The sequence below is a fragment of the Uliginosibacterium sp. H1 genome (assembly GCF_036017065.1).
Classification (GTDB): domain Bacteria; phylum Pseudomonadota; class Gammaproteobacteria; order Burkholderiales; family Rhodocyclaceae; genus Uliginosibacterium.
The window spans coordinates 1-225,551 of the sequence record NZ_JAYXHR010000002.1; the positions used below are offsets into that span (position 1 = coordinate 1).

The 225,551-nt window shown below is 65.9% G+C and carries 222 protein-coding genes and 1 tRNA gene (1 of these 223 running past the window's edge); 95 read left to right on the forward strand and 128 right to left on the reverse strand.

The features are described from left to right. Nucleotides 1-311: 311 nt before the first annotated feature. Nucleotides 312-1,163, forward strand: coding sequence for an RNA polymerase sigma factor RpoH (rpoH, locus tag VVD47_RS09440; RefSeq protein ID WP_327603206.1), 852 nt, complete (start codon nt 312-314; stop codon nt 1,161-1,163). Between the two features lie 75 nt (nt 1,164-1,238). Here the strand turns inward: rpoH and VVD47_RS09445 are convergent, their stop codons facing one another. Beyond that, nucleotides 1,239-2,618, reverse strand: a complete 1,380-nt coding sequence (locus VVD47_RS09445) for a HAMP domain-containing sensor histidine kinase (RefSeq protein WP_327603207.1) — start codon at nt 2,616-2,618, stop codon at nt 1,239-1,241. Nucleotides 2,619-2,632: 14 nt separating this feature from the next. Further along, nucleotides 2,633-3,322 carry a response regulator transcription factor gene (locus VVD47_RS09450; RefSeq protein WP_327603208.1) on the reverse strand — a complete coding sequence of 230 codons (690 nt, stop codon included), beginning with the start codon at nt 3,320-3,322 and terminating at the stop codon, nt 2,633-2,635. A 172-nt stretch (nt 3,323-3,494) separates the two neighbouring features. Between VVD47_RS09450 and VVD47_RS09455 the strand changes: the two genes are divergently transcribed. Beyond that, nucleotides 3,495-4,040 (forward strand): Spy/CpxP family protein refolding chaperone, encoded by a 546-nt coding sequence (locus VVD47_RS09455; RefSeq protein WP_327603209.1) that lies wholly within the window; start codon nt 3,495-3,497, stop codon nt 4,038-4,040. Between the two features lie 25 nt (nt 4,041-4,065). Then, entirely contained in the window at nt 4,066-4,440 is a 375-nt protein-coding gene (locus VVD47_RS09460) for a hypothetical protein (protein ID WP_327603210.1), read from the forward strand. A 45-nt stretch (nt 4,441-4,485) separates the two neighbouring features. Here VVD47_RS09460 and VVD47_RS09465 read toward each other — a convergent pair whose 3' ends face one another. The 7 genes from VVD47_RS09465 to VVD47_RS09495 form a co-directional block, all read right to left on the reverse strand. Then, on the reverse strand, nt 4,486-5,622 hold the full coding sequence (locus tag VVD47_RS09465) for an ABC transporter permease (RefSeq protein WP_327603211.1): 1,137 nt from the start codon (nt 5,620-5,622) through the stop codon (nt 4,486-4,488). A 133-nt stretch (nt 5,623-5,755) separates the two neighbouring features. Next, nucleotides 5,756-6,052 carry a GIY-YIG nuclease family protein gene (locus tag VVD47_RS09470; RefSeq protein WP_327603212.1) on the reverse strand — a complete coding sequence of 99 codons (297 nt, stop codon included), beginning with the start codon at nt 6,050-6,052 and terminating at the stop codon, nt 5,756-5,758. 126 nt (nt 6,053-6,178) lie between these two features. Next, nucleotides 6,179-6,841: an HAD hydrolase-like protein gene (locus VVD47_RS09475; RefSeq protein WP_327603213.1), complete on the reverse strand. Its 663-nt coding sequence runs from the start codon at nt 6,839-6,841 to the stop codon at nt 6,179-6,181. A 3-nt stretch (nt 6,842-6,844) separates the two neighbouring features. Beyond that, on the reverse strand, nt 6,845-7,450 hold the full coding sequence (locus VVD47_RS09480; RefSeq protein ID WP_327603214.1) for a hypothetical protein: 606 nt from the start codon (nt 7,448-7,450) through the stop codon (nt 6,845-6,847). 9 nt (nt 7,451-7,459) lie between these two features. Then, nucleotides 7,460-8,440 (reverse strand): ABC transporter ATP-binding protein, encoded by a 981-nt coding sequence (locus tag VVD47_RS09485; protein ID WP_327603215.1) that lies wholly within the window; start codon nt 8,438-8,440, stop codon nt 7,460-7,462. Then, complete coding sequence (locus VVD47_RS09490; RefSeq protein ID WP_327603216.1) at nt 8,437-9,420, reverse strand: HlyD family secretion protein; 984 nt, start codon at nt 9,418-9,420, stop codon at nt 8,437-8,439. Before VVD47_RS09490 ends, VVD47_RS09485 begins: the two co-directional genes overlap by 4 nt. Beyond that, complete coding sequence (locus VVD47_RS09495) at nt 9,417-10,100, reverse strand: CerR family C-terminal domain-containing protein (protein ID WP_327603217.1); 684 nt, start codon at nt 10,098-10,100, stop codon at nt 9,417-9,419. The genes VVD47_RS09490 and VVD47_RS09495 overlap by 4 nt, the downstream gene beginning before the upstream one ends. Before the next feature lie 481 nt (nt 10,101-10,581). On the opposite strand from VVD47_RS09495, the gene VVD47_RS09500 reads away from it, so the two are divergent. From VVD47_RS09500 to VVD47_RS09520, 5 genes are all read left to right on the forward strand, one after another. Then, the gene (locus tag VVD47_RS09500) at nt 10,582-11,067 is read left to right on the forward strand and encodes an SRPBCC family protein (protein WP_327603218.1); all 486 of its coding nucleotides are present in this window, start codon (nt 10,582-10,584) and stop codon (nt 11,065-11,067) included. 24 nt (nt 11,068-11,091) lie between these two features. Further along, entirely contained in the window at nt 11,092-11,571 is a 480-nt protein-coding gene (locus tag VVD47_RS09505; RefSeq protein ID WP_327603219.1) for an SRPBCC family protein, read from the forward strand. Further along, on the forward strand, nt 11,555-11,941 hold the full coding sequence (locus VVD47_RS09510) for an ArsR/SmtB family transcription factor (RefSeq protein WP_327603220.1): 387 nt from the start codon (nt 11,555-11,557) through the stop codon (nt 11,939-11,941). The genes VVD47_RS09505 and VVD47_RS09510 overlap by 17 nt, the downstream gene beginning before the upstream one ends. Nucleotides 11,942-12,067: 126 nt before the next feature. Next, the gene (locus VVD47_RS09515; RefSeq protein ID WP_327603221.1) at nt 12,068-12,415 is read left to right on the forward strand and encodes a GFA family protein; all 348 of its coding nucleotides are present in this window, start codon (nt 12,068-12,070) and stop codon (nt 12,413-12,415) included. Between the two features lie 40 nt (nt 12,416-12,455). Next, a complete protein-coding gene (locus VVD47_RS09520) occupies nt 12,456-13,241 on the forward strand; it encodes a sulfite exporter TauE/SafE family protein (RefSeq protein ID WP_327603222.1) in 786 nt (261 codons plus the stop codon). Between the two features lie 28 nt (nt 13,242-13,269). Here VVD47_RS09520 and phnX read toward each other — a convergent pair whose 3' ends face one another. The 6 genes from phnX to VVD47_RS09550 all read right to left on the reverse strand — a co-directional run bounded on the left by phnX (nt 13,270) and on the right by VVD47_RS09550 (nt 19,525). Next, nucleotides 13,270-14,115: a phosphonoacetaldehyde hydrolase gene (gene phnX, locus VVD47_RS09525; RefSeq protein ID WP_327603223.1), complete on the reverse strand. Its 846-nt coding sequence runs from the start codon at nt 14,113-14,115 to the stop codon at nt 13,270-13,272. 102 nt (nt 14,116-14,217) lie between these two features. Further along, complete coding sequence (psrA, locus tag VVD47_RS09530) at nt 14,218-15,303, reverse strand: iron-containing alcohol dehydrogenase PsrA (RefSeq protein WP_327603224.1); 1,086 nt, start codon at nt 15,301-15,303, stop codon at nt 14,218-14,220. Nucleotides 15,304-15,387: 84 nt separating this feature from the next. Then, nucleotides 15,388-16,206 carry a phosphonate ABC transporter, permease protein PhnE gene (phnE, locus tag VVD47_RS09535; RefSeq protein WP_327603225.1) on the reverse strand — a complete coding sequence of 273 codons (819 nt, stop codon included), beginning with the start codon at nt 16,204-16,206 and terminating at the stop codon, nt 15,388-15,390. Nucleotide 16,207: 1 nt separating this feature from the next. Next, the gene (gene phnC, locus VVD47_RS09540; RefSeq protein ID WP_327603226.1) at nt 16,208-17,011 is read right to left on the reverse strand and encodes a phosphonate ABC transporter ATP-binding protein; all 804 of its coding nucleotides are present in this window, start codon (nt 17,009-17,011) and stop codon (nt 16,208-16,210) included. After that, nucleotides 17,008-17,880 carry a phosphonate ABC transporter substrate-binding protein gene (gene phnD, locus VVD47_RS09545; RefSeq protein ID WP_327603227.1) on the reverse strand — a complete coding sequence of 291 codons (873 nt, stop codon included), beginning with the start codon at nt 17,878-17,880 and terminating at the stop codon, nt 17,008-17,010. The genes phnC and phnD overlap by 4 nt, the downstream gene beginning before the upstream one ends. A 190-nt stretch (nt 17,881-18,070) precedes the next feature. Then, nucleotides 18,071-19,525, reverse strand: coding sequence for a PAN domain-containing protein (locus VVD47_RS09550; RefSeq protein WP_327603228.1), 1,455 nt, complete (start codon nt 19,523-19,525; stop codon nt 18,071-18,073). A 109-nt stretch (nt 19,526-19,634) separates the two neighbouring features. Between VVD47_RS09550 and VVD47_RS09555 the strand changes: the two genes are divergently transcribed. Continuing rightward, nucleotides 19,635-20,507, forward strand: a complete 873-nt coding sequence (locus tag VVD47_RS09555) for a LysR substrate-binding domain-containing protein (protein ID WP_327603229.1) — start codon at nt 19,635-19,637, stop codon at nt 20,505-20,507. Between the two features lie 71 nt (nt 20,508-20,578). Here the strand turns inward: VVD47_RS09555 and VVD47_RS09560 are convergent, their stop codons facing one another. The 9 genes from VVD47_RS09560 to urtA all read right to left on the reverse strand — a co-directional run bounded on the left by VVD47_RS09560 (nt 20,579) and on the right by urtA (nt 29,205). After that, nucleotides 20,579-21,193 (reverse strand): SCO family protein, encoded by a 615-nt coding sequence (locus tag VVD47_RS09560; protein WP_327603230.1) that lies wholly within the window; start codon nt 21,191-21,193, stop codon nt 20,579-20,581. 128 nt (nt 21,194-21,321) lie between these two features. Continuing rightward, nucleotides 21,322-21,627: a hypothetical protein gene (locus VVD47_RS09565; protein WP_327603231.1), complete on the reverse strand. Its 306-nt coding sequence runs from the start codon at nt 21,625-21,627 to the stop codon at nt 21,322-21,324. A gap of 561 nt (nt 21,628-22,188) precedes the next feature. Further along, on the reverse strand, nt 22,189-22,518 hold the full coding sequence (locus VVD47_RS09570; RefSeq protein WP_327603232.1) for an FmdB family zinc ribbon protein: 330 nt from the start codon (nt 22,516-22,518) through the stop codon (nt 22,189-22,191). 198 nt (nt 22,519-22,716) lie between these two features. Next, nucleotides 22,717-23,946, reverse strand: a complete 1,230-nt coding sequence (gene fmdA / locus VVD47_RS09575; RefSeq protein ID WP_327603233.1) for a formamidase — start codon at nt 23,944-23,946, stop codon at nt 22,717-22,719. 56 nt (nt 23,947-24,002) lie between these two features. Beyond that, a complete protein-coding gene (gene urtE / locus VVD47_RS09580) occupies nt 24,003-24,692 on the reverse strand; it encodes an urea ABC transporter ATP-binding subunit UrtE (RefSeq protein ID WP_327603234.1) in 690 nt (229 codons plus the stop codon). A gap of 226 nt (nt 24,693-24,918) precedes the next feature. Further along, complete coding sequence (gene urtD / locus VVD47_RS09585; RefSeq protein ID WP_327603235.1) at nt 24,919-25,662, reverse strand: urea ABC transporter ATP-binding protein UrtD; 744 nt, start codon at nt 25,660-25,662, stop codon at nt 24,919-24,921. A gap of 16 nt (nt 25,663-25,678) precedes the next feature. Then, on the reverse strand, nt 25,679-26,872 hold the full coding sequence (urtC, locus tag VVD47_RS09590; protein ID WP_327603236.1) for an urea ABC transporter permease subunit UrtC: 1,194 nt from the start codon (nt 26,870-26,872) through the stop codon (nt 25,679-25,681). A gap of 20 nt (nt 26,873-26,892) precedes the next feature. Then, nucleotides 26,893-27,807, reverse strand: a complete 915-nt coding sequence (gene urtB, locus VVD47_RS09595; protein WP_327603237.1) for an urea ABC transporter permease subunit UrtB — start codon at nt 27,805-27,807, stop codon at nt 26,893-26,895. A gap of 126 nt (nt 27,808-27,933) precedes the next feature. After that, nucleotides 27,934-29,205 carry an urea ABC transporter substrate-binding protein gene (gene urtA, locus VVD47_RS09600; protein WP_327603238.1) on the reverse strand — a complete coding sequence of 424 codons (1,272 nt, stop codon included), beginning with the start codon at nt 29,203-29,205 and terminating at the stop codon, nt 27,934-27,936. Between the two features lie 550 nt (nt 29,206-29,755). Between urtA and VVD47_RS09605 the strand changes: the two genes are divergently transcribed. Together VVD47_RS09605 and VVD47_RS09610 are read left to right on the forward strand one after the other, a co-directional pair. Further along, nucleotides 29,756-33,142 carry a hybrid sensor histidine kinase/response regulator gene (locus VVD47_RS09605; RefSeq protein WP_327603239.1) on the forward strand — a complete coding sequence of 1,129 codons (3,387 nt, stop codon included), beginning with the start codon at nt 29,756-29,758 and terminating at the stop codon, nt 33,140-33,142. Further along, entirely contained in the window at nt 33,126-34,043 is a 918-nt protein-coding gene (locus VVD47_RS09610) for a response regulator (RefSeq protein ID WP_327603240.1), read from the forward strand. The genes VVD47_RS09605 and VVD47_RS09610 overlap by 17 nt, the downstream gene beginning before the upstream one ends. Nucleotides 34,044-34,384: 341 nt before the next feature. Here the strand turns inward: VVD47_RS09610 and VVD47_RS09615 are convergent, their stop codons facing one another. Continuing rightward, the gene (locus VVD47_RS09615) at nt 34,385-34,969 is read right to left on the reverse strand and encodes a hypothetical protein (protein WP_327603241.1); all 585 of its coding nucleotides are present in this window, start codon (nt 34,967-34,969) and stop codon (nt 34,385-34,387) included. 322 nt (nt 34,970-35,291) lie between these two features. Here VVD47_RS09615 and VVD47_RS09620 point away from each other — a divergent pair, with 322 nt between their 5' ends. Then, nucleotides 35,292-36,806: a class I SAM-dependent methyltransferase gene (locus VVD47_RS09620; protein WP_327603242.1), complete on the forward strand. Its 1,515-nt coding sequence runs from the start codon at nt 35,292-35,294 to the stop codon at nt 36,804-36,806. Nucleotides 36,807-37,062: 256 nt separating this feature from the next. Here VVD47_RS09620 and VVD47_RS09625 read toward each other — a convergent pair whose 3' ends face one another. The 7 genes from VVD47_RS09625 to VVD47_RS09655 form a co-directional block, all read right to left on the reverse strand. Beyond that, nucleotides 37,063-38,202, reverse strand: coding sequence for an IS481 family transposase (locus VVD47_RS09625; RefSeq protein WP_327603243.1), 1,140 nt, complete (start codon nt 38,200-38,202; stop codon nt 37,063-37,065). Nucleotides 38,203-38,544: 342 nt separating this feature from the next. Continuing rightward, nucleotides 38,545-38,967, reverse strand: coding sequence for a DUF5990 family protein (locus VVD47_RS09630; protein ID WP_327604634.1), 423 nt, complete (start codon nt 38,965-38,967; stop codon nt 38,545-38,547). 169 nt (nt 38,968-39,136) lie between these two features. Beyond that, complete coding sequence (locus VVD47_RS09635; protein WP_327603244.1) at nt 39,137-39,502, reverse strand: hypothetical protein; 366 nt, start codon at nt 39,500-39,502, stop codon at nt 39,137-39,139. A gap of 625 nt (nt 39,503-40,127) precedes the next feature. Beyond that, the gene (cyoE, locus tag VVD47_RS09640) at nt 40,128-41,018 is read right to left on the reverse strand and encodes a heme o synthase (protein ID WP_327603245.1); all 891 of its coding nucleotides are present in this window, start codon (nt 41,016-41,018) and stop codon (nt 40,128-40,130) included. Further along, nucleotides 41,015-42,028, reverse strand: coding sequence for a COX15/CtaA family protein (locus tag VVD47_RS09645; protein WP_327603246.1), 1,014 nt, complete (start codon nt 42,026-42,028; stop codon nt 41,015-41,017). Before VVD47_RS09645 ends, cyoE begins: the two co-directional genes overlap by 4 nt. A 21-nt stretch (nt 42,029-42,049) precedes the next feature. After that, entirely contained in the window at nt 42,050-42,601 is a 552-nt protein-coding gene (locus tag VVD47_RS09650; RefSeq protein WP_327603247.1) for an SCO family protein, read from the reverse strand. Between the two features lie 101 nt (nt 42,602-42,702). Continuing rightward, nucleotides 42,703-43,479, reverse strand: a complete 777-nt coding sequence (locus VVD47_RS09655; RefSeq protein ID WP_327603248.1) for an SURF1 family protein — start codon at nt 43,477-43,479, stop codon at nt 42,703-42,705. 12 nt (nt 43,480-43,491) lie between these two features. Here VVD47_RS09655 and VVD47_RS09660 point away from each other — a divergent pair, with 12 nt between their 5' ends. After that, complete coding sequence (locus VVD47_RS09660; protein WP_327603249.1) at nt 43,492-43,671, forward strand: twin transmembrane helix small protein; 180 nt, start codon at nt 43,492-43,494, stop codon at nt 43,669-43,671. 18 nt (nt 43,672-43,689) lie between these two features. Here VVD47_RS09660 and VVD47_RS09665 read toward each other — a convergent pair whose 3' ends face one another. From VVD47_RS09665 to mpl, 7 genes are all read right to left on the reverse strand, one after another. Beyond that, nucleotides 43,690-44,700, reverse strand: a complete 1,011-nt coding sequence (locus VVD47_RS09665; protein ID WP_327603250.1) for a cytochrome c oxidase subunit 3 — start codon at nt 44,698-44,700, stop codon at nt 43,690-43,692. Nucleotides 44,701-44,733: 33 nt separating this feature from the next. After that, entirely contained in the window at nt 44,734-44,937 is a 204-nt protein-coding gene (locus VVD47_RS09670) for a DUF2970 domain-containing protein (RefSeq protein ID WP_327603251.1), read from the reverse strand. Then, nucleotides 44,937-45,485 carry a cytochrome c oxidase assembly protein gene (locus VVD47_RS09675; RefSeq protein ID WP_327603252.1) on the reverse strand — a complete coding sequence of 183 codons (549 nt, stop codon included), beginning with the start codon at nt 45,483-45,485 and terminating at the stop codon, nt 44,937-44,939. The genes VVD47_RS09670 and VVD47_RS09675 overlap by 1 nt, the downstream gene beginning before the upstream one ends. Beyond that, a complete protein-coding gene (locus VVD47_RS20820; protein ID WP_443080968.1) occupies nt 45,467-45,574 on the reverse strand; it encodes a cytochrome oxidase small assembly protein in 108 nt (35 codons plus the stop codon). The genes VVD47_RS09675 and VVD47_RS20820 overlap by 19 nt, the downstream gene beginning before the upstream one ends. A gap of 30 nt (nt 45,575-45,604) precedes the next feature. Continuing rightward, on the reverse strand, nt 45,605-47,218 hold the full coding sequence (ctaD, locus tag VVD47_RS09680) for a cytochrome c oxidase subunit I (protein WP_327603253.1): 1,614 nt from the start codon (nt 47,216-47,218) through the stop codon (nt 45,605-45,607). Between the two features lie 38 nt (nt 47,219-47,256). Further along, on the reverse strand, nt 47,257-48,093 hold the full coding sequence (gene coxB, locus VVD47_RS09685) for a cytochrome c oxidase subunit II (RefSeq protein WP_327603254.1): 837 nt from the start codon (nt 48,091-48,093) through the stop codon (nt 47,257-47,259). Between the two features lie 214 nt (nt 48,094-48,307). Next, on the reverse strand, nt 48,308-49,672 hold the full coding sequence (mpl, locus tag VVD47_RS09690; protein ID WP_327603255.1) for a UDP-N-acetylmuramate:L-alanyl-gamma-D-glutamyl-meso-diaminopimelate ligase: 1,365 nt from the start codon (nt 49,670-49,672) through the stop codon (nt 48,308-48,310). Between the two features lie 83 nt (nt 49,673-49,755). On the opposite strand from mpl, the gene VVD47_RS09695 reads away from it, so the two are divergent. The 15 genes from VVD47_RS09695 to VVD47_RS09765 all read left to right on the forward strand — a co-directional run bounded on the left by VVD47_RS09695 (nt 49,756) and on the right by VVD47_RS09765 (nt 62,127). Then, nucleotides 49,756-50,364 (forward strand): hypothetical protein, encoded by a 609-nt coding sequence (locus tag VVD47_RS09695; RefSeq protein WP_327603256.1) that lies wholly within the window; start codon nt 49,756-49,758, stop codon nt 50,362-50,364. Beyond that, nucleotides 50,357-50,887: a TlpA family protein disulfide reductase gene (locus tag VVD47_RS09700; protein WP_327603257.1), complete on the forward strand. Its 531-nt coding sequence runs from the start codon at nt 50,357-50,359 to the stop codon at nt 50,885-50,887. The genes VVD47_RS09695 and VVD47_RS09700 overlap by 8 nt, the downstream gene beginning before the upstream one ends. Before the next feature lie 45 nt (nt 50,888-50,932). Continuing rightward, on the forward strand, nt 50,933-51,466 hold the full coding sequence (aroQ, locus tag VVD47_RS09705; protein ID WP_327603258.1) for a type II 3-dehydroquinate dehydratase: 534 nt from the start codon (nt 50,933-50,935) through the stop codon (nt 51,464-51,466). A 61-nt stretch (nt 51,467-51,527) separates the two neighbouring features. Beyond that, on the forward strand, nt 51,528-51,983 hold the full coding sequence (gene accB / locus VVD47_RS09710; protein WP_327603259.1) for an acetyl-CoA carboxylase biotin carboxyl carrier protein: 456 nt from the start codon (nt 51,528-51,530) through the stop codon (nt 51,981-51,983). An 84-nt stretch (nt 51,984-52,067) separates the two neighbouring features. Then, on the forward strand, nt 52,068-53,414 hold the full coding sequence (accC, locus tag VVD47_RS09715; RefSeq protein ID WP_327603260.1) for an acetyl-CoA carboxylase biotin carboxylase subunit: 1,347 nt from the start codon (nt 52,068-52,070) through the stop codon (nt 53,412-53,414). Nucleotides 53,415-53,430: 16 nt separating this feature from the next. Next, complete coding sequence (gene prmA, locus VVD47_RS09720; RefSeq protein WP_327603261.1) at nt 53,431-54,327, forward strand: 50S ribosomal protein L11 methyltransferase; 897 nt, start codon at nt 53,431-53,433, stop codon at nt 54,325-54,327. Then, on the forward strand, nt 54,321-55,682 hold the full coding sequence (locus VVD47_RS09725) for a DUF3426 domain-containing protein (RefSeq protein ID WP_327603262.1): 1,362 nt from the start codon (nt 54,321-54,323) through the stop codon (nt 55,680-55,682). The genes prmA and VVD47_RS09725 overlap by 7 nt, the downstream gene beginning before the upstream one ends. Nucleotides 55,683-55,777: 95 nt before the next feature. Then, the gene (gene tpx, locus VVD47_RS09730; protein WP_327603263.1) at nt 55,778-56,281 is read left to right on the forward strand and encodes a thiol peroxidase; all 504 of its coding nucleotides are present in this window, start codon (nt 55,778-55,780) and stop codon (nt 56,279-56,281) included. A gap of 75 nt (nt 56,282-56,356) precedes the next feature. Next, nucleotides 56,357-56,968, forward strand: a complete 612-nt coding sequence (locus tag VVD47_RS09735; RefSeq protein ID WP_327603264.1) for an NUDIX hydrolase — start codon at nt 56,357-56,359, stop codon at nt 56,966-56,968. Between the two features lie 26 nt (nt 56,969-56,994). Further along, the gene (locus VVD47_RS09740) at nt 56,995-57,363 is read left to right on the forward strand and encodes a diacylglycerol kinase (RefSeq protein WP_327603265.1); all 369 of its coding nucleotides are present in this window, start codon (nt 56,995-56,997) and stop codon (nt 57,361-57,363) included. A gap of 191 nt (nt 57,364-57,554) precedes the next feature. Next, the gene (locus tag VVD47_RS09745; protein WP_327603266.1) at nt 57,555-58,781 is read left to right on the forward strand and encodes a glycosyltransferase family 4 protein; all 1,227 of its coding nucleotides are present in this window, start codon (nt 57,555-57,557) and stop codon (nt 58,779-58,781) included. A gap of 122 nt (nt 58,782-58,903) precedes the next feature. Further along, on the forward strand, nt 58,904-59,872 hold the full coding sequence (locus VVD47_RS09750) for a carbohydrate kinase family protein (protein ID WP_327603267.1): 969 nt from the start codon (nt 58,904-58,906) through the stop codon (nt 59,870-59,872). 14 nt (nt 59,873-59,886) lie between these two features. After that, nucleotides 59,887-60,381 carry a glycine zipper 2TM domain-containing protein gene (locus VVD47_RS09755; protein WP_327603268.1) on the forward strand — a complete coding sequence of 165 codons (495 nt, stop codon included), beginning with the start codon at nt 59,887-59,889 and terminating at the stop codon, nt 60,379-60,381. Nucleotides 60,382-60,481: 100 nt separating this feature from the next. Next, nucleotides 60,482-61,261: a GNAT family N-acetyltransferase gene (locus VVD47_RS09760; protein ID WP_327603269.1), complete on the forward strand. Its 780-nt coding sequence runs from the start codon at nt 60,482-60,484 to the stop codon at nt 61,259-61,261. A gap of 92 nt (nt 61,262-61,353) precedes the next feature. Next, complete coding sequence (locus tag VVD47_RS09765) at nt 61,354-62,127, forward strand: lysophospholipid acyltransferase family protein (protein ID WP_327603270.1); 774 nt, start codon at nt 61,354-61,356, stop codon at nt 62,125-62,127. A gap of 125 nt (nt 62,128-62,252) precedes the next feature. Here VVD47_RS09765 and VVD47_RS09770 read toward each other — a convergent pair whose 3' ends face one another. The 31 genes from VVD47_RS09770 to VVD47_RS09915 form a co-directional block, all read right to left on the reverse strand. Further along, nucleotides 62,253-63,095, reverse strand: a complete 843-nt coding sequence (locus VVD47_RS09770; protein ID WP_327603271.1) for a symmetrical bis(5'-nucleosyl)-tetraphosphatase — start codon at nt 63,093-63,095, stop codon at nt 62,253-62,255. Between the two features lie 10 nt (nt 63,096-63,105). Next, on the reverse strand, nt 63,106-64,968 hold the full coding sequence (locus tag VVD47_RS09775) for a polysaccharide biosynthesis protein (RefSeq protein ID WP_327603272.1): 1,863 nt from the start codon (nt 64,966-64,968) through the stop codon (nt 63,106-63,108). Between the two features lie 17 nt (nt 64,969-64,985). Then, nucleotides 64,986-65,594: a sugar transferase gene (locus VVD47_RS09780; RefSeq protein WP_327603273.1), complete on the reverse strand. Its 609-nt coding sequence runs from the start codon at nt 65,592-65,594 to the stop codon at nt 64,986-64,988. After that, nucleotides 65,578-66,600 carry an NAD-dependent epimerase/dehydratase family protein gene (locus tag VVD47_RS09785; RefSeq protein WP_443080971.1) on the reverse strand — a complete coding sequence of 341 codons (1,023 nt, stop codon included), beginning with the start codon at nt 66,598-66,600 and terminating at the stop codon, nt 65,578-65,580. Before VVD47_RS09785 ends, VVD47_RS09780 begins: the two co-directional genes overlap by 17 nt. Next, complete coding sequence (locus VVD47_RS09790) at nt 66,549-67,319, reverse strand: glycosyltransferase family 2 protein (RefSeq protein ID WP_327603275.1); 771 nt, start codon at nt 67,317-67,319, stop codon at nt 66,549-66,551. Before VVD47_RS09790 ends, VVD47_RS09785 begins: the two co-directional genes overlap by 52 nt. Before the next feature lie 78 nt (nt 67,320-67,397). After that, complete coding sequence (locus tag VVD47_RS09795) at nt 67,398-68,249, reverse strand: hypothetical protein (protein ID WP_327603276.1); 852 nt, start codon at nt 68,247-68,249, stop codon at nt 67,398-67,400. A 37-nt stretch (nt 68,250-68,286) separates the two neighbouring features. Continuing rightward, nucleotides 68,287-69,567 carry a hypothetical protein gene (locus tag VVD47_RS09800; RefSeq protein WP_327603277.1) on the reverse strand — a complete coding sequence of 427 codons (1,281 nt, stop codon included), beginning with the start codon at nt 69,565-69,567 and terminating at the stop codon, nt 68,287-68,289. A gap of 117 nt (nt 69,568-69,684) precedes the next feature. After that, complete coding sequence (locus VVD47_RS09805) at nt 69,685-70,680, reverse strand: glycosyltransferase family 2 protein (protein WP_327603278.1); 996 nt, start codon at nt 70,678-70,680, stop codon at nt 69,685-69,687. Then, nucleotides 70,677-72,209 (reverse strand): flippase, encoded by a 1,533-nt coding sequence (locus VVD47_RS09810; RefSeq protein ID WP_327603279.1) that lies wholly within the window; start codon nt 72,207-72,209, stop codon nt 70,677-70,679. The genes VVD47_RS09805 and VVD47_RS09810 overlap by 4 nt, the downstream gene beginning before the upstream one ends. Before the next feature lie 85 nt (nt 72,210-72,294). Next, nucleotides 72,295-73,095 (reverse strand): glycosyltransferase family 2 protein, encoded by an 801-nt coding sequence (locus VVD47_RS09815; protein ID WP_327603280.1) that lies wholly within the window; start codon nt 73,093-73,095, stop codon nt 72,295-72,297. Continuing rightward, nucleotides 73,092-74,072 (reverse strand): GDP-L-fucose synthase family protein, encoded by a 981-nt coding sequence (locus tag VVD47_RS09820; protein ID WP_327603281.1) that lies wholly within the window; start codon nt 74,070-74,072, stop codon nt 73,092-73,094. Before VVD47_RS09820 ends, VVD47_RS09815 begins: the two co-directional genes overlap by 4 nt. Before the next feature lie 5 nt (nt 74,073-74,077). Further along, the gene (locus VVD47_RS09825; RefSeq protein WP_327603282.1) at nt 74,078-75,316 is read right to left on the reverse strand and encodes a glycosyltransferase; all 1,239 of its coding nucleotides are present in this window, start codon (nt 75,314-75,316) and stop codon (nt 74,078-74,080) included. A gap of 60 nt (nt 75,317-75,376) precedes the next feature. After that, nucleotides 75,377-76,132 (reverse strand): glycosyltransferase family 2 protein, encoded by a 756-nt coding sequence (locus VVD47_RS09830; RefSeq protein WP_327603283.1) that lies wholly within the window; start codon nt 76,130-76,132, stop codon nt 75,377-75,379. A gap of 41 nt (nt 76,133-76,173) precedes the next feature. Further along, complete coding sequence (gene gmd / locus VVD47_RS09835) at nt 76,174-77,304, reverse strand: GDP-mannose 4,6-dehydratase (RefSeq protein WP_327603284.1); 1,131 nt, start codon at nt 77,302-77,304, stop codon at nt 76,174-76,176. After that, nucleotides 77,288-77,689, reverse strand: coding sequence for a GtrA family protein (locus VVD47_RS20825; RefSeq protein ID WP_443080973.1), 402 nt, complete (start codon nt 77,687-77,689; stop codon nt 77,288-77,290). The genes gmd and VVD47_RS20825 overlap by 17 nt, the downstream gene beginning before the upstream one ends. After that, nucleotides 77,686-79,707: a hypothetical protein gene (locus tag VVD47_RS09840; RefSeq protein WP_327603285.1), complete on the reverse strand. Its 2,022-nt coding sequence runs from the start codon at nt 79,705-79,707 to the stop codon at nt 77,686-77,688. The genes VVD47_RS20825 and VVD47_RS09840 overlap by 4 nt, the downstream gene beginning before the upstream one ends. 25 nt (nt 79,708-79,732) lie before the next feature. Further along, on the reverse strand, nt 79,733-80,731 hold the full coding sequence (locus VVD47_RS09845; RefSeq protein WP_327603286.1) for a glycosyltransferase family 2 protein: 999 nt from the start codon (nt 80,729-80,731) through the stop codon (nt 79,733-79,735). Between the two features lie 27 nt (nt 80,732-80,758). Continuing rightward, a complete protein-coding gene (locus tag VVD47_RS09850) occupies nt 80,759-81,241 on the reverse strand; it encodes a hypothetical protein (protein WP_327603287.1) in 483 nt (160 codons plus the stop codon). A gap of 213 nt (nt 81,242-81,454) precedes the next feature. Beyond that, nucleotides 81,455-82,474, reverse strand: a complete 1,020-nt coding sequence (locus VVD47_RS09855; RefSeq protein ID WP_327603288.1) for a class I SAM-dependent methyltransferase — start codon at nt 82,472-82,474, stop codon at nt 81,455-81,457. Then, entirely contained in the window at nt 82,471-83,901 is a 1,431-nt protein-coding gene (locus tag VVD47_RS09860) for an ABC transporter ATP-binding protein (protein WP_327603289.1), read from the reverse strand. The genes VVD47_RS09855 and VVD47_RS09860 overlap by 4 nt, the downstream gene beginning before the upstream one ends. Next, nucleotides 83,891-84,682 (reverse strand): ABC transporter permease, encoded by a 792-nt coding sequence (locus tag VVD47_RS09865; protein WP_327603290.1) that lies wholly within the window; start codon nt 84,680-84,682, stop codon nt 83,891-83,893. Before VVD47_RS09865 ends, VVD47_RS09860 begins: the two co-directional genes overlap by 11 nt. Before the next feature lie 35 nt (nt 84,683-84,717). After that, entirely contained in the window at nt 84,718-86,685 is a 1,968-nt protein-coding gene (locus tag VVD47_RS09870) for a glycosyltransferase family protein (RefSeq protein ID WP_327603291.1), read from the reverse strand. Between the two features lie 40 nt (nt 86,686-86,725). Next, complete coding sequence (locus tag VVD47_RS09875) at nt 86,726-87,724, reverse strand: GDP-L-fucose synthase family protein (protein ID WP_327603292.1); 999 nt, start codon at nt 87,722-87,724, stop codon at nt 86,726-86,728. Nucleotides 87,725-87,874: 150 nt separating this feature from the next. Next, nucleotides 87,875-88,759 (reverse strand): glucose-1-phosphate thymidylyltransferase RfbA, encoded by an 885-nt coding sequence (rfbA, locus tag VVD47_RS09880; RefSeq protein ID WP_327603293.1) that lies wholly within the window; start codon nt 88,757-88,759, stop codon nt 87,875-87,877. Nucleotides 88,760-88,870: 111 nt separating this feature from the next. Then, nucleotides 88,871-89,770: a dTDP-4-dehydrorhamnose reductase gene (rfbD, locus tag VVD47_RS09885; RefSeq protein WP_327603294.1), complete on the reverse strand. Its 900-nt coding sequence runs from the start codon at nt 89,768-89,770 to the stop codon at nt 88,871-88,873. Then, nucleotides 89,767-90,843, reverse strand: coding sequence for a dTDP-glucose 4,6-dehydratase (rfbB, locus tag VVD47_RS09890; protein WP_327603295.1), 1,077 nt, complete (start codon nt 90,841-90,843; stop codon nt 89,767-89,769). The genes rfbD and rfbB overlap by 4 nt, the downstream gene beginning before the upstream one ends. 21 nt (nt 90,844-90,864) lie before the next feature. After that, nucleotides 90,865-91,968: a non-hydrolyzing UDP-N-acetylglucosamine 2-epimerase gene (wecB, locus tag VVD47_RS09895; protein ID WP_327603296.1), complete on the reverse strand. Its 1,104-nt coding sequence runs from the start codon at nt 91,966-91,968 to the stop codon at nt 90,865-90,867. Nucleotides 91,969-91,973: 5 nt separating this feature from the next. Then, on the reverse strand, nt 91,974-92,981 hold the full coding sequence (locus tag VVD47_RS09900; protein ID WP_327603297.1) for an NAD-dependent epimerase: 1,008 nt from the start codon (nt 92,979-92,981) through the stop codon (nt 91,974-91,976). Between the two features lie 18 nt (nt 92,982-92,999). After that, on the reverse strand, nt 93,000-93,833 hold the full coding sequence (locus tag VVD47_RS09905) for a glycosyltransferase (RefSeq protein WP_327603298.1): 834 nt from the start codon (nt 93,831-93,833) through the stop codon (nt 93,000-93,002). Then, nucleotides 93,814-94,569: a glycosyltransferase family 2 protein gene (locus VVD47_RS09910; RefSeq protein ID WP_327603299.1), complete on the reverse strand. Its 756-nt coding sequence runs from the start codon at nt 94,567-94,569 to the stop codon at nt 93,814-93,816. Before VVD47_RS09910 ends, VVD47_RS09905 begins: the two co-directional genes overlap by 20 nt. Next, nucleotides 94,569-95,357 carry a glycosyltransferase family 2 protein gene (locus VVD47_RS09915; protein ID WP_327603300.1) on the reverse strand — a complete coding sequence of 263 codons (789 nt, stop codon included), beginning with the start codon at nt 95,355-95,357 and terminating at the stop codon, nt 94,569-94,571. The genes VVD47_RS09910 and VVD47_RS09915 overlap by 1 nt, the downstream gene beginning before the upstream one ends. Nucleotides 95,358-95,439: 82 nt before the next feature. On the opposite strand from VVD47_RS09915, the gene waaC reads away from it, so the two are divergent. Further along, nucleotides 95,440-96,408 (forward strand): lipopolysaccharide heptosyltransferase I, encoded by a 969-nt coding sequence (gene waaC / locus VVD47_RS09920; RefSeq protein ID WP_327603301.1) that lies wholly within the window; start codon nt 95,440-95,442, stop codon nt 96,406-96,408. Nucleotides 96,409-96,425: 17 nt separating this feature from the next. Next, on the forward strand, nt 96,426-97,697 hold the full coding sequence (gene waaA / locus VVD47_RS09925; RefSeq protein WP_327603302.1) for a lipid IV(A) 3-deoxy-D-manno-octulosonic acid transferase: 1,272 nt from the start codon (nt 96,426-96,428) through the stop codon (nt 97,695-97,697). 67 nt (nt 97,698-97,764) lie between these two features. Here waaA and VVD47_RS09930 read toward each other — a convergent pair whose 3' ends face one another. From VVD47_RS09930 to VVD47_RS09955, 6 genes are all read right to left on the reverse strand, one after another. Next, nucleotides 97,765-99,090 (reverse strand): TolC family outer membrane protein, encoded by a 1,326-nt coding sequence (locus VVD47_RS09930; RefSeq protein WP_327604635.1) that lies wholly within the window; start codon nt 99,088-99,090, stop codon nt 97,765-97,767. A gap of 54 nt (nt 99,091-99,144) precedes the next feature. Then, a complete protein-coding gene (locus tag VVD47_RS09935; RefSeq protein WP_443080974.1) occupies nt 99,145-99,471 on the reverse strand; it encodes a rhodanese-like domain-containing protein in 327 nt (108 codons plus the stop codon). Between the two features lie 47 nt (nt 99,472-99,518). Next, complete coding sequence (locus tag VVD47_RS09940) at nt 99,519-100,169, reverse strand: protein-L-isoaspartate O-methyltransferase family protein (protein ID WP_327603303.1); 651 nt, start codon at nt 100,167-100,169, stop codon at nt 99,519-99,521. 77 nt (nt 100,170-100,246) lie between these two features. Then, complete coding sequence (locus VVD47_RS09945) at nt 100,247-103,480, reverse strand: efflux RND transporter permease subunit (protein ID WP_327603304.1); 3,234 nt, start codon at nt 103,478-103,480, stop codon at nt 100,247-100,249. A gap of 16 nt (nt 103,481-103,496) precedes the next feature. Then, nucleotides 103,497-104,603, reverse strand: coding sequence for an efflux RND transporter periplasmic adaptor subunit (locus VVD47_RS09950; RefSeq protein ID WP_327603305.1), 1,107 nt, complete (start codon nt 104,601-104,603; stop codon nt 103,497-103,499). Between the two features lie 83 nt (nt 104,604-104,686). Next, nucleotides 104,687-105,355, reverse strand: coding sequence for a TetR/AcrR family transcriptional regulator (locus VVD47_RS09955; protein ID WP_327603306.1), 669 nt, complete (start codon nt 105,353-105,355; stop codon nt 104,687-104,689). A gap of 424 nt (nt 105,356-105,779) precedes the next feature. Here VVD47_RS09955 and VVD47_RS09960 point away from each other — a divergent pair, with 424 nt between their 5' ends. Next, complete coding sequence (locus tag VVD47_RS09960; protein ID WP_327603307.1) at nt 105,780-107,537, forward strand: monovalent cation:proton antiporter-2 (CPA2) family protein; 1,758 nt, start codon at nt 105,780-105,782, stop codon at nt 107,535-107,537. Nucleotides 107,538-107,572: 35 nt separating this feature from the next. On the opposite strand, the gene VVD47_RS09965 is transcribed toward VVD47_RS09960, so the two are convergent. Further along, entirely contained in the window at nt 107,573-107,974 is a 402-nt protein-coding gene (locus VVD47_RS09965) for a hypothetical protein (protein WP_327603308.1), read from the reverse strand. Nucleotides 107,975-108,349: 375 nt separating this feature from the next. Beyond that, on the reverse strand, nt 108,350-108,793 hold the full coding sequence (locus tag VVD47_RS09970) for a hypothetical protein (RefSeq protein WP_327603309.1): 444 nt from the start codon (nt 108,791-108,793) through the stop codon (nt 108,350-108,352). 475 nt (nt 108,794-109,268) lie between these two features. Here VVD47_RS09970 and VVD47_RS09975 point away from each other — a divergent pair, with 475 nt between their 5' ends. Then, the gene (locus VVD47_RS09975; protein ID WP_327603310.1) at nt 109,269-109,436 is read left to right on the forward strand and encodes a DUF1328 domain-containing protein; all 168 of its coding nucleotides are present in this window, start codon (nt 109,269-109,271) and stop codon (nt 109,434-109,436) included. A gap of 103 nt (nt 109,437-109,539) precedes the next feature. Here the strand turns inward: VVD47_RS09975 and VVD47_RS09980 are convergent, their stop codons facing one another. After that, complete coding sequence (locus tag VVD47_RS09980; RefSeq protein WP_327603311.1) at nt 109,540-109,692, reverse strand: hypothetical protein; 153 nt, start codon at nt 109,690-109,692, stop codon at nt 109,540-109,542. A gap of 281 nt (nt 109,693-109,973) precedes the next feature. On the opposite strand from VVD47_RS09980, the gene VVD47_RS09985 reads away from it, so the two are divergent. Continuing rightward, on the forward strand, nt 109,974-110,351 hold the full coding sequence (locus tag VVD47_RS09985) for a hypothetical protein (protein ID WP_327603312.1): 378 nt from the start codon (nt 109,974-109,976) through the stop codon (nt 110,349-110,351). Between the two features lie 186 nt (nt 110,352-110,537). Here the strand turns inward: VVD47_RS09985 and VVD47_RS09990 are convergent, their stop codons facing one another. From VVD47_RS09990 to VVD47_RS10000, 3 genes are read right to left on the reverse strand one after another with little or no spacing between them, the layout of a single operon-like run. Next, nucleotides 110,538-111,599: a lysylphosphatidylglycerol synthase domain-containing protein gene (locus VVD47_RS09990; protein ID WP_327603313.1), complete on the reverse strand. Its 1,062-nt coding sequence runs from the start codon at nt 111,597-111,599 to the stop codon at nt 110,538-110,540. Then, nucleotides 111,596-112,816, reverse strand: coding sequence for a cardiolipin synthase ClsB (clsB, locus tag VVD47_RS09995; RefSeq protein ID WP_327603314.1), 1,221 nt, complete (start codon nt 112,814-112,816; stop codon nt 111,596-111,598). Before clsB ends, VVD47_RS09990 begins: the two co-directional genes overlap by 4 nt. After that, entirely contained in the window at nt 112,813-113,670 is an 858-nt protein-coding gene (locus tag VVD47_RS10000; RefSeq protein ID WP_443080976.1) for an endonuclease/exonuclease/phosphatase family protein, read from the reverse strand. The genes clsB and VVD47_RS10000 overlap by 4 nt, the downstream gene beginning before the upstream one ends. A 426-nt stretch (nt 113,671-114,096) precedes the next feature. Here VVD47_RS10000 and VVD47_RS10005 point away from each other — a divergent pair, with 426 nt between their 5' ends. Further along, nucleotides 114,097-114,612 (forward strand): hypothetical protein, encoded by a 516-nt coding sequence (locus VVD47_RS10005; protein WP_327603315.1) that lies wholly within the window; start codon nt 114,097-114,099, stop codon nt 114,610-114,612. Between the two features lie 263 nt (nt 114,613-114,875). Then, nucleotides 114,876-115,415 carry a hypothetical protein gene (locus VVD47_RS10010; RefSeq protein WP_327603316.1) on the forward strand — a complete coding sequence of 180 codons (540 nt, stop codon included), beginning with the start codon at nt 114,876-114,878 and terminating at the stop codon, nt 115,413-115,415. Between the two features lie 60 nt (nt 115,416-115,475). Here the strand turns inward: VVD47_RS10010 and VVD47_RS10015 are convergent, their stop codons facing one another. From VVD47_RS10015 to VVD47_RS10025, 3 genes are all read right to left on the reverse strand, one after another. After that, nucleotides 115,476-117,500 carry a methyl-accepting chemotaxis protein gene (locus VVD47_RS10015; RefSeq protein ID WP_327603317.1) on the reverse strand — a complete coding sequence of 675 codons (2,025 nt, stop codon included), beginning with the start codon at nt 117,498-117,500 and terminating at the stop codon, nt 115,476-115,478. A gap of 35 nt (nt 117,501-117,535) precedes the next feature. Continuing rightward, nucleotides 117,536-119,638, reverse strand: a complete 2,103-nt coding sequence (locus VVD47_RS10020) for a methyl-accepting chemotaxis protein (RefSeq protein ID WP_327603318.1) — start codon at nt 119,636-119,638, stop codon at nt 117,536-117,538. Nucleotides 119,639-119,943: 305 nt separating this feature from the next. Beyond that, nucleotides 119,944-122,694 (reverse strand): bifunctional diguanylate cyclase/phosphodiesterase, encoded by a 2,751-nt coding sequence (locus VVD47_RS10025; protein ID WP_327603319.1) that lies wholly within the window; start codon nt 122,692-122,694, stop codon nt 119,944-119,946. A gap of 270 nt (nt 122,695-122,964) precedes the next feature. Here VVD47_RS10025 and glpD point away from each other — a divergent pair, with 270 nt between their 5' ends. The 11 genes from glpD (at nt 122,965) to VVD47_RS10080 (ending at nt 134,679) form a co-directional block, all read left to right on the forward strand. Next, nucleotides 122,965-124,506 (forward strand): glycerol-3-phosphate dehydrogenase, encoded by a 1,542-nt coding sequence (gene glpD / locus VVD47_RS10030; RefSeq protein WP_327603320.1) that lies wholly within the window; start codon nt 122,965-122,967, stop codon nt 124,504-124,506. Continuing rightward, nucleotides 124,503-126,017 (forward strand): glycerol kinase GlpK, encoded by a 1,515-nt coding sequence (gene glpK, locus VVD47_RS10035; RefSeq protein ID WP_327603321.1) that lies wholly within the window; start codon nt 124,503-124,505, stop codon nt 126,015-126,017. The genes glpD and glpK overlap by 4 nt, the downstream gene beginning before the upstream one ends. A 167-nt stretch (nt 126,018-126,184) precedes the next feature. Next, nucleotides 126,185-127,183 (forward strand): hypothetical protein, encoded by a 999-nt coding sequence (locus VVD47_RS10040; RefSeq protein ID WP_327603322.1) that lies wholly within the window; start codon nt 126,185-126,187, stop codon nt 127,181-127,183. Nucleotides 127,184-127,825: 642 nt separating this feature from the next. Beyond that, a complete protein-coding gene (locus tag VVD47_RS10045) occupies nt 127,826-128,521 on the forward strand; it encodes a hypothetical protein (protein ID WP_327603323.1) in 696 nt (231 codons plus the stop codon). Nucleotides 128,522-129,016: 495 nt separating this feature from the next. After that, the gene (locus VVD47_RS10050; protein WP_327603324.1) at nt 129,017-130,021 is read left to right on the forward strand and encodes a transglutaminase family protein; all 1,005 of its coding nucleotides are present in this window, start codon (nt 129,017-129,019) and stop codon (nt 130,019-130,021) included. 131 nt (nt 130,022-130,152) lie between these two features. Next, nucleotides 130,153-130,545: a hemerythrin domain-containing protein gene (locus tag VVD47_RS10055; protein WP_327603325.1), complete on the forward strand. Its 393-nt coding sequence runs from the start codon at nt 130,153-130,155 to the stop codon at nt 130,543-130,545. A gap of 143 nt (nt 130,546-130,688) precedes the next feature. Continuing rightward, complete coding sequence (locus VVD47_RS10060) at nt 130,689-131,039, forward strand: hypothetical protein (RefSeq protein WP_327603326.1); 351 nt, start codon at nt 130,689-130,691, stop codon at nt 131,037-131,039. Continuing rightward, nucleotides 131,036-131,692, forward strand: coding sequence for an HAD hydrolase-like protein (locus VVD47_RS10065; protein WP_327603327.1), 657 nt, complete (start codon nt 131,036-131,038; stop codon nt 131,690-131,692). Before VVD47_RS10060 ends, VVD47_RS10065 begins: the two co-directional genes overlap by 4 nt. A gap of 78 nt (nt 131,693-131,770) precedes the next feature. Next, a complete protein-coding gene (locus VVD47_RS10070; protein WP_327603328.1) occupies nt 131,771-131,968 on the forward strand; it encodes a YqaE/Pmp3 family membrane protein in 198 nt (65 codons plus the stop codon). 25 nt (nt 131,969-131,993) lie between these two features. Beyond that, complete coding sequence (locus VVD47_RS10075; protein ID WP_327603329.1) at nt 131,994-132,341, forward strand: GlpM family protein; 348 nt, start codon at nt 131,994-131,996, stop codon at nt 132,339-132,341. 205 nt (nt 132,342-132,546) lie between these two features. Continuing rightward, complete coding sequence (locus VVD47_RS10080) at nt 132,547-134,679, forward strand: TonB-dependent siderophore receptor (RefSeq protein WP_327603330.1); 2,133 nt, start codon at nt 132,547-132,549, stop codon at nt 134,677-134,679. Between the two features lie 76 nt (nt 134,680-134,755). Here VVD47_RS10080 and VVD47_RS10085 read toward each other — a convergent pair whose 3' ends face one another. The 3 genes from VVD47_RS10085 to VVD47_RS10095 are packed head-to-tail and all read right to left on the reverse strand — an operon-like array spanning nt 134,756 to nt 138,451. Then, nucleotides 134,756-136,216 (reverse strand): amidohydrolase family protein, encoded by a 1,461-nt coding sequence (locus VVD47_RS10085; RefSeq protein ID WP_327603331.1) that lies wholly within the window; start codon nt 136,214-136,216, stop codon nt 134,756-134,758. A gap of 22 nt (nt 136,217-136,238) precedes the next feature. After that, the gene (locus VVD47_RS10090; protein ID WP_327603332.1) at nt 136,239-137,285 is read right to left on the reverse strand and encodes an ABC transporter substrate-binding protein; all 1,047 of its coding nucleotides are present in this window, start codon (nt 137,283-137,285) and stop codon (nt 136,239-136,241) included. A gap of 56 nt (nt 137,286-137,341) precedes the next feature. Next, the gene (locus tag VVD47_RS10095; protein WP_327603333.1) at nt 137,342-138,451 is read right to left on the reverse strand and encodes a ring-opening amidohydrolase; all 1,110 of its coding nucleotides are present in this window, start codon (nt 138,449-138,451) and stop codon (nt 137,342-137,344) included. A 296-nt stretch (nt 138,452-138,747) separates the two neighbouring features. Between VVD47_RS10095 and VVD47_RS10100 the strand changes: the two genes are divergently transcribed. The 9 genes from VVD47_RS10100 (at nt 138,748) to VVD47_RS10140 (ending at nt 147,884) form a co-directional block, all read left to right on the forward strand. Then, nucleotides 138,748-139,659: a LysR family transcriptional regulator gene (locus VVD47_RS10100; protein WP_327603334.1), complete on the forward strand. Its 912-nt coding sequence runs from the start codon at nt 138,748-138,750 to the stop codon at nt 139,657-139,659. Nucleotides 139,660-140,499: 840 nt separating this feature from the next. Further along, entirely contained in the window at nt 140,500-141,351 is an 852-nt protein-coding gene (locus tag VVD47_RS10105) for a cysteine hydrolase family protein (protein ID WP_327603335.1), read from the forward strand. 10 nt (nt 141,352-141,361) lie between these two features. Continuing rightward, entirely contained in the window at nt 141,362-142,387 is a 1,026-nt protein-coding gene (locus VVD47_RS10110) for an ABC transporter substrate-binding protein (RefSeq protein ID WP_327603336.1), read from the forward strand. Nucleotides 142,388-142,447: 60 nt separating this feature from the next. Then, nucleotides 142,448-143,239: an SDR family NAD(P)-dependent oxidoreductase gene (locus VVD47_RS10115; RefSeq protein ID WP_327603337.1), complete on the forward strand. Its 792-nt coding sequence runs from the start codon at nt 142,448-142,450 to the stop codon at nt 143,237-143,239. A 135-nt stretch (nt 143,240-143,374) separates the two neighbouring features. Then, nucleotides 143,375-144,850: an allantoinase AllB gene (gene allB, locus VVD47_RS10120; RefSeq protein ID WP_327603338.1), complete on the forward strand. Its 1,476-nt coding sequence runs from the start codon at nt 143,375-143,377 to the stop codon at nt 144,848-144,850. A 38-nt stretch (nt 144,851-144,888) separates the two neighbouring features. Further along, nucleotides 144,889-145,752 carry an ABC transporter ATP-binding protein gene (locus tag VVD47_RS10125; protein WP_327603339.1) on the forward strand — a complete coding sequence of 288 codons (864 nt, stop codon included), beginning with the start codon at nt 144,889-144,891 and terminating at the stop codon, nt 145,750-145,752. Further along, nucleotides 145,752-146,723, forward strand: a complete 972-nt coding sequence (locus VVD47_RS10130) for an ABC transporter permease (RefSeq protein WP_327603340.1) — start codon at nt 145,752-145,754, stop codon at nt 146,721-146,723. The genes VVD47_RS10125 and VVD47_RS10130 overlap by 1 nt, the downstream gene beginning before the upstream one ends. A gap of 76 nt (nt 146,724-146,799) precedes the next feature. Further along, nucleotides 146,800-147,405, forward strand: a complete 606-nt coding sequence (locus VVD47_RS10135; RefSeq protein ID WP_327603341.1) for a TIGR00730 family Rossman fold protein — start codon at nt 146,800-146,802, stop codon at nt 147,403-147,405. Between the two features lie 68 nt (nt 147,406-147,473). Beyond that, nucleotides 147,474-147,884 carry a DUF3830 family protein gene (locus VVD47_RS10140; RefSeq protein WP_327603342.1) on the forward strand — a complete coding sequence of 137 codons (411 nt, stop codon included), beginning with the start codon at nt 147,474-147,476 and terminating at the stop codon, nt 147,882-147,884. Between the two features lie 75 nt (nt 147,885-147,959). Here the strand turns inward: VVD47_RS10140 and VVD47_RS10145 are convergent, their stop codons facing one another. Next, the gene (locus tag VVD47_RS10145; protein WP_327603343.1) at nt 147,960-148,361 is read right to left on the reverse strand and encodes a c-type cytochrome; all 402 of its coding nucleotides are present in this window, start codon (nt 148,359-148,361) and stop codon (nt 147,960-147,962) included. A 233-nt stretch (nt 148,362-148,594) separates the two neighbouring features. Between VVD47_RS10145 and VVD47_RS10150 the strand changes: the two genes are divergently transcribed. From VVD47_RS10150 to VVD47_RS10165, 4 genes are all read left to right on the forward strand, one after another. Then, nucleotides 148,595-148,671 (forward strand) — tRNA-Arg (locus VVD47_RS10150). A gap of 111 nt (nt 148,672-148,782) precedes the next feature. Then, on the forward strand, nt 148,783-149,571 hold the full coding sequence (locus tag VVD47_RS10155) for a sulfite exporter TauE/SafE family protein (protein WP_327603344.1): 789 nt from the start codon (nt 148,783-148,785) through the stop codon (nt 149,569-149,571). A gap of 132 nt (nt 149,572-149,703) precedes the next feature. Continuing rightward, entirely contained in the window at nt 149,704-151,197 is a 1,494-nt protein-coding gene (locus VVD47_RS10160; RefSeq protein ID WP_327603345.1) for a CoA-acylating methylmalonate-semialdehyde dehydrogenase, read from the forward strand. Next, complete coding sequence (locus VVD47_RS10165) at nt 151,194-151,607, forward strand: NUDIX hydrolase (protein ID WP_327603346.1); 414 nt, start codon at nt 151,194-151,196, stop codon at nt 151,605-151,607. Before VVD47_RS10160 ends, VVD47_RS10165 begins: the two co-directional genes overlap by 4 nt. A gap of 49 nt (nt 151,608-151,656) precedes the next feature. On the opposite strand, the gene VVD47_RS10170 is transcribed toward VVD47_RS10165, so the two are convergent. Beyond that, complete coding sequence (locus VVD47_RS10170; protein ID WP_327603347.1) at nt 151,657-152,001, reverse strand: hypothetical protein; 345 nt, start codon at nt 151,999-152,001, stop codon at nt 151,657-151,659. A gap of 171 nt (nt 152,002-152,172) precedes the next feature. Then, nucleotides 152,173-153,474: a TIGR03862 family flavoprotein gene (locus tag VVD47_RS10175; RefSeq protein WP_327603348.1), complete on the reverse strand. Its 1,302-nt coding sequence runs from the start codon at nt 153,472-153,474 to the stop codon at nt 152,173-152,175. A gap of 92 nt (nt 153,475-153,566) precedes the next feature. On the opposite strand from VVD47_RS10175, the gene VVD47_RS10180 reads away from it, so the two are divergent. From VVD47_RS10180 to VVD47_RS10190, 3 genes are read left to right on the forward strand one after another with little or no spacing between them, the layout of a single operon-like run. Then, a complete protein-coding gene (locus VVD47_RS10180) occupies nt 153,567-154,106 on the forward strand; it encodes a DinB family protein (protein WP_327603349.1) in 540 nt (179 codons plus the stop codon). Continuing rightward, nucleotides 154,103-154,513, forward strand: a complete 411-nt coding sequence (locus VVD47_RS10185) for a glyoxalase superfamily protein (RefSeq protein WP_327603350.1) — start codon at nt 154,103-154,105, stop codon at nt 154,511-154,513. Before VVD47_RS10180 ends, VVD47_RS10185 begins: the two co-directional genes overlap by 4 nt. Before the next feature lies 1 nt (nt 154,514). After that, nucleotides 154,515-155,051 (forward strand): GNAT family N-acetyltransferase, encoded by a 537-nt coding sequence (locus tag VVD47_RS10190; protein WP_327603351.1) that lies wholly within the window; start codon nt 154,515-154,517, stop codon nt 155,049-155,051. Between the two features lie 27 nt (nt 155,052-155,078). Here VVD47_RS10190 and VVD47_RS10195 read toward each other — a convergent pair whose 3' ends face one another. The 4 genes from VVD47_RS10195 to VVD47_RS10210 all read right to left on the reverse strand — a co-directional run bounded on the left by VVD47_RS10195 (nt 155,079) and on the right by VVD47_RS10210 (nt 159,331). Continuing rightward, on the reverse strand, nt 155,079-155,273 hold the full coding sequence (locus VVD47_RS10195) for a DNA gyrase inhibitor YacG (RefSeq protein WP_327603352.1): 195 nt from the start codon (nt 155,271-155,273) through the stop codon (nt 155,079-155,081). A 30-nt stretch (nt 155,274-155,303) separates the two neighbouring features. Then, on the reverse strand, nt 155,304-157,055 hold the full coding sequence (locus VVD47_RS10200; RefSeq protein ID WP_327603353.1) for a diguanylate cyclase domain-containing protein: 1,752 nt from the start codon (nt 157,053-157,055) through the stop codon (nt 155,304-155,306). A 13-nt stretch (nt 157,056-157,068) separates the two neighbouring features. Then, on the reverse strand, nt 157,069-158,388 hold the full coding sequence (argA, locus tag VVD47_RS10205) for an amino-acid N-acetyltransferase (protein WP_327604638.1): 1,320 nt from the start codon (nt 158,386-158,388) through the stop codon (nt 157,069-157,071). A 157-nt stretch (nt 158,389-158,545) separates the two neighbouring features. Then, nucleotides 158,546-159,331 carry a 16S rRNA (uracil(1498)-N(3))-methyltransferase gene (locus VVD47_RS10210; RefSeq protein ID WP_327603354.1) on the reverse strand — a complete coding sequence of 262 codons (786 nt, stop codon included), beginning with the start codon at nt 159,329-159,331 and terminating at the stop codon, nt 158,546-158,548. 96 nt (nt 159,332-159,427) lie between these two features. On the opposite strand from VVD47_RS10210, the gene VVD47_RS10215 reads away from it, so the two are divergent. From VVD47_RS10215 to VVD47_RS10255, 9 genes are all read left to right on the forward strand, one after another. Beyond that, entirely contained in the window at nt 159,428-159,982 is a 555-nt protein-coding gene (locus tag VVD47_RS10215; RefSeq protein ID WP_327603355.1) for a thioredoxin family protein, read from the forward strand. Between the two features lie 10 nt (nt 159,983-159,992). Then, on the forward strand, nt 159,993-160,793 hold the full coding sequence (locus tag VVD47_RS10220; protein WP_327603356.1) for an inositol monophosphatase family protein: 801 nt from the start codon (nt 159,993-159,995) through the stop codon (nt 160,791-160,793). Nucleotides 160,794-160,838: 45 nt separating this feature from the next. Further along, nucleotides 160,839-161,711, forward strand: coding sequence for a phosphoribulokinase (locus VVD47_RS10225; protein ID WP_327603357.1), 873 nt, complete (start codon nt 160,839-160,841; stop codon nt 161,709-161,711). A gap of 162 nt (nt 161,712-161,873) precedes the next feature. After that, nucleotides 161,874-163,886: a transketolase gene (gene tkt, locus VVD47_RS10230; RefSeq protein WP_327603358.1), complete on the forward strand. Its 2,013-nt coding sequence runs from the start codon at nt 161,874-161,876 to the stop codon at nt 163,884-163,886. A gap of 115 nt (nt 163,887-164,001) precedes the next feature. Beyond that, nucleotides 164,002-165,003, forward strand: a complete 1,002-nt coding sequence (gene gap, locus VVD47_RS10235; RefSeq protein WP_327603359.1) for a type I glyceraldehyde-3-phosphate dehydrogenase — start codon at nt 164,002-164,004, stop codon at nt 165,001-165,003. A gap of 48 nt (nt 165,004-165,051) precedes the next feature. Beyond that, nucleotides 165,052-166,236 carry a phosphoglycerate kinase gene (locus VVD47_RS10240; RefSeq protein WP_327603360.1) on the forward strand — a complete coding sequence of 395 codons (1,185 nt, stop codon included), beginning with the start codon at nt 165,052-165,054 and terminating at the stop codon, nt 166,234-166,236. A gap of 150 nt (nt 166,237-166,386) precedes the next feature. Beyond that, nucleotides 166,387-167,817: a pyruvate kinase gene (gene pyk, locus VVD47_RS10245; RefSeq protein ID WP_327603361.1), complete on the forward strand. Its 1,431-nt coding sequence runs from the start codon at nt 166,387-166,389 to the stop codon at nt 167,815-167,817. Between the two features lie 240 nt (nt 167,818-168,057). Continuing rightward, nucleotides 168,058-168,960 (forward strand): Tim44 domain-containing protein, encoded by a 903-nt coding sequence (locus tag VVD47_RS10250; protein ID WP_327603362.1) that lies wholly within the window; start codon nt 168,058-168,060, stop codon nt 168,958-168,960. Nucleotides 168,961-168,974: 14 nt separating this feature from the next. Continuing rightward, a complete protein-coding gene (locus VVD47_RS10255) occupies nt 168,975-169,556 on the forward strand; it encodes a ubiquinone biosynthesis accessory factor UbiJ (RefSeq protein ID WP_327603363.1) in 582 nt (193 codons plus the stop codon). A gap of 96 nt (nt 169,557-169,652) precedes the next feature. Here VVD47_RS10255 and VVD47_RS10260 read toward each other — a convergent pair whose 3' ends face one another. From VVD47_RS10260 to VVD47_RS10300, 9 genes are all read right to left on the reverse strand, one after another. Continuing rightward, nucleotides 169,653-170,078, reverse strand: a complete 426-nt coding sequence (locus tag VVD47_RS10260; protein ID WP_327603364.1) for a F0F1 ATP synthase subunit epsilon — start codon at nt 170,076-170,078, stop codon at nt 169,653-169,655. 69 nt (nt 170,079-170,147) lie between these two features. Next, the gene (atpD, locus tag VVD47_RS10265; protein ID WP_327603365.1) at nt 170,148-171,572 is read right to left on the reverse strand and encodes a F0F1 ATP synthase subunit beta; all 1,425 of its coding nucleotides are present in this window, start codon (nt 171,570-171,572) and stop codon (nt 170,148-170,150) included. Nucleotides 171,573-171,599: 27 nt separating this feature from the next. Further along, nucleotides 171,600-172,475 carry a F0F1 ATP synthase subunit gamma gene (gene atpG / locus VVD47_RS10270; protein ID WP_327603366.1) on the reverse strand — a complete coding sequence of 292 codons (876 nt, stop codon included), beginning with the start codon at nt 172,473-172,475 and terminating at the stop codon, nt 171,600-171,602. A 14-nt stretch (nt 172,476-172,489) separates the two neighbouring features. Next, nucleotides 172,490-174,028: a F0F1 ATP synthase subunit alpha gene (gene atpA, locus VVD47_RS10275; RefSeq protein WP_327603367.1), complete on the reverse strand. Its 1,539-nt coding sequence runs from the start codon at nt 174,026-174,028 to the stop codon at nt 172,490-172,492. A gap of 9 nt (nt 174,029-174,037) precedes the next feature. Beyond that, complete coding sequence (locus VVD47_RS10280) at nt 174,038-174,562, reverse strand: F0F1 ATP synthase subunit delta (protein WP_327603368.1); 525 nt, start codon at nt 174,560-174,562, stop codon at nt 174,038-174,040. 5 nt (nt 174,563-174,567) lie between these two features. Beyond that, nucleotides 174,568-175,041, reverse strand: coding sequence for a F0F1 ATP synthase subunit B (locus VVD47_RS10285; RefSeq protein WP_327603369.1), 474 nt, complete (start codon nt 175,039-175,041; stop codon nt 174,568-174,570). A gap of 35 nt (nt 175,042-175,076) precedes the next feature. Beyond that, a complete protein-coding gene (gene atpE / locus VVD47_RS10290; protein ID WP_327603370.1) occupies nt 175,077-175,319 on the reverse strand; it encodes a F0F1 ATP synthase subunit C in 243 nt (80 codons plus the stop codon). 66 nt (nt 175,320-175,385) lie between these two features. After that, nucleotides 175,386-176,282 (reverse strand): F0F1 ATP synthase subunit A, encoded by an 897-nt coding sequence (gene atpB / locus VVD47_RS10295; RefSeq protein ID WP_327603371.1) that lies wholly within the window; start codon nt 176,280-176,282, stop codon nt 175,386-175,388. 1 nt (nt 176,283) lies between these two features. Then, nucleotides 176,284-176,625 (reverse strand): ATP synthase subunit I, encoded by a 342-nt coding sequence (locus tag VVD47_RS10300; RefSeq protein WP_327603372.1) that lies wholly within the window; start codon nt 176,623-176,625, stop codon nt 176,284-176,286. Between the two features lie 158 nt (nt 176,626-176,783). On the opposite strand from VVD47_RS10300, the gene VVD47_RS10305 reads away from it, so the two are divergent. From VVD47_RS10305 to VVD47_RS10320, 4 genes are all read left to right on the forward strand, one after another. Next, nucleotides 176,784-177,095: an ArsR/SmtB family transcription factor gene (locus tag VVD47_RS10305; RefSeq protein WP_327603373.1), complete on the forward strand. Its 312-nt coding sequence runs from the start codon at nt 176,784-176,786 to the stop codon at nt 177,093-177,095. A 96-nt stretch (nt 177,096-177,191) separates the two neighbouring features. After that, nucleotides 177,192-177,872 carry a YebB family permuted papain-like enzyme gene (locus tag VVD47_RS10310; RefSeq protein ID WP_327603374.1) on the forward strand — a complete coding sequence of 227 codons (681 nt, stop codon included), beginning with the start codon at nt 177,192-177,194 and terminating at the stop codon, nt 177,870-177,872. 79 nt (nt 177,873-177,951) lie between these two features. Further along, nucleotides 177,952-179,829 carry an MFS transporter gene (locus tag VVD47_RS10315; RefSeq protein ID WP_327603375.1) on the forward strand — a complete coding sequence of 626 codons (1,878 nt, stop codon included), beginning with the start codon at nt 177,952-177,954 and terminating at the stop codon, nt 179,827-179,829. A 43-nt stretch (nt 179,830-179,872) separates the two neighbouring features. Further along, nucleotides 179,873-181,090 (forward strand): multidrug effflux MFS transporter, encoded by a 1,218-nt coding sequence (locus VVD47_RS10320; RefSeq protein ID WP_327603376.1) that lies wholly within the window; start codon nt 179,873-179,875, stop codon nt 181,088-181,090. Between the two features lie 36 nt (nt 181,091-181,126). Here VVD47_RS10320 and VVD47_RS10325 read toward each other — a convergent pair whose 3' ends face one another. From VVD47_RS10325 to VVD47_RS10350, 6 genes are all read right to left on the reverse strand, one after another. Then, complete coding sequence (locus VVD47_RS10325) at nt 181,127-181,816, reverse strand: DUF4197 domain-containing protein (protein WP_327603377.1); 690 nt, start codon at nt 181,814-181,816, stop codon at nt 181,127-181,129. 30 nt (nt 181,817-181,846) lie between these two features. Further along, nucleotides 181,847-182,701: a ParB/RepB/Spo0J family partition protein gene (locus VVD47_RS10330; RefSeq protein WP_327603378.1), complete on the reverse strand. Its 855-nt coding sequence runs from the start codon at nt 182,699-182,701 to the stop codon at nt 181,847-181,849. 1 nt (nt 182,702) lies between these two features. Then, nucleotides 182,703-183,083, reverse strand: a complete 381-nt coding sequence (locus VVD47_RS10335) for a HepT-like ribonuclease domain-containing protein (RefSeq protein WP_327603379.1) — start codon at nt 183,081-183,083, stop codon at nt 182,703-182,705. After that, complete coding sequence (locus tag VVD47_RS10340; RefSeq protein ID WP_327603380.1) at nt 183,080-183,370, reverse strand: nucleotidyltransferase family protein; 291 nt, start codon at nt 183,368-183,370, stop codon at nt 183,080-183,082. The genes VVD47_RS10335 and VVD47_RS10340 overlap by 4 nt, the downstream gene beginning before the upstream one ends. A 4-nt stretch (nt 183,371-183,374) precedes the next feature. After that, nucleotides 183,375-184,145, reverse strand: a complete 771-nt coding sequence (locus VVD47_RS10345) for a ParA family protein (protein WP_327603381.1) — start codon at nt 184,143-184,145, stop codon at nt 183,375-183,377. Nucleotides 184,146-184,228: 83 nt separating this feature from the next. Further along, nucleotides 184,229-184,954, reverse strand: a complete 726-nt coding sequence (locus VVD47_RS10350; protein WP_327603382.1) for a YebC/PmpR family DNA-binding transcriptional regulator — start codon at nt 184,952-184,954, stop codon at nt 184,229-184,231. 155 nt (nt 184,955-185,109) lie between these two features. Between VVD47_RS10350 and VVD47_RS10355 the strand changes: the two genes are divergently transcribed. From VVD47_RS10355 to VVD47_RS10380, 6 genes are all read left to right on the forward strand, one after another. Continuing rightward, a complete protein-coding gene (locus tag VVD47_RS10355) occupies nt 185,110-185,823 on the forward strand; it encodes a hypothetical protein (RefSeq protein ID WP_327603383.1) in 714 nt (237 codons plus the stop codon). A 134-nt stretch (nt 185,824-185,957) separates the two neighbouring features. After that, nucleotides 185,958-187,502, forward strand: coding sequence for a helicase HerA-like domain-containing protein (locus tag VVD47_RS10360; protein ID WP_327603384.1), 1,545 nt, complete (start codon nt 185,958-185,960; stop codon nt 187,500-187,502). A 15-nt stretch (nt 187,503-187,517) separates the two neighbouring features. Beyond that, on the forward strand, nt 187,518-188,657 hold the full coding sequence (locus tag VVD47_RS10365) for a class I SAM-dependent methyltransferase (protein WP_327603385.1): 1,140 nt from the start codon (nt 187,518-187,520) through the stop codon (nt 188,655-188,657). A 203-nt stretch (nt 188,658-188,860) separates the two neighbouring features. Next, nucleotides 188,861-189,283 carry a globin family protein gene (locus VVD47_RS10370; RefSeq protein ID WP_327603386.1) on the forward strand — a complete coding sequence of 141 codons (423 nt, stop codon included), beginning with the start codon at nt 188,861-188,863 and terminating at the stop codon, nt 189,281-189,283. Nucleotides 189,284-189,299: 16 nt separating this feature from the next. Next, on the forward strand, nt 189,300-190,091 hold the full coding sequence (locus tag VVD47_RS10375) for a GGDEF domain-containing protein (protein ID WP_327603387.1): 792 nt from the start codon (nt 189,300-189,302) through the stop codon (nt 190,089-190,091). 220 nt (nt 190,092-190,311) lie between these two features. After that, complete coding sequence (locus VVD47_RS10380) at nt 190,312-190,839, forward strand: YbhB/YbcL family Raf kinase inhibitor-like protein (protein WP_327603388.1); 528 nt, start codon at nt 190,312-190,314, stop codon at nt 190,837-190,839. 83 nt (nt 190,840-190,922) lie between these two features. Here VVD47_RS10380 and rph read toward each other — a convergent pair whose 3' ends face one another. The 5 genes from rph to VVD47_RS10405 all read right to left on the reverse strand — a co-directional run bounded on the left by rph (nt 190,923) and on the right by VVD47_RS10405 (nt 194,366). Next, nucleotides 190,923-191,642: a ribonuclease PH gene (gene rph / locus VVD47_RS10385; RefSeq protein ID WP_327603389.1), complete on the reverse strand. Its 720-nt coding sequence runs from the start codon at nt 191,640-191,642 to the stop codon at nt 190,923-190,925. Between the two features lie 45 nt (nt 191,643-191,687). Further along, nucleotides 191,688-192,056, reverse strand: coding sequence for a GNAT family N-acetyltransferase (locus VVD47_RS10390; RefSeq protein ID WP_327603390.1), 369 nt, complete (start codon nt 192,054-192,056; stop codon nt 191,688-191,690). A 193-nt stretch (nt 192,057-192,249) separates the two neighbouring features. Then, nucleotides 192,250-193,179, reverse strand: a complete 930-nt coding sequence (locus VVD47_RS10395) for a PP2C family protein-serine/threonine phosphatase (RefSeq protein WP_327603391.1) — start codon at nt 193,177-193,179, stop codon at nt 192,250-192,252. Continuing rightward, entirely contained in the window at nt 193,176-194,129 is a 954-nt protein-coding gene (locus VVD47_RS10400) for a serine/threonine protein kinase (RefSeq protein ID WP_327603392.1), read from the reverse strand. Before VVD47_RS10400 ends, VVD47_RS10395 begins: the two co-directional genes overlap by 4 nt. A gap of 3 nt (nt 194,130-194,132) precedes the next feature. Then, nucleotides 194,133-194,366, reverse strand: coding sequence for a hypothetical protein (locus VVD47_RS10405; RefSeq protein ID WP_327603393.1), 234 nt, complete (start codon nt 194,364-194,366; stop codon nt 194,133-194,135). On the opposite strand from VVD47_RS10405, the gene VVD47_RS10410 reads away from it, so the two are divergent. The 6 genes from VVD47_RS10410 to VVD47_RS10435 are packed head-to-tail and all read left to right on the forward strand — an operon-like array spanning nt 194,353 to nt 200,055. Further along, entirely contained in the window at nt 194,353-195,219 is an 867-nt protein-coding gene (locus VVD47_RS10410; protein WP_327603394.1) for a YicC/YloC family endoribonuclease, read from the forward strand. The genes VVD47_RS10405 and VVD47_RS10410 overlap by 14 nt on opposite strands. A 32-nt stretch (nt 195,220-195,251) precedes the next feature. After that, on the forward strand, nt 195,252-195,866 hold the full coding sequence (gene gmk / locus VVD47_RS10415) for a guanylate kinase (RefSeq protein WP_327603395.1): 615 nt from the start codon (nt 195,252-195,254) through the stop codon (nt 195,864-195,866). A gap of 2 nt (nt 195,867-195,868) precedes the next feature. Next, nucleotides 195,869-196,090: a DNA-directed RNA polymerase subunit omega gene (gene rpoZ, locus VVD47_RS10420; RefSeq protein ID WP_327603396.1), complete on the forward strand. Its 222-nt coding sequence runs from the start codon at nt 195,869-195,871 to the stop codon at nt 196,088-196,090. 42 nt (nt 196,091-196,132) lie between these two features. Continuing rightward, on the forward strand, nt 196,133-198,457 hold the full coding sequence (locus tag VVD47_RS10425) for a RelA/SpoT family protein (protein WP_327603397.1): 2,325 nt from the start codon (nt 196,133-196,135) through the stop codon (nt 198,455-198,457). Nucleotides 198,458-198,476: 19 nt separating this feature from the next. Beyond that, nucleotides 198,477-198,674: a DUF3460 family protein gene (locus tag VVD47_RS10430; protein ID WP_327603398.1), complete on the forward strand. Its 198-nt coding sequence runs from the start codon at nt 198,477-198,479 to the stop codon at nt 198,672-198,674. Between the two features lie 37 nt (nt 198,675-198,711). Continuing rightward, nucleotides 198,712-200,055 carry an exonuclease domain-containing protein gene (locus VVD47_RS10435; protein ID WP_327603399.1) on the forward strand — a complete coding sequence of 448 codons (1,344 nt, stop codon included), beginning with the start codon at nt 198,712-198,714 and terminating at the stop codon, nt 200,053-200,055. A 21-nt stretch (nt 200,056-200,076) separates the two neighbouring features. Here the strand turns inward: VVD47_RS10435 and VVD47_RS10440 are convergent, their stop codons facing one another. Next, nucleotides 200,077-203,277 (reverse strand): PAS domain S-box protein, encoded by a 3,201-nt coding sequence (locus tag VVD47_RS10440; protein WP_327603400.1) that lies wholly within the window; start codon nt 203,275-203,277, stop codon nt 200,077-200,079. Nucleotides 203,278-203,320: 43 nt separating this feature from the next. Further along, a complete protein-coding gene (locus VVD47_RS10445; RefSeq protein WP_327603401.1) occupies nt 203,321-205,573 on the reverse strand; it encodes a GGDEF/EAL domain-containing response regulator in 2,253 nt (750 codons plus the stop codon). Between the two features lie 160 nt (nt 205,574-205,733). Here VVD47_RS10445 and VVD47_RS10450 point away from each other — a divergent pair, with 160 nt between their 5' ends. Then, nucleotides 205,734-206,177 (forward strand): copper chaperone PCu(A)C, encoded by a 444-nt coding sequence (locus VVD47_RS10450; RefSeq protein ID WP_327603402.1) that lies wholly within the window; start codon nt 205,734-205,736, stop codon nt 206,175-206,177. 182 nt (nt 206,178-206,359) lie between these two features. Here VVD47_RS10450 and purU read toward each other — a convergent pair whose 3' ends face one another. From purU to VVD47_RS10470, 4 genes are all read right to left on the reverse strand, one after another. Next, nucleotides 206,360-207,220, reverse strand: coding sequence for a formyltetrahydrofolate deformylase (gene purU, locus VVD47_RS10455; RefSeq protein WP_327603403.1), 861 nt, complete (start codon nt 207,218-207,220; stop codon nt 206,360-206,362). Between the two features lie 45 nt (nt 207,221-207,265). After that, nucleotides 207,266-207,622, reverse strand: coding sequence for a 5-carboxymethyl-2-hydroxymuconate Delta-isomerase (locus VVD47_RS10460; RefSeq protein WP_327603404.1), 357 nt, complete (start codon nt 207,620-207,622; stop codon nt 207,266-207,268). 12 nt (nt 207,623-207,634) lie between these two features. After that, nucleotides 207,635-208,243 (reverse strand): bifunctional phosphoserine phosphatase/homoserine phosphotransferase ThrH, encoded by a 609-nt coding sequence (thrH, locus tag VVD47_RS10465; protein WP_327603405.1) that lies wholly within the window; start codon nt 208,241-208,243, stop codon nt 207,635-207,637. Nucleotides 208,244-208,333: 90 nt separating this feature from the next. Then, complete coding sequence (locus VVD47_RS10470; RefSeq protein ID WP_327603406.1) at nt 208,334-208,795, reverse strand: hypothetical protein; 462 nt, start codon at nt 208,793-208,795, stop codon at nt 208,334-208,336. 101 nt (nt 208,796-208,896) lie between these two features. Here VVD47_RS10470 and VVD47_RS10475 point away from each other — a divergent pair, with 101 nt between their 5' ends. Further along, nucleotides 208,897-209,088, forward strand: a complete 192-nt coding sequence (locus tag VVD47_RS10475) for a hypothetical protein (RefSeq protein ID WP_327603407.1) — start codon at nt 208,897-208,899, stop codon at nt 209,086-209,088. Nucleotides 209,089-209,091: 3 nt separating this feature from the next. Here the strand turns inward: VVD47_RS10475 and murB are convergent, their stop codons facing one another. Further along, nucleotides 209,092-210,102: a UDP-N-acetylmuramate dehydrogenase gene (gene murB / locus VVD47_RS10480; RefSeq protein ID WP_327603408.1), complete on the reverse strand. Its 1,011-nt coding sequence runs from the start codon at nt 210,100-210,102 to the stop codon at nt 209,092-209,094. A gap of 31 nt (nt 210,103-210,133) precedes the next feature. Next, nucleotides 210,134-211,309 carry an MFS transporter gene (locus tag VVD47_RS10485; protein ID WP_327603409.1) on the reverse strand — a complete coding sequence of 392 codons (1,176 nt, stop codon included), beginning with the start codon at nt 211,307-211,309 and terminating at the stop codon, nt 210,134-210,136. 94 nt (nt 211,310-211,403) lie between these two features. On the opposite strand from VVD47_RS10485, the gene earP reads away from it, so the two are divergent. The 6 genes from earP (at nt 211,404) to VVD47_RS10515 (ending at nt 221,852) form a co-directional block, all read left to right on the forward strand. Continuing rightward, a complete protein-coding gene (gene earP, locus VVD47_RS10490) occupies nt 211,404-212,555 on the forward strand; it encodes an elongation factor P maturation arginine rhamnosyltransferase EarP (protein WP_327603410.1) in 1,152 nt (383 codons plus the stop codon). A 93-nt stretch (nt 212,556-212,648) separates the two neighbouring features. Further along, nucleotides 212,649-213,206, forward strand: a complete 558-nt coding sequence (efp, locus tag VVD47_RS10495; protein ID WP_327603411.1) for an elongation factor P — start codon at nt 212,649-212,651, stop codon at nt 213,204-213,206. A gap of 107 nt (nt 213,207-213,313) precedes the next feature. After that, nucleotides 213,314-213,724 (forward strand): nucleoside diphosphate kinase regulator, encoded by a 411-nt coding sequence (rnk, locus tag VVD47_RS10500; protein ID WP_327603412.1) that lies wholly within the window; start codon nt 213,314-213,316, stop codon nt 213,722-213,724. Nucleotides 213,725-213,954: 230 nt separating this feature from the next. Beyond that, nucleotides 213,955-214,785, forward strand: a complete 831-nt coding sequence (locus VVD47_RS10505) for a hypothetical protein (RefSeq protein WP_327603413.1) — start codon at nt 213,955-213,957, stop codon at nt 214,783-214,785. 140 nt (nt 214,786-214,925) lie between these two features. Continuing rightward, entirely contained in the window at nt 214,926-220,589 is a 5,664-nt protein-coding gene (uvrA, locus tag VVD47_RS10510; protein WP_327603414.1) for an excinuclease ABC subunit UvrA, read from the forward strand. A gap of 519 nt (nt 220,590-221,108) precedes the next feature. Then, entirely contained in the window at nt 221,109-221,852 is a 744-nt protein-coding gene (locus tag VVD47_RS10515) for a hypothetical protein (protein WP_327603415.1), read from the forward strand. 538 nt (nt 221,853-222,390) lie between these two features. Here VVD47_RS10515 and gloA read toward each other — a convergent pair. The 5 genes from gloA to glyS all read right to left on the reverse strand — a co-directional run. Then, the gene (gene gloA, locus VVD47_RS10520) at nt 222,391-222,780 is read right to left on the reverse strand and encodes a lactoylglutathione lyase (RefSeq protein ID WP_327603416.1); all 390 of its coding nucleotides are present in this window, start codon (nt 222,778-222,780) and stop codon (nt 222,391-222,393) included. Between the two features lie 43 nt (nt 222,781-222,823). Continuing rightward, on the reverse strand, nt 222,824-223,576 hold the full coding sequence (locus tag VVD47_RS10525) for a M48 family metallopeptidase (protein ID WP_327603417.1): 753 nt from the start codon (nt 223,574-223,576) through the stop codon (nt 222,824-222,826). Nucleotides 223,577-223,582: 6 nt separating this feature from the next. Further along, the gene (locus VVD47_RS10530; RefSeq protein WP_327603418.1) at nt 223,583-224,359 is read right to left on the reverse strand and encodes a lysophospholipid acyltransferase family protein; all 777 of its coding nucleotides are present in this window, start codon (nt 224,357-224,359) and stop codon (nt 223,583-223,585) included. 46 nt (nt 224,360-224,405) lie between these two features. Next, nucleotides 224,406-224,939 (reverse strand): D-glycero-beta-D-manno-heptose 1,7-bisphosphate 7-phosphatase, encoded by a 534-nt coding sequence (gene gmhB / locus VVD47_RS10535; protein WP_327603419.1) that lies wholly within the window; start codon nt 224,937-224,939, stop codon nt 224,406-224,408. Between the two features lie 124 nt (nt 224,940-225,063). Continuing rightward, nucleotides 225,064-225,551 carry the 3' portion of a glycine--tRNA ligase subunit beta gene (gene glyS / locus VVD47_RS10540; protein WP_327603420.1) on the reverse strand. It continues 1,636 nt past the right edge of the window, so 488 of the gene's 2,124 nt are visible here — the last part of the coding sequence; the start codon falls outside the window, past its right edge — the gene reads right to left on this strand; its stop codon occupies nt 225,064-225,066.

Consider the following 225,551-nt stretch of genomic DNA (forward strand, 5'->3'; position numbering starts at 1 on the left):
TTACACACCCCTTTCAGATCGTCAAGCAATTTCGCAAATTATTTTTTACTGCTGAATTTGCTAACCGCCAACTTCCTGCCCCACTGCGAACCCGGCGCCGCTTTCGCGACCCCCGCTTGCTCAGCAGCAGAGAGGCGAGATTATGGATAACGATTCAACGAAGGTCAACCCCTTTCTGCATCGCACCACAAGAAACCTGCAAAACGGAACTATCGCCGGGCGTTAGCACTCCATGTACGCGAGTGCTAAGATTGGTCGCACGGGGTGCCGAGGCGCCTCGTGTACATATGTAAGGAGCAAGGAGGTAAGGCATGACTACCGCGTTGAGCTTTCCGATCCCGTCTGCCCTGGGCAGCATCGACCAGTACATACAGGCGGCCAATCGCTTCCCTGTATTGAGCGAGGAACAGGAGCAGTCGCTCGCCCGTCGCCTGCGCGACGAACAGGACGTGGATGCCGCCCGCCAGCTGGTGCTGTCGCACTTGCGCCTGGTGGTTTCGATCGCGCGTGGGTACCTGGGCTATGGCCTGCCGCACGCCGACCTCATCCAGGAGGGCAACATCGGCCTGATGAAGGCGGTGAAGCGTTTCGACCCGGAGCGCGGCGTGCGCCTGGTGTCCTTCGCGGTGCACTGGATCAAGGCCGAGATCCATGAATACGTACTGAAGAACTGGCGCCTGGTGAAGATCGCCACCACCAAGGCGCAACGCAAGCTGTTCTTCAACCTGCGCAGCCTGCGCGGTGACGGCCACTCGCTGACCCAGAGCGAAGCCGGCCAGATTGCCCAGCAACTCGGCGTGAAGCCGGAAGAGGTGCTGGAGATGGAGACCCGCTTCGCCGGTGGCGACGTGGCGCTGGAGAAGAGCTCGGACGACGACGAGGATCGCGTCGCCCCGATCTCCTATCTGGTCGATCCGTCTGCGGAGCCCAGCGAGGAACTGGCCGAACTGCAGAGCGAGCGCCTGCAGCATGAAGGCCTGCAGGCCGCCCTGGCCAGCCTGGACGATCGCAGCCGCGCCATCGTGCAACGTCGCTGGCTGACCGAGGACGATGCCGCGACCCTGCATGAACTGGCTGCTGAGTACGGCGTGTCGGCCGAGCGTATCCGCCAGATCGAAGCCAAGGCCATGCAGAAGATGCGCGGGCTACTGGCCGCGGCCTGACGGCGCGACCGCTTCAAATACAAACGGGGCCATGCTGATGCATGGCCCCGTTTGTATTTGGGAACAGCCGGAGCATCAGGTCGGCGGAACCTCGGCCGCCGGAACTGGCAGGGCGATGCTCACGCGCAAGCCGCCGTCCCGCCGGTTGCGGGCGACGATGGTGCCGCCATGCGCCTCGATGGCACGCCGGGCGATCGCCAGCCCCAGGCCATAGCCCTTGCCTTCGCCGTGGCCGCGCACGAAGGGCTCGAAGATCTGCTCCAGCTCGCTCTCGCCCACGCCCGGCCCCTGGTCGCTGACGTCGATCAGCACGCGGCCGCCGCTGCGATCCTGTCTCAGCACGACCTCCACGACCGAACGTTCCGGCGTGTGCTGCAAGGCGTTGCGCACCACGTTGTCGAGCGCGCGATGCAGCAGTTCACCACGTGCCGGCATCACCAACTCGCCGATGTTGCCGTCGTCGAAGCGGATCTCGCGCTGGGTGTCGGCGCCTTCGAAGCGCGCATCCTCGACCACCGTCGCCGCCAGTTCGGCGATATCCACGAAGTCCTGCCGCTCGGCCAGCGCGCCACCCTGTGCCGTGGACTCCAGGCGGGACAGGGTCAGCACCTCACCCACCAGTTCATTGAGGCGGTCCGCCTCCCGCTCGATGCGCGATAGCGCCGTATCCAGCTTGTCGGGCTGCTGGCGGGCCAGGCCCACCGCCACCTGCATGCGCGCCAGCGGCGAGCGCAGTTCGTGCGACACGTCGTGCAGCAGCCGCTCCTGTGAGCCCACCAGCTTCTGCAACTGCCCGGCCATGTGATCGAAATCGCGGCCGAGCTGGGCCAGTTCGTCACGACGCCGGCCCATGCTGGCGCCGACGCGTGCGCCCAGCCCGCCCTGCGCCACCGTATCGAACGCATCACGCAGGTGCTCGATGGGGCGCGACAAGTGGCGCGCCAGCAAGGCGCTGACGATCAGGCTGGCCGCCAGCGCAGCGGCGAACTGGAACCAGGGGAGGTACGGCACATAGGGGTTGCGGGGCGTGCGGCGCACGCGCGGGCTCTCCAATGGCGGCACGAACATCAGCAGCTCCTGCCCCTGCGGATCCTTCACGCTCCGCGCCGGGAACGGCAGATCGGCATGATCGCTGCGGATCCGCTCGACCAGCCCGGCCGGCAATTCGCGGCCCAGCAATTCCCGCCCCTGGGCATCGACGACCATCGGCGCCGGCAACTCCCAGTCCTTGCGGCCTGCCTCAGCCTGACGCAGGGCGGCCACGCCCCCCTGCTCTGCCAGCAGCGCGTACATGCGCAGCGAGAACTCCCCGCGCAGCATGACGCGCCCCTGCTGCTCGCGCTGCTCGTCCGCGCGCGACTGGTTGTACAGGTACACGCCGGCGGCCACCACGGCGCTGCCCAGCAGCAGGCTCAGCCAGAAGCTGAGGAAGATCTTCCAGAACAATCGATCCATGCGGGTTCCTGTTCCTACTCCACCAGCAACTGGTAGCCGATGCCGCGCACGGTCTGGATCGGCGAGCGCGCATCACCCAGCGTGCCCAGCTTGTGGCGCAGGTTGCTGATGTGCACGTCGATGCTGCGGTCGTAGCGCGCCATCGGACGGCCCAGCGCAATCTCGTACAGCTCGTTCTTGCTCACCACGCGCCCGGCCTGGCGCGCCAGGGCTTCGAGCAGGCTGTACTCGGTGCTGGTCAGCTCCAGCACGCGGCCATTCCATTCGGCGCGCCGTTGCTCGGGAAGAATCTGCAGGGCGCCGAGGGCGATGTGCGTGCGCTCGCCCTCCGCCACCGGCGCGTCACCAGTGCGGCGCAGGATGGCGCGGATGCGCGCCACCAGTTCACGCGGCGTGCAGGGCTTGGGCACGTAGTCGTCGGCGCCCAGCTCCAGGCCCAGCACGCGATCGATGTCGTCGCCGCGCGCGGTCAGCATGATCACCGGAATGCGGCTGCTCTGGCGGATGCGGCGCAGCGCCTCGATGCCGGACAGGCGCGGCATCATCACGTCCAGCACCGCGATGTCGTGCTGGCCGGTCAGTGCCTCCGCCGCGCCGGCCTCGCCGTCATGCGCGGTCTGCACCGCGAAGCCTTCGGCTTCGAGATATTCCTTCTGCATGGCGCACAACTCGACGTCGTCGTCGACCAGCAATACACGCGGCATCAATCCTGCTCCGTAAACGGTAGAACCCACGGTCGATGATACGACCCCCATTCCGGCACCAACACAGATTTACAGCTCTTAACCTGTCTTTACATGCCTGCAACCCCTCTTTACGGGGGTGCCGCGCAGACTGCGTTCCACGGTGTCCGCCGTTACATACAAGGAGCTGACCATGAAACACAACACCATCGTTCGCCGCTTCCTGCTCGCCAGCGCCGTCGCCCTCGCCCTACCGGTCGCCGCCCAGGCGCAGGGCCGCGGGGATCGTCAGGCCGAAGGCTTCCATCCGGCCGCCATGCACGACGGTGCGCGCGGCGGCATACGGGGCCACGGCGAGATGACCGGCATGCGTGGCCTGAACCTCAGCGACGCGCAGAAGAAGCAACTGCGCGAACTGCACGACAAGCAGAGCGATGCCGCCCGTCCGAAGCAGCGCGCGCTGCGCGAAGACCGCATCGCGCTGGCGCAACTGACGCGTGGCGAGCAGTACGACGCCAGGCGCGCCGCTGAGCTCACCAGCAAGATCGGCAGCCTGCAGGGTGACCTGCTGCTGCAACGTATCGAATCGCGCCGTGCCTTCCTGGCCGTGCTGACCCCGGACCAGCGCACGCAGCTGCAGAAGAACATGGAGCAGCGCCACGACCATCGTCGCCAAGGCGCACCGGCCCGACGCGGCGAAGAGCGCGGCCCGCAAGGTGGCCCGCCGCCGCGCGTGTGACCACGGCATTACCAGACTCCCCGCAGTGACGCTGCCGCTGGCAGCGATTGGGGCCGATGTTCGCATCGGCCCTTTTTTGTTCACGGTGCTGGCGCAAAACGACGACGCTCAGGCGCTTCGTCGCTCCCGCACAGCGGGGCAAGCGGGCATTTCGGCGCATTCGGAAATGCTTGCAAGGCGGAAAGCCCGTGGCGTTCAACGGCTGCAAACGACGCTGGATTCCCGCTCGGGCAAGGCCCGGTTCAGCCTGAGCTTGTCGAAGGACGGGAATGACGAGGGTGGGTTGGCGGTCGTTCCACGTTTGGTGCACCTTGCTACGCACTCGTTGCTTCGCGGAGCACGGCAGCGCACTGAACACGCTCCAGCGCATCCCGAACAGCACGATGCGCGCGTGGAATGACAGACACGGAGGTCCCGGCGTGTGCGACGTACGCACTCCGCAACGTCAATCCAGCGTGCGCCGGAAGCGCTTCAGCCCCACCAGCATCACCGCCAGCATGAACAGCAGCAGCGGCCAGATCTCCGGCCACAGGTCGGGCAGGCCGTTGCCCTTCAGCATCACGCCGCGGATCAGGCGCAGGAAGTGCGTCAGCGGCAACACCTCGCCGATCCACTGCGCCCAGTCCGGCATGCCGCGGAAGGGGAACATGAAACCGGACAGCAGGATGGACGGCAGGAAGAAGAAGAACGTCATCTGCATCGCCTGCGTCTGGTTGCGCGCCATGCTCGACATGGTGATGCCCACCGTCAGGTTGGCCGCGATGAACACCAGCACGCACAGCATCAGCAGCGTGAAGCTGCCGGCGAAAGGCACGTCGAACACGTAGCGCGCCGCCAGCAGGATCACCAGCACCTGCACGTAGCCGATGATGATGTAGGGCGCGATCTTGCCCACCATCACCTCCAGCGGCCGCACCGGCGTCGCCAGCAGGTTCTCCATAGTGCCGCGCTCCACCTCGCGGGTGATGCCCAGGCCGGTCATCATGATCAACGTCATCGTCAGGATGACGCCCATCAGCCCCGGCACGATGTTGTACTGGGTAATGCCATCCGGGTTATAGCGCTTCTGGATGCGCCACTCGAACGCGGGGGCGCCCGGTTGCAACGCCGCGAGCGGGCCCTTGAGGTCATGCGCCAATGCGGTGGTGGCGAGTTGCTGCACGGCACCGAGTGCCGGGCCGGTGGCGCCTGGGTCGGTCGCATCCGCCTCCAGCAGCAACGCCGGGCGCTCACCACGTTCCAGCGCGCGCGCAAAGCCGGCCGGGATGGTCAGCGCGAACTGCGCCTGCCCCTGCGCCAGCATGCGGTCGGCCTGCGCATCGGTCACGTCGCTGGCGACGACACGGAAGTAGTCCGAGTTCTCCAGCGCGCGCACCAGGCTGCGCGTGTAGGTGCCCTGCTCATGCGCGACGATCACCGTCGGCAGGTACTTCGGGTCACCGTTGATGGCAAAGCCGAACAGCGCCATCTGGATGATGGGAATGCCGATCATCATCGCGAAGGTCAGGCGGTCACGCTTGAGCTGGATGAACTCCTTGAGCATGACGCCGAGCAGGCGTGAGAGGCTGAAGGTGGATTGCATGGAGTGGTCCTCGTTACTCCGTCATCCCCGCGGAAGCGGGAATCCAGTGTCGTTCAACCCAACTACAACGTCGCCGGGTTCCCGCTTCCGCGGGAACGACGTGGGTGGAGGCATGGCGACCACTATTCGTTGCTCAACCATTGATCGCCTCCCACAGGTCGTTCCAGTACGGATCCATCTTCTCTACGAGTTCGATCTTCCAGTCGCGCTGCCACTTCTTGATCTGCTTCTCGCGCGTGATGGCCGACTCCATCGTCGCGTGCTGCTCGTACCAGACGAGGAGATGCACGCCATGGCTCGAAGTGAAGCCCGCCACCACATCGTTGCGGTGCTCCCAGGCACGCTTCACCAGATCGGACGTCACGCCGACGTAGAGCGTCCCGTTGCGCTCGCTGGCCAGCATGTAGACGCAAGGAGCACGCTCCCTCATCACACCTCCCTCACCCTCGCACCGTCATTCCCGCGAAAGCGGGAATCCAGTGACTTTGATGTGGCGGTTGAACGACACTGGATTCCCGCTTTCGCGGGAATGACGAGGTGTGGGGTTGTTCGATACTCATATTCGACTGCCTTCGCACAACGGCACCAACGCATGCAACTCCGTGGTCACAGCCAGCAGGTGCGCCGGTTCGTGCGCGGTCAGCTCTTCCCGCGAGCCATAACCCCACAGCACGCCTGCGGCGGACAGCCCGTTGCGGTGCGCCGCAATCATGTCGAACTCACGGTCGCCGATCATCAGTGCGCGCTCGGTGACGATGCCGCGCTCGCGCAGCTTCGCCATCTGCTCCCACTTCTCGATGTGGATATCACCACCATCGACGAAGCGGAAGTGCTGCGCGATGCCGAACAGTTCCAGGATGCGCTGTGCGAAGTCCGCGCGCTTGGAAGTGCACACCGCCATCGGCACACCTGTGTAGGCCAGCGCCTGCAGCGCCTCGGCCATGCCGGGGTAGAGGGTGTTCTCGGCATAGCCCACGTCGGCATAGCGTTCGCGGTACTTGGCGACCAGCTCCTGCAGGTGCGTCTCGTCGTCGCGGCCGGTGTAGGCGCGGAAGCTGTGGAACAGCGGCGGGCCGATCCAGGGGGAATGCGCTTCGCGTGGCAGCGTGGCGTAGCCATAGTGCTCCAGCGCATAGTTGATGGAGCGACCGATGCCGTCGATGGGATCACTGATGGTGCCGTCGAGGTCGAAGAGAAGGTGATCGTACGAACGGGCCATTCTTCAAGCGCCAGCAATTAGTCCGTCGGGATCAATTCTCAACCCGCAACGATTTGCCATGCTCTCAACGAGTCTAAAGTTGACCGCCTTGGCAAGGCGCCCCGCCAACTGCGCCTCTTCAGGCGTCGCAAGTTCCGCCCGGTGCGCAACACGATTGCGCGCCTTCTGTGTTTGCATTACGTCGTCCCACATCGTGGAGACTCTTCCTCCCAATCGAAGGGTATGAAACTCAGTACCCAGATACTCACTGAAAAGTACGTTCAGCAGATCCTTGTATCGGTCTATCCCCGCTTGCCGGATCACTGCCTCAGAAATCAACGATGCCAAGGGTTCGCTATGAACTACCCCACAGATCACTGGCTCTAGGATGGCTTTCTTTATGCCTACTTCTATTGCGGTGGTGTAAAGCAAGACAGCGCTCGTTGGTGACGCGCTGACGACTCTGTCCCCCTCCGCGAGGAACGAGCGGCCCGGCTGAGCCAACGACCGATTGCCTAAGTAGAACTTGCGCAGCTGTTCCTCCGCGTGCTCATCGACTGCCTGCTGCGCAACTTCCTCTACGAATTGACTGTATGCGGCATCTTGTTCTGCCTCTTCCCAAGTGATCATCGCTCACCCCTAAGAAAAGTTATCCGTCGCCTGCCGCATCAGATGGATGAACACATCCTCCAGCGACGGCTTCCCTGCTTCCCACTGCAATTCCCCCCGCGCCCGGTACGGCGCCAACGCCGTGTCCAGCGCCCCTTCATCCAACCCGTTCACATGCAGCGTGTTACCGAAGCGCGTGACCATCGTCACCGCGGGCAGCGCTTCGAGTTCGTGTGACAGCGCACCCACATCCGCACCGCTGACGTTGCGGGTGACGAAGCCGCTGCGTTCCACCAGTTCGGGCGGCGTGCCCATGGCGAGCAGCTTGCCGTAGGCGATGTAGCCGAGGCGGTGGCAGCGTTCGGCTTCGTCCATGTAATGGGTGGAGACGAGCACGGTGATGCCTTCGGCGGCGAGCTGGTGGATCTCGTCCCAGAAGTCGCGGCGGGCGCTGGGGTCGACGCCGGCGGTGGGTTCGTCGAGGAGCAGAAGTTCGGGCTCGTGCAGCATGCAGGCGGCGAGCGCCATGCGTTGCTTCCAGCCGCCGCTGAGCTTGCCGGCGAGCTGGGTCTGGCGGCTGGCGAGGCCGAGGCGTGCCAGGGCTTCGTCCACGCGCTGGCGGCGACGGTCCATGCCGTACATGCGGGCGACGAAGTCGAGGTTCTCGCGGATGCTGAGGTCGTCGTAGAGGCCGAACTTCTGCGTCATGTAGCCGACGCGGCGCTTGATCTGCACGGCCTCGCGCACGACGTCGAAGCCCAGCGTGTGGCCGCTGCCGGCGTCGGGCGTGAGCAGGCCGCACATCATGCGGATGCTGGTGGTCTTGCCGGAACCGTTGGGACCGAGGAAGCCGTAGATCTCGCCGCGGTTCACGCGCATGGACAGGTTGTCGACCACGGTCTTATTGCCATAGCGCTTGGTGAGGCCCTGCACGTCGATGACGATGTCGCGGTCCGGCGCGGAAGGCGCAGCCGTGGCCGGCACATCGATGGTCGAGGCAGAGGCGGTCACTGCGCGGCTCCGGGCTTCACTTCGACCGGCTGGCCGGGATGCAGGCGCGCGGCGTCGGCTTCGCTGGGCCAGGCTTCGACGAGGTAGACGAGGCGGGCGCGGTTCTCGCGGCTGTAGATGACCGGCGGGGTGAACTCGGCCTCGCGGGCGACGAAGCGCACGGTGGCGGGCACGGGGTCGCCACAGCCGTCGCAGCTCACCTGCACGCGGGTGCCGGCCTTGTACTGCGGCAGCATCGGCTCGGGCACGTAGAAGCGCAGCTTGATGGCCGCGGGCGACAGCAGGCTGACCACCGGGGCGCCGGCGTTCACCCATTCGCCTTCCCGGTACAGCGTGTCCTCCACGCGTGCGCTGACGGGCGACTTCAGCGACTTCTGCGCGAGGTCCCATTCGCTCTGTGCCAGTGCGGCGCGGGTGGCGCGGGCTTCGGCGGCGGCGGCATCGCGCTCGTCATCACGCGCGGCGAGGCGTGCGCTGCGCAGGTCGGCTTCGAGCTGGCGCACCTGGGCGATGTCGGCGTCGCGTTTGGCGACGAGGGCCGACAGGTTGTTGGGCGACACGAAGCCGGCGTCGGCGAGTTTCTGCTGGCGCTGCAGGTCGGTCTCGGACTGGCGTTGCGCGGCGCGCGCGGCGGCGATGCCGGCTTCGATGGCGGCCAGTTCGTCGCGGCGCTTGCCCTTGGACAGGTCAGCCACCTGCGCCTCGGCCTTGCCGACCTGGGCCTGCGCGGCATTGACGGCGGCGGCCTCGCGATCGCTTTCCAGCACGAACAGCGGCGCACCGGCCGCGACCTCGTCACCACGCACGACGGCGAGCTTCGTCAGGCGGCCACCGATGGGGGCGGCGACGCGCACGAGTTCGACTTCGACGTAGCCGTTCAGCACGCCATCGTCCTGACGCTCGCATGCCGTGAGCGTGGTGAGGCAGGCCAGCGCGACGGCAACGCGCGCGCAGTACTGCGGAACGGATGATGACTTCATGCTTGCGACTCCCTGCCCTCGCGCATGGCCTGCAGGCCGGCCCAGGAGAAGGCGCTGATGTGATCGGCCAGGTGTGCGACGAGATCGCCACGGCCGTAGAGGCTCGGGTCCAGGCGCTCCACCATCGGGCGCGCCAGGCGGTAGGTCATGCACTGGCCGAACACGCTGAGCATGGCGCGGCGCACCTGGTCCTGCGTGAGGTCGGCACCGGCGATGTCGCGCACCAGCGCGTCGAGCTGCGCGGACTGCGGCTTGATGAAGCGCTCGAACATGGTGTCCAGCGCGGCGGTGGGGCTCATGATCTCGCGCGACATGAGGGCCGGCAGGCGTATGGCCTCCCCCTCGCCCGTGCCGTCGCCGAGCAGCCGCGTCAGCAGCGCGGTGACGAAGAAATGCAGGCGTGCGCGCGACGACAGGCCGGGCTGCGGCGACACGATGGGCGTGCGTTCAATGGCCAGTTGCGCGTGGTGGCCGAGCACCGCGAGGTACAGGCCTTCCTTGCCGCCGAAGTGGTAGTTGATGGCCGACAGGCGCACCTGGGCGCGGGTGGCGATGTCGGCCACGCGGGCGGACTTGTAGCCCTCGTCGATGAAGACCTCGGTGGCCGCGGCGATGAGCTGGGCGCGGGTTTCTTCGCCGGTCGCGTTGTTGCCGGCAGGCCGGCCCGGGGCGGGGGACATGGTGGTCGGTGTTTGCTGTGTGTCGATTCCTTTTTCATTATTAGAAATATTTTTCTACTTGCAAGGAAATTCTGTCCCTGGCTCCGTTGTTCCCACGCAGCGGAGGGGGCCAGCCCCGGGCGCAACGCCAGGCGGCAGCCGTTAATCACCCTCGTCATTGCCGCCCTTCGACAAGCTCAGGCTGAACCGGGCCTTGCCCGAGCGGGAGTCCAGCGTCGTTGGCAGCGGTTGAACGTCATCGGGTTCTCGCTTCCGCGGGAACGACGAGGCTCTGGAATCCAGCCGATAGGCAACCGGACAGCGCTGCGCTTCTCGGCAATGAACGAAGGTTTTGCGGAGATCTTGCGTCGTTTCAACCGGTAGATGCCTTGCTGGCCAACCGCAACTTTTTGGTTGCATTTTTCGGAACACGGAACCACACTGCAAACACGCAACCATTTTGTTGCCTGTCATTCCCTCTGCCCCTCGTCAGGAGTCCGCCATGAACGCCCCCACCAAACTTCCCCATTTCCAGCTGAGCCTCGTGCTGGAGGCCAGCCCCGCCACCGTGTATGCCGCCCTGACCCGCCCGGAAGGATTGCGCGGCTGGTGGACCGAGGACTGCGAGGCCGACACGGCGGTCGGCGGTATGCTGCGTTTCCGCTTCGGCGAGAACCACAAGGCCATGCGCATCGAGAAGCTGGAGGCCGGTCGCGAGGTGCAGTGGCTGTGCACCGAGGCGCAGATCGTGTCGCACGGCCTGAAGGATCCGGCCGAGTGGGTGGGCACCCGGATGAGGTTCCGGCTGCAGCCCGAGGGCCAGGGCCGCACCCGGCTGGATTTCGAGCACCTGGGCCTGACGCCGGCGCTGGAGTGCTACACGCTGTGCCAGAACGGCTGGAACTACTTCCTCAACAGCCTGCGGCAGTACGTGACCACCGGCAGCGGCACGCCGCATGCGCTGTCCACCGAATGCAGCGGACACTGAACTGATGCACTGATGGAGACCACCATGAATGCACCCGCAACGACCGGAAGCGCCGACCGCATCGAGCGCAGCATCCTCATCAATGCGCCACGCGAGAAGGTGTGGCGCGCGCTGTCGGACGCCGAGTCCTTCGGCAGCTGGTTCGGCGCCGACCTGAAGGGCCAGACCTTCGCGCCGCAGCAGCGCACGCTGGGCAGGATCACCATCTGCGGCTTCGAGCACGTGGCCTTCGACGTGATCGTGGAGCGCATGGAAGCGCCGCACACGATGTCCTACCACTGGCATCCCTACGCCATCAAGCCGGAGGTCGACTACGAGCAGGAAGCGCGCACCCTGGTGACCTTCACGCTGAAGGAAGCCCCCGGCAACGCGACGCTGCTGACGGTGGTGGAGAGCGGCTTCTCGAAGCTTCCGCCGGACCGCTACCCGGACGCCTTCCGCGCCAACGGCCGCGGCTGGGAAGCGCAACTCAAGAACGTGATGACCCATGCCGAGCAAGCCTAGAAATCTTTCATCCCCCTCCTCGCCCGCTGGCGTGTCCGGCCTGGTTCGCGCCAGCGACACGCTGGCCGGCGTGTTCGCCGCGCTGGGCGACCCCACGCGGCTGAAGCTGGTGGCAGTGCTGTGCGCGGGCGGCGCCTTCTCCATCGCGCAGCTCACCGCCGGCACCGAGATCAGCCGCCAGGCGGTGACGAAACACCTTCAGGTGTTGTCGGACGCCGGCGTGGTGCGCGACGTGAAGATGGGCCGCGAACGGCTATGGCAGCTGGAGCCCGCGCAGATCGAGGAGGCGCGCCGCATGCTGGAAGCCATCGGCCGCGAGTGGGACGTGGCACTGAACAAGCTGAAGATGTTCGTGGAGTCGTCGGAGTAGGAAGCCATCACGGAATGGTTCTGGCGTTGTTGCATCCCCTTGCCGTACCGCGCGTACTGCCTGCGGCGATGCACCTGGGCAGCACCGTGTCGCTACGCTCCACGATCAGACAAGGAGATACCGCTCATGCAATACAAGGGAAGCTGCCACTGCGGAAGAGTGGCGTTCGAGGTCGACGGCGAAATCGACGGCGCGCTGTCGTGCAACTGCTCGATGTGCCAGCGCCGTGGCTCTCTGCTGTGGTTCGTGCCACGCGAAAAGCTGCGCCTGCTGACGCCGGAGGATGCGGCGTCGACCTACACCTTCAACAAACACAAGATCCGCCACCGCTTCTGCCCGGACTGCGGCATCCACGCCTGGGGCGAAGCGACCACTCCGGCCGGCAAGCCCATGGCGGCGATCAACATCCGCTGCCTGGAAGGCATAGCTCTCGCGGAAATCCAGGTGGTCGACTACGACGGGCGCGCGCTGTAGGAGCCGGCTTGCCGGCGCCACGCGAGCGGGATGTTCCCCGATGGACAGCCCGCCGCATCCTGCCCAGCATGCGCGCATGGATGCGATGAGCAGCGGCATGATGGTGTTCGTGACGGCGGTATTCCTTGCCGCCGGTGCGGTGAAAGGCGTGTCGGGCATGGGCCTGCCGACGGTGGCGATGAGCCTGCTGGGCCTTGCGATGCCCACCGCCAGCGCCGCAGCCTTGCTGGTGGCGCCGTCGCTCGCCACCAATCTCGCACAGTGCTTCGGCGCCCATACGCGGCGACTGGTCGCGCTGCTGTGGCCGGTGTGGCTCGCACTCGTACTCGCCACGATCTTCCTGCCGCTGCCCGCGGACGCGGAGAGCCAGCGGCTGTCGCGCATCGCGCTCGGTGCCGTGCTGGTGCTGTACGGTCTGTGGGGACTGGCGGCGCGCAAGCTGCCGCAGCCCACACGCGCCCTGCCGGGCTGGGGACTTCTGGTCGGCGGCGTCACCGGTGTCATCACGGCGGCCACCGCGGTGTTCGTAATGCCGCTGGTGCCCTACCTGCAGGCGCTGCGGCTGGAACGCGACGCGCTGATCCAGGCGCTGGGCCTGTCCTTCACCGTCGCCACCGTGGCGCTCGCAATCCGCCTGCAGGGCAGCGCTTCGTTGCACCTGCTGTCGGTGCCGGTCGCGCTCGCCTTCGCTGCAGCGTTTGCCGGCATGTGGCTGGGCAGCCGGCTACGTGCCGGGCTGAGCGGCCCCGCCTTCCAGCGCACGCTGCATGCCGTATTCATTGCCCTGGGCAGTGCCAACCTGTGGAACGGACTGGCGCGCGGATAGCGTCGGCAACCACCGTTCCGGTCCACACTCAGGGCAGCTGGCCTTCGGACAGGCGACGCGCGATGTCGGCCAGCGCGCGCGGCAGATGCGCCACCGAGTCGATCACGTAGTGCGCGCCGCTGTCGTACAGGCGGGTGGCGGCCGTCTCACGGCACTGCGCGCGGGCTGCGTCGTCGAGGGCGGCCAGCGCCTCCACGGTCTGCCCCGTCTCGTTGCCGGACAGGGACAGGCCTACGGTCCACATGCCGGCGCGGCGGCCTTCCTCGATGCCCGGCGTGGTGTCGTCCACCTTCACGCAGCAGCGCACGTCGCCGATGCCCAGCGCGATGACGTTGGCCAGCGCCATGTACGGCCCGGGGCGTCCGCCCGCAGCCAGCTCGTCGCCGGCCACCACGTGGTCCGGCACGATCCTGTCGCGCGCGGCCAGCGGCAGCAGCACGTCCATCACGCGGCGCGGATAGCCGGAGCAGGAGCCGACCTTGATGCGCTGCTCGCGCAGGCTGTCCAGCACCTCGGCGGCGCCCGCGATCGGCTGCGAGTAGTCGCCCACCTTGGCGATCTGCATCGGCATGAAGCGCTCGTAGATGGCGTCGATGTCATGGTCGTTGGCGTCGGCGCCGGACTTGTCGCGCCACTGCGCGGCAATCTCCGGCACGGCCAGCAGTTGCCGGATGTGCTCGCGCTTCGACAGGCCCATCGGGCCGCGCGCCTGCGCCAGGGTCACGGTGATGCCGAAGCTGGCAAAGGCGTCGACGAAGATCTGCGTCGGTGCCAGCGAGCCGAAGTCGACCAGGGTGCCGGCCCAGTCGAAGATCACCGCCTCGATGCGGCGGCTGGTGGTGGAGGCGGCGGATGGCGAATGCGCGAGGGTCATGGTGTGGAATCCGTTTGGTCTTGAATCAGGGGTTGGGCCGCTTGCGGGCGGGCTGCTCGGGCCAGCCGCTCGGTGGTCGCTCAGTGGTCGCTCAATGGCCACTCAGTGCGCGGCAATGAAGTTGCGGCCGCGCGCGCCGCGCAGGGCCTGCTCGATGCGCTGGCTCCACTGCTCCGGAGCGATGCCGTAACGCGCCGGGTCGGTGCTGACGCCCAGACCTTCGAGGAAGGCGGTGAGCCGCGCGACGGCCGATCCGGCGTGGGTGGCGTCGAAGATGGACAGTAGCTGCGCGTCCACCTCCGCATCGCGGCCCAGTGCCAGCTCCATCACGCGCGGCAGGCTGAACGAGCAGGCGATGCCGTGCGGCACGCCTTCGGCCAGCGTGATGTCGTAGGACAGCGAATGCGCCAGCGCGGTACGCGTGTTGGAGAAGGCAACACCCGCCTGCAGGGCAGCCACGGCCATGCGCTCGCGCAGCTCACGCCGCGAGGGTTGCGCCAGCAGTTCCGGCAAGGTGTGCACGATGGCGCGCGCGGCGCTGACGGCCAGTGCGGCGGAAACCGGATTGCGGTTCACGTTCCACAGGGACTCCAGCGCGTGCGACAACGCGTCCAGGCCACTGGCGAGCGTCACCGACGGTGGCAGGCTGAGCATCAGCTCGGCATCGACGATGGCGGCCTCCGGCCAGGTCCAGGGCAGGTGCAGCGAATGCTTGGTGGCGCGCGCCTGGTCCCACACCGTGGCCCAGGGCGTGACTTCGCTGCCGGTGCCGGCCGTGGTGGGAACGGCGATCAGCGCGCGGTGGTGCTCGCGCTTCAATGCGCTGGCGAGATCGGGTCGCATCAGCAGGTCGTCGAAGCGGCCGGTGGCACCACGGGTGAGCATGGCCTTGGCGCAGTCGATGGCGCTGCCGCCGCCCAGCGCGATGACGCATTCCGCGTCCGGATGGCGGCGCCACAGGCGCTCGTACATCGGCGCCAGCCAGGCGACGTCCGGATTGGACGGCACGTCGGTCTCCACGGTCACCATGCTGCTGCCCAGCAGCGTGCGCAGGCGGTCGATGAGGCCCAGCGACTCCGCCTCGGGAAAGGCGATGACGATGGCACGGCGGGTGTAGAGGATGTCGGGCAGGCGCGCCAGCGCACCGGCACCGGCGTGGATGGAGACGGGGTTATGGAAGGTCCACATGGTGTGTTGTCGATGTCCTGTCGGATCGTGTGTGGTGATGCTCAGCAACGCAGCAGCGTGTGCGCAGCGTCTGCGCGGGCAGGATCAGTGACGACCCTTGCGCTGGATGAGGTGGCGCAGGCGGCTGGACAGCGTGTCGGCGGCGACCACCATGACGGTGATGACGATGATGCAGGTGGCGGTCTCGGTGTACTTGAAGAGCTTCAGGCTGCTGACCAGCTCGAAGCCCAGGCCACCCGCCCCCACCATGCCCAGCACGGTGGCCGAGCGAAGGTTCACCTCGAAGCGGTACAGCACCACCGCGATCCAGGCCGTGACGACTTGCGGCAGCACGCCGAAGACGATGACCTGCAGCGGGCGGGCGCCGGTAGCGCGCAGGGCTTCCAGCGGGCCGTTGTCGATCTCCTCGATGGCTTCGGCGAAGAACTTGCCCAGCATGCCGGCGCCGTGCAGCGCCAGCGCCAGCACGCCGGGAAACGGCCCCAGGCCGACCGCCGACACGAACACCAGCGCGAGGATCAGTTCGTTGATGCTGCGCGTGACGTTGAGGAACTGGCGGGTGATGCCATAGCCCCAGCGGTTGCGATTGAGGTTGCGCGCGGCGAGGAATGACAGGGGGATTGCCGGCAGGATGCCGAGCAGGGTGCCCCACACGGCGATCTGCACCGTCTCGATCGCCGGGGCGACCAGCCGGTCCAGGATGTCCAGGTTGGGCGGCAGCGTGCGGCTGAGGAAGTCGGCGATCTGCGGCAGGCCGGCGGCCAGCTCGCCCCAGCTCAGCTGCGCGCCACCGGCGCTCCACTGCAGCACGACGAGGCTGCCGACGATGATGCTCATCAGCATGGCCCAGCCGCGCGGCGATTCCGGCAAGGCGACGGTCCACTGGTAGTTGCGGAGGTTCATGTCAGGCTCCTGCGGTGGCGAAGGCGGGTTGCGCCGCCGGCATCGCGGTTTCACCGGCCGCGGCGGGGTGAATGCCATGGGCATCGTCGTAGATGCGCGCCAGGTCGGCCTCGCCCAGCGTGGCCGGCATGCCGTCGAAGACGACCCGCCCGTGCGCCAGGCCGACGATGCGGTCGCCGAACTCGCAGGCGTAGTCCACCTGGTGCAGGTTGCACAGCACGGTGATGCCGAGGTCACGCGAGGCGTCGCGCAGGTACTGCAACACGCGGCGCGAGGTGGCCGGGTCCAGGCTGGCCACCGGTTCGTCGGCGAGGATCACGCGCGGCTTCTGCGCCAGCGCGCGGGCGATGCCGACGCGCTGCATCTGGCCGCCGGACAGCGAGTCGGTGCGTTCCAGCGCCTTGTGCGACAGCCCCACGCGCGCCAGGCATTCGTGGGCCAGCGCCACGTCGTCGCGCTGGAAGAACTGCAGCACCGAGCCCAGCGTGCCCACCGAACCGAGACGGCCGGTCAGCACGTTGCGCAGCACCGACAGGCGCGGCACCACGTGGTGGTTCTGGAAGATCATCGCCACCTGGCGGCGCAGCGCCCGTTCGTCCCGGCAACCGATGGCGTCCAGGCCGGCCACCGCCAGCTCGCCCGCATCGGGCACCACCAGCCGGTTGATACAGCGCAGCAGGGTGGACTTGCCGGCGCCGGACTGGCCGAGGACGACGACGAACTCGCCGGCCGCCGCATCCAGATCCACGCCGCGCAGCACGGCGTTGTCGCCGTAGCGCTTGCTCAGTTGCCGGACGCGGATCATTTCATGCTCCGCAGGTCGAGCTTCAGCACGCGGGCGGTGTCGCGGATGACGTCGTAGGCCGCGTCGTTGGTGGGCTGGAAGCCGTTGAGCACGCCCTGGTCGCCCCAGGGCAGGTCCTTGATGCCGGCCATGGCCCTGGCGATCTTCTCCTTCATGGCGGGGTCGAGGTCCTTGCGCCACACCATCGGCGATTCCGGGATCGCGCTGGAGGACCAGATGACCTTGAGGTCTTCCTTCTTCACCTGGCCCTTGGCGATGGCGGCGTTGAGGATGCGGTCGGCCACGGCGGCGGCCTCCACCTTCTTGTTCACCACCGACAGGATGCTGGCGTCGTGCGAGCCGGAGAACACCACGCGGCTGAACAGCTTGTCCGGGTCATGGCCGGCGCCGAGCAGGCCGGCCTTGGGGAACAGGTGGCCGGAGGTGGAGCTGGGATCGACGAAGGCGAAGGTGCGGCCCTTCAGTTCGGCCACGCTGTTGATGCCGCTGTCGGCACGGACGATGACCTGGCTCTTGTAGGAGCTCTGGCCGGTCTTCTTGGTAACCGCCACGGCGAAGGCTTCGACGTTGGCGACGGTGGTGGCCATGACGTAGGAGAACGGGCCGAGGTAGGCGACGTCCAGCTTCTTCGAACGCAGGGCCTCGATGACGCCGTTGTAGTCGGTGGCGACGAAGGGCTTGACCGGTACGCCCAGCTGCTTTTCCAGCGCGTCGAGCACCTGCTTGCTGCTTTCCAGCATGGCCTGCGCGTCTTCGGCGGGAATCAGGCCGATGGTCAGCGGCTCGACGGCGGCGGCCGGGCCTGCGAGCAGCAGCGAGAGGGAGAACGAGAGGGCGGCCGCACGGGCGCCGGTGAAGAGACGTTTCATGGTCGGTGACTCCGGGTGTTGAGAGAACACCGCCACTTTGCGAATGTGACATTACGGTGACTGTATCGATTCGATAGCGTGTTTCCTGTCGATATATAGGTTCAATCAATAGATCGGCGGCGCCTCCCGGACAAACGAAAACCCCTGCCGCAAGCGGCAGGGGTTTGTCCTGCTCACACCAGAGGGGAGATCAGCAGTCCGGATGCTTGCGGCCCGGGGTCGGGTTGGGCAGGCCGAGGAAGTCCAGGATGTGCGGCGTGGTGCCGTCGATCTGCAGCAGCTGGGTGGCGCCCAGGTCGCCGCTGCAATACGGCGTCTTGCCCGTGCGCCCCCAGGTGTTGTTGAGGATCAGCGGCGTGCTGCGCTCCGCCGCGGTCTGCCCGCCGTGTCCGCTGCCGGTGCCGCCGTGGTCGGAGGTGACGATGATCAGCCAGTCCTCGTTGGCGTAGTTGGGGCGCGCCACCAGTGCGTTGAGTACCTGCTGGATCTGCGCGTCCTCGGCGGCGATCTGGCTGCGGTAGTAGGCGTTGGCCGGATCGTAGGCGGTGGCGTGGATGTCGGTGCGATGCAGGTAGTAGAAGATCGCCGTCGGCGCATGCGTCCAGCCCAGCCACGCCTTCACGGTATCGGTGGCCTGCTGCGAATTCTTGCTGGCGTTCGCCACCACGTAGTCGGCACCGGCCGGCTTCAGGTTGTTGGTGATGTTGTACCAGTCACCCACGATTGCCGTCGTCGCCGTCGGGTAGGCCTGCTCGATCAGGTCGAACACGTGCGGCTTGCGCAGCGGCAGGTTGGTGGCGTTCGAAGTCACACCATGCTGGTCGGCCCAGTAGCCCGTGAACACCGAGGCCCAGCCGGGACCGCTGATGGTGGACTGCGTGCCACCGGCCAGCACGTTGCGATGGAAGGCTCCGCCCGCGGCGAGGGCCGACATCGCGGGCGTGGCGACACAGGTGGGGCACAGGATCGCGTCACCACGCAGGCCGTCGAGGCCGATCAGCAGGATGTGCTTCTTGCCGGGAACCGGGTTCGGAATGCTGCCGCCGGCGACCAGCGCGTAATGGTCGTACGGGTTGCCGGCGTAGTCGGTCTTCAGCCCGCCGACATCGCTCGCGCGCTTGTCGCTGAGGTCGCACTTCGCAGTGGCCTTGTGATAGTCGAAGGACCTGCACCAGCCGCTGCGGCTGGCAGCGGTACAGGCAGCGGCGCAGTCGGCCGGCTGCACGTTGGTGAGTTGCTCGGTGTTGTGGCCGGAGATGGCGGCGTTGGGCGTCTGCAGGAAGGACGCCAGCGGATTCGGCTTCAGGCTGTAGTGGTCGTAGGGATTGCCGGCGTAATCGGTCTTCAGCCCGCCGACGTCCGCCGCGCGCTTGTCGCTGAGGTCGCACCATTGCGCGGAGCGGTTGTAGTCGAAGGACACGCACCAGGCGGCGCGCGAGCCGGCCGTGCAGGCCGCGGCGCAGGCTTCCGGCGTCACCGCGCTGAGGCGCTCGGTGTTGTAGCCGGCGATGGCGGCGTTGGGCGTCTGGGTGAATGCATCCAGCGCGGCGGCGAAGCCGGGGCCGGCATACAGCAGGCCGGACACGAGCACGGCGGAGGCGCGGACGGTCATCCGTCGCAGGGACTGCAGGACTGCTTGTTTCATGGGAACGCTCCTTGGGGTGAAAGGAGCCGCCAGCGTAGGAACGTCACATGACTGTCGCGCAATCGATTCAATATGCGCGGCTCACTCCATCCATCGACCAGACCTATAGATGTCTACAGCCCGTCTCCGCGCCTTCCTGGCCGTCGCCCAGCACGGCAGCTTCAGCGCCGCCGCCCGCGCGCTGGGCCTCAGCCAGCCGACGCTGACCACGCAGGTACAGGGCCTGGAACAGCAGTACCGGGTGGAACTGTTCCACCGCCGCGGCCGGCGCATCGAACTGTCGGAGGTCGGCCTGCGCCTGCTGCCGATCGTGCGCCAGATGTCCTCGCTGGAAACCGAGGCCTACAGCCTGCTGCACGATTGCGGCGAGCTGAACAGCGGCCACCTGAAGCTGGGCGCGGTCGGCCCCTTCCACGTCACCGAGATGGTGGATGCCTACCGGCGCCGCTATCCGCGCGTGGAGGTGTCGATCCGCATCGGCAACTCGGTGGAAGTCTTCGAGGACCTGGAGAACTACGTGGTGGACATCGGCGTGCTGGCCCGCTTCCACGACGCGCCGGGTTTCAGCGCGATGCGCTACGCGCGGCACGCGATCATCCTGTTCGTGCACCACGAGCACCCCTTCGCGCAACGCAGCAGCGTGCGTATCGAGGAGCTGCAGGACCAGCGCATGCTCCAGCGCGAACAGGGTTCCAGTACGCGACGGGTGCTGGAGGCCGCGATGGCGGAGGCAGGTGTGCGCACCGTTACCACCATGGAGATCGGCAGCCGCGAAGCCCTGCGTGAAGCGGTGGCGCGCGGCATCGGCATCGGCGCGGTGTCGGAGGCGGAATTCATCCCGGACCCGCGCATCCGCCCGGTGCGCATCGAGGGCGACCCCGCCAGTACCGAGACCTACCTGTATTGCCTGCAGGAGCGCCGCGAGAGCCTGCTGCTCAAGTCCTTCCTCGACGTGGCACAGGTCATCCGCCAGGCAGCCTGAACATTGCGGGCGCGACGGCCGGCCGACCTGCCTGTCGCCTGCTTGTCGCCTGTTTGCCGCCTGCGGGCCGCCTACTTGCCGTCGATCAGCTGCTTGACGTCCTGCGCGACGCGCTCCGGCGTCTCGCCGTGACGCACGAAGAGACGTGCCCTGCCCTGCGGGTCGAAGATGAAGAAGGCGGCGGTGTGGTCCATCGTGTAGGTGCCGCCGGCCACGTCACCACGCTTCTCGTAGAAGACCTTGAACTCCTTGGCGATGGCCGCCGTCTGCTCCTCCGTGCCACGCAGCGCGACGAAACGCGGATTGAAGGCGTTCATGTAGGCCTGCAGCAATTCCGGCGTGTCGCGGTTGGGGTCGACCGTCACGAAGATGACATCCAGCTTGTCGCCATCCGGGCCCAGCTTCTTGACCACCTCGGACAGCATCAGCATGCCGGTGGGGCACACGTCGGGGCACTGCGTGAAGCCGAAGAACACCGCCACCGCGTGCCCCTTGAAGTCCGCCAGCGTGCGCTCCTTGCCGTGGGCGTCCGGCAGCTTGAGGCCGGGACCCCAGGCGGAGCCGGTGACGTCCGTCGTGTTGAAGTGCGGGGCGTCGTCCCTGGCGCAGGCGGTGAGGACGAGAGCGGCGGCGAGCAGGAGGATGCGCAGCATGGCGTGACGGATGTCGGTGTGGGGAGGCGGCATTGTCGCGCATCACGCCGGTGTCACAAAGGCCGCGCCAGGTCTCGTAACACAGTGAAAGACCGCGTCAGCAACCCGGCGGGACTGGTCTTCGTCCCGCGAACGCAACTTCCCGCCACGCCCGCAGGCGATCAGATCGCCGGGACGTCGGCCCAGGTTGCCAGCTGCGGGTCGGTCTTCTTGAAGCCGATGGTGGAGCGCCCGGCGGGAAGGTTGATCTTGAAGACCTCCGGCCCCGGCGTCGCCCCGCCCGATGTCGCCTTGAGGACCCTGACGGGATGACCACGGTCGAGCGCCGCGATCGCGCGGTCCACGTCCTGCACGGTCGGCATCTCGGCCCACCGGTTGGTATCGCCGTCGGCGACGCCCAGCGTCACGTGCGTGACTTCATCGGTACCCGATCTCACCTTGACTGCGGTGATGTACAACTGTTGCATGACCATCCTTCCACGCTTCCAGCAAGAGGTTTGGAGAGACAGGCGCACGAGGAAAAACGCCTCCTGCGCTGCGCGTCTGTACAGGGGTTCACCTGCCCCTGCACAGACTCGCCGTTGCGCACGAAGTTCTGCCTGTAACGCACATTACATGGGCGTTACAGGGGAGTGCCGGGGTGGGCCTGTACCGACCAGGCCGGGGCTATCCGCAGGCTGCACGTGAGTCATGCCGCACGCAGCGATGGCGTGGCGGAGCTGCCTGCCGCGGCAGCGTCACGAGAGGTTCATGAATGCGGAAGCGAGGCCGGCGACGGCCACGCGCAGACACGCCGCAAGGCTCCACACGCAAGCCTCACATGCAGGTCCCGGAAAAAGGCGGCCACCCGCGAAGGTGGCCGAAAGAAGCGCAGCCGGCCGCATGTCCGGCTGCGACTCATGCGCGGTGAAATCTGCCCGCGGCGTGCGGAACGCTGCACGTCGTGCCGCGAGCTGCGGAACTCCCAGTGTCGTCGATGCTTCGCGAAAGCCGCGGGGTTCCCGCTGCCGCGAACGACGAAGTGGGAGTCAGTGACTGATCATCCAGGGCCGCTTGGTGGGAAAGGCCTTGCTGCCATCCGGCGCCTTCACGGTGGCGCTCTTGCCGGTGCTGCTGCCGCAGCCGCAACCGGGGCCATGCACGTGACCACCGGAGCGTTTGGGTTCGTGTCGCGCGCGCTCGTTGGTGGAGTGCGCGACGCGCAGTTCGGTGGACATGCTGGCGAAGGACGGTGCGACCAGCAGGCGCGAGGCAGCGGCACCGCACTGCGGGCAATGCACCGGCGCTTCGCGGTCTGCCATGCGGCGCATCACTTCGAACTGGCCGCAGTCCTGGCATTGGTAGTCGTAGAGAGGCATGAGTGTTCTCCTTGCTGGAAGCCGCAACAGAATGGTTCTGGCGTCGTTGCATCGCCTTGCCGTACCACTTGTACTGTCTGCGGCGATGCGCCTGGCCAGAACCGTTACGCTGCGCTTCACTCCATTCTGTTGCGGCTTCCGGGTTGCATCAGTTGACGACACCCTCTCCCGCAGCGAGAGAGGGTGTGTGCAAGCAACTTACTTGTCCTGCGAAATTGGCATCTGGATGGAGCCATCCAGATACTTCACCGGCCCGGCCGCGGTCGGGTTGATGTCGAACTCGAAGATGTCGGTCGGCAGCCACAGCGTCGCGCAGGCGTTCGGGATGTCCACCACGCCGCTGATATGGCCCTGCACCGGCGCCGTGCCGAGGATGGAATAGGCCTGCGCGCCGGAGTAGCCGAACTTCTTGAGGTACTCGATGGCGTTGAGGCAGGCCTGGCGGTAGGCGACGTGCACGTCCAGGTAGTGCTGCTTGCCGTACTCGTCCACCGAGATGCCTTCGAAGATCAGGTAGTCGTCGTACTTGGGCGTGATCGGGCTGGGTTTGAAGATGGGGTTCTTGATGCCGTACTTCTCCATGCCGCCCTTTATCAGCTCGACCTTCATGTGCACCCAGCCGGCCATCTCGATGGCGCCGCAGAAGGTGATCTCGCCGTCGCCCTGGCTGAAGTGCAGGTCGCCCACCGACAGGCCGGCGCCGTCGACGTACACCGGGAAGAAGATCTTGGAGCCGCGCGACAGGTCCTTGATGTCGCAGTTGCCACCGTGCTCGCGCGGCGGCACGGTGCGCGCACCCTCGGCGGCGATCTTCGCGGCGACGTCACCGATGGCCTTGCCGGCGTGCGCGGTCTTGGCGAACGGGGCGTTGGCCAGCGGCGGCACGCGCGTCGGGTTGGTGGAAATGAAATCCACCTCGCGCTCGTTCCACATGTCTAGCATCTTCTTGTCGGGCAGGCAGCCGATCAGACCCGGGTGGATCAGGCCGGCGTAGCGCACGCCGGGCACGTGACGGCTCTTGGTGAACATGCCCTCGATGTCCCAGATGGACTTCTGCGCCAGCGGGAAGTGCTCGGTCAGGAAGCCACCACCGTTCTGCTTGGAGAAGAAGCCGTTGAAGCCCCACAGGCTGTCTTCCTTGGCGCCGATGTCCAGCAGGTCCACCACCAGCAGGTCGCCGGGCTCCGCGCCCTTTACGCCGACCGGCCCGGACAGGAAGTGCACGGTGGTGAGGTCCACGTCGCGCACATCGTCCGCGCTGTCGTTGTTCTGGATGTAGCCGCCGGTCCAGTCGTAGGTCTCCAGCACAAAGTCGTCGCCGGGGTTCACCCAGCAGGTCATCGGGATGTCCGGGTGCCAGCGGTTGTGGATGTTGGCGTTCTCGTAGGGCGACTGCTTGAGGTCTACGGTGATGAGTTTTTCAGGCATGGCTCTCTCCTTGAGCGGTTTTGGGTGTAACGCAACGGACCTTCGAGGCGCGCCTCTCAGACCGAAAGGAATTCCTTGATGCGTGCGGTATCCGTGTCGGCGCGCGAGCTCTCATGCACCAGGCGGCCGCCCTCGATGACGAACAGGCGGTCGGCCACGTCCATCGCGAAGGACAGCACCTGCTCGGACACGACGATGGTGATCTCGCGCAGCTTGCGGATCTCGTTCAGCGCCTTGGCGATGTCCTTGATGATCGAAGGCTGGATGCCCTCGGTGGGCTCGTCGAGCAGCAGCACCTTGGGGTTGGTGACCAGTGCGCGTGCGATCGCCAGCTGTTGCTGCTGGCCACCGGACAGGTTGCCGCCCTTGCGGCGACGCATGTCCCACAGCACCGGGAACAGTGCGTAGATGTCCTCAGGAATGCGCTTGTCCTTCGCGTTCTCCAGGCCGGTCTGGATGTTCTCTTCCACGCTCAGGGTCGGGAAGATCATGCGGCCCTGCGGCACGTAGGCGATGCCCTTGGCGACGCGGCGATAGCTCTCGTCCTTCGTCACGTCCTGGCCGGCGACTTCCACCTTGCCGGCCTTGCTGGGCAGCACGCCCATCAGCGACTTGAACAGCGTGGTCTTGCCCATGCCGTTGCGGCCCATGATGGCCACCGTCTCGTTCTTGTTGGCGGCGAACGAGATGCCGTGCAGGGCCTCGCTCTGGCCGTAGCTCACGAAGAGGTCGGATACGTTCAGCATGATTTCTCCTTCTTGCCGTCAATCCCGCGCCCCTCGACAAGCTCGGGGACCGGACGGGATTTCGACGACTGTATGCGGGTGTTGAACGACACTGGATTCCCGCTCGGGCGCAGCTCGGTTGACCCTGAGCTTGTCGAAGGGCGGGAATGACGAGGTAGTGTGCGAATGGTGTCCATGCTCGATGCTCTGCCCGGTGATCGATTCAGTGGCGCACTCAGTGGCCGACTCAGTGACCCAGGTACACGTCGATGACCTTCGGGTCGCTCTGCACCTTGTCCATCGAGCCTTCCGCGAGGATCTTTCCCTGGTGCATGACGGTGACCTTGGAGGCGATGCGCTTGACGAACTCCATGTCGTGTTCGATGACGATCATCGAGCGGTTCTGGCAGATGCGTTGCAGCAGCTCGGCGGTGAGTTCGCGTTCACGCACGCTCATGCCGGCGATGGGTTCGTCGAGCATCAGCAGCTCCGGGTCCTGCATCAGCAGCATGCCGATCTCCAGCCACTGCTTCTGGCCGTGCGACAGCAGGCCGGCCTCGGTGTGCAGCTTCTCCGCGAGGCCGATCTCTTCCGCCACGCTCTGCACCCGCTCACGCACCTCGGCGTTGCACTTGAACCGGAGCGCGCCGAACACGCCACGACCGCGCGGGAAGGACACTTCCAGGTTCTGGAAGACGCTGAGGTTCTCGTAGATGGACGGCGTCTGGAACTTGCGGCCCACGCCCTTGCGGACGATGCCGTACTCCGGCAGCCTGGTGAGTTCCTCGTTCTTGAACTTGATGCTGCCCTTGCTGGCTTTCGTCTTGCCGCAGATGAGGTCGAGCAGCGTGGTCTTGCCGGCGCCGTTGGGGCCGATGATCACGCGCAGCTCGTTCTTGTCGACGTAGAGGTTGAGGCTGTCGATGGCCTTGAAGCCGTCGAAGGACACGGTGAGGTCTTCCACCGCCAGCACGAAGTCGGTATTGCTCATGGCATGTCTCCTTCGCTCAGGCGCGGGCCGGCGCGGCGGGTGGCGCGCTGCTGCTCAAGGATGTTGAGGGTGGCGTGGGGGCCGCCGGCGTGCGTGGCGTGACGCTGGCCTTGCGCGCCGCCACGCGACGTGCGATCCACGGCTTGATGTGGCTCTCGTACAGGCCGGCCAGGCCGTTGGGGAAGGCCAGCACGACGCCGATGAACAGCGCGGCCATCAGGAACAGCCAGAGGTCGGGCGCCGTCTCGGAGAAGTAGGTCTTGCCGAAGTTCACCAGCAGCGCGCCATACACCGCGCCGACCAGCGACATGCGCCCGCCCACCGCGGCGAAGATCACCATCTCGATGCTGGGCACGATGCCGACGAAGCTGGGTGACATGAAGCCGACCTGCAGCGTGAACATCGCGCCGCCGATGGCCGACAGCGCCGCCGCCAGGCAGAACACGAAGACCTTGAACATCGACACGTCGTAGCCGGAGAAGCGCACGCGGTCCTCCTTGTCGCGCATCGCCAGCAGCAGGGTGCCGAGCTTGCTCTTCTGCACCCACATGCACAGCAGGATGGACACGATGAGCAGGCCGGCGCTGACGAAGTACAGGATGTACTTGGCGCTGTCGGTGCGCGTGTCCCAGCCCAGCATGGTCTTCAGGTCGGTCATGCCGTTCACGCCGCCGGTGTAGCCCTGCTGGCCGATGATGAGTACCGACAACACCAGCGCCACCGCCTGCGTGATGATCGCGAAGTACACCCCGCCCACGCGCCGCTTGAACATCGCGAAGCTGATGATGAAGGCGAGCAGCGAGGGGATGGCGATGATCGCGATCATCGTCAGTGGCAGGCTGTAGAAGGGCTTCCACCAAAAGGGCAGCTCGGTGAGCTGGTTCCAGTCCATGAAGTCGGGGATGCCGGGGGTGGACTGGATCTTGGTGGTCTCCGGGTCCGAGGCTTCCAGCTTCAGGAACATCGCCATGCAGTAGCCACCGAGGCCGAAGAACACGCCCTGCCCGAGGCTCAGCACACCGCCGTAGCCCCACAGCATCACCAGGCCGATGGCGACGAAGCCGTAGGTCAGGTACTTGCCGACGAGGTTGAGGCGGAACAGGTCCAGCGTGAGCGGGAACACCACCAGGATGATGAGGGCCAGGATCAGCAGGCTGCCGAGGCCGCCCTTGAGCAGGCCGTCTTTGAGGGAGGTCATTGCGGGGGTCATGGTTCGTTCTCCTGGGTGACTCAACGACGGACTTTCGAGGCGAACAGACCTTGAGGCCGGATCATGAGGATGCTGATGATCATCATCAGCGTGAGCACCTTGGCCATCGAGCCGGTCATGAAGAACTCGGCGATGGACTGCGTCTGGGCGATGCCGAAGGCCGAGGCCACGGTGCCGAGCAGGCTGGCCGCGCCACCGAAGGTCACCACCAGGAAGGCGTCCACGATGTACAGCGAGCCGCTGGTGGGGCCGGTGGAGCCGATGGTGGTGAAGGCCGCGCCCGCCACGCCGGCGATGCCGCAGCCGATGGCAAACGTCAGGCGGTCGGTCTTCCTGGTGTTGATGCCGATTGCATTGGCCATCACGCGGTTGGACACGGTGGCGCGCACACGCAGCCCCCAGCGCGACTTGTAGAGCGCCAGCATCACCAGCCCGGTGACCAGCGCGGTGAGCGCCAGCACGAACATGCCGTTGATGGGAATGTCCAGGCCCTCGCTGGGCGCCCAGGAGCCCATCAGCCAGTCAGGCAGCGTGGGGCTGACTTCCTTGGGACCGAAGGTGGAACGGAAGATCTGCTGCATGCCGAGGCTGAGGCCCCAGGTAGCGAGCAGCGTGTCGAGCGGCCGTTTGTAGAGGTGGCGTATCAGCGCCCACTCGACGAACCATCCGACGATGAATGCGACGATGAAGGCGATGCAGATCGCGAACGGGAAGTACATCTGCATCGCATTCGGCAGGTAGTTCTGCGTCAGCGTGGAGAACAGGAAGATCGTGTAGGCGCCGATGGCCATGAACTCGCCATGCGCCATGTTGATCACGCCCATCTGTCCGAAGATGATGGCCAGGCCCAGGCCCATGAGCAGCAGTACCGCGAACAGCGACAGGCCCGCGAACCCCTGCATCAGGGCGATGTTGTACATATCGGTCAGAGACATGCGGTTTCTCCATCCGTGAGAGACAGGACTGCGGGAAGAACTGGAACTGCTGCCGCGCACGCTGCGCGGCGCCACCGTGCAGGCGTCACGGCTCCTGCCGCGCTTGCGACAGGAGCCGTCCGCTGCTTACTGGTAGCCCTTCGGGAACGGGTCCGGCACGATCAGCTCGGGCGACTCGGCGACGACCTTGAACTGGCCGTCCATCGTCATCTGGCCGATACGTGCCTTGCTCCACAGGTGATGGTTCTCGTGGATCTTCACGTAGCCTTCCGGCGCTTCCTTGAACTCGATGCCCGGCGAGGCGGCGGCCACCTTGGCGACGTCGAAGCTCTTGGCTTTCTCCACCGCGGCCTTCCACAGCCAGGGGCCGAGGTAGCCGGCCTGGGTCACGTCGCCGATCACCGACTTGGGCCCGTACTTGGCCTTGAAGGCTTCGACGAACTTCTTGTTGTTCGGGTTATCGAGCGACTGGAAGTACTTCATGCAGGCGTAGAAACCCGCGCTGTTCTCGCCGCCGATGCCCAGCAGTTCGTCCTCGGTCACCGAGATGGTCAGCAGGAACTGCTTGTCGGCGGTGATGCCGGCCGCCTTCAGCTGCTTGTAGAAGGACACGTTGGAGCCGCCGACGACCACCGCGTAGATGCAGTCCGGCTTGGCCAGCTTGATCTTGTTGATCAGCGAATTGAAGTTGGTGTGGCCCAGCGGGTAGTACTCCTCGCCGACGACCTTGCCCTTCAGCTTGTTCTCGATGTGCTTGCGCGCGATCTTGTTCGAGGTGCGCGGCCAGATGTAGTCGGAGCCGATGAGGAAGAAGCTCTTGGCCTTCTTCTCGGTGTTGGCCCAGTCCAGGCCCCAAAGGATCTGCTGCGTCGCTTCCTGGCCGGTGTAGATGACGTTCTTGCTCTGCTCCAGGCCTTCGTAGAAGGTCGGGTAGTACAGCAGGCCGTTTTCCTTCTCGAACACCGGCAGCACAGCCTTGCGCGACGCAGACGTCCAGCAGCCGAACACGCAGGCGGCGCGGTCGTTGATCAACAGCTTCTTGGACTTCTCGGCGAAGGTCGGCCAGTCGGAGGCGCCGTCTTCCTTGATCACGCGGATCTTGCGGCCCAGCACGCCACCCATGGCGTTGATCTGGTCGATGGCGAGCTGCTCGGCCTGGATGGAGCCGGTCTCGGAGATCGCCATGGTGCCGGTGGCGGAGTGCAGCTGACCCACCACCACCTCGGTGTCGGTCACCGCCAGCTTGGTGGTGTTCACCTGCGCGGTGGGGATGTTGGCGGCACGCGCGAAGTTGCTGACCGCCGGCAGGCCGATCAGCGGCAGGGCGGCCATGCCCTGCAGGAGCCGGCGGCGATTGTTGGACTCGGGGCTATCGTGATTATCGTGGTCGTGCGACATGGACTCTCTCCTTGGGCTGTCACCATGAGGTTTGCGGGTCGCCTCGTCCGCCTGCCGATGTGCCGCACTCCCACCTTCCCTGCTGCGCATCGACCGGCGTTCCGGCTTGGGCCCCAAGGTACGGACGACGACGTACGCGCCCTATACGTCAATCGACGTAAGCGCCGTCCTACAGAACCGTTCGCAGCCTCCCGCAAGCCGCGCCCCGCAAGGGTTCCGGCGGGCGCGGGCGATGTACGCGCAATCCGCGCAGGGTTCCGGGGCATACGTCATTCGACGTATGCCCCGAAGTTGCCAGCGAGTGCCCCGCAGTGGCGCAATGCGCTCCATAGCGCACAGCTTCGATGCGCAGGAACTCATGCACCCGATGTGCCCCGATGTGCCCGCCGCGCGCCGATCGATGGTCGATGCGCCGGCAGACCCGCTGCCATGGCCGCATGCCGTGACACGGGACACATGACCGGACGGATGGCGCGTCGTGGCGACGTGGCCGGGCCGCAGCGGGAGCAGTTCTTGCGTCGGAGGTGCACCTTCAGGAGCCCTGCCGACGATGAGCGTCGCCACCCAGAAAATCTTCCGTGTCCGCCGCGACTACAACACCTGGGTCGCCAACGAGACGCTGGAGGACTACGCGCTGCGCTACACCCCGCGCAGCTTCCGGCGCTGGTCGGAGTTCCGCGTCGCCAACACCGCCTTCGGCGCGGTGTCCTTCCTCGCGCTGGAGGCCATCGGCGGCGCGATGGCGCTGAACTACGGCTTCTCCAACGCGCTGTGGGCCATCCTCGTGGTGGGCCTCATCACCTTCATGACCGGCCTGCCGATCAGCTACTACGCCGCGCGCTACGGCGTGGACATGGACCTGCTGACGCGCGGCGCCGGCTTCGGCTACCTCGGCTCCACCATCACCTCGCTGATCTACGCCAGCTTCACCTTCATCTTCTTCGCGCTGGAGGCGGCCATCATGGCGCTGGCGCTGGAGATGTACTTCGACCTGCCGCTGTCGCTGTGCTACGTGCTGTCCTCGTTGCTCATCATCCCGCTGGTGACGCACGGCATCACGCTGATCAACCGCCTGCAGTGGTGGACCCAGCCGGTGTGGCTGGCCCTGCTGCTGCTGCCCTTCCTGGCCATCCTGTTCAAGCACCCCGAGGCCTACCGCGAGTTCACCGACCTGTCCGGCCACACCTCGGGCAGCAACGAGTTCAGCTGGCTGATGTTCGGCGCCGCCGCCACCGTGGCCTTCGCGCTGGTGGTGCAAATCGGCGAACAGGTGGACTACCTGCGCTTCCTGCCGGAGAAGACGAAGCGCAACCGCGTGCGCTGGTGGGCCGCCGTGCTGGTGGCCGGGCCGGGCTGGATCGTGCCGGGCATGCTGAAGATGCTGGGCGGCGCCTTCCTCGCCCACCTGGTGCTGCAGATGCAGATTCCGCCGGAACGCGCGGTGGAGCCGACGCAGATGTACCTGGCCGGCTTCCAGTATGTGTTCGGCGATGCACGCTGGGCGCTGCTCGCCACCGTGGTGTTCGTGGTGGTGTCGCAGGTGAAGATCAACGTCACCAACGCCTATGCCGGCTCGCTGGCCTGGTCCAACTTCTTCGCGCGCCTGACCCACAGCCACCCGGGCCGCGTGGTGTGGCTGGTGTTCAACGTGCTGATCGCCATCCTGCTGATGTCGCTGGGCGTGTTCCAGGCGCTGGAGCACGTGCTGGGCCTGTACGGCAACGTGGCCATCGCGTGGGTGGGCGCGCTGGTGGCGGACCTCGTCATCAACAAGCCGCTGGGCCTGTCGCCGCGCCACATCGAGTTCAAGCGCGCGCACCTGTACGACCTCAACCCCGTGGGCCTGGGGGCGACGCTCATCGCTGCCCTGCTGGCCATCGTCGCCTACACCGGCAACTTCGGCCCCGGTGCTCAGGCCTTCGCACCGTTCATCGCGCTGGGCGTCGCGATGGTGGCCGCGCCCATCCTGGCGGTGGCCACGCGCGGCCGCTACAACCTGGCGCGCAGCAGCCACACCGAGTGGCAGCCCGGCGAGCTGGTGCGCTGCACGGTGTGCGAGAACCGCTTCGAGGCCGAGGACATGGCACGTTGCCCGGCCTACGGCGGCGCCATCTGCTCGCTGTGCTGCACGCTGGAGTCGCGCTGCCACGACCGCTGCAAGACCAACTCGCGAGCCGCCGACCAGATGCTGGGCGCGCTGGCCCGCCTGCTGCCCGACGGCATGTCGCGGCGGGTGAACTTCCGCGTCGGCCACTACGTGTTCGTCACCGCCTCGCTGGGCCTGCTGCTCGCCACCATCATGGGCGTGGTGTACTACCAGGAGAGCGTCAGCGCCCAGCTCGACGAGACCGCGCGTGCCCACCTGCGCATCGGCTTCGAGAAGGCCTTCGCGATGCTGATGCTGGTGGTGGCGGTGTGCGGCTGGTGGGTGGTGCTGGGTAGCGAGAGCCGGCGCATGGCGCAGGACGAATCCAACCGCCAGAACCAGTTGCTGACGCGCGAGATCGATGCCCACCGCCGCACCGACGCCGCCCTGCAACACGCCAAGGAAGTGGCGGACGCCGCCAACCTCGCCAAGACGCGCTACGTCACCGGCATGTCGCACGAACTGCGCACGCCGCTCAACAGCATCTTCGGCTACGCGCAGATCCTGCTGCGCGACCGCTTCGTGCACGGCAAGCGGCGCGAGGCGGTGGCCTCCATCCACCGCAGCGGCGAACACCTGCTGAGCCTCATCGACGGCCTGCTGGACCTCGCCCGCATCGAGGCCGGCCGCCTGCGCCTGGACCCGGCGCCGCTGCCGCTGCGCGAGTTCATCGACGACCTGGTACGCATGGTGCAGCCACAGGCGCACGCCAAGGGCCTGGGCTTCCAGCTGGAATGCCACGGCCGCATGCCGGCGCAGGTGATGGCCGACGCCAAGCGGCTGCGGCAGATCCTCATCAACCTGCTGGCCAACGCGGTGAAGTTCACCGAGCAGGGCGTGGTGCGCCTGCGCGTGGAGTACCGCATGGAGGTGGCGCGCTTCGAGATCATCGACACCGGCATCGGCATCGCGCCGGAAGACCTGCAACGCATCTTCCTGCCCTTCGAGCGCAGCAGCGCCGGCCGCCGCGTGTCGGAGCCCGGCACCGGCCTGGGCCTCACCATCACCAAGCTGCTCACCGAACTGATGGGCGGCGACATCGCGGTGGAGAGCGAACCCGGCATGGGCAGCCGCTTCACGCTGCGCCTGTACCTGCGCGAACTCAGCACACCGGCGGGCGCACGCGAGCACCGCCCCATCGTCGGCTACGACGGCGCACGCCGCAGCCTGCTGATCGTCGACGACCAGCCCGACCAGCGCCACATGCTGGCCGGCCTGCTGGTGCCATTGGGCTTCACGGTGCACGAGGCCGCCAGCGGCCGCGAGTGCATGGAGAGCATCGCCGAGTCCGTGCCGGACGCGATCCTCATGGACGTCAGCATGGACGACATGGACGGCTGGGAAACCTGCCGCCGCCTGCGCGCGCGCGGCCTCGTGGACACGCCGGTCATCATGGTGTCGGCCAACGTCTTCGAGAACCGCATCGAGCGACTGGCCGGTGCCGGCGCGCAGGCCTTCGTCGGCAAGCCGGTGGTTGAATCCGAACTGCTCGCCACGCTGGCGACCCACCTCAGGCTGAGCTGGCAGACCGCCCTGCCGCAACCCGCGCCGGCAAGCGCGCTGACGCCGACGCAACTGTCCGGCCGCCTGCCCGAGGACGACGTCGGCGAACTGCTGACCCTCGTCCAGTTCGGCAAGTTGCCGCAGCTGCGCCAGCGGCTGACCGAGCTGGCCCATGAACACCCGCATGCCGCCGAAGACTGCGCCCTGCTCGCGCGGCTGGCGGAGCGCTTCGACCTCGAAGGCCTGAAGCGCATCCTCAAGGAGTCGATACGTGTCACTGAACACTGAAACCCTGCATCGCCACGCCGTCCTGGTGGTGGACGACGCCCTGCCCGCCCAGGGTTTCCTGTGCGAAGCGCTGGAGGCCGCCGGCTACACCGTGATGCTCGCCGGCAGCGGCGAGGCCGCACTGGAGACGCTTGCACTCACGGTGCCGGACGCCATGCTGCTGGACGCCGTGATGCCCGGCCTGTCCGGCTTCGAGACCTGCCGCCGCATCAAGGCCGACGCCGCGCTGGCCCATGTGCCGGTGATCTTCATGACCGGCCTGTCCGACACCAGCCACATCGTCGAAGGCTTCGCCGCCGGCGGCGTCGACTACGTGGTGAAGCCGGTGCGCGTGGAGGAGGTGCTGGCGCGGCTCGCCACCCACGTGCGCAATGCCCGCGCCAGCCGCCTGGCCCGCGAGGCCATCGACGTCGGCGGCCATGGCGTCGTCATGATCGACAGCCAGGGCCGCATCGCCTGGTGTTCACCGAAGGCCGCCTACTGGTTGCACCACTTCCTGCCGGAATACGAAGGCAACCTGCCCGACAGCTTCCGCCAGCGCTTGCTCAACGGCGAGATTGCCCCGCACTCGCGCCTGGCGACACTCGAGGACCGCAGCCTGCAGGCCCGCGGCCTCGGCACCGTCAGCGCCGGCGAATACATGGTGCTGCTGGAAGTGCGCAACGCCGACGCCGCAGGTCACGCCGAGCAGGCCCGCCTCGCCGCCGCCTCGCTCACGCAGCGCGAAACCGAAGTGCTGTCCTGGCTCGCCAAGGGCAAGACCAACCGCGACATCGGCGAGATCCTCGGCATGAGCCCGCGCACGGTGAACAAGCACCTGGAGCACATCTTCGAGAAGCTGGGCGTGGAGACACGGGCGGCTGCGGCGGCGCTGGCGACGCGGGCGCTGGCGGTGGAATGAGCGGCGGCGAGGCAAAGCCGTCGTCCCGTTCATCTCACCTACGAATCAGACGCTGCCTGAACCCGCGTGCCTCGGCTACGACTCAGGCGCATGACCGCAAGTCCGGCCAGCAAGCATGCGAGCGCCGGGGGTGCCGGCACAGCGGATGCGGCCATCTGGTAGTCGTGTCCGCTTGCGCTCACAAGGATGACATCCTCCGTAAGGGCATCCAGGTAGGTACGCGCGCCCCTGATCGCGTCGATGTCCTGCTCTGCGTCGATCGAACCTGTCCCTTCGCTGCCGAACACACCCATGTCGACTGATATGTTCAGCAAGCCGGAAAGCGTCAGCGTATCCCCGACCTAAGTCCTGACCGCGCGGCTGAACGAGGTGTATCCGAACCAAGACCGGTCCGAGCAACCGGGTGCGATGTCGCCGTAGCAATAGCTTTCCAAGTGGCCTCCCGATTGCGATCCGAGTGCGAAGCGAACGTCGGCGTAGTTGTAGATCGATTCCGATGCATCCACCTCCACGCTCCCGCGGAACAGCAAGGAGACAGGTGTCCCGTGGGCAAGGGTCGGACTTGTGACGGAAACCTGGTCGATGTAACGAAGATCTACCCAAGCGTATGCCAGCACATAACCGCCGGGCTCCGAGGGTGAAAAACGCAAACTTGCGTTCGCACTCACCCGTCCGCGGAGATCGCCGTAGTCTGCGTGAATCGCATAGGCGGAGGACGCCACAGCAAATCTCTCGGTGTCGGTCCAACCGTGTTCAGTGATCACGGCGGTGTTGTGCTCCACGTACAACTGCGCACATCGGGCACCCCCAGGGGAAACATAGAAGTCCGCCCATGCGCCGCATCCGGCAGCAGCGACCACCGTCGCCTCCGCGCTGAGCGAGACAGCCAACCCGAAGACCATCGCGATGACCGGATGAAAGCGCATTGAGTGCTCCTTGCAGGGTGGGCTGGAGGATCCCCTCAGGCAACCCGGAAAGACGGATCCGGCCTGCCAGAGAATGTGTTGTCACCTGGAGGTATAGGCCACTGGCATTCCGGGAGCAAGCATCCGGCAGCGTCTCATCGGTACGCTTTTCGGGCACCCGCAGATGGCAACGCTTAGCGCCATTTGCACCGCAGGAATCTGGAGCGAATCGTCTTCACGCAAGTGATGACAATGAGAAGAGCGCCAGGAACCGCAGCGCGGGGATTGCCCTGCCCTGCCTTCCCCGGCACCATCCGCCACACCCCTGCTGCCCACCTGAGACATGCCCGCCTCCACCGACGGATACGTCACCGAGCTGCCCTACAGCATCAACCACTTTCCCGAGATGGCGCCGGCGCATCTGCGCTACGCACTGCTGCAGGCCGGCATCGCCGCGCCCGCGCTGGACGCGCCGTTCAACTATCTCGAACTCGGCTTCGGACAGGGCCTGGGGCTCACGATGCTGGCCGCGCTGCATCCGCGCTCGCGCTTCTTCGGCAACGACTTCATGCCCGCCCATGTCGCTGCTGCGCAGGCCATGGCAGACAGTGCCCGTCTCACCAACCTGCAGATCATGGCGGACAGCTTTGCCGAGCTGGCGATACGCGACTTGCCGGCGATGGATTACATCGTGCTGCACGGCGTGTACAGCTGGGTGGATGACGCCAACCGCGACCACATCCTCGCGCCCATCCAGCGCCTGCTGAAACCGGGCGGCGTGGTCTACGTGTCCTACAACGCCCTGCCGGGCTGGGCCAACAAGGCGCCCCTGCAGCACCTGATGAGCGAGATCGCGCAGCGGCAGGAGGGCAGCGCACTGCAACGTTTCGACGCTGCGCGCCGCACGCTTGGAATGCTCGACCACCAGGACGCCGCCTACTTCGCCGCGAACCCCGGCGCACGCAGCGCGCTGCGCGAGATCGCCGAGTCCGGCGACGCCTATCTGCTGCACGAATTCGCCCCCGCCGGCTGGTCGCCCTTCTATCACACCGACATCGCCAGCCGCATGGCCGGCGCCGGGCTGCAGTTCGCCGCCTCGGCCCGCCTCTTCAGCAACGTCCCGCAGTGGTCGCTGCCCGCCTCTTCGCGTGCGCTCATCACCGGCACAGCGGACAGCAGCCTGCGCGAGCTGATGCGCGACTACGTCGTGCAGACGCCACTGCGCCGCGACGTCTTCGTGCACGGCATCATCCCGCTGGAAGACGAAGAGATCATCGAAGCGGAATGCGAGACCCTCATCGCCCTGTTGCGCCCCCCCGCCGCCTGCGCCCGCAACGTCCGCACGCCCATCGACGCCGTGCGTCTCGACGACGAGGTGGCAGACGCCCTGCTGGAAGCCCTCGCCAAAGGCCCTCATCGCTTCGCTGCGCTACGCGGCCTGGGCACGCTCGCCCACGTCGACCCGGCGCGGGTCGCCGCAACGCTGAACCTGATGCTATGCATCGGCTACCTCGGCGCCGTGGCATCCGTGGATGCCGCCGCACGCGTACGTGCCCACGCCCTGAACGCCGCCCTGCTTGGTCGCCTGCGCGCGGGCCAGCGTCTTTCAGGGCTGGTATCGCCGGCGATGGGTACGGCGGTTGCAATCGCGTACCACGACTTGCTGTTCCTCGCGGGGCAACAGGAGGGGTGCCAGGGTGAAGAGGCACTTTCTGCCTATGTCGCGGGCATTCTTGCGCGCGTTGGAGACGAGGTGGTCGACGCGCAAGCTGCGCCCGATCTGCGTCGTGAGGCGTACAACTTCCTGAAGTATGGCGATGCGTATTACCGCTCGCTGGATCTGTTCGCTACGCCGTAGCGGCCCGCGTAGCCTCTACCCTCACACATCCGTCATTCCTGCGCAGGCAGGAATCCAGTGTCTTTGCCCCTCTCCCCTCAGAGGGAGAGGGCTGCGGAGAGGGGTGGTTTGTCTACCGGCTCCCGCCGCGGGATCCGCGCTTACTCGCTACGCAGCGCCGGGAGTTCGCCCCGGCGGGCGACATACTTTCTGCTGCGCGTGTATGGACCGGACACATGGGTAACAGGTGTGCGGAGACATAGGTGACACATTCGTTCTAGCAGTCGGCGTCATTGAGGTCGATCTGACCGCAAGGGTGATGACAGAAGAACACTTCGAACACACCGTCCTCGTGGGTGCGTGGTCGCAACGCGCTGGGCAGTCCCATGAGCGCGTTGGACACCTTGAACAAGCGCCCACGCCAACGGAAGTGCCCGTTCTCCTTCGGTACGCACACCACGTCATCCGGCCCGTACTCGATGGGTGGTAGTTGCTCTGGGTAACGACGCGGGCTCGGGCGATAGCGCGTATCCGGTGTCGCCAACCCCAATGCATCGTGCGGGCGCTCGTGGTTGTAGACGGTGCGCCAGCGATCAAAGGCGTGCTGCGCCTGCGCCAGGCTCTCGAAGCTGCGCCCCGCCAGTACCTCGGCCCCGAATGACCGATGGAAGCGTTCGTCCTTGCCATTGGTCTGCGGGTGATAGGGACGACTGTGGCTGATGCGGACGCCCAGGCGCACCAGCCACACCGTCATGGTGCTCAAGGCCGTCGCTGGCAGACTGGGGGTGCCCCAAGGGGAGCTGTTGTCGGCGTTCAGACATACCGGCAAACCATAGCGGCGAAAGATACGGATCAGATGTGGCTGGATGTGCGCGAAGGCCGTCCGGGAGCAGGCCTCCAGCAACAGGTTGAAGCGTGAGTGATCATCGATCAGGGTCAGCGGATGACAGCGCCCGGTCGAGGTCTCGAAATGCCCCTTGAAGTCGATCTGCCAAAGATCGTTGGGAGCCGCATGTTCGAAGCGTTGCCAGGGCGGTGCAACGGCCGCGGGGTTGGCACCCAGCAGCTGGTGGCGGTGCAGGATCTCGGTGACCGTGCTGGGGGCGACCGTGAGCCCTTGGGTATCGAGCAGGCGACGGCTGATCTTGCGACCGCCCCAGCAGGGGTGCGCTTGGCGCACGGCCACCACGGCGGACTCCAGATCCGGGGCGCTGCGCGCAGGACTGCTCAAGGGGCGGCGGCTGTGCGGCTCAAGGCCTGCCTCACTGGACTGGGCGAAGCGTGACAGCCACTTGTAGGCACACTTGGGGCTGATGCCGAAGCGGCGGCACAGCTCACGCCGGTTGCTGTCCGGCTGCAGGGCCAGCGCGATGAACTCGCGGCGAAGACTCATGGCATCCCTCTCCTTCCATGGCATGGCGCTCTCCCGGCGTGACACTCACACCAGAAAGCGTTACCCATGTCCACGTACGGGTGTTACCCATGTGTCCGGTCCATACATGCGCGGCAAGAAGTAACCAAGAAACGCGCCCCGCTTCGCGTGGTCCCCTGCGCTGCGCGCCATGACGAGCGGCTGCGGAACTCGCGCTTCGCGCTCAGACATCCTCGCCGTCGCGCTACGCGCGATCCCTCGTCACGGCTGTGCTGCTCGGCGGCTGCAGAGGGGATTGGGGGCCGTGCTGACTTGATACGACGTGCCTCAACGCTTCACATGAGAGGCCAGTCCCGGCAAGCCGGGACTGGCCTCTCGATGGAAGGGTCAGGCAGCACTGCGCACAAAACTCCAGACGACTGCTTCCGATTTCACTGAAGCGCAGATTGGCCCGCCATCGCCCATGGTGCCGGGCATGCGAGCCTCAATCACTCCGTGAGTGGAAGCCGCATCTGCAACGATCTTTTGTGGAATGGAGGACAGCTTCAACTTTGCACGACGTGTCCAGGGAGAGTCTGCCTGGCCCGCAAGAGTGCCAGAGTTGACGTAGATGAAGCGGTCTGAGGGTGTGCCCTGCGCGAACTCGCCCATGAAATTGACAGATCCATCTGGCAATGGCGAGCCCAGGCGAAGCGAAAACTCAAACTGGATTGCGTCGGCCCGCTCGGCCGAGGGCTCAAGCAACTCCGACTTTCCTCGTTGCACAGCAAATCGGACACCGGGTGGTGGGCTTGCAACAAGAATCCGCATCTGGACGGACTGTGATGACTTGTCTCTGGTCACTATCGGAGTCCTTGCTGCCTAACGTGGAGGTAAGCGGACGCCGTAGCGCGTTAGCGCGGAGGGAACTTGCAAGCGCAGCTTGCAGGCGGTCCGCTTGGCTGTACGGTTAGACGGCTGATGGCAAAGCCAATGGAATCTACTCATTTTGCTCAACAACCAAGTATTCGTTTGAGCCATCGTACTGAAACGCTTCGGGTCCGCGCACATACGCCGGAGCGGCAGGAACGAAGAAGCTTTCGCCGTTCTTGAACTCAAGCGTTAGCTTGTAGCTCTCGCAATGGTGCGCTTGAAGCACCGAGCAACCAATCAAGCTGACAAGAGCATCACAAAAGCCGGGATTGCCCTGGGTCAATGTGAGCCCCCTGTGTGTTACCTGGGCGAGATTAAAGATGCTGAAGCCCTGAGCTTGAAACACAAGCTGTATGTAGTCATGGACAAACACCACCTGAGATAACGGTTCGACTGGGCAAAGATCGGGAGGTGGCAAATGCTCAACAGTCATTGTGGGGTGCCGTCAAACTATCAATTTATCCGGCAGAACTGCTGGATAACCGGGCACGTTGCCGGATAACCACAGAGCCTGCTTTCGTTGGAAACACGCTCCGGGCAAGGATTTCGGCTGGAGCACTGTGTTCATGTACAGGTATAAATGCCTGCGAAAAGCAGCAGGGCTGCCGGCAGTGTAGCCATGGCTGGTCCGGCAGGCCACTTGGGTGCGGCCTCCCGGACAAGCACGGCCCCACTCCCCCTCTGCAGCCGCCGAGCAGCACAGCCGTGACGAGGGATCGCGCGTAGCGCGACGGCGAGGACTGTCTGAGCACCGAGCGTAGCGAGGGCGAGTTCCGCAGCCGCTCGGCATGGCGCGCAGCGCAGGGGACCACGCGATGCGTGGCGGCGGAAGCGGGGCGCGCTTTGGGTTACCTTTTGCCGCGCAGCAAAAGGTAACTCGCCCGCCGGGGCGAGCTCCCGGCCAAGCGTAACGAGCGAGCGCAGACCCTAAGGCGGGAGCCGACAGAAGAACAAAGGCAAAGACAACGTCGCTGGATTCCTGCCTTCGCGGGAATGACGAGGTGAGCGCAACGTCACTGCGCGTGCGACGTGCCGCCCACCGTCTCGCTGCGCAAAGCTCAGAACACGTAGTGATCCACCAGCAACGCCGCGAACAGCAGCGTGAGGTACAGGATGGAGAACTTGAAGGTGGTGCGTGCCAGCGCATCGCTGTAGTTGCGCCACAGCTTCCATGCGTAGCCGATGAAGATGCCGTTCAGCACGATGGCACTCGCCAGGTAGATCCAGCTGCTCATGCGCGTGGCGAAGGGCAGCAGCGTGACGCCGGCGAGGATCACCGCGTACAGCAGCACATGCAGGCGCGTGAACTGCGCGCCGTGCGTCACCGGCAACATCGGCAGCCCGGCGCGGGCGTACTCGTCGGTGCGGTACAGCGCGAGCGCCCAGAAATGCGGCGGGGTCCACGCGAAGATGATGAGGAACAGCAGGCAGGCGTCGGCGGACACCTCGCCGGTCACGGCGGCCCAGCCCAGCACCGGCGGCATGGCGCCGGAGGCGCCGCCGATGACGATGTTCTGCGGCGTGTTGGGCTTGAGCAGCACGGTGTAGATCACCGCGTAGCCGACGAAGGTGGCAAGCGTCAGCCACATGGTCAGCGCGTTGACGAAGTGGAACAGCAGCGACAGGCCGGCCCCGCCCAGCACGCCGGAGATGAGCAGTGTCTCGGCGGGCGAAAGTACGCCACGCGGCAGCGGGCGGGCGCGAGTGCGGGCCATCTGCGCGTCGATCTTCTGTTCGATGAGGCAGTTCACCGCGGCGGCAGCTGCGGCCACCATGCCGATGCCCAGCGTCGCGAAGAGGACGATGCGCCAAGGTGGCAGCGTGTCGGTGGCGAGGAACATGCCGATCACCGCGCAGAAGACGATGAGGCTGTTGACCCGCAGCTTGGTGAGCGCGATGTAGGCGCTGGCGCGCTCGGCGACACCCGGCGCAAAGGAGAGGGTTTTCATCCGCGGGCCTCCGCGATCACACCTGACGAGGCACGCACGGGCTCGGCGGCACGCAGGCGGTAGTTGGCGGTGACGGTCAGCACGATGAGCAGCGCGGCGCCGGCGTTGTGGGCCACCGCTAGCGGCAGCGGCAGGCTGAGCAGCACGTTGGCGATGCCCAGTGCGATCTGCAGCACGACGGCGGCCACCAGGCCGTTGCCAAGGCCACGCAGCGGCTCCAAGCGGCGCAGGCGCAGACCAAACACGATGAGGTACAGGCCGGCGACGACGGCGCCGACGCGATGCATGAAGTGGATGGCGGTCAGCGCCTCGCGCGACAGCAGATCGCCCTCCGCGGTCATGCCGAGTTCGCGCAACACATGAAAGGCGTTGCCGACGTCCATCTGCGGCAGCCATTCGCCATGACAGGTGGGCAGGTCGGTACAGGCCAGCGCGGCGTAGTTGGTGGACACCCAGCCGCCCAGCGTGATCTGCACGACCAGCAGCACCAGCGCGACGCGTGCGGCCAGTGCCATGCCGCTGCCGACGACTTGACGCGACAGGCCGCGGGCGCGCGCGAACAGCCAGGTGAGCATGCCCAGCACCGTGAGCCCACCCAGCAGGTGCAGGGTGACGATGGCGGGCTTGAGCAGCAGCGTGACGGTCCACTTTCCGAGCAGGCCCTGGAAGATCACCACGCCGACCAGTGCGATGGCGACGGCCGCGGAACCCTCGCCACGCTTGGACGCGCGCCAGGACAGCCAGGCGATGGCGATGATCAGGAAGCCCAGCGTCGACGCCAGATAGCGGTGGATCATTTCCTTCCATGCCTTCGGCATGGACACCGGGCCGTAAGGCTCGGCGGCGTGCGCCGCGCGGATCTCGTCTTCCGCGTGATGCGGCGACAGCTGACCGTAGCAGCCGGGCCAGTCGGGACAGCCGAGGCCGGCATCGGAGAGACGCACGTAGGCGCCGAGCACCACCACGATGGCGGTGAGCAGCAGGGAGAGGGCGATGAGTTTGCGCAACATGTCCTTGTTCCTCGACTCGCCTCAGCCCGCGCGCGAGTACTTCAGCAGGCGCTGCAGGTCCTTGATCATGCGCTTGGGGTCGGCGTCGGCCGGGAAGCGCATCATCAGGTTGCCTTGCGGGTCGATCAGCACGATACGGCCGGCCTCGCCCGCCAGGCTGTCACCGACATGGGCGACCAGCGGCGCATCGTCGAGCGCGGCGACCTGTGGCGCGGCACCATCGGTCACCAGCCAGACGCGCTGCACGCGGTCGACTTCCTTGTTCTGCGCCAGGCGCACCTGGCGTGTGTAGTAGACGTTCTGCACGCAGGCGGCATCGCAGGCACCGGGGCCGACGTAGGCCAGCAGCCAGTGGCCGCGCAGTGCGGGGGCGTCCGCCGGCTGGCCGCTGGCCGCGGCATGCAGGGTGTGGAACTGCCCGACATCCAGCGCACGCGGCGGCTGCACCAGCTCGCCGTAGTTCGCGCCGGCCGCAGGCTTCCAGAAGAAGAAGGCCAGGTAGGCCGCGATGATCGGGGCCGCCGCCACCAGGAAGATCAGCAGCAGGGTGCGGCGCGCACGGCGGCGCTGCACGGAATCGATTTGCGGCTGCGCGGGAAGGGAAGATGAAGTTGCCACGTGTGTTGCTCTGTCGTTGCTCTGTTGCCTGAGTTGCGCTGAGTTGCCTGAAAGACTCAGCTGTCGTCGCCAGCGTTGCCACCGGCAGCACGACGCGTACGCCGCCACAGCCAGACCGCCACCAGCCCCGCGGCCACCGCAGCCATCGAGAACCACTGCAGCGCGTAGGCACGGTGCTTGTCGGCGGCGTAGTCGGCGTGGTGCCAGTCGCGCACCAGGCCGTCCTGCGCGGTGGAAGTCTGCGCCACCGGCACGAGTGCGAGTTTCACTTCGCCCGTCCCGCCGGCGAGACGCGTCCGCCATGCCGCCATGTCCTGGCGCGGCCACAGCGTGCTGTGCGGGTCCAGTTCGCCCAGCGTGTAGCCCTGGCTGTCAGCAGGGTCCTGTGTGATGCCTTCGACGATCTGCTCACCAGCCGGGGTCTGCCACTCCGGCTGCTTGCGATCCAGTGCCGCCCGCAACCAGCCACGCAGGACAATGACCTCGCTGCCGTCGGCAAGTTGCAGCGGCATCTGCAGGTAATAGCCCGGCTGCTTGCGGTAGCTGCGGTTGTCGATCAGCACGCCGTGCTCGCTGCGCCAGTGTCCGGTGAGGCGCACGCGCTCGCCGGCCTGCAGCGTCGTCACGTCGGCGGGCACCTGCGGGGCCGCCTGCTCGGCAGCGTCGGCACGCGCCTGCAGGCGGTCCTTGTAGGCGGCGCGGCGCAACTGCCAGGCACCGAGATTGAGACAGATCGCGACCACCAGCACACCGGCGATTCCCGGCACCGACTGGCGCCAGCGCTCACGGGCGGCGCCCCGCGCGCGTTCGACTACACTGGGGCTTTGGCTCACAGCGTTTCCCCCATGCGCGTCATCATCATCCTGTTGCTCATCGCCATCTTCGCCACCCTCGCATCCGGCGGGCTCTATCTCATCCGCGAGAAGGGTGACAGTGATAAAACGGTGAAAGCCCTCACCTGGCGGATCGGGCTTTCGATCTTGCTGTTCGTCATCGTCGTGGTGCTTGCGCGCGCAGGGCGATGACCACGTGCTGATCCTGTCTTACAGGATGTAGACCACCACGAAAAGCAGCAACCACACATAGTCGACAAAGTGCCAGTACCAGGCCGCGGCTTCGAAGGCGAAGTGGCGGTCCTTGGTGAAGTGGCCCGACAGCGAACGTGCCAGCATCACCGCCAGCATGATGGCGCCGATGGTCACGTGCAGGCCGTGGAAGCCGGTCATCATGTAGAAGGTGGCACCGTACACGCCCGAGGTGAGCTTGAGGTTCAGCTCGTGGTAGGCATGCACGTATTCGTACACCTGGCAGCCCAGGAAGACCACGCCGAGCAGCAGCGTGAGTGCCAGGAACAGGTTGAACTGGCCACGGTTGCCCTGGCGGATCGACCAGTGCGCCCAGGTCAGCGTGACGGCGGATGCCAGCAGCAGCGCGGTGTTGATGACCGGCACCCAGCTCACCGACAGCGAAGCCAGCAGCAGCGCGACGATCAGCAGGGTCAGGCCCAGCATGATCTGCAGCTGGCCCTTCTTGCCCTTTTCCATCGGGCCGTGCGCGAAGGTCAGCATGGCGGCGGCAGCGATCACGGCGACGATGGCCAGTGTCGACTTGCCGACCCAGGTCATCGATTCGAAGGTCTCGGTCGCATGCGGACCCGCCGACGGCCAGGCGGCCTTGAAGCCGGGCCAGAAGAGCTGGCCGACTTCGCTGCCCAGGTCGGGCACCGAGATGACGCGTACGTAGAACAGGGTGCCGAAGAAAGCGGCGAAGAACATCACTTCGGAAAAGATGAACCAGCCCATGCTCCAGCGGAAGGCGCTGTCGACGTTCTTGCCGTACTTGCCGGTCTCGGACTCACGGATGACGGCGCCGAACCAGCCGAACAGCATGTACAGCAGCACCGCGAAGCCCAGTGCCGTGATCCACGGGCCGGCAGCCAGGGAGTTCACCCAGAACGACGCGCCCGTGCCGAGCAACAGCAAGGAAATCGAACCGATGATCGGGTAGATGGAGGGTTCGGGTACGAAGTATTTTTCGATGGTCTGGGCGTTCATGCTGGCCTTCTCCCTGGGGATGGCAATGTCTGATTATTCTGAAACCACGATGTTCACCACGGCGAGGATGGTGAACACGAACAGGATGCCGCCGATGATGCCGGCGATGATCACGTGCTTCGGGTTGAGCTGCTCCGCATCGAGCTGGTAATCGCGGCCCTTGCGGATGCCGGCGAAGGACCACAACACCGCCAGCACCGTGGCAAGGAAACCATTGCGTTGCTTCTGCGCCATCATCAGCCTTTACCCGCCACTTCGAAGAAGGTGTAGGACAGGGTGATCTCGTTGAGATCCACCGGCGCCGAACCGTCCACGACGAACACCACCGGCATGATGCGTTTCTCGTTCGGCCCCAGCGTCTGCTGCGTGAAGCAGAAGCACTCCAGCTTGCGGAAGTAGCGCTCCGCCACCTTCGGCCCGTAACTCGGGATGGCCTGGCCGGTGACGGCGCGGTCCAGCGTGTTCTCGATCTCGTAGTCCACCCGCACCAGCTGGCCGGGATGCACGGTCACGTTGCTCTGCAGCGGCTTGAAGCGCCAGGCCAGCGAGTGGGTGTTGGCGTCCATCTCCACCACGATGTTGCGGGTGGTGTCGACTTGGGTGTTCTCGGCGTTGTCGCTGGCATTCGACACGAGCAGGTTGCGCAGGCCGGTGACCTCGCAGATCTTCTCGTAGAACGGCACCAGCGCGAAGCCGAAACCGAACATGCCCACCGCCGCGATGGCCAGGCGAACCAGCATGCGGCGGTTTTCGAGTGCGCGCGGATCTAGCGTCCCAGAAGCCATATCTTCACGATGTAACCAACAAAGAACACCGCCGCCACCGACAGCAGGATCAACAACAGGCGGACATTGCTACCACGGGACACGACCACGCTCGATCAACCTCTTCTCGCGCCGCCGGCTCAGTGGTGGTGACCCTTGGCCTCGAAGACCGGGGGTACGTCGAAGGTGTGATGCGGCGCCGGCGACGGCACGGTCCACTCCAGGCCTTCGGCACCTTCCCACACCTGCGCGGTAGCTTTCTCGCCGCCGCGGATGCACTTGATGATGACGTAGGCGAACAGCAGCTGGGTGAGGCCGAAGCCGAAGGCACCGACGGTGGCCAGCTCGTTGAAGTCGGCGAACATCGGGTTGTAGTCCGGCACCCGGCGCTGCATCCCGGCCAAGCCGAGGAAGTGCATCGGGAAGAAGGTGACGTTGAAGAAGATCATCGACAGCCAGAAGTGGCGCTTGCCGAGCTTCTCGTCGTACATGTGGCCGGTCCACTTCGGCAGCCAGTAGTAGGTGCCTGCGAAGAGCGCGAACAGCGAGCCCGCCACCAGCACGTAGTGGAAGTGGGCGACGACGAAATAGGTGTCCTGGTACTGGATGTCGACCGGCGCGATCGACAGCATCAACCCGGTGAAGCCCCCCAGCGTGAACACGAAGATGAAGCCCACCGAGAACAGCATCGGCGTCTCGAAGGTCATCGAGCCGCGCCACATGGTGGCGATCCAGTTGAACACCTTCACGCCGGTCGGCACCGCGATCAGCATGGTGGCGTACATGAAGAAGATCTGGGTCTTCGCCGGCATGCCGGTGGTGAACATGTGGTGGGCCCACACGACGAAGGACAGGATGGCGATGGACGCGGTGGCGTACACCATCGAGGCATAACCGAACAGCGGCTTGCGGGCGAAGGTCGGGATGATCTGCGACACGATGCCGAAGGCCGGCAGGATCATGATGTAGACCTCGGGGTGACCGAAGAACCAGAACACGTGCTGGTACAGCACCGGGTCACCGCCGCCGGCAGCGTTGAAGAAGGTGGTGCCGAAGTGGCGGTCGGTCAGCACCATGGTGACCGCACCGGCCAGCACCGGCATCACGGCGATCAGCAGGTAGGCGGTGATCAGCCAGGTCCAGCAGAACAGCGGCATCTTCATCAGCGTCATGCCGGGGGCGCGCATGTTGAGGATGGTCACCACGATGTTGATGGCGCCCATGATCGAGCTGGCACCCATGATGTGGATGGCGAAGATCGCCATGTCCATGCCCATGCCCATCTGCACCGACAGCGGCGCGTACAGCGTCCAGCCGGCAGCGGTGGCGCCACCCGGGACGAAGAACGAGCCGATGAGGAGGATGGCGGCCGGCGGCAGCAGCCAGAACGACCAGTTGTTCATGCGCGCGAAAGCCATGTCGGGCGCGCCGACCATCAGCGGCAGCATCCAGTTCGCGAAGCCGACGAAGGCCGGCATGATCGCGCCGAACACCATCACCAGGCCGTGCATGGTGGTGAGCTGGTTGAAGAACTCGGGCTGCACCACCTGCAGGCCGGGCTGGAACAGCTCGGCACGCAGCGTCAGCGCCATCACGCCCCCGGACAGGAACATGATGAAGCTGAAAACCAGGTACATCGTGCCGATGTCCTTGTGGTTGGTGGCCGTGATCCAGCGCATCAGGCCGGTGGGGCCGTGATGGTGGTCATCGTGATGATCGTGACCGTGGGCGACGTCGTGGGGAACCGCGCTCATTCGTGACTCCTGTGGAATTCTTGTGTGCTGTCGCCAGTTCAGCTGGCGGAGGCGGGGGCCGGCTGTGCAGCGGCGGCTGCAGGCGCAGCGCTCTTCTGCTTCCGGGCGGCCACCCAGGCGGCGTACTTCTCGGCGGACACGACGTGCACTTCGATCGGCATGTAGCCGTGGTCCTTGCCGCAGAGCTCGGCACACACGCCACGGAACACGCCTTCGCGGTCGGCGCGGAACCAGGTGTCGCGGATGAAGCCGGGGATGGCGTCCTGCTTCACGCCCAGCGCGGGCACCCACCAGGCGTGGATGACGTCCTGCGCGGTGGTGAGGATGCGCACCTTCTTGCCGATGGGAACCACCACCGGGTTGTCGACTTCCAGCAGGTAGTTCTCACCCGGGTACTCGCCGAATTCCAGCTGGCCACGCGGCGTGGACAGCGTGGACACGAAGGCGATGCCCTCGCCCTCGCCCTTGATGTAGTCGTAGCCCCACTTCCACTGGTAGCCGGTCGCCTTGATGGTGATGTCGGCGTTGGAGGTGTCCTTCTGCGCGAGCACCGTCCTGGTCGCCGGCCAGGCCATGCCCAGCAGGATCAGCACCGGGATGATGGTCCACAGGATCTCGACCGTGGTGCTCTCGTGGAACTGCGCCGCGACCGCGCCCTTCGATTTGCGGTGGGCGTAGATCGAATAGAACATGAAGCCGAAGACCACCACGAAGATGATCAGGCAGATCCAGATCATCCACATGTGGAGATCGTGGATGTCGGCCGCCATCCGGCTGGCAGGCTCCTGGAAGTTGTACTTGCTGTTGGCTGCCCAAGTGGCGGAGGCGGCGAAGGTGCCTCCCAGAACAGCCGCTGCTTGAACCGTTTTTTTCATGAGTAGTGCTGCGTTGTTAGTCATGCCTCGCACACCTTGCTGAACACCGGTCACGGCAAGCTGCCGCCGCGCGGTCTTTGGATGGCCCTGCGGTTTTTGTGGCGTCGCTACGCCCTGGGAATGGCGAAACAGGGCGCAAAAACGCCCGCAATGGTGCCACAGCAACCCTTGCAGCATCAAGGAGATTGACTTGGCGCAAGGCGCGCCATGCAGCCTACGTGGTAGCGCCCTGACTGGCCGCCAGCGCCCGCAGCAGCTTGTCGTGCACGCCGCCGAAGCCGCCGTTGCTCATCACCAGCACCTGGTCACCCCAGCCCGCCTCGGCCACCACGGCAGCCACCAGCGCGTCCAGGTCCTCGAAGGTCTGCGCGCGCGCGCCGAGTTCGGCCATGACGCCAGCGGCATCCCAGCCGAGGTTGTGGGCGTAGCAGAAGATGCGGTCGGCTTCGTCCAGGCTGGCCGGCAGCTGGCTCTTCATGACGCCTAGCTTCATGGTGTTGGAGCGCGGCTCCAGCACCGCCAGGATGCGGCGATTGCCGACGCGGCGACGCAGGCCGGCCACGGTGGTGGCGATGGCCGTAGGGTGGTGGGCGAAATCGTCGTACACGGTGACGCCGCGCACCGTGCCGCGCGGCTCCAGCCGCCGCTTGATGCCGACGAAGCGGGTCAGGGCCTCCACCGCCCGTGCCGGCGTGACGCCGACGTGGCGGGCCGCGGCAATCGCCGCCAGCGCATTGGAGCGGTTGTGCGCGCCGGCCAGCGGCAACTGGCATTGGCCCACGGCCTCACCATTCAAAAAGAAGGCGACACCATCGCGCTCGTCGATGTCCTGCCACTGCCAGCCACCGTCGGCACGGTTGAACCACTCCAGCTCGCTCCAGCAACCGCGGTCGATGACGCGCTGCAGGCTTTCCTCGCCGTTGACCACGATGCGGCCACTGCGCGGCACCGTGCGCACGAGGTGATGGAACTGGGTTTCGATGGCCGCGAGGTCGGTAAAGATGTCGGCGTGGTCGAACTCCAGGTTGTTCAGGATGGCGGTGCGCGGACGGTAGTGCACGAACTTGGAGCGCTTGTCGCAGAAGGCGGTGTCGTACTCGTCGGCCTCGATCACGAAGAACGGCATGTCGGTGAGCCGCGCGGAGACACCGAAGTTGCCGGGAACGCCACCGATCAGGAAGCCCGGATTCAGGCCGGCGTCTTCCAGTATCCAGGCCAGCAAGGAGGAGGTCGTGGTCTTGCCGTGCGTGCCCGCCACGGCCAGCACCCACTTGCCCTGCAGCACATGGTCGGCCAGCCACTGCGGGCCGGAGGTGTACGGTAGGCCGCGGTCGAGGATGGCCTCCAGCAGCGGATTGCCGCGCGACACCGCGTTGCCCACCACGAACAGGTCCGGCTCCATCGCTAGCTGTTCCGGCGAATAGCCTTCGATCAGGGCGATACCCTGCTCGCTGAGCTGGGTACTCATCGGCGGATAGACGTTGGCGTCGCAGCCGGTGACAGTGTGGCCCGCCGCGCGCGCCAGCAGGGCGATGCCGCCCATGAAAGTGCCGCAGATACCCAGTATGTGAATGTGCATGGAGGAGATGCCTGGAGGCACACGCCGGGGCGTATGTCATGTGTAGAATGGGGTGCATTCTACCGAGCAGCACTGCGACTGACATGCCTGCGCGCACCAGCAACCTTCGTCGCAATATCGCCACCGTGGCGGCCCGCCTCATCGCGGAGGAGGGCATCGCCGACTTCGCGCTGGCCAAGCGCAAGGCGGCCCGCCAGCTCGGCGTGGGCGAGAACGAAGCCATGCCCACCAATGGCGAGATCGAAGAAGCGCTGCGCACCCACCAGATCCTGTTCCACGACGACGACCACGACGACCGCCTGCGCGCCATGCGCGAAACGGCAGTCGACGTCATGCGCCTGCTGTCCCCCTTCCGCACCTATCTCACCGGCATGGCCCTGGACGGCACGGCCAGCGCCTTTTCCGAGGTCGAGCTGGAGGTGTATGCCGACAGCGCGAAGGACGTGGAGATCTACCTGCTCGGCGAGGGCCTGGAGCCGGAGCACCGCGAGGTGCGCCGCAACGGCCCGGACTCCCCCGAGGCCATCCTGGTCTTCGACTACGACGAAGTGCCGGTGAAGCTGCGGGTGTTCGACCCGGTCGTGGAACGCAGCGGACGCCGCAGCGGCGGCAAGCCGGTGGAACGCGCACGCATCGAAGCCGTCCAGGCGCTTCTTGCCGCCGCAACCACCGACGACAGCGACCTTGAATAAACGTCAGGTATTGATTGGCGCGACAGCCCTCGCTGCCGCGCTGCTGGGCGCATTCGCCGCCATCCAGCTCCTCCGCCCCAGCGAATCCGAAGCCGCCACGCGCGCCCTGCTGGCCCTGAGCCTGCCCGACGCGGCCGGCCGCGCCACGCCGCTGGCCCAGTGGAAAGGCAAGCCGATGGTGGTGAACTTCTGGGCCACCTGGTGCCCGCCCTGTCGCGAAGAGATGCCGATGCTGGCCGCCGCCGCTCAGTCGCCCGCCGCGCAAGGCATCCAGTTCGTCGGCATCGCGATGGATGACGCCAGGGCGGTTGCCGCCTATGCTGAAAACTCCCCTGCGCCCTACCCCCTGCTGGTCACCGGCATGGAGATCGGCCCCCTGATGGCCCGGCTGGGCAACGGCGCGCAAGCCCTGCCGTTCACCGTCTTCCTCGACCGCGATGGTGCCCTGCACCAGGTCAAGCTGGGCGAGCTGAAGGCCGCCGAACTAGATGCCCGGCTACAAGAGCTTTCGGCGCAAAAATAAGCGAAATATGGACAATTTGTCGCGATTTGCGGCAAACTCGCGGCCATGAAAAAAGCCGGCAACAAGGAAACGGGCACCCGCAAGGTTGCTGGAAAGGCCGCCAGTGCGGCCCGCGCGCGCCTGCTCGTGCTGCACGGCCCCAACCTGAACCTGCTGGGTACGCGTGAGCCGGAGGTGTACGGCTACACCACGCTGGCCGACATCCATGACGCCATGGAAGCCCGTGCCCGTGCTGCCGGTGCGCTGCTGGAATCCTTCCAGAGCAACCATGAAGGCGAACTGATCGACCGCGTGCAGGCCGCACGTACCGAAGGCATCGACTTCATCATCATCAATCCGGCTGGCTACAGCCACACCAGCGTCGCCCTGCGCGACGCCCTCGCCGCGGTGAATATTCCCTTCGTCGAGGTGCACCTGTCCAACATCCACGCGCGCGAAGCGTTCCGGCATCACTCGTTCTTCTCCGAGATCGCCGTGGGCGTCATCTGCGGCCTCGGCGCCGAGGGCTACCAGCTGGCCCTGGACTACGTCCTGTCGAGGCTGCTGTCCCCCGCCAAGGGCGGCAACGGCGCGCGCTGATCAAAACCCTGAGACGGCTGTGCCCAGCGCACGGCTGCCATCATCTGCTTTGGAGCAAGGCATGGATCTGAGAAAACTCAAGAAACTGATCGACCTCGTACAGGAATCCGGCATCGCCGAACTGGAAGTGACCGAGGGCGAAGAGAAAGTCCGCATTGCCAAGCACCCCACCGGCCACGCCACGGCACCCGCGACCTACGTCGCCCAGGTGCCCGCGGCAATGCCGGCAGCCGCACCGGTCGCCGCCGCACCGGCAGCACCGGCCGAATCCGGCCTGCCCGAGGGGCACGTGGTGAAGAGCCCAATGGTGGGTACCTTCTACCGCTCCTCCGCGCCGGGCGCGAAGCCCTTCGCCGAAATCGGCCAGAACGTGTCCAGCGGCGACACGCTGTGCCTGATCGAGGCCATGAAGCTGATGAACGAGATCGAGGCCGACGCGGGCGGCACGATCAAGGCCATCCTGGTCGAGAACGGCCAGCCGGTCGAATACGGCCAGCCGCTGTTCGTCATCGGCTAACCAGGTGACACGTGACGGCGATGCGCCAACCGTCCGCAGGACGTCCGCGTCGCAACTCACGCTTCACGTATCACGGGGTTTCCAATGTTTGAAAAGATCCTGATCGCCAACCGCGGGGAAATTGCCCTGCGCGTGTTGCGCGCCTGCCGCGAGCTGGGCATCCGCACCGTGGCTGTGCACTCGGAAGCGGATGCCGACGCCAAGTACGTCAAGCTGGCGGACGAGTCGGTGTGCATCGGCCCGGCCGCCTCCGCCCAGTCCTACCTGAACGTGCCACGCATCATCGCCGCGGCAGAAGTCACCGACGCCGAGGCGATCCACCCGGGCTATGGTTTCCTGTCCGAGAACGCCGACTTCGCCGAGCGCGTGGAATCCTCCGGCTTCGTCTTCATCGGCCCGCGCCCGGACACCATCCGCCTGATGGGCGACAAGGTGTCGGCCAAGCAGGCCATGATCGAAGCCGGCGTGCCCTGCGTGCCGGGCTCCGGCGGCGCCCTGCCGGACGACCCCAAGGAAATCGTGAAGACCGCACGTGCCATCGGCTACCCGGTCATCATCAAGGCCGCCGGTGGCGGTGGCGGTCGCGGCATGCGCGTGGTGCACACCGAAGGCGCTCTGCTCACCGCGGTGACCACGACCCGCACCGAAGCCGGCGCGGCCTTCGGCAACCCGACGGTGTACATGGAGAAATTCCTGGAGAACCCGCGTCACGTGGAAATCCAGATAATGGCCGACCAGCACGGCAACGCCATCTATCTCGGCGAGCGCGACTGCTCCATGCAGCGCCGCCACCAGAAGGTCATCGAGGAAGCGCCGGCCCCCGGCATCGACCGCAAGCTGATCGCCAAGGTGGGCCAGTCCTGCGTGGCCGCGTGCAAGCGCATCGGCTACCGCGGCGCCGGCACCTTCGAGTTCCTGTTCGAGAACGGTGAGTTCTATTTCATCGAGATGAACACCCGCGTGCAGGTGGAGCATCCGGTCACCGAGCTGATCACCGGCATCGACATCGTGCAGGAGCAGATCCGCGTGGCGGCCGGCGAGGAGCTGCGCTACAAGCAGAAGGACGTGGTGCTGCGCGGCCATGCGATGGAGTGCCGCATCAACGCGGAAGACCCGTTCAAGTTCACGCCGTCGCCCGGACGCATCAACCAGTGGCACACGCCGGGCGGCCCCGGCATCCGTGTCGACTCGCACGTGTTCTCCGGCTACACCGTGCCGCCGCACTACGACTCGATGATCGGCAAGGTCATCGCCTACGGCGACACCCGTGAGCAGGCCATCCGCCGCCTGCGCATCGCGCTGTCGGAAATGGTGGTCGACGGCATCAAGACCAACATCCCGCTGCACCAGGACCTGCTGGCCGACGCCAACTTCATGGCCGGCGGCACCAGCATCCACTACCTGGAGCACAAGCTCGCAGGCAAGAGCTGAAGGGCGGGACTGAGCGATGCCGTGGTTCTCGGTCACCCTGCAGGCCTCGGCGCAGTCCGCCGAGGCACTGTCCGAAGCGCTGATGGACGCCGGTGCGCTGTCGGTCAGCATCGAGGATGCTGACGCCGGCACCGAGCGCGAACGCCCGCAGTTCGGCGAACCCGGCATGGTGGCCGACCCCAGCCTGTGGGACCACAGCCACGTCATCGCGCTGTTCGACGCGGATGCAGACATCGCCGGCACGCTGGCGGTGGCCGCCACCGCCGCCGGACTGGACGCGGTGCCGCCGTTCGCGATCGAGGAAGTGGCCGAGCAGAACTGGGTGCAGCTCACCCAGTCGCAGTTCGATCCGATCCAGATCACCGACCGGCTGTGGATCGTGCCCTCCTGGCACGAGTCGCCGGACCCGGATGCCCTGAACATCGAGATGGACCCGGGCATGGCCTTCGGCACCGGCTCCCACCCCACCACGCGGCTGTGCCTGCAGTGGCTCACCACCACCGTGACGCCCGGCTGCAGCGTGCTGGACTACGGCTGCGGCTCCGGCATCCTGGCCATCGCCGCGGTGAAACTGGGCGCCGACACCGTGCTGGGCGTGGACATCGACCCGCAGGCAGTCGAATCCAGCCGCCACAATGCAGACCGGAACAACGTGCGGGCCGACTGGCGGCTGAGCACCGAAGCCATTCCCGCGCGCTATGATCGCGTGGTCGCCAACATCCTGACCAACCCGTTGTGCGTGCTGGCACCGGTGATCGCCGGCCGTGTCGCACCGGGAGGACAGCTGGCGCTGTCCGGCGTGCTGGCCGAGCAGGCCCAGCGCGTCATCGACGCCTACGCGCCCTACATCGCGCTGCGCGTCGGCGATGAACACGAAGGCTGGATCCGCCTGGAGGGAAGCTTGCCTTGCTAGTCACGCGTTGCCCCAACTGCAGCACCGCCTTCCGCATCCGCCCCGAACAACTCGGGCTGCGCGGTGGTCGCGTGCGCTGCGGCAACTGCCAGAACGCCTTCTCCGCACTGAACTCGCTGGAGGAGATGCCGGACGACACCGACCTGGTGCAGACCACGCCGGCCGCCGCACCGACGCCCGCTACACCGCCCCCGGCCGCCACGCCGCAGCCCGCTGCACCCGCCCCGGCACCGCAACCGATTGCACCGTCACCACCGCCACGGCCGGCCCCGCCTCCGCCAGCCACGCCACCGGCGCCGGTAGCCTCCCGCCCGGCCGCGACAACCCCGCCGCCGACGCCCAGCCTGCCGCCGATGCCGCAGCACGCGGCGCACGACGACCACAGCATCCAGCCCTTCGCACCGCCGCGCGCCGACAACGCCACGCCGGTGATGTTCGATTACGAACGCACCGATCTCAACAAGGCTTTCGAGCCCACGCTGCTGATGTCACCGGAGGCCAATCCCTCGCGTGACTTCGCGCTGCCCGACAACGTGGATTTCGATCTCAGCGACGACATCCGCATCGAACCGGGTGCGCCGGACGACTGGGAGATTCCGCATTTCGAAGGCGTGGACGTCGCCCCGCCAGCCAAGCCACAGCCCGTTGCCGCCCGCAAAGCGGGCGCTGCGGAGCAGCCCGTGGACGAGTCTTCCGAGACCGAGCCACCGAACGACGTGGTGCACATCGACGAGCACTTCGACCTCGGTCCGCTCGACGAGCCCGAACCGGAAACCCAGCTCCTGCGCAAGGAAGCTGGCATGCCGGACACCCAGGTCGGCACGCTGTCGCTGGCCGAGGAACGGGCGGCAAGCCATCTGCCGCTGCCGCAGGACAGCGGCAAGCGCAAGCCCTGGGCGCTCGGCATACTGGTGCTGGGGTTGCTCGTCCTCCTGCAGGCGACCTACATGTTCCGCACCGAGATCGCCAGGGCGCAGCCGGACCTGCGGCCCTTGCTGGAAGACCTGTGCGGCGCGGTGGGTTGCAGCGTGCCCTACCCGCACGACTCCGACGCCATCGCGGTGGAAGCCACCGACCTGAATCCGGAACCCGGCAACCCGGGCCACTACCGCCTGGTGGTGACCCTGCGCAACAAGGCCGATTACGCGCAGCAGTGGCCGCACATCGAACTGACGCTGACCGATCGCTTCGATCGCGCGCTGGCCCGCAAGGTCTTCGCCCCCCGCGAATGGCTGCCTGCCCAGCAGAAGGGCCAGGCCGCCTTCGAGGCCGGTGGCGAGATCACCGCCGACGTGCCGCTGGCGGCCCGCGAACTGCCGGCATCGGGGTTCAGGGTCTACGTGTTCCACCCCTGAACACTGCACAATCCCCCGCTCACGAAAGCCGGCGCGCACGCATGTGCCGGCCGTGAAGCCACCCTCACCCACCTCGCATATCAAGGAGTCGAAGCATGAGCACTGTCACCCTCGGCGGTAATCCGGTCGAAGTCGGCGGCCACTTTCCCGCAGCCGGCGAAACCGGGCGCGAGTTCAGCCTGGTCGGCGCCGACCTGGCCGACACCGGCCTGTCCAGCCTGGCCGGCAAGCGCAAGGTCCTCAACATCGTCCCCAGCCTGGACACCCCGACCTGTGCCACCTCCACCCGCAAGTTCAACGAGAAGGCCAGCAGCCTGGACAACACCGTGGTGCTGGTGATTTCCGCCGACCTGCCCTTCGCCGCCAAGCGCTTCTGCGAAGTCGAGGGCCTGGCCAACGTGAAGACCCTGTCCACCCTGCGTGGTGGCGACGCTTTCAAGCAGGCCTACGGCGTCGACATCAAGAACGGCGTGCTGGCCGGCCTGACCGCCCGCGCCGTGGTGGTGCTGGACGAGAACAACAAGGTGCTGCACAGCGAGCTGGTGCCGGAAATCAAGAACGAGCCGGACTACGACGCTGCGCTGAAGGCCCTGGGCTGATCACGCAACACCGGTAGTAGCCGTGAAGCGGGCGATGCATCTCCATGCATCGCCCGTTTCGTTTTGAACACGTTTTTGCTCACGCTCTCCCCCCACAACATGCGCCAGCAGATCCGCGACGAAGTGGCCACCATCGAAGCGCTCGACGAACTGGAGCACGCGCAGATTGCCGATACCCTGCGCTGGATAGACAGCGGTGTCGAACTCTGCCGCCTGGCAAAACCCGCCACGCCACCGCGCCACCTGGTCTCCTATTTCGTCTGCGTGGACCTGGCCGGCCAGGACGGCCACGTACTGCTCGTCGATCACATCAACGCGCAGCTGTGGCTGCCCACCGGCGGGCACGTCGAGCCCGGCGAGCATCCGCGCACGACGGTGCAGCGCGAGGCCCACGAGGAGCTGGGACTGACCCTCGGGCGTGATGCCGACTTCCTGTTGCCCGCCCCCTTGTTCCTCACGGCCACGGAAACCGTCGGCCTCACTGCCGGGCATGTAGACGTGTCGCTGTGGTACGTACTGACGACCGACCGGCACAGCCGGCTGGACTACGATGCCAGCGAGTTCCACGGCATACGCTGGTTCGCGCTGGATCAGGTACCGCTCGCGCGCAGCGACCCGCAGATGGCCCGCTTCCTGCAGAAGCTGGCACGGCGCCAGCGCGCGACCCGCCCTGTCACCGCCCCGTAACCTGCCCCGCCAATACTCGCGACCCCATGGAAAGCCCCTTCAAAGGCAAGACCGGCCTCAAGCGGATCTGGAACGCGTTTCACTATTCCCTGGACGGACTGCGTGCTGCCTACAAGCATGAGGACGCCTTTCGCCAGGAAGTGCTGCTCGCCATCGTGCTGCTGCCGATCGCGCTCTTCTCGCCCATCAGTGGCGTGGAAAAGGCGCTGTTGATCGGCAGCGTGTTCCTGGTGCTGATCGTGGAGCTGGTGAACTCCGCGGTCGAAGCCACCGTGGATCGCATTTCGCTGGAAAGCCACAAGCTGGCCAAGCGCGCCAAGGACATCGGCAGCGCCGCCGTGCTGATCACCCTGCTGAACCTCGCGCTGGTCTGGGGCTTCGTCTTCCTGGGCTGACGCAGAACGACCGGGACACCGGGGCTGGAGCCGTCACCGGCAGCTTCCGCTCGGCGCAGCCATGCAAGACGGTACGCGCGGCACGTCAAGCCGCCCCAGCAACACCAGCGCCGTCCCACCGCGGCCGCTGACACGCCAGCGTCATCTGCCTGTCAATAAACCGACGCATCCCTGCGGCAATCTCCGCCCGCATGGATGCCACCCGCCTGCAGCTCGACACCCTCAGCACGACGCGCCGCCAGTTGCGCATCGCCGTCGTCACCGAGACCTACCCACCTGAAGTGAACGGGGTGGCGATGACCACCGGCCGCATCGTCGACGGCCTGCTGCGCCTCGGCCACGAGGTGCAGCTGATCCGCCCGCGCCAGACCCCCGAAGACACGCCCGAGAAGAGCCAGGGCTTCGAGGAGATGCTGTCGCGCGGCATCCCTATCCCGAAGTACAACCACCTGAAGATGGGCCTGCCGGCGCGCAACGCGCTGCTGCACGCCTGGTCACAGCAACGGCCGGACATCGTGCAGGTGGTGACCGAGGGCCCGCTGGGCTGGTCGGCCGTATCGGCGGCGCGCAAGCTGAAGCTGCCGGTGATCACGGAATTCCACACCAACTTCCACAGCTACACGCGCTACTACGGCATGGGCTGGCTGAAGCAGCCGCTGGCCGCCTACCTGCGCCGCTTCCACAACAAGGGCGACCTGTGCCTGGTGCCCACCGACGCGCTGCGCCACGAGTTGCTGGACAGCGGCTTCAACACGGTGGAAGTGGTAGCGCGCGGCGTCGATACCGAACTGTTCACGCCCCTGCGCCGCAGCGACGCCATGCGCGCCGAGTGGGGCGCCGGGCCGGACACGCTGGTCTGCATGCTGGTGAGCCGCCTGGCGCCGGAGAAGAACCTGGAACTGGCGGCACGCGCCTTCGAGGTGATCCGCCAGTCGCAACCGGATGCGCGCTTCGTGCTGGTGGGCGACGGGCCGGCACGCGCGGCACTGCAGGCGCGCTACCCGCACTTCCACTTTGCCGGCATGCGCGCCGGCGAAGACCTCGCCGCGCACTACGCCTCGGGAGACCTGTTCCTGTTTCCCAGCCTCACCGAGACTTTCGGCAACGTCATCACCGAAGCGCTGGCCAGTGGCCAGCCGGTGGTGGGCTTCGACTACGCGGCGGCCGCCGAGGTGCTGCAGCCCGAGCACAACGGCCTGCGGCCCGCGCTGGGCGACGAGGCCGCCTTCATCGCCTCCGCCAACCGCCTGGCCGCGGAGCACGCGCTCCGCGATGCCATGCGTGCCCGCGCACGCGACAGCGTGCTGCAGATCGACTGGCAGGCCGTGGTGCTGCGGCTGGCGGGCATGCTGGAACAGGTGATCGCGCAGCACCAGGGCCGCAACCGCGCACGCCGGGACATGGCCCTGGCGGACTGAACGGCCGACGGATTGTCGACCCCAGCCGGCTGGGGTCGGCTGCCAACCGAGGCGGCTGCGGGGCACGTGGCAATCACGACTACAATCGCGTCCTTTGCTCACTGCACGGGACCTGCCCCCCCATGTCTGCTCCCATCGCCTCTGCGTCCAGCCCCTCCACCCTCGTCTGCGGCTCGATGGCTTTCGACACCATCATGGTGTTCCAGGACCAGTTCAAGAACCACATCCTCCCGGACCACATCCACATCCTGAACGTCAGCTTCCTGGTGCCGGAAATGCGTCGCGAGTTCGGCGGCTGCGCCGGCAACATCGCCTACGGCCTGAAGCTGCTGGGTGGCAACCCGCGCATCCTGGCGACGGTGGGTGAGGACGACGGCCCCTACCGCAGCCGCCTGGACCAGTACGGACTGGATCAGTCCGGCGTGAAGACCCTGCCCGGCACCTACACGGCGCAGTGCTTCATCACGACCGACCACGACGACAACCAGATCACCGCTTTCCACCCCGGCGCGATGGGCCGTTCGCACGAGAACCATGCGCGCGATGTGATGGCCGGCGTCGGCCTGGGCATCGTGGGGCCGGACGGCCGCGACGGCATGATGCAGAACGTGCAGGAGTTGGCCGACGCCAAAGTCCCGTTCATCTTTGATCCGGGTCAGGCTTTGCCCATCCTCAGCGGCGACGACCTGCTGAAAAGCCTCGAACTGGCCACCTGGTGCACGGTCAACGACTATGAACTCCAGCTGGTCTGCAACAAGACCGGGCTGAGCGTAGAGCAGATCGCCGGCAAGCTGGACGCACTGATCGTCACGCTCGGTGCCCAGGGCTCACGCATCTACGCAGGCAATCAGGTCATCGAAGTGGCGGCCGCCCGCGTTGATGCGGTGGTGGACCCCACGGGTTGCGGCGACGCTTATCGCGGCGGCCTGCTCTACGGCATCGCCCAGGGCTGGAGTCTCGAAAAGAGTGCGCGCCTGGCCTCGGTCATGGGCGCGTTGAAGATCGCTCAACGCGGCCCGCAGACGTATCAGCCGAGCCGCGACGAGATTGCGGCGCGCTTCGCGGAAACCTTCGGAGAGCGCCCCTGGTAACACGGAGCATCCGCATGAAAGTCAGCAAGGCAGCCTCTGCCCGTTTCCTCACTCCCCTCCACGTCCTGGTGATCGGCGGTGCGCTCGCGCTGCCGTTTGCCCTCACGGGCTGCGTCAGCAGCATGTCGGGCGACACCTATTCGCGCGACGACGTGCAGCGCCCCATGAGCTTCCGCGAGGCCACCGTGGAGGCCGTACGTCCGGTGCGCATGGAAGGCACCCGTTCGTGGATCGGGACGGCCGCCGGCGGCGCGGTCGGCGGCATCGCCGGCAGCACTGTCGGTGACGGCAAGGGCGCCGCCATCGGTGCGGTGATCGGCGCAGTGGCCGGCGGTTTGGCCGGTTCGGCAGCCGAAGAGGCCTACACCCGTGCCGACGCCTGGGAGCTGACCCTGAAGTATGACAACGGCGAACGCGTGGTCATCGTGCAGGAGATGGGCAACGACAAGTTCGCCTCCGGCGAGCGGGTGCGCGTGCTGTCCGGCAGCAAGACCCGCGTGACCAAGTAGGCCACGCCCGGCAGGCGTCACGCTCGCGTAACGCACCGGTCACGCCGCTGCAACGCCCTGTTCCTAGCATGCCCCTGCACCTTAGACATGAGGACAGGGCATGCGCCGCACCGACAATCCCGCCGACCAGAACCCGCAGCTCGAAGCACGTGCCGCGCGCAAGCAGCGCAGCCTCTTCGTCGGCCTGGCCCAGACCGAATCCGAAATCCTTGAAGCGCAGAAGCTGCGCTACCGCGTATTCGCCGACGAGATGGGCGCGCGCCTCAACACCCGCATCCCCGGGGTGGACCGCGACCATTTCGACGCCTACTGCCAGCACCTGATCGTGCGCGACGAGGCGCAGGGCCGCATCGTCGGCACCTATCGCATCCTCACGCCCGACGCCGCCCGACGCGTCGGCTACTACTCGGAAACCGAGTTCGACCTGACCCGCTTCCACCACCTGCGCGACCGCCTGGTGGAAATCGGCCGCTCCTGCATCGACGCCGAGTACCGCAGCGGTGCCGTCATCACCCTGCTGTGGAACGGGCTGGCCCAGTTCATGATGCAGAATGGCTACGACTACCTGATGGGTTGCGCCAGCATCGGCATGGGCGACGGCGGCCACAACGCCGCCAACCTGTACAACGCCCTGCAGGACAAGATGGCCGCACCGGAGTACCACGTGTTCCCGCGCCATCCGCTGCCAGTGGCCCACCTCGCCAACGACACGCCGGCCGAGATTCCGCCTCTGCTGAAGGGCTACCTGCGCGCCGGCGCACAGGTGTGCGGCGCCCCGGCCTGGGATCCCGACTTCAACACCGCCGACCTGCTGATCCTGCTGCAGATGGCGCGCGTCGACGAGCGCTACTCGCGCCACTTCCTGGACCGCCAGGGCTGATGGCACCCCCGGCCCATGCGCCGGGGCTTCCCCAGGAGAGACTGGACGAGCGGGCTATACTCGCCCCGCTGTCCACTCCTGCGCGTCCCCGCTTGTTCTCCACCCTCTCCACCGAAAGCCGCGCCGCCTGGCGCCTCGCCCGCCTCGGCTTCCATCTGTTGCGCGGCATGGCCATCGTGCGCTGGCGCTTCCCGCACTGGGACACGGCGCGCAAACGCAGCATCAAGCGGGTCTGGTCGCAGCAGCTGATCCACCTGCTGGGCTTGCGCCTCGTCGCCACCGGTACGCCGCCTGCGGGCAGCGCGCTGATCGTGAGCAACCACATCTCGTGGCTGGACATCTTCGTGCTGAACGCGGCGACCGAAACCCACTTCGTGTGCAAGGACGAGGTGCGCGACTGGCCCGTCATCGGCTGGCTGGTGGAGCATACCGACACCCTGTTCATCGCCCGCGGCAGCCGCAGCGCGGCGGCGCGCGCCTCGGCCGCGGTGCTGGCCTGCCTGCGCGCGCAGGACCAGGTGGTGGTCTTCCCGGAAGGCACGACCACCAACGGCACGGCGCTGCTGCCCTTCCGCCCCGCCCTGTTCCAGGCGGCGGTGGACGCACCCTGCGTCGTCCAGCCCGCGCTGCTGCGCTACCTGGATACCGACGGTGGCACCAGCCTCGCCTCGGCTTACGACGGTGACATCACGCTGTGGGAATGCCTGCGTGCAGTAACGAAGGCCCCGCACATCGTTGTGCAACTGGCGTGGCTGGAGAGTGTGGATGCGAGCGAAGGAAGACGGCTCGCCTGCCAGCAGGCGGAAGCACTGATCGCGCAGGCCAGCGGCCTGCCGCGTCTGGCATCTCCTTCGAGCAGTGATTGAGAACATCGTCAGCACCGCAAAGGTGCTGACAGGACGGTGCTGGCCAAGCGCGCCGACGAAGATAGTGCACGTGCTACGGCGGCGAGGCGCAACGACGCCGGAACCGCCCTGTCAGCGCCGCCCGCTCAGTCGCTACCGATCTCCGCGTACTCCGGGCATTGCACCTGGAAGATGCGGCGGTCCTCCAGCCGCAAGGCGCTGAGGCAACCGCCCCACACGCAACCGGAATCCAGCGCGACAACGCGGCCCATGTCGCGCAACCCCAGTGCGGACCAGTGGCCGCACAACACGGTGTGGCTGCGCCAGACGGCGTCCTTCACCGCGTACCACGGCAGCAATCCCTCCGGCGCCTGGTCGGGCGAACCCTTGGCCTTCATCTGCAGACTGCCGTCCTCGCCGAGGAAACGCATGCGCGTCATGGCGTTGACCACCACCCGCAGGCGGTCCCAGCCCTGCAGGTCGTCGCTCCAGCGGTCCGGCTCGTTGCCGAACATCTGCGCCATGAACTCGCGCCAGTCCGGGCTGCGCAGGGCGCGTTCGACTTCGCGAGCCAAGGCTTGCGCCTGCGAGACCGACCAGGCCGGCAACAGACCGGCATGGACCATGACATGACTGCCGTCGACGTGCAGCAGCGGGCGTTCACGCAACCAGTCCACCAGCTCCGCCGCGTCCGGGGCATCCAGCAGTTCCTGCGCTGCCGGCACCTTGCCCAGCTTGCCGCTGACCCCTGCCACCGCGGCCAGGGTCGCCAGGTCATGATTGCCGAGCACCGCGACGGCCGCATCGTCCAGCCCGCGGACGAAGCGAAGCGTGTCGACGGACTGCGGGCCGCGATTGATCAGATCCCCCACCACCCACAGGCGGTCACCGGCCTCGGCATCGAAGTCCACTTCGTCGAGCAGGCGCAGCAACGGGTCCAGGCACCCCTGCAGGTCACCGACGACGTAGCGGTAGCGGATGCGTGCCATCGTCTGTCCGTCAGGCGGCGTCCCGGCCACCCGACACGGCGTTCAGGCGGGGGCCCTGCGCCGGCGCGTACTCCGGCACCCAGCGCCGGAGGTCCCGGCGCACTTCATCGTCGGTCAGCGTACGCCGCCCCTGCAACCAGTCGAGCAGCTCGCCTACCATGGCCGGCGACACTTCGCGCGCCCTGGCGATGCGCAGTTTCGGGTGATGGGTGGGCACGGTCGACTCGTCGTCGGCCAACAACTCCTCGAAGAGCTTCTCGCCCGGCCGCAGCCCGGTGAACTGGATCTCGATGGCGTCCTCCGCCAGCCCCGACAGGCGGATCATCGCCCGGGCCAGATCGACGATCTTCACCGGCTCGCCCATGTCGAGCACGAAGATCTCGCCGCCACGCCCCATGCCGCCGGCCTGCAGCACCAGTTGCGCCGCCTCCGGAATCGACATGAAGTAGCGGATGATCTCCGGATGGGTGACCGTGATCGGCCCCCCCTTGGCGATCTGCTCCTGGAACTTGGGAATCACGCTCCCTGCACTGCCCAGCACGTTGCCGAAGCGGACGATCTCGTACTTCGTGTCGCCTTCCGCCGCCAGGTGCTGGCACAGCATTTCGGCCATGCGCTTGGTGGCGCCCATCACGTTGGTGGGGTTCACCGCCTTGTCGGTCGATACCAGCACGAACTTGGACACCCCCGCCCGCCGCGCGGCCTCGGCGACCGTCCAGGTGCCCAGCGCATTGTTGCGCACCGCCTCCCACGCATTGAGCTCCTCCATCATCGGAACATGCTTGTAGGCAGCCGCGTGGAACACCACGGCAGGCTTGAACTGCGCGAGCACCTGCTCGACACGGATACGATTCTTGACGTCACCCACCACCGGCAGCACCGGCACCTTCACGCCCTGCGCATCGAAGGATTCCTTGAGCTGGTAGAGGGCGTACTCGCTGACATCGAACGCCACCAGCGCGCTGGGCTCGAACCGCAGGATCTGGCGGCAGAGTTCGGAACCGATGGAGCCCCCCGCGCCGGTCACCATGACGATACGTCGGGAGAGGAATTCATGAAGCGCTTCGCTCTCCAGTTGCACGGGGTCACGGCCCAGCAGATCCTCTACCTTCACCCGGCGCAGCAGTTCGACCTCGCCCGCGCCGCGCATCAATTCGTTGACGGAAGGCACCGTCATCAATTCCGCACCTTGCGCAATGCAGAAATCCGCAATGCGGCGGCGCACCTCGCGTGACGCGGACGGGATGATCAACACCGCCTTGCGTGTTCCCGTCGTCGCCGCCACGCGCGGGAAATCCTCGATTCGTCCGGCCACTTTCACACCGTGGATGACCGCCCCTGACTTGGTGGGGTCATCGTCCAGCAGGGCGACCGGTCGCCAGAGCGGACTGCGCGTCAGTTCCTTCACGAGGTTGGCGGCCGCATCACCCGCGCCGACGAGGATGACCGGTTCGCCCTTGGCATGGGTCGCCAGCGATATGACCGACTCTTTCCACATGCGGTAGGCCATACGGCTGCCACACATGATGAACAGCAGCAGGACCGGCGCGATGATCAGCACCGATCGCGGCAGCGGCGCCTCGATGCGCAACATGAAGTAGGCCAGCGGCGAGGCTGCTGTCGCCAGGACCACCGCCATCAGGATGCGGCGCAGATCCGCCAGGCTGGCGTAGCGCCAGAGCCCGCGATACAGGCGCAGCAAGAGGAACGAGGTGCCGAATACCGGCAACACCACCGGCAATGAAGCGCTCAGCCAGCCCCAGGGCATCTCGTTGAAATTGAAGTTGAAGCGTGCAACGAAAGCCAGGGCCCAGGCCACCGCCACGGCCATCAGGTCATACAGGAAAACGAGCAGCGAACGCCAGTTGTTCATCAAGAATCCTCAAGCACTCAATGCGCCACGCCGTCCCGGCGCAGCACCCGCAGTATTGTCGATGCGATGATATTCGCATCGAAAAGAAATGACTGGGATGCGAGGTACTCTGCATCGAAGGCCACTTTCTGCGAAACATCCAGTTCATCACGACCATTGATCTGGGCCCAACCTGTGATGCCCGGTCGCATGCGATGCACCCCGGCCGCGGTACGGGCTTCGATGAGGTCGGCCTGGTTGAACAATGCGGGGCGTGGTCCGACGATACTCATGTCGCCTCGCAATACGCTCCACAGCTGGGGCAACTCATCCAGGCTGGTCTTACGGATGAAGCGCCCGACCGGCGTAATGGCCGCCGCAGGATTCTGCAGCAGATGCGTGGCCACAGCCGGGGTGTCGACGCGCATGGAGCGGAACTTCGGCATGCGGAAGATCCGGTTGTCCCGCCCTACCCTATCGGACCAGTACAAAGCGGGGCCGGGCGACGATGCGCGTACGCACACAGCCACGCACAGCAGGACCGGCCAGAGCACCACCAGGGCACCACCGGCCAGGGCGATATCCACAAGGCGTTTCAACATTCCCTGGTTTTCCGTTTCCGAAAGCTGGTCAATTTCTTCGTTCATCCTGCAACAAGGTACGCAGCCCCTGCACCATCCCCAGCCGTGGTTGCCAGCCCAGTTCCTGCTGGATGCGGGTGGCATCGAACCAGGCGGAGTCGAGGAGGCTGCTGACGACCTGACTGCCGAAGGGGAGGCGGCGCCCGAGCGCAGCCTGGAGCTGGTCGGCCGCTGATGCAGACAGGCGCAGCATACCCTCCGGTATGCTCCATGCCGCCGCGCGCCGTCCGATGGCCTCGCACATCGCGACGTACAGCCCGCGTCCGGACAGGGCTTCGGGATGGGCAACGAAGTAGGTCTGCCCTGCTGCGCGAGCGGTGTCCGTCGCGAGCATGAGCGCCGCCACGACGTCATCCACATGCACCATGGAGCGGTGGTTGCCCGTTTCCGGCAAGGGCGGAAACAGGCCGCAGCGCACCAGTGCGCACATGCGCTCCACGTTCCCGCGGCTGCCCGGCCCGAATACGACGGCGAGGCGAAGATTCACCACTTCCAGGCCGCATTCCAGCGAAATGGCTGCGAGACCCTCTTCCGCCTCACGTTTCGCACGCCCATAGGCGGTGAGGGGTCTGTCCGCGAACGACTCGTCTACGCAACGCTCTCCCGGGTCGGCAACGGCCTTGACGGACGAACAGAACACGAAGCGCCGCACCCCGGCCTCTGCCGCCGCACGCGCCAGCGCCAGCGTACCTTGCAGATTGACGTCGCGATGACGGATGTCGAGTTCGCCCTGCACACCGCTATGGGCGTGCGCAAAGCCTGCACAGTGCACCACCGTGTCCATACCTGCCGTGGCCGCCACCAATGACGCGGGGTGGGTCAGGTCCCCCAGTACGGTGTCGACACCCGGCACGTCACGGCGCGCCAGGATCCGGAACGACCTTCCCTGGATCTGCAGATGCCTTACGAGATGACGACCGACGAAACCGGTGGCGCCGGTCACCAGGATCTTTTCCGTGCTCACTTCCCACCCTTCCGCAAACCCCGCGCCAAGGCCACACAGACCATCCACCCATAGCGCAGCCTGACGACGACCCGGGCCGACCAGGGCAAACCGTTTTTCGGTGTGACGTTGGCACCATGCAGACGATGGAAAATCAGCGGCTCCGGAACGAGCAGGATGCCTCCGGCCAGCCCCCCGACGATGGTCGCCCAGTGGTCATGCGCATAGACCGACCGTGGAAACGGCAGCATGCGGTCGAGTGCGCGGCGTCGCATCGCCAGCGCGCAACCCCACATGCGGGCCTTGACGCCCTCGCGCAGCACGAATCCCAGCCCGGCCGCGACGCCGTCTCCAAGACGTGGCCCGGGCCCAAGATCGGAGCCCTCGGCATCGATGAGCCGTCGCTCGTGGTGCGCCATGGCCACGTCAGGGCGGGCGGCAAACGCAGCCCTCATGCGGCGGAGTTTTTCAGGCGCCCAGATGTCGTCCTGGTCGCACAGGAAAACCAGCTCTCCCCGCGCTGATTGCAGCGCCCGCTCGAAGTTGCCGACATAGCCGCGCCGACGGCCGTCACCGACCTGGCGAACGCGCGGATCGGCGAGACCAGAGATGATCTCGAGCGTGGCGTCGGTCGAACCGTCGTCGCTGACAACAAGCTCGTCGCCCTCGCCGAGCTGGGACAGCACGGAGTCGAGTTGCTCACGGAGGAAACGCGCACCGTTGTACGTAGCCATGCACACACTGACCGTCACGGCAGGATCGTCACGAAAGGCGGGGGGCTTGTTCATCGTCGTTACGCTGGGCTGCTCACTGAACGCCAGGGCGACTCGGTGACGACAGCGGGCGGGCATCCATGTGCGCGCTATTCAGACCCAGACTCGCCAGAGCTGGGCAAGGTTGGAGGAAAGGTAGGCAAAACTCTTCCAGCGCAACGGCTGCTTGACGCAGCGATACAGAAGCCGGGCCAGATAGTGTACGCGCTCGCCGCTCGTGTAGTGCTCCTGGAACAGCAGGCGTTCAGCCGCGAGGATGGAGCGATACCGCGCCACGGACACGAAGCCTGTCGTCGCTGTAACCGACAATGCGTGCTGCAGCACTGCCGTTGCCACGCCAGTGCGCTGACCGGCGCTGCGCGCGCTCAGACATAGCCAGTGGTCCAGTCCGTCCAGCCAGAAACGCTGGTCGAAACCACCCAGCCCGTCGACAAACCGCCGCCGCAGCATCATCCCTGAATTGATGGCCCTGGCGTCTGCACTGGCAGGCAAATAACCGTCGCGCTCTGCCGGCGGCAGGGCTGCGCGTGCAAGCGGCGAGACGAGACTACCTTCTGAAAACACCCGTGGCAGGATTGCCCAGCAAGCAGCATCCCGCGCCAGGACCTCCCAGGCCTTTCCCATACCCAGCATGAACGCGGGATCGAAGTCGCTGTCCTGATCGAACAGCCAGAGCCATTCGATCCCCGCATGCAGTGCAGCCAGGCGGGCACGCTCGTACCCGGGACAGATCCCCCGGTTCGTAGCGCTGGGTTCGTAGGTCGCCTCCAGGCTTGCCAGCATGGGGGACGTCTCGTTGCCCGGCGCCGGCTCGTTGTCGAAGATCCAGAGGGCCTCCGGCACCATCCCTGCCGCCCTGGCCTTCAGAAGGCTCTGCAAGGTCCCTGAGCTTTCCAGCGGACAGCGATAGAGCACAACGACCAGCAAGACAGGCAGGCGCATCATGGCAAACGCACGCCGCCGCGCTCAGCGCAAAGTCTGATCACGCCGCCCCTTGCTCCCCGACCGCATGTCTCTCCTTTCGGGCCCGCACCATGTCATGCAGCATCGCCATCGAAACGATGCCGAACAGGGTCATGCCTGTGGAAGAGAAAATGTAGGGATTGCTCGCTGCGAGCAACAGGAACAGGAACCACGCCATCGGCAGGAAGCGCCAGGACGGTGTGGTCATCCGGCGCCAGAAAAACACCGGCGACACCAGCAATGCGCAGACCGCCACTGCCACGATCAGGCCGTACACGCGCACGACCTCCAGATAGGTCAGTTCGGTCGAGCGTGAGCCCCCGACCAGCATCCCGCGGAAGGTTTCCGACCATGTCACCGCATCGAATCCCTGCCCGAAGAGGAGCGTCCCCAGGTCCGACCAGATGCTCTGATAATGGGTCAGATACGCCAGCTTGACGGCATTGCTGTACTCACCGGAAGACAGCATGACAGTGAAGGCCCCCATCATGGACGCCAGGACAAGCAGGAGCCCCCCTGCCGCGCCGAAAACGAACACCGACCACCACGGGCCATACCTACGCCAACCCCAGACGACTGCCGGCGTCAGGACTGCCAGCACGATGCAGGCACGCGTGCCCGTGAGGAAGAGCGCGATACTCGTCAGAGCAGCCGCAGCCAGGTCCCCTCGCCCTCCGGCGCTGAAGTAGATATCCCATCGGCGCGCGGCTACGAAAACCAACATGGGCGCACTGTAGAAATAGAGATTGACCAACCGAAGATCGGCATATTCTCGAATCCCGGAGAACGCAATTCCGTGCTCCAGCAAAAAGGCGAACAGCGGTTTGCTGAGGTCGATGATCTGGACGAATGCAAGTACGAGGAAGACCGAAAGAACAAGAATGCTCCCTGCCAGAAGCATCAGGACGCGATCAAGCGCGCGGATAGCCGCCTGTACGCTGCCCGCGCTATTGAGCAGCAGGCAATAGCCGAGAAAGACACCGGCCGACAGGTAGACGGAATCCGCGCCGAGACTTACCTGCCCGGCGCGCAACGCGGTCAACACCAGGCCATATCCAGGAACCAGCACGGCAAATACCGCCCAGAAGCGGAGGCCAGGCTTGAACAATGGCCCCATCCTCCCGCTCCACCAGGCGTGCAGGGCAAACAGGCACAAGACCCCGAATGCCACGTACTTCATGTGCAGCACACGTGCCATGGGATCGAAGACCGCGGCAAAGAAAACCAGCAAGAGCATGTAGTACAAGCCCTGCTCGTAAGCCGATCCGCGATCACGCCCGGTTTCCAACGCGATGCCCATCCCTCTATTTCCGAATCCGGTCAGTTCGGCTCTTGCCCCCACAACACATCCCCTGTTCCAGATACCCGACACCCCACCACCCCGGGCCGATCGTTGCGGCCCATTTGTTTTTCCCGTTCAGGCCGGCCGCAGAAAGTCCTTCACAGCGCTGCGCCAGCCACGGGAGTACCGATGGTAGTCACCTCTCACAAGCGCCCACCCGACCAGCCATGCACGCCCGGGCCAAGCGCGCGGTAGCCCGGCGCGATGAAGCAAGTGCGCGATTTTGCCTGCAAGAGATTGCGTATGCGCCTGCCCGCTGGCCCCCCCCCCCTTCGCCCGCACCCATTCATGAACGGCAGCATATTGTTCTGCCATCTGACGGTAGTGCGCGGCGCCGATTGTACCGGCGTGAGCGGCCTGTCCCTGGAGGTTACGCTTCACCCCCCCCACCTGATTGCGTCCATGCTGGCGGTAGCTCAGCAGTGGTTCCGAAAGTACCCGTACCTCGGCACACATCGAGACGATGATGGCGATCCAGCCGTCGTGAATCCACGAAGACGGCAAGGGCAGGAACTCATCGCACAGGTTCCGCCGGAAGGCCAGGGCGGCCCCGGTCACGACGTTATGCTTCAGCAGGACGTCGAGCGCTCGTCCATTCGTCAGAAGTCGTTGCTCACGGCGCGAGAATTCCATTGAATCCCAGAGCCGATAGCCCAGAGGATGCAAACCGGCGTCCACCACCTCGGCATCGGAGAACACCAGCCCCACCTCCGGAGCGAATTCGAACTCACGCGTCATCAGCTCGATCTTCCGCGGATGCCAAGCATCGTCCTGATCACTCAGGAAAACCAGATCCCCCTGGCACAGGCCTATTGCCCGCTCGAAATTCAGCGTGGAGCCAAGATTGACTTCGTTGACATGCCAGCGAACCGGAAACGACGCACCCCTCGCGAACGCTTCGACGATCTCCTGGGTGGCATCCGAAGAGCGATCATCGCAGACCACCAGCTCGTCAGGCAGCCTGGTCTGGCGCTGGATGCTGTCCAGTTGTTCGCGCAGGAACTGCTGGCCGTTGTAAGTGCATAACGCAACGGACACGCTCAAAGACACTTGATCCGGGGAGACGCTCACTGCTTGCCCCTGCGCGCGAACCGGAGGGCTGCATCCAGCCTGGCCAGTGCAAATGATCGATCGGCAGGAGCAAGCAAGACACGCCAGGCAAGCGCGCCAAAAACAAGCAAGAGGACGCACACCATCGCGCCTCTGGCATAGGCGTGGTCAGGCAACACAGCCAGGCCAAACGCGGACAGCGAAAACAGCATGGCCAACACGAAGTTGCGCAACGCGCGCCCCCTACCCACGTAGCGCTGCGCCAGAAGGAACAACAAGCTCGTATCGACAAGGGCGCGTATGGCCCATGCCTGGGCCGCGCCCACAATGCCGTTGCGAGGTAGCAACCACGCGAGAAGCGCAAGATACATCGGCAGTTCGATCAGATGCAGCTTCGCTGTCACATCAGGGCGGCCTGCGGCCTGCACCAATGCAAACGCCACATGGCCAAGGCAATTCACGAACACGCCGACCGCCAGCCAACTGCCGGCCGCGGCGCTGTGCGCGGCAAAATCCGGCCCGAGCCAGAGGGTCAGGCCTTCTGGTGCGAAAGCAACGAGCAACAACGCCGCCGGAAATACCAGCACCAGCACCGCGTTGGCACCTCGCTCGAACAGCGCCACCGCGGCCTGCCTGTCGGCGACCAGCGTGGCTGCGAGGGCCGGAAACAAGCCCCCCAGCACTGCACCCGGGACGATCCACAGCTTGGTCACGATCTCGTAGGGCGTGGTGTAGTACGCCACCGCGGCGGTAGTAAGCATGGCGCCGATCACGAAGCGATCCAGGTACACCATGACCGGTCCCAGCAGATTGGAAACCGACATCCAGCTGCCGAAACGCAGCAACGGACCAGCAGCCTCGAGCTTCGCACTCCTTCCCGCCCGCAGTTCGGGAGCCACACTCAGACACGCCCGGTAGTGCGCAACCCAGGAAACGATTCGCCCCAGCATCAGGACAGCCACCACCACTGTCAGGTTTCTGGTGAACGGCAGAACAAACAGAGGCCCGACGAACATGAAGACGCCGAAGGGGATACGGATCAGATTGACCAGATCGAAACGCTGATAGGCCTCAAGCACGCCACGCAGTGCGCTGGTACTGATCACCACTGGAAGCGAGATCGCGAGTACCAGGAACGTGTTGCGCGCCTCCTCACGATATTCGATCGGCATCTCCAGCACGTCGCGGGTCAGCCAGGGAGACAACGCTGCCATCACAACAGCGCCGATCACGCCAAGGGCAAGCATCAACGACAGGGCCATCCATACCAGGCCCGGAACATCGGCGTGCCGCCCCTCGCCCAGCCGCTCCGCAACAAGCTTGGTCAATGCCCGGCCGATGCCCAGGTCGAACAGGCTGAAATAGCCGATGAGCATCCAGGCAAGGTTGAGGATCCCGAACCGGTCAACGCCCAGACTCTTGATCAGGACGGGGATCGCGAAAAGCGCAACCAGGAGCGGCGTAACGAGGCCTGCGATATTCCAGGCGGTGCTGCGTACGATCGACGCCCGCGGCAACGGCGACGCAACTGGGCTGGGTGTTCTCTGCATGTTTCGCGGAATCAGGCGTCACGGCAGCAATGCTGCTTCAGAGTTGGGCAAGCGGCCAAGTAAGCGGCCACTGCGAGCAACAGCATCACGGAAGAGCCGCTTCGGTTCCCTGGCGCTCCAGAGCCTTCAGATCCGCGGCCCGCACGCGGAACTGGCCGAGGCGGGATGCAACCTTTATCAGCATGAACCACGGCCCCACCCGGAAACCGTTCTTCCAGCAGATGCGCCAAGCCTCCAGGTTGCCTTTTACGATGTGGCGCCAACTGGCGTTGCTCGCCCCCCCCTCGCGCATGCGGACCCAGAATTCAGGAATGAATCGGGAGCGTATGCGCTGCAGCTCGAAAAGACGCAAAGTCAGATCGAAGTCGGCTTGCTGGCGGAAGCGGATATCGAATCCGCCGGTCGCGAGCAATGGCTCGCGCCGTACGAACAGGGTGGGATGGGCAGGCATCCATCCGCGGCGGAAAAGGCCCGGCCGGAAGTCTCGTGAACGCCACACGCGTACGACCTGCTCAGCCCGTGAGCGGTCGACGTAGACGAGGTTTGCATAGCATGCGTCGACCTTCGGATCCTGGAAAACCTCGACAACGCGACGCACCACGCCGGCATGGGCATAAACATCATCGGCATTCAGGTAGGCCACCACCTCGCCGGTCGCCAGGGCCATGCCCTTGTTCATGGCGTCATAGATGCCACGGTCCCGCTCGCTCACGAAGCGCGCCACCCGCTGGCTCAAACCCTGGACGATCGACTGGGTACCATCGCGCGAGGCGCCATCCACCACGATGTGCTCGATGTCCGGATAATCCTGCTCCGCTACCGAGCGAAGCGTATCGGCGATCGTGTCGGCGGCATTGAAGCAGACCGTGATGATTGAGATCTTCACGGATTGGTCGCCAGAAAGTCTGCGTAAGAACGCCGCAACCCGTCCTGCAGGGAGGTCGTAGCCTTCCAGCCAACCGAGTCGAGCTTGCTCACGTCCATGAGTTTGCGTGGGGTGCCATCGGGCCTGCTGGTATCGAACTCGATCCCTCCCGTGAAACCGGTCACTTCTTTCACCATTACAGCCAGCTCGCGGATCGTCACGTCCTGCCCGACGCCCACGTTGATGAGCGGTGGTTCGAACCGACCTGTAACGGATTCGTCGCTGCCCAGGAGCTCCTCGAACTGCGCATCCGGCAGTTTCATCAGGTGGATGCAGGCAGCCGCCATGTCGTCGCTGTACATGAACTCGCGTCTTGGCGTGCCGGAGCCCCACACCGCGACCGATGCACGCCCGGCCACCTTTGCCTCATGGAACTTGCGGATCAGCCCGGGAATGACGTGGCTGTTCTCTGGGTGATAGTTGTCGCCCGGCCCGTAGAGATTGGTCGGCATGGCCGCCAGAAATTTTGTCCCGTACTGCCGGTTGTAGCTCCAGCACTGCTCGATGCCGGCGATCTTCGCCAATGCGTAGGGACGGTTCGTTGGCTCCAGCGGGCCGGTCAACAAGTACGCCTCCTTCAAGGGCTGCGCCGCCAGCTTGGGATATATGCAACTGGACCCCAGGAATAACAGGCGCCTTACGCCATGGCGCCAGGCGCTGTGAATAACGCTGTCCTGAACGGCGAGGTTGCTGCGGATGAATTCTGCCGGATAGGTGTTGTTGGCGACGATGCCGCCCACCTTGGCCGCCGCGAGGAAAACGTACTCCGGGCGCTGTTGGGCGAAGAGCTCATCCGTTGCGGCACCATTCTCGAGATCGAGCTCCGCGTGGGTACGCTTGATCAGGTTCCGGTAGCCGTGCGCCTCCAGGTTGCGCACGATTGCCGAGCCGACCAAGCCCCTGTGCCCTGCGACGTAAATGCGGGAATCAGGCGACATTCCGATTAACCTCTGGGCGCAGAGCGCCGCTCTAACTGACTCAGCCCCTCCGGGCGCTCCTGCCTTGCGTCCGTTGCCGGGCCGCCGCATATGCGGGTGTAGAGCTCAAGATAACGGCGGCCGATGTCAGCCGTATTGAACAAGCGGATGCAGCGCTCCCGTGCGGCAATTCCCATCCGCATAGCCTCCTTCTCGTCATTGAGCAAGCGTGACATGGCGTTTGACAACGTCACTGGATCGGCCGGCGGCACCACCAGCCCGGTCTCACCGTGTGCATTCACATACGAAGTTCCGGTGCCGATCTCGGTCGATATCAAGGGACAGGCACTAATTGCCCCCTCCAGCAGCGTGACCCCGAACGCCTCGGCGCGGAGATGCGAGGGGAACACCACGGAGCGCGCAAGCGCCAGCAGCGCGAACTTGTCCTCGTCCGTGACATGTCCGACAAAATGCACGTTGTCCATGCCCTCCGCCAGGGACTTAAGCCGCTCGCGCTCGGGCCCGTCGCCCGCAATCACCACGGTAGCGCCGTTGATGCGCGCCGCCATGATCAGAAACTCCAGGCCCTTGTAATAACGGAGTACGCCGACAAAGAGGAAAAATGGCAGGGGAAAGCGGCTCTTCCACTTCGTGCGGACCGGATCCGACACGGCAGGAATGTCGCCAGGGTCTATTCCCAAGGGAATCACCTCGACCGGCCAATTCGTCCTCGTCAGATAAGGACTCGTCATTGCGTAAACCTGCGAGGTCGCCACCACCGCAGCCGCGCGCTGGAAGAACAGCGTGCGTAGCGGCGCATACAGACGCTCCACGGCTCGCTGACGGACGATGTCCGAATGGTAAGTAATTACGTACGGTTTACCAGGATTGAACAGCGCCCCGAGGAGGTCGCCAAACGGCCATGGGTAATGAAAGTTCAGGATATCCGCCGACGCTGCGAGTTTGCGAAACTGCGCCACGCCCCACGGCGAGCCGATATCGCATGAAGCGATCTCAGCAATGCTTTTCGCGCGGACGACCACCCCCTCCTGCATCTGGACAGTGGGCGGCACCGGGTCCTTCGCCAGCGTAAAAACAGACGCTTCGCAACCGGCTGTACGCAACCCCCGCGATATCTGGCGGATAGCCTCCTGCAGCCCACCCTGCGTTTCAGGAAAATATGTCCTGTACACATGCAGTACGCGCAATCGCCGCCCTACCGTGGTAGACGAATCGCTGCGGGGCCGGTTCTCTTTCTGATTCATTTACTTTCTACTTATTCGACTCATCGCCAATAGCGGCCGGAAACCATGAAAACCTGCATTTCACGGAAAAATCGTCTTGAACCAGACTGAATAAGGCTGCGCCAGCCACCACTTGATCGGCACCCGTCCGTAATGCCGGCGAACGACAGCCATCGCCTCACGATAGTGCCGCCGGCGCATTGTCTTCGTCTTGGTCGCGGCATGCTCCCGGTTCACTGCAACATAGTCATCCAGAAATACCAGCGCGCCGATCGACCGGTAAAGCCGCCACCACAGATCGTAATCCATAGCCATGTGCAGCCTGCCGTCGACGCCCCCCACCGCCTCCCAGGCGGTACGGCGGACGAGTGATGCCGGCTGCGACACGATGCACCGGACCGCCATGCGACGCTCGGAAAACGGCTCCACCCATACAGCAGACCGCTTTCCGCTCGCCTCCACCACATTCCAAGCCCGGCCGTACACCGCCGGCGTGCCAGGCTGTGCCTGCAACGCATCCACAAGCTTGCGCAGCCCTCCCGGAAGCAGCCAGTCATCACTGTTTAACCAACACACGAACGGCGCACGCCCCAAGGCAACGCCCTCGTTGATAGCCGCTGCCTGGCCTTCGTCTTTGCGACTACGCCAGCCCGCCAACCGCGGAGCCCACTCACGGATAACGCGCGCGGACTCGTCCGTCGAGCCGCCATCGAGCACAAAAACCTCGACGGGAACGTCCTGCTCGAATATCGAACGCAGCGCATCGTCCAGAAAGCGGCCCTGATTGAAGGACGGAACGACCACCGTCACCAGCGGCAATGCGGCTTCAGCGCTCAAGATACGGACTCATCAAACGCACACACATCTGCAGCCGCGCATCACTCGTGATAGTCGTAGGCTTGGAAACCGGCCTTCTTCACCAGCTCATCCCGGCGTGCCGCCGTGTAATCGGATTCCACCATCTCCGCCACTAACTGCTGCAGCGTCGTCGCGGGCGTCCACCCCAGCTTCTCACGCGCCTTGGTCGGATCACCCAGAAGCGTCTCCACTTCCGTCGGGCGGAAGTAGCGCGGATCGACCCGCACGATCACGTCGCCTACCTTGCAGCTCGCCTTGTCACCAGACACCGCCTCGACGACGCCCACTTCCTCCACGCCCTCGCCCTCGAAGCGCACCGTCACGCCCAACTCCTGGGCTGCGAACTGGACAAACTGCCGCACGCTGTACTGCACACCGGTGGCAATCACGAAATCCTCCGCACTCTCCTGCTGCAGCATCAGCCACTGCATCTCCACGTAGTCGCGCGCGTGACCCCAGTCGCGCAGCGCGCTCATGTTTCCCAGATACAAGCAGTCCTGCAGGCCCAGCGCAATGCGCGCAATCGCGCGGGTGATCTTGCGCGTCACGAATGTTTCGCCACGCACCGGGCTTTCGTGGTTGAAGAGAATCCCGTTACACGCGTACATGCCATACGCCTCGCGGTAGTTGACCGTAATCCAGTACGCGTACAGCTTTGCCACCGCATAAGGGCTGCGCGGATAGAACGGGGTAGTCTCCTTTTGCGGAATCTCCTGCACCAACCCGTACAGCTCGGACGTAGATGCCTGGTAGAAGCGCGTCTTCTTCTCAAGTCCAAGAATGCGGATCGCTTCCAGGATACGCAATGCACCAATGCCATCAGCGTTCGCGGTGTACTCCGGCTCCTCGAACGAGACCGCGACATGGCTTTGCGCCGCCAGGTTGTAGATCTCGTCCGGCTGAACTTTCTGAATGATGCGGGTCAAGCTGGTGGAGTCCGTCAGGTCACCGTAGTGCAGGATAAATTTCCGATTGTCGACATGAGGGTCTTGGTACAGATGGTCGATGCGATCGGTGTTGAAAAGCGAGCTTCGGCGCTTGATTCCATGCACCTCGTAGCCCTTCTTGAGCAAGAACTCCGCCAGATAGGCGCCATCCTGGCCCGTAACGCCGGTAATAAGAGCTTTTTTCACATCAACGTCCTTGTTCATAATTACTGGAAAAAACAAAGCATTTGTTCATCAAGAAGGCTGAGACCACGTAAACCCCGCCTGACACGATCTGCGAAACGGCCTCGTGCACACCGAGAACCCGAACAAGCGCTACGAGTATCAGAAGGTTTGACAGATACGCAACAACAAATACGACAAGAAATCTCACAAACTGCGAACGCCACGCGCCGTTGCTTCGAAACGTAAAGCGCCTGTTCACGGTGAACGAAACGACCATACCAACAAGATAGCCGGCTAAATTGCTCGACTCCGGCGACCAGCCTGCTCCATACATCAGGCCGAATATGACGGAATATCCAACAGCCGTGTTCAGAAAACCCACTAGCACATATCTAAGGAATTGCCACAAACTCGCCGAACTCATCGATCAACTGCTGACTTAAAATCTGATGACGGGCCTCGATCAAGAGATAAACGGAAACCCAACCTACGCTTGTCCCTGTTCAGCCCAAGGTCAGCAGGAACCACTGTTTTCGTCGTCGAGAATTCATAAACATGAACCCGATCCTCATAACTCGATAGCAGAATCGTCTTCTCGTCTGTATTCCTGAAATCCACCGTCTTGAAAGGATGTCCATCCTTTGAAATCACCACTGTGCTCGGCAAACCATAGCTCGGGACACTCATTTTCGCGACGACGGCTGCAGGGTAGCTCTCGTTAATCTTCAGAGTCGCCTTCCCTCCAACCCAACTGTCCGGATACATACCACGCCAAACGAACCGGGGGGCATTCTCCTTCACGCGGTAAAGCTTGTATCCGACAGAGGTCAACTCAAACTTCGGACGCCAGTCCCACAAACTGACGAACAACGCCGGCATCGCCATAGCCGCGGCGGAAACAAGATCCATCTCGTAAGCGCCTGACGTCTTGAGTATTGAGTCCTCAGAGTAATACGGCGCAACACCCCTCAAGAACCAGTGGGCAATTTTCCTGCCGGTAAAAACAAGAACGAAATCACCTTCCCCCGGAAAGTTGCGGTAGTTATTCTCAAGATCTACGGGAGTAATTTTCAGCAAATCGAGAATATCCTGCCGGCTGGTCACCGCGGGATCAAGAACATCGGCAATCCCTTTTATGGTTCGACTTTTGTCGGCAGAAAACTCGACAAAGTCTCCGGTTGCCCCTATCTGCTCGGAGAAGAACGGATATGACTCAATAACCAGATCATCCGCGGGACCCGCTCTCTTCGCATACTCGTGAACGGCTTTCGTATAGATGGCGGAGTATTGCAACTGGCTCATGCCGACATAATAGAAAACCAGCACGCCATAGACAGTCGCCAAACTCATTAGCCCGAGGGGCACGGCACTCCATCCGCCCCAGCTACGCCCGCCAAGAAGCCATGCTTTACGCCACCCATACACCGTGCAAACCTTGAAAAGAACAGAGGGGAAAAGCATGTAGTAAGCCATCGGCCAACGCCATATCAGCAGGGCGAGATAAAAAGCCCAACCCAAAGCGCACAAACCAGCCATGAAGACATACGAATCAACCTGCGTCTCGCTCAACGTCCGCTTGAACAGTTCCGCACACAACCAAACTGCGAATATGGCCGCCAAGACCCCGAACATCAAAACATCCGGCTGCTGAACGATGTAAAACTCGGCATTCTCGCGTATCAAGCGGAGCGTTATGCTGTAATCAACATAACTGTCATTCGTCCCTAACTCTGGCATCACGACGTGCGGGATTCTGGACATCAAGAACCCCGCAATAAACGAAGCTGACAGTGCGCCGTACTTTGTGGATACGACTTTCGCCGATGGCAAATTCCGAAAACGCAGCACCCCTGCAACGAACAGACCAAAAAAAGAAAACGAAATCAACGCGAGCGATGTTTCTTTTGCCCACAGCGCAAGCACGAACAATAGCGATATTGTGGCGTACTTGATCCAGGCCGAGCTTCGACCGACTGGGCGCCACAAGAAGAAGACCAGCAAAATAGCTGTCGTAAAAAAGAACGCCAGTGGCTCAGGCTTCCCTACCGTGTAGATGTTCTCGGCAATCGGCGATCCCGCAAAAATAAGCACTAACAACGCAAGAGCCGCCAGTTTGCTTTTCTCTGTGCGTGCGAAGGTCCAGCACCAACCCAACGCCGCTAAAAAGAAGATGAGCGCCATCAAGCCATAATAGCCAGTCGGATCTGAGCCAAACAAATAGTAGTGGGCGCAATAGTAAAGCCAGTAAACCGGCACATAGCGTCCCGAGCCCGTATTGGGATTGACGATCCAGTCGATCCACTCCGCAAAATCCCGACCAACCTTGAACAGCGCCGGCATATCCAGAGGGAACCAGCTCCCAAAGACAACCGCTGGCAGGACGAAGACGCCTCCAATCAGGATGGCAACCATCAAGAACCAGATGTTCTCTTTATTTTTCATTATTTTCGACACGTATCGTCCACGCTTATTCAACCTGACCCCGGCCTGCCGTATTTCCGCAATGCACCTCATCCAGCAAGTAGCGAGGGCGCCCCTTGACCTCCAGGTAAAGCTTCCCAACATACTCGCCGACGATGCCGATAGAGAGCATCAATGCTCCGCCAAGGAGATACAGAGGTATGGTGACGGACGCCCAACCGGGGACAACATGCCCGCGCAAGGCGTTGAACATGGCGAACGCCGCAAAAACAAACGAAACGAGAAAAACCACACCTCCCATCCAGGAGATCAAGCGCAGCGGCACAGTCGAGAATGAAGTTGTGCCACTCCAAGCCAAAGCCAGCATTTTCCGAAGCGGATACTTACTCTCCCCGGCCAGCCTCGCACTGAGATGATAGCTGACCGTAGATATTTTGGAATGCAGAAGGGGCTGCAAGCCGCGTAGAAAAAGGACTCGCTCCGGAAACATTTCAAGATTTGCCAAGGCTTTGGCAGACATGAGCCTGCAATCGGCATGGTTCTCGACGAGATCAACCCCCATCAAACGCATGCCTTTATAAAAACCCGCCGCCGAAAGTTTTTTGAAGAATGTGTCTGAGGCTCTGCTCGCCTTCACACCCAGCACGATTTCAGCACCAGATCGGTACTCTGCGATCATTCTCGGGAGCGCAGCAAGATCATCCTGTAGATCTACGTCCAGACTGATCGCAACATCGCACTGCCCGGTCACATACCCTAAACCAGCGACAAGCGCATTCTGATGCCCGGCGTTGCGCGAAAGCTTTATGCCGTGAACTCTACCGCTGTGCTGATCAGCAGCAGCCGCAACGATGGCCCATGTTGCATCGCGCGATCCGTCATCAACGAACACCAAGTAGCTTTTCGCATCGCAACCATGGTTAAGAATAAGATCATCAAGCACGTCGAGCAGACGCGGGATTGATATTGGAAGGACCTCCGCCTCATTGAAACAAGGACAGACAATTGCCACCTTCAAATTGCTATTGGATCTCGTAGGGTTCATGAGGCAGTTTTTTTAGATCAGATCCAGTCAGGGCAGCTCGGCGCTCACATCAACAACGACTCTGGCAGTCTGCGACCCAGACCCGGCAAACCAGAAAACGCCGGTTTGTAGCAGATCGACTTCCAGAATGTATCTTCCCGGTTCAGCAGGCGCACGGACCTTGAGCGCGACATCCAGATCACCGCCAGGGCGGACATCGCTCCCGAGACTCGTCACAAGACCATCCCATTGCACGAGTCGATTGTCGGTTCCAAACCAATGATAAGAAACGCCGACGCGCTTCCCTTTTTCCGAAACAGCCGGAAGTGAAGGTATAAGGACGGTTCCGGAATTGAAGACCCTTACGCCGACAGGAAAGTCGGCGTCTGTGGCCACCTTGCCAGGCCACTCAGTAAGAACAACCGCCGTCCGCACACCGGCATCAAAGAGGGATGCAGCAGCGGGCGTCTGGGTATCACAGCCAACCAGCAGAAGCCCTGAGAGAGCCAACAAAATGGTTCTAAAAATCATGACTATTTACCTTGATACATTCAACAGATCGCCTACGCGGTCGCTGCACGACAATCCGGGACGCCTGCCAATTTTTCCCGTCGTGGCGCACCGCTCTTCGTCCCTCGCAATGCTCTCCAACAAACTCATCGGCCAGCCTCAGTTGACCTTAGGGAAATTCTCAAACATCTTCGCGATTTCGTGTACTTCAGGGAAGCAGCGCCGTGGAAACGGTCAACTGCTCGCCCTTGCAACGAAATGGAACCCCGCGCCAGGATCCCGGCTGTAATTGTGGAAATCCTGGAAGCGCGGGCCATTTCCCCGACAAAACAGGGAAACATCGAACGGATGGTCATCAACAATCAGCAGCCCCGCCTCTTTAAAATGATGTTGCCACCAATCCGGCGACTCTAGCGTCACATGGTAAGGAGATCCGTCGGGCGCATCATAACGCAGCCTGGAAATGGACCCCACAAAATAGCCGCCGTCCGCAAGCAGACTACGGATTCGGGACAAGACGACTTTTGTGTCGTTCGCCGCAATGTGCTCCATCACCTCCCAACAGGTAATCAGCTGAAAAGCAACAGGCGCGCCTGTTTCGCGTACAGCAAATCGGTATGGCTTTGTAATGTCGCAAGTAAAAAGGTTTTCCGGAAGAATCGGCCAGTATCCAATACCCTCTTTGCGACAATGATCTGAGCCGTCGATTCCCAGCGCCGCAATACCTTGCATTACGAACTCAAACACCAGCCCGGCCGCCCCCACCCCGATGTCCAGGCAACGGATGTCCCGACCAAGCACGTCGATACAATGTCGAACAAAGGCAGCGGGCCGCGAGATGCCTTCGGCCGTGGAGTCCGGCTGGATATGATCGTTACTGTGAGAGGCTATCGGATGGTCAGTTTCAAGCCGCAACTGGCGCCCGAACTGTAACGCGGCCCGGGCCGAAACTGGCGGCCGCGCTTGGAGGCTTTCGAGATACCAGGCGTGCAAGGACTCTTGCTGGTAAGTCAACGCATGACGGATCTGCTGAGATTCGAAAAGAAGAGTGCGCGAGCGCTCTTCTGTCACGGCCTGCAGTTCAAGTAGTGAGTTCAAGAGCGATTCGCTGCTGCGTGAACGCTCTTCGGTCACTTGTTGCAGTTCTATCGCGATATTCAATAGCGACTCCGTGGTGCGCGAACGGCGCTCAAGCACGTCCACGAGCTCCAGCAGCCGCGCTGAATCCGCAGCGGATTGTAGCGTCTCGTTCATGGCACCTCCCTGTTGGCCTCTAGCAAGGACGGCTCCGGCGTCGTTGCGCTGACACGACCGTCCGGAACGAAGTCGTAAAACGATGAATCAATGACGCTTGGTTCCGGGAGCCAGTCGCGCACGCATCGCAGCCCCGTGTCGCACACCCCGTCAAAAACGTACTCCCTTGCCTTGAGCACGACGGTGAAATGCGCGGCGTCCTCCACCCAGTGCAGGACGCGCTGGTCGGCGTAGTAGCGGTCGAATTCCTGCGCGACGATGGCCTGTACCTCGTAAAGATTGCCGCCCAATGCGCATGGCCCACGGAACTGCACGACGACCCGCTCTCCCTTCTTGAAGCGACGCGCCCAGAATGTCGCTGGCTCATTGCCGGAAAAAAGCGGCATGTCTTCGTTGAGCGTGCCCCACGTGGAAACCTTGACACCCTCTTTGGTCCTGATGCGGAAGGCGACATTCAGGTTTTCGATGTCGACATGGCAAAGAAGTGAGATCTCGATGGTAATCAAGTCGCCCGACTGGAAAACCGCCTGCTCTAGGCCGAACGCGTCAAGTACCCGGGTACTGACGATCTGGACCTCTTCGGAGCCACGTGCGGCTTCCTCGTTTGTGCCGGGGCTGACGGGCTTCATGGCGGTTTGCAAAGAGGCAAAGACGGCTTCCTCTTCACGTTGCAACGATTCCCGATAGGCAACCATTACGTCTCGTGTGGCGCCACACAGCTGCGTCTCGCCGCGACTCAGGAAGATGGCTCGCGTCGTAAGACTTCTCACGATCTCCTGATCATGAGAAACGAATAGCAGCGTACAGCCATTATCGAGCAGGCGTTGCAACTGACGAAAACAGCGTTTCTGGAAAAGCGCGTCGCCCACGGCAAGCGCCTCGTCAATGATGAGGATGTCCGGTTCGATTTGCGTCTGCACTGCCACCGCCAGCCGAACTACCATCCCGCTCGAATAGGATTTAAGCGGCTGATCCAGAAACTGTCCGATGTCCGCGAAGCGTGCGATGGCGTCGAAACGCACGTCTACCTCTTCGCGCGTCATGCCCAGGAGGGCGCCGTTCATGTAGATGTTCTCGCGTCCGGTGAAATCCGGATCGAACCCGGAACCAAGCTCGAGCAACGCGGCGAGGCGGCCTGACGTGGCCACTTCGCCAGAGGTGGGGCTCAAGGTGCCCGCGATGATCTGGAGCAACGTGCTCTTGCCGCTACCGTTTCTGCCAACAATTCCGAATGATTCACCTTTCCGGATATCAAAAGAAACATCGGAAAGCGCCCAGAATTCGTTGTAGTAGTTCTTGCCAGGAAGGCGGAGCAGGCGCTGGATTCTGGGGTAAATGTACTGCCTGAGCTGATCGCTCGGCTTGCCGTACAGGTCGTAACGCTTCGATACAGAGCGCACGCTTACGGCCACCTGATCAGAGGACATTGGCGAATCCCTTGCGTGTCTTCTGGAACCAGGCGTAGCCACACCAAGCACAGGCTGCGGCGACGAGACTGTAAATCACGAGGCCGCCCCAGTAGGGCGCCTGTCCGGCCAACAGGACCGCGCGCGACTGTTCAATCGCGAATGTAAGAGGGTTGAGCATCACCCACGGTTGCACTGCCGCGGGCAGCGCGGACAATGGATAAAAAACCGGGGAGGCAAACAACAGCACAGTCATGAACAGGCCGATAGGTTGTGCAATGTCACGAAGAAAAACTCCAAGCGAGGCCAGCGCCCACGCCGCGCCGAGTACAAGCACTACCAGAGGCGCCCAGACAAAGGGCAAAAGCAAGGCGCTTGCCGGAAGGTGTCCCACGCTGAAAGCCATCGCGATCATTAACACCAGCAAACTTATTGCTGCATGAAACAGGGCCGTGCCCACGGCAACCAACGGAAGTATTTCCAACGGGAAGACAATCTTCTTTACGTAGCTCACGTTGCTCACGACGAGCATTGGGGCGCGGACTATCGTCTCGGCAACAAGGCTGTGCACGATCATTCCGGCAAAAAGCAGCATCGCGTAATCAAGGCGGCTTTGCTGGAGGCCGACACCCCAGCGCGCGTTGAAGACGAACGAGAAAACGACGGCATAGGTCGTCAGCAAGATGACGGGCGTGACGAATGACCACGCAAGTCCCATCACCGAGCCCCGATAGCGCCCGGCAATGTCCCGTCGCATCATTTGCAGGATCAGGCCGCGATTCTTCCAGATACTGCGCCACAACGATGCAGGCGAAATCGGGGCTGGCGCGTGAGGATTCACAGCACCAACTTTCGCCGGAGTACGCCGAGGCGCGCGGAAAGGCCTTGCTGACGGACCGCATTCAGCTGCACGCGGACCCAGCGATAATTGAAGAGCCTTTTGACGAACTGGGCTTTACTCATGCCTGCAGACGCAGCGGACGCCGCAACCATCTGGATTTCTGCGGAGGAGAGCCGGGCATTGAATCCGGGTGCGATGGCGGGCAGCCCTCCGCAATAATCGCGAATGACTGCGGATTCAGCTTCGTCGTCCCAAGTACGTTCGGGATATTCCTGGCGTATATCTATGGTGATGCTTGCCGCAGCGTGTTGAAAAATTGTTTCCCTACCAACCAGCACGGCCAACGGACGGCCGTCGAGATAAGGAAGAGCGAGATCAATATCCCCCCGCACGACCGAGCCACGAAAGATGAAACGGCCGTAACCGGTGGGACCAGCCCGATTGACGTGACCAAAATCCAGCAGTTCGTGCACTTCGTGGATCGAAGGCCGATCGGATGACAGCAGCGCGGCCGTTGCTGCCACCGCGATACTAGAGTCCCGCTGGAGTACGCCGGCCAGCGTGGCAATGTGACCAGAGAATAGACGTTCATTAGGCGCGACAAAGACGAAAGCGTCCCTGCTCGGTTCCGTCGCAAGCGCATCAAGAATGACCTGCCCCACGCGTCTTCGTTTCTGACGGCCCGACGCTGGTACGCGCTCAAAAAATGAAACAGGCATGACTTGTATGCGGACGGCCGATGCCTGGATCGCGCGGTCCAGCGCAGGCTGCCATTCTTCCTCTGATTCCCTATTCACAACGAGAACAGGGAGGAAGTTTTTGTACTCCTGACTATTGATGCTCTGGATATGAGCCTGCAGCCGCTCTTCCGAGTACTCCGGCATGAGGAAATAAGCGGTGACTCGCAGTTCAGAGGATGCGAAGCCCTGCAAAGCCGCCAAGGCCCGCTTACGATCAGCCAAGCCGCGATACAAATCAGATAAACTGCGGATCAACGTGAACTGGCGGCAAAAAATATCCTGCGCTTTCTGCGCCAGCCCGATTGCAGCGGCAGGATTTTCGTTAGCCCAAGCAATATGCCGGCACACGGCATCAACGATGTCATCGACTGGCGCTTGACCATCGATGTAGAGCAACGTATCGCCAAAAAATTTCTGCGCGAACGGGTTTTCGTCACAGATCACCAACGCCCCGGCAGCGATGCTTTCGAACAGCCGGTTGGACATCAGTTCTGCGTCTTTGTGTGCCTGAGAGGAAAGGACAAGGGCAATGCCCGTCTTCGCTATCTCTCGCACCATCGATACGCCGTCGAACGGCACCTCCTTGACGTAACTGTCATAGCCCGCCCACACCCGGACACCCTGAAATATTTCTGGGCCGTAGATTCGAAGCAGGCCTGTCCTGTCGAGGCGCTTGAGTACCTCCTGATGTCGGGACTTTCCCCCGTTTATCGCCTCCCAATTGATGCCGGCGTAGAAAAGCTTACCTTCGCCCAGCGAAGGCTGCTCTACTATGCCTGCAGTCGAATGGTAGAGATTGAATAACGGCGGAAGATGGGTGGACTTGTTACGGACCATGCGCCTGACATGGTCATCGGCCGGCGCAGAGCTGCAACTCAGGAAGTCGTCATGCGTGGTGAGGTTACGCGAACAACGCGCATAACCCCACTCGTGATAGAAGCGCGGCGGATTCCACAGGGCGACAAAGGAGAAGGCGTCGTATGCCTTAGGCGTGTCGTAATGAAGGTGAACTACAAAATCGACGATATCTTTCGACACCCGCTTACCGCTACCATCGATGAAACTGCCGTCTGCATTAACCTCCACGCATTCGACACCAATGGCTCCTGCGGCAATTTTTAGGCGGGCAATGCATTCATCCTCTGCTGTTTTTATACCAGGCCAGAGTTTTACTACGGCAAAACGCCCCACCGCGTTGTCGGGCAAAGAAGAACCAATTTCCATATCAACAACAATCCCTTGCGAATTTTCATACGCTAGTTAACTAGCCCAGACGAAGTCCCGAGTCGGCCACTTCCACGCTTCGCAAGAAATCCTTATAGGCACTGACCAGCCCGGCTCGTTCGCTCACTTTCGGAGCCCACCCCAAGGATTGAATGCGGCCGCTATCCAAGAGTTTGCGCATCGTCCCGTTGGGTTTTGTGCTGTCATACACAATCTTCCCATTGAAGCCGACGACTTCGGCAACAAGGTCAGCAATCTCGGAAATTGCCAAATCGTGTCCGCTACCAATATTGTAAAGATCGTGCGTGGTCGGAGCACTCATTACGCATTTCATAGCGTCAGCCAGGTCATCCACGTGCAACAACTCCCGACGAGGCGTTCCGTCGCCCCAAACGACAAACTCCTTCGCGCCGCTTTCTTTCGCCTCATGAGCACGTCGCAGAATACCGGCCACTACGTGGCTATGCTGAGGGTGGTAGTTGTCCCCCGGGCCGTATAGATTGGGCGGAATCACTGCAACAAAGTTACAACCAAACTGTTTTCGATAAGCACGACACATCTCAATGCCAGCTATCTTACTCACGGCATAAGCACGAATATTCTCGTCGAGCGCTCCCGTCAGTTGCGCTGTTTCCTTGATAGGCTGCTCAGCCTTCGCCGGGTACGTGCAGTTAGAAGCAACAAAAACCAGCTTCTGGGCGCCTGTTCGCTTAGCACCATCAATTACGTTGGTTTGGATCAAAAGGTTTTCACGCAGAAAATCCGCCGGAAGTGTAGCGTTGGCGTGGATGCCACCAACCTTCGCGCCAATGTGAAAAATGAGATCCGGCCTGTTTTTCTCCATCCATTGCTGGACGGCACTTTGATCAACAAGATCAAGTTCAGCGCGCGTGGTAAGTAGCAGTTGCGCATTCTCATTCCGCAAGCTGCGTACAACCGCAGATCCAAGCATTCCGCGGTGCCCGGTCACCCATATTTTTTTGCCTTCAAAAGACGGCACCGCTCCACCCAGAATTGCTGCTTCTGATCCATCAACCATGATTTACCTTGCAGTGATTCACGCGTTTCGCGTCACATGACGCGCCGTTAAAGCGTGCAAATCACAATTTGCTGTTACACAACCGGTCAGCGGTGAATTCAATTCGCCGCCGAGATGCAAGATTGCACTCCCGGCACTTCACCTTACGGCTCAATACACGGCAGAAGCCAGCAGAGACGTAAGGTACTTACCATAGCCACTCTTACCGAGTGGCGCAGCCAGCATCTGAAGATGTTCAGCATCGATCCAGCCGTTGCGCCAGCAAATCTCTTCCGGACAACAAACCTTCAAGCCTTGGCGCTTCTCCAGCGTCTGAATAAACTGGCCCGCCTCGATCAAACTATCGTGAGTTCCCGTATCAAGCCACGCATCCCCGCGCCCCATCATCTGCACATTCAACTGGCCTCTCTCGAGGTACACGCGATTCACGTCCGTAATTTCCAACTCGCCACGAGGCGATGGGCGCAGATTCCGGGCGACGTCAACCACTTGATCGTCATAAAAATAGAGGCCCGTCACCGCATACCTACTCCTTGGCTGCCTCGGCTTTTCCTCAATCGAGATTGCGCGGCCGCTAGCGTCGAATTCGACGACGCCGTACCGCTCCGGGTCGGAAACGGGGTAGGCGAAGACACTGGCCCCGGATTCCTGTGCACTGGCAGCCTGCAAGCGGCTCTGCAGGTCATGGCCATAAAAAATGTTGTCGCCCAGCACGAGGGCGGACGGTGCATCACCAACGAAGTCCGCACCGATAATGAACGCTTGGGCCAGACCGTCCGGACTTGGCTGCACGGCGTACTGGAAGTTGACCCCCCAGCTCTGGCCATCACCCAATAGTTGCTGGAAACGCGGGGTGTCCTGCGGGGTGGAGATGATCAGGATGTCCCGTATGCCCGCGAGCAGCAGAGCGCAGAGCGGGTAGTAGATCATCGGTTTGTCGTACACAGGCACCAGCTGCTTCGAAACGGCCAGCGTGATGGGGTGTAACCGCGTGCCGGAGCCACCGGCCAGGATGATGCCCTTGCGAGTTTTCATGAAAGTTCCCAAAAGTCGGCGGATTTTACACGTGTGCCATGCGGAAGGCTTATCCCGCTGAAGCTACCCTCATGGGCAGGCATTCAAATAATGATTGGCCAAATGCGTTGACTAAGTCTTTGAAACTGCCGGTGGAAGAGTCTCGTCGAGCATGCGCCTAACGCCGGCTTCCCATTGCGGCAGGGAAAGGCCAAACGCTTCGCGAAGCCTGGAGGTATCGAGTCGGGAGTTGAGGGGGCGCCGTGCGGGGGTAGGGTAGGCACTGGTTGCAATGGGATTGATCTGCGTCAGCTTGAGCGGCTGACCGCGTTCGCGGGCAGTCTCCAATGCCAGGCGAGCGTAGTCGTACCAACTCGTCTCTCCAGCCGCGACGAGGTGATAGACCCCGGCCAGTTCTGGAATGAAGCGGCGGATCGCGTGAGCGCTCACATCAGCAATCAGATCGGCGCCGGTCGGTGCGCCTATCTGGTCGTTGATGACGTTGAGGACCTCCCGTTCTGCGCCGAGCCTCAACATGGTCTTCGCGAAGTTGCCGCCCCTTGCGGCAAACACCCAGCTGGTGCGGAAGATCAGGTGATTGCAACCGGTGGCTGCAATCCGTTGCTCGCCCTCGAGCTTGGTTTTTCCATACACGCTCAACGGGCCCGTCTCTGCCGCCTCGGAGCGGGCATGGTCGCCAGAACCGTCAAACACGTAGTCCGTCGAATAGTGGACCAGCAGTGCCCCGAGCCTGCCCGCCTCCACTGCCAGCACTTCCGGCGCGAGCGCATTGACCGTCCTGGCGAGATCGGCTTCGCTCTCTGCCTTGTCGACGGCGGTATGTGCCGCCGCATTCACGATCACGTCGGGGCGTACGGCGCGCACAGTCTCGGCCAGGCCGTCCAGGTCCGTGAGATCACCGCGGAAATCCGCGCTCTTGCTGGAAAGCGCGACGACCTCACCCAGCGGCGCCAGCGAGCGCTGCAGCTCCCAGCCCACTTGCCCGTTCTTGCCAAGCAGCAGGATCTTCATGCCGGCACCGAGCGATCTGCGTAGTTCTTGTCCAGCCATTCACGGTAGGCGCCGCTCTGGACGTTGCGCACCCAGTCCTGATTGGACAGGTACCACTGCACCGTCTTGCGGATGCCGGTCTCGAAAGTCTCGGCGGGGCGCCAGCCGAGTTCCCGTTCGATCTTGCGGGCGTCGATGGCATAGCGACGGTCGTGACCGGGGCGGTCTGTAACGTAGGCGATCTGCTCGCTGTAGGACTTGCCGTCGGCACGCGGCGAGAACTCGTTGAGCAGCTTGATCAGCGTATTCACGATCTCGATGTTCGGCTTCTCGTTCCAGCCGCCGACGTTGTACACCTCGCCGACCTTGCCCTTGTCCAGCACGGCGCGGATGGCGCTGCAGTGGTCGGTGACGTACAGCCAGTCGCGGACCTGCTGGCCATCACCGTAGATGGGCAGGGACTTGCCGGCCAGCGCGTTGGCGATCATCAGCGGGATCAGCTTCTCGGGGAAGTGATAGGGCCCGTAGTTGTTGGAGCAGTTGCTGGTGGTCACCGGCAGGCCGTAGGTGTGATGCCAGGCGCGGACCAGATGATCGCTGGCCGCCTTGCTGGCTGAGTACGGACTGTTCGGTTCGTAGGGGTTGGTTTCGGTGAAGGGCGGATCGCTGGGCTTCAGCGAGCCATACACCTCGTCGGTGCTGACGTGATGGAAACGGAAGCCGGTTTTCGCATCTCCCGCCAATCCGTTCCAGTAGGCCCGCGCGGCCTCCAGCAACGTGAACGTGCCATCGATGTTGGTGCGCAGGAATTCACCCGGCCCGTGGATGCTGCGGTCCACGTGCGACTCCGCAGCAAAGTGCACGATGGCGCGCGGCTTGTGTTCGGCCAGCAGACGATCGATCAACCCGCGATCGCAGATGTCGCCCTGCACGAAGACATGACGCGTGTCGCCGTCCAGGCTCTTCAGGTTCTCGGGGTTGCCGGCGTAAGTCAGCTTGTCGAGGTTGATGACCGGCTCGTCGCGCTCGCGCAACCAGTCCAGCACGAAATTACTGCCGATGAATCCGGCACCGCCCGTTACGAGAATGCTCATGATTGTCTGACCGAGAGGGAGTTAGAGGATCTGTTTTTCTAGTTGCGCGACGATGCGCGTGGCGGCTGCGCCGTCCCACAATTCCGGGCGGCGGCCTTGCTTGCCCTGGCCGGCGATGACGCGGGCAGCCTCTTGCAGTATGGCATGGGGATCGGTGCCCACCAGGGTGTTGGTACCTTCGTCCAGCGTCACCGGGCGCTCCGTATTCTCGCGCAGCGTCAGGCAGGGAATGCCCATCGCCGTGGTCTCTTCCTGCAGGCCACCGCTGTCGGTGAGGATCAGCGCAGCGTCCTTCCACAGGTTCAGGAAATCCATGTAGGACAGCGGTCTGGTGAGGTGGATGTTCGCGCCGAGATCGAGGCCGAAACGTTCCAGGTTGCCGCGCGTGCGCGGATGCACCGGAAAGACCAGCGGCATGTCCTGGGCGATGGTCCTCAGCGCCCCCGCCAGTCCCCGCAGGGTGGCCTCATCGTCCACGTTGCTGGGGCGGTGCAGGGTCACCACGCCATAGCGGCCGAGTTGCTGCTTGAGCGGCTCCGACACGAAACCGGCGCGGTCGGCGCGCTGCAGTTGATCGGCCTGGTAGAAGAGGTTGTCGACCATCACGTGGCCGACGTGAAAGATCGCGTCCTTCGACTTGCCCTCGCGCACCAGGTTGTCGACGCCGGCCGGCTCGGTGCAGAAGAACCAGTCGGTGATGCTGTCGGTCACCAGCCGGTTGATCTCCTCGGGCATCGTCATGTCGCCACTGCGCAATCCGGCTTCGACGTGGGCGACGGGAATGTGCAGTTTCTTGGCGACGATGGAACAGGCCAGCGTGGAGTTCACGTCACCCACCACGAGCACCACGTCGGGGCGCTCGGTCACGCAGATCTGCTCGAAGGCCACCATGATCTTCGCGGTCTGCTCGGCATGGCTGCCGCCGCCGCACTCCAGGTGATGGTCCGGCTGCGGGATGCCCAGCTCCTCGAAGAACACGTCGCTCATGTCCCGGTCGTAGTGCTGGCCGGTGTGGACGATCTTGTAACTGAACGCATCGGCGCGCGCCTGCAGCGCACGTACGATGGGTGCGATCTTCATGAAGTTGGGCCGTGCGCCCGCCACCAGATAGATGCTCTTGGCCATGTCGCTCACACCTTGTAGTAGTCGCGATACCACGCCACGAAACGGGCCACGCCGTCCTCGATGCTGGTGCCGGGCTTGAGGCCGGTCCACTCGGTCAGCGCCGACACGTCGGCGTAGGTGGCGGGCACGTCACCGGGCTGGATCGGCAGCAGGTTCTTCGTCGCTTCGATACCCAGCGCTTTCTCGATCGCCTCGATGAAACGCATCAGTTCCACCGGCCCCTGGTTGCCGATGTTGAACACGCGGAACGGCGCCCAGGAACGGTCAGGTGCCGGCTTGTGCTTGTCGAAGGTGGCGTCCGCCTGCGCCGGGCGATCCAGGGTCGCGATGACACCATCCACGATGTCGTCGATGTAGGTGAAGTCGCGCTGCATCTTGCCGTGATTGAACACGTCGATGGCGCGACCTTCCAGCATCGCCTTGGTGAACAGGAACAGCGCCATGTCCGGCCGTCCCCAGGGGCCATACACCGTGAAGAAGCGCAGGCCCGTCGTGGGAATGTTGAAGAGATGGCTGTAGGTATGAGCCATCAGCTCGTTGGCCTTCTTGGTCGCCGCGTACAGGCTCACCGGGTGGTCGACGCTGTCGCCTTCCGAGAACGGCATGTTGGTGTTGCCGCCATACACGCTGGAGCTGGAGGCATACACGAGGTGGCCGACCTGGTTATGGCGGCAGCCTTCCAGGATGTTGGTGAAGCCGACGATGTTGGCGTCGATGTAGGCCTGCGGATTGACCAGCGAATAGCGCACGCCCGCCTGCGCCGCCAGGTGGATGACCCGGTCGAATTTCTCCTCGGCGAACAGGCGCGCCATGCCGGCGTTGTCCGCCACGTCCAGCTGCACGAAACGGAAACCGGGCTTGCCACTGAGGCGGGCCAGGCGGTCGCGCTTGAGCTGCGGATCGTAGTAGTCATTGAGGTTGTCCAGCCCCACCACCTCGTCGCCACGGGCGAGCAAGACCTGGGATGCGTGGGACCCGATGAAACCGGCGGCACCGGTAACGAGAATCTTCATGGCGGGAGTGGTTCCTGTTCAGGTAGCCGGGTGCGCGCTGAGGCCAGCCCGCGCCCGGATGTGGGAGCTCTTGAGGGTTTCGTTGAGTCTCGCCCGGTTCTCGGGCTCGTTGCGACGGTCGTTCTCGCGGTGCCACAGGTGCAGCACGGGCACCGCAAAACGTCCGTCCTTGATGCGCACACCATGGCGCATGAGGCGCACGGCGAAATCGGAATCTTCATACCCCCAGCCGGTGAAGGATTCGTCGAATCCGTCCACCGCCAGGAAGTCCTGCCGCCACACCCCCAGGTTGCAGGTGCGTACGCGTTGCCAGCGACGGGCGCCGAGCTTGCGCAGCGGCCCCAGCGACCAGCGTCGCAGCGCGGTAGCCTTGTTGGCGTCGCCGCGTGCGGTGGCCGCCTGCCATGCCGCGAGATCCCAGTCCACCACGTCGGCTGGCCGCTCGCTCGCCAGCAACTGTCGCGTGAAGGCTTCGGCGAGCAGGATGCGGTTGCCCGCCACGCACCAGCCCGGCTCCATCAGCCTGCGATGGCGGGCGCAGAAGTCCGGCAGGGGCACGCAGTCGCCGTCGAGGAAGAGCAGGTACCTACCCCGCGAGCGCGCCACGGCCGCATTGCGCGCAGCGGCCGCGCGGAAACCGTCGTCCTCCTGCCACACGTGATGCAGGGCCACCGGGAAGCGCTGCTGGAAGCGTGCAATCAGGGCGCGGGTTTCGGCTCCGGAGCCATCGTCGGCGACCAGCACCTCGAAGCCACCAGCGTCCTGCTGGCGCGCGAGCGCGTCCAGCACGGCGCCCAGGGCGTCCGGCCGGTTGTAGGTCGTCACGACGACGCTAAGAAATGCCGCGCTCATGGAGGTACATCAGCTTGAGGTAGCGGTAGTAGGTGCCCTCGGCGTTGGAGATCGCCAGGATCAGGCCCTCGCGGCCGTCGAGGAAGCCACGACGCAGCACGTAGGTACGGATGAAGGCGAAGAAACCGTGCAGCAGCGCCTTCGACAGGCTCGCCCGCGCGCCTTTGCGATGGCGCTGCTCCGCCGCTGCCGACGAGTAGCTGTTCACCTTTTCCAGCACCTGGCCGAGATCGTCGAAGGAATAGTGCAGCAGGTCCTGCGTGAAACGCACCGCGCTGCCTTCGTGACACAGGCGTTCATGCACCAGGTCGTCCGAATAGCGCGCGCGGCCGCGGCGGAACAGGCGCGAGACATGGTCCGGGTACCAGCCGGAATGCTTCATCCAGCGCCCGCAATAGCTGGACAGGCGCGGCAGTGCATAGACGTCGGCGACGGGTTGCTCGATCGCCGCGCGGATCTCTGTCGCAAGCGCCTCCGGCACCACTTCGTCGGCGTCCAGCGCGAGGATCCAGTCGGTGTCCAACAGCGCGATCACGCGGTTCTTCTGCGGTCCGAATCCTGGCCAGTCGGTAGACGTATGGATCTCCGCACCGTGGCGGGCGGCGATCTGCAGCGTGTCGTCCGTGCTGCCGGAATCGAGCACCACGATGCGCTGCGCCCACGACACGCTGCGCAGGCAGGCATCGAAGTGCCGCCCCGCGTTGCGCGTGATGATGGCTACACCCAGTGACGGCATCAGCTCATCTTCCTGACGCGGCCCATCTCGATCGCCTTCGAGTACTTGGAGAACGAGGAATAGGAAGTCAGCACCGCGTAGACGAAGCCGGCCGTGCCGTCGAGGAAGCCGCCGCGCATGACGTAGTACTTGATGAAGCGGAACACCGGGCTGAGCAGCAGATGGCGGCGCCCCGGCGAGGTGCCCTCCTTCATCATCAACTCGGCAGCCAGGCTGGTGAGCTCGTTCTGGCGCGCCATCAGTTCCGGCAGCGGGCGCGGGCGGCTCGCCAGGTCCCCGGACAGACGGCCCACCGGCTGCAGCGACAGCACTTTCTCGTGAAGGATGTCCTCGCTCCAGCGCGCCACGCGCCGGTCGAAGAAGCGCACTGCGTAGGCGGGGTAGGCCTCGCCATGGCGCAGCTCACGCCCCATGAAACTGCTGAGCCGCGCGAATTCAAAGGCGGTGAAGGTCGGTGCATGCACGGCCGCCTCGATGCTGGCACGCAAGGCCGGGGTCACCACCTCGCCCGCATCGATGCACAGCACCCAGTCGTGACGCGCCTGCTCGATGGCGAACTGCCGCTGCGGGCCGAAGCCGCGCCATGGCTCCTGCAGGACGCGCGCGCCCTGCGCTCTGGCGACCGCCACCGTGTCGTCCTGACTGCCGGAATCCACCACTACGATCTCGTCGCAGAACGCCAGGGCCGCCAGCGTGTCCGGCAACTGGTGCGCGCAGTCACGCGTGATCAGCACGGCAGAAACCGGCAGGCGGCCGGTTGCAGCGGCGGTGGCAAGGCTGGCAGACATGAGGGGCTGGCTATAATCGACGGCCCGCATTTTACGCCACCCACCCTGCAATCCGGCTGCGACACCTGTCACCTGCCCGTTCATGCGCTCCATCCTGCTCGTCAAGACATCGTCCCTGGGTGACGTCATCCACAACCTGCCGGTGGTCTCCGACCTGCGCCGGGCCATGCCCGAAGTGGCGATCGACTGGGTGGTGGAGGAGGGCTTCGCCGACATCCCGCGCCTGCACCCCGCGGTGCGCCGGGTCATTCCGGTGGCGATCCGGCGCTGGCGCAAGGGCCTGCGCCAGCGGGAGGCCTGGGCGGAGATGCGCAGCTTCCTGCGCAGTCTGCGACAGGATTACTACGACATGGTGATCGACACCCAGGGCCTGGTGAAGAGCGCCGTGATCACCCGCCTCGCCCAGGGCCTGCGCTGTGGCCACGCCCGCGAGTCCGCGCGCGAGCCGCTGGCGGCCTGGGCCTACGACTGTCACTTCGCCATCCCCAAGACCGCCCACGCGGTGGACCGCAACCGCTGGCTGGCCGCCGCGGCCTGCGACTACCCGCTGGACATGCCGCTACGCTACGGCCTGCACGCCACGGCGCCTGCCCCCGCCTGGCTGCCCGAAAGCCCCTACGCCGTGCTGCTGTCCGCCACCAGCCGCGACGACAAGCTGTGGCCCGAGGCGCACTGGGTGGAACTTGGCCAGTCCCTGCACGCGCGTGGCCTGCGCAGCGTGTTGCCCGCCGGCAGCCCGGCCGAACTGGAACGCGCCGCACGGCTGGCGGCCGCCATCCCGGACGCCGTCGCAGCCCCGCGCAGCAGCGTGGCGGAGCTGGCCACCGTCATCGCCGGGGCGCGCGGCGTGGTCGGCGTCGACACCGGCCTGACCCATCTCGCCGCCGCGCTGGCGCGCCCGACGGTGGCGCTGTACCTCGCCACCGATCCGGGGCTGGTCGGCGTTCATGCCGGTCGCGAAGCCATCAACCTCGGCGGTCAGGGACAATGCCCGTCCCCTGAAGAGGTATCGGCCACCTTGCACGCGCTGACCGAACCGGCCATCGCCTGACCCGCCCGCCACGCACCATGGACTTCGCCCTGCGCGCCCTCTACACCCTGCTATGGCTGCTGGCCCTGCCACTGGTGGGCTTGCGCCTGCTGTGGCGTTCACGCAGACAGCCCGAGTACCTGCAGCACGTCGGCGAGCGCTTCGGCCTCGGTGGCTGGCCGCATGCCGACCCCTGCATCTGGCTGCACAGCGTATCCGTCGGTGAAACCCGCGCTGCGCAGCCGCTGGTGCGCGCCCTGCTGGAACACTACCCCGGGCACCGCATCCTGCTCACCCACATGACGCCCACCGGCCGCGCCACGGCGCGCGAGCTGTTCGGCAAGGAACTGCGGGTGGAGAGCCGCTACCTGCCCTACGACCTGCCCTGGTGCGTGCGGCGCTTCCTGCGCACCACCCGTCCTGCGCTGGGCATCGTCATGGAAACCGAGGTGTGGCCGAACCTGATGGCCGCCACGCTGGCCGAGAACATTCCCACCGTGCTGGTGAACGCACGCCTGTCGGAACGCTCCGCCCGCGGTTACCGGCGCATCGGCGCCCTCGCACGGCCGGCCTTCGCGGCTTTCACCCGCATCCTCGCCCAGAGCGAGGCCGACGCGGAGCGCCTGCGCAGCCTGGGTGCGGGCTACGTGCAGGTGTGCGGCAACATGAAATTCGACCTGCGCCTGGACGAGGACAAGCTGGCACTGGGCGAGCGCTTCCGCGCCCTCGCCGGCAACCGACCCATCCTGCTCGCCGCCAGCACCCGCGAAGGCGAAGAGGCCCTGCTGCTGGAAGCCTTCGCCCGTCACTGCCGGGCCGAGGTGCTGCTGGTACTGGTGCCGCGCCACCCGCAGCGCTTCGATGAAGTCGCGCAACTGGTGGAACGCAACGGTCTGACGCTGGCCCGCCGCAGTGCCGGCGAGCACGCCATCGGCGCCGGCGTGCGGGTCTGGCTGGGCGACAGCATGGGCGAGATGCTCGCCTACTACCGCATGGCGGACGCCGCGTTGATGGGAGGCAGCTGGCTGCCTTTTGGCGCGCACAACCTGATCGAGGCCTGCGCGGTCGGCACGCCTCTGCTGATCGGCCCGCATACCTTCAATTTCGCGGAAGCCACCGAGGGCGCCATCGCCGCCGGTGCCGCGCGCAGTTGCCCGGACGTGGATGTCGCGCTGAAAGCCTCGCAGCGCCTGCTCGACACGCCGTCCCGCAAGACCAAGATGCGCGACGCCGGCCTCGCCTTCGCCGCCGCCCACCGCGGCGCCACGCGACGCACCATCGACGCGATCAAGGACGTGATGGGCTGGTGACGCGGGGCTGCCGGCCGGATGAAAAAGGGCGGCCACTGGCCGCCCTTTTTCATCCGTGAGCCGCTGCTCAGCGGTTCAACAGCGTATTCACCTGTTCCACATCCGGCTCTGCCAGCGAGCCGGCAGCGGACTTCAGGCGCAGCTGCGCGATGATCGCGTCGTAACGCGCCTTCTGCAGCTTGGCGTAGGTGTCGGCGAGCTGGGTCTGGGCGTTCAGCACGTCGATGTTGATGCGCACGCCCACTTCGTAGCCCAGCTTGTTGGATTCCAGCGAGCTGCGGCCGGAAACCATCGCGGCCTCGTAACCCTTCACCTGGGCGATGCCGCTGGTGGTGCCGAGGTAGGACTGGCGGGCCAGCTGGGCGGCGTTGCGACGCACGTTCTCGAGGTCGGAGCGGGCCTTGTCGTACAGCGCCGACGCTTCGCGCACGCGCGACTGGGTGGCGCCGCCCTGGTAGATCGGCAACTGCAGTTCCAGGCCCACGACATTGCTGCGCGACAGCGACTCCTGGCCGCTCACGCTGCCGGAGGCATGGTTGCGGCCATTGCTCGCCACCAGGTCCAGCGTCGGCAGATGGCCGGCGCGGCTGCGCTCCACTTCACGCTTGGCGAATTCGGCGGACAGGTTCTGCGCCTGCACGTTGGGGTTGCTCTGCTCGGCGGCGCGCACCCAGGACTCCAGGTCGGACGGCTGCGGCGAGATGAGCTGGACGCCTTCGCGCAGCTTGGCCAGCACCTCCGGGTCGCGGCCGGTCAGCACGCGCAGCGCGTTGCGCTTGATCTCCAGGTCGGCCTGGGCGGCGATTTCCTGCGCGGCAGTCAGGTCGTAGCGGGACTGGGCTTCGTTCACGTCGGTGATGGTGACGGTGCCCACTTCGAAACTCTTCTTCGCCAGACCCAGCTGCTCGGAGTTAGCGGTCTTCAGCGCGGAGACGGCGCTCAGCACGTCTTCGGCGTAGAGCACGTCGAAATAAGCCTGCGAGGTCCGCACGATGAGGTCGCTCTTGGCCTGCAGGAACTGCGCCTCGGCAATGCCCACCTGGATCTCGCCCTGGCGGTAGGCCACCCAGTTCTGCCAGCGGAACAGCGGCTGCGTCAGGCGCAGCTGGTAGCTGTTGCTGTTGTAGTCGCGCTCCAGATTGATCGGCCGGTCGGCGTCGACCATGTTGTAGCTGGTGCCGGCGCTGAGGCCGATGTTGGGCAACAGGCCGGAGCGGCCCTGCGGCAGCTTCTCCTTGCCGGCTTCCAGCTGGGCGCGCGCCGCGGCGTACTGCGCGTCGTTGCTCACCGCCTCGCGGTAGATGTCCAGCAGGTCGGCAGCCTGGGCGCCAGTGGTGGCGAGTGTGCCAAATGCGGCAAACGCGCCGAGCAGCAATCCGGTACAGCGCTTCATCGAGGGTCCCGTTTTCATGAGTGGCTTGGCTCTAATAGGCTCTATGGCAGTGCTTCAGTATGTCGGCATCTGAGGATCGACCTGTAGTGCCCAGGCATGGACGCCACCGGAAAGATTGCTCACTCTGGTGAAGCCACGCTGCGCCAGGAACATGGCGACCTGCATGCTGCGGCCACCGTGGTGGCAGATGCACACCAGCGGACGCTCGGGGTCCAGCTCCTCGCTGCGGCCCGGCACGCTGCCCATCGGCATCAGGGTGGAGCCGGGAATCGCGCAACGCTCGAATTCCCAGCCTTCACGCACGTCCAGCAGTTGCGGCGCTTCGCGCTTGTCGTCGGCCAGCCAGGCAGCCAGTTCGGCCGCGGTCAGTTGTTCGATCACGTGGGGAGTCCGATCGGAAAGGTCGTCAGAAACGGGTCAGAAACAGGTCAGAAACGGAACTGGCTGGCCTGCGGCTCGCGCAGCATCGGCACCAGCGTGTCGAAGAGGTTCTCGCTGTCCCAGGCGTTTTCGGCGCGGCGCGTCACCAGCGTGCCGATCATCACCGGCGCGCTGCCGACGAAGGCAAACAGGCGGCCGCCGACCTTCAGTTGCTCCAGCAGGCCTTGCGGAATGTCGCGGACACCACCGGACAACAGGATGAGGTCGAACGGTGCACGGTCCGGCAGGCCCAGCAGGCCATCGCCTTCCTCGACGATCACGTTCTCCACGCCGTTGCGGGCCAGGTTGTCGGCGGCCAGGCGGGCCAGCGCGGGATCGATCTCGATGCTGCGCACCCACTCGGCGCGCGAGGCCAGAAGCGCGGCCATGTAGCCGGAGCCCGAGCCCACCTCCAGCACGCTGTCGGCGTGTTTCGGCGCCAGCGCCTGCAGGGCCTTGGCCTCGATCACCGGGGTGAGCATGACCTGCCCGCTGCCGATGGGAATCTCGATGTCGCCGAAGGCCAGGCTGCGGTGCGCCTCGGGCACGAAATACTCGCGCTTGACGACCATCAGCGTGTCCAGCACGTCCTGATCCAGCACCTCCCAGGTGCGGATCTGCTGCTCGACCATGTTGAAGCGGGCTTGTTCAAAGTCCATGAGTGAATCCTTGCAGGCAGGGGCGACAGCCCGGCCGGGCTGAAACGACGAGGCGCGATTTTACCCCACAGTCCATGTCAAACCGCCTCTGCGTGGTCATCCGCCGCCTCCGCGTCACCTTGCGGCACGCGGTACCAGGCGGCGTACAGGGCCGGCAGGAACAGCAGGGTCAGCAGGGTGGCGACCGCCAGCCCGCCCATGATCGCCACCGCCATCGGCCCGAAGAAGGCGCTGCGGGTCAGCGGAATCATCGCCAGGATGGCCGCCAGCGCGGTCAGCATGATGGGGCGGAAACGCCGCACGGTGGACTCCACGATGGCCTGCGCCCGCGAATGGCCAGTGCGCTCGTCCTGCACGATCTGGTCGATCAGGATCACCGAGTTGCGCATGATCATCCCCGACAGCGCGATGGTGCCCAGCATGGCGACGAAGCCGAAGGGCTTGCCGAACAGCAGCAGCGCCAGCGTCACCCCCACCATGCCCAGCGGCGCGGTGAGCACCACCATCGCCACCCGCGAGAAACTCTGCAACTGCAGCATCAGCACGGTGACCACCACCACGATGAACAGTGGCATGCCGGCCGCCACCGAGGCGCCGCCCTTGGCACTCTCCTCCACCGCCCCGCCGGTTTCCAGGTGATAACCCAGCGGCAGGCCCGCGGTGATTTTGTCGATGGCCGGCTTCAGGTCCGTCACCACCTGCGCCGGCTGCATGGTGCCGTACAGGTTGGCGCGCACGCTCACCGTGGGCACGCGGTTGCGCCGCCAGATCATGCCGGGCTCGCTGGTGTATTCCAGCGTCGCCACCTGCGACAACGGCAGGCCACGGCCGGTGCCGACCGGGATCGGCAGGTCGGCCAGGTGCGCCAGCGAACGCTCCAGCGGCAGGCCGCGCACCGCCACGTCGATGGTCTCGATGCCCTCGCGGAACTGCGTCGCGACGATGCCGCTCTCCGCCGACTGCAGCGCGTTCTGGATGTCCGCCCGCGACAGGCCGGCCAGGCGCGCCTTGTCGGCGTCCAGGTGCACCCGCACGATCTTGGAGTCCTCCTCCCAGTCCTTCTGCACGTTGGTGAGCTGCGCATTGCCACGCAGCACGACGGCCACCTCGTCGGCGATGCGCTGGATCACCGCGTGCTCCGGCCCGCTCACCCGGTACTGCACCGGGAAGCCCACCGGCGGGCCGTTCTCCAGGCGGTTGATCGATGCCCGCAACTCCGCGAAGTCCTGCTGGAACAGCGTGATCAGTCGAGTGCGCAGTTTTTCGCGCGCCGCCGTGTCGTGCGTGAGGATGACGAACTGCGCGAAGTTGGCCTGCGGCAACTGCTGGTCCAGCGGCAGGTAGAAGCGCGGGCTGCCGGTGCCCACGTACGCCACGTAGTTCTCGATGCCCTCCTCCTTCGCCAGCACGGCCTCCAGGCGCTTCACCGTGTCCTCGACGGCCGAGTAGGACGCGCCCTGCTGCAGGCGCAGGTCCACCAGCAATTCAGGGCGGGTGGAATCCGGGAAGAACTGCTGCGGCACGAAGCGGAAGCCCCAGATCGATACGGCAAAACACACCAGCGTCGCGGCGATGACGATCCAGCGGTGCTTCACGCACCAGGCCACGGTGTGACGGAAGCGGCGATAGAAGGGCGTGTGGTAGATCGCGTCGTCGTCATGCACGGCGGGATGGGCCCGCGCCTGCATCCTGTCGGCGAGGCTGGGCGCCACCCGCGCCAGCTGGCGGTTGAACCAGGAGCGCTTGCTGCTCTGCGCACGGAAGTCCGGCAACAGGTGGAAGCCGAGATAGGGCACGAACAGCACTGCCGCGACCCACGAGATCAGCAGCGCGATGACCGTCACCTGGAAGATCGACCGCGTATATTCGCCGGTCGACGACGCCGCGGTGGCGATCGGCAGGAAGCCGGCGGCCGTCACCAGCGTGCCGGACAGCATCGGCATGGCGGTGGAAGTGAAGGCGAAGCTCGCTGCCTTGGCACGGTCCCAGCCCTGCTCCATCTTGGTGGCCATCATCTCCACCGCGATGATGGCGTCATCCACCAGCAGGCCCAGCGCCATCACCAGCGCGCCCAGCGAGATCTTGTGCAGGCCGATGCCGAACTGCTTCATGCACAGGAAGGTGATGGCCAGCACCACGGGGATGGAGATCGCCACCACGATCCCGGTGCGCAGGCCCAGCGACAGCAGGCTCACCGCCAGCACGATGATGACCGCCTCGGCCAGCGAGCGGGCGAACTCGGTCACCGAGTCCTGCACCGCGCGCGGCTGGTCGGCCACGCGGTCCAGCTGCACGCCGACCGGCAGCTGCGCCTCGATGCGCGCCACCGCTTCGTCCAGGTGCTTGCCCAGGGCCACGATGTCGCCGCCTTCGCGCATCGACAGGCCGATGCCCAGCGCCTCGCGGCCCATGAAGCGCATCTTGTCGCGCGGCGGATCGATGTAGCCACGCCGCACCTCGGCCACGTCGCCCAGCTTGAAGCTGCGCCCGCCGGCACGGATCACCAGGTTGCGGAGGTCGTCCAGCGTCTTGTACGCACCGGAGGGGCGGATGTAGATGCGCTCCTGGTCCAGCTCGAAGTAGCCGCTTGCACTCTGCACGTTCTGCTCGCCCACGGCCTGCAGCAAGGCCTGCGGATTGATGCCCAGCGAGGCTGCGCGCACGATGGAGAACTCCACCCAGATGCGCTGCTCCTGCTCGCCGAAGAACTCCACCTTGGCCACGTCCGGCACGCGCTGGAATTCCTGGCGGATCGCCTCAGCGTAGCGCTTCAGCTCCGTGTAGCTCAGGCCGTCACCGGTCAGCGCGAAGATGTTGCCGAAGGTGTCGCCGAACTCGTCGTTGAAGAACGGTCCCTGCACGCCGGCAGGCAGCGTGTAGCGCACGTCGCTGATCTTTTTCCGCACCTGGTAGAAGACTTCCGGCAGGGCTTTCGCCGGCAGCGAATCGCGCACGATGACGATCACCACCGACTCGCCCGGACGCGAGTAGCTGCGCAGGAAGTCGATCTCGTTCATCTCGCGCAGCTTCTTCTCCACCTTGTCGGTGACCTGCGCCTCCACCTCCAGCGCACTGGCGCCCGGCCAGTTGGTGCGCACCACCATCACCTTGAAGGTGAAGGGCGGGTCCTCGCTCTGCCCCAGCTTCGTGTAGGCCGCCAGGCCGATGAGGGTCAGCACGACGAGGAAGAACAGCACCAGGGTCTGGTGGCGCAGGCCCCAGTCGGAGATGTTGAAACGCCCGGGCTTGAAACCTTCGGCAGCGGATCGGGGTTCGGTTCCGGACCCGGATTGCGATTGGGGAGTGCTCATGGATGCGGCCCCCGGCTCAGCGCTTCACGTCCAGCGCCACCGGTGCGCTCTGCGCCACCGGCCGCACCTTCTCGCCGGCAGTCAGCGCATGCGCGCCCACCACCACCACGCGCTCGCCGGGCTGCACGCCGCCAGCGATGACCGCCACCTCGTCACGCCAGGCCGCCACTTCCACCTTGCGGGGCTGGGCGGTGTCGTCGGCACCCACCACCCATACGTGGGTCGGGCCGCTGCTGCCGGCGCCACCGGCCGCGCGCTGCACCGCCGGCAACGGCAGGGTGATGGCGACCTTCTCGGCCACCGGGAAGCCCACGCCGGCCGTCGCACCGAGCGGCAGGCTGTCGTCGGCACCGGGCACGGCGATGCGCACGGCATAGGTACGGGTGGTCGTGTCGGCGGCCGCGGCCACCTCGCGCACGGTGCCGGGCAAGGTACGCTCCTGCGCATTCCACGGCCGCACGAAGGCCGGCTGCCCCACCTTCACCTGCGCGATGCGCGTCTCCGGCACCCAGATCAGGATTTCGCGCTCGCGCGGGTCGGCCAGCCGCACCACCACCTGGCCGGCGGCCACCACTTGGCCGGCCTCGGCCGGCGCGGCCACGATGACGCCGTCGCGGTCGGCGCTCAGCGCGCTGTAGCTCACCTGGTTGCCCTGCACGCCAGCCTGCGCCTGCACCTGGCGCAGGCGTGCCTCGGCCGCCTGCAACTGGTTGCGCCGGCTGTCCACCGCGCTGGCCGATACGAAGCGCTGGGCCACCAGCGTCTCCGCGCGCTGGAATTCCGCGCGCGCCAGGGTGACGTCAGCTTCGGCGGCAGCCACCGCCGCCCGCGCGGCGTTGTCGGAAAGGCGCAGGTCCTGGGCGTCCAGCCGCGCCAGCAACTGGCCGCGCTTGACTGCCTCGCCGGCGTTCACCTTGCGCTCGACGATCTTGCCGCCGACACGGAAGCCGAGGTCCACCTCGTGGCGCGCGCGCACCTCGCCGGAGTACAGGCGCAAGCCGTGTCCAACCTCGTCGCCGGCCTTCACCACCACCACCGGGCGCGGCGCGGGCGGCGGCGGCTCCGGCTTGTTGCAGGCGGCCAGCAGGAGGCTTGGCAACAACACAAGGACGGCGTGCTTCATGGCGGGACTCCGGGTCTGCAGGGATTGCAGGAAGTGGAACGTGGACGTGGGAAAACGGGATATGCGGCGTTCGGAAAAACGGCTCAGACGACCGGCAAGGAGGCACGACCGGCCTCGGCGCGCAGGCCGGTCAGGAAGAGGTCGAGATGGGTGCGCAAGTACACATCCGGCGACATGCCGGCCGGGTCGCAACAGGCCAGCGAGCGGCTCCACATGCTGGCGAACAGCATCGGCGACAGCGCCAGCTGGCAGATCACCAGCGGGTCGCCGGGGCGGAAAGCACCCTCCGCAATGCCGCGCTCGATCACCGACACCAGCAGCGCACGGCCGCGCTGCACCACGTTGTCGAAATAGAACTGCGCCACCTCGGGAAAGTTAGCCGCTTCGCCGATCACCAGCTTCGGGATGCCCGACAGCTTGGAATTGGCCACCACCTCCCACCAGCCCAGCAGCAGCTCGCGCAACAGGGGTTCGGGCGCCATGTCCAGGCTGGCCACCATCGCCTCGCCCTCGGCAATGCGCGGCACGATGGCCTCCTGCACCACGGCCTTGAACAGCGCTTCCTTGCTTTCGAAATACAGGTACAGGGTGCCCTTCGAAACGCCGGCCCGGGCCGCGATCTCGTCCAGCCGTGCGGCGGCGAAGCCACGCTCCACGAAGACGTCGAGGGCGGCGGCCACCAGTTCGCCCGGGCGGGCCTCCTTGCGGCGGCGGCGCGGTTCGTCGGGGTTCGGAAGAGGTTCAGGAGGCATGGGCAAAACCAATTACTGACTGACCGGTCAGTAATTAATAGCACGATTCGGCAGATCCGCAAGTTCTTTATTGCAGTGCGTCAGCGCGGCCCTGCGCAAAGCGGCCAGCGGCCGTTTCAACAGCCCCGGAACGCCGGCGCCACGCACCGGACGGGCCGCAGGGGATGCGTGATACCTTCGGCCAGCCGTCACGCCGACTGTAACCAGCCGGATGCGATCACACGCCGTCCTTCGGGGGCGGGCGCCGCCCCCTCCTTCGGCCAGCCGCCGAACGTACGACCCGCCCGCAGGCAGAATTCCGACACCGAGCGCCCCATGTCACCGCGTATGCCCCGTCCTTGTCCCTTTCCTTGCTCCTTGCCCGGCTCTGTGCCGGGCCAGCCTCTCCTCCGCTTCGCAGCAGGCTCGAACACCGGAGTGACCCATGGCGGCTGAGGGCGCAGGCAATCTCATCCAGGCTGTCGCCCTGCTGGGCGCAGCGGTCGTGGCCGTGCCGCTGTTCCAGCGCATCGGTCTGGGGTCGGTGCTCGGATACCTGGCCGCAGGACTCGCCATCGGCCCCTACGGGCTGGGCTGGTTCAGCGACCCGCAGACCATCCTGCATACGGCGGAACTGGGCGTCGTGATGTTCTTGTTCGTGATCGGACTGGAGATGCGGCCATCGCACCTGTGGGGGCTGCGCCGCGAGATCTTCGGACTGGGCAGCCTGCAGGTGTTCGCCTGCGGCATCCTGCTGACGGGCGTGGGCATCGCCTTCGGCTTCTCGCCAGCGGTGTCCTTCGTGTCGGCCATGGGCTTCGTACTGACCTCCACGGCCATCGTCATGCAACTGCTGGGCGAACGCGGCGACACCGCCACCCCGGGCGGGCAGAAGATCGTGTCCATCCTACTGCTGGAAGACCTGCTGATCGTGCCCTTGCTGGCGGCGGTGGCCTTTCTGGCACCGCAGGCCACGGTCGGCACAGTGGACGTGTCCTCGCGCTGGGTGTCGGTCGGCGTAGCGGTGGCGGCGCTGGCGGCACTCATCGCCGTCGGGCTGTGGTTGCTCAACCCGTTGTTCCGCGTGCTGGCGCGCTCACGGGCCCGCGAGGTCATGACCGCCGCCGCCCTGTTCGTGGTGCTGGGCGCGGCGCTGCTGATGCAGCTGGGTGGCCTGTCGATGGCGATGGGCGCTTTCGTCGCCGGCGTGCTGCTGTCGGAGTCCAGTTTCCGCCACCAGCTCGAAGCCGACATCGAGCCCTTCCGCGGCCTGTTGCTGGGCCTGTTCTTCCTCGGCGTCGGCATGGCGCTGGACCTCGCCGTGGTGGCGCGCAATGCGACGCTGATCGTTGCCGGAGTGCTGGTGATGATGCTGGTGAAGGCGCTGTGCATCTACGTCGTGGCGCGCATTGCCCGCAGCAATCATGCCGAAGCGCTGGACCGCACGGTGCTGATGGCGCAGGGCGGCGAGTTCGCCTTCGTCCTGTTCAGCGCGGCGCTGGGCGCCGGCGTCATCGACGCGGAGGTCAACGCCAACATGACCGCCATCGTGGTGCTGTCGATGGCACTCACCCCGCTGGTGGTGCTCGCCCATCGCCGCTGGGCAAGCCGCAAGACCCTGTCGCTGGAAGGCGTGGAAGCCCCGCGCGACGTGGCGGGCGACGTCCTGCTGGTCGGCTTCGGACGCTTCGGGCAGATCGTCAGCCAGCACGTGCTGCTTCGGGGTGCGCGGGTCACCATCATCGACAACGATCCGCAGGTGGCGCGGGACGCTGAAGCCTTCGGCTTCAAGGTGTATTACGGAGACGGCGCCCGCTCGGACGTGCTGGCCGCTGCCGGCGCGAAGAGCGCGCAGGTGATCCTGGTGTGCATCGACGACAAGGAATCCGTTACCCGCATCGTCAAGGCTGCGCGGGAGACCTGCATGAAGACGCGCATCCTGGTGCGCGCCTACGACCGGGAACATGCCGTGGAGTTGATGCAGGCCAACGCGGACTGGCTGATCCGGGAGACCTTCGAGTCAGCGATGAAGATGGGTCAGGAAGCGGTCGTCGCGCTGGGTGGCACGCCGGAGATGGCCGACGAGATCGCGGACGACCTGCGCCGCCGCGATGCCGAGCGCTTTGCGGTGGAGATCAACGGCGGCCTTTTCGCCGGCCGCACCCTGATGATCGGCAACATCCGGCAGGACAAGCGCCACTGAGGGCCACCGGCGCGGCCCCGTGGCCGGGCCGAGTGTCAGGCCGGGACGGCGGCGGTGCTGAGCACGCGGCAGCCGGCTTCGCGGGCCTGTTCCAGAAAGGCGCGGGTCAGGCTGGCGCTCAGGCGGCAGGGGGCGATGACGTAGTCGAACATGCGGGCGTCCATGCGGCGCACGGTGCCATCGACTTCGATGAGGTTGCCTTCCGCGCTGCGCACCGCGCCGACGCGTTCGGACAGGATGAACACGCGTGCGGCACGTCCGAGGCGACGCACGATGCTCTCGATCACTTCGTAGGCCACGCCGTGTTCCACGACGACAGCCACGCTGGAGGGTTTGGGCTGGGCGACCAGGCTCAGCGCGCCGGGTCCGTCCGAAAGCAGGTCCTGCTCGGCGGCCGGCAGGTTATGGGGGGCGAAGTGCTTGCGTTTCAGCTTCATGATGCTCGATGCCTTTGTTATGGTGGAGCGATGATGGCCGTTGGCACGGCAGGCGACGGTAAGTTGGAACCGATCTCCTTGCAGGAAGTTTCCTACACCGCTCCCGGGCGCCACCACCACCGGCGCGCAGCATGCACGCCCAGCATGTCAGGGATGTAACAGGACAGGGGTGGGTGGACGTACGGAGATTCACTTACCTGGCACCCGGCCTGCCCTTGCAGGCAGTGCGCCGGCAGGATCCGGATGTGGCAGGCGCGGGCGCCTGGAAAGACGACAGCCCCAGCGCGTCGGGTGACGCGCTGGGGCTGTCGTCTTTACGCAGGAGGCGTGCCGGTCGGACGATGTCCGGCCGACGCTACCTCTGGCGGTACCTGCTTAGCGCAGGGTGCCTTGCGGCGGAACGGTGCCGCCGGCCTTCACGTCGGCGCGCAGGCGGTCACGGTCGGCCACGGCTTCCTTCTGGCACACGTCCTTGCGGTTGCCGCTCAGGTCGTCGCACTTTTCGCGAGCCAGTTCGTAGGCCGCCTTGGCCTTGCCTTCCTCAGCGTCGCGACGCGCTTCAGCCGTGCCCTTGGCGTTGGCTTCCAGCTCGCCCAGCGCGCTCACTTCCGTGAACTTGGCCTGCTTCTCGCAGATGTCCTTGGCATTGCCGGACAGCGTGTCACAGCTTTCCTTGTCGGCCTTGAAGCGCTTTTCGATAGCGGTCTTCTCCGCCTTGTACTGGGCGCTGTCAGTTGCGTCGGCGGCCGACACGGCCATGCTGGTGGACAGCAGGACGCCACTCACGATGGCACTCATCAGTTTGATTTGGGTATTCATGAGGTACTCCTTCATTCGTGGTCTCAGGATTTTCTGGCGGAGGCGTCTTGCCGCTGCCGGTGACGTTTCCGCCACACCCCGAATGCTAGGCAAGTCGCCTGGCGTCCAGCGTAGGCGGGCCCCGCCACGCGGTCTCGTCCTCCGCCACGCCCCGGCGTCGGACGACACCTACCGGCTGCTCCCTGATCCCACAGCCCCTTCTCATAAGGGAGACCACGAAGCCTGTCAGCCCCACGGGTGCCCTCCTCCATAGATCCTCTTCCATATACCCCCATGCACCGGCCATTACCCTCACCGTTGCGGAGGCAGTCAGTCGAATCCCACATGCATTCCGGAATCGGCTGAATACCGCCACGCGCGGCGCGCACTACAGTGAGGTCGTGTGGAACGCGGTTCCTGTGGTTTTCCGGTAGTCGTTCCAGCAACCCACCCCACCTGTCCCGACAGGCCGGTCAAACAAAACAAGGAGAGTGTCATGCTGCACTACGCTATCGTGTTCTTCGTCATCGCCCTCATTGCCGCCGTCTTCGGTTTCGGCGGCATCGCCGCCAGCGCCGTGGGCATTGCCAAGATCCTGTTCTTCATCTTCCTCATCATGGCCCTGGTGAGCTTCGTCTCCCACCTGATGCGGGGCGGGCGCTGACGCCACGCCAGGCGGTGCGTCAATGCAGAAAGGGCCGGTCCTTCGCGGGACCGGCCCTTTCTTTCATATGTAGCCCGGAGACGTCGTTGCGCGCGGGGCGCCTTCAGTCGTTGCGGTCGTCGAAGAACGTCATCGTCAGCATGACGCAGAGGAACAGCAGCACGATGCCGCCGCTGAAAAGCAGGTCTGACGGCATACCCTGGCTGAAGGTCCGGGCCAGGTAGGCGCACAGGCCGGCAATGGCGGACAGCACCAACAGCGTTGCAAGATTCCTGCGCATCCCGGCACCCGGTTCGGCTTTGCTGCACGCGGCAGCCCATCAGGCGAGTCTGGCTGGCTGCAGCACGCCATCAGTGTGGTCCCCATCCGGTCTGCGTGCCGGACAGTGCTGCGCTGCCCCTCCCCATTGCGCCGACAGCCTGCAGGCATCGTCCTACAGGGCTTTCAGTTGCGACCGACCCGCGCCAGACCCGCGCTGGCGGATGCTTCGTCTGAAGACAAACAAGAACAGACAAGACAAACCCCAGGGAGCAGACCATGAAGCTCACCCGCCCCACCCCCTTCATCACCGCTGCCTTGTGCAGCGCCATCCTGCTGTCGGCCGTCTGGTTCGACCGCAGCACGGCTGCGCCGGCAGAAGCCGTCAGCGCGGCCGGACTTGCCCCCGGCACCGTCGTCTACGACGGCGAACTGCGTGAATTCGCACGCCTGGACAGCAGCCGCGTTGGCGACCCGCCCGACACCGCCATCCTGCTGGTGGAAAGCCACGCCGGTGCCCGCGTACGCATGGCCGTTCCGCATGACGCGCTGCGTCTAGAGGAAGACAACCGCGTCGTGCTGCAGTCCTTCGGCGACGCCAACGCCCGGGCCTCCGCCCGCCGGCCGGTGCAACGCCAGGGCACGCTGCTGTTGTAACGGGCTCGCAAGGCCATGGTCCGCAGGATCATGGCCTTTCCCTTGGTCGTGACGGCGGTGTCCGTGCAGGTGGAAGTACCGCCCGCGACCCGTCTTCCTTTCGCAGGATCCCCCGAACGCAGTTCTCCCGCACGATCTCCCTGAGATTTCCCAGGAGACCGTCAGCGGGATCACCCACCCTCGGGTTCAGCTGGCAGGACCGTAACGCCGCTCATCCGGCTTCAGGATCGGGGCGTCGTCCTGCTTGCGGGCGGGACGTTCCTCGCTCCCCTCGCGCCGGGTCCGGCGCTGGCGCAGTTCCGTCACGACGAGGAAGCCGGCGGCCGCCAGCAGGGGCAGGATGCAGTAGATGGCCCGGAACAGCAGCGCGCCGGCCAGTACCGCGTGGGGCGGCAACTGCGGCCCGCTCAGCATGCCCACGGCAACCGCCTCCATGACGCCCAAGCCACCCGGCACGCGGATGATCACGCCGGCCAGGCTGGCCATGGCCACCATGCCCACCACGTTGCCAAAGGCCACTTCGTCACCCAGCAACACGCGCCACACAGCGGCGACCCACAGCCAGTTGAGCGCGCCCAGGCCGACCTGCGCCAGTGACAGGCGCCAGCCCGGCAGGCGCTGCCAGGGCGACGCACTCACGCTGTCACGGTCGGCCGCCAGTGCCTGGCCGCCCTTCCATGCGCACAACGTCAGGTAGACCAGCACCGCGATGCTGCCGACCCACTGGATCAGCCGGGCCGCCAGCTCGCTGCCCGGCAGGTCGGCCGGCATGCGGATGTCGTAGATGGCGAACAAGGTGGCCGCCAGCGCGGCGAGACCGATCCAGTTGGTGTAGATCGCCGACAGGATGACCCCCGCGGTCTGTTCCGGCTTGAGCCCGGCCGCCGAGTAGAGACGCAGCCGGGTGGCCGCGCCGCCGAGCATCGCGCCCAGGGTCAGGTTGATGGCGTAGCTGACCGCGGCGATGCGCAGGCAATGGCGCGGCAACACGTGGTGGCCGATCTGCCGGCGCCCGACGAGGTCGTAGCAGGCATAGGTGAAGTAGCTCAGCACGGTGAGCGCCGCAGCGGCGACCAGGCTCATGTCCGGCGTGGCGCGCAGGGCAGCGGCCACGCCGCCCCAGTCGATGCTGCGGGCCTGGCGCGTCATCACTACCGCCACCACCGCCAGCAATACCAATCCACCCCAGCGCTGCAACCAGCGCAGGGCTGTCTGGCTGTGCGGATGTCGCGCCAGCCAGTTTTTCATGACGAGCCACCATCCGCGCCCACCGACATCGGCGCGCACAGGGTTTCGATACGCGGCTTGCGTGACGGGATCAGGCGGCACAGCGCCGGGAAGCGACGCATTGCGTGGTACGACGCCACGCCCAGCAGGGTGCGCCAGCGGCTGGGACGTGCTACGTCTTCCTTGGTCAGGCTGCGGCAGTGGTTGTCGATGAGGCGCTGCAGGCGGCCGCGCAGGTCTGCGGCGAAGGCCCGGTCATGCACCATCACGTTGGCTTCAAGGTTCAGCGACAGGCTGAGCGGATCGAGGTTGCTGGAGCCCACGGTGGACCACTGCCCGTCGATGACCGCCACCTTGCCGTGCAGGGGCCGCTCGCAGTACTCATACACGGTGACGCCGGCGCTGATGAGCGTGCCGTAGAGCAGGCGTGCGCAGTACATCGCCATCGGCACGTCAGGCTGCCCCTGCAGCACGAGGATGACGTTGACACCACGCTTGGCCGCGCGCCGCAGTGCCGACACCAAGCGGTAGCCAGGGAAGAAATAGGCATTGGCGATGACGACCTCGCTTTTCGCCCCGAGGATGGCGCGGCGGTACTCGCGCTCGATGTCGGTGCTGCCACGACGGTTGTCGCGGGTGACGAACATCGCCCGCGCATGGCCGTAGCGGCCGGGCATCACCTGCGGTGTCCCGCGCTGCGCACGCAGCGTGGAAATGCCGCGCGCGCCGTAGCGACGCATCTCGGCGACCAGGAAGTTGCGGATGTCGGCCACCAGCGGGCCGCGGATCTCCATCGCATAGTCCTGTTTCGACTCCGGGCCGAAATCGGCCACATGGTCGGCCGAGTAATTGATGCCGCCGCAGAAGGCGAGCTTGCCATCCACGGTGACCAGCTTGCGGTGCATGCGGCGCAGCACGTTGAAGCGCACGCCCATGAAGCGGCGCGCATTGTCGAACAGGTGCAGATGCACGCCGGCCGCCACCATGCCATCGGCAAATTCGCCAGTCAGGTCGGGCGACCCGAAACCGTCCACCGTCAGGTGCACCACCACGCCGCGCTGCGCCGCGGCGATCAGCACCTCGCGCAGTTCGCGGCCCACCTTGTCGTCGAACAGGATGAAGGTCTCGATCAGCACCTCGCGGCGCGCTTGCGAGACCGCCTCGAACACGCGGGGAAAATAGTCCTCGCCGTTCTCCAGCATCTGGACGGCGTGACCCGGGAGCCAGTCAGTCTTCATGGCAGTACCTCGGCAATCAGGGGAGTGTGATCGGACAGGCTGGACCAGGGCGCGTGGCCGGGTCGCGACGCAGCGATGATCTTCAGCCCGCGGCAGTAGATGCGGTCCAGCGGCAGCAGTGGCCACAGCGCCGGGTAGGTGCGCGCCAGGCTGCCGGCATAGGTCTCGTGCGCATCGCGGAAGCCCAGGTCGAGCATGGCGTGGTGCAGCTTGCGGCGCCAGTCGTTGAAGTCGCCGGCGATGATGACCGGAGTCCCCTCGGGCACCTCCGTCTCCAGCAGGCTGCGCAGCAGGCCGAACTGGCGCTGCCGATGCGCTTCCGCGAGACCGAGGTGAACGCAGGCGATGAACAGGTGGCAGCCGAAGGCGGCATGCCATATCAATGCATGCAGGATGCCGCGCGCCTCGTCGCCCTGCTGCGACACGTCGTGGTTGGCGTGCGACACGATGGGGTAGTGCGACAGGATGGCGTTGCCGTGGTGCCCTTCCGGATACACGGCGTTGCGACCGTAGGCATGGTCGCGCCACAGGCCGTCGGCGAGGAACTCGTACTGCGGCACCGGCTGCCAGCCCCGTACGCGGCGGGCATGCATGGAGTGTTCGCCGTGCACCTCCTGCAGGAACACCAGGTCGGCGCGATCCGCGGAGATGGCCTGGCGCAATGCCGGCAGGATGTAGCGGCGGCGCAGCATGCTGAAGCCCTTGTGCATGTTCACCGTGAGCAGACGCAGCACCGGCGGCTCATCCACCGCCGGGGGCATCGCCTGCAAGGCGTCAGGCATGTCTTCGGACACGTCGCCCAGCTCGGGGGCTGACATGTCGGCATGCAGCAGCGCGGTGTCCGACGCATTCACGAAAAGCTCTCCTGGATGCCCCGGCGGCGCCGGGATCTCAGGCATCCCGATGCGGGACGCCCTCTGATGACAGGCTAAGACCGCGCCGCATGGCGCCCTGTAGGCTCCGCCTGAAGCCCTCGTCAGAGCGCTCCGACACTGGCTTCCACGCCGTCTGGCGGCCGGACCGAAGGGCAGGAAGATGAACCTGCCGGCATGGCCGTTGCCACAGTGCATGCTGTGGCGCAGCTTGGCGAAAGCCGTGCAGGCGCCCAGCATGGCCATTCCCTCAGCGGACGTTGCAGCAGGCAGAACAAAGCTGGAGAAAGGTGTCCGCTACGCGTTTCCCGGCGGGTCGCCTGCTCAAGTGCCCTCCAGGCTGACCGTAATAAGACTGAGAGACGGGCGACAAAACGCCCGCTATTCCACAGATCGACGAGGCTCAGCATGCAGCACTGGAACGGCGTCCTCATGTATGCCCCGCATACGCCCGACCGCTATGCCATTCCCGGCATGACGCATTGCATTTTCCGGCTGATGCATCAGCACGGCGACACCCAGGCCTGGAACCTCTACTGGCTGAGCAAGCCGCAGACGGACGCGCTGCTGGTCCAGCGCAACAACTGGTTCCGCCACTACGACTCGCTGAGCCCCGAACAGACCGAAGCCTTCTACGAGGCGCTGGACAGCGTGGTGCTCAACACCATGACGCTGGCAACCCTGGTGGCGCAACCGCCGCGTGAAGCCATGCGCCTGCTGGAACGTGCCCGCCTGGAACGCACCCGCTTCTACACCATGGCTGGCGGCGAGGCCTGGCGCACGCTGATGATGGGCCGCCTCTTCATCGCCGCCCGCAGCAACGGCGAAAACCGGTCGGTGCCCGGCCGGGGCGCCGAGGTGGTGGCCCTGGACTTCAGCCAGCCCTCCGCCCGCTCGCTGAAGGGGTCCGGCACCCGCGGCTGATCCTCCGCGCATTTCCCCGCATCGCCACGCCGCATCACGCCACACCAGAAGGCCACCGGGAAACCGGTGGCCTTCTGTCATTTCCGGCTGTCTGCCGGCTAGCGGTTCCCGTGTGACCGAGGCTTCGTGCAGCCGGGTGTCTTGCGGCCGCCGCAACAAAGCGCTCGGCAACGCGGGTAAAGCTTGAGTAAAAAAGGGCAGTTCATGCACCTGCCATGCCCACCTCTGGCTATAAAGGCGGCACCCCACAACACACAACAACCATGACAGCCATTCGCCCGCTCGCCACCGCTCTTGCCACCGTTCTTGCCACCTGTGTGGCAGCCACCCTGCTGACCGCCTGTGCCACCCCGGCCCCCTCCGCGTCGCTGGGCTTCGACAGGAATTTCCCGCTGCCCGTCGGGCAAGGCGCCATCGTCGTGTATCGCCAGGGCAATGGCTTCGCCAGCCTCACGGCGGCGGTGATGGTGGATGGCAAGTCGCCCGCCTCCCTGGCCCGCAACGAGCACGCCGTCATTCCGCTGGCGGCCGGCGAGCACCTGCTGCAGCAACGCTGGGTGCTGACCAACAAGGAACCGACCACCACCACCCGCATCAACGGGACGCCGGCCGAACTGCGTTTCACGCTGGACAGCGGCGAGAAGCGCTTCCTGCGCCTGACCGTCAGCACTGACCGGTTGACCGAGGACGTCGCCGAGCTGCGCACTGATGTCACCTGGCGGCTGCAGGAAATGCCAGCCGACGTGGCCTTGGGGGAACTCGCCCAGACCCGCCCGGCGGCCCCCGCCCCCGCGGGCCGCTGACACGCCGGAAAGCAGAACGGCCCCGCAGGGCCGTTCCGTCTTGTCCGCAGCCGGAATCGCCTACACCCGGAACCTGCGCATCTGCTCGTCGAGACGCTGGGCCAGCGCCTCCAGGTCGCGCGCCGTGCTGGCGGTCGCGCCGACGGCGGCGGAGTTCTCTTCCGCCATCTGCGCGATGCGCTCCACGTTCTGCGCGATCTCGGTACTCGCGGCCCCTTGCTCGCGCATCGCCAGCGAGATTTCCGACACCGACTTCACCACCTGGTTGGCGGACTCGTTGATGACGCGCATCGCGTCGCCGGCCTGGCGGGTCAGCGCCACGCCGGCGTCCACGCGTCCCACGCCTTTCTTCATGCTCTCCACCGCCTGATCGGTGCCCCACTGGATGGCGTCGATCATGCCGGTGATTTCCTGGGTCGCCTTCGACGTGCGCTCGGCCAGCTTGCGCACCTCGTCGGCCACCACGGCGAAGCCGCGACCGGTCTCGCCGGCCCGGGCGGCCTCGATGGCCGCGTTGAGCGCCAGCAGGTTGGTCTGTTCGGCAATTTCCTTGATGGTGTTCACGATGGCGCCGATCGCTTCGGAGTTGTTGCCCAGCTCCGCGATCACCTTGGAGGACTGGTTCACCGCGTCGGAGATACGCTCGATCTCGGACACCGACCGCATCACCACCTCGCCACCCTTGTTCGCGCTGTTGCCGGAACTGGTGGCGGTGTGCTCCGCCTCCTCCGCGTAGCGCGCAATCTCGTTGATGCCCACGGTCATCTGCTGCACCGTCGCGGCCATGTTGGCGGCGGCCTCGCTCTGTTTCTCCGAACCGCTGGACACGTTGTCGGCGGAGCCGGAGAGCTGGCTGGCTGCGTCGGTCGCTTCACGCGACGCCGCCTGCACGCGCTGGATCACCGACCCGAAGGCTTCGGCCATGCCATTGAACTGGTCGGCGACTTCCTCCAGTTCGTCCTGCGCGGAGAACGGAATGCGGTAGCCCAGTTCACCGGCGCCGATGCGCTGCGCGCCTTCCGACAACTCGGCCACCGAGCGGGTGATCGACAGGAACAGCGCGACCGCCATGTACACCAGCAGCAGCACGCCAGCCAAGCCCACGAGGTTGGTGAGCAGGAAGCGCATCCCCAGCGTGGCGACCCGCCAGTTGACGATGCTGTTCAGCTCGCCATACACCTCGTCGAAGATGACTTTGTAATAGGCATCCAGCGCCTTGCTGCCCTCCACCGCGTAGTCCTTGGCGGACACGCCGCGGGTGCCGGACAGCACCTTGCTGCGGGTCGTCTCGATGAAGGGGGCGGTGGACGCCGTCAGCGCCTTGCCGGCCGCCTCCATGTCGGCCTTCACGCCGCTGGAGTCCCCGGCGGAGCGCACCATGTTCTCGATGAGATCGCCGCGGAAGCGTTCCATCTCGTCGAGCTGGTTGCCCATGCGCCGCCATTCCTTGGCGAAGCCCGGCACGCCCAGCACCATGATGCCGCTGGTACGCAGGCGGCTGATGCGTTCGGTGGACTCCGGCACGCTGCGCATCAGCGAATCGGCCAGGTAGGCCCCGCGCGGATCCGGGTCGCGTGACAGCGCGGAGGCGGCAGCCAGGTCGCGCATGAACAGCATGATCGCGTCCTGCAGCGGCCGGCCGGCCTCCTGCAGCTCACGGGCATCCTTCTCCTGCGCGGCCTTCTTCAGCTTGTCCCATTCGGCGGCGACCTTCTTCCAGCTTTCGCCGAGCTGCAGCTGGCCGGCATCGGCGACTTCCTCGCCGACGTCGGCAAAGGCGGCGTCGGCATCCTTCATGGCCTGCTCGGCCAGCGGCTTGAGGTCGTCCGCGCCCTTGGCGCCCAGCGCGTAGCCGTTGAAGTGCTGCAGCTTCTGCAGCGCCACCAGGGTCGGCTCGTACACGTCGAGGCCGGTGGCGGCATGGCGTGCGGCGTCCAGCGAACTGCGCGTCCATTGCGCCAGCGAGATCATGAAGAAGCCGATCGCCAGCAATGCGACGACCCCCAGCAGGCCGAACTTCCAGCGGTACTTGAGGCGCTGCAGGACAGCGATGGCGGGGATGAAAAACAGTCTTAGCAGATTCAAGACAGTCTCCGGTTATGCGTAATGGGTCAGCGCGCTCAGATACTGAAGCGGCTGACCTCCTGATTCAGGTCACGGGCCAGCGATTCCAGCCGCGCAGCGGTGGCGGCGGTGCCGGCCACGGCGTCGCTGTTCTCTTCGGCCATGCGGGCGATGCGCTCGACGCTCTGGGCGATCTCGGTACTCGCGGCGGTCTGCTCGCGCAGGGCCAGCGAGATGTCGGCGATGGACTGCACGACGCGGCCGGATTCGTCGCGGATCGACAACATGGCGGCGCCGGCCTGGTTGGTCAGGTCCACGCCGCTGCGCACGCGGGACACGCCGTCCTGCATGACCGCCACGGCGCGATTGGTGCCGGTCTGGATGGCACCGACCATGCCGGAGATCTCGTGGGTGGCGCGGCCGGTGCGCTCGGCCAGCTTGCGCACCTCGTCGGCCACCACTGCGAAGCCACGGCCTTCCTCGCCGGCGCGGGCCGCCTCGATGGCGGCGTTGAGCGCCAGTAGGTTGGTCTGGTCGGCAATTTCCTTGATGGAGTTCACGATGGAGCTGATGCGTGCCGAGTTGCGGCCCAGTTCCTGGATGACCCCGGCGGATTCGTTCACCGCCTCGGCGATGCGCTCCATTTCCTGCACGGTCTGGGCGACGATCTCGCCACCGGACACGGACTGGTCACCGGACTGGTTGGCCACCGTCTCGGCCGAACCGGCATGACGCGAAATCTCGTCGATGCCCACGGTCATTTCCTCGATGGCGGCCGCCATGCTGGACGCTGCTTCACTCTGGCGCTCGGAACCGCCGGACACACTGGCCGCGGTGGAGGCCAGCGCGGCGGAACTGCTCGACAGGTCCTTCGCGGTGGTCTGCACCTGCCGGATCACTTCGGAGAAGGAGCCGGCCATGCCGTTGAACTGGTCGGCGACGTCACGCAGCTCGTCATGCGCCGAGAAGTCGATGCGGTAGCCCAGCTTGCCGTTGCGGATTTCCTGCGCGCCGGCGGCCAGTTCGGACACCGAACCGAGGATGGCGAAGAACATCGCCACCGTGCCATACACCAGGGCCAGCACCCACACGGCGGCGATCACCATGTTGCTGTAAAAGCGCGTCTCCAGCGAGGCGATGCGCTCGTCCAGGCGCGCCTGCAGGGCGGGCACGATCTGGTTGACGGACTGGGCGAAAAGATTGTCGATGCTGCGGGCGATCTGCGTGGAGAAGTCCACCGCCGGCACGCTGAAGCCACCGCGCGTGATCTCCGCGTCCACCACCTCGCCCAGTGCCTTGGTGCTGGCATCCAGTTCGTCGAGCATGCCCTTGAGCTTGGGCAGGCCGCCCGGCGTGGCCGCGGCGGCACGCTGGATGGAGTCGACCAGTTCGCCACGGGTGCGCTCCACTTCCGCCACTTGCGGTACGACCTGGCGCCATTCGCCGGCCATGTCCTTGGTGGTCAGCACGATGGTGCCGGAAGCGCGCAGGCGGCTGAGGCGGTCGGTGGCCTCGGGCAGCTTGCGCAGCAAGGTGTCGGCCATGAAGCTGGTGTCGGGCTGGGCATCGCTCATCAGGCGCGAGCCTTCGCCGATGTCGCGGAACAGGTCGGCTTCCAGTTGCAACAGCTTCGCGTGGGCAGTCGCCACGCCGCTGGCATCGGCGGCGGCCTTGGCCTGCACCTGCTTCCATTCGGCGGCGACGGTCTTCAGGCGCGCCTGCGCGGCATCCAGGCCGGAGACCTCGTCCTGCGCCTTAACGAGCGCAGCGTCCAGTGACTTGATGGCGGTGTCGATCTCGCCACGCTTGGCGCCGAGCGCGCCCTTCATGGCTTCGTCGCCCGCGGCGGCACCGGCCGCCAGGCCCATGTGCTGCTGGGTGAGTTGCAACAGGCGGGCCGCCGGCTGGTAGGTCGCCAGGCCGGCGCGCTCGTGGCGTGCGGCGGACAGTTCGCCTTGCATGGCGAACATCAGCGACACCACGAAGAATCCGATGGACAGCAAGGCCACCAGGCCCATGAGGCCGAACTTGGTGGGGTACTTCAGGCGGTTGAGCAGCTTGATGGCTGGCGCGAACAGGGCGTCCACGGTGAAGCTGCGGGGGCTGACGCCCTTGAGCGGAAGCCTGGGTTTCAGGCCGGACAGTGCGCGCATTTTCATGCTGATTCTTGTACCGATCGTCGCGCTTGGTTTCACGTTTACCCTCCCGGGTTGCAGGGCTTGTTGCAGTCGTCCTTGAGCTATCGACCCGGAAGGCCCCGACTTGAATGGCAGCCTGCCCCGGGAACACCCCCGGCGCCCGCTGCAGCGGGGCTTCCGGGGGATTGGACGGTGTATGAACTTTCGTTAAATCAAACGTTTGAGGCGCTAGCGGAGACGCCTCGCGCTTACGACCTTGGTGGTATCCCTGATGCCCCGGAAATTCGTCTTCGCCACCCCATGACGACGGGGGCGGCGGTGCCGGATCAGGCGGTGGGGCCGGCAGCGGCAGGCGGCGCCAGCGGGGGCGGCGAGCGCAACAGGCCGCCGAGATCGGCCGCGGTGCGCGGCACGGACAGGAAGTAGCCCTGGGCCTGGTCGCAACCGAAGTCGCGCAGGCGTTCCAGCGTCGCCAGGTCCTCGACGCCTTCGGCCACCACGGTCAGCCCCAGGCTGTGCGCGAGGCCGATGGTGGATCGCACGATGATGGCGTCCTGCTCGTCCTGCAGCATGTCGCGCACGAAGGAGCGGTCGATCTTCAGCGAGGTCAGCGGCATGCGCTTGAGGTAGGCCAGCGAGGAATAGCCGGTACCGAAATCGTCGATCGACAGGCAGCAGCCCAGCCCGGCCAAGCGCTCCACCACCGACAGCGCGCGATCGGGGTCGCTGATCAGCGCGGTTTCGGTGATCTCCAGTTCGAGGGCGGAGGGCGGCACGCCGATCTCGTGGATCAGCGCCGCCAGTTCGTCGGGGAAGGTGGCATCCACCAGGTTGCGCGCCGACAGGTTGATCGCCACGCCAAGATTGAGGCCGGACTCGCGCCAGGCGCGCAGTTGCAGCATGGCAGCGCGGGCCACCCACAGCGACAGCGGCCGGATGAGGTCGCTCATCTCGGCGAACTGTATGAAGTCGGCAGGCGGAATCTGCCCCAGCAGCGGATGCGACCAGCGCACCAGCGCTTCGCAACCGCTCCAGCCGCCGTTCTGCAGGTCCAGCTTGGGCTGGAAGTTGAGCATCAGCTGGTCGCCGCGGATGGCGGAGCCCAGCTCGGTGATCATCGCCAGGCGGCGCGGGCTGTGCGCGTCCTGCGCCGGGTCGTACACGTTGACGCCGGTCGACGCGCCCTTGGCGCCGTACATGGCGACGTCGGCGCAGCGCAGCAGCGCATTGCTGGTCTCGCCATGCTGCGGGAACAGAGAGATGCCGATGCTGGCGGCGAGTTCGATGGCCACGCCCTGCACGTCGAAGGGCCGGCGCAGGGCGGCGCTGATGTCCTGCGCGACGATGCGCGCATGGTCCGGCAACCACAGGGTGCGCAGCAGCAGCGCGAATTCGTCGCCGCCGAGGCGGAACACCATCGCGTCATGGTCCTGCAGGGTCTCGCCGAGACGCTGCGCCACCTGCTTCAGCAACTGGTCGCCGGTCTGGTGGCCCAGGGTGTCGTTCACTTCCTTGAAGCGGTCCAGGTCCAGCAGCATCAGCGCCGAGCCCATGCCGACGCTGCGCGCATGCTCGAAGGCGGCGGTGGATACCTGGTGCAGGCGGGTGCGGTTGGGCAGGCCGGTCAGCGAGTCGTGCAGGGTCTGGTATTCCAGCGCGCCGACGTTCTTCGCGTTGGCCAGCGCCAGCGATACGGTCTGGTGGATGGCCTGCAGGATGAAGCGCTCGCCACCGCGCATGTCCTCGATGGAGTTGGTGTACAGCAGCGACACCGTGCCCAGCGGCTGGTCGCGATACATCAATGGCATGACGACCATGGAGCGCACGCCGCGCGCGGTCATCAGCAGCTTGCCGGTGGGGTCCAGGCGGTCGTCGTTGGCGACGTCGTGGCTCACCATCAGCTCGCCGTGTTCCAGCGCCAGGCCGCTCAGGCTGCCCTGCATCGGCAGGCGGCGGCCGCGTTGCAGCGCCTCGCCGTCGAAGCCCTCGCTGGCCATCAGGTTCAGCCACTCACCGTCTTCCTCGACGACGTAGAAGGTGACCATCTGCGACTGCTGGTAGTCGTGCAGCAGGCGCACTGTCTCCTCGCCGATGGTGCGCGCGTCGGTGGTCGCCATCAGGCGGTTGGCCAGGCTGTTGACCACCACCAGTGCGTTGTTGCTCTGCTCCAGTTCCTGCGCGGCGATCTCGCGCTCACGCTCGGCGGCGCGGCGGGTGGACACGTCGCGCACGATCGCCAGCAGTGCCATCTCGCCGCCGGCCACGTGTGCGGCCAGGCTGATCTCGGCATCGAACTCGCTGCCGTCCGGCCGCTGCAGCATGCGCTCGAATATGCGCATGCCATCGCTGGGCACGGTGGGCTGGCCGGCAGTCGCGGGCAGGAAGAGGACGGGGTCGGCCGCCAGCAGCGCTTCGCGGCTGCAGTCGAACAGGCGGGTGGCGAAGGCGTTGCAGTCGGTGATGTGGCCTTCGCGGATGACGAAGATGGCGTCCCCCGCGAGGTCGAACAGCGAGCGGTAGCGCCGTTCGCTGTCACGCAGTTCGTGGAACACGCGGAGCTGGGCCAGCAGGTCGGCCACCGAGGTCGCGAAGCTCTGCTCGTCGCGGCTCCACAGGCGGGCGCTGCCCACGTGCTCGATGCACAGCACGCCGCCGACGTTGCCGGCGCGGTTCAGCGTGGCGTCCAGCACCGCGCCGATGCCCAGCGGCCGCAGGTAGTTCTGCACGAATTCGACGGTGCGGGCGTCGTGCATGGCGTCGGACGCGTCGATGACGCGGGCGCCGGACAGCGCGGCGAAATAGGCCGGGTACTCGGCGGCCCGCAGGCAGTGGCCGCGCTCGAACACGCCGGGCTCGGCACGGAACATCATGCGGCAGTCCATCAACCCGGCCACGACATCCAGCTCCCACACGCTCACCCGGGCCACGTCCAGTTCGGTCGCCAGCATGGAGGTGACGTGGCGCAGCGCACCGTCGAGGTCGCTGGTCCACAGCGCATCGTCCTTGGCCAGCCGGATGAAGGCCGACTGCAGGCGATTGCTCAGGTGCTGGAGGGACTCGGTGGACGATCTCAGCATGGTGCGTGGGGCGGGGTGGCCGGTGCAGCCGGCCGCGTTCTCCGGGTTATGGCGCCGGGCCGCCGGCCGGAAAATGCCGGTCCGCCGCCTGAGCGCTCCCCAACTTAACGACCACGGGCGCCAAAACTGAAACCGGTAACAGGCGGGGCGGGCGTGCAATCCGTCACGCCCGCGGGGCCTTCGCGGCAGGCGGCAAGCGTGGAACAGCAGGGTTTCCCCGCCCCTGCCCGGCCTCGTAGCGGCAGACGAAATGGGCTCTAATCGCCCTTCATGGACCCCGCGATCAACACGGACCCCTTCGACCTGGCCGTCATCGGTGGCGGCATCAATGGCGCAGGCATCGCCCGCGATGCGGCGGGCCGTGGCCTGCGCGTGCTGCTGGTGGAGCGCGACGACCTCGCCAGCCACACGTCGTCGGCCAGCACCAAGCTGGCGCACGGCGGGCTGCGCTACCTGGAACAAGGGCACCTCGGCCTGGTGCGCCAGTCGCTGCACGAGCGCGGTGTGCTGCTGCGTACGGCGCCGCACCTGTGCCGGCCGCTGCGCTTCGTCATGCCGCAGGGCCAGCGCCCGGCCTGGCAGTTGCGGGTCGGCCTGTGGCTCTACGACCGGCTGGCCGGGCAAGGCCCGCTGCCCGGCTCCAGCCCGGTGGCGCTGGGCCAGCACGCCGCCGGCGCCGCCCTGCAGGCCCAGCACCGCCAGGGCTTCGTCTACTCCGACGCCTGGGTGGACGACGCCCGCCTCGTCATTGCCAACGCGCAGGACGCGCGGGCCCGTGGCGCCACGGTGCTGACCCGCACCCGTTGCATCCGTGCCGCGCGCGCCGCCGACGCCAGCCACTGGCAGCTGGAGCTGCAGGCCGCCGGCAGTCGTCCGCTGCCGGCACGCTGCCGTGCCCTGGTGAACGCCACCGGGCCGTGGGCGGCGCGCTTCCTGCACGAGGCCACGCCCTGCCCGCCGCGCCACCGCGTACGCCTGGTGCGCGGCAGCCACATCGTCGTGCCGGCGTTGTTCGACCACGACCACGCCTACATCCTGCAGAACCCGGACGGCCGCATCGTCTTCGCAATTCCCTGGCAGGGCCACTACACGATGATCGGCACCACCGAGGCCGAGCATCCGGACGACCCCGCCGACGCCCGCGCCAGCGCGCTGGAGGTGGCCTACCTGTGCGAATCGGTCGGCCGCTATTTCCGCCGCACGCCCACACCCGCCGAGGTGCTGTGGAGCTTTGCCGGCGTGCGCCCGCTGCTGGACGACGGCACGCGCAACGCCAGCAAGGTGTCGCGTGAGCACCTGCTCGACCTCGACACCGCGAGCAGCAAGGATGGCGCCGCGTTGCTGACGGTGTGGGGCGGCAAGCTCACCACCTACCGCGCCATCGCCGAGCAGGCCGTCGACCTGCTGGCCCCGCGCCTGGGCAGCCACGCGCCGGCCTGGACCGCGCACGTCGCCCTGCCGGGCGGCGACATTCCCTCGGGCGACATGACCACCTGGCTGGCCGGGCTGCTACATCGCCACCCGGGCCTGCCGCCACGCTTGTTGCAACGCTGGGCGCGCAGCTACGGCAGTGCCTGCAGCGGCCTGCTGGACGGCGTGCACACCCTGGCGGACCTCGGCGAGGAAGTGCTGCCCGGGCTGCATGCACGCGAGCTGGATTACCTGATCGACCAGGAGTGGGCGCGCAGCGCGCAGGACGTGCTGTGGCGACGCTCCAAGCTGGGCCTGCAGTTCGCCCCCGACGGCATTGAGGCCGCGGAAGCCCGGCTGGACCGCTGGCTGCTGGAACGACTGGACGGAGACCGCCGATGAGCGCTCATTCCTCCCGCACGCCGCCGTACATCCTCGCGCTGGACCAGGGCACCACCAGTTCGCGCGCGCTGGTCTTCGACGCCGACGCCCGCTGCATCGCGGTGGCCCAGCGCGAATTCGAACAGCATTTTCCGCAACCCGGCTGGGTGGAGCACGACGCCGACGAGATCTGGATCAGCCAGCTCGGCGTTGCCCGCGAAGCCCTGGCGCGCGCCGGCCTCAATGCCGAGGACATCGCCGCCATCGGCATCGCCAACCAGCGCGAGACCACCCTGGTGTGGGACCGCGCCAGCGGCCGCCCGGTGGCCCCCGCCATCGTCTGGCAGGACCGCCGCACCGCACCGCTGTGCCAGCGCCTGCGCGAGGAGGGCCTGGAAAACCTGTTCAACCAGTTCACCGGCCTGCTGCTGGACCCCTATTTCTCCGGCACCAAGCTGCGCTGGCTGCTCGACAACATTCCACAGGGCCAGGCGCGCGCCGAATCCGGCCAGCTCGCCTTCGGCACCATCGACAGCTGGCTGGTGTGGAAGCTCACCGCCGGCCGCCTGCACGTCACCGACGCCAGCAACGCCTCGCGCACCCTGCTCTACAACATCCACCGCAGCGAATGGGACCCGGTGCTGTGCGATGCGCTGCGCATCCCGCAGGCCATCCTGCCGCGCGTGCTGCCGTCCAGCCACCCGGTCGGCCACACCGATGCCGGCGTGTTCGGCGTGCCGCTACTCATCGGCGGCATGGCCGGCGACCAGCAGGCCGCCCTCTTCGGTCAGTCCTGCCTGGATGCCGGCATGGCCAAGAACACCTACGGCACCGGCTGCTTCATGCTGCTGCATACCGGTGACATGCCCTGCAAATCGAAGCACGGCCTGCTCACCACGCGCGCCGCGCAACTCGGCGCCACCGCGCAGTACGCGCTGGAAGGCAGCGTCTTCTCCGGCGGCGCCGTGGTGCAATGGCTGCGCGACGGGCTGGGCATCATCAAGCAATCCAGCGACATCGAGGCCCTGGCCGCCAGCGTGCCGGACGCCGGTGGCGTGTACCTCGTGCCCGCATTCACCGGGCTGGGCGCCCCCTACTGGGACCCGGACGCACGCGGCGCCATCCTTGGCCTCAGCCGAGGCAGCAGCGCCGCCCACCTCGCCCGCGCCGCGCTGGAATCCATCGCCTTCCAGTCGGCCGAACTGCTGGCCGCCATGCAGGCCGACAGCGCCTCGCCGCTCAAGGAGCTACGCGTCGACGGCGGCGCGACGAGCAACAAGCTGCTGCTGCAGATGCAGGCCGACCTGCTCGGCATCCCGGTGCTGCGCCCGGCCGTGCAGGAAACCACCGCATTGGGCGCCGCCTACCTCGCCGGCCTCGCCGCCGGCATATGGGACAGCCCGGACGCCATCCGCCAGCGCTGGCGCCTCGAACAGGTCTTCGAACCCGCCATCTCGCGCGACCGCGCCGACTACCTGATGACCGGGTGGCGGAATGCGGTGAGGAATGTGCTGTCGGGCTTCCACTGGTAAGCCAGCCGCAGCACCCGGTGTCATCGATTCGTCCACCGCCTTGCGCTAAGCTTCATCGGCCCGCGCAGGCGGGACAGGCAAAGCCGCCCGAGCACACGCCAGCGCCCACGCGCCGGGTGTCAGTTCAACCGGGCGCAAGCAAGGCGCCCTGCCGGAGGATGTCCCAGATGTCATCTCGACACCGGATCATTGGTGTATTCCTGCTCGTCACCGCTTCGATTGCCGGGGTGAGCGCCCAACCGACCGCAAGACCGAACAGCGGCCATCCCCCGAGCGCCTTCGAAATGGCCGCGGCCAGCCTGCCGCCCCCGCCGGCCCAGCCCGGCGAGGCCGCGCGCCCCTGCGCACGGATCGGCAAGGACCCGGCCCTGCGGATGCGCTATGCCTCGCCCGAAGTGGAACAGAGCATGACCGATGCCCCGCAGTTCAAGGGGCTGCACGCCGTGCTGAACATGTGGGCCAGCCGGCATGTTCCGGGGACGACGGGCTGCTGGACGGACAGTGATCTCGTCGTCAGCCGATTCCAGGCCGCCGTCGGCAACCCGGTGACGGGCGTGCTGGCCGCGGAGGATGTCGGCCGCCTCATGGGCGCGCTTGCGGCAGCCCGCGCGGTACAGGGCGAAGAGCGCAACCGGCAGGCCGCCGCCCAGGCGGAAGTCGACAAGCTGCGGGCCAGCGGCGTGCGTGTCCTCGGCATCGTCTTCGGCACCCCGCTCGACCTGCCGCAATGCCCCCCCTTGCGCTGGGGCGAATTTCCGGCGCTGGCATGTCAGAAGGTGGTCGGCAACGAGGTGTATGTCGAGCTGCCGCGCAGCGAACTGCCCGCGTGGATCAACCAGGGCTCGCTGTACGTGAGGCTGTATCGCGGCGTCGTCGAATCGCTGCACCTGTCCCCGTCCAACTGGGGCGCCGCCATGCGCGTCATGAACGAGCGTTTCGGCGAGGCGGGCGTCCGCACGCAGCAGTACGAGAACGGGTTCGGCGCTGCATTTACCGTGACGGACCACAGCTGGTCCGGCGAAGGCCTGGTGGCACGGACGAGTTGCCGTTACGGATCAACCTGCCGCGATCAGATCCAGATCATCTCGCAAGCCGTCGCCCAGGCCCGCGCACAGGACCGCAACCGGCAGGAAGTCGAGCAGACCAATACCGGCCGCAAGTTCTGACGCGTGCGGGTCGACGACCGCGGGCGCCCGCCACACGAATGCGCAGTCAATCGGGACAGACGGATTGGTCAAGCGGAAGCCGGCATGAACAGTCAGAAATCAAAGTCGCTGGATTCCCGCTGCCGCGGGAATGACGAGGTTGAGGGTGGCGGTCGGCGTAGGGCGCAATATCCGAAGGGCATTGCGCCGGATAAGGCCCGGCCGTGCAGGAAACCACCGCACTGGGCGCCGCCTACCTCGCCGGCCTCGCCGCCGGCGTATGGGACAGCCCGGACCCATCCGCCAGCGCTGGCGTCTCAAGAAGGTCTTCGAACCCGCCATCTCGCGTGATCGCGCGGACTACCTGATGACCGGGCGACGGAATGCGATAAGGAAAGTGTTGTCGGGCTTCCATTGGTAGCGGGCTGAGCAGGCCGCTGGCATACGCAAGCGGCCGTCGCTACACTGGGCCTAGCCTCCTGGTTTGCGGATTGCATTCCTGCGTACACAGCGACTTCGCCAGACTCCTAGCGCGAGCCGACTCTGCAACAACTCTGCGCGACATGCGGCGAGACGCTGGGTATGCAGTAGTTTTGCGGTATGGATTGACGACAGTAGACGCCTCATTTCTAGATCGAACGCCACTCCTAGGGAATCCATTTCATGAAGGTCATTGCACTATTCGTCGTCGCCCTACTTTCCGGCTGTGCGACACAAGGAACAAACACCTTTAACTACAGTAAAGGTGATCGAACTCCGGTCACGAATGAAGTCACAGTCAACGCTCCCTATAGCCGCGTCTGGGACATGCTTGTCCGCGATCTCGCCAAGAGCTTCTACGTCATCAACAACATCGACAAAGAATCAAGAATCATCAACGTTTCTTTCACCTCCACAGAAGCAGCGGAGTTTGTTGACTGCGGAAGGACATCGAGAACGTACACCGAGGGGCCTAATGTGGAGAGATTTGACTACGAGGTCGCATCTCGATCTACATACAAGGTTGCGGCCACCCGCCAAGAGCATCTTTCAATGACGAACTATGCAGTGATGAGTCGGGATCCAACCCTTGAAGGCCGATCGAATATCTACGTCGCGCCCTCGGCGACTGACTCTTCAAAAACCACCGTGTCAGTAAACACTCGCTACGTGATGACCATGAAAACCAAAGGGGACGCATACGCCAAACATATATCGGGAGCTATTCACTCGCGCGGACGCGTGCCAGAAGACTCGTCGGTCATCACTTTCAATACAAACACGGTTGCGACTCGAGAAGAGCCAAATTCTCCGGCGATGGTTTGCTTCGCAAAAGGGAAACTTGAATCCGATGTGCTTTCCATCGTCAAAGGTCTATGAACTCAGGAACACAGGCTCTTAGGCCTTTTATCAAGAGAGCTTCGGCCTGCAAGCCGAGCCCGCATGGAGCGCAGTAACCGAAGGCACTGCGCCGGATGAGAGCACTTATATGGAGCACGCCTCAGCAACGTGGCACCGCCCCCCCCCCTCTGCGGCCCCCGAGGAGCACAGTCGTGACGAGGTTCGCGCGTAGCGTGACGAGGATGCCTGAGCGCGTCGAAGCAGGGGACCACGCGAAGCGTGGCGGCGGAAGCGGGGGCGCGTTCTCTGCATGCTCTCTGCCGCGCAGCAGAGAGATGCCGCCCGTCGGGGCGAACTCCCGACCAAGTATGGCGAGCCACCACCATCCCTACGGCGGGAGCCGACATGACAGAAAATCCAAGAGCAACGTCGCTGGATTCCTGCCCTTCGCCCCCTTCGTCATGCTGACGCCCCAGCCGTAGCGCCCTCCCTCCCTTTGCTAAGCTGCACCATCCTCACCTCCAGGAGCCGTCCATGTCCGCCGAGACGTCCACAACCCAGTCCGTCTTCCTGGAAATCGAGCACCGCACGATCTACCGCTACAACAGGGTCGTGGAGTTTTCTCCCCACCGCGTGATGTTCCGGCCGCGCGCGGCGCATGACATACGGATCGTGTCGGCCGCGCTGGAGGTGTCGCCCCACAACCGGCAGCAGTGGGTGCAGGACGTGTTCTCGAACTCGGTCGCCATCGTGCATCCGCAGGTGCCGGCAGACCGGCTGGAGCTGCACGCCCGCTGCGTGATCGAGCACTTCGGGGTGCAGAACCTGGCCTTGCCGCTGACGCCGGAAGCGGAGAATTACCCCTTCAGCTACAGCGCGGATGACAGCGTGGACCTCGCCGGTTTCCTGCCGCCGCAGTACCCGGATGACCAGCCGGCGCTGCGCGAATGGGTGCAGCAGTTCCTGCCTTCGCGGGGCACGATCCACACCCGCGACATCCTGGGCAACCTGAACGCGGCGATCCGCAGCGACTTCCAGTACGCGTCGCGCGATGCGATGGGCACCCAGCGGCCGGCCGAGACGCTGCAGCTGCGTAGCGGCACCTGTCGCGACTTCGCCTTGCTGATGATGGAGGCAGTGCGCAGCCTCGGGCTGGCGGCGCGCTTCGTGTCCGGCTACCTGTACGACAAGGCGCTGGACGTTGCCACCCCGCCGGCGGTGCGCAGCAGTGGCCTGCAGCAGGGCGTGCGCCAGGTGGAAAGCCGCGACGAGCCACCGGTGCTCGGTGCGGGGGCGACCCACGCCTGGCTGCACGTGTATCTGCCGGGCGCCGGCTGGGTGCCGTATGACCCGACCAACACGCTGGTAGGCGGCACGGACCTGATCCGCGTGGCCTACACGCGCCGTCCGGAGCAGGCAGCGCCGGTGTCTGGCTCCTGGTTCGGCGCGGCGGGGGATTTCGCCGGCATGGACGTGCAGGTCAGCGTGAGGCGCATCGAGCCGCCGGCCGGCAACGCACCGGTGGTCGGTGAGGAATGAGCAGGGGCTGAACCGGATATCCGCAAGGCCATCCGGACCAGGGATGTGGCCCGGATTTGCGTCCGGTCAAGAAGGGCTGCACATGGCGGACCTAAGCTTGCGTCATCTCCGCCCGCCGAGAGGCTACTGCCGTGCGAAAAATCAGCCTTCGCCTCAAGCACCTGAGCCAGGAACACCAGGCCGCGATGCGCCTGGCGGTGTCGGCGCGCGTTGCCGCGCTGGACCTTGCCGATCTGCCCGCCCTGTCCCGCCGCATCGCCCAGACCTTCGAGCGCGAACTGGAACCGCATTTCCTGGAAGAAGAGCGTCACGCCATTCCGCAACTGCGCGAACTGGGCCGCAACGACCTGGCCGAACGCACCCTGCGCGAGCACATGCAGATCCGCGCCATCGTGAAGCAACTGCACGAGGCACCGTCACCCGAGCACATCAAGGCCTTCTCGGAAGCCCTCAGCGCCCACGTGGAGTTCGAGGAAGGGGAAGTGTGGGAAGTGCTGGAGGCAGCGGCAGAGCGCTCCAACTGACGGCCCGCGCGCAGCCGGAAGCCACCCAACCGCCGGAGACGGACGGGCAGGCGATGCCGCGTCATTCCGTGTCAGTATTTCCGCCGTTCCAGGCGTGACCGGGCACCGGCCGCCTCGTATCCCACAACCGGCGGACCACCCCGATGACCCCTGGCAGGCTTGCAAGCACGGCCCTCCTTCCCGCATGGCCGCTGGAGGCACTGGCCAGCGTCCCCGGCACGACGACATTCACGCATAACGCCCTGGTCGTCATCTCGGTCCTCGGCGCGCTGATCGTGTTGCGGCTCCAGTTGCGCCGCGAGGATGACAGCCCGCCCTCGCTGTTCGGCGCCTTGCTGGCGATCGCCTGCGGGGGCTTCGGCACCTTCATCTCGCTGATCGCCTACTTCGCAGGGCCGCAGGTGGGGATGCTCGCGGTGTTTGCCGACATGCTGCCGTATGCCATCGGCTTGCTTGTCTTCGGGGTCTTCTCCCTTTTCAGCGCCGCCAGATGAGGTACCGCGTCGTCGCCTTCGACTTCGACGGCACCCTGGCCGACACCTTCCCGTTCTTCGTGAAGGTGTTCAACACGCTGGCGGACGCGCATGGCTTCCGCCGCGTCGGCAAGGATGAGGCGGAGTCGCTGCGTGGCAAGGACGCACGCGAGGTGATGAAGCACGTGGGCCTGCCGCTGTGGAAGTTCCCGCGCGTGGCCCTGCAGTTCAAGACGATGATGGCCGCGGAGATCGAGGGCATCACGCTCTTCGACGGCATCGCCGACATGCTGCAGACGCTGCATGCGCACGGCGTGGTGCTGGCCATCGTGTCGTCCAACGCGGAATCGAATGTCCGGCGGGTGCTGGGGCCGCAGGCCGCGCTCATCAGTCATTACGCCTGCGGCGCGGCCCTGCTGGGCAAGCGGCAACACCTGCGCGAACTGCTGCGGCACGGCCCCTGGCGGAGCAGCGAGATGCTGTACGTGGGCGACGAATTGCGCGATGCCGAGGCGGCCCGCTCGGAAGACGTGGCCTTCGGTGCGGTCGCCTGGGGTTACACCCGCTTCGATGCCTTGCAGGCCGTGGGGCCCCAGGCGAGCTTCGCGCGGGTCGCGGACATCGTGGCCGCCTGCACCGGGCCGGACACGCCGGACACGCAATCCGGTCTATAGTCCTCGGGCCCGGTGTCCGGACCTTACCGTGACACCCGACCGACCCGCCGCCCGACCTGCAACCGACACGGAGTCCCCATGCGCCTGCTGCTCGCGATCTTCCTGCCTTTCATGGTCTTCTTCACCATCGGCCGCCCGGTTGCCGGCGTCATCTGCCTGATCCTGCAACTGACCCTGATCGGATGGCTGCCCGCAGCGTTGTGGGCGGTATATGCGCTGGGCCAGTACAAGACGGACAGGAAGATCGAGGCCGCAGCGAACGGCCGCAAGCCCTGAGACCGCCGGACACGCAGAACACGACATGGGCGGCCTGCTGCTGAAAGGAGCGATCGGCGCGGCGGCGGTCATCGTCATCGCCCTGCTGTCACGCAGCCGCTATTTCTTCGTGGCGGGGCTGGTGCCGCTGTTCCCCAGCCTCGCGCTCATCGCGCATGTCATCGTCGGTGGCGAACGCGGCGCGCTGGCGCTGCGCGAGACCGCCATCTTCGGCCTGTGGTCACTGCTGCCCTACGCGACCTACCTGGTCGTGGTGATCCTGGCGAGCGAACGCCTGGCGCTGTGGCAGACGTTGCTGCTGGCCACCGCCGCTTGGTGTGGCGCGGCCGGCCTGCTGCTGTGGGGCTGGCAGCACTTCCGCGCCGGACTCTGATCCCGGCCTACCCAAGGCCGCCTTTCCCCCGAAACCCGCGTTACACCCCCTTTTCGCAAACATCTTTGTGGTTAGCGCAAAGATTCGCTGCCGGCTTTTGAGGCAAAATCCGTGCGCCCGCTGCAAACAAGAACAATTCTCAATACTATGCGTGCATGCTTTGCGCGCTGTCTGTCGTCGAATCTGCCGTCGAACAAGGATCACCATGACCGTCTCCTCTCCCGTCCGTCCGCGCCTGCGTTGCGCAACCCTCGCCGCTGCCGTGGCCGCCACCCTGGCCGCCCCGCTGGCCCAGGCCCAGGCGCAATCCCAGCCCGGCGACATCACCCTGCCGGCTGTGACCGTCACAGCCACTTCACCGGTCGCGGGTGAGGGCTATTCTGCAGGCGCTGCCAGCATCGGTGGCAAAGGCGAGGTATCGCTGAAGGAGATTCCACAATCGGTCAGCGTGGTGACGCGCGAACGCATGGACGACCAGAACATGGTGCGTCTCGAAGACCTCGCCCGCCGCACCACCGGCATGCTGGTGCTGGCCAACGACCAGGGCCGCTCGTCCATCTACATGCGCGGTTTCGAGCTGGACTCGTACCTGATCGACGGCCTGCCCTCGCCGCTGTCCAGCATCTACGGCACCCAGCCCGACCTGTGGCTGTTCGACCGCGTCGAGGTGCTGCGCGGCCCGGCCGGGCTGTACAACGGCACCGGCGAACCCGGCGGCACGGTGAACCTCGCCCGCAAGCGGGCACTGAAGTCCTTCGCGGCCTCCGGCTCGCTGGCTTACGGCTCGTGGGATGCGCAGCGTTACGAAGCTGACGTGACCGGCGCCCTGACCGAGGATGGCAAGGTGCGCGGCCGCGTCGTCGCTGCCTATCAAAGCAAGAACAGCTGGATCGACGTGAACGACAACCAGAACCAGGTGGGCTACGGCACGCTGGAGTTCGATCTCGCGCCGCGCACCACCCTGTCGCTGGGCGCCACCAATGCCAGCAGCGACGTGAAGCCCTTCAACGGCCTGCCCACCACGGCCAGCGGCCAGCTGCTGGGCGTAGACCGCTCCACCTTCATCGGCGCCAACTGGAACCGTTTCGAGAATGCTTCCAGCGAGGGCTTCGTCGAACTGATGCATGGCCTGGACGGTGGTGGCCACGTCAAGGCGGCGGTGCGGATGGTCAACCGCTCGGTGGACTTCAAGTACGCCTACTCCGCCAGCGCCGCCGATGCGGCCGGCAACGTGACCCGCACCGCGATCGCCCGTCAGTACGACGAGGAATCCCTGGCCGCGGACACCCACCTCAACCTGCCCTTCACCCTGTGGAACCTGCCGCAGAACCTGATCGTCGGCGCGGACTACCGCGAGTACGACCAGACCACCCTGCAAGGCAGCGCCAACATTGCCGGCACCACCAACGTGAACAACCCGAGCTATGCCTGGCCGGAGCCGAACATCACGCTGAACAGCCGCACCAATGTCGCGCCGGAGCAGTACGGCGTGTACGCCAATGTGCGCATCAAGCCCTGGCAGCCGCTGACCCTGATCGGCGGAGCCCGCGTGTCCTGGTACGACGCAACGACCACCAACCTGGTCAACAACAGCGTCAGCAAGGTGCAGATCGACAGCAAGATCACCCCCTTCGCTGGCGTGGTCTATGACATCAGCAAATCCTGGTCGGCCTATGCCAGCTTCACCGAGATCTTCCAGCCGCAGACCACGCTGGGTGCCGATGGCCAGCCGATCGACCCGCGTGAAGGGCGCAGCTACGAAGCCGGCGTGAAGGGCCAGCACTTCAACGGCCTGCTCAACTCGCAGTTCGGCCTGTACCGCCTGCGCGACAAGAACCGCGCCGTCGGCGTCCCGGGTACGACCTACTCCATCGCCAACGGCGAAGTGGAAGTCCAGGGCATCGAAGCCGAAATCTCCGGCATGCTCGCCACGGGCTGGGAGGCCTCCGCCGGCTACACCTTCACCGACACCGAGTTCGTGTCCGGCAGCGCCGGCCAGGCTGGCCAGGTCTTCTCCACCGTCACGCCGCGCCACAACTTCAACCTGTGGACCCGCTACGACTTCCAGCAGGAGGTGATGCGTGGCGCCTATCTGGGTGGCGGCCTGCGGGCGATGAGCAGCTTCTACAGCATGTCCGGCACTGCGCGCATCGAGCAGGACGCCTACACCGTGGTGGACGCGCTGCTGGGTTACCGCATCACGCGCAACGTCGACCTGTCGCTGACGGTGAACAACCTGTTCGACAAGAAGTACTACCAGCGCGTGGGCGGCACCTCGGTGTTCAACTTCTACGGCGAGCCGCGCAGCTACTGGCTGAAGACCACGCTGGCCTTCTGATCACCGCTCGACGCTGAAAATGATCCCGCACACGGTGCAAACCGTGTGCGGGATTTTTCTTTCCGTCACGCCACGCTCAGCAGCAGGCTGACCCGCCTGCCTGCAGGTAGCGCTGCGCCAGTGCGCCGTCCAGCGCACGCACCGTGGCGCGCCAGCTGTCGTCCCGCTTCAGCGCGGCGCGCAGGCTGCCCATCAGCGCCTGCATGAGTGCGGGGTAGTCGACACCCAGCACGCGGCCGTCCTGCACCAGCAACCGGCCTTCGACGAACACCTGGCGGATGTGCGCCGCGGTGGCGCGCGCCAGCACGTAGTCCATGACGGCGACGTCGTCGAAGAGGTGGTCTTCCATCAGCGCATGACCGTCGAGCACCAGCAGGTCGGCGCGTGCGCCGGCAAGCAGTGCGGCGTCCGTCTCGATGCCGCTCACTGCGTAGCGTCCCTGCTCGCTGGCGATGCGCCAGGCATCGGCATGCGACAGCTTCGTGTCGTAGCCCCAGCCCTTGTGCAGGTGGTGCAGCAGGCGCAGTTCGCGCAGTGCGTCGTCGTCCTCGTCCAGCGCAAGGCCGTCCAGCCCCATCGCCACGCGGCACCCCGCCGCGAGCATGTGTTGCACCGGCGCGATGCCGGAGCGGATGCCGAGGTTGGAGCCGGTGTTCACCGAGATGCGCGCGCCCGCCTCGGCGATCAACGCCAGCTCCTCCGGCCGCGCCCAGGTGCAGTGGGCCAGGGTCAGGCGCGGGCTCAGCAGGCCGATGTCGCGCAGGTAGGTGACGATGCCTTGGGGGAATTCACCGTCGGCCCATTCGCGCTGGTAACGCGTCTCCAGCAGATGCATGTGCACCTGCCGGCCGGTGTCCGCCGACGCCTGCGCGATGGCGCGCAGCAAGGCATCCGAACACCACTGCACGCCGGTGGGACCGTACTGCACGTTGAAGCCGGGGCCGTGGCACTCAGCGGCGATGGCGTCCGCCAGCGCAAGTTGTTCGGCCGGTGACGCGGGGGGCTTGCCGAAGCGTGGCGCCAGCGCATCCCGCAGCGCGGGCGGCAGGCTGGCGAGCACGGCGGCATCGTCCGCGTAGGCGATGTTGTTGCGATCGCGCAGTGCCACCGCGAAGCCCACGTGCGCACCGACGTCCCGGGCGGCGCGCGCGACCTGCTTCGCTTCTTCCAGCGGCGACACCAGTCCCTGCTGGCGCGTGTAATGCACCATCACGCGGCCTGCGCCGCGCAAGGCCGAGCGCGCCAGCGAGGATGCCGCCGCCACGTAGGCGTCTACACCCGGAATGACGCCCAGGTAGAACAGCCAGGACTCCAGCGGCCGGTCGAAGCCACCCAGCGCAGTGGCCCGCACCGCGCGCGCGTGGTCGTGCGCATTGCACAGGCCGGGCAGCGCGATGAGGCCGTTGCCGGTCGGCGCAGTTGCGTCGATGCGCGCGATGCGGCCGTCCTGCAAGCCCAGGCGCGCACCGTTGACCGGTGCATCCTGCGCGGGCCTGGCCAGCAGCCAGTCGACATCCAGATGATCCAGGCCCGTCATGCTTCGCTCCATCAGAAAGGGTTCAGAAAGGGGACTTGACGATACGCTCCGCCTTGGGAGGCAGGAAGCTGCGGTTGAACACTTCCGCCGGTGCCGGGCTGCGCGGCAGGCCGTAGCTCTCGTCCAGCTGGGTGATGGCGCGTGCCAGGCGGTCGTCCTTCACGTCACCCAGGCCGATCTCGCCCACTTCCTTGGTCAGCACCAGCGACTTCAGGGTGTAGAGCATGCGGCGCTTCTCGATGTCCTTGTTGATCAGCGGCTCGTTCTTCGCCAGGTTGTCGATGCAGGGGTCCGGCTGGGCGACGCAGTCCTTCACGGCGCGGTTGATGGCGCGCACCAGTCCGCTCACCGCCTGCGGCTTCTCCTTCACCAGTTGCTGCGACACCAGCACGCCGTTGCTGTACAGGTCCAGGCCGTGGTCGTTGTAGAAGATCCAGCGGATGTCGCGGTCGGGGTCGATGTTCTGCGCCACGAGGTTCATGTAGCTGGTGGCGGAGAACACCGCGGAGGCATCCACCTGGCCGCGCAGCAGCATCTGCTCCTGCAGGTTGGGCGCCATGTTGAGCCACTCGACCTTCTTCTCGTCGATGCCGTTCTTCTTCGCCAGCGCGGTGAACACCTTGGACGCAGCAGCGCCGGCCGGCGAACCCAGCTTCTTGCCCTCGACATCCTTCAGTGTCTTGATGGGACTGTCGGACTTCATGATCAGCGCGAAGGGCGCGCGGTTGTAGAACATGTACACCATGACCGGCGTCTCGGCCGGACGCGTCGCGGCGTTCTGCACGATGGCGTTGATGTCGCCGAAGCCGGCCTGGTAGGCACCCGTCATCACGCGGGTGACGCTGGCGGCCGAGCCCTCGCCCTGGTCGATGGTCACGTCCAGCTTCTCATCCTTGAAGTAGCCCTTGTCCTGCGCCAGGTAGAACCAGGCGTGCACGCCCTGGATCTTCCAGTCCAGGGTGAACTTGATCTTGGTGGCTTCCTGCGCGTGCGCAGCAGGCGCGGCCAGGGCCAGTGCAGCGGCGATGGCGGTCCCCATGACGCACAGCAGGGGCTTGATCGGTTTCATGGTGAGTCCTTTGTGATGTTCGTGAACAGTGGTGAGCAGGTGAGCGGCGGCGCCGCTCAGGCCCGCAGGATGAGTGCGAAGGGACCACCGCCCGGCGGCCCCTGGTGTTCGGCACCGCCCGACACGTAGAGCTCGGTGGTGCCCAGTACGGATGCCAGCGCACCGCCGACGGCGGCGCGCGCATGGCGGGTGGCGTTGATGTCGGAGTCGTTCAGCATGGTGTGGCGCGCACCGCGCACCAGCCCGTCGGGCGATGCTTCCGCCTTGGCGAAGATGTTCACCACGCGGGCCTGCAGCGCCTCGGCGTGCTCGTCAGGGTCGAGGCCGAAGTCTGTGCGCAGGCAGCGGCGCAGGCCGGCCACGTCCACCGCGTCGCGCATCAGGCCGTGGGCGATCACGTAATCGCTGGCGGCGCGCGCGCTCATGCCCATGACGATCACCACGTTGTTGTCCAGCTCGATGCCGGCCGAAGTGGAGGCCACCGCGGAGTAGCGCGACCAGTCGCGCTGGATGTGTTCGTCGCGCAGCGCAGCCACGTCGATCTCGCCCAGCGCGCAGGCCACGCCCAGTGCCGAGGCACCACGCGATGCGCCCATGGATTCGTAGGTGTCGTGGGTGGCCGTGTCGGCACCGCGCTCGCGCGCGGCGCGGATCTTCTCGGCGGTGAGCAGCGGACACTTGATCTGCACGAAATGCACGTCGGCCCGGTCCTCGATGCCGGCGTCGCGCATCGCGGCACGCACTGCGTCGGCGGTGGCCTGCACCTGCGGCAGGCGGCCCTGTTCTTCCGGCAGGAAGTCACGGGTAAAGGCCACGCCGACGGCGAGGCGCTTGCCGGCGGACACCGCGGGCGTCTCCACGGTGCGGCGCGCGAACACGGTGAAGTGCGGCGACAGCACGCCTTCCGTGCCGCCTGACATCACCAGCGCCACGCGCTCATGCACCGCGGTGGACGTGATGCCCAGATGCGGCGCCAGCAGATCGCACCAGGCGCGGGTGGCGTAGTCGCGGGTGAAGTCGTTCACGCAGCCGTTGCCTTCGGTCTTGCCCATCACCGCGACGATGTCCTCGGCGCGCAGCAGGCCTTGCGCCAGCAGGCTTTCGGCCGCGCGCAGGTCGGCCGGACCGGTACAGGGAAGCTTGAAGACATCGACACGCTGGAACATGGAGAGGGCACCGTTTTGCGGACTGACGGCACCAATCTTGCTGAAGCGAGTGCAGCACTTCCATTGCCAAGTTCGCACCGACGCGTTCATTTTTTTGCAACGCTGCATCCGCTACACGGCCCCACGAGGGAGACGCAGGCCCGCCTGCAGCCATCGCTGCATCCAGACCCGCGCCTCGCCGGCAACGTTCCCGCATGAGCTTCATGCCGGAACCGCATAACGGCCCTGGCAGCGATCCGCGCCCGCAGGTCGACGCCCGGACGGACAAGGCAGCCAACGCTGATCGAGGCCACGCCATGTCCGCCCTGCAGTACCTGCGCATCTTCAACTACATCGACGCCATCGCCCGCCACGGCTCCATCCGCAAGGCCGCGGAGGGGCTGTTCATCACGCCCTCCGCACTCGACCGTCGCCTGCAGGACCTGGAGGAAGACCTCGGCGCCGAACTGTTCGAGCGCCACGCCCGCGGCATGCGCCCCACCGCTGCCGGCGAACTGTTCCTGAAACACGCCCGCGAGCAGCGCGCCGACTTCGAGCGGCTGCGCGGCGACATCGCCCACCTGCGCGGCCTGCACCGCGGCACGGTGAGCATCGCCGCCAGCCAGGCGCTGGCCTTCTCGCTGTTCCCGGACATCATCACGCGCTTCCGCCAGAAGAACCCCGGCATCGACTTCAAGGTGCGCATCTGCGACCACAACAGCGTGGTGCAGGCCCTGCGCGACTTCGAGGCCGACCTCGGCATCGTCTACAACGTGCAGCCCTCCGCCGACGTCAGCCCGATGCTGGAGGTGGAGCAGCGCCTGTGCGCCGTGATGGCCGCCGATCATCCGCTGGCACAGCAAGCCCAGCTGCGCATGCGCGACTGCCTGCGCTACCCGCTGGCCCTGCCCGACGCCAGCCTGGGCGGCCGCATGCTGCTGGACGCCTTCTTCGCGCGCAGCTCCCTCAGCCCGCAGGTGGTGCTGGAGTCCAACTCCTTCGAGATGCTGCGCAACTTCGTGCGCGGCAACGACGCCGTGTCCTTCCAGATCCAGGTCGGCGCCGCCCTGGCCCGCGTGCAGGACGGCGTGACCGCGCTCCAGATCGACGACCGCGGCCTGGGTACGCGGCCGCTGACCCTCGCCCAGTTGAAGGGCCGCCACCTGCCCCTGCCCGCGATGCGCTTCGCGCAGAGCCTGCGGGATGCGCTGGAGGGGGCGGGGGAGTAGACGTGTGCCGATCGACACACGCCGCCGCTCTGCAAGCGCGAAATCCGGGACAGCGCCTGTAGGTCGGGTTGAGCGTAGCGAAGCCCGACATGGACCTCCCACGCGGCGACTCCGCAACGAACCCCGCTGTTGGGCTTCGCTACGCTCAACCCAACCTACCCACCCAGCGAAGTTTTTCGTGGAATCCGGGACCGCGCGGCGCCAGAGCCACGGCTCCCCATCCCCCTCTGCAGCCGCCGAGCAGCACAGCCGTGACGAGGGATCGCGCGGAGCGCGACGGCGAGGATGTGTGAGCGCGAAGCGCGAGTTCCGCAGCCGCTCGTCGCGGCGAGCAGCGCAGGGAACCGTGCGAAGCACGGCGGCGGAAGCGGGGCGGCTTTCTTTGGGTACTTTCTTTGTCCGCACAAAGAAAGTACCTCGCCCGCCGGGGCGAGTCCCGGCCCGGCGTAGCGATCAACCACGGCACACGCAGCGCGAGCCGGCAGAACACGAACAACAAAAGTCACTGGATTCCCGCCTTCGCGGGAATGACGAGGCTTTCCCAAGGAACACCCGCGTGCCACGCAACACGGCACCCCCCGTAGGTTGGGTTGAGCGCGGCGAAGCCCAACATGGGCACACCGCACGAGAACTCCTTAATGAACGCCGCTGTTGGGCTTGCTTCGACGGAGCTAAGCACAAGTCGCGTCGCTCAACCCAACCTACCCGTACGCCAAGTTTGTCGCGGATTCCGGGCACTCCGGCCCACTCGGCCAAGCGTTGCATTTTTTGCAACACCTCATTGAAAAACCACCGGCAGACAAGCTCGCTCTGCCTCCCTACGCTGAGGCCATGTCGAACATGAACACACCCCTCCTGCACACCACGGACGCCCGCTTCGGCGCGCCGCACAACGCCTGGCAAGGTGGGCCGCAACAGGTCAGCCTGGTACGTCGTCCGCCCGAGCCGGTCGTCGCGACGCTGGCGGCGGAGCCCGCCGCCGTGCAGATCGACCTCGGCCGCAGCGCCCTGGTGGTGGTCGACATGCAGAACGACTTCTGCCACCCGCAGGGCTGGTTCGGTCAACGTGGCCTCGACATTGCGCCCTGCCGCCAGCCCATCCCGGTCATCGCCGGCCTGCTGCCCGCCTGGCGCGATGCCGGCGGACGCGTGGTGTGGCTCAACTGGGGCATCCGCGCCGACGCCGCCAACCTGCCGCCTTCGGTGCATTACAAGGCCAAGGGCGGCGACCCGGCCGCCGTCGGTTACGGCGAGGTGTCACCGGAGGACCACGGGCCGTCACTGGTGCGCGGCAGCTGGGGCGCGGCCATGGTCGACGAGTTGCGTGCGGCGCCCACCGACCTGCTGGTCGACAAGCACCGCCTGTCCGGCTTCTTCGACAGTGAGCTGGACGGCGTGCTGCGCGCGCAGGGCATCACCACCCTGCTGTTCGCCGGCATCAACACCGACCGCTGCGTGTACTCGACGCTGCAGGACGCCGCCTTCCTCGGCTACGACTGCCTGCTGGTGAGCGATGCCTGCAACACCCCTTCGCCGGCGCACGTCAGCGACGCCATCCACTACCTCGTGCGCCTGCTGCACGGCTTCGTGACCGACAGCGTGGCGGTGCATGCCGCGCTCGCTGCCGGCCTTTCGCTCGACCCGTCACCCGACCCCGCTCCACCTGCTCCACCACTTCCACTGCAACCCTGAAGGAAAGATCATGAACTTCGCCCGCTCCTGCTCCGCGCTGCTCATCGCGCTTGCCACCACCCTCACACCACTGGCTGCCAGCGCGCAGACCAAGGTCAAGATGGTGCTCAACTGGAAGTTCGAAGGCGCGCAGGCCTGGTTCTTCTACGCGCAGGAGAAGGGCTACTTCAAGGCCGAGGGCCTGGACGTCACCATCGATCAGGGCGAAGGCTCCGCCGCGTCGATCCCGAAAGTGGCCAGCGGCACCTATGACGCCGGCTTCGGCGATCTCAACGCGCTGATCGACATGAGCGCCAAGCAGCCCGCCGTCGCCCCGGTGGCGGTGTACATGCTCTACAACGTGACGCCCTTCGTCGTCGCCACCAAGGCCAGCAGCCCGATCAAGTCGCTGAAGGACCTCAACGGCAAGACCGTCGGCGGACCCGCCAACGATGCCGCGCTGAAGCTGTTCCCGCTCGCCGCCAAGTCGGCCGGCCTGGACGCCAGCAAGGTCAACGTCACCAACATGGCGCCCAACCTGCGCGAGCAGTTGCTGATGCGCGACCAGGTGGACGCAGTGTTCGGCTACACGCTGACCATCACCTTCGCCGCCAAGGGCATCGGCATGAATCCGGACAAGGACCTGCGCTTCATCAACTACGCGGACTACGGCATCGACTCCTACTCCAACGCGATCTTCTTCTCGCAGGAGTTCATCAAGCAGAACCCGAAGGCGGTGGAAGGTTTCCTGCGCGCGCTGAACCGCGCCATCAACGAAGTGGTGGCCAACCCCGAGGCCGGCATGGACACCGTGATGCGCCGCGAACCGCTGCTCAAGCGCGACATCGAGAAGGAAAAACTGGTCGCCACCTACAAGGAGCAGATGAGCCACCCGGAGATCGCCAAGATCGGCCTCGGTGATGTGGATGACGCACGTCTGAAGCGCAACATCGACCTCGTCGTCGCCTCCGGCCAGCTGGCCCGCACGCCGGCCGCCGTCGAGATCTTCGACCGCCGCTTCCTGCCGGCCCGCGCCGACCGCGCCTCCAAGCTCTGACCCCTGCCTTACACGCCTCATGGCCGCGCAGGCCGCGGCCACGCAAACGGAATACACATCATGGATCTCGCACTCAAAGACAAAGTCGTCCTCATCACCGGCCCCGCCAAGGGCATGGGCCGCGCGGTGAGTCTCGCTTTTGCCAGGGAAGGCGCAAAGCTGGTGCTGACCGGCCGTGACATCGCCGCCATCGAGCCGGTGGCCGCAGAGGCGCGGGGGCTCGGCGTGGATGCCATCGTGCTGGCCTGCGACATCACGCAGAACACGCAGGTCGCCACCATGACCCGCCACGCGCTGGAGCACTTCGGTCGCATCGATGTGCTGGTCAACGTCGCCGGTGGGTCCGGCACCGTCGGCAAGCCGGGCTGGGAGAACACCCAGGAAGAGTTCGAGGAAATCGTGCAGCTCAACATGACCGGCTGCTTCAACACCATGCAGGCGGTGCTGCCGGGAATGATCGAGCGGCGCAGCGGCAAGGTGGTGAACGTCGGCGGCACCTTCGGCATGCGGGGCCGCGCCGGCCGCATGGCGTACTCCGCCAGCAAGTGGGGCCTGCGTGGCATCACCAAGAGCTTCGCGCTGGAGGCCGGCCCGCACGGCATCAACGTCAACTGCGTGGCGCCCGGCATGGTCGACGGCCCGCGCTTCCGCGACAAAGTGTGCGCCACGATGGCGAAGCAGCACGGCATCAGCGTGGAGGAAGCCATGCAGCGCCACGCCGAGGACTACGCGCTGCGCCGCGTATCCACCGACGCCGACGTCGCCAACGCCTGCCTGTTCCTCGCCAGCGAGGTGTCGCGCCAGATCACCGGTGTCGACCTGCCGGTAGATGGTGGCTGGGCGATGCTGTGACGAAGCGCATGCGTCCCTTCACCGTCATTCCCGCGGAAGCGGGAATCCAGTGACTTTCACCACCGATACGAACGACGCCGGATTCCTGCTCATGTGCGCGCACTGGCAGGAATGACGGCGAGAAGGAAGCACACCATGCCCACAGTTGATCTCGTCATCCGCGGCGGCAAAGTCGTCTCGCCGGATGCCATCATCGAAGCCTCGGTCGCCATCGACGGCGGCAAAATCGTCGCCGTCGGCCACGACGACCTGATGCCCGCCGGACGCGAGGAATTCCGCGCCGACGGCCAGTACATTCTGCCCGGCGCCATCGACAGCCACGTGCATTTCCGCGACCCGGGCTACCCGCACAAGGAAACCTGGAAGACCGGCTCCGCCGCCGCCGCGATGGGTGGCGTCACCACCGTGTTCGACATGCCCAACACCAAACCGGCCACCGGCACGGTGGAAGCGCTGCAGATGAAGTTGCGCGCAGCGGACGCGTCCTACGTCGACTTCGGCATCCATGCCCTGCTCGGCGACGACACCGTCGATGTCCTGGAAGACCTGCTGGACAACGGCGCCACCAGCTTCAAGGCCTTCGTCGGCAACACCTTCGGCAACCTGCCGGCGCCGTCCGACGGCGCGTTGCTGGAAGCCTTCGAGATCCTCGCCCCGCTGGGCATCCGCACCGTGGTGCACGCCGAGAATTCCTCGATCATGGCGCGTCGCCAGCAACGCATGCAGGCCGCCGGCCGCATGGACGTGCAGGCCCACCTCGCGGCCCGTCCGGAGGTGTGCGAGATCGAGGCGGTGAGCCGCATCATCCACTTCAGCGAATGGACCGGCGCGCGGGTGCACATCGCCCACAAGAGCTCGGCGGATGCGCTGTGGCTGGTACGCGAGGCCAAGGCGCGCGGCGTCGACATCACGGTGGAAACCTGCCCGCAATACGTGTTGCTGAACACCCAGGACATGATCCGCATGGGCGGCGTGTTGCGCGTCAATCCGCCGATCCGCGACGCGCGCCACAACCAGCCGCTGTGGGACGCGCTGCTCGACGGCACGGTGGACATGATCGCCACCGATCACGCGCCGCACTCCATCGAGGAGAACACCCGCGCCAACATCTGGGAATGCGATTGCGGCTTCCCCGGCGTGGAAACCCAGATGGCATTGATGCTCACCGAGGTGAACAAGGGCCGCGCGACGCTGATGGACTACGTGCGCTGGAGCGCCGTCGCGCCGGCGAAAGCCTGGGGCCTGTACGGCACCAAGGGCGTCATCGCCGCTGGCGCGCATGCCGACATCGTCATCGTCGACATGGACAAGGCCGGCATGCTGTCGCACGGCAAGCTGCAGTCGATCAGCAAGATCTCACCGTGGAACGGCCGCCGCGTGAAGGGCTACCCGGTGCACACCATCGTGCGTGGCCGCTTCGTGATGCGCGACGGTCGCCTGGTGGAGGACGCGGTCGGCTGGGGCAAGTCGGTGAAGGGCATCCAGAAGATGCCGACGCCGGACGTACGCAATGAGTCCAGCACGATGAAGAACATCGTCAAGGTGCCGGAAGGCTTCCCCAACAACGCGCTGCCACAGGTCGACGTGGTGACGCCCGCTGACCAGCGCTGATCCCGTCACCCATCCGCTTTCCGGACCCGAGGCCCATCATGAACCAGCCCTTCATCGACCTGCGCGATGTCACCGTACGCTTCGGTGCCGCCGACAGCGAGACGTCCACGCTCGCGCTGGACCGCACCGACCTGCGCATCGACACCGGCGATTTCGTCGCCCTCGTCGGTCCCAGCGGTTGCGGCAAGTCCACCATCCTCAAGCTCATCGGCGGCCTGCTGTCGCCGAGTAGCGGCGGCGTCATCGTCGATGGGCGCGAAGTCGGCGGCCCGCACCGCACGCGCATCGGCCTGGCCTTCCAGAATCCGACCATGTTGCCCTGGCTGACGGTGCGCGAGAACGTGATGATGCCGCTGAAGATCGTCGAGCCCTTCCGCCAGCACTACCGTGCGAAGAAGAAGGGTGAGTACGCCGAACGCGCCGACGCACTGCTGGCGCAGGTAGGCCTTACCGGCATGGGCGACAAGCGTCCTTGGCAGCTTTCCGGCGGCATGCTGCAGCGTGCATCGCTGTGCCGCGCACTGATCCACGAGCCGCAACTGCTGCTGCTCGACGAGCCCTTCGGCGCGCTCGATCAATTCACCCGCGAAGAGCTGTGGGGCACGATGCAGAACCTGTGGATGACCCAGCGTCCCACCGTGCTGCTGGTGACCCACGACCTGCGCGAAGCCGCCTACCTCGCCACCCGCATCTGCGTGATGAGCGCGCGGCCGGGTCGCATCCTGGAAGAGCGCAACGTGGAGTTCCCGCGCCCGCGCAGCATCCAGATGAGCTACGCACCGGAGTGCGCCGAGCTCGTGCAGGCCCTGCGCCTGCGCATCGCCGAAGCACGCAGCGACCTGTCGCCGCGCACGCCGGAGCCTTCCGTTTCCCTTGTCAGCGCCGAGAAGGAGGCTGCGTGATGAATACCGCCACGACCATCGATGACGCGCTGGGCGCGTCCGCCGCCACGAGTCCTTCCGCAGGTTTTTCACCCAGCGCAACCGGCAGCACGAGCTCACCAGCGACCGCCTCACCGGCGCCGGCCGAAGCCTCCGTCACCACCACCCGCATCGCAACGCCCGCCATGACACCCGCGCCCCGCAAACGCAGCTTCAAGCTGTCACGCAAGCTCCGCCAGCGCACGCTGTCGGCCATCGCGATCGTGTCGATGTTCGCGCTGTGGGAGCTGGCCTGCATCGTCTTCAACATTTCCGGCCTGATATTGCCGCGCCCCAGCGCGATCTTCGCCGTGCTGCTGGAGAAGGGGCCGCTGCTGTGGCCGCATGCCGTGCAGACGCTGTACACCACCGTCACCGGCTTCGCCTTCGGCGTGCTGGCCGGCGTGGTGCTGGGCATGATCATCGGCTCCAGCCGCTTCGCCTACGACGTGGCCTATCCGCTGCTGGTGGGTTTCAGCAGCATCCCGAAGGTGGCCGTGGTGCCGATCTTCGTGGTGTGGTTCGGTGCCGGCACGGTGCCCGCCATCCTCACCTCGATGGTGATCTGCACCTTCCCGGTCGTGGTGAACGTCGCCACCGGCCTTGCGCACACCGAGCCGGAGCTGCAGGACGTGCTGAAGGTGCTGGGCGCCCGCAAGCTGGACATCCTGTGGAACGTAGGCCTGCCGCACGCCCTGCCCTACCTGTTCGCGTCGCTGAAGATCGCCATCACCCTGGCCTTCGTCGGCACCGTGCTGGCCGAGACCGTCGCCGCCAACAAGGGCATCGGCAATGTCATGATCATCGCCAGCGGCAACTTCGATGTGCCCCTGGTGTTCGCCGGCCTGTTCATCCTCGCCGCGATGGGCATCATGCTGTATGTGGTCTCCTCGCTGGTGGAGCAGCGCGTCACCGGCTGGGCCGCACGCGGCAACGAAGTTGCCATGGGCTGAAGACCGGCGCCGGCAGAATGATCGTCATGCTGCCGGCCTGTCACCCTCACGACCGACACCGTTCATCATTGCAACCATGACGACCTCGACACTCAAACTCAAACGCATCGCCGTGTATTGCGGCTCCAACTTCGGCATCTCGCCGGTATACGCCGAAGGCGCCCGCGCGCTCGGCACTGCACTGGCCGAACTGGGCATCGCCCTGGTGTACGGCGGCACCCACAAGGGCCTGATGGGTGTGACCGCCGACGCAGTTCTCGCCGCTGGTGGCGAAGTGCACGGCGTGATCAGCCAGCGCCTGTTCGACCGCGGCCATCTCCATCCTGGCCTGAGCCGCCACGAGATCACGCCCGACATGCGCAGCCGCAAGGCACGCATGGCGGAACTGGCCGATGGCTTCATTGCGCTCCCGGGCGGGCTGGGTACGCTGGAGGAACTCTTCGAAGTCGCCACGCTGACGCAGCTCGGCGACCACGTGAAGCCCAGCGGCGTGCTGAACATCAACGGCTTCTACAACCCCATGCGCGCGATGCTGGAGAACATGGCGCGCGAGGAGTTCATGCGCATCGAGCACGTGGACATGATCCAGCTCGACGCCGACCCGAAGCGCCTCATCGCCCGCATGGACACGTGGGAGATGCCGACGGTGGAGAAGTGGTTCCCGGCGAAGCCGGCGACCTGAGCGGCGACCTGAACGGCCACCTCAGCGCTCACCGACACAAACAATCTGCAGTTCAGACGAGACCCACCATGAGCAAGATCCGCATCACCGCCGGCGACTTCAGCTTCATCGCCGAAACGCATCCCGACGCCCCGCAGACCGTGGCCGCCTTCCTGAAGATGCTGCCCTACCGGCAGAAGCTGATCCATGTGCGCTGGAGCGGTGAAGGCTGCTGGGTGCCGATGGGCGACTTCAAGCTGGGCGTGGACTTCGAGAACCACACCAGCCATCCGTCCGTGGGCGACGTGCTGTTCTACCCCGGTGGCTACAGCGAAACCGAGATCATCATGGCCTACGGCGCCTGCTCCTTTTCCAGCAAGCTCGGCCAACTGGCCGGCAACCACTTCCTGACCATCGTGGAAGGCAAGGAGAACCTGCGCGCACTGGGCGTGAAGTGCCTGTGGGAAGGCGCGCAGGACATCGTGTTCGAGACGCTCTGAGCCTTCGCCGCAAATCGCGGGCAAACAAAAAGGCGACCTGCAGGTCGCCTTTTTGTTTGTGCCGGTGTTAGCCGGTCAGCTCTTGGCCGGGGCCTCGGCCGGCGCAGACTCGCCGCCAGCCGGCGCCGGTGCGGCCGGCTCCTTGAAGCTGCCACCCGACTTGTTGGCCATGAACACCACCGCACGGGTGATCTCCAGCTCGGTCAGGTCAGCACCACCGCCCTTGGGCGGCATCGCGCCCTTGCCTTCCATGGCGATCTTGACCATGCCGTCCAGGCCATCCTTGAAGCGCACCGCCCAGGCAGCGTTGTCACCGGTCTTCGGCGCACCAGCCACACCCGCGTTGTGGCAGGCACCGCACACGCTGTTCACCACCTGCTCGCCGGTCCGCGGGGCAGCGCTTGCCGCCGGGGCCGCGCCCGACAGCTCCACCTTGGCTACCGGTTGGATCAGTTGCGCGGTTTCTTCTTCATCCACGGGCTCCTGCTTGCTGCAAGCCACGAGTACACCTGCTGCCACAACCGCCATCGCGGGCAGTGCCCAGCGACGAAACCCGCTTACCTTCGCCATGAGATCCTCAAACGGCAGACAAAATAAAGCGGCGATTATACGCGTTCCCGTCATGGGTATGTCCGCGCCGCTCGCCTGCACCGGCCCGATGCAGTAAGATCGCGGCCTGCCCACCCCTTCCGGGGGCCGGCATTCCCCACGCATCCGTAGCTCAGCTGGATAGAGTACTGCCCTCCGAAGGCAGGGGTCGCACGTTCGAATCGTGTCGGATGCGCCAGATTTCTCCCGCAGCAAATCTCCCCGGTCGACCGCCTGAAGCGGCAACCTGGGCCACCCGTGGCCCGCATCCTGCTATGTTCGACGCATCCTTCGCGAACTGGATGCGTGCATGCTCTTCACCCTGTTGTCTGGTGTCCTGGTCGGCGTCCTCATGGGGGTGACCGGTGCCGGTGGCGGCATCCTCTCGGTGCCGGCGCTGGTGTATGGGCTGGGCTGGAGCCTGCCGCAGGCCGCGCCGGTGGCGCTGGTCGCCACCTGCCTGGGCTCTGCAGTCGGCGCCGTGGAGGGCCTGCGCCGCAGGCTTGTGCGCTACCGCGCAGCACTCCTCATCGCGCTGGCCAGCCTGCCTTTCTCCGGCCTCGGGGTCCGGGCTGCACAACACCTGCCGACCTCCGTGTTGAGCGCTTGTTTCGCGGTCGTGCTGCTCATCGTGGCCATGCGCCTGCTTCGCCAGCAATCGGCCGACACCGCCGAGCTGCCGCGCCTCGCCGGCGCCGCGCACATCAACCCGGACACCGGCCGATTCGAGTGGAATGCACGCACCGCCTGCGTGTTCGGCCTCATCGGTGGCGTGGCCGGCTTCATGAGCGGCCTGCTCGGCGTCGGGGGGGGCTTCGTGGTGGTGCCGCTGCTACGCCGGTTCAGCGATGCGTCCATGCACGTGGTGGTCGCCACTTCCCTGTTGATCGTGGCGCTGGTCAGCCTCGGCTCGCTGGGCAACGCGTTGGCCAACGGTGCAGTGCTGCCTGCCGTGATCACGCCTTGGTTCGCCGCCAGCGTCGCGGCCGGCATGCTGGTCGGCCGACGCATCGCCCATCGCCTCGCAGCGCATCACGTGCAGCGTGGCTTCGCCGCCCTCCTGCTCATCGTGGCCGCCAGCCTGTTGCTCCGGCTCTGATCACACGACAGATCGGTGTCTCGCGACAATTCCCCTGACGAGACATGAACCTTATGCGGCAGCTTCCGGCGATGCTCAGGTCGCAGGTTTAATGACAAGATCCGAGGAACGATTCACCGCGCAGGAGCCGGCATGGAACTGATTTCCCATTTCATTGGTGGTCAACGCAATACGGGCCGCGGGGAGCAACGCGCGGCTGTGTTCAACCCCGCCACCGGAGCGCAGCAGGCCGAGGTGTGTCTGGCATCGCCTGACGATGTCAGCACAGCCGTAGCCGCCGCCGGGGCGGCGCAGCCGGCCTGGGGCGATACACCGCCGCTGCGACGTGCGCGCGTGATGTTCCGTTTCAAGGAATTGCTGGAACAGCATCAGCATGAGCTGGCCGCGATCATCAGCCGGGAGCACGGCAAGGTGCCGGGCGATGCGCTGGGCGAAGTGACGCGCGGGCTGGAAGTCGTGGAGTTCGCCTGCGGCATCCCGCATCTCATCAAGGGCGAATTCTCCGAGCAGGTCGGCGGCGGGGTGGACAGCTACAGCCTGCGGCAACCGCTGGGGGTGGTGGCCGGCATCACGCCCTTCAACTTTCCGGCGATGGTGCCGCTGTGGATGCTGCCGGTCGCACTGGCCTGCGGCAATGCATTTGTCCTGAAGCCCTCGGAGCGCGACCCGTCTGCCAGCCTGATGCTGGCGGACCTGCTGCAGAAGGCCGGGCTGCCTGACGGAGTGTTCAACGTACTGCAGGGCGACCGTGAAGCGGTGGACGGCCTGCTCGATCACCCCGACGTCGCGGCGATCAGCTTCGTGGGCTCGACGCCGGTGGCGCGTCACATCTACACGACCGGCACGGCCGGCGGCAAGCGGGTGCAGGCACTGGGTGGCGCCAAGAACCATCTGGTGGTGATGCCGGATGCCGATCTCGACCAGGCTGTCGATGCGCTGATGGGCGCGGCCTACGGTTCGGCCGGCGAACGCTGCATGGCGATTTCCGTGGCCGTGGCGGTGGGTGACGTGGCGGACGCGCTGGTGGAGCGGCTGGCAGCGCGTACCCGCGCGCTACGCGTCGGCCCGGGTAGCGATCCGACCGCCGAGATGGGGCCGCTGGTGACGCGCGCGCACCTCGACAAGGTACGCAGCTACGTGGACGCAGGCGTGGCAGAGGGCGCGCGGCTGGTGGTCGACGGACGCACGCTGAAGGTGGCCGGTCACGAGGCCGGCTTCTTCCTGGGCGGTTGCCTGTTCGATCACGTCCAGCCGGAGATGAGCATCTGGCGCGAGGAGATTTTCGGGCCGGTGCTGGCCGTCGTGCGCGTGCCGGATTTCGACGCCGCCCTGCAGCTCATCGACACCCACGCGTATGGCAACGGCGTGGCGCTGTTCACCCGTGATGGCGATTGCGCGCGCGAGTTCGTGCGGCGCGTGCAGATCGGCATGGTGGGTGTGAACGTGCCCATCCCGGTGCCGATGGCCTTCCACAGCTTCGGCGGCTGGAAGCAGTCCATGTTCGGTGACCACGCCATGCACGGCATGGAAGGCGTGCGCTTCTACACGCGCCTGAAAACCGTGACGAGCCGCTGGCCCACGGGCATCCGTGCCGGCGCCGAGTTCGTCATGCCGACGCTGAAGTGAGCGCGACGGATTCCGCGCCGCTGGATGTGCTCGCCTGGGTGTCCGTCCATGAGCGTCGCGTGCTGGTCGTACGCACGCGTGGCCGCGATGCCTGGTACCTGCCCGGTGGCAAGCGCGAGCCCGGCGAAAGCGATGCGCAAGGCCTCGCCCGCGAAGTGATGGAGGAACTGGGAGTGCGCTTGCAGCCAGGCAGCCTGCGCCATTACTGCACGGTCGAGGATGTGTCGCACGGACTGGCCGTCACGCGGCAGGTGCGCATGCAGTGCTTCACCGCTCAGGCCGAGGGTGCACCGGCGCCACAGGCGGAAATCGAGGCGCTGGCCTGGCTGAGTGCGGCCGAGGTCACCGCCTGCGCCCCCGCCGCACGCCAGGTACTGGCACGGCTGGCAGCGGACGGCCTCATCGACTGAAGCCGTCCCCCCCCGTCCCGGCCAGTGGGGCTGCCAAAGCCCTGCCGCGTCAGGTCGGCAAGCCGCTGGCGGACACGCGTGGCTGGCGGGCGTCCTGCCTGCCGAACAGGGTGCCGAGCCGGGCGTTCATCTTGCTCAGGACACCCCTCACGACTTCATTCACCGTCGCAGCCTCGTGGCTCACGGCCACGGCATCCAGTCCGGCAGGGCGCACCTCCAGGGTGCAACGATGGTCGACGCCGGCACGCGGGCCGTTGGTATCGCGCACGTGCAGTTGCGCGCTGGTCAGGCGGGTGCGATGGTGGCGCAGACCGTTCTCGACCTCGGCTGCCAGTGCAGCCATGACGCTGGTGCGGTCGGCGGCATTGGTATCAATGCTGACTTCGATTCTCATGCTGGACCTCCTGTATGAGTTGGCATCGAGACAGGCCGGCGGTGACGATGCAGGACATCGTCTGCGTGGCCTGTACCAAGTGTGATGCCGCTGCCGTGCAGAGGTTCCGGAGCGAGACCGCAAGTTGACCTTGCACAAACCTGCAACTCCTGCCGCGCAGGTGCGCGACCGTCAGGCGCGCAGGCGCGCGACCACCCCCTGCCCGGCCACGACACCGCTGGCAAAGCACGCGGTCAGCAGGTAGCCGCCGGTAGGGGCTTCCCAGTCCAGCATCTCCCCCGCGCAGGACACGTCCGGCAACACTTTCAGCCTCAGGCTGTCGTCGAGGGCTTCGAGACGCACGCCGCCGGCGGAACTGATCGCCTCGTCCAGTGGCCGCGTCGCACACAGCCGCAGTGGCAGCGCCTTGATGGCAGCGGCCAGTCTTGCCGGGTCGGCGTAGTCATCGGCGCCGGCACATTCGCGCAGCAATGCGGCCTTCACGCCGGCGATGCCCACGCGGCTCTGCAGGTGGCTGGCCATCGAGCGCGAGCCACGTGGATGGGCCACGTCGGCCAGTACGCGCGCTGCACTACGGTCGGGCAGCAGGTCGACATGCAGGGTCACGCAGCCCTGCGCAGCCAGCGTGTCGCGCAACGGTGCCGACAGGGCATAGACAAGACTGCCTTCCACGCCATCGTCATTGAGCATGAACTCGCCCTTGCGGGCGTGCGACGCGCCCTGCGCATCGGTGAAACTGAGCGTCACCGTCTTCACCGGCTGGCCACCGAAGCGCTGGCGCAGATGTTCGCTCCAGCCTCGCGCGCCAGTTGCGGTACCGATCACGAAACCGCAGTTGGCAGCCTGCAAGGGAGCGACCTCCACACCGCGCGTCTGCAACCAGGGCAACCAGCTGCCATCCGAGCCGAGGCGCGACCAGCTGCCGCCCCCCAGCGCCAGCACGACGGCAGCGACATCGTGACGGCGCTCGCCGTCCGGCGTGGCGAAATGCAGGGCGGTGACGGGCTCGCCAGCCTGCCAGCCCAGCCAGCGGTGACGCGCATGGAAACTCACGCCCAACTCGCGCAGGCGATGCAGCCAGGCGCGCAGCAACGGGGCCGCCTTCATCTCGCGGGGAAACACCCGGCCGCTGGACCCGACGAAGGTCTCGATGCCCAGCCCATGCACCCAGGCGCGCAACGCATCGGCATCGAAGGCTTCCAGCCAGCGCGACACCTCTTCGGAACGTTCCCGGTAACGCGCACGGAAGGCTTCGGCCGGCTCGGCGTGGGTGATGTTCATGCCGCCGACGCCCGCCAGCAGGAACTTGCGCCCCACCGACGGCATGGCGTCGAAGACCGCCACGCGCAACCCGGCCCTGGCCATCGTCTCGGCCGCCATGAGGCCGGCCGGCCCGCCGCCGATCACCGCGACGCTCGCGTTCCCCTGCGCGCCGGGCACCGTGCTGCGTCCAGAATTTCCTGCTTCCGGCATGCCGGCTACTCCCTTCATCGACGGCGCGCAGTGTCGCACGATGCACGGATGGCTGCGTTAGGATCGCGCTTCCACTGGCTGGATCAGACCCGATGAGTACACCCGAGCACGTACGACTGATGGCGCGCTACAACCGCTGGATGAACGAGCGCCTGCTGGAAGCCTGCGCGCGCCTCGACCCGGCAGCGCTCAGCGCCGACCGTAGGGCCTTTTTCGGCTCGCTGCTCGGCACGCTGAACCATCTGGTCGTGTCCGACACGATCTGGCTGCATCGCTTCGCGCAGCATCCCGCCCAACACGTCGAACTCGACCCGGTGCGGACGCTGCCCTTGCCCACGTCACTGGACCAGATCGTCTGCGAAGACCTGGGCGCACTGCGCACGCGCCGTGCCTTGCTGGACGACTGCATCGAACAATGGTGCGCAGCGCTGAGCGAGGCAGACCTGCAGCATGTACTGCACTATCGCAGTACGAAGGGCGTGCCTGGCCGCCGCAAGCTTGGCAGGCTGCTGCTGCACTTCTTCAACCACCAGACCCATCACCGCGGCCAGGCCACGACGCTGATCAGCCAGGCGGGTGAAGACATGGGCGCAACCGACCTGTTGCTCCTGATCCCGGAGGATGAGACATGACCACATCGGCCGTACTGCCGGCGCTGCCGCACATCTACGACACCGTTCCGGTGCTGCGCAGCTTCGACGAGAAGCGCGCCCGCGAGTTCTACGTCGACTGGCTGGGCTTCAACGTCGACTGGGAACACCGTTTCGAACCGAAGCTGCCGCTGTACATGCAGTTGAGCCGGCACGGGCTGACCCTGCATCTCAGCGAGCATCATGGCGACGCCTGCCCGGGCGCGGCGGTGTTCATCCGCATGAGGCGGCTGGTGGCGTTCCACGCCGACATCACCTCGCGCCCGTACGACTTCTACCGTCCGGCCATCGAGCGCCTGCCCTGGGGGCTGGACCAGATGTCCATCACCGACCCCTTCGGCAACAGCCTGCGCTTCACCGAGGAAGTGCCGGAGCCACTGGCCGCCTGAGGTGGAGATCCGCGACGAAACCCCGGCGCATCATGCCGCGGTACACGCCCTGCACTGCCGCGCCTTCGGCACGCCGGCCGAGGCGACGCTGGTCGATCTGCTGCGGGCACAAGCGCAGCCACTGGTCTCGCTGGTAGCGGTGGATGACACCGACGGCGTCGCCGGGCACATCCTCCTGTCACCGATGCGGGCGGAACACCCGGCGGCATTGCTGATGGGGCTGGCGCCGCTGGCGGTCGCGCCATCGCGGCACGGCGAAGGCATCGGCTCGGCGCTGGTCTGTGCGGGCCTGCAAGCCTGTCGCAGGCTGGGCGCCGGCGCGGTGGCGGTGCTCGGCGATCCGGGGTACTACGCTCGCTTCGGTTTCGTGGCGGCCAGCCGCTACGGCCTGCATTGCCGTTACACCGGCCCCGGCGGCGCGCCGCCGGAGGCCTTCATGGTGATAGAGCTGGTGCCGGACAGCCTGCGCGGCACGGACGTGCAGGCGCCGGTCAGCGGCCTGCTGCACTACCACCCGGCCTTCGACACGCTGGACTGAAAACCCGCCTGCGCCTCGCTGGCCGCACTACTCCGCCTTGGGCGCGTCCGGGTCTTCCTGCGCTTCGCCCGGCACGCGATAGGACTCGCTGGCCCAGGCGCCGAGATCGATCTGGCGGCAACGCTCGCTGCAGAAGGGGCGCCACTTGTTCTCGGGCCGCCATTCGACGGCCTTGCTGCATTGCGGGCACTTCACGACGGGGATTTTTCTATCGGTGGTCATTGACTGCGTGTTGACGGCGCTTGTGACTGCTCATGACTGTGGGTCGTGTTCGCCTGGTTCGGCGAACTGCATGCGGTTCTTGCCCTGCATCTTGGCCGCGTACATCGCGCGGTCGGCCATCGCGATCAGCGCGTTGCGTTCGCCGGCATGGTGCGGAGCCAGCGCAATGCCCATGCTGACGGTGATGCTCACCGCCTGGTCGCTGAAGCGGAACTCGATGTCGCTGACCCGCTGCAGGACGCGGCGCGCGAGTTGCTCCATCGGCTCGGCGTCGGTGTTGGACACCAGCAGGGCGAATTCGTCACCGCCGAGTCGGAACAGCATTTCGTTGCGGCGGATCACCGCGCTGAGCTCGCTGGCCAGGCGGATCAGCACCTCGTCGCCGGCCTGGTGCCCGTGGGTATCGTTCACCGCCTTGAAGCCGTCGAGGTCGAAGGACAGCAGGCCGAGCTGCTCGCCGCGACGCATCGCATCGGCGATCTGGCGCTCCAGCTCTTCCATGAAGCGGCGGCGGTTGAACAGGCCGGTCAGCGGGTCGCGTTCGGCGAGGTCCGTCAGGCGCTGGGCGGCGCGCAGCTCTTCGGTGACGTCCTCGTAGATCCACACCCGGCCGATGCCGCCCTCGCCCTCCAGGGCCGGCACGATGGCGGACAGGTCGCGGATGATCCGCCCGTCGCTCATCTCGATGTCATAGGGCTCCGAGAAGCCGCGGTGCGACAGCACTTCGGCCACGTGGGCGCGATAGGCTTCGTCGTCGGCCCGCAGGTGGATGGTGCGCTCGATCAGCACTTCGTCGCGCGCGCCCACCACCGTGTCGCGCATGCCCAGGTTCCAGATGTCCAGCGCCGGCTGGTTGATATACACCACGCGGTGATCGCGATCCACGAAGAGGATGCCCAGCTTCACGACGTCCAGCAGCGAGGCCAGGCGCATGCGCTCCTCGTTGCTGCGGTTGAGGTAGTGCTCCTTGAGCGCCTGGGCGCGGCGCAGGGCGGCCACGGTTTCCAGCAGCTTCAGTTCCGCGTCCTTGCGGCGCTGGATGTTCTGCGCCGAGAAGCGCACGCCCACCACCCGGCCCAGGTCGTCGCGACGCGGGTGCCAGCGACAGGCAAACCAGGTGACGCCACCCCCGCGATGCTGGATGCGCAGCTCGTGGTCCTCGCGCGACTCGCCCAGCAGGCTGCGCCGCGCCAGGTCGCGCATCAGGGCCTGGTCCTTGGTGTAGATCCACTGGTCGATGAGATCGTGCGCCTTGAGGCACTCCGCCACCGTGTAGCCGGTGATGGCCTCGATGGCCGGGTTCACCCACAGCAGGCGGCCATTGCCGCCGAAGTAGGCCTCCAGGCTGATGGCGTCCTCGGCCAGCATGCGGAAGTGGTCGCACTCCGCACGCACGCGCGCCACCGTTTCGGCCCGCTGCGTGGCGAAGCGGCTGATCGCCTGCGCCAGCGCATCGAAGGCCGACCAGCCGGTCTGTTCCAGCTCGGGCAGGCCGCCGGCTTCGACGGCTTGCTCCACCCGCCGGGTGAGGTCGTCCACCCGCCCCATCGACGTGGCGCGCGACAGCCGGAACGCTGCCAGCGTCAGCACCAGGCCGAGCGCCGCCATGGCCAGGGCGATGGCCAGGTCCCGCAGGTGTTCGGGCACGGCAAACCGCAATGCCAGATATACCAGCGCCATGACGATGCCCGCCGCCACGCAGTAGGCGCGCCGCACCAGCCGCCAGCGCGAAGGCGAGCGCACGGGGCCGGACGGAGGCGGGACGGGCTGGGGCAGCGTCATCGTGGCGGCGAGGCTAGAGCGTCTTCATCAGCACCTTGGAGCGGCGCTGGTAGTTGTACAGGTCACGCTTGCGCCCCGGCAGCGCCTCGGGCCCCACCTCGTTGAAACCACGCTCGCGGAACCAGTGTTCGGTGCGCGTGGTGAGGACGAACAGCCTGTCCAGCCCGAGCGCGCGGGCGCGCTCCTCGATGTGCTGCGACAGGCGCTCGCCCAGGCCGGCGCGGCGGTAGTCGGCCGTGACGACCAGGCAGGCCATCTCGCCCACGCGGTCTTCCGGGAAGGGATACAGCGCTGCGCAGCCGACCACCATGCCGTCGTGCTCGGCGAGCACGAAGCGTTCGATCTCCATCTCCAGCAGTTCGCGCCCGCGCCGCACCAGGGTGCCGTCGGCTTCCAGCGGAGCCAGCAGCGACAGCAGGGTGCCGACGTCCTCGATGGTCGCCTCGCGCAGGCGATGGAGCGGTTCGTGCGCGACCATGGTGCCCACGCCCTGGTGGGTGAAGAATTCCAGCAGCAGGCCACCGTCCTTGTCGCGATCGATCAGGTGGGCACGTGCCACGCCCTTGCGCACGGCGCGGATGGCGCGCGGCAGGAACAGGTGCAGGTCTTCGGTGAGGCCCACGCCTTCATTGAACATGCGCTCGGCCTCGTCGGCGGTGATCGCCTCGATGAGGCGGCCCTTCACATCCAGCAGGCCGGGGGCATCGCACAGGTACACCAGCTTCTCGGCCTTGAGGGCGATGGCGACGGCTTCCGCCACTTCTTCCATCGCGAGGTTGAAGATCTCGCCGGAGGGCGACACCCCGAGTGGCGACACCAGCACCACGTTCTGCTGGTCCAGGTCGGCGTCGATTTCGTCGGCGATCACGCGGCGCACCGCGCCGGTGTGCTGGAAGTCGATGCCATCCACCACGCCCATCGGCTTGGCGATGACGAAGTTGCCGCCGGTCACGCGCATGTAGGCACCCGCCATCGGCGTGTTCGGCAGCCCCTGCGAGAGGGCGGCCTCGATCTCGATGCGGGTCACGCCCACGGCGGCCTTCACGCATTCCAGCGCGGCCTCGTCGGTGACGCGCAGGCCGTTGTGATAGCGCGAGCGCTGCTGGCGGCGCGCCAGCTCGGCCTCGATCTGCGGGCGCACGCCGTGCACCAGCACCAGGCGCACGCCCAGCGCGGCCAGCAGGTTGCAGTCGTGGCAGAGGTCCTGCAGCAGCTCGCCCTGCGCCACCTCGCCACCAAAGGCCAGCACGAAGGTCTTGCCGCGGAAGGCATGGAAATACGGCGCCGCGCCGCGCACCCAGTCCACGAACCGGATGGCTTCGTCATCGCCCATGCGTTGGGCCGCTGCCAGGTTTGCGCTGATGAAGCGCGACTCGTCGTTCATGCCGTCTATCTACCTTCTCGTCATCCCGGCCAGCGCCGTCAATCCGGGCAGGGTGCCCGTGCGGACGCATGCGCCGGCAACCATCATTCCGCCAGGCCCGGCCTCGTCAGGCACCAGGCTCGCAGCCCGGGCCACCAGTGGCCCCGCTGCCTGCCCCGAAATCCCCCCACAGGCCCTGCATCGCCGCCAGCGCAGCCAACCCGGCCGTCTCCGTGCGAAGGATACGCGGCCCGAGGGTCACGGCCTGTGCGCCGGCACCACGGATGGCCACCAGCTCCTGCTCCGTCCACCCCCCTTCGGGGCCGATCAGCAGGGCCACCGGGCCCGCGGGCGGCGCCATGCGGGCCAGCGGTATCGCCCCCTGGGGGTCCAGGACCCAGCATTGCCCGGCCTTCCCCGCGCCGGCCCGCCAGTCGGCCAGCCACTGCGCCAGGCTGCGGACCGGCGAGACCACCGGCACCCGGTTGCGCCCGCTCTGTTCGCAGGCAGCCACCGCGACGCCCTGCCAGTGCGCAACCCGCTTGTCGGCCCGGTCGCCCGTCAGCTTCATGACGCTGCGCGACGCCGCCACAGGATGCACGGCCGCCACGCCCAGCTCCGTGGCCTTCTGCACGATCCAGTCCATCTTGTCGGCCACCGCCAGGCCCTGCACCAGGCTCACCGTCAGCGGCGATTCACGATCGGCCGCGGCATGTGATTCCACCCTGACCCACACCTCGCGCCCTACCCGCACCAGCCGGGCAGCATACTCGCCACCCTCACCATCGAATAGCACAACGGCATCCCCCTCCGCCAGCCTGAGGACGCGGGCCGCATGGTGGGCGGCCTCCTCCGGCAAGGGCATTTCGACGCCGACGGAGATGGCCACGGGGCAATGGAAGCGCGCTGTCATGTCAGGTGGTTTAAGATCAAGGAAGCCGGCATCGCCCGCGGCAAGGCCGCCAGCGGGCAAAGCGCGGATTATAGGTTCTAGCCACAGGAGGCCCGCATGCCCGCCCTGACTCCCCCCGTCTGCGACTTCGGCGTCCCTGCGCCGGACTTCAGCCTGCGCGGCACCGACGGTCGCATCCACACCCTGCAGTCCTGCCGCGGCCCCAACGGCCTGCTGGTGATGTTCATCTGCAACCACTGCCCCTTCGTGAAGGCCGTCATCGACCGCATCGTGCGCGACTGCCGCGAACTGGCAACGCTGGGCGTCGGCAGTGTCGCCATCATGTCCAACGACACCGTGGCCTATCCGGATGACGGCTTCGACAACATGGCGCGCTGGGCGAAGGAACTGGACTTCCCCTTTCCCTACCTGCTGGACGACAGCCAGGCCGTCGGCCGGGCCTATGGCGCGGTGTGCACACCCGATTTCTTCGGCTACAACGCCGCCCTGGAGCTGCAATACCGTGGCCGGCTGGACGCGTCGCAGCGCGAGGCGGCACCGCCGGGCGCCCGCCGCGAGCTGTTCGAGGCCATGCGCCAGATCGCCGCGACCGGCCAGGGCCCGCGCGACCAGGTGGCCTCGATCGGCTGCTCCATCAAGTGGCGGTCGTGAGGGCTGCGCCGTGGCCACACTGACCCAGGCTCGCGCCCTCGAATCCATCCTGCGTGATGTCAGTCGCGAGGCGGTGATGCCCGCCTTCCTGCGCGCCGTGCGCGAGAAGAAGGCCGACGGCAGCTCGCTGACCGAGGTCGACCTCGCCTCGCAGCGCGCCCTCATCGCCCGCCTGCCGGAAATCGCCGAGGCTCCGGTGATCGGCGAGGAGATGAGCGAATCCCAGCAGGCGGAGAGCTGGACCGCCGGCGAAGGCGGCGTGTGGTGCATCGACCCCGTGGACGGCACCACCAACTTCGCCAACGGCGTGCCGGTGTTCTCCCTGTCGGTGGCCTACCTGGTCGGCGGCCAGACCCAGTTCGGCGTGGTGTACAACCCGGTTGCCGACGAATCCTTCCATGCCGCACGCGGCCACGGCGCCTGGCTCAACGGCACCCGGCTGCCACTGCGCAAGCCGGCCGTCACGCTGCAGGACGCGGTGGCCGGCATCGACTTCAAGCGCCTGCCGCCGGCCCTGGCCGCGGCGCTGGTCACGACGCCCCCGTATTACTCGCAACGCAATTTCGGCTCGTCGGCCCTCGAATGGTGTTTCGTCGCGGCCGGCCGGCTGGACGTGTACCTGCATGGCGGCCAGGGGCTGTGGGACTACGCCGCCGGCCGCCTGATCGCGGAGGAGGCCGGTTGCGGCCATGGCGTGCTGGGCGGCAGTCCCCTGGTGGCGGACCCGGCAGGACGCCGCGCCGTGGTGGTGGCCGCCAGTCCCAGCCTGTACGATGCCTGGCAGGCTTGGCTCAGCGCCCATCTCGACTGAGCGCCAGGCCGGCTCCGCCCCGAACCACCACGCAGGCGCCCCCGCATGTCCATCCAGCATCCGATCATCGCCGTCACCGGCTCTTCGGGCTCCGGCACCAGCACGGCGCGGCGCAGTTTCGAATGGATCTTCCGCCGCGAGAAGATCCATGCGGCCTTCGTGGAGGGCGACGCCTTCCACCGCTGGAACCGCAGCGACATGGCCCAGCAGATCAGCGAGGCGGAGCACCTGAAGCAGCGTGCGCCCAGCCACTTCGGGCCGGAGGCCAACCACTGGGACAAGCTGGAGGAAACCTTCCGCGACTACGGTGCCAGCGGCCAGGGGCGGACGCGACACTACGTGCACGACGCCGCCGAGTCCGCCGTACTGGGCCAGCCGGTCGGCAGCCTGACGCCCTGGGAGGACCTGCCCCACCCCACCGATCTGCTGTGTTACGAGGGCCTTCACGGCGGCGTGGTGACCGACGGGGTGGATCTGGCGCGCCACGTCGACCTGCTGATCGGCGTGGTGCCGGCGGTGAATCTGGAATGGATCCAGAAACTGCACCGCGACACCAACATGCGCGGCTACTCCACCGAGGCGGTGCAACAGACCATCCTGCGGCGCATGCACGACTACGTGCACTACGTGGTGCCGCAGTTCTCGCGCACCCACATCAACTTCCAGCGCGTGCCGGTGGTGGACACGTCCAACCCGTTCATCGCGCGCGAAGTCCCCACGCCGGACGAGACGTTGGTGGTGATCCGCTTCCGCGACCCGCGCTCGGTGGACTTCCCCTACCTGCTGTCGATGATCCACGGCAGCTGGATGAGCCGCGCCAACACGCTGGTGGCGCCCGGCGGCAAGTTCGACCTGGCCCTGCAGATCATCCTCACGCCGATGGTCCTCCGGTTGCTGGAGCGTCGACGCAACGGCTGATGCGGGTTTCCGGCAATTGCCGGGCTTCTGTTCCACGTCAAAGCAACCGCCGGCACCTACATGTAAAACTGCGGCACATATCATGTTGCACCGCCCGCAGGGTGTCGGATTTCGCCGATAATCGCGGCTTCGCCCATTTGCCCGCCCCGCCCGGCCCGTTCCATGTCCTCCCCCACGCCAATCCGCGCCAAAGCCCCACAGTTCAACCCCGTCACCGGCGCCATCCGCGCACTGGCCATGGACGCCGTCCAGCAGGCCAATTCCGGCCACCCCGGCATGCCGATGGGCATGGCCGAGATCGCCGAGGTGCTGTGGCGCCATCACCTGCGCCACAACCCGGCCAACCCCAAGTGGCCCAACCGCGACCGCTTCGTGGTGTCCAACGGCCACGGCTCGATGCTGCACTACGCGCTGCTGCACCTGACCGGTTACGACCTGCCGATCGACCAGCTCAAGCAGTTCCGCCAGCTGGGTTCGCGCACCCCGGGCCACCCGGAAGTGGGCTACACGCCGGGCGTGGAAACCACCACCGGCCCGCTGGGCCAGGGCATTTCCAACGCGGTGGGCTTCGCGCTGGCCGAACGCATCATGGCCGCGACCTTCAACCGCCCCGGCCACACGATCTTCGACCACCACACCTACGTCTTCCTCGGTGACGGCTGCCTGATGGAAGGCATCAGCCACGAGGTGTGCTCGCTGGCCGGCACCTGGAAGCTCGGCAAGCTGATCGCCTACTACGACGACAACAGCATCTCCATCGACGGCCGCACCGACAAGTGGTTCACCGACGACACGGCTGGCCGCTTCGAAGCCTATGGCTGGCAGGTCATCGGACCCATCGACGGCCATGACAGCGTCGCCCTGGACGCCGCCACCCGCGCCGCCAAGGCCGACACCGACCGCCCCAGCCTGATCATCTGCAAGACGCACATCGGCATGGGTTCGCCCAACAAGGCCGACACCTCGGACGCTCACGGCGCACCGCTGGGTGCGGCCGAGATCGCCCTGACCCGCGAGACCATCGGCTGGCCGCACGCGCCCTTCGAGATTCCGGCCGACGTGTACAAGGCCTGGGATGCCCGCGCTGCCGGCGCCCGCCACGAGGAAGACTGGGCGAAGACCTATGCCGCCTGGGGCGAAGCACACCCGGAACTGCTGGCCGAACTGGAGCGCCGCCTGGCCGGTGACCTGCCAAAGAACTGGCAAGCCACCGTCGACGCGCTGATCGCCAGAACGCTGGAAAAGGCCGAGAGCATCGCCACCCGCAAGGCCTCCGCCAATGCGCTGGAAGCTTTCGCGGCAGTGCTGCCGGAACTGGTGGGCGGCTCGGCCGACCTCGCCGGCTCCAACCTGACCATCTGGTCCGGCTCCAAGGACGACGTGTGGAGCGGCCAGGCCAACTACGTGAACTACGGCGTGCGCGAGTTCGGCGAAGTCGCCATCGCCAACGGCCTGTCCCTGCACAGCGGCCTGCTGCCCTACACCAGTACCTTCCTGGTGTTCTCGGACTACGCCCGAAGCGCGATCCGCATGGCCGCCCTCATGGGGCTGCGCCAGGTCATGGTGTTCACCCATGATTCGATCGGCGTCGGCGAAGACGGCCCGACCCACCAGCCGGTGGAACACACCGCCTCGCTGCGCCTGATCCCGAACCTCAACGTGTGGCGCACCTGTGACACCACCGAAACCGCGGTGGCCTGGGCGCACGGCGTGGAGCGCAAGGACGGTCCCACGCTGCTCGCGCTGACCCGCCAGAACCTGCCGTTCTCGCCGCGCACGCCGGAGCAGATCGCCGCCATCCGCAAGGGTGGCTACGTGCTGTCCGATGCTGCCGGCGCGGTCGCGACGCTGATCGCCACCGGCTCCGAGATCGGCATCGCGCTGGCCGCGCAGAAGCTGCTGGCCGGCCAAGGCAAGCCGGTGCGCGTGGTGTCCATGCCCTGCACCCGCCTGTTCGACCAGCAGGATGCGGGCTACCGCAACGAGGTGCTCGGCAAGCTGCCGCGCGTCGCCATCGAGGCCGGTGTCACCGACGGCTGGTACAAGTACGTGGGTCTGGAAGGTGCGGTGATCGGCCTGGATCGTTTCGGCGAATCCGGCCCGGCCGCCGCGGTGTTCAAGCACTTCGGCTTCACCCCGGAGACGGTGGTCGAGGCTGTCAGCAAGCTGGTATAGACTGTTTGTCTCTTCGCGTGACCCGGCTCCTCCCCCGGCCGGGCAAGGCTTGCGCGCCAGGCGCGGCACGCGGTGTTGGTGGATGTTGCAACAACAAGAAATCAGGAGTTAGAGAATGGCTATCAAAGTCGGCATCAACGGCTTCGGCCGCATCGGCCGCATGGTCTTCCGCGCCGCCGTGCAGAACTTCAAGGACATCGAGATCGTGGCGATCAACGACCTGCTCGATCCCGAATACCTCGCCTACATGCTGAAGCATGACTCGGTGCACGGCCGCTTCGAAGGCGACGTCTCCGTCGACGGCAACACCCTGATCGTCAACGGCAAGAAGATCCGCCTGTCCGCCGTCAAGAACCCGGCCGAACTGAAGTGGGACGAAGTCGGTGCCGACATCGTCGTCGAATCCACCGGCCTGTTCCTGGACAACGAGACCGCCTCCGCCCACCTGAAGGCCGGTGCCAAGAAAGTCGTGCTGTCGGCTCCGTCCAAGGACGACACCCCGATGTTCGTGTACGGCGTGAACCACGAGAAGTACGCTGGCGAGGCCATCGTCTCCAACGCTTCGTGCACCACCAACTGCCTGGCCCCGCTGGCCAAGGTCATCAACGACAGCTTCGGCATCAAGCGCGGCCTGATGACCACGGTGCATGCCGCCACGGCAACCCAGAAGACCGTCGACGGTCCGTCCAACAAGGACTGGCGTGGTGGCCGCGGCATCCTGGAGAACATCATCCCGTCCTCCACCGGCGCCGCCAAGGCCGTCGGCAAGGTCATCCCCGAGCTGAACAAGAAGCTCACCGGCATGTCCTTCCGCGTGCCGACCTCCGACGTGTCGGTGGTCGACCTGACGGTCGAGCTGAACAAGGACGCGACCTACGACGAGATCAAGAGCGCCATCAAGGCGGCCGCCAACGGCCCGCTGAAGGGTGTGCTGGCCTACACCGAGGACAAGGTGGTCTCCACCGACTTCCGCGGTGACAGCCACACCTCGATCTTCGACGCCGACGCCGGCATCGCGCTGGACGGCAGCTTCGTGAAGCTGGTCGCCTGGTACGACAACGAGTGGGGCTATTCGAATAAAGTGCTCGAACTGGTCCGCGTCGTCGCCGCCAAGTAAGCCTCTCCGGACCCGGCACCCTGTGCCGGGTTTTTCGCCTCCGCCTCCATGCGATTCAACCACCTCCCCACCACCGACCTCACCGGCAAGCGCGTGCTGTACCGCGCTGACCTCAACGTTCCGCTCGACGACGCGGGCGCCATCGCCGATGACACCCGTATCCGCGCAGCATTGCCGGGCATCCGGCGCGTGCTGGAGGCCGGTGCGACGGTGCTGCTGACCTCGCACCTGGGCCGCCCGACCGAGGGCGAACCCAAGCCTGTCGACACGCTGGCCCCGGTGGCGCGCCGACTCGGCGAACTGCTGGGTCGTCGCATCCCGTTGCAGCTGAACTGGGTCGATGGCGGCTTCGACGTCGAGCCCGGCCAGATCGTAATGCTGGAGAACTGCCGCCTGGTACGCGGCGAGCGTGCCAACAGCGAGTCACTCGCCCAGCGCATGGCCGCCCTGTGCGACATCTACGTCAACGACGCAGTGTCCACGGCGCACCGCAAGGAAACCAGCGTGCATGCGCTGGCCCTGGCGGCACCGTATGCCTGTGCCGGCCCGCTGATGAGCGCGGAGCTGGAGGCGCTGGATGAAGCCCTGGTGTCGCCCAGGCGTCCGCTGGTCGCCATCGTCGGCGGTGCCAAGGTGTCGGCCAAGCTCGACATCCTGCACAACCTGGCCGACAAGGTGGACCAGCTGATCCTCGGCGGCGGCATCGCCAACACCTTCCTGCTCGCCGCCGGCCTGCCGGTCGGCAAGTCGCTGGTGGAGGCGGACCAGGTCGAGGAGGCCCGCCGCATCATCATCAAGCTGGCGGTACGCGGCGCGCTGGTGCCCTTGCCCAGCGACGTGGTGGTGGCCAAGGAGTTTTCGGCGAGTGCAATACCCCACATCAAGGATGTGCGCGAGGTGGAGCCTGACGACATGATCCTGGACATCGGCCCGCGCACGGCACAACGTCTCGCGGTGGCACTCGGCGCGGCACGCACCATCGTGTGGAACGGCCCGCTCGGCGTGTTCGAGTACGAAGCCTTTGCCGAAGGCACGCGTACCGTCGGCCAGGCGATCGCCGACACGCGCGCGATGACGCTCGCCGGTGGCGACGACACCATCGCTGCCATCAAGAAGTTCGGCCTGGCTGATCGCCTGGGCTACGTATCGACGGCCAGCGGAGCCTTCCTGGCATGCCTGGGCGGCAAACGCCTGCCGGCGGTCGAAGCCCTGATCACCCGTGCTAATTCATGAAAACTTGATCGGGCCCGCATTGCGGGCCCGAATCGTTTAGGTAATCTCCCCCAGATGAACAAGCCAGAAAAGCTTCCCCCCAAGAACACGCGCCGCGTACGCGGCAGCGGAGCGGACGTTCCGCTCACCCGCTATTACGAAGGAGCTCGCATGCAACGCCATACCAAGATCGTCGCCACCCTCGGCCCGGCCTCGTCCAGTCCTGAAATCCTCGAGAAGATGATCCGCGCCGGCGTCGATGTCGTGCGCATGAACTTCTCGCACGGCAAGGCCGAAGACCACATCGAGCGTGCCCGTGTCGTGCGCGAGGCCGCCGCCAAGGTCGGCAAGCCGGTGGCGATCCTGGCCGACCTGCAGGGTCCGAAGATCCGCGTCGGCAAGTTCGAGAAGGGCAAGACCTTCCTCGAAAAGGGCCAGAAGTTCATCCTCGATGCCAGCTGCGAGCTGGGCAACGACGAGCGCGTCGGCCTGGACTACAAGGATCTGCCCAAGGACGTGAAGCCGGGCGTGATCCTGCTGCTGAACGACGGCGCCATCGTGCTGGAAGTGGAACGCGTCGCCGGCCCCGAGATCCACACCATCGTGCATTACGGTGGCGAGCTGTCCAACAACAAGGGCATCAACCAGAAGGGCGGTGGCCTGACCGCTCCGGCGCTGACCGCCAAGGACATGGACGACATCAAGACTGCCGCGCAGATCGGTGTCGACTACGTGGCCGTTTCCTTCCCGAAGAACGCCGCCGACATGTACATGGCGCGCACCCTGATCCGCGCCGCCGGCAGCCACGCGCTGACGATCGCCAAGATCGAGCGTACCGAAGCCGTCGAGTCCGAGTGCCTGAAGGACATCCTGAACGCCTCCGACGGCGTGATGGTGGCGCGCGGCGACCTCGCGGTGGAAGTCGGTGAAGCCGCCGTGCCGGCCCTGCAGAAAAAGATGATCCGCATGGCGCGCGAGCAGAACAAGCTCGCCATCACCGCCACGCAGATGATGGAGTCGATGATCACCAGCCCGGTGCCGACCCGCGCCGAAGTGTCCGATGTGGCCAACGCCGTGCTCGACGGCACCGACGCCGTCATGCTGTCGGCCGAGACCGCCGCCGGCAAGTACCCGGTGGAAGTGGTCGAGACCATGGCCCGCGTGTGCGTGGAAGCCGAGAAGTCGAATCCGGTGCGCCTGGACCAGGAATTCCTCAACCGCACCTTCGACCGCATCGACCAGTCGATCGCCATGGCCGCGCTGTTCACCGCCTACCACATGGGCGCCAAGGCGCTGGTGGCGCTGACCGAGTCGGGCTCCACCGCGCTGTGGATGAGCCGCATGAACTCCGGCGTGCCGATCTACGCACTGACCTCGCAACAGGAAACCGTCCGCAAGGTCGCCCTGTTCCGCGAGGCCTACCCGATCCAGATCGAACAGGTGACCGACGACCGCGAGCGCCTGCTGAAGCTGGCCGAGGAAACCCTGCTGCGCCACAAGCTGGTGGAAAAGGGCGACGTCGTGGTCATCACCGTCGGCGAGCCGCTGGGCCAGAGCGGCGGCACCAACTCGCTCAAGATCGTTCGCGTCGGCGAACACTAGGACGACACGGGCAATCACTGCACCGGCCGATCCCGGAACTCCGGTACTCGCTGTACCTCGCGTACAGGGCCGTTCCTCGTTTCGACCTCGGCCGGCCCGTTGCGATTGTCCGTGCTGTGATTCTCCGTGCTGTTTTTCCGCATTACTTCGCATTACTGAAGGGGCTCTTGAAACCCTTCCGTCACAACCGCATCTAAGCTCGGCACGCGCCATTCCGGCGCACCCCGGAGACGTCCTTTCATGCTGAAGACCCTGCTGCTGTCCCTCGCCGTCGCTACCGCCAGCGTAGGCATTGCCATTCCCGAAGCCGAGGCCAAGCGCCTGGGTGGCGGCAAGTCCTTCGGCATGCAGCGCCAGGCCACGCCGCAGCGCCAGGCAACCCCGCCTGCAGCGACGCCGGCTCAGCAACCTGCGCAGAACGCTGCCGCAGCCCGTCCGGCTACGCCGCCCGCAGCGGCCCCGGCGCAGAGTGGCTGGCGCAAGTGGGCCGGCCCCCTTGCCGGCATCGCCGCCGGTCTCGGTATCGCCGCCCTGTTGTCGCACCTGGGCATCGGCGCTGAAGTCGCCGGCATCCTGATGGCCGTGCTGGCCGCCGTGGTGGTGTTCGCCCTGCTGCGTCGCTTCCTCGGCAACAAGTCGCAAACGCCGCAGCCCGCCTACGCGGGAGCCGGCAACAACAGCTATCGCGAAGCCGCGGCACCTAGCGCGTTCCAGGCCCGCCAGCCGGCAGCCGCCCCGGCGCCTGCGCAACCCGCCGCCAACAGCAACATTCCGGCAGATTTCGATGTGGCTGCCTTCTCGCACCAGGCCAAGGTGAACTTCGTGCGCCTGCAGGCTGCCAACGATGCTGGCGATCTGCAGGACATCCGCGACTTCACCACGCCGGAGATGTTCGCCGAGATCAAGCTGGCCATCGATGCACGCGGGGCTGCTCCGCAGAAAACCGACGTGATGATGCTGGACGCTGAAGTCGTCGATGTGGCCGAGGAGAATGGCCGCTATGTCGTCAGCGTGCGCTTCTGGGGCCAGTTGCGCGAAGAGCGCGACAGCGCTCCCACCGCGTTCGAGGAAGTCTGGCACCTCGGCAAGCCGGTCGATGGCAATCGTGGCTGGATGCTGGCCGGTATCCAGCAAGTCCTGTAAATCATCGTCTGACCGTGCTGGACCGCCTGCTGCTGGCAGCCGCCAATCGCCTGCTCGCCTCCGAAACCTGGGGTATGCAGCGTCTGGCGGCCCACGCCGGCAAGGCGGCCAGGCTGGAACTGGGTGGCCTGGGGCTTGGCTTCACGGTCCTCACGGACGGCAGCCTGCAAGGTATCGCACGCGATGCGGCCACTGACCTGAAGATCGAACTGCCCGCCAGCGCCCTGCTGGAAGTCGCCACGAACCCCGCGGGACTCGCCAGCCAGGCGCATATCGAAGGTGATGCCGGCTTCGCGGAAACCCTCTCCGAACTGCTGGCCCATCTTCGTCCCGACCTCGCGGCCCAGCTTGCGCCGTTCGTGGGCGGCATCCTGGCAGAACGCATCGGGCGCAGCACCCATGCCGCGGGCGTGCAACTGACCGACGCCGCGGGACGCCTCGCCCGCAATGTCAGCGACTATCTCGGCATGGAATCCCGCACCGTCCTGCCGGCAAGCGAACACCTCGCCTTCGCCCAGGAGGTTTCGGCACTGCGCGACGCCGTGGCCAGGGCCGAAAAGCGCATCGAGCGGCTGGCGTCACGTCCGCAAACCTGACTCATCCAGTCGCTCACCGACAGACACGGACAAAGGCACGAGCAAAACAAAAGGCACCCCGCGGGGTGCCTTTTGTTTCGTACCGGACTTCGCGTCTCAGTGACCGCGTTTGCGCATCCGTTCGATGGCCGCCAGCTGCGCCACGGACTCAGCCAGTTCGGACTGGGCCGCTGCATAGTTGATGGCGCCGCCACGGTTCGCCAGAGCCTGCTCGGCCTTGCGCTTGGCTTCCATCGCCTTGGCCTCGTCCAGATCCGTACCGCGGATAGCCGTGTCGGCAAGCACCGTCACCGAACCGGGCTGGATCTCCAGCATGCCGCCAGCGACGAAGATCACTTCATCTTCAGCCTGGTTGGGCAGCTTCAGGCGCACGGTACCCGGACGGATACGCGTGAGCAGCGGCGTATGGCCGGGCATGATGCCCAGCTCGCCCGACTCGCCCGGCAGGATCACCATCTCGGCGAGACCGGAGAAGATCTGCTCTTCTGCGCTCACGACGTCGACATGAACAGTCATTGCCATTTCCAAATCCTTCCTGGGGCAGGCCGCCGTCACGCAGGGTGACGACCGCCTGTCCTGTCAGCAGGACGCTTACTGCAGCGTCTTGGCCTTTTCGACAGCCTCTTCGATGGTACCCACCATGTAGAAGGCCTGCTCCGGCAAGTGGTCGTACTCGCCAGCCACGATGCCCTTGAAGCCCTTGATGGTTTCCTTCAGCGGCACGTACTTGCCCGGCGAGCCGGTGAACACTTCGGCCACGTGGAAAGGCTGCGACAGGAAGCGCTGGATCTTGCGCGCGCGTGCCACCAGCAGCTTGTCTTCCGGTGCCAGTTCGTCCATGCCCAGAATGGCGATGATGTCGCGCAGTTCCTTGTAACGCTGCAGGGTCTGCTGCACGCCACGGGCCACGGAGTAGTGCTCTTCGCCAACGACCAGCGGATCGAGCTGGCGGCTGGTGGAGTCGAGCGGATCGACCGCCGGGTAGATACCCAGGGCGGCGATGTCACGCGACAGCACGACGGTGGAATCCAGGTGGAGGAAGGTCGTGGCAGGCGACGGGTCGGTCAAGTCATCCGCAGGCACATACACGGCCTGGATGGAGGTGATCGAGCCGACCTTGGTGGAGGTGATGCGCTCCTGCAGCTTGCCCATTTCTTCCGCCAGCGTCGGCTGGTAGCCCACGGCGGAAGGCATACGGCCCAGCAGCGCGGACACTTCGGTACCGGCCAGGGTGTAGCGGTAGATGTTGTCGACGAAGAACAGGATGTCGCGGCCTTCGTCGCGGAACTTCTCGGCCATGGACAGGCCGGTCAGTGCCACGCGCAGACGGTTGCCCGGGGGCTCGTTCATCTGGCCGAACACCATCGCAACCTTGGACTCCTGCAGGTTGTCCAGCTTGATGACGCCGGCTTCTGCCATCTCGTGGTAGAAGTCGTTGCCTTCACGGGTACGCTCACCCACACCGGCGAACACCGACAGACCGCTGTGCTGCTTGGCGATGTTGTTGATGAGTTCCAGCATGTTCACCGTCTTGCCCACGCCGGCGCCGCCGAACAGGCCGACCTTGCCGCCCTTGGCGAACGGACACACCAGGTCGATCACCTTGATGCCGGTTTCGAGCAGGTCGACCGAAGGCGACAGCTCGTCGAACTTCGGTGCCGGCTGGTGGATCTCGCGCTTCTCGTCGCACAGCACGGGGCCGGCTTCGTCGATCGGACGACCCAGCACATCCATGATGCGGCCCAGCGTGCCGTGACCCACCGGCACCGAGATGCCGGCGCCCGTGCCGTTGACCTTCATGCCGCGACGCACGCCGTCGGACGAACCCATGGCGATGGTTCGCACCACGCCGTCGCCCAGCTGCTGCTGCACTTCGAAGGTCAGGCCCTTTTCGACCAGAACGTTCTCTTCCGACGCATCCAGCACCAGCGCGTCGTACACCTTGGGCATCGACTCACGCGGGAACTGGATGTCCACCACGGCGCCGATGCACTGAACTACGGATCCTTGACTCATAGTCATATCCCCAATACGCAAAAATTCTTAAACCGCGGCGGCGCCGCTGACGATCTCGGACAGTTCCTTGGTGATCGCAGCCTGGCGGGTCTTGTTGTAGACCAGTTGCAGCTCCTTGATCACGTTGCCGGCATTGTCGGAGGCAGCCTTCATGGCCACCATGCGCGCGCTCTGCTCGGAGGCCATGTTCTCGGCCACGGACTGGTAGACAGCCGTCTCGATGAAGCGACGCAGGACCTCCTCGATGACGGCCTGTGCATCCGGTTCGTAGATGTAGTCCCAGGAACGCTCGGGCACGGTGTCCTTGAAGTGCTCGCCAGTCAGCGGCAGCATCTGCCGGATCGTGGGCTCCTGCTTCATGGTGTTCTCGAACCGGTTGTAGGCCACGAAGACCGCGTCCACCTCGCCATTGAGGTAGGCGTCGATCATCACCTTCACCGGGCCGATCAGACGTTCCATGTGCGGCGCGTCGCCAAGCTGGATCACGTTCGACACGACCTTGGCGCCCATGCGCTGCATGAAGCCCAGGCCCTTGTTGCCGATACAGGTGAACTGCATGGCGCTGACGCCGCCACCTTCCCATTCCTTCATGCGCAGCACGAGCTGGCGGAACAGGTTGGTGTTGAGGCCACCGCACAAACCCTTGTCCGTCGACACCAGGATCACGCCCACCTTCTTCACTTCGGCCGGGCCGCTGAGGAAGGGGTGCTTGAAGTCGCTCACCGAGGCCTGCGCAAGGTGGCCCGCGATGCGGGCCAGCTTCTGCGCGTAGGGACGGCCTGCCCGCATGCGCTCTTGTGCCTTGCGCATCTTGGAAGCCGCCACCATTTCCATCGCCTTGGTGATCTTCTTGGTGTTCTGGACGCTCTTGATCTTGTTACGGATCTCTTTTCCGCCAGCCATGATCGTGTCCTAGATTAGGCCCAGCTCGACTTGAAGGCTTCGATCGCCGAAGTCAGCTCCTTCTCGCCTTCGCCATCGAGATCCTTGGAGGATTCGATCTTGTCGACGAGCGCGCCATGCTTGGCCGCCACGAACTGGTGCAACGCTGCTTCGAAGGGCAGCACGCGCTTCACTTCCACGCCGTCGAAGTAGCCCTTGTTCACCGCGAACAGGGTGATGGCCATCTTCGACACCGACAGCGGTGCGTACTGCTGCTGCTTCATCAGCTCGGTGACCAGGCGACCACGCTCCAGCTGCTTGCGGGTGGCTTCGTCCAGGTCGGAAGCGAACTGCGCGAAGGCAGCCAGCTCACGGTACTGGGCGAGTGCCAGGCGCACGCCACCGCCCAGCTTCTTGATGACCTTGGTCTGGGCGGCGCCACCGACGCGGGACACCGAGATACCGGCGTTGATCGCGGGACGGATACCGGCGTTGAACAGGTCGGTTTCCAGGAAGATCTGGCCGTCGGTAATCGAGATCACGTTGGTCGGCACGAAGGCGGACACGTCACCGGCCTGGGTTTCGATGATGGGCAGCGCGGTCAGCGAACCAGTCTTGCCCTTCACTTCACCGTTGGTGAACTTCTCGACGTACTCCTCGTTCACGCGGGCGGCGCGTTCGAGCAGGCGGCTGTGCAGGTAGAACACGTCGCCCGGGTAGGCTTCGCGGCCCGGCGGACGGCGCAGCAGCAGCGAGATCTGGCGATAGGCCCAGGCCTGCTTGGTCAAGTCGTCGTAAATGATCAGGGCGTCCTGGCCACGATCGCGGAAGTACTCGCCCATCGTGCAACCGGCGTACGGAGCGATGAACTGCATCGCTGCGGAGTCGGAGGCGGAAGCCGCCACGATGATGGTGTATTCCAGCGCGCCATGCTCTTCCAGCTTGCGTACCACGTTGGCGATGGTCGAGGCCTTCTGGCCAACCGCCACGTAGATACAGGTCATGTTCTGACCCTTCTGGTTGATGATGGCATCGACGGCGACGGCGGTCTTGCCGGTCTGGCGGTCGCCGATGATCAGCTCGCGCTGGCCACGGCCGATCGGCACCATGGAGTCGACCGACTTCAGACCGGTCTGCACCGGCTGCGACACGGAACGACGGGCGATCACGCCCGGCGCAACCTTCTCGATCTTGTCGGTCGCCTTGGCGTTGACCGGACCCTTACCGTCGATGGGTTGGCCCAGCGAGTTGACGACGCGGCCGATCAGCTCCGGACCTACCGGCACTTCCAGGATGCGGCCGGTGGTCTTGACCGTATCGCCTTCGGAAATGTGTTCGTATTCGCCGAGCACCACGGCACCGACGGAGTCACGCTCGAGGTTGAGCGCCAGACCGAAGGTGTTGCCGGGGAACTCCAGCATTTCGCCCTGCATGACTTCGGCCAGGCCGTGAACGCGGACGATACCGTCGGTCACGGAGACCACGGTACCTTCGTTGCGCGCAGTGGCTGCCAGTTGCAGGTTCTGAATGCGACTCTTGATGAGATCGCTGATTTCAGACGGATTGAGTTGCATGGATAACTCCTAGTTCTGTAAGGCGGCAGCCATGGCTTCGAGCTTGCCTCGTACGGAGGCATCCAGCACTTCATCGCCGACGGCCACGCGCACGCCACCGATCAACTCGGGGTCGACATGCACGGACAGGCGCAGCGCGCCGAAGCGCGGAGCGAGGTCGGCGGCGAGCTGCTGGAGGGCAGCGTCGTCCATGGGGAAGGCGGAGCTGACGACAGCATCACGCACGCCATCGAAGCGGTTCTTCTCTTCGACGAACAGCTCGCGGATCTCGGGCAGCAGTTCGGCACGGCCGTTGTCCACCAGCACCTGCACGAAGTTGCGTTGCTCGGCGCTCAACGAGCCGCCGGCAAACACTTCGACCACCTGGGCCGGGACAACGCGCGGGTCACCGAGCAGGTCGCGGACTTCGGGCGCAGACGCCACGGCCGCCAGCCCGTCCAGGGCCTGCGCCCAGGAAGGCAGCGTGCCGGCATCGCGCGCCAGCGCGAACACGGCTTCCGCATAGGGTCGTGCCAGGGTGACGTTCTCGGCCATGGCGCTTACCTGAGTTCCTGTTTGAGGTTGGCGAGCAGGTCAGCGTGAGCCTGGGCGTTCACTTCGCGACGCAGGATGCGTTCGGCGCCGGCTACCGCCAGCAACGCAATCTGTTCACGCAGGTCGTCCTTGGCGCGCTGGGCAGCGGCATCGGCTTCCTTCTCGGCGGCTTCGCGGGCCTGGGCAATGATGCGGGCAGCTTCGGCGCGAGCGTCATCCACCAGCTGGGTGGCCTGCTTCTCGGCGCCACCACGCAGATCGGACGCGGATTCGCGTGCCTTGCGCAGCTCTTCACCGACACGCTTCTCAGCCAGCGCCAGGTCGGTCTTGGCCTTGTCAGCAGCAGCGAGCCCGTCGGCGATCTTCTTTGCACGCTCGTCGAGTGCCTTCACGATCGGTGGCCACACGAATTTCATCGTGAAGACCACGAAGGCGAGGAACACCACGATCTGCGCAAGCAGTGTTGCGTTCAGATTCACGGCAGATCCCTTTCCTGGGAAAGCTTAAGAAAGGGTCAGGCCAGGAACGTGGACGTCGCGAACCACAGGGCGATACCGGTACCGATAATGAAGGCCGCGTCGATCAGGCCAGCCAGCAGGAACATCTTGACCTGCAGGGCGTTCATCAACTCGGGTTGGCGAGCGGAGGCTTCCAGGTACTTGCCGCCCATCAGGGCGATACCGATACAGGCGCCGATTGCGCCCAGACCGATGATGAGACCGCAAGCCAGTGCAACCAGACCGTGAACTTGTTCCATGACAGCTCCTAGTAGTTTTATGAGTGGAAGTTAAAAAGAAAACGGGTACAGAAAACCGAACAAAACTCAGTGCGACTCGTGCGCCTGACCAACGTAGACCAGCGTCAGCATCATGAAGATGAACGCCTGCAGCACGACGACCAGAATGTGGAACAAGGTCCATGCCATGCCGGCGACGAAGTGGCCGAGGAACAGCAGGATGCTGGGGGCGTTGTAGCCCGTCCAGGCTGCGCCCATCAGCGCGATGAGCATGAAGATCAGCTCGCCGGCGAACATGTTGCCGAACAGCCGCATGCCGTGCGAAATCGTCTTGGCGGCGAACTCGATGATCTGCATGGCGAAGTTCACCAGGCCGAGCACGATGGCCAGGACCGGATTCTTGCTGGTGCCGAAAGGCGCGCTGACCAGCTCGTGCGCCCAGCCGCCGGCACCCTTGATCTTGACGTTGTAGTACAGGCAGATCAGCAGCACGGTGATCGACATGCCGAGCGTGGCGTTGATGTCGGCCGTGGCGACGACGCGCTGGTAGGCGTGGTGCGGGTCATGACCCATGCCGCCGTAGATGCCTTCCCAGATGCGCGGAATCAGATCCACCGGGATGAAGTCCATGGCGTTCATCAGGAACACCCAGACGAACACGGTGAGCCCCAGGGGTGCGACGAACTTGCGCGATTCGGCACTGTGGATCAGGCCCTTGGCCTGGTCCCCCACCATCTCGACCAGCAACTCCACGGCGGCCTGGAAACGACCGGGAACACCGGAAGTCGCCTTGCGCGCAGCCAGCCACAGCACGAAACAACCCAGCACGCCCATCGCGACAGCCCAGAACAGGGTGTCGTAGTTGACGAGGGAGAAATCGACCAGCGCAGCCTGCTTGCCGCCGGTGCCATTGAAGTGGGTCAAGTGGTGAGCGATGTACTCACCAGGAGTGGGGCCGTGGGCCGCCTCGGTTCCGGTCGCCATGTCAGGTTCTAATCAAGAATGCAAAAAAATTCGCTTGCAGCGTGAGGGCCAGGCCCAGCACCACTGCACCCCAGTGGGTGCCCGGATACAGGCGGCCCGCTGCGATCAAAATTCCGACTACGAGTACGAGCTTGAGCAACTCCCCGGCAACGAACGTCCCGACACGGGACGCGCCCGGTTGCCCGGCCGCCCTGGAGAGGCGCCACGCAAACAACAGACTGGGGATTACACAGGCTGCACCACCGATGGCTGCTGACAGCGCCCCGCGAAGACCGAAAAAGGCGGCGCCCAAGAGGACGCCCAGAAGAGCCAGCGCACTTTGCAGGCGCACCACCTTGTACATGCTCTCCCCCTGATTCGACTGCGAGCGACTATCGGCCGCGGCCAAAAAAGCCGAGCGATTTTAGGGGGCGGCCCTGCAAACGTCAAATCGGCTTGCCGCCGTCCATGCCCCCGAAAGGGCAGCTTGACGAACATATCGATATATCGAAACATTTCGATATGAACCGCAACTACTCCCGCGCCATCCCCGCCGAATGGCGAGCCATGTCGAAGGTGTTCGAAGCGCTGGGCGACGAGCATCGCCAGCGCCTGGTGCTGAGTTTCGAGCCGGGGGAGCGCCTCAACGTCTCGCAGCTGGCGGAGGTTTCCACGCTGGCGCGCTCCACCGTCTCGCACCACCTGAAGCTCCTTCGCGAAGCCGGCGTGCTGGAGAGCGAGAAGATCGGCAAGGAAGTCTGGTACTGGATCAACAAGGCCTGGCTGACGCAGGTATTCGAAGACGTGACTGAACACCTGCGCAAGCGACTGTAGCGCGCGCGACAGGACTTCCACGAGATTTCCATGGTCATCATTTCGCCATGACCATTATTTCGATATGTCTGGACATATCGACAGAAAGGAGCCTGGATGAAAACGCCCACAACCACATTGGTCGGACAGCGTCCTGACCATGTTCACGGGACTTCGCGTCGACTGCCGCACCCGCACCACGAGCCGATGCTGGACGCCGCGGATCTGGCCTCGCAACTCCGCGTCGGCGATCTCGTCTTCATCCTCATCGACAACCCGCTCTACCGCCGCGTTGCCAACGCCAGCGCCTCGTGGACCAACCACGTGGGGATCGTCATCGACATCGATGGCGCGGAACCCGTCATCGCGGAGAGCCGTGTTCCGGTATCGGGCTGTACCACCTTGTCCCGCTACCTTGCCCGCTCCGCCGACGGTCGCGTGGCCGTCCGCCGCCTCAGCGCTCAACCGGATGCCGCCGCCATCGCCGCCGCAGCCCGCAAACGCATGGGCCGGCTGTATCACACCGGCTTCAACCTGGATTCATCGCGACAGTTCTGCTCGAAGTTCGTCCGCGAAGTGTTGCTGGAAGCAACCGGCCAGGAGGTTGGCGAGGTGCAGCGCTTCTCCGCCCTGTTCGCCTCCAACCCGCAGGCCGACCTCCGCTTCTGGCGCTGGTGGTATTTCGGCAACATCCCCTGGCAGCGCCGTACGGTCACGCCCGCCAGCCAGTTGCACAGCCCGCTGCTGCACACGGTGTTCGACGGCTTCGCGGGCCAGCAGCGTCGTCGATCGCATTGACCGACCTACCATCCCGGACGGACTTGCCACTGCGCGTGGCAAGATGTGCGTCCTCTTCACGGGCCCGCCTGCGCACGTCATGAGCAACCAGTTCCAGCTGATGCGCGAAAAGCGCTTCCTGCCGTTCTTCCTCACGCAGTTCCTCGGTGCCTTCAACGACAACGTCTTCAAGACGGCGCTGATCACCCTGGTGGCGTTCCGCAGCGCGGAGTTCGCCGGGCTGGACTCGGCACAGCTCACCACCTTGCTGCCCGGGCTGTTCATCCTGCCGTTCTTCCTGTTCTCGGCGACCGGCGGGCAGATCGCCGACAAGTACGACAAGGGCAGCGTCGCGCGCGTCGTGAAGCTGTGCGAGATCGCCATCATGCTGCTGGCGGGCTGGGGGTTTCTGGCGCACAGCCTGTGGCAACTGGTGCTCGCGCTGCTGCTGATGGGTCTGCACTCCACGTTCTTCGGACCCGTGAAGTACTCCTACCTGCCGCAGCACCTGGCACCGCAGGAACTGGTGGGCGGCAACGGCATGGTCGGGATGGGCACCTTCGTGGCCATCCTGCTCGGACAGGTGCTCGGCGCCGGGCTCATCGCACTCGACGACAGCAACCTGCTGGCGGCCGTCGGCGTGCTGGTGCTCGCCATTGCGGGCTGGTGGGCGAGCCGCGGCATTCCGGCGTCGCCGCCGGCCGAACCCGCGTTGAAGGTGAACTTCAATCCGCTCAGCGAGACCTGGCGCAACATCGGCTTCGCCCGCAGCAACCGCGCGGTGTGGCTGTCGGTGCTGGGCATCTCCTGGTTCTGGTTCTACGGCGCCACCGTGCTGGCGCAATTCCCCAACCTCGCAAAGAGCGCACTGGGCGGCAGCGAGGGGGTGTTCATGCTGTTGCTGACGATCTTCTCGGTCGGCGTGGGCGTCGGCTCGCTGTTGTGCGAGCGCCTGTCGCGCGGTCGTGTGGAGATCGGCCTGGTGCCGCTGGCGGCCATCGGCCTCACGCTGTTCGGCGCCGACATGTATTTCTCGATTCCCGAAGCGCCGCTGATGCAGGCAGGCGGCATCGCCGACTACCTGCGCCATGCAACGCACTGGCGCCTGCTCTTCGACATCGCTGCGCTGGGCCTGTGTGGCGGGCTGTACATCGTGCCGCTGTACGCACTGATCCAGACCCGCTGCGACAAGCGCTACACCTCGCGCGTCATCGCGGCGGTGAACATCATGAACGCCGGGTTCATGGTGGTATCGGCTGGGGTCAGCGTGCTGTTGCTGGGCATGGGCCTTTCCATCGCGGAGCTGTTCCTCGCGGTCGCGCTGTTCAACGCCGTGGTGGCGATCTACATCTACACCCTCCTGCCGGAGTTCCTGATGCGCTTCATCGTGTGGATCCTGGTCCACACCGTGTATCGCTTCCGTGCCCAGGGCGTCGCCAACATTCCTGACGAAGGCGCCGCGGTGATTGCCTGCAACCACGTCAGCTTCGTCGACGCACTGGTGATCCTCGCCGCCAGCCCGCGGCCGATCCGATTCGTGATGGACCACCGCATCTTCCGCACGCCGATCCTGAACTTCGTGTTCAGCGAGAACCGCGCGATTCCGATCGCCTCCGCCAAGGAAGACCCGGACACGCTGCACCGCGCCTACGACGACATCGCCGCCGCGCTCGCCGATGGCGACCTGGTCGGCATCTTTCCGGAAGGCCGCATCACCGACAACGGCGAGCTGACGGCTTTCAAGGGCGGCATCAACAAGATCCTGCAGCGCAACCCGGTGCCGGTCGTGCCGATGGCCCTGCGCGGCCTGTGGGGCAGCTTCTTCTCGCGCAAGGACGGGCCGGCGATGAGCAAGCCTTTCCGGCGTGGTTTCTTCAATCGCATCGAGTTGATCGTGGACGTCCCCATGGCGCCCGACAGCGTATCCCCCGCCAGCCTGCAGTCACGTATCCAGACACTGCGTGGCGAGGTTGCCTGAGTTCATCCCGCTACATCCACCCCGCCACACCCGGAAGCACGACTTGCCCACCTCACACCTCGCGAAGCCCATCTCCTACCCACTGCTGGCGATGATGCTGGCATTGCTGAACGCGATCGGCCCGTTCGCCATCGACACCTACCTGCCGGCCTTCCCGGCCATCGAGGCCGGCCTGCGGACGACACCGCTGGCGATGCAGCAGTCGCTCACCGCCTACATGCTGCCCTTCGCCTTCATGATGCTGTGGCATGGCGCGCTTGCGGACGCGCTGGGGCGCCGCCGGGTACTACTGGTCGGCCTGACGCTGTTCGCGCTGGCCTCTGTGGTGTGCGTGGTGGCGCAGAGCATCGAGATGCTGTGGCTGGGCCGCGCCCTGCAGGGGCTGTCGGCAGGCGTCGGCGTGGTGGTGGGCCGCGCAATCATCCGCGACGTGCTGGAGGGGCCGGCCGCGCAGCGCCTGATGGCGCATGTGGCGATGGTGTTCGCGCTGGCGCCCGCGGTGGCGCCGATTTTCGGCGGCTGGATCACCGAGGTGCTGGGCTGGCGCAGCGTCTTCGGCTTCCTCGCTTTGCTCGGGGTCATCCAGCTGGCGATGACGATCTTCTACCTGCCCGAGACCTTGCCCGTCGACCAGCGCCAGTCGCTGCATCCGGTCGACCTGCTGCGGGGCTATGGCAGCGTGCTGGGGCACCCGGGTTTCGTGCTCAGCGCGCTGTCGCTGGGGCTGATGTTCACCGGCTTCTTCGTGTACGTGATGTCGGCGCCGGTGTTCCTGATGCAGCATCTGCAACTGTCGAGCACGGATTTCGGCTGGCTGTTCATCCCGCTGGTATGCGGCATGGTCTGCGGCTCCGCCCTGTCGGCACGCCTGGCCGGCAAGCTGTCACGCCACGGCACGGTGCGGCTGGGCTTCTGCATCATGGCGGTGGCCACGCTGATCAACTTGGTGCTCAACTACTTCGTCTATACCTCGGTCGTCAGCCGGATTCCGCAACTGGCGCTGTACACCTTCGGCATGAGCCTCGCGATGCCCAGCCTCAGCCTCATCGCGCTGGACATGTTCCCGGAGCGGCGGGGCCTCGCCGCCAGTTGCCAGGGCTTCATCCAGATGCTGGTGACGGCCGCCTGCGCCGGGCTGCTGGCGCCCGCGGTGTGGTCGGACCTGCATCACCTGGCCTGGGCGGCCACCGCCGGCTGGGTGGCAAGCCTGCTGTGCTTCGTGCTGTACGTGGGCCACAGGAACCGGCCACAAACCCCGTAGGAGATCGCGCAGCGGGAACCGCCGCGCCCGCGGCGCCTAGAGCGCCCCGAACACCTTGCGGGCGATGCTGCCCACCGCTTCGGCGGGGTTCTGGCGGATGGCGCGCTCTTCCTCGGCAATACGCAGGTAGAGCGCATCCAGTGCGCGGCGGGTGACGAAGCGCTCCACGTTGGCGTCTTCGTTCTTGATGAGACCGAATGCCGCCGCCTGCGACGCAAGCTGGTTGTACTGGTCGGCGAGCTGCAGCTTCGCGGTGGCCTTGCTGACCACCGGCTGGAACTTCTGCGTCAGTGGCGTCAGCGTCTTGCTGCGGAAATACTGCGTCACCGAATCATCGCCGCCGCCGAGGATGCTCCTGGCATCCTGCACGCTCATCTGCTTCACCGCGCCCACCAGCAACGGCCTGGCTTCCGCCACCGCCATCTCGGCTGCGCGGTTCATGGCCTGCTGCAGTTCGTCCAGCGCGGGGCCCTGACCCATCAGGCGCAAGGCAGGCTCGATCTGCCGGATGGCGTCCGGCAGGGGGATGCGGAAACGCGGATTGCCCTGGAAGCCATCCACCACGCCCAGCGTCGCCACGGCCTGCGTGGCACCCTGCTCCAGCGCCTGCTTCAGGCCGGCGGCGGCGTCCTTGCTGGAAATCGCGTCCAGCAGGCCGGCACGCGCAGCCCGGGACGCCAGCAATGGGAACAGGCCCAGTGCGAACACGAAACGACGTCTGTGCATGGCCGCCTCCTGCGCCCGGCTACGGGGCGATTACTTCAGCTTGCCCAGGATGCCGTCCAGCTGGTCCAGGTTGCCGAAGCTGATGGTCAGCGTGCCGGCGCCCTTCTTGCTGGCCTTGATCTTCACGGTGGCAGCGAAGCGGTCGGACAGCTCCTCTTCCAGGCGCAGCACGTCCTGGTTGCTCTCCACACGCTTCGCGCTTTTCTCGTCGCGCGGCTTGAGCTGGCTGGACACCAGCTTCTCGGTGTCGCGCACCGACAGGCGCTTCGCCACCACCTGGTTGGCCAGCAGGATCTGCTGGGCCGGGTCGACCGCCAGCAGCGCACGCGCGTGGCCCATCTCGATGTCGCCGAGCATCAGCATCTCGCGCACCGCTTCCTGCAACTGCAAGAGGCGCAGCAGGTTGCTGGTGGCCGGCCGCGAACGGCCCAGCGCATCGGCGGCCTGCTGGTGGGTCATGCCGAACTCGTCGATCAAGCGCTGGATGCCCAGCGCTTCTTCCAGCGGATTGAGGTCCTCGCGCTGGATGTTCTCGATGAGCGACATCGCCAGCGCGGCTTCGTCCGGAATGTCGCGGATGATGACCGGCACTTCCGACAGCTCGGCGATCTGCGCCGCACGCCAGCGGCGTTCGCCGGCGATGATCTCGTGCCTGCCACCGGCGATGGGCCGCACGGTGATCGGCTGCATCAGCCCCTGCGCCTTGATCGACGCGGCCAGCTCTTCCAGCGAGCCGGCGTCCATGCGCGTGCGCGGCTGGTACTTGCCGGGCTGCAGGCCGCCGACCGGCAGCGTGGTGAGGTTGCCGGTGTCCGCCGGCAGCGTGTCGCCGCCCAGCAGGGCTTCGAGGCCCCGACCGAGGCCTTTCATCTTGGGTGGTGTCATGTCAGTCGTTGTCGCCACTGACAGCCGATCGGGCCACCAGCAGCAAGGGTTCAAGTTGTGGGATCAGTCCCGGAATTTCCTGCACGGCGGTCGCCCACACCAGGTTCAGGTCGATTTCAAAGTAGTCGTGGATCAGCTTGTCGCGGAACGCTGCCATGTGCCGCCAAGGCACAGCCGGTGCCTGACTTCGCAAGCCATCCGGCAACTTCTTGGTCGCCTCGCCAATCACTTCGAAACACTGGATGACCGCCCGTTGCCGCATGCGATCGGCCAGGAAAGCCTCGCGGCCGACCGCTGCATAGTCGACGATCTCGCGTGCGGCCTGGAGGATGTCCGTCAGGTACAGGATGGCATTGCGTTCTACACGCCCAGCCGATTTCATACAGGCCGCGCCTCGCGCAGTACGCGCTCGCGGATCTCCGGGTGCAGGCCGTCCTGCGTCGCAATCTCGACACGATGCGTCAGCAGGACTTCCAGCACGTCCTGCAGGGCAAACGCATTGAACAGCGTTGCGCCTTCCTCGAAATCAGCGATCAGGTCCAGGTCACTGTCTTCGCGGTCTTCCCCGCGCGCTACCGAACCAAACACCCGCAGGCTGAGGACGTGATGAGCCCGCGCAAGTGCCATCACTTCATCACGATGCAAACGCAGGGCTTCGCTGGGCTTCATGGCATCAGATCGTCTTGATCCGCTCGATCATCTCGGCAGCGAAACTCAGGTAGGCCTGCGAGCCCTTGGCGGCCTTGTCGAACACCACGCCGGGCAGGCCGTGGCTGGGTGCTTCGGCGAGGCGCACGTTGCGCGGGATGATGGCCTTGAACACCTTGTCGCCGAAGTGCGATTCGAGTTGCGCCGAGACCTGCTGCGACAGCGTGCTACGGGTATCGAACATCACGCGCAGCAGGCCGATGATCTTCAGCTCGCGGTTCATCTTGGCGTGCACCTGCTTGATGGTGTTCACCAGGTCGGACAGGCCTTCCAGCGCGTAGTACTCGCACTGCATCGGGATGATCACGCCGTGCGCGCAGCACAGGCCGTTCAGGGTCAGCATCGACAGGCTGGGCGGGCAGTCGATGAGCACGAAGTCGTACTCGGCCTCGACGGTGGCCAGCGCGTCCTTGAGGCGGCGCTCGCGGTTGTCCAGCGTCACCAGCTCCACTTCGGCGCCGGCGAGATCGCGGTTGGCCGCCAGCACGTCGTAGCCGCCCTGCTCGGAGCGCGCGCGCGACTCCTGCAGCGTCTTCAGGCCGACCAGCACCTGGTACACGGTGGAGGGCACGGCGCGCTTGTCGACGCCGGAGCCCATGGTGGCATTGCCCTGCGGGTCGAGGTCGACCAGCAGCACGCGCTGGCCGTGTGCGGCCAGCGCCGCGGCCAGGTTGACCGTGGTGGTGGTCTTACCGACGCCGCCCTTCTGGTTGGCGACTGCGAAAATGCGGGCCACGCTGTTCCCCCGGGAGCTTCTGTCGCTGCGTGCGACTTGTTGTGCGGCTTGTTGTGACGCTCAGTTGCAAGCCTGGCGCCGGCTCAGTCTTCGATGACCGCCGACGTATAGACTTCCTGCACGTCGTCCAGCGAATCCAGCGCGTCCAGCAGCTTCTGCATGCGCAGGGCGTCGTCACCGGTCAACACGGTGTCGTTCTGCGGCTTCATCGTCACTTCGCCGAACTCGGCCTTGAAGCCGGCGGCTTCCAGCGCCTCCTTCACCTGGGTGAATTCCCAGGGGCCGGTGCTCACTTCGATGGAGCCATCCTCGTTGCTCACCACGTCCTCGGCGCCGGCCTCCAGCGAGGCTTCCATCAGCGCGTCCTCGTTGGTGCCCGGTGCGAACACCAGGGTGCCGCAGTGCTTGAACTGGAAGGCCACGCTGCCGTCGGTACCCATGTTGCCGCCGTACTTGCTGAAGGCATGGCGCACGTCGGCGACGGTGCGGGTCTTGTTGTCGGTCAGGCAGTCCACCATGACGGCGGCACCGCCGATGCCGTAGCCCTCGTAGCGCGCTTCTTCATACACCACGCCTTCGAGCTGGCCGGTGCCGCGCTTGATGGCGTTCTCGATGTTGTCCTTCGGCACCGACACGCCCTTGGCCTTGTCGATCGCCAGCCGCAGGCGCGGGTTGGAATTGGCATCCGCGCCGCCCATCTTGGCGGCGACGGTGATTTCCTTGATCAGCTTGGTGAAGACAGCCCCGCGCTTGGCGTCCTGACGACCCTTGCGGTGCTGGATGTTGGCCCATTTGGAATGACCAGCCATAACGTACGTCCCCGGCGTCTGCGCGCCCGTTGCAGTCAAAGGGCGGGATTATACAACCGCCGATCAGCCCGACCGGCTGGCGCGGACAGGCGCTTTGCTAGATTGGATCCATTACGAATCAACAAGCTGGCCAACCAGCTGCAGAGAGTCTGACCATGCGCAACTTCGCCGCCCGCCTATTCAAAGCCCTGGTTGCAGCCCTTGCCTGCCTTGCTGCCCTCGGACTCGGTGCGCTGGCGCAGGCACAGTCCCAGCCCGGCGACTACACCGTCACCCAGATCAACTTCAACTTCGGTGGCTGCACCGACGGCCTGGGCCGCGCGATTCCGTCGCAAGCCGACGCCAGCCTCGGCCCCATCGTCGAGACCCGCGTCGACAACGGCCGCACCATGCTGGCCTACAACCCGCAGCGCCTGCCGCAGCTGCTGCCGGAAACGCGCATGTTCCTGTTCGCCCACGAATGCGCGCGCCACCAGCTCAACCTGCCCACCAGCGGCGAGCGCACCCTCTCGGACGCCCGTCGTGCCGACTGCCAGGCGCTGGCCATCCTGCGCCGCTCGGGCATGCTGCCCACGGAAGCGGAAGTCGAATCCATCCAGACCGACCTGCAGTTCGCGGCGGACGACTGGAGCCTGCTGCCCGGCCCGGCGCGCGACTTCCAGCTCGCGGCCTGCAAGCTGCCGCCCGCCCCGGCCCGGACTACGACCCGCAAACAGGGCAACACCGTGGGCGTCCCCACCACCCTGCAGCGCAGCCCGGCCTACAGCCAGTGCGTGCAGTCCTGCGGCTCGCGCCTCTACAGTTGCGGCAACAGCGCTGCCTGCCTGCAGACTTTCGACCGCTGCAACGCCGGCTGCGAGAGCAAATAGGCCGCACAAAGCGTCACGACTGCCCCACATGACACGGCCGGGCCGTCACGCCCGGCCGTTTCTGTTCACGCGCGCACCTTTCCGCTACCATTGCCGGGCGGCAGCGCCCTGCCCGCCTGTCATCGGAGCACCCCATGGCCCAACCCCTCCTCATTGCCCGCAGCGGCGACCTCGACATCGCCCTGCTGCCCGCCATGGCCAACCGCCACGGCCTGATCACCGGCGCCACCGGCACCGGCAAGACCGTCACCCTGCAGAAGCTGGCCGAAGGCTTTTCCAGCATCGGCGTGCCGGTGTTCATGGCCGACGTGAAGGGTGACCTCTCGGGCGCAGGCGCGGCCGGCGAAATGAAGCCCAAGCTGCAGGAACGCCTGGCCGCCATCGGCATCACCGACTGGGAGCCGGTGAAGAACCCGGTGGTGTTCTGGGACGTGTTCGGCGAGAGCGGCCACCCGGTGCGCGCCACCGTGTCCGACATGGGCCCGCTGCTGATCGGCCGCCTGCTGTCGCTCAACGACACCCAGGCTGGCGTGTTGCAGATCGTCTTCAAGGTGGCCGACGACAACGGCCTGCTGCTGCTGGACCTCAAGGACCTGCGCGCGATGGTGCAGTTCGTCGGCGACAACGCCAAGACGCTCACCACCAGCTACGGCAACGTGTCCGCCGCCAGCATCGGCGCCATCCAGCGCGGCCTGCTGACGCTGGAACAGCAAGGGGGCGACAAGTTTTTCGGCGAGCCGATGCTCAACATCGACGACCTGATGCAGACCGGTGACAACGGCCGTGGCGTCATCAACATCCTGACCGCCGACAAGCTCTACAACTCGCCCAAGCTCTACGCCACCTTCCTGCTGTGGCTGCTGGCCGAACTGTTCGAGCAACTGCCGGAAGCCGGCGACCTGGACCGCCCCAAGCTGGTGTTCTTCTTCGACGAAGCCCACCTGCTGTTCAACGACGCGCCGCCCGCGCTGCTGGAAAAGATCGAACAGGTGGTACGCCTGATCCGCTCAAAGGGCGTCGGCGTCTACTTCGTGACGCAGAACCCGCTGGACGTGCCGGAAACCGTGCTCGGCCAGCTCGGCAACCGCGTGCAGCACGCGCTGCGCGCCTTCACCCCGCGCGACCAGAAGGCGGTGAAGACTGCCGCCGAAACCCTGCGCGCCAATCCCAAGTTCAGCGCCGAAGCGGCAATCACCGAACTCGGCGTCGGCGAAGCCCTGATCTCCTGCCTGGACGTGAAAGGCACGCCCGGCATCGTGGAGCGCGCCTTCGTCATCGCCCCGGGTTCGCGCATCGGCCCGATGACGCCGGACGAGCGCAACGCCGCCATCAACAACTCCCCGGTGTACGGCACCTACGAGGAAGTGCTGGACCGCGAGTCCGCCTTCGAGAAGCTGAAGGCCGCAGTCGCCAACGGTGCAGGCGCCGCCCCCGCAGGCAGCACCGGTGCCAACCCGACCGGCACCGCGCCGGCCCCCGCAGGTGACGGCGGCGGCCTGCTCGGTGGCGCCGTTGGCGAGATCCTCTTCGGCAAGGTCGGCCCGCGCGGCGGCCAGCACGACGGCCTCGTGCAGACCGCCGCCAAGACCCTCACCCGCACCATCAGCAGCTCCATCGGCCGCGAGATCGTGCGCGGCGTGCTGGGCTCGATCCTGGGCGGTGGCTCGCGCCGTCGCTGAGATACCGGGACAACGATGGACGCCAGCCGCGTAGAGCGCCTCGGTCAGGTTTTCACCGCGCCCGCCGTGGTACGGCAGATGCTGGCCCTGCGGCGCAATGCCGGACGCGTGCTGGAACCGAGTTGCGGTGACGGCGCCTTCGCGCGGCACCTGCCCGGCTGCATCGCCATCGAGCTGGACGCCAGCGTCGCCCCCGCCGATGCGCGGGTGATGGACTTCTTTGCCTACCCGGCTGAGGAACGGTTCGACAGCATCGTCGGCAACCCGCCCTACGTGCGCCACCAGGACATCCTGCCGGCGACGCGTGCGCTGCTGCCGATGGAGCTGTTCGACCTGCGCAGCAACCTGTACCTGTTCTTCATCGAGAAGTGCGTGCGCCACCTGCGGCCAGGTGGGGAGCTGGTGTTCATCGTGCCGCGCGACTTCATCAAGCTGACGGCGGCGCGCAAGCTCAATCGCTGGCTGTTCGAGCAGGGCACGATCACCGACTTCATCGAGACCGGCGACAGCAACATCTTCGGCGAGTACGTGCCCAACTGCGCGATCTTCCGTTTCGAGCGCGGCCGCATGGACCGCCGCATGCACGACGGCCGGCTCTTCGCCGAAGTGGGCGGCCAGCTCATGTTCCTGCGTGGCGACTACACACTGCCACTGGCCCGGCTGTTCGACGTGAAGGTGGGCGCAGTGTCCGGCGCCGACGAAGTCTTCACCCACCCGGAAGGCAACCGCGAGTTCGTCTGCTCGCGCACCGCCGAGACCGGCGAGCTGCGCCGCATGTTCTTCGACGTGCAGCATCCGCACCTGCTCGCCAACAAGTCGCGCCTGCTGGCGCGGCGGGTCCGCGAATTCGAGGAGCACAACTGGTGGCGCTGGGGCCGCCAGCATCACCAGAGCAGCGCACCGCGCATCTACGTGAACAGCAAGACGCGGCGCGCGCAACCCTTCTTCCTGCACGACTGTCCAGACTACGACGGCGCCATCCTGGCGCTGTTCCCGCGCATTGCGGGCATGAACCTGGCCCAGGCGGTGGACCTGCTGAACACCGCCGTGGACTGGGAAGAGCTGGGCTTCAAATGCGATGGCCGTCACCTGTTCACCCAGCGCAGCCTGCAGACCTGTCTGCTCCCCGCCAGCTTTGAACGGCTGACGCGCTAGCAAGCTGCCAGGCAGGGCCTGCCTGCCCGAATGGCCCGCGGTTTCAGGCCACCCTTTCGGCCAGCGCACCCCGTCGTCGGGCGCGAACTGACCTACCCTGCGTTCAAGGTCGCTGCGCACTCCCTGCCCCTGCGACTCATCGCCGCGGACGGACGAATGTCCCGCCCTGGCCGGCACCGATGGATGCAGAAAGGAAGCACGGCATGACACCGCAACAGGTCTCGCTCATACAGTCCAGCTGGGCACAGGTCGTTCCGATCCGGGAACAGGCCGCCACCCTGTTCTACGACACCTTGTTCACGATGGACCCGGCACTGCGCCCGCTGTTCAAGGGCGACATGAGCGAGCAGGGTCGCAAGCTGATGGGCGTGCTGGGCGTGGTCGTCGCCTCGCTCGAACGCCTCCAGGAGCTGGTGCCCACCGTCCAGGCGCTGGGCGCCAAGCATGTCGGCTACGGCGTCCGCAATGCGCACTACGACACCGTCGGCCAGGCGCTGCTGCAGACCTTGGAACTTGGCCTTGGCCCGGCCTTCACGGAACCTGTCCGCGACGCCTGGGCCACTGCCTACGCCACGCTGGCCGGCGTCATGCAGGAAGCCGCGGCAGCCTCGCCGCAAGCCGCCTGACGCAACGGCCGACGCCATGAATCCGCAAGTCCGCCTCGCCCCGCACCTGCACACCGACATGGCACGGCGCCTGCGGCCGCCTGCCACGCCGAACATGGCCAACCCGGGCGCGCTGGATGCGGGCTCGGCCGGGATGCTGCTCGACGCCCTGCGCCGCCTTGCCCTCAACCAGCGCGATGTCGGGGCAGCCATCCTGCCGGCCCTGCAGGACCTGGTGGCCCGCCTCGACCCGCAGGCCATGCCCACGCTGGCACAACGCGCCCACGCAGCGGAGGAGGAAGCCCGCGCGCTGCGCCAGGCGCTCGGCAACCTCGCCCACGGCGTACGCCGCGACGAGCTGACCGGCCTGCTGAATCGCAAGGGCCTGGTGGATGCCTTCGACGCCGAAAGTGCGCGGGCGGCGCGCGACGACGGCATGCTGTGCGTCGCCCTGCTGGACCTCGACGACTTCAAGCGACTCAACGATCACCACGGCCACCTGGCCGGCGACCATGCCCTCCAGCATTTCGCCACGCTCGCACGCGACCACCTGCGCCCGCAGGACGCCATGGGCCGTTTCGGCGGCGAGGAGTTCATCGTGCTGCTGCCGGGCGCCAGCCCTGCCGAAGCGGTGACGATCATCGAGCGACTGCAAGCCGCGCTCGCCACCCGCGCCCCGCACTGGCAGGCGCGCGACATTCCGCTCAGCTTCAGCGCCGGTGTCATCCGCGTGCAGGCCCACGAGTCCTGGCACCAGGCGATTACGCGTGCCGATGGCGCCATGTACGTCGCCAAACGCGCCGGCAAGGCACGCTGCCTGGCCGCCTGAACGCTGCCTCAGCGCGCGATCCCTTTCCCGGCACGGGCTGACAGCCTGCCGGCCGGGGCCTATGCTGCACGTCCGCGTGCGCATCCCTGCATCTCACTCTGCGCGCGCCATTTTCTTGCGCCGACTCCCGCGCCGCTTTGTACCGAGGAAACGCATCATGCCCATTGCATCACGAGCATCACGATCGCCATCGCTGTCGTCGAAAGCGCCCATCGCACGCTTGCTTTACGCCCTTGCCATCGGCCTGCCCTGTCTTCCTGCTGCCGCGCTCGAACTGGGCAGCAACGACATCAAGGATGGCGGCAGCCTCACCGTCACGCAGGTGTACAAGGGCTTCGGCTGCGAAGGCGAGAACCGCTCCCCGCAACTGCACTGGAAGAATGCGCCGGCCGGGACGAAGAGCTTCGCGGTCACGGTCTACGATCCCGACGCGCCCACCGGCAGCGGCTGGTGGCACTGGCTGGTGTGGGACATCCCCGCCAGCGCCACCAGCCTGCCGGCCGGAATCGGCCAGGGCGCCGTGCTGCCCGCCGGCGCACGCGAAGGGCGCAGCGACTACGGCACGACCGGCTTCGGCGGTGCCTGCCCGCCCAAGGGTGACAAGCCCCACCGCTACGTCTTCACGGTGTTCGCCCTGAAGGTCCCCAGGCTGCAGGTACCGGACAATCCGACGGCCGCGCTGGTGGGTTTCATGCTGAATGCCAATGCGCTGGAGAAGGCGAGCTTCACCGCCACCTACGGACACTGAACGCAAACCCCCGGCGGCCACGCCGGAAAGTACAAAGGGCCCCACGGGGCCCTTTGTACTTTCCATCCTTCTGGTGCGAGGTCTCAGGCCACGGCCTGTTTCTGCAGCGTCACCAGCTCGGCGATGCCCGCGCCGGCCAGCGCCAGCAAGGCATCCAGTTCGGTCCGCTGGAACGGCGCGCCCTCCGCCGTACCCTGCACCTCGACGAAGCCACCGCTACCGGTCATCACCACGTTCATGTCGGTATCGCAGGCCGAATCCTCCACGTAGTCCAGGTCCAGCACAGGCGCGCCATTTGCGATGCCCACCGACACCGCGGCCACCCACTCACGCAGCGGAGAGGCCGTCAGCTTGCCTTCGGCAATCAGCTTCTGCAGCGCGTCGTGCAGCGCCACGCAGGCGCCGGTGATCGACGCCGTGCGCGTGCCGCCATCCGCCTGCAGCACGTCGCAGTCGATGGTGATCTGCCGCTCACCCAGGGCCTTGAGATCCACCACGGCACGCAGGCTGCGGCCGATGAGGCGCTGGATCTCCTGCGTGCGGCCGGTCTGCTTGCCCTTGGCCGCCTCGCGCGACATGCGGGTGTGGGTGGAGCGCGGCAGCATGCCGTATTCCGCCGTCACCCAACCCTCGCCCTTACCGCGCAGGAAGGGCGGCACGGATTCCTCGACACTGGCCGTGCACAGCACGCGGGTGTCACCGAACTCCACCAGCACCGAGCCCTCGGCATGCTTCGTGAAGCCACGGATGATGCGCACCTCGCGCAATTGGTCGGCGCGGCGGCCGGAGGGACGGTTGCTCATGATGGATACCTGAAGATTCGCGACGGGCTGCGATTGTAGCCGCCCTCAGCGGGGCAATCGTGCGTAGTAGATGTCGAAGTCTTCTTCGTGCGTCTGCACGAAACCATGACGCTGGTAGAAGCGGTTGGCATCGCTGCCACGCAAGGCACCCACGCGCACCGACAGGCCTTCTGCATCGGCCTGCGCGAACATCTGCCGTAGCACCCAGGCACCGATACCCCGCCCCTGATGCGCAGGCAGCACGTAGAGATGATTCAGGAACAGGCCGCCGTCCTGCGGACGCCACACCACGAACCCCACCCGCTCGCCCTCGCACACGATGTGCCGCGTGAAGTCCGGGTCGAAGGTCGCAAGAAACCGCGCCCGCGCCCGCAACGGATCGAAGCGCCCGATCCGCTCGAGACTTTCACGCATGGCTGCGATGCGCAGGGCGACCAGCGCCTCTACGTCATCGACAACAACCGACTCGAAAGACAACTCCAACATAGAGGGATAGATAGGGCGAAAGGCGTAGCGAGCGGTTCAAGGTCGCAACGAGAAGCGCAGACGTACGGGAGTACGTCGAGCATCACAGTTGCGAGATTGATCCGCGCAGTAGCCTTGCGCCCTATCTATTGGGGTCGAAGCGGGAAAACTTCTTTATTGCTGCGTTGATCTCGGCAATCGCGCTCTCGATGTCGTTGTCGCTCAGCCCCGTGCCCTCCGGCAGGCGGCTGCGCGCAAAGCCTTCCATCTGGGTGGTGATGGCATCGAGCGGCATGGTGTCGGTGGACACCGTGGACGGCGAGTCCTCGGCATAGTCGTCATGCCAGCGCATCGACAGCATGGACAGGTTGTCGCAGGTCAGGCCGCCACGCGACTCGGCGCGGTCCATGACCCGCGGCGAGCGCTCCAGGATGTCGGCGTCGCACATCAGGTCGACCAGTTCGTCCGGCTCCAGGTTGCCCCACACACCGTCCGAACACATGACGATGAGGTCGTTGGTGAACAAGGGCGTGGAGGATGAGAACTCGATCTGCGGCGAATGCGTGCCGCCCAGGCAACTGAAGATGCGGTTGCGCGCCGGGTGCACCGCCGCCTCTTCCTCGGTGATCAGGCCCTGGTCGATCATCAGCTGCAGGCGCGAGTGGTCGCGCGTCTGCATGATGGTACGGCCGCGGCGGATGAGGTACAGGCGCGAATCGCCGGCATGCGCCCAGTGCGCGACGCTGTCCTGGATCAGGCAGGCGACGATGGTGGTGCGCGGCGCTTCCGGCAGGCCCTTCTCGAAGGAGTAATCGAGAATGGCGTTGTGGGCGTTGGCGAGCGAGCGCGACAGGAACAGCAGCTCGTCGCGGATCTTCGGGATGGCACTGGCCTGGAAGGCCTCGATGATGTACTGGGTGGCGATCTGCGCTGCCACCTCGCCATGCAGGTGCCCACCCATGCCGTCGGCCACGACCATCAGCAGTGAGTCGCGTGAATAGCTGTAGGCCACGCGGTCCTGGTTGTTGGGTCGGCCGCCGGGACGGCTCTCCTGGTAGACGGTGAATTTCATGAACGGCCAATCAAAGCACGCAGCTTGACGCTCATCTTGCCCAGGAAGGTGCTGGGCGGAGGCGGCGCCACGTGACGGGAACGGGTCAATAGTGCCTTCTGCAAGGCGTACACACTCTGCGGACGGTTGAGCGGGTCAAGCTCCAGGCACCAGTCGATGGTTTCCAGCAGATGAGTGGAATACTGGCCGGCCCAGCGCTTGGTGGCCGGCTCCATCAGGTCTTTCTTGATGCGCTCGTCCGAGCGCTGCGGCGCGCTGCCGGCCAGGCAGGCATACATCGAGGCACCGGTGCTGTAGATGTCGCTCCACGGGCCCAGGTGTTCGCGGTCGTTGAACTGCTCCGGCGGCGCGAAGCCCGGCGTGTACATGGGCTTGAGCATCGGTGTGTCGCTGGCCAGGGTCTGGCGGGCGGCACCGAAGTCCAGCAGCACCGGCGTGCCGTCGTTACGCAGGTAGATGTTCGAAGGCTTGATGTCCAGGTGCAGCAGCTTGTGCGCATGCACCTCGCGCAGGCCATTCAGGAGGCGGGTGAACACGCCGCGGATGAAGCGCTCCTTGATGTGGCCCTTGTTGCGATGGATGAAGTCCTGCAGCGTGCGACCGCGCTCGAACTGCATGACCATGTACACCGTGCCGTTGGCGCGGAAGAAATTCAGCACGCGCACGACATTGGGATGCAGCAGCTTGGCCAGCGAGCGTCCTTCCTCGAAGAAGCACTTCATGCCGTAGCGGAAGGCCGCCTGGTGCTCCTCGGTGACCTGCGGCTCGATCTCGCCGTTCTTGCGCAGCGCCAGCGAGTTGGGGAGGTATTCCTTGATCGCCACGGCGTTGCCTTCGGCATCCGTGGCGAGATAGACAATCGAGAAACCACCGAGGCTCAACTGCTGCTCGATGCGGTACTGCTCCAGCTGGAAGCTGGGCGGCAAGGCAGAGTTGGCTTGAGAGGGCATGAGTCAGGGGGTTATCATCCAGCGCGGCCCGGCATTTTCAAACCGGCGCCCCGGCGTTGTAAAGGCGGAATTGACGTGATTTGACGCGGCTCGGGACCTAGTTCGCGCGACGCTGCCGGCCATCCAGCCAAACGCGCCGTCCGTAGTGCCGCCCCGCCACCGCCCGATTTCCATTCCTGCCCGCTGTTCGCGGGTTTCGTTTTTTCTCTTACAGGCAATCGCGATGATCTTCAGCATGACCGGCTATGCCGTCGTCTCCCGTGATATCGGCCGCGCCGTCATGCAACTGGAGCTGCGCAGCGTCAATTCACGCTACCTGGACCTGGCCTTCCGCATCGTGGAAGACCTTCGTTTCGCCGAACCTTTGCTGCGCGAGCACATCAATGCCAGCGTATCACGCGGCAAACTGGAGTGTCGGCTGAGCCTGCAGGCCGCCACCAGCGGCGCTCCGGAGCTGAAGCTGAACACCGCCATGCTCGACCAGCTGTCGGTCGCACAGGCCCGCGTGCAGGCCCGCTTCCCGCAGGCCGCCGCGCTGTCCGTCGGCGAAGTGCTGCGCTGGCCCGGCATGCTGGCCGAGGACGCGGCCGCCCAGGACACGCTGAACGCCGAGCTGCAGGCACTTGCAAAGCAGGCCCTGGAAGAATTGCGCGACACCCGCGCCCGCGAAGGCGAAAAGCTGGCCGCCATGCTGCGCGACCGCGTTGCCCAGATGCGCGTACTGGTGGAGCGCGCCACGCCGCTGATTCCCGCCGCCGTCGGCGAATACCGCGAACGCCTGACCCAGCGCCTGCGCGAAGCCGTCGCCACGCTGGACGAGGACCGCATCCGCCAGGAAGTCACCGTCTTCGCCCAGCGCGTGGATGTCGCCGAGGAGTTGACCCGCCTGGTCGCCCACATGGATGAGGTGGAACGCGTCATCAACAAGGGCGGCGCGGTCGGCAAGCGGCTGGACTTCCTGATGCAGGAGCTCAACCGCGAAGCCAACACCCTGGCCTCCAAGTCGGTGTCGACTGAACTCACCGGCATTTCGGTCGATATCAAGGTACTGATCGAGCAGATGCGCGAGCAGGTCCAGAACCTTGAATAAGCCTTGAGCAAGTCGAGCAAGCCAGTCCAACCATGAGCGGCGTCCTCTTCATCGTTTCCGCCCCGTCCGGTGCCGGCAAGACCACGCTGGTGCGCGGTCTGCTGGAAACCGATCGCGAAATCCGCCTGTCCGTCTCCTACACGACCCGCAAGCCGCGTGCAGGTGAGGTCAACGGAGTGGCCTATCACTTCGTTGATGAAGAGCACTTCCTTGCGATGCGCGAGCACGGCGACTTCCTCGAATGGGCGCAGGTGCACGGCAACTACTACGCGACCTCGGCCTCCTGGCTGCGGAGCGAACTGGCTGCCGGACACGATGTACTGCTGGAAATCGACTGGCAGGGCGCCGAGCAGGTACGCAAGAAATTCCCTGAGGCCACCGGCATCTTCATCCTGCCGCCGAGCTTCGCGGAGCTGGAAGCGCGGCTGCGCGGACGGGGCACCGACAGCGCGGAAGTGATCGCCCGCCGGCTGGCTGCGGCACGCGACGAGATGCGCCGTGTGAAGGACTTTGATTACGTTATAATTAACAAGGACTTGCATATTGCCCTCGACGACATGCGCGCAGCAGTGCGCGCAGCCCGTCTGCAACTGACGGCCGCCCGAGCGCGCAACCCGCAAGCTTTTGATTTCTTGGACAAGGATTGACCATGGCCCGTATCACCGTCGAAGACTGCCTGCAAAGCATTCCCAACCGTTTCCAGCTGACCCTGGCCGCCACCTACCGTGCCCGCCAGATCGCCAACGGCAGCACCCCGCAGGTCGACGTCGATCGCGACAAGCCCACGGTCACCGCGCTGCGCGAAATCGCTGCCGGCAAGGTCGGCATCGAGATCCTGACCCGCAGCACCAACAACAGCAGCCAGTCCTGACTGGTCCGCAAGGTAATGTAGCCCCCGGCAACAGGTGAGACGATGGAACCGACCCCCGCCGTCCCGCCTGTTGTCGCCAGCCCCCCCGGTATCGCCCCCAACGTGCCCGCCCGGCCGCGCCTGACTGTCTTCGACGGCGGCCTGCAGCCCGACGAGGAGGAGCGCGACCGCAATCCCTCGACCGGCCCTGCCGACGAAGTCGAGTTCTCCCGCCTCGCCGACATCGCCTCGCGCTACCTGCGCGAAGACGACATCGAACGCCTGCGCGCCGCCTTCGACCTGTCGGTGCGTGCCCACGAGGGTCAGTTCCGCATCAGCGGCGAGCCCTATGTCTCGCATCCGCTGGCGGTCACCGAAATCCTCTCGCAGTGGCACCTCGACGTGCATGCGCTGATCGGTGGCCTGCTGCACGACGTCATGGAAGACTCCGACGTCACCAAGAACGACATCGCCACCCAGTTCGGCAAGGTGGCGGCCGACCTGGTCGATGGCGTCTCCAAGCTCGACCGGCTGGAATTCCGCTCCTACGAGGAAGCCCAGGCCGAGAACTACCGCAAGATGTTCCTGGCGATGGCGCGCGACGTGCGCGTCATCCTCATCAAGCTGGCCGACCGCCTGCACAACATGCGCACGCTGGACGCCGTGCGCCCCGACAAGCGCCGCCGCATCGCCCGCGAAACGCTGGAGATCTACGCGCCGATCGCCAACCGCCTGGGCCTGAACACGCTGTACCGCGAGCTGCAGGAACTGTCGTTCAAGCACACCTACCCGCTGCGCTACCGGGTGCTGGCCAAGGCCCTGCGCACGGCGCGCGGCAACCGCCGCGAGCTGGTGACGCGCCTGCTCACCAGCATCCAGGAGCGCCTGCCGCAATGGGGCGTGGAGGCCGAAGTCTTCGGCCGCGAGAAACACCTGTTCGGCGTCTACCGCAAGATGGTCGACAAACACCTGTCCTTCTCGCAGGTGCTGGACATCTACGGCTTCCGCATCCTGGTGAAGGACGTGCCGAGCTGCTACCTCGCTCTCGGTGCCCTGCACGAGCTGTTCAAACCGGTGCCCGGCAAGTTCAAGGACTACGTCGCCATCCCGAAGGCCAACGGCTATCAAAGCGTCCATACCACCGTCATCGGACCTTTCGGTACGCCGGTCGAAGTGCAGATCCGCACCTTCGAGATGCATGCCATCGCCCAGAGCGGTGTCGCCTCGCACTGGCTGTACAAGGACGAGTCGGCCACGCTGACCGACCTGCAGCGCAAGACGCACAACTGGCTGCAATCGCTGCTCGAACTGCAGACCACCTCCGGCGATTCCAGCGAGTTCCTGGAGCACGTGAAGATCGACCTCTTCCCCGGCGACGTCTTCGTGTTCTCGCCCAAGGGCCAGATCTACAACCTGCCGCGCGGCGCCACCGCGGTGGACTTCGCCTACGCGATCCACACCGACATCGGCAACCGCTGCGTGGCCTGCCGCATCAACGGCGAACTGCAACCGCTGCGCACCGAACTGAAGAACGGCGACCAGGTGGAGATCGTCACCGCCCAGCACGCCAACCCGAACCCTGCCTGGCTGTCCTACGTGCGTACCGGCAAGGCGCGCGCGCAGATCCGCCACTTCCTGAAGACGGCCCAGCACGAGGAAGCCACCGCGCTGGGCGAACGCCTGTTGTCGCAGGCCCTGCGCACCCACGGCCTGACGCTGGTGGACATCGGTGCCACCGCCTGGGAGCGTTTCCTCAAGGACAATGGCATCAAGACCCGCGCCGACGCGCTGACCGACATCGGCCTCGGCAAGCGCCTCGCCGCCGTGGTGGCGCGCCGCCTCGGCGACCTGCAGGACGAACTGGCCGCCGCTGGCGGCGAGGAACCGGGCCGCAGCCGCAACACCAGCCCGATCCTCATCCACGGTGGCGAAGGCATGGCCGTGCAGATGGCACGCTGCTGCCGCCCCATCCCGGGCGACCCCATCGTCGGCATGCTGCGCAAGGGCCAAGGGCTGGAGATCCACGTCAACGACTGCCCGACGCTGACGCGCAACCGTTCCTCCGAGCGCGACCGCTGGGTCGAGGTGGAATGGGAAACCGGTGGCGACCGCCTGTTCGAAGTCAGCGTGCGCGTGCTGGCCGACAACCGCCGCGGCGTGCTGGCCCGCGTGGCCGCCGCCATCGCCGACCAGGACTCGAACATCCAGAACGTCAGCATGGACAACGAGCGCGCGGCCCACACCACCATCTATTTCACGCTGCAGGTGCGCGACCGCATCCACCTGGCCAGCATCATGCGCGGCGTGCGCCGCATCCCCGACGTGGTGCGCATCACGCGCCTGCGCGGCGATGCCAGGCCGACCGCGCCTGCCGACCGATCACGTTGAACCTTTGCCGGAGTTTTTCATGGCCCTGTACGAATCCGATTTCACCAAGTTCATGCGCGACTTCCTGGACAAGCACCCGGAAGAACGCGAGCAGCAACGCGAAGGCCGCGCACTGTGGTGGGACAAGCCGCAAGACCTGCAGACCCGTCGCGACGACCTCGACTCCAACGTGCCGCAGAAGGCCTACTACTACCAGCCCGACCCGAACCAGGGCTGAGGCCTGACGCCGGCGGCTGCAAGCGCCGGCCCCCTGCATGGACTACCCCCGCCTTGCCATCGTCGACCTGGAAACCACGGGCGGCGACCCCAAGCTCGACCGCATCACCGAAGTCGCCATTCTCGTCACCGAAGGCGATCAGTTGATCTCGCGCTGGAGCAGCCTGGTCAACCCGGGCATGCCGATCCCGCCGCGCATCCAGGCCTTCACCGGCATCACCGACGACATGGTGCGTGACGCACCGGACTTCGCCGATGTCGCGCGCCAGGTCGCCGAACAGTGCGACGGCGCGATCTTCGTCGCGCACAACGCCCGCTTCGACTACAACTTCCTGCACAACGCCTTCGCCCGGCTGGAAAAGAACTTCGAGCCCTCGGTGCTGTGCACGGTCAAGTTCTCGCGAGCGCTGAACCCCGAGCATGCGCGCCACGGCCTGGATGCCATCATCCTGCGTGGCGGCTACAGCGTGGTGTCGCGCCACCGCGCGATGGACGATGCCGAGATCGTGTGGCGCTTCCTGCAGGACTCTCGCATCGCGCATGACACCGAACGCATGCGCCTGGCCTGGGCACGTGCCTTCTCCGGCCCGACCAAGGTTGCGCGTCTGCCGCAGGGCGACGTCGAAGGCCTGCCGGAAGGGCCCGGCGTCTTCATGTTGCGCGGCGCCAGCGGCGAACTGATCCGCATCGGCCGCGCCCGCAGCCTGCGGCCGCAGGTGCTCGGACTGTTCACCGCCAACGACATGCGCAGCAAGAAGCAGGTCGCCAAGGTGCATGCCGTCGACGCCCAGCCCTGCGCCGGTGACCTGTCCGCCCAGTTGCTGGAACTCGCGCTGGAACGTCGCCTGGCCGCCCGCGGTGCGACGGCCGCCCTCGCCTGGCGACTGGATGCCGACCGGGCGGAAGGCATCCTCGAACTCGTCGACCTCAACGGCAGCGACCCGGCGGCCTGGGGTGAGGTCTATGGCTGCTTCCGCGGCGAGCGCGAGGCGCTGATGGTGTTGCGGCCCCTGATCGCACGCGCGCGGCTTTGCCCGCGGCGCGCAGGCCTGGAGAAATCCGGCCCCGGCCCTTGCCAGGCTCATCTCCTGAAGCGCTGCCAGGGCGTCTGCGCCGGCATGGAGAGCGCGGACGCGCATGATGCACGTCTGCGCGAAGTGCTCGCGCCGCTGCGCCAGCGCGAGTGGCCGTTCGCAGGCGCCATCAGTATCCACGAGGAATCGGAAGCCAACGCGCTGCAAACGACGCTGGGTTTCGACCGCTGGTGCCGGATCGACGAGGACAGCACACGTCGCTTCGATGCCGACATCATGCATCTGCTGCAACGCTGGCTGGCCCAGGACGGCAACCTGGCGCGTTGCGCAGTGCCGGGCCAGGACTGAACCGAAGGCGGCCTACGCCGTTCAGGCGAGGTCTTCGTCGACCTCGACCGGCGCCTTGAGCGGCAGGCGCATCGTGAACACCGTGCCCACATCCGGCTCGCTGATCACAGAGATCTCCCCGCCCAGCACCCCGGTCACGATGTTGTGCACGATGTTCAGGCCCAGGCCCGTGCCCTGACTGCCCAGCTTGGTGGTGAAGAACGGATCGAACACCTTGTTGAGGTGCCCTGCCGCGATGCCCACCCCGTTGTCGCTGCAACGGAACACCACGGTCTCGCCGACCACGGTGGCGTCCAGCGTCACCGTTCCTTCCTCGCGACCGTCGAAGGCATGGATGACGGTGTTCTGCAGCAGATTGGCGACGATCTGACCGAAAGGCCCCGGGTAGCTGTCGAGCAGGATGCCGGCGGGCACCTCGCTGCGGATCTGGAACGGCGTCTTGCGGAAGGTGGGCTGAAGGGTGACGACGATCTCGTTCACCACCTCGCGCAGGTCGAACTGCCTGCGTTTCGAACTGGTCTGGTCGACGGCCACCTGCTTGAAGCTGACGATCAGCTCACCGGCGCGCTGCAGGTTGCGGACGAGGATGTCGGAGGCCGAATCGGTCTCCTCCATGAAGCTGTCCAGCTCGGAGCGACGCAGGCCTTTCTCGACTTGCCGACGGAACTCGCGACCGATGTCGCGCAAGGTGCTGGCGACCATCAGGCTGTTGCCGATCGGTGTGTTCAGCTCGTGCGCCACACCGGCAACCAGCGAACCGAGCGCAGCGAGCTTCTCCGAGCGCACCAGTTCGCTCTGCGTCTGCTGCAGGCGGAGCAGCGCGGTTTCCAGATCGCGGTTGGCATCGGCCAGGGCCCGCGTGCGTTCGACGACACGCTGCTCCAGGGAGGCGTTCAGTTCCTCCACCTGTCGCTGGGCGTCACGCATCGGCGTCACATCCACCACCGCCATCAGCACGCAGGGTTCGTTCATGAACACGCTGCGCAGGTGCAACTGGCAATCGCGCAGCTGCCCATCCGCCGTCACCAGGCGTACATCCACGCCTGACACCTGGCCCTGGCGCTGGAACACGGCAAGCACCCGCTCGCGCTGCTCCAGGTCGGCATAGAGGCTGATCTCGTCGTCGCTACGGTCCATGACCGTCTCGCGCGCGAAGCCGAAGGTGTCGGTGTAGGCGGGGTTCAGGTCGAGGTAGCGGCCGTCGGACCGGCGCTGCAAGGCCAGCGCGATCGGCGACTGCTGGAAGATCGTGGAGAACTTCTGCTCGCTGTGGCGCAAGGCATCCTGTGCGCGCAAGCGCGAGAACTCAGCCCCGGCGCGCGCGGCGCCCAGCTCGATCAGCGAATGCACTTCGTCGGGGCTCGGCAGCGGCACCGCGAACAGTGCGGCCAGGTAGCCCACCACGCGACCGCCGCCGTCCTCGACGGCCACCGCCACCATCGACTCCAGGCGCTCGCAGCCGCGCAGCACGGCATCGTTGCGCAGGCGCTCACGGCCGTGCGCCGGGATGACCAGCATGCGATGCGTACTCACCGCCTCCACGGTGACACCCGCCCAATGGAACATGCCGGTGCGTACCGGCCAGCCCGGCGGCGCCCAGGCGGTCACGACATCGGCGGCATCCTCGTTGTCGTCGCGACGCAAGGCGAAGTAGGCGGCATCGGCGTTGGTCCCGGCGGCCACGGTCTTGACCAGATGCGACAGGAACTCCAGCGGCTCGTGGCTCGCACCGATGCGCGCGATGCCGCGCAGCGCCTGCGTCGTCCGGTGTCGATCGGTCACGTCGGTCTGCAGCACGACGCATTGCTGCAGAATGCCATCCGCATCACGGATGGGCTGCAGTTCCAGCGAGACCCAGTATCGCTCGCCGTGCCGGCTGCTGCACAGCATCTCGGCCTCGCGCAGCGGTACGCCCTGGAGCAGGGCGCGCGACAGTGCTTCGATCTGGGCAGCGTCGGTGTGCTCGTCGCGTTGCAACTCGACGAGGCTGGCGCCACGGATCTGTTCGGCGGCGTAGCCGGAGCGACGGGCAAAAGCCTCGTTGAACCACTCGACGCGGCCCTGCGCGTCCGTCAGCACCACGAGGTTGGTGGTGAGGCGGACGACGGTCGCCAGGCGGCGCAGTTCGTCGTCGGCGCGCTGGCGTTCCGTGATGTCCTCGGCCATGCACAGGAAGCGCTGACCGACGCCGGCACCGTCGCGGATCATGCTGTTGTACCACTGGCAGATCACCTCGGAGCCGTCGGCCCGCACGCTGTGGCTCTTGTGACGCCAGCCGCCCGTGCCGGCATGCAGCTGTTCCATGACCTGTGCGACCTCGGTCCTGTCGCGCTCGCTGACCAGCAGGCTGATGTGGCGACCGATGACCTCCTCGCGCCGCCAGCCGAAGATGCGCACCGCGGCGTCATTCCAGTCGAGGATGTGCCAGCCGAGATCGAATTCCACAACCGCCAGCGGGCTTTGCTCGACGAAGGCGCGCAGGCGTTGCTCGCGGTCGCGCAGGGCTGCTTCCACGCGCATGCGTTCGCGCAGGTCGACCTCCAGCGCCTGGTTCTTCTGCTCCAGGGTACGCACGAATCCCTGCAGCGCCTGGCGGGTCACTTCGAGACGCGATTCCACTTCGCCGATCTCGTCCTGACGCTGCGGCTGGATCGGCGTGTCCAGCTCGCCGCGTGACAGGCGCGTGGCCGCCACGGACAGGCGCGCCAGCGGTTGCCCGAGGCGACGCTGGAGGACGATGAGGATCAGGGTCACGCTGCCCGCGACCTGCAGGGCCAGCATGCCTGCCAGCAGCGCCAGCTGGGCGCGCAGTTGCGCCGCCAGCACCGCGTCGGACATCTCGATGCGCACGCGCCCGATGGTCTCGCCGCGGTGCACGATGGCCTGCTCGGCCTCGCTCACGTTGCCGACGCGGCGTTCCGGCACGTCGCGGTAGACGAAGCGGCCAAGCTGCGGGTCGAGGATTTCCACCCGCACCAGCGCCTCGTTGCGCATCACTGCGTCGACCAGCGCCGAGGCGGCCTCACCGTCGAGTGCCCACAGGTTCTCACGCACGCCCAGCGCCAGCACGTCGGTCTCGTGCTTCATGGCGCGCGCCATCTCGGACTGCAGGGTGTCCTGGTAGAGCACGCGGGCGAGATACAGGCCGACAGCCAGGGCCGGCAACAGCACGCCGAGCAGCACGGCCATGACGACGGCGCGCCGAACGGTCAGCCCCTTCATGCCGCCTCGCCCCTGCATGCGTGCCTGCCCCTCCCGGAAAATGTCACTTCGACGAAGCGGTGGAGTGGTGGTTCAACCAGTCCAGCAGCGCGTCGGTCTCCAGCGGGCGGGCGAAGTGATAGCCCTGCGCCTCGTGGCATCCCATGCGACGCAGCAGGTCCGCCTGGTCCGCGGTTTCCACGCCCTCCGCGATCACGGCCAGCCCCAGCTTCTGGCCCAGCTGGATGACGAGTTCCGGAATGCGGCCGGCGCGCTCGTCGCCGACGATATCGGTGACGAAAGCCCGGTCGATCTTGAGGCGGTCCACGCGCAGGCGCTGCAGGTAGGACAGCGAGGAGAAGCCGGTGCCGAAGTCGTCGATGGCGATCTTGACGCCCAGCACCTTGATGTCGTCCAGCGTGCGGTTGATGAAGTCCGCTTCCTCCATCGCCATCGACTCGGTGATCTCCAGCTCGATGCGCGCCGGGTCGGCGCCGCTGTCCTTCAGCGCCGCGACGACGGAAGGGATGAATCGTGGATGGCGGAACTGGCTGACCGAGACGTTGACCGCGACGCGCAGCTTGTCGAAACCGCGTCGCGCGAGGTCCACCTGCTGGAAGCAGGCCAGGCGCAGCACCCACTCGCCGATGTTGATGATCATGCCCGAGTGCTCGGCGATCGGGATGAAACGGTCCGGCTCGATCATGCGGCCGTCATCGCCGCGCCAGCGCAACAGCGCCTCGATGCCGCAGGGCCGCCCACTGGCCAGGTCGATCTGCGGCTGATACATGAGGAACAGCCGCTGTCGCTCCATGGCCTGGCGCAGTGCCTGCAACAGCTTCACACGCTCGCGGATCTCCACCGCCATGTCGCGAGTGAAGAAGCTGTACTCGCCGCGATGACCCATCTTGGCGCGCCGCAAGGCGATGTTGGCATCCTTCAGCGCGTCGCTGCCGTTGCCCTCGATGTCGGTCAGGTGGGCAATGCCCATGGTCACCGACACCATCAGCTCCTGGCTCTCGATGACGAAGGGTTCGCGGAACAGGGCCTGCAGGCTGGCCGGCATGAGTTGCTCGGTGCGGCCGAGCAGGGCAAAGGTGTCGCTGGACACGCGCGCCAGCACGCAGTCGCGCCCCAGGGCGAGCTGCAGGCGGACCGCGACGGCCTGCAGCAGCAGGTCGCCGAAGTAGTGCCCCAGGGCGTCGTTGGTCTCGGCAAAGTTGTCGATGTCCACCAGCACCAGCGTGTGGCCACCGCGCTCCGGGCCGCTGAGGTGCTCGTCCAGTTTCTGGATCAGGCTGCGCCGGTTGGGCAGCTGGGACAGGGCATCGAAGTACGCGTAGTTGTGCAGCTGCGAGAACAGCAGGGTGTTGTCCAGCCCGATGGAGACGTTGGAGGAGAACAGTTCCAGCAGGCGGCGCAGGTCGCCTTCCACGATGTCCTGCGTGTCCAGCCAGCCCGCCATGTTGCGGCCGTCCCGGCTGCGGAAGAACAGCGCCGTGCCGTGCGCCTCGAACAGGTGCCGTTCTTCGCGCAGGCAGCGCTCCAGCGCATCGCGGGCAACCTCGTCGGAGACCTGGCCCAGCGGTTTGTTGAGAACGGGGGCATAGCGGCCGACCGCGGCGATCACCACCACGTCGTGATTGTCGTCGCGCAACTCCGGCGGGCGGCGGACGCAGATGAATCCGTCCGGCCTGCCTCGCACGAAAGCCGCCGCCTGGGTGATGACGCCGTGCGCGAAATTGTGGATGCCCGACAGCGCGAGCAGCTCGCTGGTGGCGCGCACCACCATGTCCAGGCCGCGGCGGCCGGCGTTGATGGTGCGGATCTGGTCGTAGGAGCGGATCGACGCGGTGAGCGTGGTGTAGAGCTTGTTGCGCGTCAGTTCCGACTTGGTTTTGTAGTCGTTGATGTCATAGTCGCGGATGGCTTCCATCTCCGGCGCATAGCCGGGCTGGCCGGTGCGCAGGATGACGCGCGTCTCCTGCATGCCATAGTGCTCGCGGATCCGGCGTACGAGCTGCAGGCCGGAGTCTTCCTGCTCCATGACCACGTCAAGCAGCACCACGGCGATGTCGCGGTCACGCTCGAAGATCGCGCAGGCCTCCTGGGCGGAGTTGGCGTGCATGAACTGCAGCGGCCGCCCGAGCACCTGCGTGCCGCGCAATGCGAAGGTGGTGGTGGTGTGGACGTCGGGATCGTCGTCGACGATCAGTACCCGCCATGCGGCGCGCTGCACCGGTTCCTCGACCGGTGGTACGTCGCCGTCATCGCTGACGAAAACGAGTTCGTCGTCATGCTGCGGGTTGGACTCCATTGGCCTCCTCCAGGCTCAACCGACACGGTCTTGCCCTGGAGGCAATACGATTCGTCGATCAGGCTCTTATCGTCACATCATGCCATGAACTTGAGTGGGCCCTGCCGCCGTCCAGACGCTGCCGGGAGCGGTAAAATCACGCTTTTCACGGAGTTTCACGATGCGCGCACGCACCCTTCTGCTGATCGCCGCACTGGGTATACACGGACTGGCGCAGGCAGCCGATCTGCGCGTCAGCGAGGCCTGGGTGCGCGGCACCGTCACCGGCCAGAAGAACAGCCCCGCCTACATGGTGTTCGAGGCCCCGCGCGCCACCGCCATCGTCGGCGCCAGCTCGCCGCGCGCGGACAAGGTCGAACTGCATGAGATGCAGCACCCCGAGGGACGCGACCTGATGACGATGAAGCGCGTCGAGCGCATCGAGATCCCGCCCGGCAAACCCTACAAGCTGATCCCGCTGGGCAGCTACATCATGCTGGTCGGCCTGAAGAAAGGCGTGGACGCCGGCGAGCGCATTCCCATCACCCTGCAGATCGAACAGGACGGCAAGCGCAGCGAAGTCGTGGTGCAGGCGGAGGGGCGGAGTTTTTACCCGGGGAAGTAAGAGCCCAACGCTTGCTCCAAAGAACAAAGGCTTCGGATCAGATCTCGAAGCCTTTGTTTTTTCCACCTCCCGTCGCGGAGTGATCGGTCGCCACAGCCTTTCTGGCTAGGCGCGCCGCCGCAGACAGTACACGCCGGTACGGCAAGGCGGTGCAACAACGCCAGAAAGGCTGTGGCGGCCGATCACCTGAAGACGATGGTTTTGTTGCCGTGGACCAGCACCCGGTCTTCCAGGTGGTAGCGCAGCCCGCGCGCCAGCACCGCCTTCTCGATGTCCTTGCCATACCGCACCATGTCTTCCACGCCGTCGGAGTGATCCACACGGATCACGTCCTGGTCGATGATCGGCCCCTGGTCGAGTTCCTCGGTGACGTAGTGGCAGGTCGCGCCGATCAGCTTCACGCCACGCGCGAAGGCCTGGTGGTAGGGCTTGGCCCCGACGAAGCTGGGCAGGAAGCTGTGGTGGATGTTGATGATGCGGCCCGGGTAGGCGGCGCACAGCTCGGGCGACAGGATCTGCATGTAGCGGGCCAGCACGACGCAGTCGCCGCGCACGTCGTCGACGATGCGACGCACCTCGGCGTATGCCGCCGTCTTGTTTTCCGCCGTCACCGGCACATGGTGGAAGGGAATGCCGTGCCACTCCACGAAACCGCGGAAGGTGTCATGGTTGGAGATCACACAGGGGATCTCGATGTCCAGCTCCTTCGATTGCCAGCGTGCCAGCAGATCGTAGAGGCAGTGCTCCTGCTTGGATACCATCAGCACGACGCGCTTCTTCACCGCGCTGTCGGTGATCTTCCATTCCATCCCGAACTCGCGGGCCAGCGGCGCGAAACGTTCGCGGAACTCGGCGAGCAGGAAAGGCAGCGAATCGGCCTTCACCTCGATGCGCATGAAGTAGCGGCGGCTCTCATGCTCGGCATGCAGGTTGGTCTCGAGGATCCAGCCGCCATGTTCGGCGATGAAGTTGGACACGCGCGCCACGATGCCGACGCGGTCGGGACAGGATGCGGTGAGGGTATAGAAGCGTTGGGTTTGCATGGTGGTCTCTGGGGAGCGGCCGTCTTCAGACGTCACGTCCGACCTTCATTCGGCCTTCATATAAAACGCGCGCTGAAGCTCCAGCACCTCGACCGTGATCTGGACATGCAGGCCGGGCTTCGTGCGGCAGACAGACTGCAAAGCACTTGCTACGCCCCGCCCGAGTGCCTGGCGGGTTTCCGCGCTACGTCCGTCGTGCAGGCGTAACTCGGCATGGATGAATGCCTGGTCCGCGTCGCAGTCACCGACGCGGAAGTGCGTCAGCGCCACCGCGCGACTCTTGATGTGGCCGGGCTCGAAGACACCGCTGGCGATCAGGCTGGCATTGGCCGCGCGCAGCGCGGCGTCGGGATCGAAGACAGCGCCCAGGTTGCCGGTGTACTCGATGACGAGATGCGGCATGGGCGCGGCCTGTCAGATGCGCGCCGAGGCGCGGTCGATCTCCGCGCGCAGGTCGGGGTAGCTGCGCACCACCGGGTACTGCGGGAACTCACGCACCACGTTCTCCGGCGGATGCATCAGGATGCCCGCGTGCGCGGCGCCCAGCATGGTGGTGTCGTTGTAGGAGTCGCCCGCGGCGATGACCTTGAAGTTGAGGCCGCGGAAGGCTTCCACCGCCTTCTGCTTCTGGTTCGGCTGACGCAGGTGATAGTTCACCAGGATGCCGTTCGCATCCGCCTCCAGCTTGTGGCAGAACAGCGTAGGCTGGCCCAGCTGCACCATCAGCGGCTTGGCGAACTCGTAGAAGGTGTCCGACAGGATGACGACCTGGTAGTCACGGCGCAGGTCGTCGAGGAATTCCTTGCAGCCGGGCATCGGCCCCATCTCGGCGATCACCGCCTGGATGTCCGGCAGGCCGAGCTTGCGGTCCGCCAGGATGCCCAGGCGGTACTTCATGAGCTTGTCGTAGTCCGGCTCGTCGCGGGTGGTGCGACGCAGTTCCGGAATACCGGTGCGGTCCGCGAACTCGATCCAGATTTCCGGAACGAGCACGCCTTCCATGTCGAGGCAAACGATGTGCACAACCAGACCCTTGCACGTTGAAAAGGATGCCGGATTCTACACGCGGCAAGGGTCACACCGCCCTGCGCAGCAGCAGTGAAGCGGCGGCAGTCAGGGCGCGGGGCAGGAACACTGGCCCCAGGCGTCCAGCTGCTCGCGGCGCTTGCCGTCCCACAGCACCACCAGGCGGCCCTTGTAGGACGTCCCCGCGCAGCGCTTGGCCTTGGGCGAACAGCTGCTGGTCACCGTGCCCAGCCATTGCACGTTGGTGTCACCGTTGGCCACCTGCAGCGTGAAGCGGTCGCTGATGCGCGGCACTTCCCGCTGCTCGGGGATGTACTTCTCGCCGTACAGGTTGAGCTTCTGCACGCCCTTGGCGGTGCGCAGCACGGCCTCCCGCTTGCCTTCCTGGCTCCAGAACACCAGGGTGGGCTTGCCCGGCGCGTCCGACCCGAAACGGCAGCCGCAGGCGCCGGAAACGTCGCCTTCCTGCAAGGGAACCATCTGGGCGGCGGCGGGAAGGGCAAGGAAGGCAAGCAGCGCGGCGGCGCCAGGGAAGGACGGAAGCTTCATGAGATCGACATGCAGGACGGTGACGAAGGGGAATCGGCATTCTGGCGCGATTCTGCAGGGCAGCAAGCTGTCCGCTGAGGCAGGCGCAGTAAAATCAGCGCATGCAGCAAGACCAGCAACCACCCGCCCCCGCCTCACCGGCGGATGACCCGCGGCCACAGCCACCCCGCGAACCCGACGTCTTCGATTGCTGCGGCAATGAATGCGGCGACGCCTGCGTGTGGACCATCCACCAGCGCCTGAAGAAGGAGTACGAAGAAGCGCTGGATGCCTGGCTGCTACGCCAGCTCTAGGCGCTACAGGAATACCGGCTCCGGCTCCAGCCGTACGCCGAAGCGCTGCGCCACGTCAGCCTGCACCGCATCCGCCAGTGCACGCACGTCCTGCGAAGTGGCACCGCCATGGTTCACCAGCACCAGCGCCTGCCGTTCGTACATGCCCACCGGGCCCAGGCGGCGGCCTTTCCAGCCGGCCTGTTCGATCAGCCAGCCGGCCGCCAGCTTCACCGTGCCGTCCGCCTGCGGATAGGCCGGCAGCCCGGGGTGGGCAGAGGCCAGCGCAGCATGCTGCGTGGCACTCACCACCGGATTCTTGAAGAAGCTGCCGGCATTGCCGATGCGTGACGGATCCGGCAGCTTGTGCTGGCGGATGGCGACGACCGCATCGGAAACCTGCAGCGGTGTCGGCTCGGCGATGCCTTCCAGCTCGCGGGCGACGTCGGCATAGCCTTTCACCGCCTGCCAGCGACGCGGCAAGGCAAAGGTCACGGAGACGATCACCCAGCGCACACCGTCCGCGTGCTTGAACACACTGTCGCGATAGCCGAAGCGGCACTCGGCGGCCGTGAACGTGCGCGTCTCCCCACCGTCCAGGTGCACGGCTTCCAGGCTGTGAAAACGGCTCGCCAGCTCCAGCCCGTAGGCCCCGATGTTCTGGATCGGCGCGGCCCCCACCGTGCCCGGAATCAGGGACAGGTTTTCCAGCCCCGGCAGGCCCTGTTCCAGCGTCCAGCGCACGAAGTCGTGCCAGACCTCGCCAGCGCCGGCGCGCACCAGCCAGTGATCGGCCGTTTGACCGACGCGCTCGCGGCCGTGGATCGCCATCTGCAGCACCCGCGCGTGCACTTCCTGCGGCGCCACGATGTTGCTGCCGCCGCCCAGCACGACCACCGGTCCGTCCATAAAGGCCCGGCCGAGCGCCAGCGCTTCCAGTTGCGCCACGCTGTCGATGCGCAGCAGGGACTGTGCGTGGCTGCGCAGCCCGAGGGTGTTCAAGGGGGTGAGGTCGGCGGGAGCGAACAGGTTCATGCGAAGCGGCTTGAGTGGATGATGCCGCACGCTATGGCGCCGGCGGGTGCTCCCCGCGGCGCGCCAGTTGCGCGGCCCCCAGCATGGTAATGGCAACCGCGCCGAATCCCACCCAGGCACCGGCGACGGCCATCACCGTGCCGAAAACGGTCGGAGAAGTCAGCCCGGTGAAATGGTTGATGGTCGCGCGCAGGCCGATGGCCTCGCCCGCCCGGCCAGGCGGGGCCGACTGGTGCAGCAGCGACAGCACGCTGGGTTGCGCACCACCGGTACAGAAGCCGAGCACGAAGGCCAGCGTCATCATCAGCGGCGGCCACACCGACGCCGGCATCAAGGCGAAGGCCCCCGCATTGACGAGCAATGCCGTGATGACCAGCCGCCACTCGCCCACATGCCGGGTCAGCCACGGGAACACCAGGCGCACGGCAAATGCGCCGACAGCGAAGGCGGACATGATCAGCCCGATCTGCGTCGCGCTGTAGCCGCGCTGGTGGCCGATCGCCGGCACCAGGAACTGGAAGGCGTCCCAGCCCACCGCCAGCAAGGCGCTGACCATCAGCACCCGCTGCATGTCCTGCTCCTCGCGCAGCAACAACCAGATGCTGCGCGGCTGGCCGGGGTCCGCTCCCAGCGTCTCGCCCGGCAGCGACAGCGGCACGAAGCGCCCTGCCACCAGGCCGCTGCCGACAATGGCCGCCAGCACCGCGAAGGTGACGCGGAAGCCACCGTTGTCGATCAGTGCGCCCGCCAGCGCCGGTCCGAAGATGGCCGACACCGAATTGCCCAGCATCACCCACGCGAACATGCTGGTGCGCAGGGCACGATCGCCGCCCGACGCCTGGCCGACCAGCACGAAGGCCGCCAGCATGAAAGCATTGAAGCCCAGCCCGCTGGCCAACGCGGTGACCACCACCGCGCCCGCCCCCGGCCACAACACCGGCACCAGCAGGCCGAACAGCAGCACCGCCTGCGCACCGCGCATCACGGGCGTGACGCCGACACGGTCCACCAGGCGGCCGATGCGCAGGGAAATGAGGACGGGAAGCAGGCTGTAGAGGCCGAACAGGACGCCGGCCCACGCTTCGGAATACCCGGCCCGCAGCACGTACAGGCCTGCCGTGACGCGGCCACCTGACATGGTGACGTGGCACAACAGGGAAATGGCCATCAGCGCGTACAGCTGGGGCGGGAAGCGGCGAAAACTCACGCCGTGATTATAGCGCCGCCCCAAGTTGTCAGACAAATTGACGGCACATGCAACGCGTACGCAAACCGCGGGCGCTGAGACACAATCCCCTTCCATGCACGCAGCACACTGGGACATCTTCTGCAGCGTCGTCGACAACTTCGGCGACATCGGCGTGAGCTGGCGACTCGCCCGCCAGCTCCGCAAGGAACATGGTCTGCGGGTCCGCCTGTGGGTGGACGACCCGGTCAGCTTCGGGCTGCTGGAGCCGCGCCTGCAACCCGGCCTGCCGCACCAGACGCTGGAAGGCGTCGACATCCTGCACTGGACGCCCGCGGCCCCGGCCGGCGCGGTGCCCGGCGACGTGGTGGTGGAAGCCTTCGGCTGCGCACTGGGCGAAGCCTTCGAGCAGCGCATGGCCGAGCGCCAGCCGCGTCCGGTGTGGATCAACCTCGACTACCTGAGCGCGGAAGCCTGGGTGGAAGGCGTGCACAAACTGGGCTCGCCCCATCCGCGCCTGCCGCTGCAAAGCCATTTCTTCTCGCCGGGCTTCACCCCCGCGACCGGCGGCCTGTTGCGCGAAGCCGACCTCGCCGGCGAACGCGACGCCTTCCAGGCCGACGCCACGGCCCAGACCGGCTTCTGGCAGCAGCACACCGGCACGACGCCGCCGGAAGGCGCGCTCAAGGTCTCCCTCTTCGCCTACGAGAATGCGGCCCTGCCCGGCCTGCTGGACCTGTGGGCCGCGGGCCCGCAACCGGTGTTCTGCGCCGTGCCCGTCGGCCGTGTGCTGGCTGGCGTCAAGCACTGGGCCGACGACGAGGGCCTGGCCGCCGGCAGCATCGTACGGCGGGGCGCGCTGACGCTGGCCGTGCTGCCTTTCCTGCACCACGCCGACTACGACCGCCTGCTGTGGGCCTGCGACCTCAATTTCGTACGCGGCGAAGACTCCTTCGTGCGTGCGCAATGGGCGCGCCGGCCGCTGGTCTGGCACATCTACCCGCAGCGCGAAGGCGCCCATCTCGTGAAGCTGGAAGCCTTCCTGCAGCGCTACGTGGCCGGCCTGGAACCATCGGCGGCGCTGGCCTTGCGCAGCTTCTGGTCGGGCTGGAATGGCGACACGGACAGCACCCTGCCGCCCTGGCCCGCCCTGCTGGACGCCCTGCCCACGCTGACCCGCCACGCCGCCGGGTGGGAGGCAGCGCTCGCCACCCGGCCCGACCTCGCCCGGCAGCTAGCGGATTTCTGTAACTCATTGCTAAAATAATGGGTTTTCCGGATCCGGCCGCATGAGATTCACCGAAGCGTCCCGCCAGATCCGACCGTCCGAACACACCGAATTTCTTTTACCCGTACTCCGATGAAAACCGCTCAAGAACTCCGCTCCGGCAACGTGATCATGGTCGGCAACGACGCCCTGGTCGTGCAGAAGGCCGAATACAACAAGTCCGGCCGCAACGCCGCCGTGGTCAAGATGAAGCTGAAGAACCTTCTGACCGGCGCGCCGTCTGAATCGGTCTACAAGGCCGACGACAAGTTCGAAGTCGTGCAGCTGGACCGCAAGGAAGTGACCTACTCGTACTTCGCCGATCCCATGTACGTCTTCATGGACGCCGAGTACAACCAGTTCGAGATCGAAGCCGAGAACATGACCGACGCGCTGAAGTACCTGGAAGACGGCCTCCAGTGCGAAGTGGTGTTCTACAACGAGAAGGCCATTTCGGTGGAACTGCCGAACTCCGTCATCCGCGAAGTGACCTATACCGAACCCGCCGTGAAGGGCGACACCTCCGGCAAGGTCATGAAGCCCGCCAAGCTGGCCACCGGCTTCGAACTGCCGGTGCCGGCCTTCGTCGAGATCGGTGACAAGATCGAAATCGACACCCGCACCGACGAGTACAAGGCGCGCGTGAAGTAAGCACAGTCCATCCGTTTCGGGAAAAAGGGGGCTGGAAACAGCCCCCTCTTTTTTTTGGCGCGCCGTTTTTGCAGCTGCGCCGCAACCACAAGGGAGACCTCTCCACCATGAAACCTGCCATCACCCTGACCAGCCTGGACTACGCCCGCCTGGACCGCGTCGTGCATCTCGCACAGGCGCAGGGCCAGGACGTTGCAGGCCTGGAGTCCGAACTGCTGCGCGCCGACATCGTCGAGCCGCGCAGCGTGCGTCCCGACGTGGTGACGATGAACTCCCGCGTCCGCTTCACCTTCGAGCCGGAAGCCGAGGAGTTCGAATACGTCCTCAGCTACCCCTGGGATGCCGACAAGACCGACGTGCCCCGCCTGTCCGTGCTCACCCCGGTCGGCAGTGCCCTGCTGGGCCTGCGTGTCGGCCAGCGCATCGACTGGCAGGTACCGGGCGGCCGCAAGCTGCGCCTGCACGTCATCGAGCTGCCCTGGCAACCGGAGAGCAACGGCGAAGAAATCGGCGACTGATCACCCGGAACCACGCCGGCTCTTCGCAGCACGGCGTGGATGCAGGAGCGCCACGACCGCCCCTGCCTCGCGCCCTGCCTGCCATGACAATCGTCGGCGCCCGTTACACTTTTGTTTCTCCACCGCCAATCATTTTTCCCAAGCCACTGAAAGACATGGTCTTTTTAGTGTGGCACGGCGTTTGCGTCGACAGCGCATCGACAACGTAGCAACCCGTAAGGAGAAGTGTGATGCGCAAGGAGTTAACGAAGCTCTTGTTCAGTGCCTGCCTTCTCGGCGGGGCGAGTGCAAGCCAGGCAGGGCTGCTCATCGGCGGTGACGCCGCCAACCAGGCATCGGCCAGCGCCATCGTCGATATCGTTTTCATGATCGACACGTCCGCATCGATGAGCGATGACATCTCGGCTATCGGCGCAGCCGCGAACCGGGTCGTTGCCAACCTGAGCTGTCCCGACATCGATTGCTATGTGCGGGCGCGTTTCATGGGCATCACCGGCAATTCCGGCTCGGTGTTCAACGAGAACGTCCGCAGCTACGTACTTGGCAAGAGCGGCACGCCGACCAGCGACCAGTCCGAAGACAACGGCTGGGGCGTCGTCGATCTGGTGAACTATTTCGACTGGGGTACGGACGCCACCGCGACCCAGAAGAACTACCACGCCATCGTCACCATCGGCGACGAGGGTACCGAGAATGGCAGCCCGGTGAACGCAATGGACTTCGTTGCTGCCAAGGCGGCCAACGAGGCCGCCATCGCGGCAGGCATCTTCCTGTTCTCGTGGGTCACCGACGACCCCTTTGCCGGCGTTCCTGCGCTGTTCCGGGCGATGGCGATCGGTGGCGATCCCGGTAACGGTGAACTGTACGGCAGCACGGGTGGTGCTTACCTGGAAGGCCTGTCCGGCGTGGACGTCGAGGCCCGCCTGGAGGAGATCATCTGCTTCGTGGCGGGCGGCGGCGAGGACCCCGAAGAACCGGGTAGCGTCCCGATCCCGTCCTCGCTTGCACTCGTGGGCCTTGCCCTGTTCGGCATGCGGCGGAGCCTGCGGTCGCGCCACTGACTCCCCGAGCAATCAGGGCAAGCAACGGCAGCCCGTGGGCTGCCGTTTGCTTTGGCGCCGCGATCTTTGTCAGCTACTGACAAAACCCGACGCTCACACCAAGTAGACTTGGCAGGTTTCCCCTGTCGCTGCAGGTCGCAATGCCCTCCCCGAAAAACGCCCCCCGATATGCTCCCAGTGCCGCGCCGACCATCCGCATCCGCGGCGCCCGCCAGAACAACCTGAAGAACCTCAGCCTGGACATTCCCACCGGCGAGCTGGTGGTCGTCACCGGTCCGTCCGGCTCGGGCAAGAGTTCGCTGGTGTTCGACACGCTGTACGCGGAGGGCCAGCGCCGCTACGTGGAGACCTTCAGCCCCTACGCGCGCCAATTCCTGGACCGCATGGACAAGCCGCAGGTGGATGCCATCGAAGGCGTGCCGCCGGCCATCGCCATCGACCAGACCAATCCGGTGCGCACCTCGCGCAGCACGGTCGGCACCATGACCGAGCTGAACGACCACCTCAAGCTGCTGTTCGCGCGTTGCTCGCACCTGCACTGCCGCAACTGCGGCAAGGAAGTGCGCCGCGAGACGCCACCGCACATCGCCGACAGCATCCGCCAGCGTGCCACGCAGGCCAATGACCCTCGCCTGGCGGTCATCGCGCCGGTGCGCATCCCGGACAACTTCAGCGAGGCCGAGATCCGCGCCGCGCTGGAGGCACAGGGCTACGCCCGCATTGAGGCGGACGCCGATCCGCAATGGCTGGTGGTCACCACCGACCGCTTCCGCGCCGGCAGCGTGGAGCAGTCGCGCCTGCTGGAAGCGGTGGAGAACGCGCTGAAGCTCGGCAATGGCCGCCTGCGTGTCGACGCCGAAGGCACGCAGTGGAAGTTCTCCGCCGACCTGCACTGCGCGGACTGCGACATTCACTACGCCGACCCGACGCCGGCGCAGTTCTCCTTCAACAGCGCAGTCGGCGCCTGCGAAGCCTGCCGCGGTTTCGGCCGCGTCATCGGCGTCGACCCCGGCCTGGTCATCCCCGACGAATCGAAGACCCTGGCCGGCGGCGCCATCAAGCCCTGGCAGACCGACAGCTACCGCGAATGCCAAGACGATCTCACCAAGCATGCGAAGAAGCACGGCGTCGCCATGGACGTCCCCTGGCGCGACCTGCCGGAGGAACATCGCCTGTGGGTGTTCGAAGGCGACCCGGAATGGGTGAGCTGGGAGAAGACCGGCACGCGCAAGTGGTACGGCGTGCGCGCCTTCTTCGACTGGCTGGAAACCAAGGCCTACAAGATGCACATCCGCGTGCTGCTGTCGCGCTACCGCGCGTACACGCCCTGTACGGTGTGCGAGGGCGCGCGGCTGAAGACCGAATCGCTGCTGTGGCGCGTCGGCGATGCCACGCCGGAAGGCGTCAAGCGTTTCCGCGCGCGCGGCGTCACGATGTCCGACGCCGCCCTGCGGCGCCTGCCCGGCCTCAACATCCATGAGGCCATGCTGCTGCCGGTAGAGCGCCTGCGCGAATTCATCCTCGCGCTGAAACTGCCCACCCCACTGGACCAGGCCACGGTCCTGCTGATGGACGAGCTGAAGAGCCGCCTCGGCTACCTCGGCGAAGTCGGCCTCGGCTACCTGACGCTGGACCGCCAGAGCCGCACCCTGTCCGGCGGCGAGGTGCAGCGCATCAACCTCACCACCGCGCTCGGCACCTCGCTGGTCAACACCCTGTTCGTGCTGGACGAGCCCTCCATCGGCCTCCACCCGCGCGACATGACGCGCATCAACGGCGTGATGCACCGGCTGCGCGATGCCGGCAATTCGCTGATCGTCGTCGAGCATGATCCCGCCGTCATGTTCGCCGCCGACCGCATCCTCGACATCGGCCCCGGCCCCGGCAAACAGGGCGGTGACATCGTGTTCTGGGGCACGCCGGACGACCTGCGCGGACGCACCGATACGCTCACCGCGCAATACCTCGGCGGTCATCGTCGCGTGGACGCCGGCCTGACCGCACGCGAAGTCGCGGAATGGACGCCGCGCCTCACGCTGCGCGGCGCACGCCAGCACAACCTGCGCGAAGTCACGCTGTCGCTGCCGCTGCGTCGCTTCGTCGCGCTGACCGGCGTGTCCGGCTCCGGCAAGAGCACGCTGATCCAGGACGTGCTCTACCCCGCGCTGCAGAAGCATTTCGGCGAGGCCACCGAGACACCCGGGGAATTCGACTCGCTGCAGGGCCTGGAGGACATCACCGGCGTGGTGATGGTCGACCAGTCACCCATTGGCAAGACCGCGCGTTCCAACCCGGCCAGCTACGTCGGCGCCTGGGATGCCATCCGCAAGCGCTTCGCCGCGCTCGACGAATCGGCAGCGCGCGGCTACACCGCTGGCACCTTCAGCTTCAACGCCGGCGACGGCCGCTGCCCCACTTGCGGCGGCAGCGGCTTCGAGCATGTCGAGATGCAGTTCCTGTCCGACGTCTACCTGCGCTGCCCGGACTGCGACGGCAAGCGCTTCCGCCCCGAAGTGCTGGAAGTACACATCGCCGGCAAGTCGGTCGCCGACATGCTGGACATGACGGTGCGCGATGCGCTGGAATTCTTCGCCGGTGATGGAGAGCTGGCGCGTGCGCTGCAACCGCTGATCGATGTCGGCCTCGACTACCTGACCCTGGGCCAGCCGGTACCCACGCTGTCCGGCGGCGAAGCGCAGCGCCTCAAACTCGCAGGCCACCTCGCCGCGACCTACGAGAAGCTGCATCGCAAGGGCGCCAGGACGGCTGCAAAGGCCGCCGGCAAACCCGCGACGAAGAAGGCCGTCGACTCCCTGCTGTTCCTGTTCGACGAACCGACCACCGGCCTGCACTTCGACGACGTCGCCAAGCTGCTGCGCGCGCTGTCGCGCCTGGTGGAAGCCGGCCACTCGGTGCTGGTGATCGAGCACAACCTCGACATCGTCGCCGCCGCCGACTGGGTCATCGACCTCGGCCCGGAAGGGGGCGAAGGCGGCGGACAGATCATGTTCGAAGGCACTGCAGCCGCACTGCGTGACAGTGACACGCACACGGGTCGTGCACTCGCCGAGTACCTGGACGCGCTGGCACAGCCCGCCGCCAAGACAACAGGCAAGAAAACGAAAGCCGCAGCCGCACTCCGTGCCGCCGAGCCCTCTGTACGCTACCGCCCCGCCACCCCAGATGCCGTCCGCATCGTGCACGCCCGTGAGCACAACCTGAAGAACGTCTCCGTCGACATCCCGCACCAGCGCTTCACGGTGGTGACCGGCGTGTCCGGCTCCGGCAAGTCCACGCTGGCCTTCGACATCCTCTTCGCCGAAGGCCAGCGCCGTTACCTCGAATCGCTGAACGCTTACGCGCGCCAGTTCGTACAGCCGGCCGCCAAGCCGGACGTGGATGCCATCTTCGGCATTCCGCCGACGGTTGCCATCGAGCAGCGCACCAGCCGCGGCGGCCGCAAGAGCACGGTGGGCACGCTGACCGAGGTGCACCACTTCCTGCGCCTGATGTTCGTGAAGCTCGGCACCCAGCACTGCCCGCAGCACGGCGACGCCATCGAGCCGCAGAGCGAGGACGCGATTGCCGCGCGCATCCTGCGCGACTGGAAGAACCAGACCGTCACCCTGGCCGCGCCCCTGATCGTCGGCCGCAAGGGCTTGTACACCGACCTCGCCAAGACCATGGCCGCCAAGGGCCACACACACCTGCGCGTGGATGGCGAACTGATCGCCACCAAGCCCTGGCCACGACTCGACCGCTTCAAGGAGCACAACATCGAGCTGCCGCTGGTGACGCTGAAGGTATCGCCGCGCGATGAGAAGAGCCTGCGCGTGGCCATCAGCGACACGCTGGCCTATGGCAAGGGCGTGCTGTATCTGATCGATGCCGCCAACGACGCGACGGTGTTCTCCACCAAGCGCGCCTGCCCCACCTGCGGCGAGAGCTTCCCGGAACTCGACCCGCGCCTGTTCTCCTACAACTCCAAGCACGGCTGGTGCGAGGAGTGCTGCGGCACCGGCGTGAAGCTGGCGAAGTGGCTGAAGGACCCGGAACTGGACCAGACCGAGATGGAGTTCGCCGGCCTGAGTTATGACAAGAGCGCGGACGACCCCGACGCCGAGGAAGAAGAGGTCTGCCACGTCTGCGAGGGCAAACGCCTCAACCCCACCGCGCTGGCCGTCGAGTTCAAGGAGCGCAGCATCGCCGGCTACAGCGAACTGTCGGTCAGCCACATGCTGGACTGGGTGAAGGGCCTTAAGCTCAGCGGGCGTGAAGCCGAGATCGGCCGCGACATCCTGTCCGAACTGGGCAGTCGCCTGTCATTCCTGCGCGACGTGGGCCTCGGCTACCTGACGCTGGAGCGCGGCGCGCCGACGCTGTCCGGCGGCGAAGCGCAACGCATCCGCCTCGCCTCGCAACTCGGCACCAATCTGCGCGGCGTCTGCTACGTGCTGGACGAGCCCAGCATCGGCCTGCACCCGCGCGACAACCACCTGCTGCTCGACACCCTGCATGCCCTGCAGGAAAAGGGCAACACGGTGGTGGTGGTGGAGCACGACGAAGACACCATCCGCCGCGCCCACCACGTCATCGACCTCGGCCCCGGCGCCGGCACGCGCGGCGGCCACATCGTCGGGCAGGGCACCGCCGACGAACTGATCGCCATCGAGGCATCCACCACCGGCCGCTGCCTGCGCCAGCCGCTGATCCACCCGCTGCATCCGCCGCGCAAGGTAGACGCAGAGACGCCCGTCGTCGAAGTCAGCGGTGCCAGCCTGCACAACCTGCAGGACGTGGACGCCCGCATCCCGCTCGGCCGCCTCACCGTCGTCACCGGCGTGTCCGGCTCCGGCAAGTCCACCCTCGCGCGCGACGTGCTGCACGCCAACCTGCGCCGCCTCGTCATCGACGCCAACTCCGGCAAGAACCGCCGCAGCAAGGTCGACATCTTCGGCTGCGACGCCATCGAAGGCTGGGACCAGGTCGGCCGCGTGCTGGAAGTCGACCAGACCCCCATCGGCAAGACCCCGCGCAGCTGCCCCGCCACCTACATCGGCTTCTGGGACGCCGTGCGCAAGCTGTACGCCGACAGCGAAACCTCCCGCCTGCGCGGCTGGGGCCCCGGCCGCTTCTCCTTCAACACCAGCGGCGGCCGCTGCGACGCCTGTGAAGGCCAGGGCATGAAAACGGTGGAGATGAACTTCCTGCCCAACGTGAAGGTGCCCTGCGACGTGTGCAACGGCGCACGCTTCAACGCCGACACGCTGACCGCCAGCTGGCGCGGCAAGACCATCGCCGACGTGCTGGCGATGGAGGTCGACGAAGCCGTCGACTTCTTCGCCGCGCACCCCTCCATCTCGCATCCGCTGAAGCTGCTGCAGGACGTCGGCCTCGGCTACCTCACGCTGGGCCAGGCCTCGCCGACGCTGTCCGGCGGCGAAGCGCAACGCATCAAACTGGTCACCGAGCTGGTGAAAGTCAAACCCGACGGCGCCACCCGCGGCCGCGCGAAGACGCCGCACACGCTCTACGTGCTGGACGAACCCACGGTCGGCCTGCACATGGCAGACGTGGAGAAGCTGATCCTGGTGCTGCATCGCCTCGTCGATGCCGGCAACTCAGTGCTGGTCATCGAGCACGACCTGGATGTCATGGCCGAGGCCGACTGGATCATCGACCTCGGGCCGGAAGGTGGCGACGGCGGCGGCAAGATCGTCTTCGCCGGGCCGGTGGCGAAGTGTGTGAAGGCGAAGACGCACACGGGGCGGGCGCTCGCGAAGTTTCTGGCGCGGACGGGGTAGCTCCTACCCGCCCGTCATTCCTGCGAAGGCAGGAATCCAGTGACTTTGCCCCCTCTCCCCTCAGCGGGAGAGGGCTGGGGAGAGGGGTGGTTCTACCGGCTCCCGCCGTGCGTTCCGTGCTTGATCTGTAAGCCGCGCCGGGAGTTCGCCCCGGCGGGCGAGTTACTTTCTTGCTGCGCGGCAAGAAAGTAACCAAAGAATCGCGCCCCGCTTCCGCCGCCGTGCTTCGCACGGTTCCCTGCGCTGCGCGCCATGCCGAGCGGCTGCGGAACTCGCGCTTGCGCGCTCAGACATCCTCGCCGTCGCGCTACGCGCGATCCCTCGTCACGGCTGTGCTGCTCGGCGGCTACAGAGGGGATTGGATCCGTGCCAATTCATGCAGCGTCGACTTGTTCCGTACTGCATATGGTTCGCTGCGCTACGCTTAGCGCGCCCTTCGTGGTACATGGGCTGCAGTAGCGTTCTAAGAAATTCCTTGATACCGCTTGACTTGGTCAACCTCGCGCCAGAGACATAGCTATGGATAGAAAGAACAAGACGGGTGGCTTCAAGCGCTTTATTTCGTCCAGCCCTGAGACGATGCAGAGGTGGTGGCGCATTTGGGGAATCCGCAACGGCAGAGCTTTAGGTCGAAGACTCGTAAAGCGAAAGCTGCTACGGGACACGAAAGCCACAACCAAGGCCTTGGTTTCCGCGTATGAGTCAACGCTGTACGCCTACAGGGGTGCAGAGAAACTGAATCTTCAGCACAGCATGGCCATCTATCGCGCGGGTCTGTATCTGCTCACCATGAACAGAGATATCGCCGCCATCAAAGTCGACCTTCTCACATCGCATGACTGGTGGCTCAGAAAGCTACTTGCTAGGAACGTAGCCTTGATGATTTACGAGTTAGACATGCAGAAAGTCACAGGAGGTCAGTTCAGATCAGCAATGGATTTCTTTTCCCCGCCCAAGCGACTAAGAAACGAGCTTGGAGTGGCTCTGAAGAACTTGGCCACGGTCCATGCCGACGCCAAGTCAAAACTGGCAGACATCCGCAATTTCACTATTGCTCACAGGGATGCTGATGCCATGAGACAGTATCGTTTGATCAGGGACATTAACGAGCTTGAGGTAGCGGCAATTGCCGCGGATTTCTTCGCAGCCGTCAGCCCAATCCTTCCCCTCTTAACCGAACTGGTAAGAGCGTCGAGTGGCATGCACCATCTCCTCAATCAATACGTAGGCAAGAAGCTCTTCAAAGGTACGGATCACAGGTGAGTTAGCGTTGGTTGGTTCGCGTCACCAGTGCCGATGCATAGGTTAAGTATGGCGAGGTGGCACAACCCCAAGTCCCCTCTGCAGCCGCCGAGCAGCACAGCCGTGACGAGGGATCGCGCGTAGCGCGACGGCGAGCATGTTTGAGCACCGAAGGCCGAGCGTAGCGAGAGACTGAGGGCGAGTTGCGGAGCCGCTCGGCATGGCGCGCAGCGCAGGGAACCGCCGAAGGCGGCGGCGGAAGCGGGGCGGCTTTCTTTGGGTACTTTCTTTGTCCGCACAAAGAAAGTACCTCGCCCGCCGGGGCGAACTCCCGGCTCGGCGTAGCGATCAAGCACGGAAGACGCGGCGGGAGCCGGTAGAACAAAACCAAAGGCAAAACCAACGACACTGGATTCCCGCTTTTGCGGGAATGACGGTGCGTGAGGGTGTGCTGGGATAACGAAGCGCGAAGAGCAACGCAACGTCGCTGGATTCCTGCCTGCGCAGGAATGACGAGCAAGTAAGAGGCGCGTCACACGCGCCTCGATACACCAACGCCTTACAGCGTTCCCTTCTGGATCAACTCGATCTTGTACCCATCCGGGTCCTGCACGAAGGCGATGACCGTCGTGCCGTGCTTCATCGGCCCGGCCTCGCGGGTCACCACGCCGCCGCGTGCCTTGATGTCGGCACAGGCCTTGTAGGCGTCTTCAACAGCCAGGGCGACGTGACCGAAGCCGGTGCCCATCTCGTACTTCTCCACGCCGTAGTTGTAGGTCAACTCGATGACCGCGTGCTCCGACTCGTCGCCGTAGCCCACGAAGACGTTGGTGAACTTGCCTTCCGGGTAGTCGGACTTGCGCAGTACGTGCATGCCGAGGACTTCGGTGTAGAACTGGATCGATCGGTCAAGGTCGCCGACGCGGATCATGGTGTGCAGTACGCGCATGTGATGCTCCTTTTGAAACGGTGAAACAGATGGCGAAGGCCGCCTACCAGGCGGGGATGATGCGATTGGCATCGCGCAGCGCGGCGCGTGCCTCGTCGTAGTCGGGGTACATCTCGGCCACCACAGCCCAGAAGCGGGACGAGTGGTTCATCTCCACGAGGTGGGCGAGCTCGTGCGCCACCACGTAGTCGATCTGCGCGCTGGGCAGGTGGATGAGCCGCCAGTTGAGGCGGATGCCGCTGAGCTTGCTGCAACTGCCCCAGCGCGTGTTGGCGTTGGTGAGGCGCAGCGTGGGGATGCGGATGTCCGGCGCGAACTGCTGCAGGGTGTAGGCGTACTCCTCTATGCGGCCCTTGAAGTAGCGCAGCGCGTAGGACTGGATGGCGCGCATGACCAGGGTGCGCAGCACGCCGTCGCGGTAGGGGGCGATGTGCAGCTCGTGGCCGTAGATGTCTTCCAGCCAGCGCGGCTGCGACAGGTCCGGCACCAGGCGCAGGGTGCACTGGCGGCCGCGCAGCGGGAACTTGGAGCCGTCTTCGAGTACGTGGACCGCGGGTGGTGCGCGCTGGGCCCATTCGTCCAGCTTCTCCAGCACCCAGGCGCCCTTCTCGCGGATGAACTCTTCCGCATCGCGGATGCTGCCGCGCAGGGGAATGGCCACCGTGAGGCCGCGGTCGTCGATGGTGAGGCCCAGCGTGCGACGCTTGGCCCGCTTCAGCGTGTAGTCGATGCTGCGACCCGCCAGCAGGATGCTGCGGCGGCTGTCGCCGGTCTGCGGGTCGCGCAGCGCCGGCACCGGGGCTCAGCTCCGCGACCGCACCGGCTCGTCGGCCAGTGTGGACAACACGGTGGGGGCGGCATCGCCGTAGTGATGCGGGAAGAGGCGGCGCATCTCGCCTTCGATCCAGGCCTCGACGCGGATGTTGAGTTCTTCGGCGCTGAGACCCTTGGGGTCGATGGCGGGGCCGATGCTGACCACCACCTCGCCCGGACGCTTGACGAAGGCATTGCGGCGCCAGAACTCGCCGGCGTTGTGCGCCACCGGCACCACCGGTGCGTTGGCGCCGATGGCCAGCGAGGCGCCGCCCACTTTGTAGCGCTTCTGCGAACCGATGGCTGCGCGCGTGCCTTCGGGAAACACCACCACCCAGAAACCTTCGGCGATGCGTGCCTTGCCTTGATCCACGACCTGCAGCAGCGCGTCCTTGCCGGCGGCGCGGTCGATGGAAATGATAGGCATCTGCGCCAGGCCCCAGCCGAAGAAGGGCAGGCGCAGCAGCTCGCGCTTCAGCACGAAGGCGATGGGCGGGAAGATGGCCTGGAAGGCGATGGTCTCCCAGGCCGACTGGTGCTTGGAGAGGATCACCGAGGGCACGGTGGGCAGGTTGTCGCGACCGATGACGCGGTAGCGGATGCCGAGCACGATGCGGATCAGCGGCATCATGCTCTGCGCCCACTTGGAGATCACCTTGTAGCGCAGCTGCGGCGGAAACGGCGCCATGCACAGCGCGACGAGCGCGGCCGGCGGAATGGTGATCGTCAGCAGGATGGCGAAGAGGATGGAGCGCAGCAGATGCATGGGTGAGTCTCGTGGAGCCAGCTCGGGGGATGGTTCAGAACGCGGATCAGGGAACCAGGTGGCGGGCGACGGCCATCAGGTCGGGGAACACCTTGGTGCCGGCGGGCAATTCGGGATCGACCGCCGTCTTGGTGCCCTTGCCGGTCAGCACCAGGAAAGGCGTGCAGCCCACTGCGACGCCGGCCTGCAGGTCGCGCAGGCTGTCGCCCACGGTCGGCACGCCGTTGAGGTCGATGTTGAAGCGCTCGGCGATCTGCCTGAACAGGCCGGGCTTCGGCTTGCGGCATTCGCAGGTGGAGTCGGCCGGGTGCGGGCAGAAGAAGATGGCGTCGATGCGGCCACCGGCGTGGTTCACCGCGCGCACCATCTTGTCGTTGATGGCGTTCAGCGTGTCCATGTCGAACAGGCCGCGCCCCACGCCGCTCTGGTTGCTGGCGATGACGACGCGATAGCCCGCGTCCTCCAGCCGGCTGATCGCCTCCAGGCTGCCGGGAATGGGCTTCCACTCGTCCGGCGACTTGATGAACTGCGCGGAGTCTTCGTTGATGACACCGTCACGGTCGAGGATGATGAACTTCATGAGGGCGTGTGAAACGTGAAATGTGAAACGTGAAATGTGGTGCGTGCCGCGCTGGTCGCGCCGTACCGGTCAGGGGCGTCGTGGGGTTTCCGTTTCACTTTTCACCTTTCACGTGTCACCCGCCTCAAGCAGACAGCTTCGACAGATCCGCCACACGGTTCATCGCCGCGTGCAACCGGGCCAGCAGCGCGAGGCGGTTGTTGCGCAGCGCCGCGTCTTCGGCGTTGACCATCACGCCGTCGAAGAAGGCATCCACCGGCGCGCGCAGCGCGGCGAGTGCCTGCAGCGAGGCGGTGTAGTCGCCGCTGGCGAAGGCGGCATCGGCCTTCGGCGCGGTGGCGGCGATCGCCTCGCCCAGCGCCTGCTCGGCGGGCTCCTTGAAGAGTTTCGCGTCCACCGTCGTCGGCAACGCGCCTTCCACTTTCTTCAGGATGTTGCCGACGCGCTTGTTGGCGGCGGCCAGCGCAGCGGCTTCCGGCAGCGCGGCGAAGGCACGCACGGCGGCGAGACGCTTGGCGACATCGCCCAGGCGTTGCGGGCGCTGCGACACGACGGCGTCGACTTCCTGCGCGGAGTAACCCTGCTCGCGCAGGTTGCCGGCGAGGCGGTCGT

What these genes read in the sequence shown, in the direction of transcription:
- VVD47_RS10045 (WP_327603323.1), top strand. Translation starts at nt 127,826, where the DNA reads ATGAAGGTCATTGCACTATTCGTCGTCGCCCTACTTTCCGGCTGTGCG.
- rpoZ (WP_327603396.1), top strand. Translation starts at nt 195,869, where the DNA reads ATGGCCCGTATCACCGTCGAAGACTGCCTGCAAAGCATTCCCAACCGT.
- tkt (WP_327603358.1), top strand. Translation starts at nt 161,874, where the DNA reads ATGTCCTCCCCCACGCCAATCCGCGCCAAAGCCCCACAGTTCAACCCC.
- VVD47_RS10530 (WP_327603418.1), bottom strand. Translation starts at nt 224,359, where the DNA reads ATGCATCTGCTGCGCTCCATCCTCTTCGCCATCCTGCTGACGATCACC.
- VVD47_RS09870 (WP_327603291.1), bottom strand. Translation starts at nt 86,685, where the DNA reads ATGGAAATTGGTTCTTCTTTGCCCGACAACGCGGTGGGGCGTTTTGCC.
- VVD47_RS10060 (WP_327603326.1), top strand. Translation starts at nt 130,689, where the DNA reads ATGACCCCTGGCAGGCTTGCAAGCACGGCCCTCCTTCCCGCATGGCCG.
- VVD47_RS10195 (WP_327603352.1), bottom strand. Translation starts at nt 155,273, where the DNA reads ATGACCACCGATAGAAAAATCCCCGTCGTGAAGTGCCCGCAATGCAGC.
- cyoE (WP_327603245.1), bottom strand. Translation starts at nt 41,018, where the DNA reads ATGAAAACCCTCTCCTTTGCGCCGGGTGTCGCCGAGCGCGCCAGCGCC.
- gmd (WP_327603284.1), bottom strand. Translation starts at nt 77,304, where the DNA reads ATGAACAAGGACGTTGATGTGAAAAAAGCTCTTATTACCGGCGTTACG.
- urtA (WP_327603238.1), bottom strand. Translation starts at nt 29,205, where the DNA reads ATGTCGCACGACCACGATAATCACGATAGCCCCGAGTCCAACAATCGC.
- argA (WP_327604638.1), bottom strand. Translation starts at nt 158,388, where the DNA reads ATGGGCGATGACGAAGCCATCCGGTTCGTGGACTGGGTGCGCGGCGCG.
- VVD47_RS09665 (WP_327603250.1), bottom strand. Translation starts at nt 44,700, where the DNA reads ATGAACGCCCAGACCATCGAAAAATACTTCGTACCCGAACCCTCCATC.
- VVD47_RS09475 (WP_327603213.1), bottom strand. Translation starts at nt 6,841, where the DNA reads ATGGCCCGTTCGTACGATCACCTTCTCTTCGACCTCGACGGCACCATC.
- VVD47_RS09445 (WP_327603207.1), bottom strand. Translation starts at nt 2,618, where the DNA reads ATGGATCGATTGTTCTGGAAGATCTTCCTCAGCTTCTGGCTGAGCCTG.
- VVD47_RS10005 (WP_327603315.1), top strand. Translation starts at nt 114,097, where the DNA reads ATGCAGCACTGGAACGGCGTCCTCATGTATGCCCCGCATACGCCCGAC.
- VVD47_RS10325 (WP_327603377.1), bottom strand. Translation starts at nt 181,816, where the DNA reads ATGCACAGACGTCGTTTCGTGTTCGCACTGGGCCTGTTCCCATTGCTG.
- VVD47_RS09985 (WP_327603312.1), top strand. Translation starts at nt 109,974, where the DNA reads ATGAAGCTCACCCGCCCCACCCCCTTCATCACCGCTGCCTTGTGCAGC.
- atpG (WP_327603366.1), bottom strand. Translation starts at nt 172,475, where the DNA reads ATGGCTGGCGGAAAAGAGATCCGTAACAAGATCAAGAGCGTCCAGAAC.
- VVD47_RS10305 (WP_327603373.1), top strand. Translation starts at nt 176,784, where the DNA reads ATGAACCGCAACTACTCCCGCGCCATCCCCGCCGAATGGCGAGCCATG.
- VVD47_RS09840 (WP_327603285.1), bottom strand. Translation starts at nt 79,707, where the DNA reads ATGAAAAATAAAGAGAACATCTGGTTCTTGATGGTTGCCATCCTGATT.
- VVD47_RS09675 (WP_327603252.1), bottom strand. Translation starts at nt 45,485, where the DNA reads ATGGCTTCTGGGACGCTAGATCCGCGCGCACTCGAAAACCGCCGCATG.
- VVD47_RS09975 (WP_327603310.1), top strand. Translation starts at nt 109,269, where the DNA reads ATGCTGCACTACGCTATCGTGTTCTTCGTCATCGCCCTCATTGCCGCC.
- rpoH (WP_327603206.1), top strand. Translation starts at nt 312, where the DNA reads ATGACTACCGCGTTGAGCTTTCCGATCCCGTCTGCCCTGGGCAGCATC.
- VVD47_RS09660 (WP_327603249.1), top strand. Translation starts at nt 43,492, where the DNA reads ATGCGCGTCATCATCATCCTGTTGCTCATCGCCATCTTCGCCACCCTC.
- wecB (WP_327603296.1), bottom strand. Translation starts at nt 91,968, where the DNA reads ATGGCCAAGAGCATCTATCTGGTGGCGGGCGCACGGCCCAACTTCATG.
- VVD47_RS09960 (WP_327603307.1), top strand. Translation starts at nt 105,780, where the DNA reads ATGGCGGCTGAGGGCGCAGGCAATCTCATCCAGGCTGTCGCCCTGCTG.
- VVD47_RS10395 (WP_327603391.1), bottom strand. Translation starts at nt 193,179, where the DNA reads ATGAAATTCACCGTCTACCAGGAGAGCCGTCCCGGCGGCCGACCCAAC.
- VVD47_RS09625 (WP_327603243.1), bottom strand. Translation starts at nt 38,202, where the DNA reads ATGCCATGGAAGGAGAGGGATGCCATGAGTCTTCGCCGCGAGTTCATC.
- VVD47_RS10180 (WP_327603349.1), top strand. Translation starts at nt 153,567, where the DNA reads ATGAGTACACCCGAGCACGTACGACTGATGGCGCGCTACAACCGCTGG.
- VVD47_RS09760 (WP_327603269.1), top strand. Translation starts at nt 60,482, where the DNA reads ATGCGCCGCACCGACAATCCCGCCGACCAGAACCCGCAGCTCGAAGCA.
- VVD47_RS09820 (WP_327603281.1), bottom strand. Translation starts at nt 74,072, where the DNA reads ATGTCGCCTGATTCCCGCATTTACGTCGCAGGGCACAGGGGCTTGGTC.
- VVD47_RS10400 (WP_327603392.1), bottom strand. Translation starts at nt 194,129, where the DNA reads ATGCCCTCTCAAGCCAACTCTGCCTTGCCGCCCAGCTTCCAGCTGGAG.
- VVD47_RS09910 (WP_327603299.1), bottom strand. Translation starts at nt 94,569, where the DNA reads ATGCCGTCACTGGGTGTAGCCATCATCACGCGCAACGCGGGGCGGCAC.
- phnC (WP_327603226.1), bottom strand. Translation starts at nt 17,011, where the DNA reads ATGATCCGCGTCCGGCAACTGAGCAAGCGCTACGGCGACAACGCCGTG.
- VVD47_RS10210 (WP_327603354.1), bottom strand. Translation starts at nt 159,331, where the DNA reads ATGACAGCGCGCTTCCATTGCCCCGTGGCCATCTCCGTCGGCGTCGAA.
- VVD47_RS10070 (WP_327603328.1), top strand. Translation starts at nt 131,771, where the DNA reads ATGCGCCTGCTGCTCGCGATCTTCCTGCCTTTCATGGTCTTCTTCACC.
- VVD47_RS10155 (WP_327603344.1), top strand. Translation starts at nt 148,783, where the DNA reads ATGCTCTTCACCCTGTTGTCTGGTGTCCTGGTCGGCGTCCTCATGGGG.
- VVD47_RS09990 (WP_327603313.1), bottom strand. Translation starts at nt 111,599, where the DNA reads ATGAAAAACTGGCTGGCGCGACATCCGCACAGCCAGACAGCCCTGCGC.
- waaC (WP_327603301.1), top strand. Translation starts at nt 95,440, where the DNA reads ATGCGCTCCATCCTGCTCGTCAAGACATCGTCCCTGGGTGACGTCATC.
- phnX (WP_327603223.1), bottom strand. Translation starts at nt 14,115, where the DNA reads ATGACCCTCGCGCATTCGCCATCCGCCGCCTCCACCACCAGCCGCCGC.
- VVD47_RS09855 (WP_327603288.1), bottom strand. Translation starts at nt 82,474, where the DNA reads ATGAACGAGACGCTACAATCCGCTGCGGATTCAGCGCGGCTGCTGGAG.
- urtE (WP_327603234.1), bottom strand. Translation starts at nt 24,692, where the DNA reads ATGCTGAACGTATCCGACCTCTTCGTGAGCTACGGCCAGAGCGAGGCC.
- VVD47_RS10140 (WP_327603342.1), top strand. Translation starts at nt 147,474, where the DNA reads ATGAGCAAGATCCGCATCACCGCCGGCGACTTCAGCTTCATCGCCGAA.
- VVD47_RS10175 (WP_327603348.1), bottom strand. Translation starts at nt 153,474, where the DNA reads ATGCCGGAAGCAGGAAATTCTGGACGCAGCACGGTGCCCGGCGCGCAG.
- VVD47_RS09950 (WP_327603305.1), bottom strand. Translation starts at nt 104,603, where the DNA reads ATGAAGCACGCCGTCCTTGTGTTGTTGCCAAGCCTCCTGCTGGCCGCC.
- aroQ (WP_327603258.1), top strand. Translation starts at nt 50,933, where the DNA reads ATGAAAAAAGCCGGCAACAAGGAAACGGGCACCCGCAAGGTTGCTGGA.
- VVD47_RS10110 (WP_327603336.1), top strand. Translation starts at nt 141,362, where the DNA reads ATGAACTTCGCCCGCTCCTGCTCCGCGCTGCTCATCGCGCTTGCCACC.
- VVD47_RS10360 (WP_327603384.1), top strand. Translation starts at nt 185,958, where the DNA reads ATGGCCCAACCCCTCCTCATTGCCCGCAGCGGCGACCTCGACATCGCC.
- urtD (WP_327603235.1), bottom strand. Translation starts at nt 25,662, where the DNA reads ATGAGCAATACCGACTTCGTGCTGGCGGTGGAAGACCTCACCGTGTCC.
- rfbD (WP_327603294.1), bottom strand. Translation starts at nt 89,770, where the DNA reads ATGAAGATCCTGCTGCTTGGCAAGAACGGGCAAGTGGGCTGGGAGCTG.
- VVD47_RS10435 (WP_327603399.1), top strand. Translation starts at nt 198,712, where the DNA reads ATGGACTACCCCCGCCTTGCCATCGTCGACCTGGAAACCACGGGCGGC.
- VVD47_RS09740 (WP_327603265.1), top strand. Translation starts at nt 56,995, where the DNA reads ATGGAAAGCCCCTTCAAAGGCAAGACCGGCCTCAAGCGGATCTGGAAC.
- VVD47_RS10300 (WP_327603372.1), bottom strand. Translation starts at nt 176,625, where the DNA reads ATGTACAAGGTGGTGCGCCTGCAAAGTGCGCTGGCTCTTCTGGGCGTC.
- VVD47_RS10405 (WP_327603393.1), bottom strand. Translation starts at nt 194,366, where the DNA reads ATGCTGAAGATCATCGCGATTGCCTGTAAGAGAAAAAACGAAACCCGC.
- VVD47_RS09770 (WP_327603271.1), bottom strand. Translation starts at nt 63,095, where the DNA reads ATGGCACGCATCCGCTACCGCTACGTCGTCGGTGACCTGCAGGGGTGC.
- gmk (WP_327603395.1), top strand. Translation starts at nt 195,252, where the DNA reads ATGAGCGGCGTCCTCTTCATCGTTTCCGCCCCGTCCGGTGCCGGCAAG.
- VVD47_RS09480 (WP_327603214.1), bottom strand. Translation starts at nt 7,450, where the DNA reads ATGATCACTTGGGAAGAGGCAGAACAAGATGCCGCATACAGTCAATTC.
- atpA (WP_327603367.1), bottom strand. Translation starts at nt 174,028, where the DNA reads ATGCAACTCAATCCGTCTGAAATCAGCGATCTCATCAAGAGTCGCATT.
- VVD47_RS09500 (WP_327603218.1), top strand. Translation starts at nt 10,582, where the DNA reads ATGAACGCCCCCACCAAACTTCCCCATTTCCAGCTGAGCCTCGTGCTG.
- VVD47_RS09565 (WP_327603231.1), bottom strand. Translation starts at nt 21,627, where the DNA reads ATGCAACAGTTGTACATCACCGCAGTCAAGGTGAGATCGGGTACCGAT.
- VVD47_RS09620 (WP_327603242.1), top strand. Translation starts at nt 35,292, where the DNA reads ATGCCCGCCTCCACCGACGGATACGTCACCGAGCTGCCCTACAGCATC.
- VVD47_RS10240 (WP_327603360.1), top strand. Translation starts at nt 165,052, where the DNA reads ATGCGATTCAACCACCTCCCCACCACCGACCTCACCGGCAAGCGCGTG.
- VVD47_RS10335 (WP_327603379.1), bottom strand. Translation starts at nt 183,083, where the DNA reads ATGAAATCGGCTGGGCGTGTAGAACGCAATGCCATCCTGTACCTGACG.
- VVD47_RS10010 (WP_327603316.1), top strand. Translation starts at nt 114,876, where the DNA reads ATGACAGCCATTCGCCCGCTCGCCACCGCTCTTGCCACCGTTCTTGCC.
- rfbA (WP_327603293.1), bottom strand. Translation starts at nt 88,759, where the DNA reads ATGAAAACTCGCAAGGGCATCATCCTGGCCGGTGGCTCCGGCACGCGG.
- VVD47_RS10365 (WP_327603385.1), top strand. Translation starts at nt 187,518, where the DNA reads ATGGACGCCAGCCGCGTAGAGCGCCTCGGTCAGGTTTTCACCGCGCCC.
- VVD47_RS10135 (WP_327603341.1), top strand. Translation starts at nt 146,800, where the DNA reads ATGACGACCTCGACACTCAAACTCAAACGCATCGCCGTGTATTGCGGC.
- VVD47_RS09510 (WP_327603220.1), top strand. Translation starts at nt 11,555, where the DNA reads ATGCCGAGCAAGCCTAGAAATCTTTCATCCCCCTCCTCGCCCGCTGGC.
- prmA (WP_327603261.1), top strand. Translation starts at nt 53,431, where the DNA reads ATGCCGTGGTTCTCGGTCACCCTGCAGGCCTCGGCGCAGTCCGCCGAG.
- rfbB (WP_327603295.1), bottom strand. Translation starts at nt 90,843, where the DNA reads ATGAGCATTCTCGTAACGGGCGGTGCCGGATTCATCGGCAGTAATTTC.
- VVD47_RS10080 (WP_327603330.1), top strand. Translation starts at nt 132,547, where the DNA reads ATGACCGTCTCCTCTCCCGTCCGTCCGCGCCTGCGTTGCGCAACCCTC.
- VVD47_RS09750 (WP_327603267.1), top strand. Translation starts at nt 58,904, where the DNA reads ATGTCTGCTCCCATCGCCTCTGCGTCCAGCCCCTCCACCCTCGTCTGC.
- VVD47_RS09780 (WP_327603273.1), bottom strand. Translation starts at nt 65,594, where the DNA reads ATGAACGAAGAAATTGACCAGCTTTCGGAAACGGAAAACCAGGGAATG.
- VVD47_RS10215 (WP_327603355.1), top strand. Translation starts at nt 159,428, where the DNA reads ATGCCCGCCCTGACTCCCCCCGTCTGCGACTTCGGCGTCCCTGCGCCG.
- VVD47_RS10025 (WP_327603319.1), bottom strand. Translation starts at nt 122,694, where the DNA reads ATGCTGAGATCGTCCACCGAGTCCCTCCAGCACCTGAGCAATCGCCTG.
- VVD47_RS10410 (WP_327603394.1), top strand. Translation starts at nt 194,353, where the DNA reads ATGATCTTCAGCATGACCGGCTATGCCGTCGTCTCCCGTGATATCGGC.
- VVD47_RS10425 (WP_327603397.1), top strand. Translation starts at nt 196,133, where the DNA reads ATGGAACCGACCCCCGCCGTCCCGCCTGTTGTCGCCAGCCCCCCCGGT.
- rph (WP_327603389.1), bottom strand. Translation starts at nt 191,642, where the DNA reads ATGAGCAACCGTCCCTCCGGCCGCCGCGCCGACCAATTGCGCGAGGTG.
- VVD47_RS10310 (WP_327603374.1), top strand. Translation starts at nt 177,192, where the DNA reads ATGAAAACGCCCACAACCACATTGGTCGGACAGCGTCCTGACCATGTT.
- VVD47_RS10445 (WP_327603401.1), bottom strand. Translation starts at nt 205,573, where the DNA reads ATGGAGTCCAACCCGCAGCATGACGACGAACTCGTTTTCGTCAGCGAT.
- earP (WP_327603410.1), top strand. Translation starts at nt 211,404, where the DNA reads ATGCACGCAGCACACTGGGACATCTTCTGCAGCGTCGTCGACAACTTC.
- allB (WP_327603338.1), top strand. Translation starts at nt 143,375, where the DNA reads ATGCCCACAGTTGATCTCGTCATCCGCGGCGGCAAAGTCGTCTCGCCG.
- VVD47_RS10260 (WP_327603364.1), bottom strand. Translation starts at nt 170,078, where the DNA reads ATGGCAATGACTGTTCATGTCGACGTCGTGAGCGCAGAAGAGCAGATC.
- pyk (WP_327603361.1), top strand. Translation starts at nt 166,387, where the DNA reads ATGCAACGCCATACCAAGATCGTCGCCACCCTCGGCCCGGCCTCGTCC.
- VVD47_RS10470 (WP_327603406.1), bottom strand. Translation starts at nt 208,795, where the DNA reads ATGAAGCTTCCGTCCTTCCCTGGCGCCGCCGCGCTGCTTGCCTTCCTT.
- VVD47_RS10460 (WP_327603404.1), bottom strand. Translation starts at nt 207,622, where the DNA reads ATGCCGCATCTCGTCATCGAGTACACCGGCAACCTGGGCGCTGTCTTC.
- VVD47_RS09520 (WP_327603222.1), top strand. Translation starts at nt 12,456, where the DNA reads ATGGACAGCCCGCCGCATCCTGCCCAGCATGCGCGCATGGATGCGATG.
- VVD47_RS10200 (WP_327603353.1), bottom strand. Translation starts at nt 157,055, where the DNA reads ATGACGCTGCCCCAGCCCGTCCCGCCTCCGTCCGGCCCCGTGCGCTCG.
- VVD47_RS10100 (WP_327603334.1), top strand. Translation starts at nt 138,748, where the DNA reads ATGTCCGCCCTGCAGTACCTGCGCATCTTCAACTACATCGACGCCATC.
- efp (WP_327603411.1), top strand. Translation starts at nt 212,649, where the DNA reads ATGAAAACCGCTCAAGAACTCCGCTCCGGCAACGTGATCATGGTCGGC.
- VVD47_RS20825 (WP_443080973.1), bottom strand. Translation starts at nt 77,689, where the DNA reads ATGAGTTCGGCGAGTTTGTGGCAATTCCTTAGATATGTGCTAGTGGGT.
- VVD47_RS09790 (WP_327603275.1), bottom strand. Translation starts at nt 67,319, where the DNA reads ATGAACAAGCCCCCCGCCTTTCGTGACGATCCTGCCGTGACGGTCAGT.
- VVD47_RS09940 (WP_327603303.1), bottom strand. Translation starts at nt 100,169, where the DNA reads ATGGACTTTGAACAAGCCCGCTTCAACATGGTCGAGCAGCAGATCCGC.
- VVD47_RS10330 (WP_327603378.1), bottom strand. Translation starts at nt 182,701, where the DNA reads ATGACACCACCCAAGATGAAAGGCCTCGGTCGGGGCCTCGAAGCCCTG.
- VVD47_RS09955 (WP_327603306.1), bottom strand. Translation starts at nt 105,355, where the DNA reads ATGCCTCCTGAACCTCTTCCGAACCCCGACGAACCGCGCCGCCGCCGC.
- glpD (WP_327603320.1), top strand. Translation starts at nt 122,965, where the DNA reads ATGGACCCCGCGATCAACACGGACCCCTTCGACCTGGCCGTCATCGGT.
- VVD47_RS10085 (WP_327603331.1), bottom strand. Translation starts at nt 136,216, where the DNA reads ATGACGGGCCTGGATCATCTGGATGTCGACTGGCTGCTGGCCAGGCCC.
- rnk (WP_327603412.1), top strand. Translation starts at nt 213,314, where the DNA reads ATGAAACCTGCCATCACCCTGACCAGCCTGGACTACGCCCGCCTGGAC.
- phnE (WP_327603225.1), bottom strand. Translation starts at nt 16,206, where the DNA reads ATGAACCTCCGCAACTACCAGTGGACCGTCGCCTTGCCGGAATCGCCG.
- VVD47_RS10350 (WP_327603382.1), bottom strand. Translation starts at nt 184,954, where the DNA reads ATGGCTGGTCATTCCAAATGGGCCAACATCCAGCACCGCAAGGGTCGT.
- VVD47_RS10355 (WP_327603383.1), top strand. Translation starts at nt 185,110, where the DNA reads ATGCGCAACTTCGCCGCCCGCCTATTCAAAGCCCTGGTTGCAGCCCTT.
- VVD47_RS09695 (WP_327603256.1), top strand. Translation starts at nt 49,756, where the DNA reads ATGCCTGCGCGCACCAGCAACCTTCGTCGCAATATCGCCACCGTGGCG.
- clsB (WP_327603314.1), bottom strand. Translation starts at nt 112,816, where the DNA reads ATGAAGACTGACTGGCTCCCGGGTCACGCCGTCCAGATGCTGGAGAAC.
- waaA (WP_327603302.1), top strand. Translation starts at nt 96,426, where the DNA reads ATGGACTTCGCCCTGCGCGCCCTCTACACCCTGCTATGGCTGCTGGCC.
- VVD47_RS10515 (WP_327603415.1), top strand. Translation starts at nt 221,109, where the DNA reads ATGGATAGAAAGAACAAGACGGGTGGCTTCAAGCGCTTTATTTCGTCC.
- VVD47_RS09645 (WP_327603246.1), bottom strand. Translation starts at nt 42,028, where the DNA reads ATGTTGCGCAAACTCATCGCCCTCTCCCTGCTGCTCACCGCCATCGTG.
- accC (WP_327603260.1), top strand. Translation starts at nt 52,068, where the DNA reads ATGTTTGAAAAGATCCTGATCGCCAACCGCGGGGAAATTGCCCTGCGC.
- VVD47_RS10095 (WP_327603333.1), bottom strand. Translation starts at nt 138,451, where the DNA reads ATGTTCCAGCGTGTCGATGTCTTCAAGCTTCCCTGTACCGGTCCGGCC.
- VVD47_RS10340 (WP_327603380.1), bottom strand. Translation starts at nt 183,370, where the DNA reads ATGAAGCCCAGCGAAGCCCTGCGTTTGCATCGTGATGAAGTGATGGCA.
- VVD47_RS10075 (WP_327603329.1), top strand. Translation starts at nt 131,994, where the DNA reads ATGGGCGGCCTGCTGCTGAAAGGAGCGATCGGCGCGGCGGCGGTCATC.
- VVD47_RS09515 (WP_327603221.1), top strand. Translation starts at nt 12,068, where the DNA reads ATGCAATACAAGGGAAGCTGCCACTGCGGAAGAGTGGCGTTCGAGGTC.
- VVD47_RS10430 (WP_327603398.1), top strand. Translation starts at nt 198,477, where the DNA reads ATGGCCCTGTACGAATCCGATTTCACCAAGTTCATGCGCGACTTCCTG.
- tpx (WP_327603263.1), top strand. Translation starts at nt 55,778, where the DNA reads ATGAGCACTGTCACCCTCGGCGGTAATCCGGTCGAAGTCGGCGGCCAC.
- VVD47_RS10225 (WP_327603357.1), top strand. Translation starts at nt 160,839, where the DNA reads ATGTCCATCCAGCATCCGATCATCGCCGTCACCGGCTCTTCGGGCTCC.
- VVD47_RS10040 (WP_327603322.1), top strand. Translation starts at nt 126,185, where the DNA reads ATGTCATCTCGACACCGGATCATTGGTGTATTCCTGCTCGTCACCGCT.
- VVD47_RS10020 (WP_327603318.1), bottom strand. Translation starts at nt 119,638, where the DNA reads ATGAAAATGCGCGCACTGTCCGGCCTGAAACCCAGGCTTCCGCTCAAG.
- VVD47_RS09550 (WP_327603228.1), bottom strand. Translation starts at nt 19,525, where the DNA reads ATGAAACAAGCAGTCCTGCAGTCCCTGCGACGGATGACCGTCCGCGCC.
- VVD47_RS10370 (WP_327603386.1), top strand. Translation starts at nt 188,861, where the DNA reads ATGACACCGCAACAGGTCTCGCTCATACAGTCCAGCTGGGCACAGGTC.
- mpl (WP_327603255.1), bottom strand. Translation starts at nt 49,672, where the DNA reads ATGCACATTCACATACTGGGTATCTGCGGCACTTTCATGGGCGGCATC.
- VVD47_RS10250 (WP_327603362.1), top strand. Translation starts at nt 168,058, where the DNA reads ATGCTGAAGACCCTGCTGCTGTCCCTCGCCGTCGCTACCGCCAGCGTA.
- VVD47_RS09930 (WP_327604635.1), bottom strand. Translation starts at nt 99,090, where the DNA reads ATGAAGCGCTGTACCGGATTGCTGCTCGGCGCGTTTGCCGCATTTGGC.
- VVD47_RS09630 (WP_327604634.1), bottom strand. Translation starts at nt 38,967, where the DNA reads ATGCGGATTCTTGTTGCAAGCCCACCACCCGGTGTCCGATTTGCTGTG.
- VVD47_RS10130 (WP_327603340.1), top strand. Translation starts at nt 145,752, where the DNA reads ATGAATACCGCCACGACCATCGATGACGCGCTGGGCGCGTCCGCCGCC.
- VVD47_RS09825 (WP_327603282.1), bottom strand. Translation starts at nt 75,316, where the DNA reads ATGAATCAGAAAGAGAACCGGCCCCGCAGCGATTCGTCTACCACGGTA.
- VVD47_RS09635 (WP_327603244.1), bottom strand. Translation starts at nt 39,502, where the DNA reads ATGACTGTTGAGCATTTGCCACCTCCCGATCTTTGCCCAGTCGAACCG.
- VVD47_RS09490 (WP_327603216.1), bottom strand. Translation starts at nt 9,420, where the DNA reads ATGAAGTCATCATCCGTTCCGCAGTACTGCGCGCGCGTTGCCGTCGCG.
- gap (WP_327603359.1), top strand. Translation starts at nt 164,002, where the DNA reads ATGGCTATCAAAGTCGGCATCAACGGCTTCGGCCGCATCGGCCGCATG.
- VVD47_RS09450 (WP_327603208.1), bottom strand. Translation starts at nt 3,322, where the DNA reads ATGCCGCGTGTATTGCTGGTCGACGACGACGTCGAGTTGTGCGCCATG.
- VVD47_RS10170 (WP_327603347.1), bottom strand. Translation starts at nt 152,001, where the DNA reads ATGAGAATCGAAGTCAGCATTGATACCAATGCCGCCGACCGCACCAGC.
- VVD47_RS09465 (WP_327603211.1), bottom strand. Translation starts at nt 5,622, where the DNA reads ATGCAATCCACCTTCAGCCTCTCACGCCTGCTCGGCGTCATGCTCAAG.
- VVD47_RS09875 (WP_327603292.1), bottom strand. Translation starts at nt 87,724, where the DNA reads ATGGTTGATGGATCAGAAGCAGCAATTCTGGGTGGAGCGGTGCCGTCT.
- VVD47_RS09850 (WP_327603287.1), bottom strand. Translation starts at nt 81,241, where the DNA reads ATGATTTTTAGAACCATTTTGTTGGCTCTCTCAGGGCTTCTGCTGGTT.
- urtB (WP_327603237.1), bottom strand. Translation starts at nt 27,807, where the DNA reads ATGTCTCTGACCGATATGTACAACATCGCCCTGATGCAGGGGTTCGCG.
- VVD47_RS10185 (WP_327603350.1), top strand. Translation starts at nt 154,103, where the DNA reads ATGACCACATCGGCCGTACTGCCGGCGCTGCCGCACATCTACGACACC.
- VVD47_RS09560 (WP_327603230.1), bottom strand. Translation starts at nt 21,193, where the DNA reads ATGCCGCCTCCCCACACCGACATCCGTCACGCCATGCTGCGCATCCTC.
- VVD47_RS09670 (WP_327603251.1), bottom strand. Translation starts at nt 44,937, where the DNA reads ATGATGGCGCAGAAGCAACGCAATGGTTTCCTTGCCACGGTGCTGGCG.
- coxB (WP_327603254.1), bottom strand. Translation starts at nt 48,093, where the DNA reads ATGAAAAAAACGGTTCAAGCAGCGGCTGTTCTGGGAGGCACCTTCGCC.
- atpB (WP_327603371.1), bottom strand. Translation starts at nt 176,282, where the DNA reads ATGGCGACCGGAACCGAGGCGGCCCACGGCCCCACTCCTGGTGAGTAC.
- VVD47_RS10125 (WP_327603339.1), top strand. Translation starts at nt 144,889, where the DNA reads ATGAACCAGCCCTTCATCGACCTGCGCGATGTCACCGTACGCTTCGGT.
- fmdA (WP_327603233.1), bottom strand. Translation starts at nt 23,946, where the DNA reads ATGCCTGAAAAACTCATCACCGTAGACCTCAAGCAGTCGCCCTACGAG.
- VVD47_RS10090 (WP_327603332.1), bottom strand. Translation starts at nt 137,285, where the DNA reads ATGAAACCGATCAAGCCCCTGCTGTGCGTCATGGGGACCGCCATCGCC.
- VVD47_RS10315 (WP_327603375.1), top strand. Translation starts at nt 177,952, where the DNA reads ATGAGCAACCAGTTCCAGCTGATGCGCGAAAAGCGCTTCCTGCCGTTC.
- VVD47_RS10440 (WP_327603400.1), bottom strand. Translation starts at nt 203,277, where the DNA reads ATGAAGGGGCTGACCGTTCGGCGCGCCGTCGTCATGGCCGTGCTGCTC.
- VVD47_RS09755 (WP_327603268.1), top strand. Translation starts at nt 59,887, where the DNA reads ATGAAAGTCAGCAAGGCAGCCTCTGCCCGTTTCCTCACTCCCCTCCAC.
- VVD47_RS10160 (WP_327603345.1), top strand. Translation starts at nt 149,704, where the DNA reads ATGGAACTGATTTCCCATTTCATTGGTGGTCAACGCAATACGGGCCGC.
- atpD (WP_327603365.1), bottom strand. Translation starts at nt 171,572, where the DNA reads ATGAGTCAAGGATCCGTAGTTCAGTGCATCGGCGCCGTGGTGGACATC.
- VVD47_RS10475 (WP_327603407.1), top strand. Translation starts at nt 208,897, where the DNA reads ATGCAGCAAGACCAGCAACCACCCGCCCCCGCCTCACCGGCGGATGAC.
- VVD47_RS10450 (WP_327603402.1), top strand. Translation starts at nt 205,734, where the DNA reads ATGCGCGCACGCACCCTTCTGCTGATCGCCGCACTGGGTATACACGGA.
- murB (WP_327603408.1), bottom strand. Translation starts at nt 210,102, where the DNA reads ATGAACCTGTTCGCTCCCGCCGACCTCACCCCCTTGAACACCCTCGGG.
- VVD47_RS09775 (WP_327603272.1), bottom strand. Translation starts at nt 64,968, where the DNA reads ATGAACAACTGGCGTTCGCTGCTCGTTTTCCTGTATGACCTGATGGCC.
- VVD47_RS10280 (WP_327603368.1), bottom strand. Translation starts at nt 174,562, where the DNA reads ATGGCCGAGAACGTCACCCTGGCACGACCCTATGCGGAAGCCGTGTTC.
- uvrA (WP_327603414.1), top strand. Translation starts at nt 214,926, where the DNA reads ATGCCCTCCCCGAAAAACGCCCCCCGATATGCTCCCAGTGCCGCGCCG.
- gmhB (WP_327603419.1), bottom strand. Translation starts at nt 224,939, where the DNA reads ATGAAGTTCATCATCCTCGACCGTGACGGTGTCATCAACGAAGACTCC.
- VVD47_RS09605 (WP_327603239.1), top strand. Translation starts at nt 29,756, where the DNA reads ATGAGCGTCGCCACCCAGAAAATCTTCCGTGTCCGCCGCGACTACAAC.
- accB (WP_327603259.1), top strand. Translation starts at nt 51,528, where the DNA reads ATGGATCTGAGAAAACTCAAGAAACTGATCGACCTCGTACAGGAATCC.
- VVD47_RS10115 (WP_327603337.1), top strand. Translation starts at nt 142,448, where the DNA reads ATGGATCTCGCACTCAAAGACAAAGTCGTCCTCATCACCGGCCCCGCC.
- VVD47_RS09615 (WP_327603241.1), bottom strand. Translation starts at nt 34,969, where the DNA reads ATGCGCTTTCATCCGGTCATCGCGATGGTCTTCGGGTTGGCTGTCTCG.
- VVD47_RS09795 (WP_327603276.1), bottom strand. Translation starts at nt 68,249, where the DNA reads ATGATGCGCCTGCCTGTCTTGCTGGTCGTTGTGCTCTATCGCTGTCCG.
- urtC (WP_327603236.1), bottom strand. Translation starts at nt 26,872, where the DNA reads ATGACCCCCGCAATGACCTCCCTCAAAGACGGCCTGCTCAAGGGCGGC.
- VVD47_RS10050 (WP_327603324.1), top strand. Translation starts at nt 129,017, where the DNA reads ATGTCCGCCGAGACGTCCACAACCCAGTCCGTCTTCCTGGAAATCGAG.
- VVD47_RS09570 (WP_327603232.1), bottom strand. Translation starts at nt 22,518, where the DNA reads ATGCCTCTCTACGACTACCAATGCCAGGACTGCGGCCAGTTCGAAGTG.
- VVD47_RS09555 (WP_327603229.1), top strand. Translation starts at nt 19,635, where the DNA reads ATGTCTACAGCCCGTCTCCGCGCCTTCCTGGCCGTCGCCCAGCACGGC.
- psrA (WP_327603224.1), bottom strand. Translation starts at nt 15,303, where the DNA reads ATGTGGACCTTCCATAACCCCGTCTCCATCCACGCCGGTGCCGGTGCG.
- VVD47_RS09455 (WP_327603209.1), top strand. Translation starts at nt 3,495, where the DNA reads ATGAAACACAACACCATCGTTCGCCGCTTCCTGCTCGCCAGCGCCGTC.
- gloA (WP_327603416.1), bottom strand. Translation starts at nt 222,780, where the DNA reads ATGCGCGTACTGCACACCATGATCCGCGTCGGCGACCTTGACCGATCG.
- VVD47_RS09970 (WP_327603309.1), bottom strand. Translation starts at nt 108,793, where the DNA reads ATGAATACCCAAATCAAACTGATGAGTGCCATCGTGAGTGGCGTCCTG.
- VVD47_RS09965 (WP_327603308.1), bottom strand. Translation starts at nt 107,974, where the DNA reads ATGAAGCTGAAACGCAAGCACTTCGCCCCCCATAACCTGCCGGCCGCC.
- glpK (WP_327603321.1), top strand. Translation starts at nt 124,503, where the DNA reads ATGAGCGCTCATTCCTCCCGCACGCCGCCGTACATCCTCGCGCTGGAC.
- VVD47_RS10065 (WP_327603327.1), top strand. Translation starts at nt 131,036, where the DNA reads ATGAGGTACCGCGTCGTCGCCTTCGACTTCGACGGCACCCTGGCCGAC.
- VVD47_RS09810 (WP_327603279.1), bottom strand. Translation starts at nt 72,209, where the DNA reads ATGCAGAGAACACCCAGCCCAGTTGCGTCGCCGTTGCCGCGGGCGTCG.
- VVD47_RS09900 (WP_327603297.1), bottom strand. Translation starts at nt 92,981, where the DNA reads ATGAAGATTCTCGTTACCGGTGCCGCCGGTTTCATCGGGTCCCACGCA.
- VVD47_RS09860 (WP_327603289.1), bottom strand. Translation starts at nt 83,901, where the DNA reads ATGTCCTCTGATCAGGTGGCCGTAAGCGTGCGCTCTGTATCGAAGCGT.
- purU (WP_327603403.1), bottom strand. Translation starts at nt 207,220, where the DNA reads ATGCAAACCCAACGCTTCTATACCCTCACCGCATCCTGTCCCGACCGC.
- ctaD (WP_327603253.1), bottom strand. Translation starts at nt 47,218, where the DNA reads ATGAGCGCGGTTCCCCACGACGTCGCCCACGGTCACGATCATCACGAT.
- VVD47_RS10505 (WP_327603413.1), top strand. Translation starts at nt 213,955, where the DNA reads ATGCGCAAGGAGTTAACGAAGCTCTTGTTCAGTGCCTGCCTTCTCGGC.
- VVD47_RS10375 (WP_327603387.1), top strand. Translation starts at nt 189,300, where the DNA reads ATGAATCCGCAAGTCCGCCTCGCCCCGCACCTGCACACCGACATGGCA.
- phnD (WP_327603227.1), bottom strand. Translation starts at nt 17,880, where the DNA reads ATGAAACGTCTCTTCACCGGCGCCCGTGCGGCCGCCCTCTCGTTCTCC.
- VVD47_RS10390 (WP_327603390.1), bottom strand. Translation starts at nt 192,056, where the DNA reads ATGCGTGAAAGTCTCGAGCGGATCGGGCGCTTCGATCCGTTGCGGGCG.
- VVD47_RS09495 (WP_327603217.1), bottom strand. Translation starts at nt 10,100, where the DNA reads ATGTCCCCCGCCCCGGGCCGGCCTGCCGGCAACAACGCGACCGGCGAA.
- VVD47_RS09915 (WP_327603300.1), bottom strand. Translation starts at nt 95,357, where the DNA reads ATGTCTGCCAGCCTTGCCACCGCCGCTGCAACCGGCCGCCTGCCGGTT.
- VVD47_RS09845 (WP_327603286.1), bottom strand. Translation starts at nt 80,731, where the DNA reads ATGAACCCTACGAGATCCAATAGCAATTTGAAGGTGGCAATTGTCTGT.
- VVD47_RS09945 (WP_327603304.1), bottom strand. Translation starts at nt 103,480, where the DNA reads ATGAGCACTCCCCAATCGCAATCCGGGTCCGGAACCGAACCCCGATCC.
- VVD47_RS09905 (WP_327603298.1), bottom strand. Translation starts at nt 93,833, where the DNA reads ATGAGCGCGGCATTTCTTAGCGTCGTCGTGACGACCTACAACCGGCCG.
- VVD47_RS09505 (WP_327603219.1), top strand. Translation starts at nt 11,092, where the DNA reads ATGAATGCACCCGCAACGACCGGAAGCGCCGACCGCATCGAGCGCAGC.
- VVD47_RS09800 (WP_327603277.1), bottom strand. Translation starts at nt 69,567, where the DNA reads ATGGGCATCGCGTTGGAAACCGGGCGTGATCGCGGATCGGCTTACGAG.
- atpE (WP_327603370.1), bottom strand. Translation starts at nt 175,319, where the DNA reads ATGGAACAAGTTCACGGTCTGGTTGCACTGGCTTGCGGTCTCATCATC.
- VVD47_RS09745 (WP_327603266.1), top strand. Translation starts at nt 57,555, where the DNA reads ATGGATGCCACCCGCCTGCAGCTCGACACCCTCAGCACGACGCGCCGC.
- VVD47_RS09470 (WP_327603212.1), bottom strand. Translation starts at nt 6,052, where the DNA reads ATGAGGGAGCGTGCTCCTTGCGTCTACATGCTGGCCAGCGAGCGCAAC.
- VVD47_RS10105 (WP_327603335.1), top strand. Translation starts at nt 140,500, where the DNA reads ATGAACACACCCCTCCTGCACACCACGGACGCCCGCTTCGGCGCGCCG.